The sequence below is a fragment of the Chitinophaga sp. SVR4-12A genome (genome assembly GCF_056754765.1).
In genome coordinates, this window is sequence record NZ_JBPGWP010000001.1 from 4,993,797 (window position 1) to 5,224,482 (window position 230,686).

Annotated in this window: 176 protein-coding genes and 2 tRNA genes (1 of these 178 running past the window's edge); 80 read left to right on the forward strand and 98 right to left on the reverse strand. The window is 49.7% G+C overall.

The window, feature by feature from the left end:
• Positions 1-572 carry the 5' portion of a helix-turn-helix domain-containing protein gene (locus tag ACR9Y8_RS20355; protein ID WP_481215088.1) on the reverse strand. Its footprint begins 301 nt before the window's first position, so only the first 572 of its 873 coding nucleotides appear in the window; the start codon lies at positions 570-572; its stop codon lies off the left edge, out of view.
• A gap of 136 nt (positions 573-708) precedes the next feature.
• Here ACR9Y8_RS20355 and ACR9Y8_RS20360 point away from each other — a divergent pair, with 136 nt between their 5' ends.
• The 4 genes from ACR9Y8_RS20360 to ACR9Y8_RS20375 all read left to right on the forward strand — a co-directional run bounded on the left by ACR9Y8_RS20360 (position 709) and on the right by ACR9Y8_RS20375 (position 8,035).
• Positions 709-3,936 (forward strand): DUF1553 domain-containing protein, encoded by a 3,228-nt coding sequence (locus tag ACR9Y8_RS20360; protein ID WP_481215089.1) that lies wholly within the window; start codon positions 709-711, stop codon positions 3,934-3,936.
• 6 nt (positions 3,937-3,942) lie between these two features.
• The gene (locus tag ACR9Y8_RS20365) at positions 3,943-5,451 is read left to right on the forward strand and encodes a DUF1501 domain-containing protein (protein ID WP_481215090.1); all 1,509 of its coding nucleotides are present in this window, start codon (positions 3,943-3,945) and stop codon (positions 5,449-5,451) included.
• A gap of 149 nt (positions 5,452-5,600) precedes the next feature.
• The gene (locus ACR9Y8_RS20370) at positions 5,601-6,710 is read left to right on the forward strand and encodes an NHL repeat-containing protein (RefSeq protein WP_481215091.1); all 1,110 of its coding nucleotides are present in this window, start codon (positions 5,601-5,603) and stop codon (positions 6,708-6,710) included.
• Positions 6,710-8,035: a c-type cytochrome domain-containing protein gene (locus ACR9Y8_RS20375; protein WP_481215092.1), complete on the forward strand. Its 1,326-nt coding sequence runs from the start codon at positions 6,710-6,712 to the stop codon at positions 8,033-8,035. The genes ACR9Y8_RS20370 and ACR9Y8_RS20375 overlap by 1 nt, the downstream gene beginning before the upstream one ends.
• 485 nt (positions 8,036-8,520) lie before the next feature.
• Here the strand turns inward: ACR9Y8_RS20375 and ACR9Y8_RS20380 are convergent, their stop codons facing one another.
• Complete coding sequence (locus ACR9Y8_RS20380; protein ID WP_481215093.1) at positions 8,521-10,584, reverse strand: OPT family oligopeptide transporter; 2,064 nt, start codon at positions 10,582-10,584, stop codon at positions 8,521-8,523.
• Between the two features lie 64 nt (positions 10,585-10,648).
• Positions 10,649-12,352: a peptide MFS transporter gene (locus ACR9Y8_RS20385; RefSeq protein WP_481215094.1), complete on the reverse strand. Its 1,704-nt coding sequence runs from the start codon at positions 12,350-12,352 to the stop codon at positions 10,649-10,651.
• 179 nt (positions 12,353-12,531) lie between these two features.
• Between ACR9Y8_RS20385 and purD the strand changes: the two genes are divergently transcribed.
• From purD to mrdA (ACR9Y8_RS20420), 7 genes are all read left to right on the forward strand, one after another.
• The gene (purD, locus tag ACR9Y8_RS20390; RefSeq protein WP_481215095.1) at positions 12,532-13,809 is read left to right on the forward strand and encodes a phosphoribosylamine--glycine ligase; all 1,278 of its coding nucleotides are present in this window, start codon (positions 12,532-12,534) and stop codon (positions 13,807-13,809) included.
• 271 nt (positions 13,810-14,080) lie between these two features.
• Positions 14,081-15,103 (forward strand): rod shape-determining protein, encoded by a 1,023-nt coding sequence (locus ACR9Y8_RS20395; protein ID WP_145710359.1) that lies wholly within the window; start codon positions 14,081-14,083, stop codon positions 15,101-15,103.
• Positions 15,104-15,133: 30 nt separating this feature from the next.
• A complete protein-coding gene (gene mreC / locus ACR9Y8_RS20400; protein WP_481215096.1) occupies positions 15,134-16,036 on the forward strand; it encodes a rod shape-determining protein MreC in 903 nt (300 codons plus the stop codon).
• Positions 16,033-16,542, forward strand: coding sequence for a rod shape-determining protein MreD (locus ACR9Y8_RS20405; RefSeq protein WP_481215097.1), 510 nt, complete (start codon positions 16,033-16,035; stop codon positions 16,540-16,542). Before mreC ends, ACR9Y8_RS20405 begins: the two co-directional genes overlap by 4 nt.
• Positions 16,543-16,587: 45 nt before the next feature.
• The gene (gene mrdA, locus ACR9Y8_RS20410; protein ID WP_481215098.1) at positions 16,588-18,543 is read left to right on the forward strand and encodes a penicillin-binding protein 2; all 1,956 of its coding nucleotides are present in this window, start codon (positions 16,588-16,590) and stop codon (positions 18,541-18,543) included.
• A gap of 5 nt (positions 18,544-18,548) precedes the next feature.
• Positions 18,549-19,838, forward strand: coding sequence for a rod shape-determining protein RodA (gene rodA, locus ACR9Y8_RS20415; protein WP_481215099.1), 1,290 nt, complete (start codon positions 18,549-18,551; stop codon positions 19,836-19,838).
• A 15-nt stretch (positions 19,839-19,853) separates the two neighbouring features.
• Positions 19,854-21,809, forward strand: coding sequence for a penicillin-binding protein 2 (mrdA, locus tag ACR9Y8_RS20420; protein WP_481215100.1), 1,956 nt, complete (start codon positions 19,854-19,856; stop codon positions 21,807-21,809).
• 8 nt (positions 21,810-21,817) lie between these two features.
• Here mrdA (ACR9Y8_RS20420) and ACR9Y8_RS20425 read toward each other — a convergent pair whose 3' ends face one another.
• The 9 genes from ACR9Y8_RS20425 to ACR9Y8_RS20465 form a co-directional block, all read right to left on the reverse strand.
• Entirely contained in the window at positions 21,818-22,564 is a 747-nt protein-coding gene (locus tag ACR9Y8_RS20425) for an MBL fold metallo-hydrolase (protein ID WP_481215101.1), read from the reverse strand.
• Between the two features lie 63 nt (positions 22,565-22,627).
• Positions 22,628-23,116, reverse strand: coding sequence for a hypothetical protein (locus tag ACR9Y8_RS20430; RefSeq protein WP_481215102.1), 489 nt, complete (start codon positions 23,114-23,116; stop codon positions 22,628-22,630).
• Positions 23,117-23,140: 24 nt separating this feature from the next.
• Positions 23,141-23,776 (reverse strand): hypothetical protein, encoded by a 636-nt coding sequence (locus ACR9Y8_RS20435; protein WP_481215103.1) that lies wholly within the window; start codon positions 23,774-23,776, stop codon positions 23,141-23,143.
• A 37-nt stretch (positions 23,777-23,813) separates the two neighbouring features.
• Positions 23,814-24,365: an RNA polymerase sigma factor gene (locus ACR9Y8_RS20440; RefSeq protein ID WP_481215104.1), complete on the reverse strand. Its 552-nt coding sequence runs from the start codon at positions 24,363-24,365 to the stop codon at positions 23,814-23,816.
• Between the two features lie 121 nt (positions 24,366-24,486).
• Complete coding sequence (locus tag ACR9Y8_RS20445; RefSeq protein WP_481215105.1) at positions 24,487-25,449, reverse strand: transketolase family protein; 963 nt, start codon at positions 25,447-25,449, stop codon at positions 24,487-24,489.
• Between the two features lie 54 nt (positions 25,450-25,503).
• Entirely contained in the window at positions 25,504-26,532 is a 1,029-nt protein-coding gene (gene galE, locus ACR9Y8_RS20450; RefSeq protein WP_481215106.1) for a UDP-glucose 4-epimerase GalE, read from the reverse strand.
• 28 nt (positions 26,533-26,560) lie between these two features.
• The gene (gene rfbA / locus ACR9Y8_RS20455; RefSeq protein ID WP_481215107.1) at positions 26,561-27,430 is read right to left on the reverse strand and encodes a glucose-1-phosphate thymidylyltransferase RfbA; all 870 of its coding nucleotides are present in this window, start codon (positions 27,428-27,430) and stop codon (positions 26,561-26,563) included.
• A gap of 165 nt (positions 27,431-27,595) precedes the next feature.
• On the reverse strand, positions 27,596-28,603 hold the full coding sequence (locus ACR9Y8_RS20460) for an inorganic phosphate transporter (protein WP_481215108.1): 1,008 nt from the start codon (positions 28,601-28,603) through the stop codon (positions 27,596-27,598).
• A 51-nt stretch (positions 28,604-28,654) separates the two neighbouring features.
• Entirely contained in the window at positions 28,655-29,305 is a 651-nt protein-coding gene (locus ACR9Y8_RS20465; protein ID WP_481215109.1) for a DUF47 domain-containing protein, read from the reverse strand.
• A 148-nt stretch (positions 29,306-29,453) separates the two neighbouring features.
• Here ACR9Y8_RS20465 and ACR9Y8_RS20470 point away from each other — a divergent pair, with 148 nt between their 5' ends.
• The 4 genes from ACR9Y8_RS20470 (at position 29,454) to ACR9Y8_RS20485 (ending at position 35,382) form a co-directional block, all read left to right on the forward strand.
• Entirely contained in the window at positions 29,454-30,284 is an 831-nt protein-coding gene (locus ACR9Y8_RS20470) for a UDP-2,3-diacylglucosamine diphosphatase (protein ID WP_481215110.1), read from the forward strand.
• Positions 30,285-30,465: 181 nt separating this feature from the next.
• Positions 30,466-30,882: a hypothetical protein gene (locus ACR9Y8_RS20475; protein ID WP_481215111.1), complete on the forward strand. Its 417-nt coding sequence runs from the start codon at positions 30,466-30,468 to the stop codon at positions 30,880-30,882.
• Between the two features lie 291 nt (positions 30,883-31,173).
• Positions 31,174-33,867: a TonB-dependent receptor domain-containing protein gene (locus ACR9Y8_RS20480; protein WP_481215112.1), complete on the forward strand. Its 2,694-nt coding sequence runs from the start codon at positions 31,174-31,176 to the stop codon at positions 33,865-33,867.
• Positions 33,868-33,948: 81 nt separating this feature from the next.
• Positions 33,949-35,382 (forward strand): hypothetical protein, encoded by a 1,434-nt coding sequence (locus ACR9Y8_RS20485; RefSeq protein WP_481215113.1) that lies wholly within the window; start codon positions 33,949-33,951, stop codon positions 35,380-35,382.
• A gap of 78 nt (positions 35,383-35,460) precedes the next feature.
• Here ACR9Y8_RS20485 and ACR9Y8_RS20490 read toward each other — a convergent pair whose 3' ends face one another.
• A complete protein-coding gene (locus ACR9Y8_RS20490) occupies positions 35,461-35,877 on the reverse strand; it encodes a hypothetical protein (protein ID WP_481215114.1) in 417 nt (138 codons plus the stop codon).
• 369 nt (positions 35,878-36,246) lie between these two features.
• Between ACR9Y8_RS20490 and ACR9Y8_RS20495 the strand changes: the two genes are divergently transcribed.
• Positions 36,247-39,492, forward strand: a complete 3,246-nt coding sequence (locus ACR9Y8_RS20495; RefSeq protein WP_481215115.1) for a TonB-dependent receptor — start codon at positions 36,247-36,249, stop codon at positions 39,490-39,492.
• 74 nt (positions 39,493-39,566) lie between these two features.
• On the opposite strand, the gene ACR9Y8_RS20500 is transcribed toward ACR9Y8_RS20495, so the two are convergent.
• From ACR9Y8_RS20500 to ACR9Y8_RS20510, 3 genes are all read right to left on the reverse strand, one after another.
• Positions 39,567-39,839 carry a YHS domain-containing protein gene (locus ACR9Y8_RS20500; protein ID WP_481215116.1) on the reverse strand — a complete coding sequence of 91 codons (273 nt, stop codon included), beginning with the start codon at positions 39,837-39,839 and terminating at the stop codon, positions 39,567-39,569.
• An 11-nt stretch (positions 39,840-39,850) separates the two neighbouring features.
• Positions 39,851-40,075, reverse strand: a complete 225-nt coding sequence (locus ACR9Y8_RS20505) for a hypothetical protein (RefSeq protein ID WP_481215117.1) — start codon at positions 40,073-40,075, stop codon at positions 39,851-39,853.
• Positions 40,076-40,175: 100 nt separating this feature from the next.
• Entirely contained in the window at positions 40,176-42,230 is a 2,055-nt protein-coding gene (locus tag ACR9Y8_RS20510; RefSeq protein WP_481215118.1) for a M13 family metallopeptidase, read from the reverse strand.
• Positions 42,231-42,328: 98 nt separating this feature from the next.
• On the opposite strand from ACR9Y8_RS20510, the gene ACR9Y8_RS20515 reads away from it, so the two are divergent.
• Both ACR9Y8_RS20515 and ACR9Y8_RS20520 read left to right on the forward strand, forming a co-directional pair.
• Positions 42,329-42,820, forward strand: a complete 492-nt coding sequence (locus tag ACR9Y8_RS20515) for a hypothetical protein (RefSeq protein ID WP_481215119.1) — start codon at positions 42,329-42,331, stop codon at positions 42,818-42,820.
• A 203-nt stretch (positions 42,821-43,023) separates the two neighbouring features.
• Positions 43,024-44,280 (forward strand): replication-associated recombination protein A, encoded by a 1,257-nt coding sequence (locus ACR9Y8_RS20520; protein ID WP_481215120.1) that lies wholly within the window; start codon positions 43,024-43,026, stop codon positions 44,278-44,280.
• Between the two features lies 1 nt (position 44,281).
• On the opposite strand, the gene pbpC is transcribed toward ACR9Y8_RS20520, so the two are convergent.
• The 4 genes from pbpC to ACR9Y8_RS20540 all read right to left on the reverse strand — a co-directional run bounded on the left by pbpC (position 44,282) and on the right by ACR9Y8_RS20540 (position 54,295).
• The gene (gene pbpC, locus ACR9Y8_RS20525; RefSeq protein ID WP_481215121.1) at positions 44,282-46,660 is read right to left on the reverse strand and encodes a penicillin-binding protein 1C; all 2,379 of its coding nucleotides are present in this window, start codon (positions 46,658-46,660) and stop codon (positions 44,282-44,284) included.
• 22 nt (positions 46,661-46,682) lie between these two features.
• Positions 46,683-52,166 carry an alpha-2-macroglobulin family protein gene (locus ACR9Y8_RS20530; RefSeq protein ID WP_481215122.1) on the reverse strand — a complete coding sequence of 1,828 codons (5,484 nt, stop codon included), beginning with the start codon at positions 52,164-52,166 and terminating at the stop codon, positions 46,683-46,685.
• Positions 52,167-52,372: 206 nt separating this feature from the next.
• Entirely contained in the window at positions 52,373-52,633 is a 261-nt protein-coding gene (locus ACR9Y8_RS20535) for a hypothetical protein (RefSeq protein WP_481215123.1), read from the reverse strand.
• A 162-nt stretch (positions 52,634-52,795) separates the two neighbouring features.
• Positions 52,796-54,295 (reverse strand): ATP-binding cassette domain-containing protein, encoded by a 1,500-nt coding sequence (locus ACR9Y8_RS20540; RefSeq protein ID WP_481215124.1) that lies wholly within the window; start codon positions 54,293-54,295, stop codon positions 52,796-52,798.
• A 112-nt stretch (positions 54,296-54,407) separates the two neighbouring features.
• Here ACR9Y8_RS20540 and ACR9Y8_RS20545 point away from each other — a divergent pair, with 112 nt between their 5' ends.
• On the forward strand, positions 54,408-54,866 hold the full coding sequence (locus ACR9Y8_RS20545; protein ID WP_481215125.1) for a GNAT family N-acetyltransferase: 459 nt from the start codon (positions 54,408-54,410) through the stop codon (positions 54,864-54,866).
• Between the two features lie 9 nt (positions 54,867-54,875).
• Here the strand turns inward: ACR9Y8_RS20545 and ACR9Y8_RS20550 are convergent, their stop codons facing one another.
• From ACR9Y8_RS20550 to ACR9Y8_RS20570, 5 genes are all read right to left on the reverse strand, one after another.
• The gene (locus ACR9Y8_RS20550; RefSeq protein WP_481215126.1) at positions 54,876-55,685 is read right to left on the reverse strand and encodes a DUF6048 family protein; all 810 of its coding nucleotides are present in this window, start codon (positions 55,683-55,685) and stop codon (positions 54,876-54,878) included.
• Positions 55,648-56,118 carry a DUF6452 family protein gene (locus ACR9Y8_RS20555; RefSeq protein ID WP_481215127.1) on the reverse strand — a complete coding sequence of 157 codons (471 nt, stop codon included), beginning with the start codon at positions 56,116-56,118 and terminating at the stop codon, positions 55,648-55,650. Before ACR9Y8_RS20555 ends, ACR9Y8_RS20550 begins: the two co-directional genes overlap by 38 nt.
• Positions 56,119-56,224: 106 nt before the next feature.
• Complete coding sequence (gene uvrA / locus ACR9Y8_RS20560) at positions 56,225-59,095, reverse strand: excinuclease ABC subunit UvrA (protein ID WP_481215128.1); 2,871 nt, start codon at positions 59,093-59,095, stop codon at positions 56,225-56,227.
• Between the two features lie 130 nt (positions 59,096-59,225).
• Positions 59,226-60,143, reverse strand: coding sequence for a hypothetical protein (locus ACR9Y8_RS20565; protein ID WP_481215129.1), 918 nt, complete (start codon positions 60,141-60,143; stop codon positions 59,226-59,228).
• A 126-nt stretch (positions 60,144-60,269) separates the two neighbouring features.
• The gene (locus tag ACR9Y8_RS20570; protein ID WP_481215130.1) at positions 60,270-61,559 is read right to left on the reverse strand and encodes an alpha/beta hydrolase family protein; all 1,290 of its coding nucleotides are present in this window, start codon (positions 61,557-61,559) and stop codon (positions 60,270-60,272) included.
• 64 nt (positions 61,560-61,623) lie between these two features.
• On the opposite strand from ACR9Y8_RS20570, the gene ACR9Y8_RS20575 reads away from it, so the two are divergent.
• The 5 genes from ACR9Y8_RS20575 to ACR9Y8_RS20595 all read left to right on the forward strand — a co-directional run bounded on the left by ACR9Y8_RS20575 (position 61,624) and on the right by ACR9Y8_RS20595 (position 71,917).
• Complete coding sequence (locus tag ACR9Y8_RS20575) at positions 61,624-62,220, forward strand: RNA polymerase sigma factor (RefSeq protein ID WP_481215131.1); 597 nt, start codon at positions 61,624-61,626, stop codon at positions 62,218-62,220.
• Between the two features lie 108 nt (positions 62,221-62,328).
• Positions 62,329-63,534 carry a FecR family protein gene (locus tag ACR9Y8_RS20580; RefSeq protein ID WP_481215132.1) on the forward strand — a complete coding sequence of 402 codons (1,206 nt, stop codon included), beginning with the start codon at positions 62,329-62,331 and terminating at the stop codon, positions 63,532-63,534.
• Positions 63,535-63,644: 110 nt separating this feature from the next.
• Complete coding sequence (locus ACR9Y8_RS20585) at positions 63,645-66,980, forward strand: TonB-dependent receptor (protein WP_481215133.1); 3,336 nt, start codon at positions 63,645-63,647, stop codon at positions 66,978-66,980.
• A gap of 24 nt (positions 66,981-67,004) precedes the next feature.
• Positions 67,005-68,453 (forward strand): RagB/SusD family nutrient uptake outer membrane protein, encoded by a 1,449-nt coding sequence (locus tag ACR9Y8_RS20590; RefSeq protein ID WP_481215134.1) that lies wholly within the window; start codon positions 67,005-67,007, stop codon positions 68,451-68,453.
• Between the two features lie 20 nt (positions 68,454-68,473).
• Entirely contained in the window at positions 68,474-71,917 is a 3,444-nt protein-coding gene (locus tag ACR9Y8_RS20595) for a carbohydrate-binding protein (protein WP_481215135.1), read from the forward strand.
• 77 nt (positions 71,918-71,994) lie between these two features.
• Here ACR9Y8_RS20595 and fabF read toward each other — a convergent pair whose 3' ends face one another.
• Positions 71,995-73,257, reverse strand: a complete 1,263-nt coding sequence (gene fabF, locus ACR9Y8_RS20600; protein ID WP_481215136.1) for a beta-ketoacyl-ACP synthase II — start codon at positions 73,255-73,257, stop codon at positions 71,995-71,997.
• A 257-nt stretch (positions 73,258-73,514) separates the two neighbouring features.
• Between fabF and ACR9Y8_RS20605 the strand changes: the two genes are divergently transcribed.
• Positions 73,515-75,416, forward strand: a complete 1,902-nt coding sequence (locus ACR9Y8_RS20605; RefSeq protein WP_481215137.1) for a glycoside hydrolase family 97 protein — start codon at positions 73,515-73,517, stop codon at positions 75,414-75,416.
• Between the two features lie 176 nt (positions 75,417-75,592).
• On the opposite strand, the gene ACR9Y8_RS20610 is transcribed toward ACR9Y8_RS20605, so the two are convergent.
• Positions 75,593-77,239, reverse strand: coding sequence for a M28 family metallopeptidase (locus tag ACR9Y8_RS20610; RefSeq protein WP_481215138.1), 1,647 nt, complete (start codon positions 77,237-77,239; stop codon positions 75,593-75,595).
• 115 nt (positions 77,240-77,354) lie between these two features.
• Here ACR9Y8_RS20610 and ACR9Y8_RS20615 point away from each other — a divergent pair.
• A tRNA-Ser gene (locus ACR9Y8_RS20615) sits at positions 77,355-77,443 on the forward strand.
• Between the two features lie 26 nt (positions 77,444-77,469).
• Positions 77,470-77,544: transfer RNA gene (locus ACR9Y8_RS20620), tRNA-Pro, on the forward strand.
• 73 nt (positions 77,545-77,617) lie between these two features.
• On the opposite strand, the gene ACR9Y8_RS20625 is transcribed toward ACR9Y8_RS20620, so the two are convergent.
• On the reverse strand, positions 77,618-78,457 hold the full coding sequence (locus tag ACR9Y8_RS20625; RefSeq protein ID WP_481215139.1) for an AraC family transcriptional regulator: 840 nt from the start codon (positions 78,455-78,457) through the stop codon (positions 77,618-77,620).
• Between the two features lie 87 nt (positions 78,458-78,544).
• On the opposite strand from ACR9Y8_RS20625, the gene ACR9Y8_RS20630 reads away from it, so the two are divergent.
• The gene (locus ACR9Y8_RS20630; RefSeq protein ID WP_481215140.1) at positions 78,545-79,033 is read left to right on the forward strand and encodes a lipocalin-like domain-containing protein; all 489 of its coding nucleotides are present in this window, start codon (positions 78,545-78,547) and stop codon (positions 79,031-79,033) included.
• A gap of 92 nt (positions 79,034-79,125) precedes the next feature.
• The gene (locus ACR9Y8_RS20635; RefSeq protein ID WP_481215141.1) at positions 79,126-81,297 is read left to right on the forward strand and encodes a glycosyl hydrolase family 18 protein; all 2,172 of its coding nucleotides are present in this window, start codon (positions 79,126-79,128) and stop codon (positions 81,295-81,297) included.
• 55 nt (positions 81,298-81,352) lie between these two features.
• On the opposite strand, the gene ACR9Y8_RS20640 is transcribed toward ACR9Y8_RS20635, so the two are convergent.
• The 5 genes from ACR9Y8_RS20640 to ACR9Y8_RS20660 form a co-directional block, all read right to left on the reverse strand.
• Positions 81,353-82,141 carry a LytR/AlgR family response regulator transcription factor gene (locus ACR9Y8_RS20640; protein ID WP_481215142.1) on the reverse strand — a complete coding sequence of 263 codons (789 nt, stop codon included), beginning with the start codon at positions 82,139-82,141 and terminating at the stop codon, positions 81,353-81,355.
• Positions 82,092-83,132 carry a sensor histidine kinase gene (locus ACR9Y8_RS20645; protein WP_481215143.1) on the reverse strand — a complete coding sequence of 347 codons (1,041 nt, stop codon included), beginning with the start codon at positions 83,130-83,132 and terminating at the stop codon, positions 82,092-82,094. The genes ACR9Y8_RS20640 and ACR9Y8_RS20645 overlap by 50 nt, the downstream gene beginning before the upstream one ends.
• On the reverse strand, positions 83,117-83,761 hold the full coding sequence (locus tag ACR9Y8_RS20650; protein ID WP_481215144.1) for a hypothetical protein: 645 nt from the start codon (positions 83,759-83,761) through the stop codon (positions 83,117-83,119). Before ACR9Y8_RS20650 ends, ACR9Y8_RS20645 begins: the two co-directional genes overlap by 16 nt.
• A 97-nt stretch (positions 83,762-83,858) precedes the next feature.
• A complete protein-coding gene (locus ACR9Y8_RS20655) occupies positions 83,859-84,281 on the reverse strand; it encodes a response regulator (RefSeq protein ID WP_481215145.1) in 423 nt (140 codons plus the stop codon).
• Between the two features lie 11 nt (positions 84,282-84,292).
• Positions 84,293-85,207, reverse strand: coding sequence for a LysR family transcriptional regulator (locus tag ACR9Y8_RS20660; protein WP_481215146.1), 915 nt, complete (start codon positions 85,205-85,207; stop codon positions 84,293-84,295).
• A gap of 87 nt (positions 85,208-85,294) precedes the next feature.
• Between ACR9Y8_RS20660 and ACR9Y8_RS20665 the strand changes: the two genes are divergently transcribed.
• Positions 85,295-86,152 (forward strand): alpha/beta fold hydrolase, encoded by an 858-nt coding sequence (locus ACR9Y8_RS20665; RefSeq protein WP_481215147.1) that lies wholly within the window; start codon positions 85,295-85,297, stop codon positions 86,150-86,152.
• Here the strand turns inward: ACR9Y8_RS20665 and ACR9Y8_RS20670 are convergent.
• The 4 genes from ACR9Y8_RS20670 to ACR9Y8_RS20685 form a co-directional block, all read right to left on the reverse strand.
• Positions 86,135-87,373 carry an RNA polymerase sigma factor gene (locus ACR9Y8_RS20670; RefSeq protein WP_481215148.1) on the reverse strand — a complete coding sequence of 413 codons (1,239 nt, stop codon included), beginning with the start codon at positions 87,371-87,373 and terminating at the stop codon, positions 86,135-86,137. The genes ACR9Y8_RS20665 and ACR9Y8_RS20670 overlap by 18 nt on opposite strands.
• A 61-nt stretch (positions 87,374-87,434) precedes the next feature.
• The gene (locus ACR9Y8_RS20675; RefSeq protein WP_481215149.1) at positions 87,435-87,776 is read right to left on the reverse strand and encodes a YciI family protein; all 342 of its coding nucleotides are present in this window, start codon (positions 87,774-87,776) and stop codon (positions 87,435-87,437) included.
• Positions 87,777-87,894: 118 nt separating this feature from the next.
• Entirely contained in the window at positions 87,895-89,217 is a 1,323-nt protein-coding gene (locus ACR9Y8_RS20680; RefSeq protein WP_481215150.1) for an alpha-L-fucosidase, read from the reverse strand.
• 394 nt (positions 89,218-89,611) lie between these two features.
• Positions 89,612-90,844 carry an aminotransferase class V-fold PLP-dependent enzyme gene (locus ACR9Y8_RS20685; protein ID WP_481215151.1) on the reverse strand — a complete coding sequence of 411 codons (1,233 nt, stop codon included), beginning with the start codon at positions 90,842-90,844 and terminating at the stop codon, positions 89,612-89,614.
• A gap of 123 nt (positions 90,845-90,967) precedes the next feature.
• On the opposite strand from ACR9Y8_RS20685, the gene ACR9Y8_RS20690 reads away from it, so the two are divergent.
• The 4 genes from ACR9Y8_RS20690 (at position 90,968) to ACR9Y8_RS20705 (ending at position 96,338) form a co-directional block, all read left to right on the forward strand.
• Positions 90,968-91,426, forward strand: a complete 459-nt coding sequence (locus tag ACR9Y8_RS20690; RefSeq protein WP_481215152.1) for an Lrp/AsnC family transcriptional regulator — start codon at positions 90,968-90,970, stop codon at positions 91,424-91,426.
• Between the two features lie 92 nt (positions 91,427-91,518).
• On the forward strand, positions 91,519-94,758 hold the full coding sequence (locus ACR9Y8_RS20695) for a hypothetical protein (protein WP_481215153.1): 3,240 nt from the start codon (positions 91,519-91,521) through the stop codon (positions 94,756-94,758).
• A gap of 2 nt (positions 94,759-94,760) precedes the next feature.
• The gene (locus ACR9Y8_RS20700) at positions 94,761-95,618 is read left to right on the forward strand and encodes an AraC family transcriptional regulator (RefSeq protein WP_481215154.1); all 858 of its coding nucleotides are present in this window, start codon (positions 94,761-94,763) and stop codon (positions 95,616-95,618) included.
• 69 nt (positions 95,619-95,687) lie between these two features.
• On the forward strand, positions 95,688-96,338 hold the full coding sequence (locus ACR9Y8_RS20705; protein WP_481215155.1) for an HD domain-containing protein: 651 nt from the start codon (positions 95,688-95,690) through the stop codon (positions 96,336-96,338).
• Between the two features lie 133 nt (positions 96,339-96,471).
• Here ACR9Y8_RS20705 and ACR9Y8_RS20710 read toward each other — a convergent pair whose 3' ends face one another.
• Entirely contained in the window at positions 96,472-96,837 is a 366-nt protein-coding gene (locus tag ACR9Y8_RS20710; RefSeq protein WP_481215156.1) for an SWIB/MDM2 domain-containing protein, read from the reverse strand.
• Positions 96,838-97,203: 366 nt separating this feature from the next.
• Between ACR9Y8_RS20710 and ACR9Y8_RS20715 the strand changes: the two genes are divergently transcribed.
• Positions 97,204-97,725 (forward strand): DinB family protein, encoded by a 522-nt coding sequence (locus ACR9Y8_RS20715; RefSeq protein WP_481215157.1) that lies wholly within the window; start codon positions 97,204-97,206, stop codon positions 97,723-97,725.
• Positions 97,726-97,852: 127 nt separating this feature from the next.
• A complete protein-coding gene (locus ACR9Y8_RS20720) occupies positions 97,853-98,383 on the forward strand; it encodes a GNAT family N-acetyltransferase (RefSeq protein ID WP_481215158.1) in 531 nt (176 codons plus the stop codon).
• On the opposite strand, the gene ACR9Y8_RS20725 is transcribed toward ACR9Y8_RS20720, so the two are convergent.
• The 3 genes from ACR9Y8_RS20725 to ACR9Y8_RS20735 all read right to left on the reverse strand — a co-directional run bounded on the left by ACR9Y8_RS20725 (position 98,371) and on the right by ACR9Y8_RS20735 (position 101,428).
• Entirely contained in the window at positions 98,371-99,717 is a 1,347-nt protein-coding gene (locus tag ACR9Y8_RS20725) for a D-arabinono-1,4-lactone oxidase (protein ID WP_481215159.1), read from the reverse strand. The two genes, ACR9Y8_RS20720 and ACR9Y8_RS20725, sit on opposite strands and share 13 nt — an antisense overlap.
• 51 nt (positions 99,718-99,768) lie before the next feature.
• A complete protein-coding gene (locus ACR9Y8_RS20730; protein WP_481215160.1) occupies positions 99,769-100,977 on the reverse strand; it encodes an acetyltransferase domain-containing protein in 1,209 nt (402 codons plus the stop codon).
• Positions 100,978-101,233: 256 nt separating this feature from the next.
• The gene (locus ACR9Y8_RS20735; protein ID WP_481215161.1) at positions 101,234-101,428 is read right to left on the reverse strand and encodes a hypothetical protein; all 195 of its coding nucleotides are present in this window, start codon (positions 101,426-101,428) and stop codon (positions 101,234-101,236) included.
• Between the two features lie 186 nt (positions 101,429-101,614).
• Between ACR9Y8_RS20735 and ACR9Y8_RS20740 the strand changes: the two genes are divergently transcribed.
• Both ACR9Y8_RS20740 and ACR9Y8_RS20745 read left to right on the forward strand, forming a co-directional pair.
• The gene (locus ACR9Y8_RS20740; protein WP_481215162.1) at positions 101,615-102,328 is read left to right on the forward strand and encodes an RNA ligase family protein; all 714 of its coding nucleotides are present in this window, start codon (positions 101,615-101,617) and stop codon (positions 102,326-102,328) included.
• Positions 102,294-103,415, forward strand: a complete 1,122-nt coding sequence (locus ACR9Y8_RS20745; RefSeq protein WP_481215163.1) for an AAA family ATPase — start codon at positions 102,294-102,296, stop codon at positions 103,413-103,415. Before ACR9Y8_RS20740 ends, ACR9Y8_RS20745 begins: the two co-directional genes overlap by 35 nt.
• A gap of 6 nt (positions 103,416-103,421) precedes the next feature.
• Here the strand turns inward: ACR9Y8_RS20745 and ACR9Y8_RS20750 are convergent, their stop codons facing one another.
• Together ACR9Y8_RS20750 and ACR9Y8_RS20755 are read right to left on the reverse strand one after the other, a co-directional pair.
• Positions 103,422-104,120, reverse strand: coding sequence for a hypothetical protein (locus ACR9Y8_RS20750; RefSeq protein WP_481215164.1), 699 nt, complete (start codon positions 104,118-104,120; stop codon positions 103,422-103,424).
• Positions 104,121-104,196: 76 nt separating this feature from the next.
• On the reverse strand, positions 104,197-105,009 hold the full coding sequence (locus ACR9Y8_RS20755; protein ID WP_481215165.1) for an AraC family transcriptional regulator: 813 nt from the start codon (positions 105,007-105,009) through the stop codon (positions 104,197-104,199).
• 155 nt (positions 105,010-105,164) lie between these two features.
• Here ACR9Y8_RS20755 and ACR9Y8_RS20760 point away from each other — a divergent pair, with 155 nt between their 5' ends.
• The 3 genes from ACR9Y8_RS20760 to ACR9Y8_RS20770 all read left to right on the forward strand — a co-directional run bounded on the left by ACR9Y8_RS20760 (position 105,165) and on the right by ACR9Y8_RS20770 (position 107,521).
• Positions 105,165-106,004: a hypothetical protein gene (locus tag ACR9Y8_RS20760; protein WP_481215166.1), complete on the forward strand. Its 840-nt coding sequence runs from the start codon at positions 105,165-105,167 to the stop codon at positions 106,002-106,004.
• Between the two features lie 94 nt (positions 106,005-106,098).
• Positions 106,099-106,587, forward strand: a complete 489-nt coding sequence (locus ACR9Y8_RS20765; protein WP_481215167.1) for a hypothetical protein — start codon at positions 106,099-106,101, stop codon at positions 106,585-106,587.
• 10 nt (positions 106,588-106,597) lie between these two features.
• On the forward strand, positions 106,598-107,521 hold the full coding sequence (locus tag ACR9Y8_RS20770) for a hypothetical protein (protein WP_481215168.1): 924 nt from the start codon (positions 106,598-106,600) through the stop codon (positions 107,519-107,521).
• Here the strand turns inward: ACR9Y8_RS20770 and ACR9Y8_RS20775 are convergent.
• The 11 genes from ACR9Y8_RS20775 to dnaA all read right to left on the reverse strand — a co-directional run bounded on the left by ACR9Y8_RS20775 (position 107,490) and on the right by dnaA (position 120,220).
• The gene (locus ACR9Y8_RS20775) at positions 107,490-108,431 is read right to left on the reverse strand and encodes a helix-turn-helix domain-containing protein (RefSeq protein WP_481215169.1); all 942 of its coding nucleotides are present in this window, start codon (positions 108,429-108,431) and stop codon (positions 107,490-107,492) included. The two genes, ACR9Y8_RS20770 and ACR9Y8_RS20775, sit on opposite strands and share 32 nt — an antisense overlap.
• A gap of 322 nt (positions 108,432-108,753) precedes the next feature.
• On the reverse strand, positions 108,754-109,770 hold the full coding sequence (locus ACR9Y8_RS20780; protein ID WP_481215170.1) for an AraC family transcriptional regulator: 1,017 nt from the start codon (positions 109,768-109,770) through the stop codon (positions 108,754-108,756).
• A gap of 146 nt (positions 109,771-109,916) precedes the next feature.
• Entirely contained in the window at positions 109,917-111,758 is a 1,842-nt protein-coding gene (locus ACR9Y8_RS20785; protein WP_481215171.1) for an alkaline phosphatase, read from the reverse strand.
• A gap of 105 nt (positions 111,759-111,863) precedes the next feature.
• The gene (locus ACR9Y8_RS20790) at positions 111,864-113,363 is read right to left on the reverse strand and encodes a RagB/SusD family nutrient uptake outer membrane protein (protein ID WP_481215172.1); all 1,500 of its coding nucleotides are present in this window, start codon (positions 113,361-113,363) and stop codon (positions 111,864-111,866) included.
• A 23-nt stretch (positions 113,364-113,386) separates the two neighbouring features.
• Complete coding sequence (locus tag ACR9Y8_RS20795; RefSeq protein WP_481215173.1) at positions 113,387-116,194, reverse strand: SusC/RagA family TonB-linked outer membrane protein; 2,808 nt, start codon at positions 116,192-116,194, stop codon at positions 113,387-113,389.
• The gene (locus ACR9Y8_RS20800; RefSeq protein ID WP_481215174.1) at positions 116,091-116,756 is read right to left on the reverse strand and encodes a carboxypeptidase-like regulatory domain-containing protein; all 666 of its coding nucleotides are present in this window, start codon (positions 116,754-116,756) and stop codon (positions 116,091-116,093) included. The genes ACR9Y8_RS20795 and ACR9Y8_RS20800 overlap by 104 nt, the downstream gene beginning before the upstream one ends.
• A 131-nt stretch (positions 116,757-116,887) precedes the next feature.
• Complete coding sequence (locus ACR9Y8_RS20805) at positions 116,888-117,223, reverse strand: FecR domain-containing protein (protein ID WP_481215175.1); 336 nt, start codon at positions 117,221-117,223, stop codon at positions 116,888-116,890.
• Positions 117,141-117,383, reverse strand: a complete 243-nt coding sequence (locus tag ACR9Y8_RS20810) for a hypothetical protein (protein ID WP_481215176.1) — start codon at positions 117,381-117,383, stop codon at positions 117,141-117,143. Before ACR9Y8_RS20810 ends, ACR9Y8_RS20805 begins: the two co-directional genes overlap by 83 nt.
• On the reverse strand, positions 117,353-117,856 hold the full coding sequence (locus tag ACR9Y8_RS20815; protein WP_481215177.1) for a FecR family protein: 504 nt from the start codon (positions 117,854-117,856) through the stop codon (positions 117,353-117,355). Before ACR9Y8_RS20815 ends, ACR9Y8_RS20810 begins: the two co-directional genes overlap by 31 nt.
• 147 nt (positions 117,857-118,003) lie before the next feature.
• Complete coding sequence (locus ACR9Y8_RS20820) at positions 118,004-118,555, reverse strand: RNA polymerase sigma factor (RefSeq protein WP_481215178.1); 552 nt, start codon at positions 118,553-118,555, stop codon at positions 118,004-118,006.
• Between the two features lie 231 nt (positions 118,556-118,786).
• Positions 118,787-120,220 (reverse strand): chromosomal replication initiator protein DnaA, encoded by a 1,434-nt coding sequence (gene dnaA, locus ACR9Y8_RS20825; RefSeq protein ID WP_298736003.1) that lies wholly within the window; start codon positions 120,218-120,220, stop codon positions 118,787-118,789.
• Between the two features lie 549 nt (positions 120,221-120,769).
• Here dnaA and ACR9Y8_RS20830 point away from each other — a divergent pair.
• From ACR9Y8_RS20830 to ACR9Y8_RS20850, 5 genes are all read left to right on the forward strand, one after another.
• Positions 120,770-121,159 (forward strand): DUF3127 domain-containing protein, encoded by a 390-nt coding sequence (locus tag ACR9Y8_RS20830; RefSeq protein ID WP_481215179.1) that lies wholly within the window; start codon positions 120,770-120,772, stop codon positions 121,157-121,159.
• Between the two features lie 94 nt (positions 121,160-121,253).
• Positions 121,254-122,822 (forward strand): NAD(P)/FAD-dependent oxidoreductase, encoded by a 1,569-nt coding sequence (locus ACR9Y8_RS20835; RefSeq protein WP_481215180.1) that lies wholly within the window; start codon positions 121,254-121,256, stop codon positions 122,820-122,822.
• Between the two features lie 28 nt (positions 122,823-122,850).
• Positions 122,851-123,750: a TraB/GumN family protein gene (locus tag ACR9Y8_RS20840; protein ID WP_481215181.1), complete on the forward strand. Its 900-nt coding sequence runs from the start codon at positions 122,851-122,853 to the stop codon at positions 123,748-123,750.
• A 41-nt stretch (positions 123,751-123,791) separates the two neighbouring features.
• The gene (locus ACR9Y8_RS20845; protein WP_481215182.1) at positions 123,792-124,709 is read left to right on the forward strand and encodes an ABC transporter ATP-binding protein; all 918 of its coding nucleotides are present in this window, start codon (positions 123,792-123,794) and stop codon (positions 124,707-124,709) included.
• Positions 124,702-126,015: an ABC transporter permease gene (locus ACR9Y8_RS20850; protein WP_481215183.1), complete on the forward strand. Its 1,314-nt coding sequence runs from the start codon at positions 124,702-124,704 to the stop codon at positions 126,013-126,015. Before ACR9Y8_RS20845 ends, ACR9Y8_RS20850 begins: the two co-directional genes overlap by 8 nt.
• A gap of 15 nt (positions 126,016-126,030) precedes the next feature.
• On the opposite strand, the gene ACR9Y8_RS20855 is transcribed toward ACR9Y8_RS20850, so the two are convergent.
• The 4 genes from ACR9Y8_RS20855 to ACR9Y8_RS20870 all read right to left on the reverse strand — a co-directional run bounded on the left by ACR9Y8_RS20855 (position 126,031) and on the right by ACR9Y8_RS20870 (position 130,007).
• Positions 126,031-127,455: a sigma-54-dependent transcriptional regulator gene (locus ACR9Y8_RS20855; protein ID WP_481215184.1), complete on the reverse strand. Its 1,425-nt coding sequence runs from the start codon at positions 127,453-127,455 to the stop codon at positions 126,031-126,033.
• A 58-nt stretch (positions 127,456-127,513) separates the two neighbouring features.
• Positions 127,514-127,789, reverse strand: coding sequence for an RNA recognition motif domain-containing protein (locus ACR9Y8_RS20860; protein WP_481215185.1), 276 nt, complete (start codon positions 127,787-127,789; stop codon positions 127,514-127,516).
• A 191-nt stretch (positions 127,790-127,980) separates the two neighbouring features.
• Positions 127,981-128,925, reverse strand: a complete 945-nt coding sequence (locus ACR9Y8_RS20865; RefSeq protein ID WP_481215186.1) for an NAD(P)H-dependent flavin oxidoreductase — start codon at positions 128,923-128,925, stop codon at positions 127,981-127,983.
• A gap of 89 nt (positions 128,926-129,014) precedes the next feature.
• The gene (locus ACR9Y8_RS20870) at positions 129,015-130,007 is read right to left on the reverse strand and encodes a sugar phosphate nucleotidyltransferase (protein WP_481215187.1); all 993 of its coding nucleotides are present in this window, start codon (positions 130,005-130,007) and stop codon (positions 129,015-129,017) included.
• 170 nt (positions 130,008-130,177) lie between these two features.
• Between ACR9Y8_RS20870 and ACR9Y8_RS20875 the strand changes: the two genes are divergently transcribed.
• Positions 130,178-131,455 (forward strand): serine hydroxymethyltransferase, encoded by a 1,278-nt coding sequence (locus ACR9Y8_RS20875; RefSeq protein ID WP_481215188.1) that lies wholly within the window; start codon positions 130,178-130,180, stop codon positions 131,453-131,455.
• Positions 131,456-131,504: 49 nt separating this feature from the next.
• On the opposite strand, the gene ACR9Y8_RS20880 is transcribed toward ACR9Y8_RS20875, so the two are convergent.
• From ACR9Y8_RS20880 to ACR9Y8_RS20905, 6 genes are all read right to left on the reverse strand, one after another.
• Entirely contained in the window at positions 131,505-132,680 is a 1,176-nt protein-coding gene (locus ACR9Y8_RS20880; RefSeq protein WP_481215189.1) for a M20 metallopeptidase family protein, read from the reverse strand.
• Positions 132,664-133,107, reverse strand: a complete 444-nt coding sequence (locus ACR9Y8_RS20885; RefSeq protein WP_481215190.1) for an SPOR domain-containing protein — start codon at positions 133,105-133,107, stop codon at positions 132,664-132,666. Before ACR9Y8_RS20885 ends, ACR9Y8_RS20880 begins: the two co-directional genes overlap by 17 nt.
• Positions 133,108-133,136: 29 nt before the next feature.
• A complete protein-coding gene (gene deoC / locus ACR9Y8_RS20890; protein WP_481215191.1) occupies positions 133,137-133,808 on the reverse strand; it encodes a deoxyribose-phosphate aldolase in 672 nt (223 codons plus the stop codon).
• A 105-nt stretch (positions 133,809-133,913) separates the two neighbouring features.
• Positions 133,914-137,231 (reverse strand): preprotein translocase subunit SecA, encoded by a 3,318-nt coding sequence (secA, locus tag ACR9Y8_RS20895; RefSeq protein WP_481215192.1) that lies wholly within the window; start codon positions 137,229-137,231, stop codon positions 133,914-133,916.
• Between the two features lie 207 nt (positions 137,232-137,438).
• The gene (locus ACR9Y8_RS20900; protein ID WP_481215193.1) at positions 137,439-138,221 is read right to left on the reverse strand and encodes a polysaccharide deacetylase family protein; all 783 of its coding nucleotides are present in this window, start codon (positions 138,219-138,221) and stop codon (positions 137,439-137,441) included.
• Positions 138,197-139,018, reverse strand: coding sequence for a glycosyltransferase (locus ACR9Y8_RS20905; protein ID WP_481215194.1), 822 nt, complete (start codon positions 139,016-139,018; stop codon positions 138,197-138,199). The genes ACR9Y8_RS20900 and ACR9Y8_RS20905 overlap by 25 nt, the downstream gene beginning before the upstream one ends.
• Positions 139,019-139,443: 425 nt before the next feature.
• Here ACR9Y8_RS20905 and ACR9Y8_RS20910 point away from each other — a divergent pair, with 425 nt between their 5' ends.
• The 8 genes from ACR9Y8_RS20910 (at position 139,444) to ACR9Y8_RS20945 (ending at position 149,949) form a co-directional block, all read left to right on the forward strand.
• Positions 139,444-140,697: an MFS transporter gene (locus tag ACR9Y8_RS20910; protein WP_481215195.1), complete on the forward strand. Its 1,254-nt coding sequence runs from the start codon at positions 139,444-139,446 to the stop codon at positions 140,695-140,697.
• 19 nt (positions 140,698-140,716) lie between these two features.
• Positions 140,717-141,883, forward strand: a complete 1,167-nt coding sequence (locus ACR9Y8_RS20915; RefSeq protein ID WP_481215196.1) for a Gfo/Idh/MocA family protein — start codon at positions 140,717-140,719, stop codon at positions 141,881-141,883.
• Between the two features lie 94 nt (positions 141,884-141,977).
• Positions 141,978-143,030, forward strand: coding sequence for a sugar phosphate isomerase/epimerase family protein (locus ACR9Y8_RS20920; protein WP_481215197.1), 1,053 nt, complete (start codon positions 141,978-141,980; stop codon positions 143,028-143,030).
• 53 nt (positions 143,031-143,083) lie between these two features.
• Positions 143,084-143,503 (forward strand): c-type cytochrome, encoded by a 420-nt coding sequence (locus tag ACR9Y8_RS20925; RefSeq protein ID WP_481215198.1) that lies wholly within the window; start codon positions 143,084-143,086, stop codon positions 143,501-143,503.
• Positions 143,504-143,736: 233 nt separating this feature from the next.
• Positions 143,737-144,462, forward strand: coding sequence for a 3-keto-disaccharide hydrolase (locus tag ACR9Y8_RS20930; RefSeq protein ID WP_481215199.1), 726 nt, complete (start codon positions 143,737-143,739; stop codon positions 144,460-144,462).
• Positions 144,463-144,519: 57 nt separating this feature from the next.
• Positions 144,520-145,269 (forward strand): ThuA domain-containing protein, encoded by a 750-nt coding sequence (locus ACR9Y8_RS20935; protein ID WP_481215200.1) that lies wholly within the window; start codon positions 144,520-144,522, stop codon positions 145,267-145,269.
• A gap of 14 nt (positions 145,270-145,283) precedes the next feature.
• Complete coding sequence (locus ACR9Y8_RS20940) at positions 145,284-148,700, forward strand: ThuA domain-containing protein (protein ID WP_481215201.1); 3,417 nt, start codon at positions 145,284-145,286, stop codon at positions 148,698-148,700.
• 127 nt (positions 148,701-148,827) lie between these two features.
• The gene (locus tag ACR9Y8_RS20945) at positions 148,828-149,949 is read left to right on the forward strand and encodes a redoxin family protein (protein ID WP_481215202.1); all 1,122 of its coding nucleotides are present in this window, start codon (positions 148,828-148,830) and stop codon (positions 149,947-149,949) included.
• A gap of 129 nt (positions 149,950-150,078) precedes the next feature.
• On the opposite strand, the gene ACR9Y8_RS20950 is transcribed toward ACR9Y8_RS20945, so the two are convergent.
• Complete coding sequence (locus ACR9Y8_RS20950) at positions 150,079-150,504, reverse strand: transmembrane 220 family protein (protein ID WP_481215203.1); 426 nt, start codon at positions 150,502-150,504, stop codon at positions 150,079-150,081.
• Between the two features lie 338 nt (positions 150,505-150,842).
• Here ACR9Y8_RS20950 and ACR9Y8_RS20955 point away from each other — a divergent pair, with 338 nt between their 5' ends.
• The 7 genes from ACR9Y8_RS20955 to eboC all read left to right on the forward strand — a co-directional run bounded on the left by ACR9Y8_RS20955 (position 150,843) and on the right by eboC (position 163,793).
• Positions 150,843-154,049 carry a SusC/RagA family TonB-linked outer membrane protein gene (locus tag ACR9Y8_RS20955; RefSeq protein WP_481215204.1) on the forward strand — a complete coding sequence of 1,069 codons (3,207 nt, stop codon included), beginning with the start codon at positions 150,843-150,845 and terminating at the stop codon, positions 154,047-154,049.
• Between the two features lie 21 nt (positions 154,050-154,070).
• The gene (locus tag ACR9Y8_RS20960; protein ID WP_481215205.1) at positions 154,071-155,822 is read left to right on the forward strand and encodes a RagB/SusD family nutrient uptake outer membrane protein; all 1,752 of its coding nucleotides are present in this window, start codon (positions 154,071-154,073) and stop codon (positions 155,820-155,822) included.
• A gap of 113 nt (positions 155,823-155,935) precedes the next feature.
• On the forward strand, positions 155,936-159,499 hold the full coding sequence (locus tag ACR9Y8_RS20965; RefSeq protein ID WP_481215206.1) for a VCBS repeat-containing protein: 3,564 nt from the start codon (positions 155,936-155,938) through the stop codon (positions 159,497-159,499).
• A complete protein-coding gene (locus tag ACR9Y8_RS20970) occupies positions 159,496-160,860 on the forward strand; it encodes a vanadium-dependent haloperoxidase (RefSeq protein WP_481215207.1) in 1,365 nt (454 codons plus the stop codon). The genes ACR9Y8_RS20965 and ACR9Y8_RS20970 overlap by 4 nt, the downstream gene beginning before the upstream one ends.
• Positions 160,861-160,934: 74 nt before the next feature.
• Positions 160,935-161,834: an EboA domain-containing protein gene (locus ACR9Y8_RS20975; protein ID WP_481215208.1), complete on the forward strand. Its 900-nt coding sequence runs from the start codon at positions 160,935-160,937 to the stop codon at positions 161,832-161,834.
• 17 nt (positions 161,835-161,851) lie between these two features.
• Entirely contained in the window at positions 161,852-162,838 is a 987-nt protein-coding gene (locus ACR9Y8_RS20980; RefSeq protein ID WP_481215209.1) for a TatD family hydrolase, read from the forward strand.
• Positions 162,839-162,854: 16 nt separating this feature from the next.
• Positions 162,855-163,793 (forward strand): UbiA-like protein EboC, encoded by a 939-nt coding sequence (eboC, locus tag ACR9Y8_RS20985; RefSeq protein WP_481215210.1) that lies wholly within the window; start codon positions 162,855-162,857, stop codon positions 163,791-163,793.
• Here eboC and ACR9Y8_RS20990 read toward each other — a convergent pair.
• Together ACR9Y8_RS20990 and ACR9Y8_RS20995 are read right to left on the reverse strand one after the other, a co-directional pair.
• On the reverse strand, positions 163,790-164,428 hold the full coding sequence (locus tag ACR9Y8_RS20990; RefSeq protein ID WP_481215211.1) for a response regulator: 639 nt from the start codon (positions 164,426-164,428) through the stop codon (positions 163,790-163,792). The genes eboC and ACR9Y8_RS20990 overlap by 4 nt on opposite strands.
• Before the next feature lie 28 nt (positions 164,429-164,456).
• The gene (locus ACR9Y8_RS20995) at positions 164,457-166,418 is read right to left on the reverse strand and encodes an ATP-binding protein (protein ID WP_481215212.1); all 1,962 of its coding nucleotides are present in this window, start codon (positions 166,416-166,418) and stop codon (positions 164,457-164,459) included.
• A 367-nt stretch (positions 166,419-166,785) separates the two neighbouring features.
• Here ACR9Y8_RS20995 and ACR9Y8_RS21000 point away from each other — a divergent pair, with 367 nt between their 5' ends.
• The 4 genes from ACR9Y8_RS21000 (at position 166,786) to ACR9Y8_RS21015 (ending at position 172,261) form a co-directional block, all read left to right on the forward strand.
• Positions 166,786-168,000, forward strand: coding sequence for a 3-dehydroquinate synthase (locus tag ACR9Y8_RS21000; protein ID WP_481215213.1), 1,215 nt, complete (start codon positions 166,786-166,788; stop codon positions 167,998-168,000).
• A 68-nt stretch (positions 168,001-168,068) separates the two neighbouring features.
• Entirely contained in the window at positions 168,069-169,283 is a 1,215-nt protein-coding gene (eboE, locus tag ACR9Y8_RS21005) for a metabolite traffic protein EboE (protein WP_481215214.1), read from the forward strand.
• A gap of 49 nt (positions 169,284-169,332) precedes the next feature.
• The gene (locus ACR9Y8_RS21010) at positions 169,333-170,700 is read left to right on the forward strand and encodes an alkaline phosphatase family protein (RefSeq protein WP_481215215.1); all 1,368 of its coding nucleotides are present in this window, start codon (positions 169,333-169,335) and stop codon (positions 170,698-170,700) included.
• 220 nt (positions 170,701-170,920) lie between these two features.
• Positions 170,921-172,261 (forward strand): Gfo/Idh/MocA family oxidoreductase, encoded by a 1,341-nt coding sequence (locus ACR9Y8_RS21015; protein WP_481215216.1) that lies wholly within the window; start codon positions 170,921-170,923, stop codon positions 172,259-172,261.
• Between the two features lie 27 nt (positions 172,262-172,288).
• Here ACR9Y8_RS21015 and ACR9Y8_RS21020 read toward each other — a convergent pair whose 3' ends face one another.
• The 3 genes from ACR9Y8_RS21020 to ACR9Y8_RS21030 all read right to left on the reverse strand — a co-directional run bounded on the left by ACR9Y8_RS21020 (position 172,289) and on the right by ACR9Y8_RS21030 (position 176,387).
• Entirely contained in the window at positions 172,289-172,639 is a 351-nt protein-coding gene (locus ACR9Y8_RS21020) for an MmcQ/YjbR family DNA-binding protein (RefSeq protein WP_481215217.1), read from the reverse strand.
• A gap of 455 nt (positions 172,640-173,094) precedes the next feature.
• Complete coding sequence (locus ACR9Y8_RS21025; RefSeq protein ID WP_481215218.1) at positions 173,095-174,873, reverse strand: DUF885 domain-containing protein; 1,779 nt, start codon at positions 174,871-174,873, stop codon at positions 173,095-173,097.
• Positions 174,874-175,010: 137 nt separating this feature from the next.
• Positions 175,011-176,387: a 3-keto-disaccharide hydrolase gene (locus ACR9Y8_RS21030; protein ID WP_481215219.1), complete on the reverse strand. Its 1,377-nt coding sequence runs from the start codon at positions 176,385-176,387 to the stop codon at positions 175,011-175,013.
• A 294-nt stretch (positions 176,388-176,681) separates the two neighbouring features.
• Between ACR9Y8_RS21030 and ACR9Y8_RS21035 the strand changes: the two genes are divergently transcribed.
• Positions 176,682-177,509, forward strand: coding sequence for a purine-nucleoside phosphorylase (locus tag ACR9Y8_RS21035; protein ID WP_481215220.1), 828 nt, complete (start codon positions 176,682-176,684; stop codon positions 177,507-177,509).
• 70 nt (positions 177,510-177,579) lie between these two features.
• Here ACR9Y8_RS21035 and scpB read toward each other — a convergent pair whose 3' ends face one another.
• The 10 genes from scpB to pheT form a co-directional block, all read right to left on the reverse strand.
• Entirely contained in the window at positions 177,580-178,686 is a 1,107-nt protein-coding gene (scpB, locus tag ACR9Y8_RS21040; protein WP_481215221.1) for an SMC-Scp complex subunit ScpB, read from the reverse strand.
• Between the two features lie 139 nt (positions 178,687-178,825).
• Positions 178,826-179,713, reverse strand: coding sequence for an ATP synthase F1 subunit gamma (atpG, locus tag ACR9Y8_RS21045; RefSeq protein WP_481215222.1), 888 nt, complete (start codon positions 179,711-179,713; stop codon positions 178,826-178,828).
• 123 nt (positions 179,714-179,836) lie between these two features.
• The gene (locus ACR9Y8_RS21050) at positions 179,837-180,418 is read right to left on the reverse strand and encodes a DJ-1/PfpI family protein (RefSeq protein WP_481215223.1); all 582 of its coding nucleotides are present in this window, start codon (positions 180,416-180,418) and stop codon (positions 179,837-179,839) included.
• Positions 180,419-180,537: 119 nt separating this feature from the next.
• On the reverse strand, positions 180,538-182,160 hold the full coding sequence (locus ACR9Y8_RS21055) for a RagB/SusD family nutrient uptake outer membrane protein (protein WP_481215224.1): 1,623 nt from the start codon (positions 182,158-182,160) through the stop codon (positions 180,538-180,540).
• A gap of 18 nt (positions 182,161-182,178) precedes the next feature.
• Positions 182,179-185,115 (reverse strand): SusC/RagA family TonB-linked outer membrane protein, encoded by a 2,937-nt coding sequence (locus tag ACR9Y8_RS21060; protein WP_481215225.1) that lies wholly within the window; start codon positions 185,113-185,115, stop codon positions 182,179-182,181.
• 266 nt (positions 185,116-185,381) lie between these two features.
• Entirely contained in the window at positions 185,382-186,008 is a 627-nt protein-coding gene (locus tag ACR9Y8_RS21065; protein ID WP_481215226.1) for a 3-keto-disaccharide hydrolase, read from the reverse strand.
• A 150-nt stretch (positions 186,009-186,158) separates the two neighbouring features.
• Complete coding sequence (gene rny, locus ACR9Y8_RS21070) at positions 186,159-187,724, reverse strand: ribonuclease Y (RefSeq protein ID WP_481215227.1); 1,566 nt, start codon at positions 187,722-187,724, stop codon at positions 186,159-186,161.
• A gap of 307 nt (positions 187,725-188,031) precedes the next feature.
• Positions 188,032-188,325 carry a cell division protein ZapA gene (locus ACR9Y8_RS21075; protein WP_481215228.1) on the reverse strand — a complete coding sequence of 98 codons (294 nt, stop codon included), beginning with the start codon at positions 188,323-188,325 and terminating at the stop codon, positions 188,032-188,034.
• A 9-nt stretch (positions 188,326-188,334) separates the two neighbouring features.
• Positions 188,335-188,646: a hypothetical protein gene (locus ACR9Y8_RS21080; RefSeq protein WP_481215229.1), complete on the reverse strand. Its 312-nt coding sequence runs from the start codon at positions 188,644-188,646 to the stop codon at positions 188,335-188,337.
• 3 nt (positions 188,647-188,649) lie between these two features.
• Entirely contained in the window at positions 188,650-191,082 is a 2,433-nt protein-coding gene (gene pheT / locus ACR9Y8_RS21085; protein ID WP_481215230.1) for a phenylalanine--tRNA ligase subunit beta, read from the reverse strand.
• A 550-nt stretch (positions 191,083-191,632) separates the two neighbouring features.
• Between pheT and dnaB the strand changes: the two genes are divergently transcribed.
• On the forward strand, positions 191,633-193,210 hold the full coding sequence (dnaB, locus tag ACR9Y8_RS21090; RefSeq protein WP_481215231.1) for a replicative DNA helicase: 1,578 nt from the start codon (positions 191,633-191,635) through the stop codon (positions 193,208-193,210).
• Positions 193,211-193,339: 129 nt separating this feature from the next.
• Positions 193,340-194,674 carry an MATE family efflux transporter gene (locus ACR9Y8_RS21095; RefSeq protein WP_481215232.1) on the forward strand — a complete coding sequence of 445 codons (1,335 nt, stop codon included), beginning with the start codon at positions 193,340-193,342 and terminating at the stop codon, positions 194,672-194,674.
• 98 nt (positions 194,675-194,772) lie between these two features.
• On the opposite strand, the gene ACR9Y8_RS21100 is transcribed toward ACR9Y8_RS21095, so the two are convergent.
• Positions 194,773-194,916, reverse strand: coding sequence for a hypothetical protein (locus ACR9Y8_RS21100; protein ID WP_481215233.1), 144 nt, complete (start codon positions 194,914-194,916; stop codon positions 194,773-194,775).
• 134 nt (positions 194,917-195,050) lie between these two features.
• Between ACR9Y8_RS21100 and ACR9Y8_RS21105 the strand changes: the two genes are divergently transcribed.
• Complete coding sequence (locus ACR9Y8_RS21105; RefSeq protein WP_481215234.1) at positions 195,051-195,764, forward strand: RsmE family RNA methyltransferase; 714 nt, start codon at positions 195,051-195,053, stop codon at positions 195,762-195,764.
• 162 nt (positions 195,765-195,926) lie between these two features.
• Here the strand turns inward: ACR9Y8_RS21105 and ACR9Y8_RS21110 are convergent, their stop codons facing one another.
• Together ACR9Y8_RS21110 and ACR9Y8_RS21115 are read right to left on the reverse strand one after the other, a co-directional pair.
• On the reverse strand, positions 195,927-196,694 hold the full coding sequence (locus ACR9Y8_RS21110) for a TerC family protein (RefSeq protein WP_481215235.1): 768 nt from the start codon (positions 196,692-196,694) through the stop codon (positions 195,927-195,929).
• 6 nt (positions 196,695-196,700) lie between these two features.
• Positions 196,701-197,729, reverse strand: coding sequence for a quinone-dependent dihydroorotate dehydrogenase (locus tag ACR9Y8_RS21115; protein WP_481215236.1), 1,029 nt, complete (start codon positions 197,727-197,729; stop codon positions 196,701-196,703).
• 169 nt (positions 197,730-197,898) lie between these two features.
• On the opposite strand from ACR9Y8_RS21115, the gene ACR9Y8_RS21120 reads away from it, so the two are divergent.
• Both ACR9Y8_RS21120 and ACR9Y8_RS21125 read left to right on the forward strand, forming a co-directional pair.
• Entirely contained in the window at positions 197,899-200,544 is a 2,646-nt protein-coding gene (locus ACR9Y8_RS21120) for a carboxypeptidase-like regulatory domain-containing protein (RefSeq protein ID WP_481215237.1), read from the forward strand.
• Between the two features lie 12 nt (positions 200,545-200,556).
• Positions 200,557-201,426, forward strand: coding sequence for a DUF4249 domain-containing protein (locus ACR9Y8_RS21125; protein ID WP_481215238.1), 870 nt, complete (start codon positions 200,557-200,559; stop codon positions 201,424-201,426).
• Positions 201,427-201,448: 22 nt separating this feature from the next.
• On the opposite strand, the gene ACR9Y8_RS21130 is transcribed toward ACR9Y8_RS21125, so the two are convergent.
• Positions 201,449-201,700, reverse strand: coding sequence for a hypothetical protein (locus ACR9Y8_RS21130; RefSeq protein WP_481215239.1), 252 nt, complete (start codon positions 201,698-201,700; stop codon positions 201,449-201,451).
• A 190-nt stretch (positions 201,701-201,890) separates the two neighbouring features.
• On the opposite strand from ACR9Y8_RS21130, the gene ACR9Y8_RS21135 reads away from it, so the two are divergent.
• Complete coding sequence (locus ACR9Y8_RS21135) at positions 201,891-202,820, forward strand: DnaJ C-terminal domain-containing protein (protein WP_481215240.1); 930 nt, start codon at positions 201,891-201,893, stop codon at positions 202,818-202,820.
• Positions 202,821-202,928: 108 nt separating this feature from the next.
• Positions 202,929-203,387 carry a response regulator gene (locus ACR9Y8_RS21140; protein WP_481215241.1) on the forward strand — a complete coding sequence of 153 codons (459 nt, stop codon included), beginning with the start codon at positions 202,929-202,931 and terminating at the stop codon, positions 203,385-203,387.
• Here the strand turns inward: ACR9Y8_RS21140 and ACR9Y8_RS21145 are convergent.
• From ACR9Y8_RS21145 to ACR9Y8_RS21170, 6 genes are all read right to left on the reverse strand, one after another.
• The gene (locus ACR9Y8_RS21145) at positions 203,382-203,594 is read right to left on the reverse strand and encodes a hypothetical protein (RefSeq protein ID WP_481215242.1); all 213 of its coding nucleotides are present in this window, start codon (positions 203,592-203,594) and stop codon (positions 203,382-203,384) included. The genes ACR9Y8_RS21140 and ACR9Y8_RS21145 overlap by 6 nt on opposite strands.
• Positions 203,595-203,703: 109 nt before the next feature.
• Positions 203,704-206,850: an efflux RND transporter permease subunit gene (locus tag ACR9Y8_RS21150; protein ID WP_481215243.1), complete on the reverse strand. Its 3,147-nt coding sequence runs from the start codon at positions 206,848-206,850 to the stop codon at positions 203,704-203,706.
• Between the two features lie 121 nt (positions 206,851-206,971).
• Entirely contained in the window at positions 206,972-207,271 is a 300-nt protein-coding gene (locus tag ACR9Y8_RS21155; RefSeq protein ID WP_481215244.1) for a DUF190 domain-containing protein, read from the reverse strand.
• Positions 207,272-207,351: 80 nt separating this feature from the next.
• Positions 207,352-208,368, reverse strand: a complete 1,017-nt coding sequence (locus ACR9Y8_RS21160) for an efflux RND transporter periplasmic adaptor subunit (protein WP_481215245.1) — start codon at positions 208,366-208,368, stop codon at positions 207,352-207,354.
• Positions 208,369-208,371: 3 nt separating this feature from the next.
• The gene (locus ACR9Y8_RS21165) at positions 208,372-209,625 is read right to left on the reverse strand and encodes a TolC family protein (protein ID WP_481215246.1); all 1,254 of its coding nucleotides are present in this window, start codon (positions 209,623-209,625) and stop codon (positions 208,372-208,374) included.
• Between the two features lie 481 nt (positions 209,626-210,106).
• A complete protein-coding gene (locus tag ACR9Y8_RS21170) occupies positions 210,107-210,901 on the reverse strand; it encodes an SDR family NAD(P)-dependent oxidoreductase (RefSeq protein WP_481215247.1) in 795 nt (264 codons plus the stop codon).
• A gap of 400 nt (positions 210,902-211,301) precedes the next feature.
• Between ACR9Y8_RS21170 and ACR9Y8_RS21175 the strand changes: the two genes are divergently transcribed.
• The 4 genes from ACR9Y8_RS21175 to ACR9Y8_RS21190 all read left to right on the forward strand — a co-directional run bounded on the left by ACR9Y8_RS21175 (position 211,302) and on the right by ACR9Y8_RS21190 (position 218,053).
• Positions 211,302-214,334 (forward strand): SusC/RagA family TonB-linked outer membrane protein, encoded by a 3,033-nt coding sequence (locus tag ACR9Y8_RS21175; RefSeq protein ID WP_481215248.1) that lies wholly within the window; start codon positions 211,302-211,304, stop codon positions 214,332-214,334.
• 23 nt (positions 214,335-214,357) lie between these two features.
• Positions 214,358-215,746 (forward strand): SusD/RagB family nutrient-binding outer membrane lipoprotein, encoded by a 1,389-nt coding sequence (locus tag ACR9Y8_RS21180; RefSeq protein ID WP_481215249.1) that lies wholly within the window; start codon positions 214,358-214,360, stop codon positions 215,744-215,746.
• A gap of 140 nt (positions 215,747-215,886) precedes the next feature.
• Entirely contained in the window at positions 215,887-217,215 is a 1,329-nt protein-coding gene (locus ACR9Y8_RS21185; RefSeq protein ID WP_481215250.1) for a hypothetical protein, read from the forward strand.
• Positions 217,216-217,252: 37 nt separating this feature from the next.
• Positions 217,253-218,053 carry a hypothetical protein gene (locus tag ACR9Y8_RS21190; RefSeq protein ID WP_481215251.1) on the forward strand — a complete coding sequence of 267 codons (801 nt, stop codon included), beginning with the start codon at positions 217,253-217,255 and terminating at the stop codon, positions 218,051-218,053.
• Here the strand turns inward: ACR9Y8_RS21190 and ACR9Y8_RS21195 are convergent.
• From ACR9Y8_RS21195 to ACR9Y8_RS21210, 4 genes are all read right to left on the reverse strand, one after another.
• Complete coding sequence (locus ACR9Y8_RS21195; protein ID WP_481215252.1) at positions 218,050-220,425, reverse strand: ABC transporter permease; 2,376 nt, start codon at positions 220,423-220,425, stop codon at positions 218,050-218,052. The genes ACR9Y8_RS21190 and ACR9Y8_RS21195 overlap by 4 nt on opposite strands.
• 128 nt (positions 220,426-220,553) lie before the next feature.
• A complete protein-coding gene (locus tag ACR9Y8_RS21200) occupies positions 220,554-221,333 on the reverse strand; it encodes a DNA-formamidopyrimidine glycosylase family protein (protein ID WP_481215253.1) in 780 nt (259 codons plus the stop codon).
• Between the two features lie 7 nt (positions 221,334-221,340).
• On the reverse strand, positions 221,341-222,078 hold the full coding sequence (locus tag ACR9Y8_RS21205) for a hypothetical protein (RefSeq protein ID WP_481215254.1): 738 nt from the start codon (positions 222,076-222,078) through the stop codon (positions 221,341-221,343).
• 20 nt (positions 222,079-222,098) lie between these two features.
• Positions 222,099-222,416: a hypothetical protein gene (locus ACR9Y8_RS21210; protein WP_481215255.1), complete on the reverse strand. Its 318-nt coding sequence runs from the start codon at positions 222,414-222,416 to the stop codon at positions 222,099-222,101.
• An 82-nt stretch (positions 222,417-222,498) separates the two neighbouring features.
• Between ACR9Y8_RS21210 and ACR9Y8_RS21215 the strand changes: the two genes are divergently transcribed.
• Together ACR9Y8_RS21215 and ACR9Y8_RS21220 are read left to right on the forward strand one after the other, a co-directional pair.
• Complete coding sequence (locus ACR9Y8_RS21215) at positions 222,499-223,395, forward strand: serine hydrolase (protein WP_481215256.1); 897 nt, start codon at positions 222,499-222,501, stop codon at positions 223,393-223,395.
• A gap of 188 nt (positions 223,396-223,583) precedes the next feature.
• Positions 223,584-225,758, forward strand: a complete 2,175-nt coding sequence (locus ACR9Y8_RS21220; RefSeq protein WP_481215257.1) for an alpha-L-rhamnosidase-related protein — start codon at positions 223,584-223,586, stop codon at positions 225,756-225,758.
• 2 nt (positions 225,759-225,760) lie between these two features.
• On the opposite strand, the gene ACR9Y8_RS21225 is transcribed toward ACR9Y8_RS21220, so the two are convergent.
• The 4 genes from ACR9Y8_RS21225 to ACR9Y8_RS21240 are packed head-to-tail and all read right to left on the reverse strand — an operon-like array spanning position 225,761 to position 230,682.
• Positions 225,761-227,188: a phytoene desaturase family protein gene (locus ACR9Y8_RS21225; RefSeq protein WP_481215258.1), complete on the reverse strand. Its 1,428-nt coding sequence runs from the start codon at positions 227,186-227,188 to the stop codon at positions 225,761-225,763.
• Positions 227,189-227,220: 32 nt separating this feature from the next.
• Entirely contained in the window at positions 227,221-228,444 is a 1,224-nt protein-coding gene (gene soxC / locus ACR9Y8_RS21230) for a sulfite dehydrogenase (RefSeq protein WP_481215259.1), read from the reverse strand.
• A 12-nt stretch (positions 228,445-228,456) separates the two neighbouring features.
• Positions 228,457-229,020, reverse strand: coding sequence for a c-type cytochrome (locus tag ACR9Y8_RS21235; RefSeq protein ID WP_481215260.1), 564 nt, complete (start codon positions 229,018-229,020; stop codon positions 228,457-228,459).
• A gap of 6 nt (positions 229,021-229,026) precedes the next feature.
• Complete coding sequence (locus tag ACR9Y8_RS21240; protein WP_481215261.1) at positions 229,027-230,682, reverse strand: MFS transporter; 1,656 nt, start codon at positions 230,680-230,682, stop codon at positions 229,027-229,029.
• Positions 230,683-230,686: the final 4 nt, after the last annotated feature.

Here is a 230,686-nt window from a genome sequence, read left to right on the forward strand (position 1 = left end):
ATGGCGTCTGAGATCTTTGAATGAATAACAGATTCAGGCGACTCGAAACAATCTGGCGTTAAAAAGCGGGACAGCATCTGCAGCAGTAGGCCCTGGGTCTCTACATAGGCAGAGAGCTGCATGTAATTATTCAATTCACGAAAGCTTTGCAGCACAGGATATTTTTCATACACCTTCGGGTCTTCCGAGCGTTTTAGGCCCCTGTTGGGGTTCAGCTCCAGGATCCGTTTAAAGTGCTCCAGGTCTGCAGCAATGGCTGGTACCTTCAGGATCCGTCTGTTGCTGGCGAAGAGGGAAGTGCCATCCGGCGCCTCTTCTATAAAAGAGATGTAGTACTGGCTCAGGTACTCGCCGCAGTAGTAATTACAGGTGGTAAAGCTGGGCACCATGTACAGGTAGCCTTTCTCCAGCGCGAAGGAGCTGCGGGGATTATACAGCACACCGCTACCGTCATCTATCAGGTAAATGCGGTAAAAAGTGCTGGTCACATTCTTGTAGTTCCAGCTCGCTCCCAGTTGCACATAGTCGACATTCAGGAGTGAAAAAGTACCTTTTAAAACCGTCCTGTTCATATCGGTAAGGTAAGCTGGCAGACGCTCCTGACTGAAATTAAGTATAAAAGTCGGATTTGTGCAAAAAACTGTTGTGTTTGTATAAGTATTTCCTGCGGGAGGGCGGTACTTTTAAGTAAATAAATTATCAGCCGGGATGTATCTTCCACGTTGTTCAATACTCCTTGCAGTAATATGCTGCTGCCTGTACGCCTGTTCGCCAGACCTGCCTGAAGATGTAGCTGCCGCCTATCAAGCCCTGCCGGAAAAGCTGGATTATAATAAGGATGTGAAGCCGGTGCTTTCAGACAAATGCTTTGCCTGCCATGGTCCTGATAAAGGCAAGCAGAAAGCCGGTCTGCGGCTGGACCTCCCTGCATCCGCTTTCGGCGAGCTGCCGGAGAACCCGGGTAAGGTGGCCATTGACCCAGGTAACCTGCAGGGCAGTGAGCTCTTTCACCGCATATTATCCAACGATCCTGAATATAAAATGCCTTCGCCTGAATCGCACCTGCAACTGAGCGCAAAGGAAAAAGCAGTGCTGATAAAATGGATGAAGAATGGCGCCACCTATCAACCGCACTGGGCCTTTGTAAAGCCGGAAGCGCATGATGTACCTGCAGTAGAAAAGAACGCAGTAGCACATAACGAGATAGACCATTTTATTATAAAAAGACTGGAGCAGGAGGGAATGAAAGCTTCGCCGGAAGCGGATAAGGAGCTGTTGTTAAGAAGGCTTTCGCTGGATCTTACAGGCCTGCCGCCCACCCTGCAGGAGATCGATGCTTTCCTGAAGGATACATCCTTCAATGCGTATGAGAAGCAGGTAGACCGTTTATTAAGCTCTCCGCACTACGGTGAGAAGATGGCGGTAGACTGGCTGGATGTGGCCCGCTATGCAGACTCGCATGGGTATACGGTAGACCGTTTGCGGGATATGTCGCCTTACCGCGATTGGGTGATCAACGCCTTTAACAACAATTTTCCTTACGATAAATTCATTCACTGGCAGCTGGCGGGCGACCTGATGCCCCATCCCAGCAAGGAGATGCTGATCGCTACCGCTTTTAACCGCAACCACCCGCAGAATATGGAAGGCGGTATTATCGAGGATGAGTTCAAGGCAGAATATGTAGTAGACAGGACCAACACCTTTGGAGAGGCCTTCCTGGCCATTTCTGTAGGTTGCGCCAAATGCCACGATCATAAATTCGATCCTGTTTCACAAAAGAGTTACTACGAATTATTCAGTTTCTTCAACAACGTTAAAGAAGCCGGGCAGATCTCCTGGGATGATGCATTGCCCACACCTACATTGATGCTGCCTGATAAAGAGAAGGAAGCGCTGCTGCAATACATGCAGCGTTGTGTGGGTCAGCAGGAGCAAAAGCTGGCGGCAGAGAAAAAGCAGGCGGATGCCACCGGCTTTAAGAAATGGCTGCAGAGCGGCGCCTATAAAAAGCTGGCCCATGAACAAATACCAGCGGCCGGTTTACAGGCTTATTATACGCTGGATAATGCCGCGTTTAAGAATAGTATGCATGCACAAGGCAGCGGCAGCATGAAGCGGGAAACCGGTCAGCCGGGTGATGCGCCTGTGTTTACTGATGGCCACCAGGGCAAGGCATTGGTCTTGAACGGCGATACCTGGCTGGACCTGGGCCGTACGGGTATCTTCCGCCGTTCCGATCCTTTCAGTGTAGGCATCTGGGTGAATATACCGAAGGAATTGAAAGAAGGCGTGATCTTTCACAAAAGCCAGGCAGAACGTTTGTATAACTTCAGGGGATATCACCTGTACCTGAAGGATGACCACCTCGAAGTAAATATGGCCCATACGGCGCCATCCAACGCTATTACAAGGATCTCCAGGGCGCCGGCGGCTAAAGACCGCTGGATCCAATTGACACTTACTTATGATGGCTCATCGAAAGCTGCCGGGCTGCAGCTGTATATGGACGGACAGCCCGTGCCGATGGAAACCACGATGGACCAGCTGACAAAAGACATCCTGTTTATAAACGGACCGCAGCCAGGCCTGCAGATAGGCGGATGGTGGAGAGGCCTGGGCTTTAAAAATGGTAAAGCAGATGATGTGCTGGTATATAACCGGGTGCTTACGCCTTATGAGATAAAGATCATTGCCGGTAAAGCCAAATGGCCGGATATAACGGATCAATCGCCGGATCATATCTCAGACGCTGGTTTGCAGGCATTGGAAGATTATTATGTTGCTGCTGTTGATCCGGCTACACTAAAAGCACAGGCCGCACTACAGCAGCTGCGCACCACATTGGCCGATTCAACAGAGCAGGTGCCTGAGCTGATGGTAATGCAGGAAATGCCCAAACCACGCAAAACACATATCCTCCTGAGAGGGAACTATGATGCATTGGGAGAGGAAGTATTTCCAAACACACCGGAAGCCATCCTGCCTTTCCCGAAAAAATTGCCCAGGAACCGTTACGGGCTGGCCCAATGGCTCACCGATAAAGATAACCCGCTTACCGCCAGAGTAGTAGTGAACCGCATCTGGCAGAACTTTTTCGGCACCGGCCTGGTAAAAACTTCCGGCGATTTCGGTAACCAGGGAGAAATGCCCAGTCACCCGGAACTGCTGGATTGGCTGGCCATACACTTTCGCGACGCAGGCTGGAATATCAGGCAACTGAACAAAATGATCGTGATGTCTGCCACCTACAGGCAGGACTCCCGCGCAAGTGCAGTGGCCAGGGAGAAAGACCCGGAGAACCGGCTCTTGTCCCATGGCCCTGCCTATCGTATGACGGCAGAAATGATCCGCGATAATGCACTCATGGCAAGCGGGCTGATGGACCTGCAGATAGGGGGTAAAAGCGTGAAACCTTATCAGCCGGAAGGCTTATGGGAGATCAACAATACAACCTATACACGCGATACCGGGAAAGCAGTATACCGCAGAAGCCTATACGTGGTGATCAAAAGATCAGTGCCTAATCCTACGCTGGCCACCTTCGATGCAGGATCGCGCAGCTATTGCGTAGTGAGAAGGCAACAGACCAATACACCGCTGCAGGCCCTCGTAACATTGAACGATCCTACATTCATCGAAGCCTCGAGAGTATTGGGCGAACAGATCACAAGAGCAGGTAACGGATCACAGGGTATCATTGATGTCTATCGTAAACTAACCGGTCGTACGCCTGCTGCACAGGAAGTAACACTGCTAACGAAGTTGCGCGATGCTGAGCAAACAAAGTTCAGCGCACATCCTGCAAAAGCCAAAGGCTGGCTGCATACCGGGCAATATGTTGCAGATAAAAAACTGGATGCCGCATTACTGGCTGCCAATGCGGTGGTAGCAAATACCATACTGAACTCAGATGCGGCCCTTACCAAAAGATAAAAGCTTATGTCACACCATCACGACGATGTATTCAAACTGCACTCACCTGATTTTGATCAGCTGAATAAAAAGCTGGACAGGCGCAGCTTCCTGACAAAGACCTCACTGGGCCTTGGCGCGCTGGCTGTTGGCTCACTCCTGGGTCGACAGTTGTTTGGCAGCACGCCAAAAGCAGTGAGTAGCGCCGCAGGCCTGGAAGCAGATATCCTGAAAGCATTACCGCATTTTGCACCAAGAGCAAAAAGAGTGGTGTACCTGTTTATGAGCGGAGGTCCCTCGCAGCTGGAAACATTCGATTATAAACCTAAGCTGGCCAGCCTGCTGGGACAAGACCTGCCGCCTTCCATACGCAACGGGCAGCGGCTAACGGGCATGAGCGCTAACCAGAGCATACTGCCGGTGGCCCCTTCTATCTATAAGTTCAATCAGCATGGACAAAACAATACCTGGGTAAGTGAGCTGCTGCCACACACCGCAGCCGTGGTAGATGAATTGTGTATTGTAAAGTCCCTCTATTCAGAAGCCATCAACCATGATCCTGCCATTACATTTTTCCAGACGGGCAATCAATTGCCCGGCAGGCCTTCCATTGGCTCCTGGATCAGTTATGGACTGGGTTCAGATAATAATAACCTGCCCACTTTTATTGTACTGGTATCGAAGAACGGGCAGAAAGACCAACCGCTGTACGCACGTTTATGGGGGAATGGATTTCTGCCTTCCAAACACCAGGGCGTACAGTTCAGGGCAGGAAAAGATCCGGTGCTGTTCCTCAATGATCCGGAAGGATACGATGGTGCAGACCGGAAAGAAATGCTGGAATATCTCAGCAAGCTGAACCAGCTGCAGAACAGCGCTTACGGCGATCCGGAAGTGGATGCACGCATCGCGCAATATGAAATGGCTTACCGCATGCAAACTTCCGTACCTGAAGTAATGGATGTATCAGACGAGCCGGCGGATATATTCGAGATGTACGGTACTGATAGCCGCGATCCCGGCACCTATGCCGCCAACTGTATCCTGGCCCGCAAGCTGCTGGAAAAGGACGTGAAATTTGTGCAGCTCTATCACCAGGGATGGGACCAGCATGGTAACCTGCCCAGCGCCATTGCGCAGCAATGTAAAGCCACAGATCAGGCCACTGCCGCCCTTATTAAAGACCTGAAGAGAAGAGGGTTGCTGGAAGATACGCTGGTAGTATGGGGAGGGGAATTTGGACGTACGGTGTACTCGCAGGGAAAGCTCTCTGCTACTGACTATGGGCGTGATCATCATCCCCGCTGCTTTACCATGTGGATGGCCGGGGCAGGGGTGAAAGCCGGTTTCAGCTATGGTGAGACAGACGATTTCAGTTATAATATTGTAAAAGATCCGGTACACGTGCATGATTTTCAGGCTACCTTGTTGTATCTTATGGGCATAGATCACGAAAGACTGACGTATAAATTCCAGGGCCGGCGCTTCCGCCTCACAGATGTGGAAGGCAAAGTGGTGAAGGATATCCTGGCTTAATAATTATTAAAGTTGTCAGTTATCAGTTGTCAGTTGTCAGTTGTCAGTGATTACCGCGAGTATTAATTGATTTAACAACTAACAACTAACAACTAACAACTGACAACTGACAACTGACAACTGATAACTGTCAACTAAATTTAAATTCCATGCAATCCAACAGAAGAGATTTTATCAGGAACGCAGCCATGGCCTCTGCAATTGCCGTAGCAAAACCGGTAGCCGGATTTTCTATCCTCCATAAAGACCTGCAGCCGGATGAGGTGACCATCGGACATGGTCAGTATACATATAAAGCAGACAAGCAATGGGCAAAGATCAGTGTAAACAACACGCCCCTGCTCAACTGTCATGAAATGGTGCAGGACAGCAAAGGACGATTGATCATGCTGGGCGATAGTACCCGTAACAATATCCTCATCTTCGATAAATCAGGTAAGCTGCTGGATTACTGGGGCAATGCATTCCCCGGCGGACATGGCCTGACCCTTTCCAAGGAAGGCGGAGAAGATTTCCTGTTTATCACCGATTGCGGCTGGTACCAGGACAGAACAGGCGCCTCACAACGCCAGGCAGGGCAGGTGGTGAAAACAGACCTGACCGGACGCCTGATCTTTGCCATCGGGCATCCGCGTACTATCGGCATCTATAAGGATGATGAGTATTTCCAGCCTACGGAGACTGCCGTTGCGCCGAATGGCGATATCTATGTGGCAGATGGTTACGGCTCTGATTATATTATCCAATACAATAGTAAAGGCCAGTATATCCGCCACTTCGGCGGGCATCACAATGCCAATAAAGCGCATAACCTGGTGAATGCGCATGGGGTGGCGATTGACAATCGCGATAAGAACAACCCGGTGCTGATTTGTACTTCCAGGGAGGAGAACTGTTTTAAAGTGTTCACGCTGGATGGAAAGTTCATTAAGCAGATAGATATGCCCGGCATGTATGTATGCCGTGCTGTGATGGATGATCACCAGCTGTATGCGGGTGTTTGTTGGTCTAAAGACGCTAACGGCAAACGCTTTGATAGCTCCGGTTTTGTTACCATACTGGATGGTGATAACAAGGTAATATCCAACCCGGGCGGAGCTGCGCCTGTATATAAGAACGGCGTGCTGCAGCCTACCCTGCAGGCGGCCAATCCTGTTTTCCAGCATGGCCATGACGTGTGTGTGGATGATGAGAAGAACCTGTACGTATGCCAGTGGAATGCCAATCATACTGCCCCTGTTAAATTAACTCGCGTGTAATGCTGCTGGACATATTTACGTTTGCCGGGAGGCTGCACCCACTGATCGTGCACCTGCCCATCGGGTTTCTATTGCTGGCAGTATTGTTTAATGTACTGTCTTATATTCCGCGTTATGCTTCACTGAAACCCTCCGTACCACTTATATTGCTGGCTGGTTTTGCAGCGGCTGTGATGGCCTGTATTTTTGGATACCTGTTATCGTTGGGCGGCGACTATGATGTAAAAACGTTAAGCCGTCACCGCTTTGCGGGTATTGTGCTGGCCATTGTGTCCGGTTTGTTATGGTGGCTGAGCAGGGAAAGGGTTAAGGGCTCATTTACATTTCCTGCTAAAGCCTTTACCGTATTGCTGGCCGGACTTGTAGGCCTGGTAGCTTATACGGGGCACCAGGGCGGGAACCTCACTCATGGTAATGATTATCTGACCCTGGCTACTTTAACTTATAAGGAAAGAACGAAACCTGCCAATGCAGATGTTGCGCTGATCTATGAAGATGTGGTGCAACCCATCCTGGAAAAGAAATGCAGCCAGTGCCACCGGGAGGGCAAGCTGAAAGGAAACTTATCCATGCAGGATATACAGCATCTGCTGAAAGGCGGAAAGAATGGTGCCGCCGTTGTACCTGGTAAACCGGAGGAAAGTGAGCTGTATAAACGGATCACGATGGATGCAGCAGATGAAAAGTTCATGCCAGCTGACGGGAAGCCACGGCTGACCAAAACAGAAACGGAGATCATCCGCTGGTGGATCGCCCAAGCGGCGGTTACGGGCAAACCAGTGAAGGAGATGAAGGATAATGCCGCTATACAGGCGCAGGTAGCATCCTGGCTGGGCATGGGTGAGGTTGCACCGGAGCAGGCGGCAACAGTGGCTATAGAGCAGCATATTAACCCCGCTATACCCGCTTCGCTGGACATGCAGCCGGTGGAAAGCCTGCGGAACAAGGGCCTGATGGTAAGGGTGATGTTGCAGCACCCGGTCATGCTGGATGTTACTTTGCCTGCGGGCTCAGGGAAGCGAATAGCGGATATTCAGGAAGATCTGCTGAAAGTGGCTCCGAATATTATCTGGCTGAATTTATCTGATAATGGGTTAAGGGAGGATGATCTGGGATTTTTAAAGCAGCTGCCTAACCTGGAAAAGCTGAGATTGGAAAAGAACCCGATTGGGGATGGGATTAGTGACTATATAGCCCCTTTACAGCATCTGGAGGCGGTGAATCTGAACGAAACGAAGATCAGTATGGCTTGTATTAACAGGTTAAACGGGCATCCGGGTATTAAGCGGATTTATGCCTGGCGAACGCAGGCGGAGGGAAAGTGATGGTATTTTAACAAAAAGTGGGGGGAGTAAGGATAGAGCAAGGATACTGCAAGGATAAAGCAAGGATAAGGCAGGTAAAATAGTATGCTTTTCGCCATTGAGAAATTACAGGGCTCAGGACAAACGGGTCTTCAGCCACCGTCATTGCAGGTGTGGGTCTTCAGCCACCGTCATTGGGAGGCGTGGGTCTTCAGCCACCGTCATTGCGAGGCGCATGTAGCCACCGTGGGTGGCCGGGCCGAAGCAATCTTTTAACGACAACCGGTAGTCCTGCATTAGTCGTTAAAAGATTGCTTCGTCGTTTCCACGCCCTAACCCTCAGCGGCTCCTACGCAATGACGGTGACTGAAGTCCTATTTGCTGCTCCCCGTGCTTTTCAATATGGCAGGGGTATATGGAAGGTATATGGAGGGTATGTAGAGGTATAAATGAAAAGGGCCGTCCGCCAGCTGGCGGACGGCCCTTTTCATTTTATTGTAAGTAACTTACAGCTCTATTTTATTCTGTTGCCTAGCTATCCTGTACAGCACAATGCCCATAAAGGCAAAGAAAGCCGTAGCCAGTAAGAAGTAACCTCCCTGGCCTAATGCCCCGCGAATACCCTCTTCCAGGTTCAGGGCCTCCATAATAGGCGCGGTGGCGTTAAAGCCCGAGAGCACGGCGATCAATACACCTGCAACGGCGCCGCCAGCCACCAGGCCGGTGGCGAACAGGTTGCCTTTGCCCAGCTCTTCTTCTTCGGCAGATACGTGGATATTCTTCTTTTTACGCTGGTTGTCGATCGCACCGCGGATAGCGCCACCGATGAAGATAGGCAGGGTGGTAGACAGGGGCAGGTAAGCGCCCACGGCAAAAGACAGTGATTTAATGCCGCAAAGCTCCATCGTAATGGCGATGAATACACCCGCCAGTACAAATTGCCAGTCCAGGTTGAAAGACAGGATTCCTTTTGCCAGGGTAGCCATCAGGGTACCCTGTGGAGCCGGATAATACTGGCTGCCGATAGCATGGCCGGTTACTCCGCTGTTGATCATCGCCTGGGTAGGCTGATCCAGGAACTTAACGGTCAGGCCGATTACCACGGAAGAAACGATGGCGCCTACAAAGAGGGCCAGCTGCTGGTTACGGGGCGTAGCGCCTACGATATAGCCGGATTTCAGGTCTTGCGAGGTAGCGCCTGCGTTGGCAGCAGCAATACAGATCATACCGCCTACCACCAAAGCCAGGGGCTCGTATAATTTTCCGCTCCAGCCCACTGCGATGAACAGCAGACAGGTACCCATCAGGGTAGCGATGGTCATACCGGAGATCGGGTTATTGGAGTTACCGATCAGGCCTACGATACGGCTGGACACTGTTACGAAGAAAGCGCCAAAGATCACCACCAGTAAGCCTATCAGCAGTTTTTGGCCGATAGAGTCACCAGGCAGCTGGGGAAGGAATGACATCAGTATTATCAGCGCAAGGCTGCCGAAACCCACCACACGGATGTTCAGGTCTCTTTCTGTACGGGGCACTTCTGTCTCTCCGGCACCAGCGTTGGCTTTGTCTTTAATGGAACCCAGGCTGCCTTTGAAAGAGGCCACGATGGTGGGAATGGTTTTCAGCAGGGCGATGAAACCGCCTGCTGCCACTGTACCAGCCGCGATCTGCCGGATATACGCATAATAGATAGCAGCGGAATAGTCTGCAAATGTATGCGTAGCAGGATCCCAGTTGCCCCTGCCGCCGGGTGTAGCGAGGTTGGCCAGGTAGCCCAGCTTTACCAGCTGGCTGGCAATAATATCGGCAGGCACCAGGGAGGCCAGCAGGGGAATGATACAGAACCAGGCCAGTACGCCGCCGGCTACCAGTACGCCGGAGATACGAGGCCCGATGATATAACCGATACCCATGTACTCAGGCGTGATCTCGCCGCTTACACGGGCAGAGGGGAAGTATTTGTTAGCCTGTTTGGTCATGTAGAAAGGCACTTCTGCAATCACGTGCAGCACCTTCTGCAGCAGGGCGTAAGCAAACGCAAAACCAAGGCCCCAGAAGGCTGTCTTGGCAAACTCACCACCTTTCTCACCAGCTATCAGCACATCGCCGCAGGCAGTACCTTCCGGGTAAGGAAGGGTGCCGTGCTCTTTTACGATGAGGGAGCGCCGCAAGGGGATCATCATCAGGGTACCCAATACACCACCAAAGATGGCGAGGGTTAATATGGTGAAGTAGTTAAAATAATCGGCACTGGAGGGATCAGACAGGAACAGGAAGCCCGGGAGGGTGAATACCACGCCCGCTGCAATAGACTCACCGGCAGAACCGGTGGTCTGGATAATGTTATTCTCCAGGATGGTGGTTTTGAAAAACCTGCGCCCCAGGGTAATGGCCACTACGGCGATGGGAATGGATGCTGTAACGGTCAGGCCTGCTTTCAGCGCCAGGTATACGGTAGCGGCGCCAAAGATGATACCGAAGAAGGAGCCAAGGAGGATAGCCTTGAGCGTAAGCTCCTTCATCTTGACCCCGGGAGCAACAAAGGGTTTGAAGTTAGAATCTGCCATAATTAATACTTGGTGTATGCTTTAGATAGAAGTTATTAAGTGTTATAAACGGGCTGTTGTGCAATTATCTTACACCATGCATCATCTTCTTCAGCAGGCCTGATAACAGGAACAGCAATACAGCGGCTACGCCGGGCAGTATTACAAATAACATGAAGAATTCATACAGGTTGTGGATGGTGAAGCCGGCAAATTGCGGGTAAGCGGAAGGCAGCTTCAGCTCTTTCAGTTTGTCCTGCAGCTGTGCGGTAAGCGCAACCGTGCCATTCAGGATGCCCTGGAGGTCTATACCGTTTTCGGCAGCAGTATTGAACTTTTCGCCGGTAGGGGGAAGCAGTGTGCCCAGCGTGCCTGCCAGCGCATAACCGGAGGCATTGGACAGGAAGAAAACGCCCATCAGGAGGGAGTTAAAACGTTTAGGGGCCAGTTTAGACACCAGGGACATACCGATGGGGGATACACTCAGTTCTCCAATGGTGTGGAAGAGATACAGCAGCAGGAACCAGATCACGCCTAATTTCTCATTACCCAGGTTCTTCACCTGCAGCGCGATCACAAAATAACCCAAAGCCAGCACCGCCAGGCCTATCGCCTGTTTCACAGGAGAGATAGGGTCCATTTTGTGCTGCTGTAATTTGAGCCACAGCCAGCTAAAGGGCAGGGCCAGGAAGATAAGGGTAAGGGACTGGGCATTCTGCACCAGGCTGGGAGGCATGTTCCAGCCAAGCAGGTTGCGGTCCATCTGTTGATCCGCAATAAAAGTAAGCGATGATCCTGCCTGCTCGAAACAAGCCCAGAAGAATATAACGAAAAACGATACGATATAGATAACGATAATCCGTTGTCTTTCCACGCCGGTAAGCGATTTATCGCTCAGGATCAATCCGCCGAGCGCAATACCGGTGCTGTAAATGAAGGAATACAGTACGTTCTGTCCGGCTACCACATTAAAGAACGCCATCAGCAGCAGCAGTGCAACCACGGTAGTAACAACGGCTTTTTTGGTAAAGTGCGCCTGGGCGGCCTCTCCTTCTACTACATCGTGTTTTTGTGGTTTCAGCCCTACGCCTTTGCCTTCAGGGTTGATCACATACCTGTTCTTAAGCAGGTAGAATAAGGTGGTGCCGATCAGCATGGCAATGCTGGCCGCCAGGAAACCCCATTTAAAGGCGGTTATGTCACGTATTTCCTTTCCTCCTTCTATATGCTTCACATCACCCAGGATAGGGCAGATGGTAATACCCAGCAGGGCGCCCAGGTTAATGCCCATATAGAAGATGGTAAAGGCAGAATCCAGGCGGTTATCGCCCTTGGGATACAGTTGCCCTACCATGGAGGATATGTTGGGTTTGAAAAAGCCGTTGCCGAGGATCAGTACTCCGAGAGCGGTCCACATGGTGAGACGGGCTGTTTCTACATTGGTGGCGTATAAGATAGCGCTTACAAACATCAGCAGCTGGCCGAACGACATGGTCAAACCACCTATGATAATGCAATTGCGGTTGCCCAGGTAACGGTCGGCCATAAAGCCGCCCAGCATGGCGGTAAGCCAGCCCATACCCAGGAAACCACCGTATATGATGGAAGATTCTTCCTGCGTGAAATTCAGTGCAGATACCAGGAACAGGGTGAGCAGCGCTCTGTTGCCGTAGAAAGTGAAGCGCTCCCACATTTCTGCTGAGAACAGTACAAACAACCCTTTCGGATGTCCTTTACGCGAGGTTGGAACAGGAATAACAGGCTCTTGCATTACTGCAGGTTGACTCATAGAAGGTCAGTTTTTGTTGGTATGTTTTAGTGTTTTAAAGCGTTTGCTAAGCGGCAAGATAAAGAAATTCAGGTATCTGCATAAAAAAATGGTGTGTTTGGTTATTTTTTGAGCTTTCTTTGCAAAAATTTTGCTGACAACCTTTCAGCAAGGATCATAAGGGTGTTCTTGAAAACAATATGAAGATATTACTACTTGGAAGCGGCGGCAGGGAACATGCCCTAGCCTGGAAAATATCACAGAGCCCGCTCTGCGAAAAGCTGTTCATAGCGCCGGGTAACGGCGGTACCTCTCAGTATGGAGAGAATGTGAACATTGCTGTTTCGGCCATGGAGCAGCTGAAAGGCTTTTGCCTGGAGCAGGGGATCGATATGGTGTTGCCGGGATCTGAAGAGCCGCTGGTGAAAGGTATCTACGATTATTTCAAGGCGGATCCCGCCTTACAGCATATCCCTGTAATGGGCCCATCCAAAGTAGGCGCCCAGCTGGAAGGCAGCAAGGCTTTTGCCAAGCAGTTCATGCTAAGGCATAACATACCTACGGCTGCTTACCGGGAGTTCAGCGAAGCAAATTTTGAAGAGGGCGTGGCCTACCTGCAGCAGCATCCGCTGCCGGTGGTGCTGAAGGCCGATGGCCTTGCTGCCGGAAAGGGCGTGGTAATCCTGGATTCAAGGGAAGAAGCCATTGCCGAGTTCGAACAGATGATCAAAGCCGCCAAGTTCGGGGAAGCCAGTAAGAAGGTGGTGATAGAGCAGTTCCTGACAGGTATAGAGTTATCTGTATTCGTGATCACAGACGGGCATAGCTACCAGCTGCTGCCTACTGCCAAAGACTATAAACGCATTGGAGAAGGGGATACCGGGCTGAATACCGGCGGTATGGGCGCTATCTCTCCTGTGCCTTTTGCCGATCCCGCCTTTATGAAAAAGGTGGAAGAGCAGATCATCCGCCCCACTGTGGCAGGTTTGGCTGCGGAAAAGATCGTATACCAGGGTTTCATTTTCTTTGGCTTGATCAATGTAGGAGGCGATCCCTACGTGATAGAATACAACTGCCGTATGGGCGACCCGGAAACGGAGGTAGTCATGCCGCGTTTAAAGAACGACCTGCTGGAGCTGTTCAAGGCAACAGCAGCCGGTACATTGGGCGCAGAGGCGATACAGGAAGATCCGCGTGCAGCCGCTACCGTAATGCTGGTGTCCAAAGGATACCCGGAGGATTATGAGAAAGGCAAGGCAATCAGCGGGATACCCCAGCAAAGCAGCAGCCAGCTGGTATTCCAGGCAGGCACCCGTGAGAACGGCGGACAGCTGCTGACCAATGGCGGCAGGGTATTGACCATTACATCGCTGGATGGCAGCTTGCAGGCGGCTTTGGCGCAGTCAAAGCAAACGGCCGAAAGTATTAGTTTTGAAGGTAAGTATTACAGAAAGGATATAGGTTTTGAGTTCGTATAGTAAGTACAGCAAGGTATAGCAGCGTTACAGGCCCCATATCAGCATATGACGGCGTTATACAGCAGATTGATTTTAAGCTACTCAGACAATTTTTAGACGGTTAGGGCGTTCTAGCGGACAGGCATCGAGAGTCGCCTGTGTGACGCTAACAGATACAATAAATAAGATTTTTTAATATTTAAGCGTATTATTGCTTAAACATCCAGAATTTGGATCGTATATTCGTTGGAATTATTCATTTTTGCATTCTAATTTTTGACCGTATCAAACAATGGGCTTTTTTAACTTTTTAACGCAGGAAATAGCGATAGACCTTGGCACAGCGAACACGCTGATTATACACAATGACCAGGTAGTGGTGGATGAACCTTCCATTGTAGCCATCGAGAGAGCGAGTGGCAAAATTGTGGCGGTTGGAAAAAAAGCCATGATGATGCACGAAAAAACGCATGAGTACCTGCGTACCATACGTCCCCTGAGAGACGGTGTGATAGCGGACTTTAACGCGGCAGAAGGAATGCTCCGTGAAATGATCAAGTTGGTTTATCCCAAAAAGCCATTGTTTTCGCCCAGCTGGCGCATGGTCATCTGTATCCCTTCCAGCATTACGGAAGTGGAGAAGCGTGCCGTACGCGATTCTGCTGAGCAGGCAGGCGCAAAAGAGGTATTTCTGATCCATGAGCCCATGGCTGCTGCGCTGGGTATAGGCATTGATGTAGAGGAGCCGGTAGGTAACATGATCATCGACATAGGCGGTGGTACCACTGGTATCTCCGTGATAGCGCTGGCTGGTATCGTGTGCGACCAGAGCATCCGTATAGCCGGCGATGAGTTCACGGCTGACATCATGGAGGCCCTGCGCCGTTACCACAGCCTGCTGATAGGTGAAAGAACTGCTGAACAGATCAAGATACAGATAGGCTCTGCCCTGAAAGAGCTGGACAATCCGCCGGATGATGTGCCTGTGAACGGGCGTGACCTTGTGACCGGTATTCCTAAACAGATCATGGTATCTTACCAGGAGATCGCAGAAGCATTAGACAAATCCATTTTCAAGATAGAAGAAGCCATCCTGAAGGCGCTGGAAACCACGCCCCCGGAACTGGCTGCTGATATTTACCGCAGAGGCTTATACCTCACTGGCGGTGGTGCGTTACTGCGCGGACTGGACAAACGCCTGGCCCAGAAGATAAAGCTGCCTGTACATGTGGCAGACGATCCGCTGCGCGCCGTGGTAAGAGGTACCGGCATCGCACTGAAGCATGTAGGTAAATATCCATTCCTCATGCAGTAGATTTGAAATTTGAAATTTCAATTTTAAAAGGTGCGAAATCTAGTCATTTTCTTAAGGCGTTACTTCAACTTCTTTTTATTTCTGCTGCTGGAAGTGATTTGTATCGTGATGGTTTTCCGGAACAACAATTTTCAGAGAACCGCCTACCTCAATTCTGCCAACACTGTAAGCGGTAAACTGTACGACCGCTATAATAACGTACAATACTATTTCCATTTAAAAGCTACCAACGACAGCCTGGTAACAGAGAATGCGCGCCTGCATAATATGCTGCGCAGCAGCTTTGACAGCATGCTGACCGGTAACATCGTAAAGACGGACACCATCCGCCAGTTCAGTGGCGATACCATGCACCGGGTAACGGGCATGGAGCTGCGCCGCTACCTGTACCGGGAAGCCAAGGTGATCAATAACTCGGTGAACCGGGCCATGAACTATATTACCATCCGCCGCGGCCGTTTGCAGGGCATCCGCCCTAACATGGGTGTAGTAGGCCCCAGCGGCGTAGTAGGGATGGTAAGAAGCGTCAGCGATAATTATGCGGTAATCCTCTCCCTGCTGGCCAAAAGCTCCGGCTCAGGCTCCAATAACTTCGGCGTGAGCTCCCGCCTGCTGAGGGGCAAGGAGATAGGCACTGTATACTGGGACGGCGCTGATCCCGGTTATGCCACTATGAAAGATATACCCAGGAGCGTTAAACTGCAGAAAGGGGATACTGTAATCACCAGCGGTTTCTCTGCCCTGTTCCCGGAAAACATCCCGGTGGGATATATAGACACATTTGCCCTGGCGGATAAATCCAGCACAGCCTATACTATCCGGGTGAAGCTGGCCACCAACTTCTATAACCTGCAATATGTGTATGTAATAGATAATCTTCTGAAGGACGAACAACAACGATTGGAGGATTCAACCTACAGCCTGATCAAATGAGCATATTGTTACGTAATATTATCCGATTTGTGCTGCTGCTGCTGTTACAGGTATTTGTGCTGAACAAAATACTGGTGCATCAGCTGATCAGCCTTGAACTGTACATGTTGTTCATCCTGCTGCTGCCATTCAATATACCCCGTCCGGCGCTGATGCTGCTGGGATTGCTGCTGGGACTGAGCCTTGATATGTTTATGAATACCATGGGCATCCATGCATTTGCCTGTGTTTTTATGGCTTACCTGCGCCCCTTCATCATCAATATCCTATCGCCGCAGGGAGGCTTTGAAACGAACATGAAAACCCCTTCCATGATCAGCATGGGCGTATCGCAGTTCCTGATATACGTATCCATACTGGTGTTCCTGCACCACCTGGCGCTCTTCACCCTGGAGGTGTTTGGCTTTGGAAACATGGGTTACCTGCTGCTGAAAATTTTATTCTCCGCGATCGCCAGCCTGGTGCTGATCGTGCTGTATGAGCTGCTGTTCTTTTCGAAGAAGTAAGAGATAGTTTTTAATTTCGTGTCGGAATTCACTATAAGAACTTAGATGTCTGTTTATAATCAGCCCAGGAGAAGAGTAATACAAATGATCATCCTCGGAATGGTGCTGCTCATCGTTACCAGGTTGTTCTTTTTGCAGGTGGTGGAAAAGAAATATTCCAAGCTGGCAGACGCCAACGCAGTATTGCGTAAGGTGGTATATCCCAGCCGTGGCATGATCTATGACCGCAAAGGGCGCAGCGTGCTGCGGAATGACGTGATGTACGACCTGGTGGTAACCCCTGCCAGTGTAAAGAATATCGATACCAATTACCTCTGCCAGATATTACAGATAGACCGTGAGGAGTTCAAAAAACGTATTGTGACCGCTATTATCAAGAACGGTCGCGTAAGGCAATCCGTATTTTCTCCCCTGCTGCCGCCTGATATGTTCGGCAAGCTGCAGGAAAGCATGTACCTGTTCCAGCCCGGTTTTGAGCTGGTACAGCGCCAGATCCGTTCCTACCCGTATTCTGCTGCCGCCAATATCCTGGGCTATATCGGGGAGGTATCCCCCCAGATGCTGGCCAAGCCGGCTTTCAGCGCTTACCAGATGGGTGATTACCTCGGCATGACCGGCCTGGAGAAAACCTATGAAAGCGTACTGATGGGAACGCGCGGGATCCAGTACCTGGTAAAGGATAACCTGAACCGTCCGCAAGGGCCTTATGAAAAAGGGGAGTTCGATACCTCTGCCATTGCAGGAAAGAACCTGCGCCTGTCTTTAGATATAGACCTGCAGGTACTGGGCGAAAGGCTGATGCGTAACAAAATAGGCAGCATCGTAGCCATAGACCCGCAGACCGGCGGTATCCTCACCATGGTAAGCAGCCCTACCTTTGACCCCAACCTGCTGACTGGTTCTTACAGGGCCCGCAACTTCAGCAAATTATTCGTAGATACTACCAAACCTTTATTTAACCGCGCCACGCAGGCCACCTATCCCCCGGGTTCTTCCATGAAACCGCTGACGGCCCTGGTGGCCCTGGATGAGGGCGTGATCACACCCGCCTTCGGCTTCCCCTGCCGCGGGGGTTATGCCAATTGCGGAAAATTTATCCGCTGTACGCACAACACCCCGGGGCACGCCGCAAACCTGCGTCTTGCCATCGCCAACTCCTGTAACGCCTATTTTGTGCACCTGTACCGGATGGAAGTGGATGCACCCAAATTTGGCGGCTTACGCAAAGGGCACCAGCGATGGTATGATTACATGACCTCCTTTGGCCTGGGGCATCGCCTGGGCGTAGATATACCAGGGGAATACAGTGGCTACGCCATAGATACTACTGGCATGAACAAACGTTATAACGGCATGTGGAGCTCCTGCTCAGAACTGTATGTAGGCATGGGCCAGGGCGCCGTGGTAGTTACGCCCCTGCAGATGGCCAATGCCATGTGTATTATCGCCAACAGGGGATTTTATTACCTGCCGCACTTTGTACAGAGCATAGATAATGACAACGGCGCTATGCTATCCAAATATAAAGAGCGCCATACCGTTGCCCATATCTCAGATACCAGCTATAGCTCTGTAGTGTACGGTATGGAGGATGTGGTGGAAAGAGGTACGGGAAGATCTGCCATGATAGAAGGCATCACGGTATGTGGTAAAACGGGTACGGCAGAGAACAACGCGATCGTGAACGGCGTACTCAAAAAGCTGAAAGACCACTCTGTGTTTGTGGCCTTTGCACCCAGGGACAATCCGAAGATCGCCATTGCCGTTATCGTAGAGAATGCAGGTTTTGGCGCCACCTATGCAGCGCCTATCGCCAGCCTGATCATGGAAAAGTACCTGAACGATACTATTTCCGTGAAACGCAAGCCGGTGATGAAAAATATGCTGGAATACAATACCCTGGACCCCGTTGTGCGGGAGAAGTCAAAACTGGACTCCCTGAACGGCGCAACGGCCAGGATGACAACAGATCAGATACTTAACATTTATTTCCGTAACTAAACCATATGAACGATCGTCAGCAAATAAAGCTTACCCAAGGAATTGACTGGCCTGTGATGGGGCTGTATATAGCGCTGGTGTTACTGGGCCTGATGTCGATATTTGCGGCAGAGCACCGGGAGGGCGATAATGTGTGGTACAACATCATGCACCTGAATAAGAACTATGCACGGCAGCTGATGTGGTGGGGCGTTTCGCTGGTGCTGGCTACGATCATATGGTTAACGGACAGTAAGTTCTTTACGGCCACGGCTAACCTCTTATATGCTTTTGGCCTCTTACTGCTATTGCTGGTACTGGGCATCGGGCGTGATGTAAAGGGCTCGCATTCCTGGCTGGTGATCGGTGGTTTTCAATTCCAGCCGGCGGAGTTCACGAAGCTCTGTACCAACCTGGCTTTGGCCAAATACTTATCGTCGCTGGAAACGGATTTTAACAAGCTGCGCTCGCGGATGATCGCCGCCGCGCTGGCGCTAATCCCTGCGGCCATTATCATCCTGCAGGATGAAACCGGTCTTGCATTGGTGTACTTTGCCTTTTTCCTGGTGATGTACCGCGAGGGGCTGCCGGGGGTGCTGCTGGTGGTGGCTTTTTCGGGGATCATCCTGGTACTAAGCGCGTTGCTCGTAGATAAAAATATATTGTTCATTATCTTTTCTGTGATCACGGCGCTGGTGATCTATTTCAGCCGCCGTGAGATCAGGCGGAGCCGCAGCCGCCTGGTGCTGATACTGGCCGTATGGGCCTTCTGCTCGGCCTTCGTGATGTTCATTGTGCCTTTTGCCTTTACCAAAGTGTTGAAAGATTACCAGGTAAGGCGTATTGAAGTGATGCTGGGTAAGGAGAACGATCCCAAGGCCACTTACAATACCCGCCAAAGTATGATCGCCATTGGTTCCGGCGGCTTCTGGGGTAAGGGATACCTAAAGGGTACGCAAACACGTTTTGATTTTGTGCCTGAGCAAAGTACCGACTTCATTTTCTGTACCATCGGGGAAGATTTCGGGTTTGCGGGCAGTTTAATATTCCTCGGCTTGTATGTAGCCCTGCTTTTCCGGATCATTTTTATCGCGGAGCGACAGCGATCGACATTCAGTAGGGTATATGCCTATGGCGTGGCCAGTATTATCTTCTTTCACCTGGCCATCAATATCTCTATGACCATCGGTCTTGCGCCGGTGATCGGTATTCCGCTGCCGTTTGTGAGCTACGGCGGCTCTTCTCTCATGACCTTTACCATGCTGCTGTTCATTATGCTCCGCCTGGATGCCGACAGACAAATGGTGCTGCGATAAACCCAACGAAATCTCATGTCTGTTTACAATCAGCCCAGGCAAAGAGTGGTGCAGATGATCATCCTCGGAATGGTGATCCTCGTTATTACCCGCTTATTCTTTTTACAGGTAATTGAAAAGAAGTATTCCAAACTGGCGGATGCCAATGCCGTATTGCGTAAAGTAGTATACCCCAGCCGGGGCATGATCTATGACCGGAAGGGCCAGAGCGTGCTGCGCAACGATGTGATGTATGACCTGGTGGTAACGCCCGCCAGCGTTAAAAATATAGACACCAGTTATCTCTGCCAGATATTGGAGATTGACCGCGAGGAGTTCAGGAAACGTATTGTGAGCGCTATCATTAAGAATGGTCGCGTAAGAACATCAGTTTTTGCTGCACTGCTGCCGCCTGAAACTTTTGGCAAGCTGCAGGAAAGCATGTACCTGTTCCAGCCCGGCTTTGAGCTGGTACAACGGCAGATCCGTTCTTATCCTTATTCCGCCGCCGCCAATATCCTGGGCTATATCGGCGAGGTATCGCCACAACTGCTGGCCAAGCCGGCTTTCAGCGCTTACCAGATGGGTGATTACCTGGGGATGACCGGCCTGGAAAAAACCTATGAAAGTGTGCTGATGGGAACCCGGGGTATTCAATACCTGGTGAAGGATAACCTGAACCGTCCACAGGGCCCTTATGAAAGAGGGGAGTTTGACACCTCTGCTATCGCTGGCAAGAATCTGCGCCTGTCTTTAGATATTGACCTGCAGGTATTGGGTGAAAGGCTGATGCGTAACAAGATCGGCAGCGTAGTGGCCATAGACCCGCAAACCGGCGGCATACTGGCCATGGTGAGCAGTCCGACCTTTGACCCGAACCTGCTGACCGGTTCCTACAGGGCCCGCAATTTCAGTAAATTATTCGTAGATACTACCAAGCCTTTATTTAACCGCGCCATACAGGGAACTTATCCTCCCGGTTCTTCTATGAAACCGCTGATGGCGCTGGTAGCGCTGGATGAGGGGGTGATCACACCTGGTTATGGTTATGCCTGTCATGGGGCCTATACTACCTGCGGCCGCACCATTGGCTGCGAACATTCGGAGGCAGGACATGCCGCCAACCTCCGCCTGGCTATCTCTCACTCCTGTAACTCTTATTTTGTGAACCTCTACCGCCTGGCCGTAGATTCGCGCAAGTGGGGCAGTGTGAAGAAGGGGCACCAGAAATGGTTCGAGTACATGAGCTCCTTCGGCCTGGGGCATCGTTTGGGTGTAGACGTGCCGGGTGAATATGCCGGTTATGCCATTGACACCATCGGGATGAACAAACGCTATAATGGCCTTTGGAATTCCTGCTCAGAACTGTATGTAGGCATGGGCCAGGGCGCAGTTTCCGTGACCCCGCTGCAGATGGCCAATGCGATGTGCATCATTGCCAACAAGGGTTATTACTACCTGCCACATTTTGTACAGAGTATTGATAATGACGAGTCCAACCTCCTGAGCAAATATAAAGAGCGGCATACGGTGGCGCATGTATCTGATACCGTATACAGGTCTGTGATTTATGGAATGGAAGATGTGGTGGAACACGGTACCGGTATGATCGCCCAGATAGAAGATATCATTGTTTGCGGTAAAACGGGTACTGCACAGAACAATGCGATCGTGAACGGAGAGCTGAAGAAAATGAAGAACCATGCCTTCTTCGTTGCCTTTGCTCCCAGGGATAACCCGAAGATCGCAATTGCGGTGATCGTTGAAAACTCCGGTTTCGGCAGTACTTATGCGGCGCCCATCGCGAGCCTCATGATGGAAAAGTACCTGAAAGACACTATTTCCGTTAAAAGAAAGCCGCTGGTAAAGACAATGCTCGATTATAATACCATAGATCCTATTGTACGTGAAAAGTCTAAACTGGATTCACTGAACGGTGCTACGGCGAAGATGACCACAGACCAGATCCTCAACGTGTATTTCCGTAAATAAGATCAGTCTTAGAATTTTCCGAAGGGTAGTTTGGTATCGTGGTAATACACGAAGGTCCAGCCCTCGCGGGTGCCGCGTTCCAGGTATTGCTGGCGCAGTTCCATGGCGCGTTTGCCGTTGTAATCGTATTTGGCGATGAAGCGGTTCTTCATCTGGGAGATCTGCGGCGCTTCATCCCCTCCAAAGAACACCTTATCTTCTCCGTCATCTATCAGGAACACCTGGTGATAAGGGCAATGACCGCCGCTATGCTCATAGTGGATATAACCATCTATAGTGCCGTTGCCTTCTACAAACACTACGTTGTCGCGTTGTTGTAAGAGGGCTACATCTTCGGCGTGGTATGATTTCCCGTTCATTTCAATGGCATAGGCCATTTCCTGTTTGTTCACATAATAGGTAGCCTGGGGAAAGGTGAGGTTTCGCTGGCCGCTGACAGGGTCAAGCGTGCTTACACCTCCGGAATGGTCTTTATGCAGATGGCTCATGAGCACTTTAGTGATCTCCATGGGATTTACGCCATTGTCGATCAGGTGCTGGTGCAGCTGCAGTACACCATCGGCGTTACGGAAGCCAAGGCCGGTGTCCAGCAGGATATAGTCGCGGTCTGTTATTACGAGGAAAGGTTGAATCTCTACCAGCAGGGAACCGTGATTACGTTGCTGCATGGTATCTTTTTTATCGTCGAAAGGAATAAACTGTTTGCTAGCGTCTACAGTGAAAGATCCTTCAGATAAAGGAATAATACGTGCCATCCTGTAAAATTACGAATTCGGATTTATTATCCTGGGGAAGGTGATCGAAGTAAGGGCACATAATTAATTCCGGTTAAACCGGCGGTTGTTTCTGTTCATTACATTCCGTTCCTTGAGCTGGCGAATCAGCTGGCCGCGGAACTCGCGTTCGGCTTTGAATACGTTGCCGGCTTTGCGGGCGGGCAGCGCTTTGAGAAATTCCTGGTTATAGCGTTTGCGTACATCCAGCATTCTCTGTTCAATATCCATTTCTGTATTCAACGCCTGGCGGGCGGCGGCATCGTCCTTTTTATCTGCTTGTTTATCTGCCTGCCGGTTGCGCCTGCGTTCTGCTATCAACTGCTCTACTTCACGGGTATAATTATTATAGATAGGCCAGAACTTCTGTGCTTCATCGGGGGTGAGGTTCAGCTGTTGGGAAAGGTAGGCCACTTCCGCAGACCTGATCTTATCCCTCAGGGCCGGGTTGTCATTATCCTGCGCCTTTGCCTGCTGTATGCAGAGGCAAAGTAAGAGTCCGACAATAAATGTTTGTATGTTAAAATGTTTCATGGATCAATTCGCTGATATTTAACCTCAGTTAGACCACTCTGAGCTTTCCAGGTATTTCTGGATAGCTTCTGCGGGTAGTTCATCGAGGTTGGTTGATATTTTGGGTAATTCATCCGCGACTGCTGTACTGGACACACTGGACAATATAGCTTCATTATCAAAAGCGTCGGTGTGTGACTGCAGGTATTCTACGATGGCCTGGTCGGGTACACCTGCCAGCTGGGCTTCAAAGCTGCCTGCGCCGCTGTTGTGACGGAACAGGAACAGGGTGCTGAGGCCAAGGAGGGCCAGCAGACTGGCGGCTACTGCCCATAGGCGATAGCGCCTGCGCGAACGGATGGGAACTACCGGGGCAGCAGCAGGCGTTTCCTGGGCCTGGGAGATGCCTGCCATGATCCTGGTGCTGAGACCATCAAAGTATCCTTCCGGCGTGCTAAGGGGCAGCTGCCGGCGGGCGGTGGCCAGCAGGGGAGACAAGGCAGACAGTTCTTCCTGTACAGGGTTGGCCTCCAGAGAGCGGATACGTTGCAGTACCTGCTCCGGGAGCTGGTCGAAATAGCCGGCCGGCACCCCGTAAGGAGGTGGCGTTGGAGGCAGGTTCAGACCGGGAACTATCTCCTCCAGTTCTTTCACAATATCATTCCCCTTGTTAGTCATCATAATTTTTTAGACAATGGCGGCAGACAATAGTTTAATTTTAACCGTTTTTTATAAATTCTTCTATTTTTTTTACGGCATGATGGTAGGATGCTTTCAATGCCCCTTCGGAGGTTTCCAACACACGGCTCATTTCTTCATAGGGCATTTCATCATAATACCGCAGGTTAAATACTACACGTTGTTTTTCCGGAAGGCTCAGAATCGCTTTTTGCAGTTTCCATTCCAGTTTATTGGCGTCAAACTGGCTATCTGCCCGTAATTTGTTGCTAAGGCCTGTTTCAATGTCTGACAAAGATACCGCAGATTTTCTTTTCTGTTGTTCCAGGAAGGTGAGGCACTCGTTGGTGGCTATTTTATAGAGCCAGGTGAACAGCTGGGCATCTTCCCGGAACCCTTCCAGGTTCTTCCAGACCTTTATAAACACATTCTGCAGCACGTCATTCGCGTCTTCATGATCTATTACCAGGCGGCGTATATGCCAGTATAGCCGTTCCTGATACTTCTGAATAATAGCAGTGAAACCTTTCTCCCTGGTATCCGGTTGCCGGTATAACGCCAAAAGTGCTCTATCATCCTGTGTAACGGCCATGGTAGGTTAAATGGACGCGCGTTTGCGCATTGTTACTGTTCTATCCTGTTATTTTTGAAATTAAATAAAAAATCCATCTATAGATGGATTTTTTATTCAAAAGTTTAATCTGATATGCATATCATTTTTGTTTGCGGCTCATGGCTTTTTCAGCGGCTGCCACGATATGCTGGGGATCCAGTCCGTACTTCTTCAGCAGGTCGAGCGGCTTACCGCTTTCGCCGAAGGTATCGTTGGTACCAACATATTCAATAGGCACGGGCAGGTGGCGGGCAGCTACCTGTGCAATGCTGTCGCCCAGGCCTCCCAGCACGTTATGCTCTTCAGCGGTAACGGCGCAGCGGGTCTTGGTCAGGGAGCGCAGTACGGCTTCCTGGTCCAGCGGTTTGATGGTATGTATATTAATGATCTCTACGCTATAGCCTTTTTCTTCCAGGATCTTGCCCGCTTCAACAGACAACCATACCAGGTGGCCGCAGGCAAAGAGGGTAACGTCTGTACCTTCGTGCAGCACCTGTGCTTTACCGATCTCGAAAGTCTGGTTTTCGGGGGTAAAGTTGGGCCATTTCGGACGGCCAAAGCGAAGGTAAACAGGGCCTTCGTGGTCGGCAATGGCGATGGTAGCGGCCTTGGTCTGGTTAAAATCACAAGGCACTATTACGGTCATACCGGGCAGCATTCTCATCAGGCCGATATCTTCCAGGATCTGGTGGGTAGCTCCATCCTCGCCCAGGGTAAGCCCCGCGTGGGAAGCGCAGATCTTAACGTTTTTGCCAGAGTAGGCCACAGACTGGCGGATCTGGTCGTAAACGCGGCCGGTGGAGAAGTTGGCAAAAGTGGTGGTATAAGGTATTTTACCGCCGATGGTCATACCTGCGGCGATCCCGATCATGTTGGCCTCGGCAATACCGCACTGCACAAAGCGCTCCGGGAATTCCTTAATAAAGGCATTCAGTTTCATGGAGCCCAGGAGGTCAGCAGTAAGCGCTACCACATTCGGGTTCTTACGGGCTACTTCCAGGATACCCTCTCCGAATCCTGCCCGTGTTTCTTTTTCATTTAAGGGTTGAATATCTTTTACCATATACCAGATGCTAATATTATAAGACGTAAAAATAGTTATTAATGTGCTGATATACTAATTACTCAGCACTTTATCCCGCAGGCTTACTTCCCACTGCCAGGCTGTGCGCATCATATCCTCTATGCCGATCTTCGGTTCCCAGCCCAGTTCTTTGCGGGCGTGGTTATTATTGGCGTAGATAGCGATCACATCGCCCGGACGGCGGGGGCCCAGCTCATAGTTCAGCTTTACGCCGGAGATCTTTTCAAAGGCCTTGATGGCTTCCAGTACGGTTACACCGTTGCCGGTGCCCAGGTTGAACACTTCGCAGTTGCTGCTGTTCTTTTTGTCCAGCAGGTATTGCAGGGCGCGGGTATGTGCATTGGCGATGTCCATCACATGAATATAATCGCGGATGCAGGAGCCATCGCGGGTATCATAATCATGACCAAACACGATCATTTTAGGCCTTTTCCCGATAGCCGTCTGGGTGATCATGGGCACCAGGTTATCCGGTTTTCCCAGGGGCAGTTCTCCGATCAGGGCGGAGGGATGTGCGCCTACCGGGTTGAAATAGCGCAGCAGGATGGACTGTGTGTTGTTTACCCGGCTGTAATCCTGGATGATCTGTTCTCCCATCTGCTTGGTACGGGCATAAGGCGACTGTGCTTCCCCCAGCGGTGTTTCCTCTACCACCGGCAGGGCCGTGGTATTGCCGTAAACGGAGCAGGAGGAGGAGAATACGAAGTTAGGGATGTTGAACTCCTGGATGCATTTCAGGATATTAACAAGAGAGGTAAGGTTGTTATGGAAATACAGGAGCGGCTCGGCTACTGATTCCGGAACGGTTTTCAATGCGGCGAAGTGGATCACGCCGCATATATCGCGGTTCTCATGAAAAACGGCATGGGTATCTTCCAGGTTACAAAGATCTACTTTGTAATTATGGATCTTTTTGCCGGTAATTTTTTCAATGCCGTCCAATAGTTGGGTAGTACTGCGGATGTTGCTGTCCACAGAAACCACGTCAAAGCCGTGATTGATCAGATCTACAATGGTATGCGCGCCAATGTAGCCACAACCACCGGTAACAAGAACCTTCATGGTGTATAGAATTTTAGACTCTTAGTGATCAAACTTTTTGTTTCAGCACCTCCTCCAGGTATTGTCCGTAGCCGCTTTTCAGCAAGGGCTTAGCCAGCTCCTGCAGCTGCTCCTTGGTGATAAAGCCTTTGCGGAAGGCGATCTCCTCGATACAGGCTATTTTAATACCCTGGCGCTGTTCTATCACCTGTACAAACTGGGTAGCCTGCATAAGTGAATCGAAGGTACCGGTATCCAGCCAGGCAGTGCCGCGGGGCAGGATGGATACTTTCAGTTTGCCGCGGCGCAGGTATTCTTTATTCACATCCGTGATCTCGTACTCGCCACGGGGGCTGGGTTTCAGATCGCGGGCTATATTCACCACCTCGTTATCATAAAAATACAGGCCGGGCACGGCATAGCTGGATTTGGGCTGTTTAGGCTTCTCCTCGATGGACACCACCTGCATGCTGGCGTCAAACTCCACCACCCCATAACGTTCCGGGTCGGATACGTGGTAAGCATATACGATACCTCCGTCGGGATCTATGTTGTTAGCCAGCTGGGTGCCTAAACCGGCGCCATAAAATATATTATCCCCCAGTACCAGGGCTACTTTGTCGTTACCAATAAAATCGCGGCCTATCACAAATGCCTGGGCCAGGCCGTTGGGCTCCGCCTGTTCGGCATAGCTGAGGCTAAGGCCATACTGGCTGCCGTCGCCAAAAAGGCGTTTAAAGGCGGGCAGGTCATGCGGGGTGGAAATGATCAGTATATCCTTTATACCTGCAAGCATCAGGGTGGACAATGGATAATAGATCATGGGCTTATCATAAATAGGCATGATCTGCTTACTGATAGCGTATGTGATGGGATGTAAGCGGGTACCGGAGCCACCTGCCAGGATGATGCCTTTCATCTGTCAATGAATTAATTAATGAATTAATTATGATTAAAGGTGTAACAGCGAATGATCCGCTATTTTAACAAAATCTCACAAAAATAGGGGCTAGATCGGAATTTTTAATAAGAAAAAGTTGGGGCGTACAGCAAAAGGGCGGATCCTCAGACCCGCCCTTGCTTATTATTTTATAAAGAAACTTACGATGAAATAGACTGCGGCAGCTATCAGGGCGCTGATGGGGATGGTCATGATCCAGGCCCAGAGCAGGCTTACCGTAACGCCCCAACGTACGGCAGACAGGCGTTTGGTTGCGCCTACCCCTATGATAGAACCGGTAATGGTGTGGGTAGTACTTACAGGAATACCCAACGTTTCTGTGAGGTAAAGTGTAATGGCCCCGGCGCTTTCAGCGGCCACGCCTTCCAGCGGGGTCACCTTGGTGATGCGGGTGCCCATAGTCTTTACGATCTTCCAGCCGCCGCTCATCGTGCCCAGGGCGATAGCCGTAAAGCAGGCCAGCGGCACCCAGTTGGGCACATCCGTTATTTTTTCAATAGAACCATGCGCCACCATGGCGGCTGCAATGATGCCCATTACCTTCTGGGCGTCGTTGCCACCGTGGCCAAGGCTCAGTGCCGCAGAAGAAAGCAGCTGGAGGCGTTTGAACCAGTTCTCCGCCCGGAAAGGGTTGGCCTTTTTACAGATATTCACAATGAGGACGGTGATCACAAAGGCCACCACCATGCCGATGAACGGCGCCAGCACTATAAAATAAACGGTGGGCATTACCTTGGAGTAGTTGATTACATCGAAGGAGCCATGCGCATTGGCAACGGCCGCCCCGATAAACCCGCCTATCAGCGTATGGGAGGAGCTGGAAGGGATGCCGTACCACCAGGTCATCAGGTTCCAGGCAATAGCGGCCAGGAGCCCGCAAAAGATCACTTTAAGGGTGATATACTGCTCAAAAACGGTTTTGGCAATGGTATTACCTACCCTGAACTCTCCGTAAATGTACTTTGACATGAAAAAAGCGGCAAAATTGAACACCGCCGCCCAGAGCACCGCCTGAAAAGGCGTGAGCACCTTGGTTGACACAATGGTGGCTATTGAGTTGGCCGCATCGTGAAAACCATTGATATAATCAAAGATGAATGCCAATATGATAATAACAATAAGAAAAGCCATAGTCTTGAGAGATTACGTAAAACATTCCCCTGCCTGTCTGTTATGAAGGGATCAGGCGTACTTAATGATGATGGTTTCGATCACATTGGCGCAATCCTCGCATTTATCGGTGGCGATCTCCAGTGCCTGGTATATTTCACGCATCTTGATCAGCTCAGCAGCATTGGTTTCAGTGCTAAAAAGGTCGGCTATGGCCATATCATAGATATCGTCGGCGTGGTTTTCAAGGCTGTTGATCTTCACGCAGGCGTCGGTGATATTGCGCATGTTCTTCATGTCGCGCAGTTCAGGGATAGCCTTGTGAAGCTCCGCCACGCCCAGCCCGATCAGCTCCACAAGCTTGCGGATGCTGTCGTTCAGCTCATACACCTTGTAGAGGTCTATCCTTTTGGCGGAACCATGGATGTAGTCGGCTACGTCGTCCAGGGTAGCGGCGAGGTAGTGAATATCCTCCCGGTCGAAAGGGGTAATGAAATTCTGGCCCAGTTCAACGAAAATGCGGTGGGTATAGTCGTCATTCTTGTGTTCCAGCCGTTCTATGAGGTGAACTTTATCCTTGCGGATGGACAGGTCATTGGTGTTCACCAGCTCGTTCAGCACCTGGGCCATTTCCACCAGGTTGGCAGCCACGTCCTCGAATAAAGAATAAAAAACCCTGTCTTTCGGCATAAAAAGTTTCACAAAAGAATTGAAGCCTCCCATATAGGTGTAGTTTGAAATTTGCGGCAAAAATAGCTATCCACCCCCATTACCTCCAAGAAAAAAGCCGAATTAATAATTCCTTAACAGTGGGGTAATATAAAAGTAATATAGCAATTTTTCCTTTGCATAAGGTTTTGATTCTATTTAAATGCCAGAAAAACGCCCATTAGACATAGTTGTGATCTCCGATGTACACCTGGGGATTTACGGCTGCCATGCAAAAGAGCTGGTGCAATACCTGGACAGTATTGACCCGAAAATCCTCGTTCTGAACGGCGATATCATTGATATCTGGCAGTTCAGCAAGCGATATTTCCCGAAAGCTCATACCAAGGTGATCCGCCGGATCCTCAAAATGATCGGTAAAGGCACTGATGTGTACTACCTGACAGGAAACCACGATGAGGCACTACGTAAGTATGCCGGTTTCGAGCTGGGCAATTTTACCATCGATAACAAGCTGATCCTTGAAGTAGACGGCAAAAGGCACTGGTTTTTCCATGGAGACGTGTATGACGTGACCATGAAAAACTCCAAATGGCTGGCCAAACTGGGAGGAAAGGGGTACGATATCCTGATCATCCTGAACCGGTTGGTGAATAACATACTGGAAAGTATGGGCCGGGAAAAACTGTCGTTCTCTAAAAAGGTGAAGCATAGCGTGAAGCAGGCGGTGAAATTTATATCGGATTTTGAGCAGATAGTGGCAGAAATCGCTATTGACAAGAAATTTGACGTGGTGTGCTGCGGGCACATCCACCAGCCTATCATAAAGGAAATGCAGCATAACGGTAAAACAATTACCTACCTGAACTCGGGAGACTGGGTAGAAAGCCTTACCTCGCTGGAATATAGCGGCGGGCAATGGCAATTGTACCAGCACCCGGTGACAAAAACGAAGGTGGTGTTACCTGATGAGGAAGACGAGGCCCCGCTTCCCTGGGAAGTATCCAAGGTGATCAGCTTCCCGGCTCAATGATGCCCTAACCAATGCCAACATCTCCCAACTGCTTTAGCTTGTTATTGCTTGCTTATTAAGCAAGAAGTTCAATACTATTTTCACATAATTATAACAAGCGCTTAATATTAAATTAAAGATGGCGGGTTAAGTTTGCCTGAACCGTAATAATATAAGCCGGTAAGCAGTAATACCAAATGAGATGAAAGTACTGAAGTTACACCCTTTAATGACCATATCCTTGCTGCAGATGCAGTTTCAGCGCCTGCTCTGTTGTAACGTTATGGTATATGTAAAGAACAGACCCGCCAACGCCTTTGATACACTCAGGGAAGTAGGTTTCACAGGAGAAGGCCTGCTGGAATATCCTATTGATGAAACGCTAAGCCTGCGGGAGTTTGAAGCGGAACTGGAAGATCATTTCAATTTCAGCCTGGAACTATGCAGCAAGAAAGACAACAAGCCCTTCATGAATAAGAGCCTGCACCTGTACCAGGTGACCGCCATGGGAGTGGCCCATGAGCATGGCGCCCGCGAAGAGGTGAACAAGCCGCTGGAGATCACACTGGAAATGCTGCTGAACAGCAGCAGGCAAGCCCCGCCCGGATTTTCTTTTTAAACCCTGTTTAATCCTGCGGAAACCCCTGGGCCGTACCTTCATCATACTGCAACCTATAGCTGTGTAATCCTGTGATACCACGTCTGAATAGATAATGATTTTTTAATGATTCCTTAACAATTAACATTCTGGTAATATTACCATAACATTGCGATAATAGGCTGGTAATAGTTTTGCGTCAAATTCTATCAACTGGTGATGAAGAAATGCAAACTAACAGCTCAGCTTTGGGTATTCCTATGCCTTTTTGGTTTTATACAACACTCATTTGCAGCTGATCCCGGAAAAATTGTGGGTAAAGTAACTGATAAAAAGACTGGTGAAGCTTTGATCGGTGTGACCGTGGTAGTACAGGGAACCACTACCGGTGCAGTTACAGACGTGGAGGGCAGGTATACTATAACGGTAGAACCAGGCACCTATACTTTGGACTTTAAATACATGGGCTATCAAACCAAATCTATCAGCGATGTGGTTGTGAAAGCAGGAGCCCCTACCACTTTTGACGTTATTATGGACGAGCCATCCTCCAAGGCTTTAAAAGAAGTGGTAGTACGCGGTTCTTACAAACAGGAAAGCATCAACGCACTACTTACCTATCAGAAAAACACCAACACCGTAGCGCAGGTAGTATCTGCAGAATCCATTAAAAAATCACCGGACAGAAATACCAGTGAGGTATTGAAAAGAGTTTCCGGCGCTTCTATACAGGAAGGTAAATACATTGTGATCAGAGGTTTGGCCGACAGGTACAACCAGGCTACCCTGAATGGTGCGCTGCTGTCTTCTACAGACCCCGACCGCAAAACCTTTGCGTTCGACCTGTTCCCTTCCAATATTGTAGACAATATTATTATTAACAAGGCAGCTACGCCAGATATGCCCGGCGAATTTGCCGGTGGCCTCATCCAGGTGAACACCAAAGACGTACCGGATGACAACTTCCTTAGCTTCAGCGTTGGCTCCGGGTTTAACACGTCTACCGTCGGTAAGGATTTCTATACTTATAAAGGAGGAAAATGGGACTTCCTGGGAATAGATGATGGTACCCGTGTGCTGAGCAGCAAGTTCCCTACTGTAACTGCCATACAAACATCTACTGCCGCCCAGCGGGCAGAATATGGCAAGAGCCTCAACTCTATTTGGAACTATGCCAATAAAACAGCGCCGCTGAACTCCAGCCTGCAGGTAACAGGAGGTTTCATCAACAAGTCTTCCGGCTCCAAACGCTTTGGTGGCGTGTTCTCACTGAACTATAACAAGCAGAACAGGTATACCAAAACAGAGAGAAGGTTCTACGATTTTGAAGAGAAACGTTTCGATTTCCAGGATGACGTTTATTCACAGAACATCTTAGCCGGTGCGCTGGCCAACCTGGTGTATCAATCCGGCAAGAACAAATTCAGCTGGAAGAACTCCTATAATATTACCAGCACTGACGGAACCATTCTGCGTACAGGTATTGATAATACCAACAATACAAACGTAGATGTAAGAAGCAGTGAGTTAAGCTTCAAGTCCAACAGGCTGTTAAACTCGCAGCTGATAGGAGAGCATTTCCTTTCAGGTATGGGCCTTAAAATTAAATGGAATGGTAACTTCTCATGGTTAACACAGGATCTGCCTGATCTGAGAAGACTGGTGTATACTTCCACGAACGGTAAAGAGGGACCTTACTATGCATCTGTACCTCAGTACACCGGTAACCCGCGTAGCTCCGGCAGGTTCTTCTCCACACTGGATGAGAAAGTTTATGGTGGTAACCTTGACCTCAGCAAATCATTCAAATGGTTAGGTGTTACACAGCAAATCAAGGTGGGCGGACTGTATCAGCGTAAGAACAGGGATTTTGATTCAAGAGCGATCGCGATCGTGCTGGGCCAGTTCAATGAACAGTTGCTGCAGCTGCCTCCTGACCAGATCTTTGCACCACAAAATTTCAGTGCAGACAAATTCTACCTGGATGATCTGACCACTGCTTCCAATGCATACACTTCTTTCTCTAACCTGGGCGCAGGATATGTACAACTGGACCTGCAATTTGGTAAATTAAGGTTTGTAGGCGGCGGCCGCTTTGAAGCATATGAGCAGCGCCTCAGCCCGAAACTGGTGGCGCTGACGTTTAAGAATAAGGCTAACGACTTCCTGCCTTCTGCTAACTTCACCTATGCACTTACTGAAAAAACCAATATCAGGTTAAGCGCATCACAAACCGTATCAAGGCCTGAGTTCAGGGAAATAGCGCCCTTCAGCTACTATGACTTTGAAAAGAGTGGGACCCTGGTAGGTAACACTGCGCTGGAAAGAGCCAAGATCACTAACCTGGACCTGCGTTACGAACTGTATCCGGCAGAAGGAGAAGTAGTAACCGCTGCCGTGTTCTATAAAGATTTCAAGAAACCGATAGAATCCACTTATCAGTTCTCTTCCGGTTCTCCGATATTCTCTTTTGCAAACGCTGACAAGGCCCAAAACATAGGCGCAGAAGTAGAATTCCGCAAAAAGCTCAACTTCTTTAACTCATCATTGCTGGATCATTTCACCATATTCTCGAACGTAGCTTACATCCATAGTAAGGTAACTTTCCCCGCGGGATATGTAGGTGAAACTTCAAGGCCCATGCAGGGGCAATCTCCCTATGTTGTCAATGCAGGTTTGCAGTTTGACGAAGAGAACACAGGCACCAGCGCTTCCGTGCTGTTTAACAGGATAGGAAAACGTATTGCCCAGGTAGGTAATGCAGACTATCCCAATATATGGGAGAACCCGAGGTCCATTCTTGATTTCCAGATATCACAAAGACTGTTCAAACGTACAGAGCTCAAGTTTACTGTATCTGACATACTGAACCAACGTGGCATCTTCTACCAGGATATTGACGACAACAAAAAATTTGATGAAGGCAAAGACTATATGATCAACCGCTTCAACTATGGTTCCAACATCGGCTTGTCAATATCAGTGAATCTTAACAACGTAAAGTGACATAACGATAGGTTAACAGCACGTTTAATTTCACTTAACATTTAGCATCAATCTTTGTAAAATATAGTAAAATCACAGCTCATGAAAAAAGCTCTCAATCTTTTAATGTTATCTGCGATCGTTGCCGGTGCGGTATCTTGTTCTGATGATAACGGAGGAACACCACCGCCCAACAACAATGGTTCAGACACATTGAAAGGTGCTATCACTGCGAACTTAACATTAGAAGGTAACAAAGTTTATTATTTAAGCGGTCCCACGTTCGTAAAAAGCGGCGTTACGCTCACCATTAAACCTGGTGCAGTTATTAAAGCTATTAAAGACAACAGCAACAAAGCAGTATTGGTAATTACCCGCGGCGCTAAGATCATGGCTGAAGGTACTGCTCAGGCTCCCATCGTATTTACTTCCAACCAGGCTGCCGGTGCAAGGAATGCAGGCGACTGGGGTGGTCTGGTAATCGCTGGTAAAGCACAGGTGAATACTTCCTACGGCGGTGTTAAAAACCAACGCCTGCTGGAAGGTTTTGACCAACTGCAGGTAGCTCAGTACGGCAGTGACATCATTGGTGGCGGTGGCGCTGCTGCTGATGACGCAGACAACTCCGGCGTAGTAAAATATGTAAGGATCGAGTACAGCGGTATCGCACTGTCTTCTCAATCTAACTCAGAACTGAACGGTCTTTCCCTCATCGCTGTAGGTAGTGGTACTACCCTTGAATACATACAGGTGAGCTATTCCGGTGACGACTCCTTCGAATGGTGGGGTGGTACTGTGAACGCTAAGCACCTGGTGGCATTCAGCGGCCTGGATGATGACTTTGATACTGACAACGGTTACAGGGGTAACGTACAGTTCGGCGTTTCTATCAGGAACAAAGATCTGTCTGACTGGGCGCTGTCTGGTGGTGCTTCTAACGGTTTCGAATCTGATAACGAAGATCCGGTTCCTGCTACCCTGAACACTCCGATCACTGCTCCTACTTTCTCTAACATGACCTTCCTGGGCCCCACTGCTATCACTGGTGCTACACTGCCTAATCCTAACGCATTTAAAAGGGCAGCTCACCTGAGAAGAGGTACGCAGTTATCTGTATACAACTCTGTGTTCGCGGCTTTCCCGGCCGGTATCTTTATCGACGGTACACAGTCTGCAGGCTTCTTTGACGCCGGCAACATGGAGATTAAAAATAACCTGATCGCAGCTATGCCCGCAGGTCAGTACCTGACCGGTACCGCACCCTGGGATGCGAAGGCCAAACTGATGGCTCCTGCCTTCAAGAACGACACCAGCATCGCTACTGTAGCTGCACTGCAACTGGGTAACCTTTCTTCCCTGAGCGCTGCAGACCCCAGGCCGATGGCAGGTTCTCCTTTACTGAACAAGGCTGAATTCACCAGCAACAGGATCAACAACGCTTTCTTCACGAAAGTTACTTATGCTGGTGCGTTTGATGTGAATGATAATTGGATGGCTGGTTGGACTAACTTCAATCCCGGCACTGCTAACTATTAATTTTCCATCTGCTTAACGTAAGCGTAGATTTTCATAAACTGTTCAAGTACCGTCCTGCTTTTTAGCGGGACGGTTTTTTTATCTGGACACCCTGATAAACTTCCTGCCTGAATGGCCTGCCACCCTTGAGAAAAGCCAGGCATCCACCCTTATCTCATCCTGCCCCAACCGCTCTATCTGCAGCCCCGCCGGCTCTTCGGTGGTTACCAGTTTGATCTTGCTCTCTACCTGCGATAAATGATAGTTGCCCTCATTCTGGTAGTTATTGGTATGGTATACATACGTGCCATTCTCCCGGAATATATAGTAAGAAGAGTCCCCGGTAACAATCGGCAGCCAGCGGGCACTGTCTGCATTATACCTGCTGGTTAACTGCCAGGTGCCATTGAGATCTGCTGCAGGCAGCGGGGCCGCCTGCTCCTGGTCATTTTTCGTGCAGGCAGTAAAGGCCAGTGCGGTGAAGAGAAGGGTGATACCATACAAGGGCAGTTTCATACGGGAGGCATTTACCATTAAAACGCAATTTTTGATAAAGTTGTTACATTTCCTGCCAATAATGTGAGGCGGGAAACCTTCATAATGATAATATTGCGGTAACAATTCCATAACACGACAGTATTATTTTTGATAGCATCTGTATGCGAACAAACAGATCACCTATTAAAGCGAACTAATATCTTATTCATTCTAAATCCTATTATTACACTATTAGCGAACTAACATTAAGCACCGTCATATAAGACTGCCCGACTGTATCCAACTCTTGTCCGGGAACAGTAACTCTTTTGAGTTAACATTAACTTAACATTGCCTTAACATAGGCGTAATGTTACCAAACTACGTTTGCGTCAAAATTAACACGACGTGAACAGGACATTTTACGCTTTTTTATTACTTGCAGCTTCCCTGGCGGGCTTTTGTTTGCCATCCGGCCTGTACGCACAGGTAACCACTTCCCAGTTAACGGGTAAAGTGACCAGCGCCAAAGGCGAGAACCTGCCCGGTGTAACCGTTCAGGCAGTAAACACCAGCACAGGGGCGCGTTACGGCGGACAGACGAACGCGGAAGGAAGATACATCCTTCCCAACCTGAACCCGGGAGGACCTTACACTATCACCGTTTCTTTTATCGGATACAAAAAGGAGGAAAAGACTGACCTGAACCTCGGCCTGGGCGGTACCTCTCTGAACTTTAAACTGCAGGAAGAGTCTACCGCACTAACGGAAGTAGTGGTAGTAGGCAGCAATGCCCCTAAATCAGGCCGCATCAACCAGGAACAGCTTAAAACACTGCCTTCCCTGAACCGCAGCCTGCAGGACTTCACCCGCGTAACACCACAAAGCAATAACAACTCCTTCCTGGGAACCAACTATCGTTATAATAACGTAACCCTGGACGGTGCTATCAATAACGACGCTATCGGCTTCAGCCCTTCACTGGGCGGACAGTCCAATACTTCCGGACAGCCGGGCAGCAGTACCCGCACCAACCCCGTATCCCTGGACGCTATCCAGGACATACAGGTATACCTGGCGCCCTATGACGTAAAGATCGGCAACTTCCTGGGCGGTAGCATCAACGCAGTTACCCGCAGCGGTACCAATGAATTCCATGGCTCCGTATATGGCTATGGCCGCGGCGCTTTCATGATCGGTAAGAACAACGCCGGCGACGGTTCCAAACTGCCTTCTGATTTCCATGACTACCAGACCGGTGTTCGCCTGGGCTTCCCTATTATCAAGGATAAATTGTTCTTCTTTACCAACGCGGAGATCACCCGCCGTCAGGACCCCGTGATCCTGGCTGCAGGTTCTGCTGATATGCCGCTGCTGACTGCTACACAGGCTGAGCAGATCTCACAGCATATGAAAGCACTGGGCGGAGATCCCGGCACCTACGGCAATACCAGCATCTATTCCAATTCCAACAAGTTCTTTAACCGCCTGGACTGGAATATCAATGACAAGCACCAGCTGTCTATCCGCAACAATACCATCACCTCACAGGCCACTAACCTGGAGCGCGATCAGCAGAACTTCCGTTTCAGCGGTATAGATTACAAACAGGTGAACAACCAGACCTCTACCGTTGCTGAACTGAAAAGCAAGCTTTCCAACACCGTATCCAACAGCCTGATTGTAGGCTACTCCAGCATACATGACTATCGTAACCCACTGTCCGATCCTGCTTTGCCGCAGATCCAGATCGCTTCCAAAGGTGGTACCATCTTCCTCGGTACTGATCGTGAAGCGGCTATCTTCAACATGAAGCAGAAGACATTTGAGTTCACCGATAACGTAACCATCTTTAAAGGCAATCACAACATCACCATCGGTACACACAACGAGCTGTATAATATCACCTATGGTTTTGTGAACTCCTGGAACGGCCGTGTAGACTATGATTCCATCGGCGCTTTCCTGGCAGATATGCCTTCGCGAGTACGCGGCAACTTCAATTATACCGACAATACCCGCGACTACATCTGGAACAACCCGCCCGCGCAATTCAAAGTGCAGCTGTACAGCCTGTACGCACAGGATGAGATCCAGCTGAGCGATCGCTTTAAGTTAACGCCTGGTGTACGCCTGGATTATACTTACCTGCCCAACAAGCAACCGCTGAGCACCAAGACCACTAATGCGCCTGTAGATGCTAACTTCGGCACTACTTACAGCTATACGCTGCCAAAAGATATCAAAAACGATTACCTCAACAATGTGCAGATCTCTCCCCGTTTAGGTTTCAACTATGATATCAAAGGCGATCAGAGCCTTGTGCTGAGAGGCGGTACCGGCCTGTTTACCGGCCGTATTCCCTTCGCCTGGTTAGGGTATGCTTATTACAACAACGGCGTAACCTACGGTGCGTATGATACCAAGTTCGGCTACAAGACCGATAATGATAAACCCGCACCCGGCTCTAATCCCGTATCTACTTCTCCCAATGGCATCGCGCAGTTCGTGAGCGCACAGGGTAAAAATGTGCACGACGCTAATGGCGCTACCCAGGTGGATATGATCGACAACAACTTCAAGATGCCGCAGATGTGGAGAAGCAGCCTGGCGCTGGACTACACTACACCTGATCAATGGCGCTTCACGGTAGAAGGAATCTATACCAAAACTATCTATGATCTGTTGTTCCAGCAGGTGAACCTCGTAGATAACCCGGTGTATTACGAAGCATACGACAAACAGCATCAGCAGCCTGTCTTCAGCGGCAGCAAGATCAATTCACTTTATACCAACGCTTATCAGCTGTCTAACACCACGAAAGGTTACCGTTACAGCATCACCGGCCAGGTTAGCAAACGCTTCAAATTCGGCCTGAATGCAACAGCAGCCTACACTTACGGACAAGCTAAGGATATTACCAACGGCATTCGTAACTCCATGGAATCTAACTGGCAGCTGAACCAGGCGCTGAACCCGAACAACCCGCAGCTCGCTTATTCCAACTTTGATGTTCGTCACCGCATCGTAGTGACTGCCAATTATAAAGTAGACTGGGGCAAGAAAGGAAAATACATTTCTTCCTTCAACCTGTTCTTCAATACTTCTTCCGGTGTGCCCTATACTTACGGCTTCCTGAACAGCACTATCCAGGGTACCCCGCAGCAGGTGAGCCTGGTGTACATCCCGAAACAGGGTGAAACGATCAACTTCTTCAGGGATATCGCCAATGGCGCTACCGCTGCTCAACAGGCTGCTGCCTTTGATGCCTACATTGATAAAGACAAATACCTGAGCAGCCGCAGGGGAGCGTTCACCGAGCGTAACGGCGGCCGTACGCCCTGGAATACACAGGCAGACTTCCGCTTTACCCAGGATTACAACGTGAAAGTAGGTAAGCGCCTGCACACCATCACGCTGACCTATGACATCGTGAACCTGACTAACCTGCTGAACAAGAACTGGGGTATTCAATACTTCTCTTCCAACGCTTTCAACTCTACCGCCAGCGTAGGTTTGAAACAGGTATCAAAACCGGCTAACGTAGCCACTGATTATCCCATCTACACCTGGTCTGACCCCGGATCTCCTTACTCAAAGGATTTCTTTGCATCCCGTCACCAGATGCAGTTAGGTTTGAGGTATAGCTTTTAAAATGAGCATGTATAAAAGCGAAAAGCTTCCTGGTTCAATACCAGGAAGCTTTTTTGTTATGGATAATGATGTGCTTAATTCAGTTTGGCCGCGTATTTCTCCGGGTTCTTGTCAAATACCCCTTTGCAGGTCACTGAGCAGAAATGTACGGTGTCTCCCTTATATATGCTGAACTCATGATAGCTGGTATCATAAGGCATTTCGCATACCGGGTCTCCCGGCTTCCCGTTCACTGCAACCGGGGTAGTGGCGGTAGTATCTTCTGTAGCGGCAGATGGCTGGCCGGAAGGACTGCCACAGGCCATGAAGATCCCCGCTAAACAGAGCGTATATAATAGTTTATACATGTGTGATGTTTTTAAATTTCGTTCTCCTGGTGAATGCGCATTACTATAATGCGGTAGTGCAGTTTAAGGCTTAATCCCAGCACACATGCGCATAAGAAACCTAATGTAAGCATAACACCGGTAAAGGTTTGAACAAACCTGAATGCCTGCGGCAGGTAGGGTATGAGGGCTACCAGCAGCGCCAGCAGTAAAATATTGCGGATTTCCTTTCTGTATTGCTTCACTAATGTTGTCATCTTAATGGATTTTAAAACCCTGCAAATATACGCCAAAAAGACGTGCCACCGGGATCAGTATCCTGGTGGCACGTATATATAGATCGCCGTCTTAATAAAATTACCAGATCACCACACGGGCAGTATCTGGCAGTGTCATTTTACCGCCGGTGCAGCCCCAGGCATCCTGGAACTCTTTCATGTGCGGCAGCGGGCCATTGATACGGTAACGCGCAGGTGAGTGCGGGTCTGTCTGGATCTGCTGGCGCAGGGCCGGATCTGTGGTGTTGGCGTGCCATACCTGTGCCCAGCCAAGGAAGAAGCGCTGTTTCCAGTTGTAGCCATCGATCAGCGCTGGTTCGGGTTTGCCTTCCAGAGATTTGGCCAGTGCGTAGTAAGCCAGGGTAAGACCGCCCAGGTCTGCTACGTTTTCGCCAAGGGTCAGCTGTCCGTTGATGGGGAAGCCGGGTAGTGCTTCTATACCACTGAAGTAGTGGGCATATCTGCCGGTCAGCTTGTCAAAGTTGGCGCGGTCTGCGGTTGTCCACCAGTTTTTCAGGTTACCGTCGGCATCGAACTGAGAGCCCTGGTCGTCAAAACCATGGGTGAACTCGTGGCCTATTACAGCAATGATACCACCGTAGTTGATCGCATCGTCTGCATTAGGATTGAAGAAAGGCGGCTGCAGGATACCTGCGGGGAATACCACCTCATTGTTAGTAGGATTGTAGTAGGCATTCACTGTTTGCGGGGTCATCAGCCATTCTTTCTTGTCTACCGGCTTGCCGATCTTCTTCACCGCTTCATTATTTCTGTAGAGATTAGCCGCAATAACATTCTCGATGAGCGTACCGGGCTGGATGTTGATGCTTGAATAGTCTTTCCATTTGTCTGGATAGCCTATTTTGTAAGTAAAGGAGGACAGTTTCTTGTGCGCCATCTTTTTGGTGGAGTCGCTCATCCATGTAAGCTTATCGATCCTTTCACCGTATACTTTGCGCACGTTCTCGATCATTTCAGAAACCTTCTGTTTGGAATCTTCCGGGAAGTATTTCTTTACGAACACTTTACCCAGCGGCATGCCCATGTTGCCATCTGTAGAGCGAATGGCTCTTTCCGCGCGTTTTTTCTGTTCTTTCTGGCCCCTCATGATGGTGCCGTAGAAACGGAAATTGGCGTCATCGAATTTCTTGGGCAGGAAGCCTGCATAATCGCTGAGCAGCTGCCAGCGGGCATACAGCTTCAGTGTTTCCAGCGGAGTAGCTTTCAGCAGCGCACCTGCATTTTTGAGATAGGCTTTATCTTCGATAATAATGGTGTCTGTTTTAACATCCTGCGTACTGGCATAGGCATCCCAGTCAAATTGCGGGGCCAGGGCCTTTAACTCCTTAAAATGCGCTTTGTTGTAGGTTTTTACCGGGTCCCGGCGCTGAACGTTGGTAAGTTGCAGTTTGGCCAGTTTGGTTTCAAAATCCAGCAGGGTTTTGCCAGGGTTCTTATCCGCCCAGCCAGCCATGGCGAACATGGTATCCACGTGTTTCACAAATTCATTTCTAACGTTCACGGTGTTAGAGTCCATTCTGTCGTAGTAGCTTCTTTCACCAAGGCTTAATCCGTCCTGGAACTCATATACGGCGTTCATGGAGCTGTTGCGGGCATCAGCATCTACATTAAAAACGGCAAAGGTAGGCACGCCGAATTTCTGTAATTCGCCGCTTACCTTAGACCATTCTTCCAGCGTTTTCGCTGCATTGATCTTATCGAGATAGGGTTGCAGGGGAGAGATGCCCAGCTTCTCGATAGTAGCGGTATCGAGGAAGGAACGGTAGTAATCAGCGATCTGCTGCTCTTCGGTACCCTTTTTGAGATCGGTCATGGCGGTGATCTCACCGATGATGCCTTTCAGCCTTACTTCCTTGTTCTCCTTATCCAGTACATTAAAAGCGCCCCAGCGGCTTTCAGTGGAAGGAATAGGATTATTCTTTTTCCAGTTGCCGTTGGCAAATTCGTCAAAGTCATCGCAAGGTTTGAAAGTAGAATCAATGGAGTTGACAGCAAAGGCAGGCACTTTAGTGGAATCTGCCTCCGCCTCTTGTGAAGAACCCTGGGAGTTACAGGCTGCCACAGAGGTCATAGCTGCCAGCAACAGGAGCTTTACAGCATGCGTATTATTCATAAGTAAAACAGGTTTAGTGTTTAAATATACAGGATTTAACTATTAAATAATCACTGTCAACTAATTTAGCTAGGTTTGTATTTACAAAAAGCGAGAACATGTCTTCAAAGTTTGGATTATTCAGGTTCCTGAGTATCATTAATTTACTGATCGCAGGTTTCCTTGTACTGATGTTGTTGCTGGGTTTACTTTTTATGCCCGCTATGTCGCCCGTGCTTATTTTTATGCTGTTAACCGGGGCCGTGGTGATACATAGTTTCCTGAGCATAGGCCTGCAGCAAAGCCTTAAAGACCCTGCCAGGAAGCTGAAGACGAGTACACCCGGAGGACTTCGCATTATGGGCTTTATGGCCATTTTCTATGCTGTACTGCTGATCACCAACGGGATATTTGTGCTGAGGAATATTGACGAGATGCTGCCACAGTTGGTGCAACAAATGCCCAAAAGCCAGCCGGCGCCCAGCTTACAATCCCTGCGAGGCATGATGACCGGCTTTATTATTGTACTGGTCCTGCATGCAGCAGCCGTACTGGTGAACTGCGCCCTGTCTTTTACCTATCTCCGGCATTGGCAGGAAGCACAAAAATGAGAGTTGTCAGTTGTCAGTGGTCAGTTGTCAGTCGTTAGTCGTCAGTTGTTAGTCGTCAGTGATCAGAGCGAGCAATAATTAGATTAACAACTAACAACTAACAGCTAACAACTAACAACTAACAACTAACAACTAACAACTAACGACTAACGACTAACGACTGACAACTGACAACCGACCACTGACAACTGACAACCGATTTTATGGAGCCTTTAGCAGAAAGATTAAGACCAACGACGCTGGATGAACTGGTGGGACAGGAACATCTTACCGGGAAAGGCAGCATTTTACGTAAAGCCCTCGGGCAGGGCAAAATACCTTCCATGATATTGTGGGGCCCTCCTGGCGTAGGCAAGACCACCATCGCCAACATCATTGCCCATACCCTGCAGGTGCCTTTCTACACACTGAGCGCGATCTCAGCCGGCGTAAAGGAAGTGCGGGAAGTGATAGAGATCGCCCGGCGGCAAGGGCATGCCGTATTGTTCATAGACGAGATCCACCGCTTTAACAAATCCCAGCAGGATGCATTGCTGGGCGCTGTAGAGAAAGGGATCATCACACTCATTGGCGCTACCACAGAGAACCCTTCTTTTGAAGTAAATTCCGCATTGTTATCCCGCAGCCAGGTGTATGTACTGAAACCTTTGGATGAAAAAGAGCTGTTGCAGCTGCTGCAGCAGGCCATGCAAAAAGACGAATGGCTGGGCAGCAAAAAGATCGAGCTTAAAGAGACCACTGCCCTGCTGAACATTGCCGGTGGCGATGCGCGCAAATTGCTGAACCTCTTTGAGCTGGTGGTAGATACCATACAGGAATACCCGGTGGTGATCACAGATAAGAAGGTAATGGACATTGCGCAGCAGCGCATCGCCATCTACGATAAAGGCGGCGAGCAGCATTATGATATTATCTCCGCCTTTATAAAATCCATCCGCGGCAGTGATCCCAATGGCGCGGTGTACTGGCTGGCAAGAATGATAGAAGGCGGAGAAGATGTAAAGTTCATTGCCCGCCGCATGGTGATACTGGCGTCGGAAGATATCGGCAATGCCAACCCGAACGCGCAGTTACTGGCCACCAGCTGTTTTCAGGCGGTGAACATGATCGGTTACCCGGAGGCCAGGATCATTCTCTCGCAATGTGCTACCTACCTGGCATCCTCTCCCAAAAGCAATGCCGCTTATATGGCCATCAACAATGCACAGTCGCTGGTATCGCAAACAGGCGACCTGCCGGTACCGCTTCATATACGTAACGCCCCTACGAAGCTGATGAAACAGCTAAACTACGGTAAGGATTACGCCTATTCGCATGATTTTGAAAATAACTTTGCTGCCCAGGAATACCTGCCGGATGAAATAAGCGGCACCAAACTGTATGATCCCGGCAAAAACGCCAGGGAAGATGAATTGCGGCGTTACCTCAAACAACTATGGAAGGATAAGTATAATTATTAAGCTATTTTTCCCTGCTCAGGATCTCAAACTCTGTTCTCACTTCTTCCCCATCTTCATCTACCAGGGTAATAGTGTGTTTGCCCGGCGCGGGATGCAGCGCCAGCTGATGAAATTCTGCGGTAGTGCCTACATAAGTATTATCCAGGTGCCAGAATATATGGGCCGCAGTATTGCGATGCGTGGCCGTAAAGATGGTTTGGCCGGGTTGCCCGTCTATTTCCACCGGTACAAATATGCGTGCGTTGGGCCTGGGATAGATCAGTTCCATTGGCGCCTTATCCTGGTTTAGTGTGGCCAGGCATTCCGGTTTATAAGGCGGTAAAGGCAGATAATTATTTTTTGCCCGATAGTAATACTCCATAGCAGGCGGCAGTACAAACCAGGCTTTGTGCTGCATTAGCTGCGGCGATTCACAATTGTCTGTAACCCTCCACTGACCGGTATGATCCAGGTGCACCAGCTGATGATAGGGGCATAGGCCAGACCGTAATCCGGCTGCGGGTACCCACAATGAATCTTTATCAGGACAAAGCTCTCCGGCCCGATAGCCGCTTTGGCGGCATACCTCGATCTTTCGCAGCTTACTGTAGGGAGTAGTAAACCATCCGCTGACAGGCAGCAGGCGGAAGATATCAAACAGCACAGGCGCCGCTGTGGCTACGCCCAGCAGACCGGGGCGGCCTTCTCCATCTGCATTGCCTATCCAAACGCCTACTACATATTGCGGGGTAACGCCTATGGCCCAGCCATCACGAAAACCAAAGCTGGTGCCCGTTTTCCAGGCAATGCGCTGGGAAGATGAGAACTGCTGCCACAGCAGCTCTTCTCCGGGGCGCATTACTTCCTGCATGGCCTGAAAGGTATGCCAGATTGCCCCTGCATCGAGTACGCCTGCCGTAGTGGGTGCATGTTCTGCATTTCGCCGTATATCCTGCCGGTAGTTAGGTGCATGAATGTCATCGGGGTCATATTTACCATGGTACTGATCCAGGTGCAGTAAGGTCCTGGCCATGCTGGCATACATGCCGCTCAGCTCCCAGAGCGTGGTTTCACCGCCGCCCAGGATCATGGAAAGGCCGTAGTGATCGGCAGGGCGGTTCAGTGTGGTGATGCCCATTTGCCTGAGCAGCGCATGAAAACGCTCATAACGGTATTCACGCAGCATGCGTACTGCCGGGATGTTCAGGGACCGCGCCAGCGCGCGTGAAGCAGGTACGGCGCCATCAAAGCCCAGGTCAAAGTTCTGGGGGGAATAACCGGCAATCTGGGTGGGAACGTCTGGTATCAGGGTATTGGGTAGTATCAGCCCGTCCTGCATCATGGCGGCGTACAGCAGCGGTTTTAAGGTGCTGCCGGGGCTGCGGGGCGCTTGTATAATATCCACATGGCTTTCCAGTTCAGGATCAGCGGGGTTGTATACATTGCCCACGTAGGCCAGCGTATTACCGGTTTCAGCATCCAGCACCAGGGCAGCGGCATTATTAATGCCGTTGGCTTTATACTGCTGGTGATATCGTTCAATAATACCGTTCACATTTTTTTGTAACACTGCATCTACAGTAGTGCGGATACGGGTAGCGCCTGTTTGCCGCTGCTGCTGGTAATCCAGTTTGAAACGGTCCAGCAGGTGAGGCGCCCATTGTGGTAGTGGCAGCGGCTGATCCGGCAGGGGCTCCAGTTTGGCAAGGCTACAGGTAATGCTGTCTATCTGGTGTTGATGGTAGAGGTTGTCCAGCAGCTGGTTGCGTTTGGCTGTCAATACCCGGCGGTTCCTCCCGGGGTGCACCAGGGCAGGGCTGTTGGGTAATACGGCCAGGGCGGCCATCTCTCCCCAGGATAACTGGGCGGCGCTGCGGCCATAATAACGCCAGGCGGCGGCTTCGAGGCCCACTACATTTCCGCCAAAGGGCGCGTTGCCGGCGTACAGCGCGAGTATTTCCTTTTTAGAGCGGGCAAATTCCAGGCGGGTGGCCAGCACAGCCTCCACGAGTTTTTGCCAGAGGTTGCGGGGTTTGTTGCGCGACAGGCGTATCACCTGCATGGTCAGCGTACTGCCGCCGCTCACCACTTTCCGACGGCCCATGTTCTGTTTAATGGCCCTTGCCAGCGCGATGGGATCTATGCCCCAGTGATAATAAAAACGTTTATCCTCGTAGGTGGTGATGCAGCGTGCAAATTTCTCCGGCACTTCGTTGCTCACCGGGAAGCGCCATTGCCCGTCTGCCGCTATGGAAGCGCTCAGCAGGTCTCCGCTGTTATCTTCAATTACAAATGAGGTAGGGGTGTTAAACAGTTTTGAAGGCAGGATGAAATAGTAGCACAGGAGCAGCAGCGCTGCTCCTGTTAACCACCATTTTTTACGTAATATCCAAAGTCGCACCCTCATCATTTTCAATGCACAATTACTTCATGATCTCCACCCATTTACCCGGTACAAAATCATGTATGTTATTATCATACATGGCCTCGCACGAAGTAGCCGGCAGATAATAGCGGCCCAGGTAAGCTGCATTCAGCAGCACATTGTAGGTATGGGTTTTATTCTCTTCTATATTGAAATAAGTATATACCCTGTCGTCACGTATATCCATATAGGTGAATGGCGACTGAGAGAATGCACTGTCGCTTTCCAGCAGGCGGGTGTTCAGTATTTCCCAGCCTGAAGGGAAGATCTGGCTCAGCGCCATTTGTTCGTAGTAACCGCGTTTGCCGGGGTTGCGGATGGTAACGGTAGCCATGAAATCCGTTCCCTGCTGCAGGGTGGCGGGATCCAGCGCTTTACCGCTACGGGTGCTGTACTTCACCTGTATATCCAGGATCTCAGGCTGGTGGCTGGCTACCGGCTCCTGTCCTGCATCTGGTTGTCCCTGCAGGATGAGGCGGACATACAATACATTCTGCCCGTTGTTCTGCAGGGTTAAATTACCGTTGGCGGTATTGAAGCTCACAGGCAGCTGGGTAAGATAAGAATTGCCGTTCACCGTGCCCTTGCTGCCATTCAGCTGATAGGTAAAGTTCATTTTGCTGCCGCCGCTGTTGTTGCCGCAGAATTTGGCGATGGCGATGAGCGCGTAGGCGGTGGTTTGTGTGCTGTACCAGGTTTCCTGCGACAGCTGTGCTGCGATCTGTTTCACCAGTTCATTTGCCTTATTGCGTTGGCCCATGAGGGTGAGTGTTTCCAGTATCATCGCCTTATCGCGCAGGTCAGAACCAAAGGTGCCGCCCAGCTGGTTGTAGGCTTTTACATCTGTGCCAAGGTTGCTCACCAGTGAATTGGCCACTTCCGGTTGTCCGCTGAGACGGTAAGTAGCTGCCAGCCGCCATTTGGCTGCCGGAGAGATGTATTTAAACTCCTTCAGGCGGTTCATGGCGCCCAGCTCCGGTACTTTGGCCAGCGCCAGGAGGTATAGGCGGTAAGACTGTACCAGGTCGCCGCCGTAGAAATTATAGGAATTCGGCGCCCAGGTCCCCGCTTTGTTACGCTGGTATTTCTTCCACTGATCCAGCAGGCCCGGTGGAATAGCATAGCCTTTGGCCTGTGCTTCCAGCAGGAAATGCCCGGCATAGTTAGTGCCCCACTCATCTGATTGTCCGCCGCCCGGCCAGTAGCTGAAACCGCCGTCTGAAGCCTGGAAGCCTTTTATACGATTGATACCCGCTTTGATGTTACGGTCTATCTCTGCCTGCTGGGAAGATTTGAGATCTGTTAACTGGCTTAGCGACAGCTGCGGGAACACAGATGAAGTGGTTTGCTCTATACAGCCGTGCGGATATTCTATCAGGTAACGCAGGCGCTTGGCCAGGTTCAGCGAAGGAATGGTGGAGATCTCCAGTGTACCGGTGTTGGTGCCTGTCATGCCTACCGGGCTGAAAGCAGTGCTCCAGTTGCCGTTTGCTTCCAGGGTTTTTTCAAGTGTATTAGTGAGCACCGGGTTCGGGTTGCGCACCTGCAGTTCTGTGGCCTCTTCTGCTTTTTCACTGCCGCTGGTGGCGGTTACTTTTACTTTGGCAACGCCTACCTGGGGTTTTACGCGTACGTCAAAATATACCAGTTGTTCGCCGGGTTGGGAGAAAGTAACGGTTTTGGTGCGCTCGCCTACCACTTCCAGCAGGCCGTTGGTAGAGAGGGTAACATTCGCCTTGCGGATATTGCTTTCCAGTCCAAATACAGTCACCGGCAATTGTATGGTTTCTGAAGGTCCCAATACGCGGGGCAGGGTGGTGAGCAGCATCAGCGGTTTCTTCACGGCTGCAACCTTTTCTGCAGCACCGTAGGCGCCTTCATAGCCTGCTACTACCATGGCCTTTACAGAACCAATGTAGGGAGGCAGTTTAAATTTATGCGTTTGTTCGTCCCCTTTCTTCAGGTAGAAGGGGCCCATGTATTTCACTACCGGTTTAAAGCGGTTGGCTTTGGCATTACCGGCATTCCTGTCCAGTCCTTCATCACCACCAATGCTCAGGATGCGATCCATGTCTGCGCCCCAGGCGCCTATTACATAATCAAAAAGGTCCCAGGTTTTAACGCCCAGTGCTTCTCTTGCATAGAAGGAGCTGTGCGGGTCGGGTGTTTTGAAACGGGTAAGGTCCAGCAGGCCTTCATCTACCAGTGCGATGGTGTAGGTCATGGCTTTACCTTTTGCTTCTGATACCGTAATGCTGGCTTCCTGTTCCGGCCGTAAGGTAGCGGGCATGTTTATTACAGGTTGCAGAATGGTATTCTGATCTTCAATAGCCACGGGTATGGTGCCGTACATGCGTATGGGCAGATCGTTCGCTGTTTGTGCGTGCGGCTGCAGCAGGCTAACGTTCACGTATATATTAGGCGCCATATTCTTTTCTGCCTTGAAGCGGAAAGTGGTCTGGCCTTTCCTGGTTTCGATCCATTCTGTTTTCAGCACCCGGCTGCCGGATTCAACGCTTACCAGTCCGCGGCCGCCTTCGCTGCTGGGGATGGTGAGGGTTATATCTTCGCCAACGTTGTATTTGGTTTTATCGGAGGTGAATACCAGCATCGCTGCTTCTGCCGGATTCTCCTTTTGCATGCGCTCTGCCCATCCAGGCCAGTCGATATACACGGCCTGACCGGCGGTATGGCCGCTTTGCAGGTCTTTTACCCGAACCAGGTAACGCCCCCAGTCGGGATAGCGTATCATCAGGTTCCAGCTGCCTTTGCCATTGTGCAGGTTAATGGTTTCTTTCTGCAGCAGCTGGTTATAGCTGTCTTGCGTAAAGTTGCTGAAATCATCGCCTTCGCCATCGTCCCACCACCAGCGCCAGCGTATCTTGTACAGTTCAACCTGTACTTCACGGTCGCCGGAGAGTGCGTTGCCTTGTTCGTCCACATTTACAATACTGATGGCATGCGGTTTATCTGTCAGCAGCATACCGGTAAGACGGTCGCCCTCCGGGATGCGCAGGCCCGCGTAGCTGGCAAAGGGATTATAAGGCATAGAGAAGTGATCTATACTGAAATCACCGCCCGGTTCAAATACTTTTACTTCGAAATTGGCTTTCAGCTGGCCGGGGGCCAGTTTACCCAGGGGCAGGTCTGTATTTACAGCAGCGCTGCCATTATCATTCAGCGGGCCCTCGAACAGGGTTTTATCTTCTGTTTCAAAATGCGTTACCGGATCATCAAAACTATAATCTGCAAAGCGGGGGAAGCGGGTGGTTTGTGAGCTGAGCGAAACATCCACTTTTGCTTTCAGGTTACGCCCGGCAGCGCCGAACAGCCATTGGGCAGAGAGGTTACCTGCTACGGGCGCTTTTTTGGAAAGGGCGCCTTTGTCAAAGTCCAGCTTTATTTTTAAGCGGTTCGGTTTTACTGTCTCTATTTTCAGGTTCTTCTGGAACACGGCGCCGCCTACTTTTACCTTGGCGCTCCAGTTACCGGTAGGATCTTCTGCAGCGGTGGCGGTAGAGAAATTATAAAAACCGTTCAGCGACTGATGCTGTGCGATCCGTTTATACAGCTGGCCTTTGGGATTGTACAGCTCCAGTGTTACGGGGTGATTTTCCGGCAGCTTTTTCTCTTTGTCTTCCAGGATAAAGGTCAGGAAGAGGGAGTTGCCGGGCCGCCATACGCCGCGTTCTCCATAGAGAAAGCCCTTGATACCGTTCTGCACTTCTTCCCCTTTTACATCAAAGCGGCTGAGGGGCAGAGAGCTGCCATCGTCCAGTTTCAGGTATCCCCGCTCATCGTCTTTTTTGGCGATCAGCAGCCAGGGTTTGCGTTTCAGCTCAAAAGTAGCCAGGCCGTCGCCATCGCTTTTGGTTTTGAAGATCACCTGTTGCTGGTAGTCCAGCAATTCCAGTTCCACGCCCATTAAGGGTTTTGTATCGCGTATATCCGTTACGGCTATTACCATGCTGTTATCATTACCCCGTTTGGCGGTAAGGCCAATGTTGGAAGTAATGATGTTACGGGAAGCCCATTTTTCCTTATTGTAATAAGAATTGGAGCAGGGATCTGTTCGTTCATCCCAGTTATAGCCGTAAGGGTAATAACTGTCATACCGTTGCCAGAAGCCATCATCCTCATCTATCTGATCACCATAGTAACGTTGTTCTTCCTCTCCTTCGGCTTCATCGCTGCTGCCGTCTTCGGCGTTTTCTTCGCTATGGCAGGTTTGCATCGCGTATGATTTGCGGAAGCCAAGGGTTACGCGATAGATGGCGCCCGGTTCGGCACGCAGCAGTTTTTCAAGGTCGAGGAAGAAGCGGTTGCGTTTATGCAGGTTAAGGGATTTATCCATATCCAGGCGGATGGTCTTTTCCACTACGGGTTTACCCACCCTGCGCAGTTCCTGGTCGCCGTTCAGATTATTGGTTTGCAGGTATTGCGGGATATTGCTTTCGTATATCTTGATGATAGTTACATCCACCGCTTTCAGGTTCACCGCTTCAAAAGGCAGGGCCAGTTTATTGCTCTGGGGCAGTATCACCCCGTTGCCCGGGATACTTACAGAGGGCAGCGTGTTCTCAAAATCTACATTGGCAGAGAAGGTTTTACCCAGGCGTACATCCATGATGTTGATCACGCCTTCGTTCACGGTAATGGAGTAATTCCCTTCCAGTCGGGCAGGGGCAAATACTTTTACTTCGCTGCCTTCTATAGAATAGCGTAAGTCGCCCTGGCCGCTGATGCCTATCAATCCATCCAGGTTTTGCGCCACGCTGATAGGATTGGAGAACTGCACCAGCACATATTGTTCAGGGTCTGATACGGCCCTGATGTCCAGCACTTTAAAATCTCCGATAGCCGGAACTTCTATTGTTTTTTTACCGTTGAGATCTACTTTCAAAGGTGCGCCATCCCAGCTCAGTTCCAGTTTGCCGGCAGTTTTAGTGAGCACAATGTTGGCAATGCTGAATTTAGAGGTTCTTTCTGCCGGGTTATGCTGCCAGGTAATAGGCAGCGCTTTACCATTATAACTGTTGCGCAGTAGTTTTTCTATCTGCTGTGGGTTTTCCACATCCGCGGTCTGTATCATCCCGGTCAGCACCATACGGTCCATGGTGGAATTGTCTGCGGTTTTCAGCCCAAAGTCTTCCACGGAGAAAGAAGGGCTCATCACCTTAAACTCAAAATCAAAAGAGGAGAGGTCGTCGGGTACCTTCATCACTTTTGACAGGCGGAAAGTGGATTTGTAAGTTTTACCCGGCTGCAGGTTTTCATCGGGGCGAAACTCAATGGTGGTAGCATCTATCCAGTAAGCCTTGCCTTTAATGTCAGGACTGAAGCTGAAAATATTGGTTTCCAGCGGTTCGTTCTGGGTGTGCGTAACATTCACATTGCCGGTCAGCTGCACGCGTATAGTGCTTTGTTTGGAGATCACTCCTGCGGTATAGGCTTCTACATACTGCGCCAGTGCCGGGTTCATGACTTTTTTAGCCTGCTTACAAGAAACTGATAATAATAGTGATAACAGGCAGGTAATTGCGGTTGCCACCGCATACTTGGGCTTGGGATACATTGCTCTTGTGCACGTTTAGGTGATACATAAAGGTAATGTAAAATATATAAAAAAGCCTTACACATTGTGCAGCAGCATAATGCGTAAGGCGGAAAGAATGAAGGGTAAAAGGATTATAGGGGCGATACCACGGCAGCAGGCGGCAGATCATTACCGTTGCTGCAATGCTCCCAGGCGCTGCGGAGCTGATCGAAAAGGATGGCAATGATCTTTTCCTTTTCTGCGTTGCTGATCTCTCCGCCTTTTACCTTGCGGTAATAGGTGGGCAGGCTCCAGTTGCATTCTTCGCAGATCCGTTTTTTTACTGTTTGCGGTAACTCCATTAACTGGTGATGGATGTGCTGTAAAGGGTTAAAGGATGAATAATTGTTCATGGTTTGGTTTTTTATCTGGTTAACAAATGGTTTTTGATATTAATAGCAAACCCAAGCTACGCCTGATGAAGGAGTGGCTTGGGCTAGTTAACAGCAATATATAACAGCGTTACTGCAAAAAGGTTTACAAAAAAAGTAGAAATAACAAAAAAAGATGACAGGCTATACTACTTTACCCTTCTCCAGCTTCAGCACTTTTGTAACAGCGGCCGGTATTTCTTCCTGGTAGTGCGTAACAAAAATGAGGCTGAATTCCATCACGGCACAGAGCATGTCGATCACGTTTTTGAAATGTTGTTTCTGTTGTGTATCCAGTCCCTGGCAGGGCTCATCGAAAATAAGCAGGGGTGGATCTTTTACCAGGGCGCGGGCCAGCAGGGCCAGTCTTTGTACGCTTTCAGGCACCTGTTTAAAAGGCTGGGCGCTATAGCTGCCGATGCCCAGTATCTCCATCCATCCGCTGGCATGTTCCATTTGTTCGGGGCTGGCGCTGCGGGTTTGGCCCAGGATGTCGTGAAAGCCGGAGCAGACCACCTGCAGGCAGTTATTGCCTGTGGGAAAATATTGATGCAGCTCAGGAGAGACGAAGCCTATTTTTCGTTTGATGTCCCATATGCTTTCACCTGTGCCCCGCTTGCGGTCAAAAAGGTAGATCTCATTAGCATAGGCCTGGGGGTTATCCCCGTTGATGAGGCTTAACAAAGTAGATTTACCGGCGCCATTAGGCCCCAGCAAGGCCCATTTTTCGTTGGTGCGTATGGTCCAGTTAATATCATCCAGTATCACATGCTCTCCATACTGTACTTTCACCTGTTCCATACGTACGATCGTATCGAAGGGGTGGGGAGCAGGCTGGATGAATGCACGCAGTTTTTGCTCGTCAATACCCGGCGCTTCCTGCTTAACGGCAACCGGAGCCGGAGCGCGGAGGAATTCATCGCGTGTGTACCTGCCTGTGATCGCGCCATTATCCAGCGTGAGCACGTGGGTAATATTAGACGGTATTTCAGTGGGACTTGTTACCAGCAGCACGGTAATGCCGCTGTCAATGATCTGGTTCACCATTTCCATGAAATGCTGGCGCGTCTGCACATCTATACCGGTAAAGGGATTGTCCAGCATGAGCAGTACGGGTTGCTGCAGCAGGGCCCTGGCGATCATCACACGGCGGGTTTCGCCGTTAGAGAGCTTGATCAGCTCTTTTCCCATCAAAGGGCCTATGCGCAATGGCGCCAGCAGTGGATCTTCCTGCGGAGGCAGGCCATTTTCGCCATACAGGTATTGCTGTACCGTAGGCGCATCTGAGGAGTCCATGCTGTTAAAGCGCTGCTGATAATAGAAATCCGTTGTGTTGCTGCGGTTCCGGAAATCGTGATGGTGCGCTACCAGCGCCAGCAGGTTGCGATAGGTGAAATAAGGATCGGTAACCTCATGCGTTTGCCTGTAATGATCATAAAAGTGATGGTGAATGCCCCCGTTGATCACATTGAACTTACCGGCAATGGTGTTCAGCAGGGCGGTTTTACCGGATCCGCTGTTGCCCGTTATGGCCCATTGCTGGCCTTTTAACAGTTCCCAATTCAGGCCGGTGAACAAGGTCTTATCCAGGTAGCGTACAGTAATATGTTCCAGCGAAAGAAATGGAACGGCATTTTCACTCATGATCAGTTAAGGTTGCATGGTTATAAAGCCCGTAAATTTATGAAAGCTTTACACTAGTTTTATGGTAAATATGCATGATCCCTGAAAAAGAGCACGAATAAAATTACCCGATATGACCTGGATAGAAAAAACCTTTGAAGAACTGACCACTGCCGAATTATACAACCTGCTGCATTTACGGGCCGAAGTATTTGTAGTGGAGCAGCAATGCCCCTACCAGGATGTGGACTATGCAGACCAGCATGCCGTGCATATTATGGGATATGACGATCAGCAGCAACTGGCAGCCTATGCCAGGGTGTTTGCGCCGGGTATTTATTCAAGAGGCATGCAATATAATAAAGCTTCTATCGGCAGGGTGATCACTTCAAAAGCGGCACGTGGACAAGGATGGGGAAAGGAGCTGATGCAAAAGGCCATTGCCGCAGTAGAAGCACGATTCGGCAAACAGCCCATTAAGATCAGCGCACAGCAATACCTGACAAAGTTCTATCAATCGCTGGGCTTCCGTCAAACCAGTGATATGTACCTCGAAGATAATATTCCGCACATTGAGATGATCCGGGACTAGCCGGGCCGCTTACCTTCTGGGTGGAGGATTCTCCTGCTTCCGGCGCTCGCGCACCCTGAGATCTCCTAAAGGTATAGAGTAAGATACCGTGTATTGCCAGTCAAACTGCGATCCTTTGGTGCCGTTGCCAAAGCCCGGTATTACAATAGGCGGGAACTGGCTGTTCTTATCTGGCCCGCTGATCATGATCTTCTCCCGTATGTTCCATCCCAGGAAAAGATTCTTCAGCACTTCTGCCTTAATACCTATCAGCAGTTCCATCCAGTGGGCGTTAATGCTGGTTTTAGGAAAGCTGCCCTTCACCCTGTCTCCCCAGTAAGAGTCGTAAATAGTATAGCTGGGCGCTTCATAGTTAAGATGGGCAAAGCCATAACGCACGCCGCCATAAAACATGAACCGCTCCTTGGTATCCTGTTTTTTAAGAAAATTATTGTCCACACCTACTGTCACGAAAGCGCCGTTCCCTTTATAGGTATAGTTGGTATCGCTATGAGAGGTAGTATGCCAGCCTGCTTCTGCAGCTGCATACAGGTTCTTTTTCAGGCGATAGTCTGCAGATACAGATACATCCGTTCTGTAGGGCTGAAAGGCCTTCACGGCAATACGGCTGAGATCAACGCCCAGCCGCAGGCCCTGGGGCACATAATAGAAACTGTCCGGCAATGCAGGCGCAGGCGCTTTCCCACCTGGCTTTTTCAACGCGCTATCCCTTGGGGGCGCAATGCTGTCCCTTTTGGGTGCAACCGGTTTTACCTGCGCTGCTGCCGCGGCTACCAGGAGGCTAAATCCCAAAGTAAAGAGTAATATGCGCTGTGTCATTTAGGGTGGACGTTATTTCACTTTGATTAACGATAAATGATTGAATGGTATGCCTGGTGCTGATCACCGTATCCAATGAAAAGAAGGTAGAAAAGCCGCAACCCGGAGAAATGAAATTGGGCTTCCTGGTGTAGCGGAAGGTCAGGGTATCCGGCGTGGTGGTGGTTAAGGTATCCACTTTCAGGTAAAAACGGCTGCTGTCTGCCACCGGCGAGAGGGACAGGAATACAGAAGATACCGCCTGTTTGCGGTAGATACTATCCATATTCAGCGCGTACAGCGTTACGGCCGGCATGGTAGTATCCCGGATAATGCCCGAACTGTCCCGTTTAAAACGGATCCTCATATCAGTAGCAGAGGCCTGGTCGCAAAGTTTGGTTTCATCGCTGCAGGCCACAATAGCAACCAGTACCAATAAGATAAAGTGCTTCATAATTTGGTTGCAATTAACAATTAATAATTAATACTTAATAATCTGAGAACTTGTCTTAAGCCTGATCTTTGAGTAACGCACATTATTAATTATTCATTGTTAATTATTAATTATCCAGCTCTTTTTTCAAAAAGCGGGCGGTATGGCTGTCTTTGCAGGTGCTTACCTCTTCGGGGGTGCCGGTGCAAAGGATGGTGCCTCCGCCGCCCCCGCCTTCTGGGCCCAGGTCGATGATGTGGTCTGCCATTTTGATCACATCCAGGTTATGCTCGATCACCAGTATTGTATTGCCCCTGTCTACCAGTTTATTCAGTACATTCAGCAGCAGCTGTATATCCTGGAAATGCAGGCCGGTGGTGGGCTCGTCCAGTATGTAGATGGTCTTGCCGGTATCTTTTTTAGACAGTTCCGTAGCCAGTTTTACACGCTGCGCTTCGCCGCCGGAAAGGGTAACGGCCGATTGTCCCAGTGTGATATAACCCAGGCCTACATCCTGCAGGGTCTTGATCTTCCGGTAAATGTAGTTTACGGGTTGGAAGAACTCCACCGCTTCATCTACCGTCATATCCAGCACATCTGAAATGGATTTGCCTTTATAGCGTATTTCCAGGGTTTCCCGGTTGTAGCGGCGACCATTACATTTTTCGCAGTGCACATATACATCGGGCAGGAAATTCATTTCTATCACGCGCATGCCGCCGCCTTCACAAACATCGCAGCGGCCGCTTTTTACGTTGAAGGAGAAACGGCCCGCGTTGTAGCCCCTGATCTTCGCTTCAGGCACCTGCGAAAACAGCTGGCGGATATCCGTAAAGAAACCGCAGTAGGTGGCCGGGTTGCTACGGGGCGTACGGCCGATGGGCGACTGATCAATTTCGATCACCTTATCTATATTTTCCAGGCCTTTGATGCTCTTGTAGGGCATGGGCACCAGCTTGGAATCGTAGGCGTGTTTAGACAGGATGGGATACAGCGTTTCATTGATCAGGGTAGATTTACCACTGCCGGAAACACCGGTAACGCAGATAAAAGTGCCCAGGGGCAGCTTTACGCTTACATTTTTCAGGTTGTTGCCGGTGGCGCCTTTCAGCTCCAGGAATTTGCCATTGCCCTTGCGCCTTTCTGCAGGAATGCTGATACCCCGGGTGCCGGCTAAATAGCCTGCAGTGGGTGTATCCAGCTTGAGCACCTGCTGCGGAGTGCCCTGTGCAATGATCTGGCCACCATGTACGCCTGCGCCCGGCCCAATGTCTACCAGGTGATCGGCATGCAGCATAATATCTTTATCATGCTCTACCACTATCACGGTATTGCCCATTTCTTTCAGGCGCTGCAGCGCCTCGATCAGCTGCATATTGTCCCGCTGGTGCAGACCAATGCTGGGCTCATCCAGTATATAGGTGATGCCCATGAGCTGGGAGCCTATCTGGGTGGCCAGGCGTATACGTTGTGATTCGCCGCCGCTCAGCGTACGCGTGGGACGGTTCAGGGTAAGATAGCTTAAACCTACATTGAGCAGGAACTGCGTTCGTTCCCGGATCTCTTTCAGTATATCTTTTGCGATAACATTCTGCTTGTTGTCCAGCCGCTTTTCAATACCCCGGAACCAATCGCCCAGTTTATCCAGGTCCATTTCTCCCAGCTCTGAAATGTTCTTCTCATCCACTTTGAAGGACAGGCTTTCCTTTTTAAGGCGGGCGCCGTTACATTCCGGGCAGGTGCTGAGCTGCATAAAGCCTTCCGCCCAGTTGCGCACGTAATCAGAAGAGGAGTCGTTGAAGTAGCGGCGCACCATGTTCACCACGCCTTCATATTCAGTAGCGTAGCCGTTGCTGCCGTTCCCGTCAAAATCCATATCCACTTCCAGCTTGCCATTCTCATCGCCAAACAGCAGCACGTTCATTGCTTTCTGCGGAATGTCGGAGATAGGTGCGGTCAGCGAGAATTTGTATTTGCGGGCCAGCTGCTGTACCTGTTTAAAGGTAAAGGTATCGCGGGCTTCGCCCAGGGGCACCAGTCCTCCGTCGTTGATAGAAACACTGTAGTCTGGTATCACCTCGTCCATGTTGATCTGGTAGATGGTGCCCAGGCCTTTACAGCGCGGACAGGCGCCATAGGGAGAGTTAAAGGAGAAAGTGTTGGGAGAAGGTTCCTCGTAAGAGAGACCGGTATCTTCACACATCAGCTGTTTACTGTACTGGCTAACTTTCTGAGTGTCGTTATCCATCACGAACATCAGCCCTTTCCCCATCTGCAGCGCTTTCTGCACGCTCTGGCTGATGCGGGTGCGGGCATCTTCCTGCACCTGGATGCGGTCTATCACCAGTTCTATATCATGGATCTTATAACGATCCACCTGCATACGTTCTTTCAGGTCCTGTATCTCACCGTCTACCCGTACTTTCAGGTAGCCCTGCTTGCGTACCTGCTCAAACAGCTCACGGTAGTGGCCTTTACGGCCGCGTACCAGCGGCGCCAGGATGTTCAGTTTACGCTTCGGATAGTTTTTGAACAGGTGGGCCAGGATCTCTTCTTCCGAGAAGCGGGTCATCCGCTTACCGGTGTTATAAGAATAGGCCACGCCGATCCGTGCATACAGCAGGCGCAGAAAGTCATAGATCTCTGTGATGGTGCCTACAGTAGATCGCGGGTTCTTATTGGTGGTCTTTTGTTCTATGGAAATAACCGGGGAAAGGCCGGTGATCTTGTCTACATCAGGTCTCTCCATATCGCCGATAAACTGGCGGGCGTAGGCCGAAAAGCTTTCCATATACCGCCGTTGCCCTTCCGCATAAATGGTATCAAAAGCGAGGGAGGATTTTCCGCTGCCGCTGATACCGGTTATCACCACCAGCTTGTTCTTGGGCAACTGCAGGTCCAGGTTCTTCAGGTTGTGTTCCCGGGCGCCAAACACTGCAATATTGTCATCTGCAGCCAGAGGCACGGCGGGAACCGTCGCATTCTTCTTTTTTGACATAAGCTAAGCCGATAAGTCCGGTACGGACTTTTTCAAACTACTAAACTACGCCATAATTGATTGCCAACATCAATTTTTCTTTTGGAAGAAAGGAATGCAACACCGGCCTGCAGTACGGACTTGCTGGCGTTCAGTACTTTGGGTAAGTAAGGACATTACCGCCTGTAGAAGGGCTGCCGCCGGCCCCACATTTCCAGATGATCTGTCCTTTTATGCCCATCGTGGAGTCGCCGAAAGGATATACTTTATACGAGCGCAGGTAGCCGTCTGCACCCACTACCTGGTCAAAGTAAACGGAAGTACCAATGGGATACTCGTAGGTAGTGATCATTTTTTCAAGCAGGTGATGCGGCTGTGTAGTGTAAAAGCCCAGCATTTCCAGCAGGTAAGCCCCGGTAGCCTGTACGATGCCCTGGTCATACACACCGCCTTTGATGGGACGCTTATAATTATACGTGTAAGCAGTATACCGGGTAATATCCTGCGCGTTCTGGATATTGAGCACATTGTCATACTCATCATACCGGTAGATGCATACATCCGGAGCATAAGACGGGCTGAAATAAGTCCACAATTTTGACAACCTGCCCTTGTAATCATACTGATACACAAAGCGCTGCGTATAGACGTCCGGATCAGTCGACCATGGATAAACGTTATTCAGCCTTGCCCGCATCACCTGGCCGCAATCATTCAGCTCCGCCACCATGATCGTATCATTGTGGGTATTGAGCATACTCACCCGCTTATTTGCATAGCGTACGGGCCCTTTGAAAGGATTGGTGCTCCAGTTAGGCCCCAGCAGCGCATCTATGTAAGTGATCCGGCCATCGGCGCCATAAGTTTTGTTGAACTTGTAGGGCGTTACATATGTACCGCCTGGAAAATGATTGTTGAGTGCGGAGATCAGCAACGTTTGTACATCGCAGGCAGGCGGAGGAAAACAGGGGGTGGAAGGATTCCCGGGTTCGTTTTTCTTACAAGCGTGGATGAGCATTAAACCAATGCAGAAAAAGGCCATATACAGGCCGGAAGAGGTGCGTTTCATTTTGAGATAATTGAGTGAGCGGATGTGGCATAGTCAATTGTAATGCCGCTAAAAGGTTAACACGCTCGCCAGATCAAATGTTTCCACCGTTATATCATATTTCTATGTGTAATATATTAAAATGTGTTATGGGTGATAAAGGGTACAATGCTTGCCTGCAAATTGCAGGTATTGTTCCCAATCGTAGGGCGTTACATCATGTTTGCCGGCGCGGATGTGATAACGGATAAATTCTCCGGTGGGCTGCTGTATGCGCGGAAACTGGTCTGTGCCCAGGCCTTGTTTACCAAACAGCCGGTATACAGGTTCAGCGTACAGCGCGCTCAGAAATTCTCCCTTGGGGTCTGACCATTGATCGCCTAAAGCGCTGGCCACATACAAAGGGCGCGGGGCGATGAGCGCCAGCAGCATGTGCTGGTCTACCGGTAGTGCGTCTGTATTGCTGGCATAGGTTTTATAAGCAGGTGCAAACCAATGCGGGAAGGCACGGGTGATCACTCCCACCGTTTCTCCATACCAGCGTTTGGAAAGGGCAGCTCCTCCTTCGCCAGACTCATTGGAAATCACCATTGTAAAGCGGGTATCGCTCGCCCCGGCCCAGAGAGCGGCTTTTCCCAGCCGGGAATGGCCCATCACAATCACCTGCATCGGGTCCACACCAGGATCCTGCTGCAGGTAGTCCAGCGCACGGCATAACGCCCATGCCCATACGCCCATGGCGCTCCATTCCTGTGGCTGTATATGCAATTCATCTTTCAGTTTGGTACGTATGCCGGTTTCCCAGCCATCTGCCTTGTCGGCCTCTATTTCGCCGTAGAAAAAGGTGGCCAGCCCGTAACCACGGCTGATAATATCCCTGATAGGCCACTGCGAAGCCTGGGAACCACGCGAGGCTTCAGTGGCATGGTTGTCAACAATGCCCGGCCCTTTTACGGTGTAATGCGTGGTGATGGGAATAGAGTTATCATTGATCACAGACTGGTTGCCATAAAAGTTCATGCCCAGGAAAACCGGCACCCGCCCTTTTGCCTGGTTGGGCAGGTATAACAGCAAATGCAGCTGGGCAGTGGTATCTGTCTGTGAAAGATACACGGTCACCTGTTTGCAGGTAGCCATATTGTTCAGGGCGGCGGGGTCTGTGCGGGTGGTTTTGAACGTCATCTGCACGGGAGTACGGGGGAAACGCCCGTAAACATTGTTCTCAAAAAGCTCGTAAATGTACGGACGTTGTATCTCGTTCCATTGCCTTACGGTGGTGACGGTCTTTCCATTAGGCATACGCAATGGATCCGGTAGCGTATAAGCCGGAACGTTAGCCTCTGTCAGATTCACCTCTTTTTGCTGTGCGATAAGGGGAACGGCTCCAAGCAGGCAACACAGGGCAATGCACGTGGATAAGTTCGATAAGGGTAACATATAAGAAAGATAACGAAAAAAGCCATATAGGGATTATGCAATTATTAATTATTTTAGTTCCGGTATGCATAAACAGTCATACACTGATACTGAGCTGTTCCGGTTAATAGCAGAAGGGGACGAAACGGCTTTCCGCCTGCTTTTTCACAGGTACGTGCCGGAGCTGCGCCCACTGATCATGCATATCATCAAGACCGCCACCGTTGCAGAAGATATTATACAGGAAACCTTCCTGCGCTTATGGATCAGCAGGGACAAGCTGACGGCGATCGAAAATCCCCGTTCCTGGCTGTTACGCATCGTTTTTTACCAGTCTTTCTCTTATCTGCGCCGCCAGGGCGTGCATACCAAAGCAATGGACATCATTGCAGCCCGGCAGGATACGGAAGACGTGCACAATCCTACTGAAGAGCGCCTGGCCTATACCCAGATCCTGCACCTGGTAGCCGAAACCGTACAACAGCTGCCTCCGCAGGCCCGTCGCATATATGTGATGAGCAGGGAAAAAGGGCTGCGCATACCCGAAATTGCCAAAGCGCTCATGCTTTCTCCCAACACAGTAAAGAACTCCCTCGTATCCTCGCTGAAAATCATCCGGAAACGTATCGAGCAATCCGGACATTTCATCCCGATGATTGTTTTATGGCTGCTGAAGCTGTGAAAAAAATTTTTTCAGTCCGATAGGTCCTAAATGAAAAGTTGCGCGTCTGTTACTATGGGGACTTATTAAATTTCGTTTACCGCGTTTGAAAAACAAATATTTAATAGCTTGAATATCCACGAAAGACTGGCTTACCTGATACGCCAGGCAACAAACCATTCGGCCACCGACGCCGAACTGGAAGAACTGACAGCTTTGCTCAAAGCAGATACTACGGGCAGCCTTGCCAGTGAGATAGCTGCACAGCTGGAAGCAGAGCTGCCGGCGGGGGATACGCCCTATGATCAGGACTACTGGGATCATATCGCCACTAAAATATTGCTGTCAGACCGCCCGCAGGAGACCGCCCCTTCCACACCGCAGAAAATACGCCGCCTGCATGGCTGGCGCTGGGCGGCAGTAGCGGCGGTAGCCGCGCTGCTTTCGGTAGCAGCCTGGCAGTGGTTACAAAGGCCGGCAACCAAACCTGCGCCGCCTGCCCTCGCCTCCCTGGCTGCTAAAAATGACATTGCCCCCGGCGGCAACAGGGCCATATTAACACTGGCAGACGGTACACAGATACCACTGGACAGCGCCGGAGCCGGACAGCTTGCACAACAGGGCAATACCAATATAATTAAACTGGATAGCGGTCAGCTGGCCTACCGCAATGCTACAGGATCTGCATCCGCTACCCTGCTGTATAATACCATTTCCACGCCAAGGGGCGGACAGTTCCGCATCTCCCTGCCGGATGGCACCCAGGTATGGCTCAACGCCTCCAGCAGCCTGCGCTATCCTACCGCCTTTACCGGGCGCGAACGGCGCGTGGAGCTTTCCGGCGAAGCCTATTTTGAAGTAGCTAAAAATGCAGGGATGCCTTTCCGCATCGCATCAAAAGAAATGGAGGTGGAAGTGTTAGGCACGCATTTCAACATCATGGCCTATGATGACGAAGCCGTGCTGAAAACCACCCTGCTGGAAGGCGCTGTGAAAGTAACGCGCAATGGCAGCAGCCGTCAGCTGCAGCCAGGCCAGCAGGCCCGCGTATACAGGGAGAGCGGCAGCATGGACGTGCTGCAGGACGCCAATACAGAGGAAGCAGTAGCCTGGAAGAACGGCTTCATCCAGTTTGAGGGACAAGACATCAAAGCCGCCATGCGTATGCTGGCGCGCTGGTATAATGTAGAAGTGGATTACAGGGGCGCAGTGCCCGCCCACTTCAGGGGCATTATCCCGCGCAATGTGCCGGTATCGCAGGTGTTGAAAATGATGGAATTAACAGGGGAAGTACATTTTACGATAGAGAGCAACAGGATCATTGTATCACCGTAAAAAACAGCTAATAAAAAAACCGGAAGCGTTCGCACCGCTCCCGGTAACGCTCAGGTATAAAAAACAATCGTTCAGCAATTATTCCTTATTTACCTAAACCATACAAAAGTATGCAATTGACGCTTTTTTCCCAAAGCGCGGCATTATCAGCCAAAACGGTACTGATCATGAAATTAACGGCGTTTTTGATCACTATTGCCTTTCTGCAGGTACACGCGGCAGGGCATGCACAAACCGTCACCTTGTCCAGGCAGCACAGCAGCCTGGAGAACATCTTTAAAGAGATCAGGAAACAAACGGGCTACTATTTCCTGTATACCGACGAACAATTATCAGGCGCAGAAAAAGTAAGCCTCGATGTAAAAAACGCGCCCTTACAACAGGTGCTGGACCTCTGTTTCCGCGACCAGCCGCTTACCTATACCATTGATAACAAGATTGTGATCGTAAAGCGCAGGCCTGTTATCCCTTTACCACAACCACCGCCTGTGGCAGAAATACCTGTAAAAGGCAGCGTTACCAATGAAAAAGGAGAACCGCTGCCCGGTGTGACCATACAGGTAAAAGGTACCTCCAACGGCGTAGTGACCGATGCAGACGGACGTTATACCATCAACGTGCCTTCCGCTAACGCCACCCTCATTGTTTCATCCCTCGGCTTTGATAAACAGGAAGTGATGGTAAACGGCAGAAATGAGATAGGCATTGTTATGAAGGCGATGGCCGCCGGCCTCAATGAGCTGGTGGTAGTAGGATACGGAGAGCAGAAAAAAGGTTCATTGACCAATGCCATCACTTCCATTTCCACCAAATCATTCCGGGATCAGCCGGTGAACCGGCTGGACCAGGTATTGCAGGGCAGAGCTGCCGGCGTGCAGGTAACCAATGCTGCAGGCTCTCCGGGCGGCGCCGTACGCATACGCATTCGTGGCGCCAACTCCATCAATGGAGAGAACGGGCCCCTGTATGTAGTAGACGGTTTTGTGGGCGCCGAATTCTTTGCTATCAACCCGGATGATATTGAAAGCATCCAGGTGCTGAAAGATGCTTCTGCCACCGCTATCTACGGCAGCAGAGGCGCCAACGGCGTGATCATCGTCACCACACGGAAAGGCAGTAAAGACGGCTTGAAAGTGAGCTTCACCTCCCGCTTTTCCACCTCGGAAGTAATCAACCGGCTGGACCTGCTGAACGCAGGAGATTTTGCAACTACCGCCAACGCACATGCTTCCGCTACCAATACTACCCCTCCCTTCACGGCTGCGCAGGTAGACGAATTCTACAAAAATGGCGGAACGGACTGGCAGAAGGAGATCTTCAGAAAAGCGCCCGCACAGGAATACCTGCTGAGCCTTGCAGGCGGTAACGACAGATCAGGGTACTTCATCTCCGGGAACTACCTGAACCAGGATGGCGTGATCAACAACTCTTTCTATAAACGGTATACGCTGCGTTCAAATATCAATTCGAAACTGAGCAACCGCGTCTCCACTTTCCTGAACATTACCGGTTCTTACAGCACCGCACAGAATGTAGACATCCCGGCAGACGGGCCACACAGCCCGCTGGCCCAGGCCATTACCTGGTCGCCTACCGTGCCCGTACGCGATGCCGGCGGCAAATACACCGTTGCCGACCCGGTAAGTTCCGTCTTCTACAATCCTGTTGCGCTCACAACAGAGCAGCTGGCGGTAACAGACCGTATGCTGGCCAACGCCATTGGCGGCTTCCGCTTTGAGCTGCTTCCGGGGCTTACCTTTAACCTGCAGTACGGCGCTAACTACCTGCAATATGAGAACAAGAATTTTGCAGGTAAAGTAGTGAACTCCAACAGCGCTATCGCCAACGTGCGCAACAACAAGGAAGTACGGCTGCAGAACACCAATATGCTCAACTACCGCAAAGAATTTAACGGCGGGCATAACATAGACCTCACCGCGGTGATGGAATACCAGCAATCTACTTATAACTATACCTATGCAGGGGCATCGAACCTCACGTATGAATCCTTTAAATGGGATAACTTAACCCAGGGCACGGCAGGCAACCCGCAATCCGGCTATTCCAAATGGGCCTTGTTCTCACTGGTAGGCCGCGCCAACTATGACTATCAGCATAAGTACCTGTTTTCTGCCGCACTGCGCCGCGATGGTTCTTCCAAATTCCGCAAAGAGAACCGCTTCAGCTATTTCCCCTCCGTATCGGCCGGCTGGGTGCTCACAGAAGAAGCTTTCCTGAAACAACAACAGGTGATCAGCTACCTGAAGCTGCGCGGCAGCTGGGGCCTTACCGGCAGTGAAGGTGTAGGGCCTTACAGTACCATTTCTTCGTACTCCAACAGGATCGCATCTTTTACCAATTCCACTTTCCAGACCGGTATTATATTGGGCAATATCGGCAACCCCGACCTGCAATGGGAAACCACCGAACAAAAAGATGCAGGTATTGAGATCGGCCTGCTGAAAGGACGGCTCTCCCTGACCGCTGACTATTTTGTAAAAGATACCCGCGACCTGCTGCTGAACGAAAAGCTGCCTTTATACCTGGGCGGCAATACCATTACCCGTAACGTAGGTGCAGTGCAGAACAAGGGCTGGGAATTTTCTATTGAAGGTAACGTGATCGACAAAGGTCCTGTTACCTGGAATACCGGCCTTAATTTCTCTTTCCTGCGTAATAAGGTAACATCTATCGGCGCTACCACGCAACGCATTTTTGACCCTAACACCCGCAGGATAGGCGGCGGTATGTCGCCGCAGTCGGAGTTTGTGATCATGCCCGGACAGCCATTAGGCGCCATCTGGGGGCTTACCTACCTGGGCACCTGGAAACCCGGCGATAAAGCCAGTGCAGCAGCTTATGGCGCCGTGCCCGGTGATGCCCGTTACAAAGACATTAACGGCGATGGTATGATCGATGCGAATGATTACAGCGTGATCGGTACAGGCATGCCACGTACCTCCATCGGCTGGAACAATACTGTAAGCTATCGCGCCTGGACGCTAAACCTGTTTTTCCAGGGCCTGCTCGGATTTGATAAACTGAACTACAACAAGGCAGCAGCTATGTATCACGGCGGCGATGCGCGCGAAGCTACGCATGTGGATATACTAAACAGGTACATCCCTGGTGTAAATGAAACATCCGACATTCCTGCGTTCAGCTCTACCAACCGCAACTTTACACAATCCGGCCGCTTCCTGGAAAAAGCAGATTTTGTGCGACTGAAGAACGTGAGCCTGTCTTACGACATCCCTAAAGCAAAACTGAAGAACACCGTAGGTGTAAAGCTGTTTATAAGCGCCACGAATCTCTTTACGATTACCGGTTATAGCGGTATAGACCCTGAAGCCAATTCATCTGCCGGCGATATAAGGCAGGGCATTGATTTCGGATCTTATCCCAACGCCAAAATATATACCGGCGGCGTTTCCATCAGCTTTTGATCATCATCCGAAAAAAAAGATACTATGCAGAAAATATACCTTATTGTTGCCTTGTTCGTTCTTGGCGGATGCAGCAAACAACTTACAGAAGACCCGAGAGGACTGGTGGCCGGTAACGCCGCCATTAGTAACATGGCCGGGCTCGAATCAGCGCTGACTGGCGCTTACGGCAGCCTGATGGTGCCATGGGAAAGCGGTTTTACCACTGTTTCGCAGATTGCCATGACCATGGGCGCAGATGATCTTACTACGCACCCCGGCTCTAACAAGGAAGAATTCCGCGAGTTTGATCTCTTCAAGGTGTCATCGCTCAACAGCCGCATGACGCCTATCTGGCTGGGCTGCTACAAAACCATCCAATCTACTACCAACATCATCAACAATTATGAAGCAGTACAGGATGGCAGCGAAGCAAATATTCATGCCATTGTTGGTGAAGCTTATTTTCTGCGGGCGCTGTGCTATTACTGGCTCACCCGGTGCTGGGGCGAGGTGCCCATCATTCCCACTGCAGAATACACACCTGATCTGCTGCAGATAAAAAAGAGCCCGGTTGCAGAGATCTATAAACTGATAGAAGAAGACCTGGGCATGGCTGAACAATGGGTAACAGATAAGAAGCGCGACCCGGGAAGGCCCAACAGAGGATCTGTGAAAGCGTTGCTGGCCGATGTGTATCTCACGGAGGCCGGCTGGCCCTTGAAGAACGCGGCTAAATATGCGCAGGCTGCCGCCAAGGCAAAAGAAGTGATCGACAATAAGGCGCTTTATAAATTTGACCTGTACCAGGATGGCTTTCAAAAGATTTTTGCCGGCGGCACTGTAGAGGATGTGTTTACCTTGTTTACACGCGGACAGTGGTCTACCTACAATTCTTTTTACGGCCTTTCTACCATGCCCGAGAACGAAGGCGGCTGGAGCGATTTCTTTCCTGAGCTGAATTTCTTTAACAACTTTCCCGCAGGCTCCAGGAAGGATGCTACTTTCTCCACCGAGTTTGTGGTGAAGGGGGATACGATCCGCTGGCAGAATGTCACCACCAAACACCCTTATTATAAAAAGTTCCGCATACAGTCTGGCGACCCCGCCACCTATATGTCTAACAACCCTGTTATCATGATACGCTACGCGCATGTGCTGCTTATCTATGCAGAAGCGCAGGCCAGGGCTACGGGCACGCCTGACGCGGAAGCTTACGCAGCTGTCAATGCGGTACGCCACCGCGCGGGTCTGGCAGACCTGCAGCCGGGGCTTTCAGGCGCCGCTTTTGCAGCCGCAGTAGTCGCAGAAAGAGGATGGGAATTTGCCGGCGAGTGGAACCGCTGGTTCGACCTGGTACGGCTGGAAATGGTGGAGAACGCCAACACAGGCAAGGATCAGGGCGACCTGCAGCCATTGCCGGGCGCTATCACGCATGAAAAGTATCATATGCCTATTCCAGGTAACGATGTATTGATCAACCCGAACCTATAAATTCCAAAAAACGTTACGTTATGAAAACTATTGCAACACTTTTCATGGTGTTCGGTTTACTGCTATGCAGTAAACTGAACGCACAGTATCTGCTGCTGGATGATATGGAAGGCCATGGCCCCGCCTCCGGCAAGTGGACCTATTATGCCGGCGGCGCCAATGCCACCGGCAAAGTAGAATTTGGTGTAGCCAACCCTAATCCCTCAGGGTTGAACACCAGCCCATTGGTGGCTAAATTTACCAAAGACACCAGCTGTTTTGAGTACATGAGCACTGGTGTTACCCTGGCAGAGACCTTCGATCTCTCTTCCAGCAGCCAGTTTAAAATGCTGGTGTACAGCAGCACGACAGATGAGATCATGTTCAAGCTGCAGCCGGGCAATGACTATAACAAAGCCGTTTTCTTCACCTACAAGGTGAGCCGGGTGAACCATTGGGAGGAAGCTGTCTACAACTTCCAGAGCGTAAAAGACCGTACAGACTTTAACCGCGTGGAAGTACATTTTATTGATGGCAAAAAGGCCAGTGGCATCCTGTATTTTGACCTGGTACAGGCGCCGAATCCGGTAACGATCACCCTGGCCGATACGTCCATTGCTATGGGACAGGAGAATGGCGCCGTACTAAAAGCGCAGCTCAATGCCGCGGTGTTTAAACCTGTGCTGAGCGCCTACCACTGGACAGCGCTCAACCTGCCTCCCGGCGTGAGCATTGGCAATGTACAGCGTGCGAACGATACCACCGCCTACATCACGCTCAGTGGCAATTCTGCCGCTGTTTATTCCCGTGCGCTGTTGCAGATCCAGGTAGATTCCTCAGAAGTAGCGAACGCCAATACGGCCCGCTACCTCACTAAAGGGAAAGTAGTGTTTGAAGGCAATCCTGCCTGGTCACTGGTATACGGAGACGAATTTAATGTGAACGGTTTGCCCGACCGTAGTAAGTGGACCGTTGATCCCAAGCCAAAAGGATGGATCAACGGAGAGCAACAGGTGTATACAGATACTACGCATGACAACATTCGCGTAGAAAATGGAAACCTGATCATCAAAGGAAAGAAGGATTTCCCCAATGGCAATACCACAGAGCCATGGTCGTCAGGAAGACTGATCTCGCAAAATAAAATGGACCTGCTCTATGGCAAAATAGAAGTAAGGGCTAAACTGCCCAAAGCGCGCGGTTCCTGGCCGGCTATCTGGTTGATGCCTACTACCAGCGCCTATGGCGGCTGGCCCAAAAGCGGTGAGATCGATATTATGGAACATGTAGGCAATAACCTGGGTACCGTGCTTTCTACCGTACATACGCAGAATAATAACTGGACCAACGGCGGACATCTCTCCGCTTCAAAGAACATCCCGGATGTGGCCACTGCATTCCATGTGTACGCAGTAGAATGGACCCCGGATTCATTGCGCTTCACTTACGACAGTAACCATGTGTACACTTACGTAAACCCCTATACGGATTGGAAAGACTGGCCCTTCGATCAAAAATTCCATATTATCCTGAACGTAGCCATCGGCGGTGGTATGGGAGGCTCCATCGTGGAGGCAGACTGGCCGGACAGCATGATGGTGGATTATGTGCGCGTATACCAGAAAGGATTGGGCATACCAGTGCTGGATAGTATCCTGGTAACGCCTGCAGACGTATCTTTCTTACCGGGCAAGACCCAGCAGTATAAAGCAACGGCGTATGATCAGAACGGTCATACCATGACCATTAACCCGGTATGGAGCATCAGCGGTACCGGCAATACCATTACACCGGATGGTCTGGCCACCATACAATCTTCGGGGGTGATCACTGCTACTGCTACTGTAGATAGCGTAAGCGTTTCCGGCACTGCCTTTGCAACGGTGCGCCCTACAAACTACAAACCGATACCGGCAAAGATCGAAGCTGAACTGTTTGATAATTCCAATTCCTGTTGTACAGAGCCTGCCTCGGATATAGGCGGTGGCCGCGACGTGAGTTATATCGGCAGCGGCACCTGGTTTGAATATGATATAGCAGTGCCAGACAGCGGCAATTATCGTATACAGTTCCGCACCGCCATGAACAATGCCACCAGCCTGCGGGTGATGCTGGATTCAGTTACACTTACAACAGTGCCCTTACCTGCCAGTGGCGGATGGCAGAAATGGATCACGGTCACATCTGCGCCGGTTAATCTGCGCGCCGGCAATACCACCATCCGTATACAATCCAATGCTTCCGGCTGGAACTTTAACTGGCTGCGCTTTGTGCGGGCTGATTCCGTTACCGTGTCAAGGGTAGTGGTAACGCCAGACAGCCTGCGTTTGATCAGTGGCAATACACAACAGTTCAAGACTGTGGCATATGGCCAGGACAGCAGTGTGATGTCTGTAACACCGGTATGGGCTACTACGCTCAACAGCAGTACCATCAATGCAAGCGGTCTGTTTACCGCGGGTAATGTCAATACAACCACCGCAGGCGCAGTTACAGCAACAGCAGACGCTGTGACCGGTTCAGTGCTGGTAACCGTAAGGCCCGCGCCTGTGCTCACACGCATAGTGATTATACCTGATACCGTAACGGTGCCAGTGAATGCTTCGCAGCAATTTACCGCTAAAGGTTACGATCAGATGGATAGTCTGATGACGATATCACCGGTTTGGACAGTCAGCGATACAACGGCTGCTGTCACACAAACTGGAGCTTTTACCGCCGGTACTGCAGCCGGTAATGTAACGGTAACAGCCACTGTGGGCAGCATCAGCGCCACTGCCACGGTAACAATGGCATTTACCTGTTCTGTGAATGGCAGATACGAAGCAGAAAGCTGTAACAATCGTACCACGCGTCCCACCTTGCAAACCTGCACGGATGTAGGCGGCGGACAGAATTTCACCGGCATCTGGTCTGGCGACTGGTTCACCTGGAATACCTTGAACGTGCCCGTAGCCGGCAGATATAATATTCGTATCAGGGTATCTACTACGGTTCCGGCGCAGATCTGGATCGGGCATAGCGGTATGAACTTTGGCTATATTGATATACCGTCTACCGGTGGTCAATGGAAGACCATATCAGATACGATGACCTTACCTGCTTTAACCTATACGGGTATCCATGCGCAATCAGGCACCTTTAAGTTTAACTGGTTCAGCATAGATAACTGTGCAGAAGACACAAGCGCTAATTTTGCCAGGCAGGGGGTGAGCCGGGAGAAGATACCGGCTGAAGAGGAGAAAGGCGCCGCCATCGTCTATCCCAATCCAACAGCAGGAGAGGTGACTGTTGACCTGCCGGAAAACCGTTATAATACCATGATTTTGCTCAATATGGATGGAAAAGTCATTCGCCGCTGGTATATTGCACCGGCAGACAGAAAAGTGGTAAAAGATCTGCGTTTCCTGCAAAACGGTATGTACCTGATACGGCTGGAAGGAAAAGGAGGCACAAAGACGCTGAAACTGATGAAGGGAGCGTAAGTAAAAATAATATGGGCTAACACTGAGTATAAGAAAGTGGGCCGGGCTGAGTGATCAGTCCGGCCTCACTATTTATATTAAGCTTTGAACTTCTTAAACACCACGATGGCATTATGACCGCCAAAACCAAAAGTATTGCTCATGGCTACGTTTACAGTACGTTGCTGTGCTTTACCTATTGTCAGGTTGAGGTTAGTGGGAATGCCTTCGCCCAGTTCTTTTGTGTTGATGGTAGGAGGCACAATATCTTCCTGGGTGGCTTTGATACAGGCAATTGCTTCTATGGCCCCGGCCGCGCCCAGCAGGTGGCCTGTCATAGATTTGGTAGCGCTGATGTTCAGTTTGGCAGCATGATCGCCAAAGAGGCTGGTAACGGCTTTCAGCTCGCTCACGTCGCCCACGGGGGTAGAAGTAGCGTGGCCGTTGATGTAATCAACATCTTCCAGCTGCAGCTCGGCATCTTCCAGTGCTTCTGCCATACCATTCCTGGCGCCCAATCCTTCGGGGTGGGTGGCAGTGAGGTGGTAAGCATCAGCTGTCATAGCGCCGCCGATCATTTCTCCGTAGATGGTAGCGCCTCTTTTTACGGCATGCTCATATTCTTCCAGGATGATGGCGCCTGCGCCTTCGCCCATTACAAAACCATCACGGTCTGTATCAAAGGGGCGTGAAGCAGTGGTAGGGTCACCGTTGCGGGTGCTGAGCGCTTTCAGCGCATTAAAACCGGCAATGCCTGCACGGGTGATGGGCGCTTCAGAACCACCTGCCACAATGATATTAGCCTTGCCCAGGCGAATATAATTGAACGCATCTACCAGTGCGCTGCTCGAAGAAGCGCAGGCAGATACCGTACAAAAGTTGATGCCCATGAAACCATATTTGATGGCGATCTGTCCGGCAGCAATATCAGCGATCAGCTTGGGAATAAAGAAAGGATTGAACTTCGGAACAAAGCTACCCGCTGCAAATTCAACGATCTGGTCTTCGAAGGTTTGCATACCGCCGTTGCCGGAGGCCCAGATAACGCCAATCTTGGTCTTGTCAATACCGTCCTGGTGAATGCCTGCATGTTCAATGGCTTCCTGTGCGGCTACCATTGCATATTGGGTGAAAAGGTCCATTTTGCGAGCCTCTTTTTTCTCCATGAACTTTTCTATATCGAAATCCTTCAGTTCGCAGGCGAATTTGGTCTTGAATTCGGTGGTATCAAAACGGGTGATAGGGGCGGCGCCGCTGGTGCCAGCCTTCATATTATTCCAAAAAGTGTTAACATCATTCCCTATTGGTGTTAATGCTCCCAATCCAGTGACTACAACTCTCTTAAGTGTAATAGTACGCATAACAGTTAAATCAAATATTAGAGCGCAAATTTAGTCACTTATTCCATATAAATAAGTAAAATATAAAAGCGCCGCTAATTTAGGCCCCTGGCGGGCTTCACGCCTGTTCCAGATTACAACTTTATTGATCTGTTCGTTTAAGTGAAATACCTGTCCTTTCCTCGGGTCATACGTTTTTATCAAAAAAGCACGCTTATTTCACATTTATTGCAATCGATTGTATTAAGGTGTATTATTGTTGTCAAAAGTCCATAGTTATGAAAGCTACCCTTTACCAGTGGCTGTTCCTGGCCATATCAGCCATCTTCCCCGCTATTACCCGTGCTGCAGTGGCAGATCCCCCGGCGCTTAGCAGTCCCGATGGGCATTTACAGCTGCATATCAGGCTGCAACAGCACCAGCTGATGTTCCGTATCACCCTCAACAAACAGGAAGTTACCGGCTGGGCGCCCCTTAGCATGCAGGTAGATAACGTCAACATCACACAAGATGTAAGCATCGGCAAAGGAGCACCGTATAAGATCAACGAAACTTACGACTGGTATGGTGCGCATACACCGGCGGTGAACAAATGCAATGGCATGAAACTGCCCCTGCGGCATAAGAGTGGTCTTGCCTATACGCTGGAGCTGCGGGTATTCAACGATGCAGCGGCTTTCCGCCTGATCGTGCCTGGCAAGGAAGGTGAACAACGGGTGCCTGACGAAGCCACCAGCTTCCTGCTGCCCGCCGGCAGTGTTACCTGGTTTCATGACCTGGCGTCCATGCATTATGAAGGCATCCACAGCAGGAAGGAACTCAGCGCTGTAGCGGCAGGCGAATGGGCAGCCCCGCCCCTTACCTTCAAACTGCCTGGCAATGCGGGATATGCCTCTATTACCGAGGCGGATCTGCAAAACTACAGTGGCATGGGCCTGCAGGCAGACGGCAAAGGCGGGTTTACCGTAAGGCTGTCGCATCATCAGCCGGCATCTTATCCTTATGTGCTCCGGTATGGCAAAGAAGAGGCAGCGCGCCTGGCCCAGCCGGCAGCGGTAAGTGGTACTATTACAACGCCCTGGCGGGTGGTGATGGCCGGTACCGATCTGAATACATTGGTGAACTGCGACGCAGTACATAATCTTTGTCCGCCGCCCGATAAGGCCATTTTCCCCCAGGGCGGGCGTACCTCCTGGGTACGGCCGGGCCGCGCGGTATGGAAATACCTGGACGGTGGCGGCGCCAGCACGGTAGAGAACATGAAAGCGTTCTCCGGGATGGCTGCTGAACTGGGTTTTGAATACAACATACTGGAAGGCTTCTGGTCTAAATGGAGCGATGAGGAGATCAGGGACCTGGTGCAATATTCCGCTCAGCGAAAAGTAGGCATCATTGTATGGCAGCACTCCAAAACACTACATGATGCAGCATTCCGGCACGAGCTGTTTGAACGTTGCCATCGCCTGGGTATTGCCGGCCTCAAGATCGACTTCTTTGATCATGAGGCAAAAGAAACCATCGACCTGTACAACGCTATCCTGGAAGAAACCGCTAAATTGCAGCTGGTAGTGGATTTTCACGGCGCAAACAAGCCCACTGGCTTGTCCCGCACCTGGCCCAATGAGCTGACTCGTGAAGCAGTAAAAGGCATGGAGGCCAGTAAGCTGCCAGATAGGGCCACCCACAACACCACCCTGCCCTTTACCCGCTGGCTGGCAGGTGCAGCGGAATATACGCCGGTACATTTTGGAGAACGCCGTAAAAACACTACCTGGGCGCAGCAGATCGCCAGCGCTGTTATTTTCGATGCGCCCATGCTTACGTACGGCGCTAATCCGGCCAATATACTCAGCAATCCTGCGGTAGACATGATCAAAAGCATTCCTTCGGTATGGGATGAAACGATTGTTTTGCCAGGTTCTGCTATTGGAGAAGCGGCCGTTTTTGCCCGCCGCAAAGGCGATACCTGGTTTATTGCGGTGATGAATGGAGTAGCGCCACGTACACTGGAAATACCCTTATCTTTATTAAAAGATGGAAATTACCAGGCGATGGTGGTGCGGGATAGCAAAGACAGTACTGCGGCGGTAGATATTTCACAGGAGATCTACAAACGGGGAGATGTGATAAAGCTGTCGCTTGGAGAAGGTGGCGGTTTTGTAGCGCGATTGAAGCCCTGATCTGGCACTTACACTCCCGGATATAGTAACGATATAGTAACGATATAGCAACGATATAGTAACTCTTTATAGGGTTACTATATCGTTATAAGATAGATACATGAACTTTATATAAAACGGGAGGCCGTATGCCAGCTGGCATACGGCCTCCCGCTTGAAGACTACTTTTTCGATTGTTATTTCTTTTCCCTTACGGCCTTAAATTCAGATCCCGTCTTCCACTTTGGAAAAGTGGTTTCATTGCTCAGGGTAAGCCCGATATCAAACAGCAGCTGGCTATCTTCTACCATACCGGAGAGTTCCCAGGTATTGTCAAACTGGTCGGATGGTGAGTGGTAGCGGTCGCGGCCATATTCTTCGATCTTCATTTTTGCATAGCCGGTATCATGTTCCAGTGATATGGTACCGCTGCCGGTGTACAGGGCGGGAATACCTACTTTGGCAAAATTAAAATGGTCTGAGCGGAAGAAATGACCGCCCGAAGGATTTTCTTCGGGGGATATGGTGCGTCCCTGTTTGGCGGCTGCACGTTCTGCATAATCGTCCAGTTCTGATTGTCCGCGGCCTACAATGGTGATATCCTTTGTTCTGCCATAGGTGTTCAGCACATCCATGTTGAGGTCTGCCACGGTGCTGTCAACCGGGTACACCGGGTGAGTGCCGTAGTATTCTGATCCCAGCAGGCCTTGTTCTTCGCCTGTAAGGGCAATGAACAGGATGGAGCGGCCCTGGTGATTTTTCAGTTTGGTAAAGGCAGCGGCAATCTCCAGCAGGGCAGCGGTGCCGGTAGCGTTATCTGCTGCGCCGTTATAAATGGAATCGCCTTTGATAGCTTCCCCGATACCCAGGTGGTCCCAGTGGGCGGAGTAGATAATGTATTCATTGGGCCTGGTGGCGCCGGGCCATACTGCCAGCACGTTATGGGAAGTGGATTTTTTGAGCTTGTTGTTGATCACTACAGATGCAGTAACCGGAAGGGGCACCGGTTTAAAGCCCCGTTTGTGCGCCTGTTGTAACAGCGTATCAGATACGCCTGCCAGCTGGAATAATTTTTTTGCGGCATCCAGGGTGATCCAGCTTTCCATGGCGGCGCGCGACATATCGTTGTCTTTGGTCTGCAGATAGAGCTTGGCGCCAGACCATCCGCTTCTTACTACTGCCCAGGGATAGCTGGCAGGAGCAGTATCGTGAATGATGATCACACCGGCTGCGCCCTGCCTGGCTGCTTCTTCGTATTTGTAGGTCCAGCGGCCATAGTAGGTCATGTTCTTTCCTTTGAAAAGGGTGGTGTCTGTAAAGCCGGGATCATTTACCATCACGAGCACGGTCTTGCCTTTTACATCAAGTCCGGCATAGTCGTTCCAGTTGTACTCCGGCGCTACAATGCCATAGCCCGCGAATACCAGTTCGCTGTTATTCAGGCGTACCTGTGGTGTGACGTGGCGGGTAGTGGCTACATAATCGTCCAGGTAGTTGAGGGAAAGCTTTCCGCTTTTCCCTTTGAATACCAGGGGACCGGCGGGTACTGAGTTGATCTCTACCATGGGTACTTCCTGCAGATAGCTGTCGCCGTTGCCGGGTTTAAGTCCCAGTTGTTTGAATTGCGCTTCCAGGTAGCGGATGGTTTTTTCCTCTCCGGCTGTAAAAGGCTTTCTGCCTTCCAGCGAATCGGCGGCCAGTACCTGCAGATGTCTGGTAAAGCTTTCCTGGGAAATGGTGTTAATGGCGGTGGAATCTTCGAGGGCTGCAGCATTTTTCCCTGGCCGGTTACAGGCGCCCAGGGCTATAGCAGCTATAGCAAGCAGTCGATAGCAGGTTTGCATGAAAGTGTTGTTTAGCTAATAAAAATAGATTTTCCAGGAGAGAAAGTCAAAAATCAGCAAATGCTTTTGGATAATTCTAAATAATTGCTATTTTTGCAGCCCCTTGCGAAAGGATGGTGAGGTGCCTGAGTGGCCGAAAGGAACGGTTTGCTAAACCGTCGTACGGGTAACACTGTACCGAGGGTTCGAATCCCTCCCTCACCGCAGAAACACCCGTTTCTACAAAGGTTCGGGGCGTAGCGTAGCCCGGTTATCGCGCCTGCTTTGGGAGCAGGAGGTCGCAAGTTCGAATCTTGCCGCCCCGACAGAAAAAAAGTTAGACCGCATCGTAATGATGCGGTTTTTTTTATGCTCAGTATCAGCGTCCCGATCTGAAAATTAGCTGTTTAGCTTCCGGTATGCCGTTGGATTCACGCCCTTATACTTTTTAAAGGCTCTGTTCAAATGGCTCTCATCAGTGAAATTAAATTCGTATGCAATTTCGTTGACCGTCATGTCGCTATGCAGCAGGCGGGCTTCTACCAAACGCAGTTTATAGTTCGATATGTAATGTTGTAAGGTCTCGCCGGTTTGTTTCTTGAAGTAACGGCCCAGGTAACTGAGCGATATACTGAATTGTTTGCTGAGTATTTCCGCCCGCAGCATTTTAGGCTCAAATATGTTTTCCTGTATGTAATGCAGTATTTCAAGTACCGCCTCTCCCGTATTTTCCTTGATATTTTTTGGCAGCTTCAATGCTATATTTCGCGCTACTACCGTGATGACGGTGTTTACTATCTGTGCTGTTATCCGGTTAAAGTATAGCTGGCGGTTGCGCTGCTCCTGTAAAATGCTTGCCACCAGGGATGCAATGAGCGGTTTGTCTGCCTTGTTCTTTAATATACAGCCCGGGCGGTGACTGGCGTTCTGAAGGATATACTCCACGCGCTGAATGGATTCCTTGTCCTTTGCAGGCTTCTCTTTTACATATTGTTCATTGAAGCGCAGAAAAAAGAAGGTAGTAGCAGTAGTGATGTCAAATGAATAAGCGTCCTGTGGTGTCAGCAGGAATAAGTTTCCCTTGCGGTAGTTAAACCGGTTTTTATTGACCGTTTGTGTCCCGCTACCCTCCATTACATAGATGAGCTCAAAGAAATTATTCCGTTTCATGGAAGTAGGGAAACGCTGTAATTCCTTGCACTCAATTTCAAAGGGCTGGTATAAATTCTCTTTTCCCATTGTTATAAAAGTACAGAATTAGTGAAAAAATGTACAGGGATTGCCTGGCTGTCCCTGTATAATTTTACCCTGTCAAAAAACTACACAATGAGAAAGACAATCCTGTTTATTGCAGCCATCGTATCATTTCAGTGCGCAAAAGCGCAAAGCTCCCGTCAGGATCTGACAGGGGTATGGTCACTGGTGTCGGTGGAGAACCTTGACCGTGAAGGCGGTAAAACATTCCCTTACGGAGAAAAGCCGCAGGGGATGCTTGTTTTTACATCCGGCGGAGATTATGCCATCCAGATCCTGAAGGCAGCGAGGCCCAAAGTAGCCGCAAATGACAAGAACAAAGCAACACCGGAAGAAAATGCGGCGTTGGTGCAGGGTAATAACTCGCACTTCGGCAGCTTTTCAGTGGATGAGCAGCAGCACATCATCAGATTTAACATTGAGCATGCTTTTTATCCTAATTGGGAAGGAACCGTGCAGGAGCGCAGCTATACGCTTGAGCATGATATGCTGCGATATGTTGTCACACAAACAACTAATGGCGGCAGTATAACCGCCGTGGTGATCTGGCGGCGGAAATAATAGAAAAATCTTCGCGGGGGAAATAGTACCAAACCTCTTTTTACACGACACCTGTATCGTGAAAACCTTTATCCCTTAAAAAACCATATGCAATGAGAACAAACCAATGGATAAGAACGGGCCTGCTCGCCTGCGCGTTTCTTATCACCTCACTATTTTCCTCCGCACAATTTAAAGTAGTAGGGTATATGCCCTCCTGGTCTGGTGATGTGAATGCAATACAGTACAGCAAATTGACGCACATCAATTATGCCTTCCTGTTGCCCACGACTACCGGCGGCTTTCAGGCGATTGAAAATCCTTCCAAGCTGCAGAACCTTGTTTCCCGGGCGCATGCCAGCGGCGTAAAAGTACTGATCGCAGTAGGCGGATGGAACGATGGCAACGACGGCGGTTTTGAATCTACTGCCGCTAACGCGAGCTATCGGAATGCTTTTGTAACAAATATCATGAGCTTTGTGAACCAGTATGGTCTGGACGGCGTGGACATAGACTGGGAATATCCTGACCAGGGCGCTTCGGCCAACAACTATGCAGCGCTGATGACCCAGCTGGCCGGTGCTCTACATGCCCAGGGCAAACTGTTAACAGCTGCTGTAGTAGGCATTAACGGGGAGAGCATCCTCGCCTCCGTATTCTCACAGGTGGACTTCCTGAACCTGATGGCCTATGACTTTAATAATTTCGACCACTCAACCTACAACTATGCTTCCCAATCTCTCTCTTACTGGAAAGGAAGGGGCTTACCCGCTTCCAAGGCGGTATTGGGTGTGCCTTTTTACGGCCGTCCCAGCTGGGAAAGCTTTGCAACCCTGGTGGGAAGGGGTGCAGATCCTTATGCGGATACCTACCAGGGCGTGGGCTATAATGGCATTACCACCATCAAGAACAAGACTAACCTGGCCTGGAACCAGGGCGGCGGTATCATGATGTGGGAATTGTCACAGGATGCGGTAGGTACCTACTCGCTGCTCTCTGCTATTCATGAACAAAAGCTTGCCAACGGCGGCAATGGCGGCAACCAGTCGCCCAGCGTAAGCATCACCTCTCCGGCCAATAACGCTGCTTTTACGCCGCCTGCTACGGTTAATATTACCGCCAGCGCATCAGATGCAGACGGCTCTATTGCCAGGGTGGAATTCTATAACGGCGGCACTAAATTAGGGGAAGATAATTCAAGCCCTTATTCCTATTCCTGGACAAATGTAGCCGCAGGTACTTACAACCTCACGGCAAGGGCTATCGATAACGCGAACGCCAGTACTACATCCGCTACGGTAACCATTACAGTAGGCACCTCCGGCGGCGGCGGTTGTGATGGTATCGCTGCGTGGGCTGCGTCTGCTGTTTACACGCAAGGGATGCAGGTAGTATACAACAGCAAAGTATACAGCGCTAAATGGTGGACACAGAACGAGCAGCCTGATACCCATGCCGGAGACGGCCAGGTATGGGCTTATGTACGTGATTGTAATGGTGGTGGCGGTGGTAACAATGCGCCTGCAGTGAGCATCACTTCCCCGGCTAATAATGCCAGCTATTCAGCGCCCGCCAGTATCAGCATCCAGGCAAATGCCACAGATAGCGATGGTTCCATTGCGAAGGTAGAGTTCTTTAATGGCGGCGCCAAGCTGGGTGAAACTACCAGCGCACCTTACAGCTTTACCTGGGCGAATGTAGCTGCAGGTACATATACGCTTACCGCAAAAGCTACGGATAATGCCAACGGCGCTACTACCTCTGCTGCTGTAACAGTAGTAGTGAATGGCGGTGGTAGCGGCGGCAACTGCGCCGGTGTAGCCACTTACCAACCTTATCCCAGCATCTATAGCAGAGGAGACCGTGTAGTGTATAACGGTGTATTGTACGAAAGCCAGTCTGACGCATTGTACAACGTTACGCCCGGCACTGCCGACTGGTGGTGGAAACCGCTGGGCGCCTGCGGGACAGCTGCAAGAATAGCCACCACTGCTGCCAGTGTAGAACAGGCGGCCACTGTACAAACGCTGAAGGTATATCCGAACCCTGTTAGCGGTTCAAGCGTACAGCTAGAGGTGAAAGCAGCTGCTGCTGAAAAGATCTATGTTGATATCTGGGGGGTGAACGGCACCAGTCCTGTATTACATAAAGAATATGTTGCCGGCGCCAAGGGCCAGCAATATATCAGCATTGATATCAGTCATCTGCCTCCTGGCACCTGGATCATCAAAACCAGTAATGCTGCCGGTACACAGAAAGGCAGCGCCAAGATCATACGCATGTAGCATCAATAGTAGATACACAGGGCTGACCCGCAAGGGCAGCCCTTTTTTTTATTATTTAAAAGCCATCACCGGGTATGGATAATAACTTCATTTTAATGAGGTCAGAGTAAGAGTAAGCGCTCTTTAATTTTGAGCCTTTAGTATCATTCATTAGCAGCACAAAGGTGCCTTTAAAGTATTTATGGATCTCCCGGATCTTCAGCTTATTTACGATCAAACCCCGGTGTATCCGTACAAATTCAGGCGGGAGGCGGTTTTCAAGATAGTTCAGCGGGTACTCAATGATGTGCTCCTGGTCCCTGGTGTGTACGTTTACATATTTGTCTTTCGCTTCGAAGAAGACAATATCGGCTACATGCAGCAGATAGATCTTATTGCGTGTTTTTACAGGTATCGTGCTGATCGTGCTTTCGGTGTTTTTATCGGCCAGCAGCCGTTTTATTTTCTCCAGTATCTCCGCCCCGCCTGATCTGTTTTGCATGATCCTTTGTATCGTCAGCGCCAGGCGTTCTTCATCCACCGGTTTCAGCAGATAGTCAAGAGAGTTTTTCTCAAAGGCTTTGATCGCATATTCTTCATAAGCAGTTACAAAAACGATCAGTGGTGTATATGATAAGTGGTTCAGCACTTCAAAGCCATTGAAGGCGGGCATGCGGATATCCAGGAAGACGAGATCCGGCCGGTGGTTGTTCATGAATGCGATGGCAGCTGCACCGTCCCTGGCTTCCCCGATAATATTGATCTGGGGATAGTGCTGCAACGCTTTCCTTAGGCGGTGTATCGCCATCTCTTCATCATCCACCAGCAGGGTGGTGATTTCCTCCGGGTATAGCAAGCCTGACATATTTCTGTGGAATATTGTTCAACTCTATTTTAAAATCATCTGCATACAGCAGCTTCAGTTTGTTTATCACCATTTGGAGCCCCAGCCCCGAACCGGGTTGGTCCGGGAACGCAGGACCCGAATCGGCCACCGTGATCAGGATCTCCCTTTTATGCAGTTTGATCTTTACATCGATAAACCCTTCGGCGGCGCTGCTTTCTATGCCATGCTTTACCGCATTCTCTACAATAGGCTGTAATATGAATGATGGTATTTCCAGGTGTAATGCTTTGGGATCGGCATCTATCGTATAGGTCATCCGCTGGCCATAGCGTATCTGCTGCATGTGCAGGTAGGTGGTGATAATTTCCAGCTCTTCGTTGACGGTATGAAAGCTAACGCTGTTCTTATTTAAGGTGAAGCGGAAGAACTTGGATAACAACATCACCAGCTCTTCTGCTTTCTGCGGATCTTTCGAAATAAGGCCGGCAATGGTGTTGTGCATATTGTACAAAAAATGCGGGTTGATCTTTGCCCGCAGCAGCTCCAGCTCAAAAGCGGTTTGCTGTTGCTCCAGCTGTAATACGCGGTACTGCTGGCTGAGTATCCTGCTGTTGAGCGTACTTTTCCATTCTTCGCTGATATAGAAGGGGATGCCTATCACCAGCACTACGAGTATATTCAGTATGTAAATGCTGCCACCATTGAAAGCCTGGTATTTTTCTCCGGGCAGCAGCAGTGATTGCAGGAAGAAGGTGATCTCTGATCCCAACAACGCCGCCGCCACCAGTAAGCCGATCATGATGATCACCTTCACGCTTTGCTGCCGGCTTACCAGGGTAAAATAATGTCGTTGATAGATGGCCAGCATCATCAGGGAACCAATGCAGCAGCTGGATAGCACATTCATCAGTATACGTGCCGGCCGGTGGTCGAAGGTAAAATAGAAATAGCTGCCAAAGGCGAAGCCTATGATAATGCAGAGCAAGAAGATTTTTATGACCGGGCGCATATCAGCCTGTTTCTGATCCTGATAAAGGTAACAATAATGCAGATGATACCAATCAGCGAGGGCAGGAACTGGCTGTAAGGCTTGTACTGCGGCAGCACCGTTCCGCTGAAGGCGGAAGTAATGGCGCTGAAGGCGCTGATCATTTTATAAACATGTTCGTATAGCACAGCATTTTGCAGAAAAGAGACCGGCATGGCCCACTTAAGCAGATCATACGTACTAACAAGGAACAGTGCGCCTAATGTTGAATAAATGATCACCGGCGACCAATAGAGCCCGGCGGCCTGTATATAATACAGGTAGTAAAGCGCTGACCCTGTGACTATCACCGGGGCCAGGTAATCTATCCCTTCCGGCCTTCGCCCTTTCAGGCGTAGTGCCCTGATGCCGCTGAAGCAGTTATAGGCGCTTAGCAGGGTGATCACCAGTAGAAAATTATTACGCCTGAAAATAAAGATGCCTATAAGGCCGGTGAGAATAACAATGATGATCATCCGCGTAAAATACCTTCCAAATTGGATGTGCAGCTTTCCTCCCTTGGTAACAGAAAGGGCGGTGAGCCCGGTAAGCAGGGCGATGCTGCCTGCCAGCACGTGGATAATAATGTTGATGTGATGAATGAGCTCCATTTGCGCTAAGGTTAAGTACACGCAAATTGCCCATTATAGGGCCGGGGGAGAAGTTAAATCCGGCAAATGGGGATATTTTCCGCTGAAATGGGAAAGGCTATACAGTGTTGGGGTGGCTGCAAACGCGCCAGTAGTCCAATATCATCTTGATGATCTGTTTCATTTCTTCAAATTTGTTGCTCTTCTGGAAGAAGCCCTGAACGGTCATCTTCATATAAGCTTCATTGACGGTATCCTGGTTAACGGATGTTGAATAAAAGACGAAGGGAATACTTTTTTTACGCAGATGATCATCGCTATCTATTTGTTTTTTAAATTCAAGGCCACTCCGCCTTGGGAGATTGACGTCGCTAAAAATAATAAAGGGAGAGTCTGTCGTTATTTTTAAATAATTCCAGGCATCATCGCAGTTGTTAAACCAGATGATCTTGTTGGGAAATTGCAGCTCCCCAAGCGCCGTCTCAAAAATTTCTTTATCATCAATATCATCTTCAACAACAATAATAGGTCCTGATCTCATATTGTGCGGGTTTAATCAGATAAAGAAATATGCTCTTTCCTCAGCTTTTTTCGTAACAGCTCTATGAACTGTACCTGTGCTTTGCCAGCTTTTTTATAGCTAATAGCGTACCATTTGCGTTTTAAAGCTTTACCCGGTAAGGGGAGCGCGATCACCTTGCGTTGATCCAGGTATGGCTGTGCCATCCAGGCAGGCATGATGGTAAATCCCAGGTCGGCAGCTACCATTTCTATCAGGCCTTCGGTGAGCTGCATTTTGACAATGCTGTTGAGCCGGATATTGTTAGGCTTGATAAAGCCATTGATGGCAGTACTGTTCTGCTCGTCCATATCATAAATGAAAAGGTCAGCCCCGTTGAATGTACCGGCTGTCAAGCGGTTCAGCCCGGCGTAGTGGCTATCCGGCGCTACAATCAGCAGGAATTCATCTTCAAAAAGCAGGTCCCTTTTGTAGACGGCAGGCAGCACAGGTTTTATGTCCGTGATCGCAATGTCCAGCTTCCCATTTTCCAGGAAGGCCAGTGGGTTCTGGGTGGCTTCCATAACAATATTCACCGTTGCGGAGGGGTGCTGCTTCCGGAACAATTTCACTACTGCAGGCAGCCAGTGATAGGAAGTATAGCAACTGGTGCTGATCCTGATCCTTTCCTTCCTGTCGGCTTTTATACCGGCTAATGTTCTTTCCAGCTCTGCAAATTCGGATAGGATCTTTTCTCCATGCCGGAGGATAGCCGTCCCTGCTTCTGTTAAGTGCAGCTTCTTGCTGCGCCTGGAAAATACCTGCATGCCGATATTGTTCTCCATCTCTCTTAGCATATGACTTAAGGTAGACTGGGTAAGGAACATCTTCTGTGTGGCATTTGACATGGAGCCTTCATCTACTATGTGTTTTACGAGGCGCAAATGCTGCAGTTCTACATTTTTCATCTATTGATAATTTAGATCGATCTGGTAATATTAATTCATTTTTAAGATATATCAGGGTGCCTTTACTTTGCAGGAAAATCAAACAGTATGGATATGCAACACGGTATGGCCGATATAGAACCTGGATTGCGCCTGCACTATGTTAGCGCAGGAGCAGGGCAACGCACCATTGTGCTGCTGCATGGTTTCCCGCAAACCTGGTGGGAATGGCGGGATATTATCCCTGAGCTGGTGAAGGCTGGTTTCCGGGTAGTAGCGCCTGACTATCGTGGCGCAGGACATTCATTCCGGCCGCAGGATGGTTATGATAAGCGCACGATAGCGGGCGATATTCAAAAGTTGTTACGTAATCATTTAGGTGTTGATGGCCCGGTGATCATGATAGGACATGATATTGGCCTGATGGTAGCCTACGCTTATGCGCAGGCTTACCGGGAAGAAGTGTCTCACCTGGTAGTAGTGGATGCACCTTTGCCCGGCACGGCGGTATTTGATCGGCTCCGCAGTGATCCGAGGGTATGGCATTTTGCATTCCATGGTGTGCGCGATTTGCCTGAGATGCTCGTGGCGGATCGTGAACGGCAATACCTGCAGTCTTTTTTTAATTTCAGGATCTTTAATGTTGGCGCCATCAGCGAAGCAGACCTGGATCTTTATACATCCGCCTATGCTGCTCCGGGGGCTATGCGCGCCGGTTTTGAGCTGTACCGCGCTTTTGACCAGGATATCATTGATAACCGTGAAGCCCTGCAGCGTAATGGAAAGCTGCGTATCCCTGTATTGGCTGTAGGTGGCGCTACCAGCACCAGCGGACCAATAGTAGAAGAAATGATGCGGGAAGTAGCGGATGATGTTACTGGCCTCCGCGTTCCGCAGACAGCGCACTGGATACCGGAAGAAAATCCTGTTGCTTTCTTATCCGGTCTGCTATCCTTCCTGGACTAACCGCGCGATCTTCCGCTGTATCATTTGCCTGTCTGCATTTGTTTTCGCGATGCTGACAGCCTGCAGGTAATGATCTATTGCTTTTTCATTATCAATGCCGGTATATAATTCTCCCAGCAATGTATAGTAGTAGTGATTACTGGTAAGCTCCAGCTTTTCTGCTGCTGCGATGGCTTCGTGTTTGCCATTTGCTTTGGAAAGGGCATAGGTTCTGTTCAGGGCGGCAATGGGAGAGTAGGCTATTTGTAACAGGAGATTGTACAGCTGCAGGATGTTTTCCCACTTTTCTTTTGTATCGGCTTTTTGGGTATCCCAATACGCGATGGTGGCTTCCAGGTGATATTTGGACAATTTGTTCCCATGGGATGCCTGGTGAAGAAAGTAAGCGCCTCTGGCGATCAGATCATCGTTCCAGCGGGTTTCGTCCTGGTCATCATATAACACCGGTTCGCCATTCCTGTCTTTCCTGGCTTCAAAACGGGAGGAGTGAAAGCACATGAGCGCCAGCAGGGCGTTTACATCCGGCAGGTTCGTCTTTTCATTGTCAATAAGGAGGTAGGTCAGGCGCATAGCTTCCAGGCAGAGATCTTCCCGTAAAACGGCATCCTGGCTTTCGGAATAATAGCCTTCGTTAAAGAGCAGGTATAAAGTAGTGAGCACGGTCTTTAAACGCTTACTGATCTCGGCTTCGCCGGGAAATGCAATGATCACATTTTCTGTTCTCAGTTTTTCTTTTGCCCTGAAAAGGCGTTTGTTAATGGTTTCCTTACTGCAGAGAAAAGCATTCGCTATTTCCTCAATACCAAAGCCGCAGAGGATACGGAGCGCCAGCGCTATCTGCGCTTCCGGAGGGATAGCCGGATGGCAGATGGCAAAAAGCATCTGTAGCTGGCTGTCGGTAATGTTCTGGTCTGAAAGATCAATATCAGGTTCTTCTTTTCCGGGGGCAGATTGCTTTACCTGCAGCGCGATCTTTTCTGCAAACAGCTGGTTGCGCTGAAGGTAGTTCAGCGCTTTGTTCCGGGCAACGGAGTAAAGCCATGCGCCTGGGTTGGGTGGAATGGATTTGTAGGTCCATGTTTCAAGTGCGGCCAGGAAGGTTTCACTGGCAATGTCTTCGGCTGCCTGTATGTTTGCTATACCAAAGGCTTTACAGAGCACGGATGTGATCTTTCTGAACTCCGTTCTGAACAGGTGCGGTATTAATTCGGGTTGTTCCATATAAGAGGAAAGTCCTTGTGCTCCCGGTAAAGATACCGGGAATACAAGGACTTTTAAAGCGTTAGTGCCTGGTATGCCTTCTTACTTCCACGCTGTTGCCTTCACCCTGCAGAACGGGGCAGCCCTTTGCAAATTCAACCGCTTCGTCTACAGAATCCGCTTTTACAATAATGTATCCGCCGAGCGTTTCCTTTATTTCACCGAAGGGCCCGTTGGTAACAACGTTATTGTGCCATACCACTTTGGCGTCGTCGAAGGGAAGGCCATTGCCTTCAACAAATTTGTTCTGGGCGGCAATACCACCGATCCAGTCCATTGTCTGTTTCATCCAGATCTGTATCTGTTCAGGCGAGGCTATCTTTGTGCCATCCTGGTGCCTGAAGATCAACATAAATTCATCCATTTTTTTAGGTTTTTAGTGTTATTGAATACCCGGGTTTATAATTCAATAACAAATGAGATGTATCAAATAGGACGATAATGACGGGGGAAAACAGAAAATTTTTTTGTTCATACGTATGTTACTCCCTGGGAGAGGCTTTATAAAAACCGATCTCAGCCAGTTCTACCGGTAATTTAGCCTGGATGGCGGTGTATCGCACTTTCTGAGTGCTTACCGGTTTCACCTTCAGCAGGCGTTTATAGCCAATGGTGCTAAGCTGGGAGATAAGCTGCCATTGCTGTCCGTCCCAGTATTCCAGCTTGCCAGCCACCTGGCGCTGGCCATCGGCAATATTTTCCTGCAGCCATACGCGGTCAAACTGCACCGGCTGGGAAAAAGAGATCTCTTTTGAGGCGCCTTCGTTAATAGTGACGAAAGAAGCCAGGTTCTTATCAGTAAGTTGGGATGGTGCAGCGCCTTTGGCCAGGTTGGTACTAAAAGTTTCTTCCCGGATGCTTTTGAAATCCATCAGGCTTTGACGGTCAGCATCAGAGATCACCCCGTAGCGGTTAGGCGGTACATTGAGCAGCAGTACGCTGTTGCGGCCTACAGACTGGTAATAGATATTCATCAGCTCTTTACCGGATTTGATCTGCGCATCCTGTGCGGGATTGTAGAACCATCCCGGGCGGATAGATACGTCTGTTTCTGAAGCCATCCATTTCTCGCCGAGTGCATCGCCTGTATTCAGGTAAGCGGGTTTGGCTTTACCCGGCAGCATGGTGCCCACGCTGATGGTAGACCAGGAGGTTTCTGAGGCATTGCCGCGCTCATTGCCTACCCAGCGTACGTCAGGGCCTATATCAGAGAAAATAACGGCGTTGGGTTGCAGCTCACGTACAATTTTGAAATAGCCCTGCCAGTCGTAATCCATAGGTTTGGCATTCGGGCCTTTATAGCCGTCAAACCATACTTCTGCCACAGGGCCGTAGTTGGAAAGCAGCTCCCGCAGCTGGTTCTTGTAAAAATCGTTATAGGCAGGGGTGCCGTAGGTAGGCTCATGGCCGTCCCAGGGGGAGAGATAGAGGCCAAGGCCCATACCGTATTCTTTACAGGCGTCTGCCATTTCGCGTACCAGGTCACGATTGCCGTTGCGCTCACCGCTGCTGGCAATGGTGTTATCGGTATACTTGCTGGGCCAGAGACAAAAGCCGGCATGATGTTTTGCCGTGAACACCACGATCCTGAACCCCGCTTCCTTCATGGTTCGTACAATCTGTTTGGCGTCAAAATAAGCGTTCTTGAAAGCGGCAGGGTTGTTGGCGCCGAAATGCACAAAGCCGTTGATTTCTGTTTGCTGCCAGGCCAGCTGATTTTTAGTGGGCACAGGCAGTTTGCTTTGCGCGGGTAAGGTATATGAGGCGCATAAGGCAATTCCGAATAATACGATCTTGTTAAGCATATCTACCAGGCGCATTTTTTATGCCGGAACAAGTTAAAGAATTTACAAAAACCCGTCTGCCGAATTAAACTACTGGAAATGGTAAGGCCCGCCCTCACAGCGGGTTTTACCGTTCGGATAGCGGTAAGAAAATACTTGTTCTAGTAACTACCGGCCTGCAGTAATTGGGAGATTAATTGCTTAAGCTTATCCAAAGTAGCATTGGTGCCCGAAAAAGCTTGCGCAAATATATTTATGATAGTATTTTAACAAAAAGGCGGGGGAGTAAGGAAACAGCAAGGATAAAGCAAGGATACTGCAAGGATAGTGTAAGGATAAGGCAGGGAAAATAGTATTAAAAAAGAGGCCGTCCGCCGGCTGGCGGACCGCCTCCTGGAAAGCGGAAGGAGAGGGGTTAAATAAGCTGTTTCAATGCATCCAGGAATGTATCCATTTCTTCCATCGTATTGTAATAGTGAGGAGAGGCGCGTATGGCCCATTCCACCTGCTTTTCATCGAAATCTATCACGGCAAAGCCACGGTAGCTGGGCACTACATTGATCTTTCTTTGCAGCAGCCCATCGGCCAGGTAGCCAGGATCGCTGCCTTTTACGGTAAAGGTGACCAGGCCGCCGGTTTCAGGGCCCCTGTCCAATACCCTTACCTTATCCATCCCCGAAAGCTGCTGCCGCAGATAGCCGGAGAGCAGTTTTACCTGCTGCCATACCCGGTCGGCGCCTATCTCCAGGAAGTATTCAATGGCGGCGCGGGTGCCCAGTACAAGGGCATAGGCAAATTCCCAGTCTTCAAAGCGCATAGCGTCTTCCCGGGGTTTATACACGTCTTTTTCCACCCACTCAGCTCCGCGCATGTCAATGAACAGTGGCTCCAGGCCGGATTGCAGGGCTTTGTCTGACACATACAACAGGCCCGTACCCCTGGGACCTCTCAGGAACTTGCGGTTGGTGGCGCTCAGGAAATCGCATTTCAATGCCTGTACGTCCAGGGGCATCTGCCCGATAGACTGGCAGGCATCCAGTATATACCAGGTTTTATCGCCATGCTGCTGTTCATAAGCGCCGTAGATCTTCGCTATCTGCTGTACGGGTTGTACCAGGCCGGAGTTGGTAGGAATATGGGTGATGGCCAGCAGCCTGGGTTGCAGCCGGTGCAGTTTTCGCTCCAGGTCATCCAGGTCAACCCCTCCTTCCGGCGCATTTTGGATCCGCTCTATCCGGATGCCGAAACGTTTCCGGAGGGACAGGAACTGGATCTGGTTGGAGATAAAGTCGTCATTATCCGTGAGGATAATGTCGCCAGACGCAAAAGGAATGGAAGATAATGCCCGTGTATACGAATCCGTGGCGCTGGAAGTAAAGGCGATATTGGCGCCCTTGCAGTTCAGCAGTTTTCCAGCCTCTACATAAAATTCCCGGATAGCGGCTGCACGTAAGGCAGCTGCTTCATAGCCCCCTATCTCCGATTCCAGCCGGATATGATCGAGCACGGCGCGGCTTACCACATCGGGCATCAGCCCTGACCCCGCATTGTTAAGATGGATGACATTGGCACATCCGGTTGTTTCCTTCCTGAACCGGGCTATTTCTCCGGATGAAAAAGCAGCGCGAACCTGGTCTGTTATACTCATGGCGTTTTAATGTTGTGAATGATGCGTTAAAATTACGTTTAGCCGCCTGCAGGATTCCTGCAATGAGGACAAAGCGGCGACTTTTTTAGGTATTTTTGGAGCTTAAAACGCATAAAAACTGCAATGAAACCAGACGAGTTTGATAAGCAGCTACTTAGGTTGCTGCAGCAGAACAACCGGCTGACTGCCGATGAACTGGCCGAGGCAGTTAATTTAAGCGCTTCTGCCGTGCAAAGAAGGCTGAAAAAGCTGCGGGACGAAAAGATCATTGAGGCGGATGTGTCTATTGTTTCACCCGCTGTTGCGGGGATCGGCATCACCTGTATTGTAGACGTAATCATGGAAAGAGGCGGCTCGGCGGAACTGGATAAGTTCAAGGCTGCTATGCATACATGCACGGAAGTAATGCAATGCTATTATGTTACCGGCACCTACGATTTTGTCATGATTGTAAACGCGCAGGACATGCAGCAGTATGAGGCCTTTACCAAAAAGCATCTCATGGATAACCCGAATGTAAAGCATTTCTACACCCATGTGGTGATGGATAAAGTAAAAGTAGGGTACAGCGTCGCTATCTGAGCCTTATAGTACGACGAACTGCCTGCTACAATCTGTATAATGATAAAGTGTTTATTCAAATATCGCGTAATTTTGCACCGCAATCATAACCTATGGAACTTGGCATAAAGAAGAAGCTGATCCGTTTCCTACTCATACCTGTTATTGGCCTTATTGTATTGGTTGGTATAGCGGCGATTATATTATATTCCCAGCAGCAACGCCTGGTAAAACTGGCAGTTAAAGAAGTGAACAAACAGCTGCAGGGTGAAGTAGTGGTAGGAGGCAGCAGCATCTCCCTCTTCCAGAGTTTTCCCTACATCTCTATCGGTTTAGACCATGTACAGTTTTATGCCAGCAAACGAAAAGCCCTCCGGCCAATATATGAGGCAGAACGGATGTATGTTGGCTTCAGCCTGCCTGATATTTTGCAACAGCGTTACCGGGTAAAGGTGATCGTGCTGAAGAACGGGCATCTTGATATCGTGCAGGATAAACAGGGACGGCTCAATATCGTGGAAGCCAGCAAGATGACCGCCGATACGGTGGCTACTGCAGATACTACTTCCACAGCGCTGGACCTGGATGTGAAGAAAGTGATATTGAAAAACCTCGATGTTACTTACCTGGATAAACAAAGTGGCCATCGTGTTGCTGCGCATATAGAACGGATAAAATCCGCTTTCAGCGTAGACAGCCTGTTGATCAAGGCCAACCTGGATGGCAAAATGATCGTGGATTATACCGGCCCGTCTGATACCTCCCTGTTCCGTCATAAACGCGTGGAAACTAATATTGAGTTGTCTTACCACAAGCCTACGCAGCTGGTTAAGCTGCCGGTGGGCAAGCTGAAACTGGAAGATGCTGTCTTTAAGGTTAGCGGAACGGCAGACCTGCTGCACGACAATATGGTGGACTTCACCATTGCAGGAGATAAACCGGATTTCAAGCAGCTGTTCTCTTTTGCCCCGCCCGCAGTGGCTAAAGAGCTAAATCATTTCAAATATGATGGTTACTTAAGCTTTAACGGCAAAGTAAAAGGTAAGCTCAAAGGAAATGAAATGCCATTGATAGAGCTGTCTTTTGCCTGCAGCAAGGCCTGGATGCATAATACGGAAACAGACAAGCGGGTAGATTCCCTTGCCTTTAGCGGGTATTACACCAACGGCGCCGGACGCTCCCTGAAAACATCCGAGCTGCGTGTACTGAACATGCTGCTACGTCCGCAGGACAAGGGCATCTTCAAAGGTAATTTTGTACTGCGGGATTTTACCGATCCTAAGGTGCTGATGCAGGTGGATTCTGAGCTGGAATTGGGATTCATAGGCGCTTTCCTGGGCATTAAAGATCTGCAGCGTATCACCGGTGATATCGCTCTGAAAATGGATTTTAAGGAGCTGGTAGATCTCAGCATGCCCGAACAGTCCATGCGCAAGCTGAAACAGGGCATACAGAGTGAGCTGACGGTACGTAATCTTACTTTCCGTGTTCCTTCCTATCCGCATATTGTAAGAGACCTGGATCTGCACGCTTATATGAAAGATGGGTTCGTGAAACTGGATTCACTGTCCTTCAAATTCGGCAACTCTGATTTTCGGCTGGATGGTTCGATCAGTGATCTGCCGGCTATCTTCCATCAAACGCAAAAGCCCGTGCTGGTAACGCTGAACGCCAGCAGCAATAAAATGCTGCTGAAGGATCTTTTTGCATATGATACCGCTAAGAGCAGAAGAGCAAGTGAAGAGATCTATGGGTTTAACCTGGGTGTATCACTGGAAACATCGGTGAATGAGCTGCGGCATCCGCAACCGCTGCCTAAAGGCAAATTCACGATAGAAAAGCTGAATGCTTCGTTCAAGCGCTACCCGCATGCATTTCGCGACTTTGGCGCAGAACTGACGATTGCTGATACCACCCTGCGGCTCAAAAATTTCACCGGCAAGATAGACAGCAGCGATATCCGCTTTAGTGGCCGCGTTAACAACTATGCGCTCTGGTTTAATAAGGTGATGAGGGGCCGTACAAATGTGGCGTTCGATTTCAAATCACAGCGGCTGGCCATGCGCGATCTGCTGGGGCGCTACAGCCGCAAATACGTGCCTAAGGATTACCACGAAGAGGTTGGCTCCAACATCTGGCTGCGTTCCAAAATAGAGTTGCGTTATGATTCCGTGTTCCGCTTCGCGAATGTCAAGATCGCCAATATTTCAGGGGAGCTGCAGCAGCATGCTTTCAAGCTGGACAGCATCAAAGGGAACGTTAAATTCAGCGCGAATAAATTCATTAAGATAGATACGCTGACAGGTAAGATCGGGCGTAGTGATTTTGATATCAACATGCGTTTGTATGCTGGTCCGGATACCATCAAAAGAAAGAAGGAAAATTACCTGGTGTTCAAGTCCCGCTTCCTGGATGTAGACCAGCTGACCGGCTACAAGCTCACTGCCGCAGAAGAAGCAGCGCCGGCGCTGCCCTCCAATGTAGCCACGGTGCAACATGCGGTAGCTAAGACATCGGCCCATGCTAATGCCTTCAATATCTTCCAGATACCCTTCATCGACTTCAAGGCGTCTGTGAATATCGGTAGAATAAAGTACCGCCGTTTATGGATAAAAGAAGTTTCCTCCAACATTCGTATGCAGGCCGACCAGCACCTGTACCTGGATACATTGATGCTGGCCGTGGCGGAAGGAAAGATCCGTGCACGCGGGCATTTTAACGGCAGCAACCCGGAGAAGATTTACTTAACCAGCAGGATCAACGTGGAAGATGTGAATATAGAAAAGATGATGCTGAAGCTGGATTACCTGGGGCAGGATTATGTGATCAATAAGAATATTAAAGGCAGGCTAAGCGGCACTGTCAGGACCTATGTGCAGGTGCATCCTGATCTTACGCCGCTCCTGGATCATTCCAAAGCTTCGCTGGACGTCACCATCTGTAACGGGGTACTGGTGAACTTTGCGCCCATGCAGGCGATGTCTTCCTACTTCAAGGACAAAAACCTGAAAATGGTGCGCTTCGATACCCTGCGTAATAAGCTGACCTTTAAAGACGGCGCGCTGACCATCCCCAATATGAATATTAATTCCTCCCTGGGCTTTATGGAGATTTCCGGAAAGCAGGCGCTCAATATGCAAATGGAATATTATTTGCGGATTCCAATGAAGATGGTGACATCGGTAGGCTTCCGCATGCTGTTCGGTAAAAAGCAGGAGGAAGTAGACCAGGACCAGGTAGATGCCATCGAGGTGCGTGATAAGGATAAAAAAGTACGATTCATGAACATCAAGATCACCGGCACGCCGGATGATTACAAAATAGGCCTGGGAAAGGCCAGGAAGAGTACCTGATAATGACAGAGGCAAAAGAGATACAGGAACTGGGGATAGACCCGCTGCTGAGGGATTCTTTCAGCATAGAGCGGTTAGAGGAACGGCGCTTTACCGCGCAGCCGTACAGGCCGGACCATAACCAGGTGCTTTTTGTAAAAGAAGGCGGCGGTACTGTGATCATAGACGGGCAAAGCATTTCATTTTCTGCCAACAGCTTATTGCTGGTATCGAAAGGCCAGGTATACCTGTTTGGTAAAAATTCCGTAACGGGATACCTGCTGCAGTTCGGGGATTGCTTCTGGGAAAGAACGCCCGCCAGCGCTAATAACTGCAAGGCGGTATTGTTCGATAACGGCATGGTGGAGCGGCGCTTCCCCCTGCATGCTGCCGACCAACAGGCCCTGGAACCTCTCTTTGATACCGCCTTACAGGAATTTTCAGGGCCGGATTATGCCAATAAGCCGGATGTGCTGGCCGCCTACCTGAAGATCATCATCATCAAGATCGCCAATATCTATGCGCTGCTGCAGGAAGATACCGCCAGCTATGACAATAAACTGTACCAGGATTTTATCACACTGGTACGGGAGGAATGCAGCCAGGTACATGATGTAGCCAGTTTTGCACGTAAGCTGGGCGTTTCTTCCCGAAAGCTGTCTGAAATATCCCGGCGTTTTGGTAATGGGGCCAAAGAGGTCATCAACGGGCAGCTGATCGCAGAAGCCAAGCGCTTATTACAATTCAGTTCGCAGTCTGTAAAGGAGATCTCCGGCAACCTGCACTTCGCCACGCCCTACCAGTTCAGCAATTTCTTCAAAAAATACACCCACTTATCTCCCATAGAATACCGCCGGCAGTTTGTAAAAATTGGTATCTGATCCGCCGCTTTTCGCATTTTCCCGCGCAGCATACTGTCTTAGTTTTGTGTACACAAAAACACAAATGATATGTCAGTAATCGTACCAGCCGCTGTAGCAGGGATCAAAATCCCCGACAGCAAGATAGCAAAGGAAGCTACCGAATTATTATTGGATCACGGCAATACTTTTTTATACAATCATTCCCTGCGCGTTTTCCTCTTCGCGTCTCTGAATGGCCAAAGGGAGCAAAAGCAATATGATCCCGAGCTGCTGTATGTAAGCGCAGTATTTCATGACCTGGGGCTTACGCCGCATTACAGTAGCCCGGACAAACGTTTTGAGGTAGACGGCGCCAATGCCGCCAGGGATTTCCTGAAGGGGCATGGTTTACCGGCAGCCTCGCTGCAGCTGGTGTGGGATACCATCGCCCTGCATACTACCATCGGTATTGCCGAATACAAGGAAGCGGAGGTAGCATTGATGTACTCCGGCGTAGGACTGGATGTAATGGGCGAAGGTTATGAGCACCTTTCTGCTGCTCAGCGTGAAGAGATCATCACTGCTTTTCCCAGAACAGATTTTAAGAAGAAGATCATCCCCGCCTTCTTTGAAGGGTTCAAACACAAGACGGATACTACTTTTGGAAATATCAAGGCCGATGTATGTGCTTTTATGATCCCGAATTTTGAGCGTAAGAACTTCTGCGACTGTATCCTGCATTCACCCTGGAACGAGTAAGGGTGGGGGCGTATCAAGCCCCTGTCTATAAAAGAAGCCAACAACAGAAAAAGGCTGCTGGTATTCACCAGGCCTCCTCCGGCTGCCGGCAACTATTATGACAAGTGGTATGAAGCAATGCGGATGCTATTGCCTAGCTCACATGGTTACTTACTACTTTGGCTAATTCAAACATGGAGATCTGGTTTTTGCCACCAAAAACCGTCTTTAGTTTCGCGTCGGCATTGATCATCCTTTTGTTTGTTGTATCCTGCAGGCCGTTTGCCTTGATGTAGTCCCATATCTTCTTAATGATCTCTGTTCTTGGCGCAGGTTTGCTGCCAATAACACTGGCTAATTCAGCACTTGGAGTAACAGGGGCGGACAGGCCTGCATTGGTTTTACCGGCTGCCTTCTTAGCCGCTGCTTTTTTAGGAGCAGCAGGTTTTGCTGCTTTCTTAGCGGCTGCCTTCTTAGCTGGTGTTACTGCCTTCGTAGCTTTTTTTGCTGTTTTTGCCATAGCATTTTTGATTTAAACGTTAATTAATCAGACGATGACCGGCTGCAGATCTTTTAATGCCGGTCAGCTTTCAAGGTTAAGAAATGAGAGTAATCCTGATTTAAATTCCCTGGAAAGGAATGTAGCTGAAATTATGCCAAATAATTGTTTATCCTTTAGGGATATTAGATATTATGTATAATTATTATGCATGTTTGGGAAAATGTGCTTGTTCTTATTACAATACATAACCGGGTTAATAAGCAATTTGTTCATTCAGTAAAAATTTAAAGGGGCAACTTATCCTGCTGACATAGGGCTGTCACTTCCCCTGCGTTGCTTTGTTATCAGAAACAACATTCCTGATAACCTTAAACCTGTTCAATCATGTCAAATGATCTTTCTTCCGCCACATTAGCCGGACAAGCCATTGTTGTCACCCCAGCTGCATTCCTGCGGCACTGGCAAAGCCACCGGCAGCTGACCCGCCGTGTTATTGAGGCTTTCCCGGAGAACGAGCTCTTCCAGTTCTCTGTAGGCGGGATGCGGCCATTCTCCGAACTGGCGCTGGAGCTGATAAAGATAGCGCCGGCGGGCATGCAGGGCTTAGCAACAGGTGTCTGGCAGCAGGCCGGTGACCTCTTTAACGATAACGCGGCCGCCAAACCATCAACAAAAGCGGAGCTATTGACTCGCTGGGACGAGGTGACCGAACAGATCAATATGCTCTGGCCGCAGGTTGCTCCGGAGCGCTGGCAGGAGACAGACCTGGCCTTCGGCATGTATGAAGGGCCTATGTATTCCCAGGTCTTTTACTGGGTAGATAATGAGATACACCACCGCGGACAGGGGTACGTTTACCTGCGTGCCCTGGGCATTGAACCGCCGCCATTCTGGGACAGACATTAAAATGCAAAAGGGGGCTGACGAATGTCGGCCCTCTGTCTTTTTCCTCATTTTGTAGACGAAGAACATCAATACCTGTCTCCTTTGGGTATATGGGAAAAGCTTATATTAGACTGTAAATACCGACATTATGCATCCTTTGATCGAAACAGAACGGCTCTTTATCCGGCGGCTGGACCTGTCAGATGCAGCATTCATGCTGGAACTGGTGAACACGCCTGCCTGGCTGCAATACATCGGTGACAGGAACCTGCATACGATTGAAGACGCGGAGCGCTACCTGGCAAACGGTGTACTGAAAAGTTATGAGGACAACGGATATGGGGGCTGGCTGGTGGTGTTGAAAGAGAGTGGTCAGTCTGTTGGCATGTGCGGCTTATTCCGGCGGGCATACCTGCCTGCGCCCGATCTGGGTTTTGCTTTTCTTCCCGGCCATGCGGGCAAGGGCTATGCCTATGAAGCCGCCACCGCAACGCTGGGATATATAAAACAGGAATTCACCTACCTGGATACGGTGTATGCGATCACTATACCGGAGAACAGCCGTTCGGTGCGGCTGCTGGAGAAATGTCATTTCAAATGTATCTCCACACTAAAGCCGCCCGGCGAGGATACAGATGTAAAGCTGTTCACACTGAATATGCGGAATCAGCTACCGTAAATATTGGTATCCAGGAACGCGTTCCGTAGTTTTCCCTGCGGATCATACTCTTTTATCATTTTCCTGAAAGCTGGTAGTTTTTCATAGCGTTGCTGCAGTGTGGCAGGCGCTATGGTGAACAGTTTACCCCAATGCGGTTTTACATTGAAAGGCGCCAGTTGCGCTTCTATCTTCGGCAATAGTTTACTGACAGCTGGCCAGTCCTGTTTCCAGGTAAAGTGTATGGCCATGCTGGGCTGCTGATAACAGGGGCTCATCCAGAGCTGGTCTGCATCAATCGTACGGATCTCGGAGATCCACAGATGAGGGGAGATCTGGTCGCGAAGCTGGTTTACAGCCATAATAGCTTCATATCCCTTTTCGCGCGGAACAAAATATTCTGATTGCAGCTCTTCGCCGCTGCTCGGTGTAAAGTTCATCCGGAAATGAGGCAGGCGTTCATGCCAGGGACCGGGAACGCCCATTTGTTGTGTACAGTTCTCTGCGGAAAGCGCTATTATAGGGTGCAAGGGCCTTGTAGCCGGTACCGCCCCAAAGAAGTCAGACCTTACCACCGCTTCGGTACCTGGTTCTATACGGCGTTTCAGCCATACCTGATTAACCTCCTGGTTTTTCCAGTCGGTAAACAGGCTTACGCTGTAAGCGCTGGAAAAGATCTCTTCCAGGTGGTCTTTCAGTTGCTCAAAAGGCAGGTGTACAAAGACATCCTGCTGCATATCGAAGCTGGGCTGAAGATCCAGGGTGAGAGCGGTAAGCACTCCAAGCGCACCCAGTCCCACTACTGCGCCCAGGAACTTTTCCCCGTCTTTTTCTTTTGACAGCGTGAGCACTTCACCGGAAGGCGTTACCATCTCCAGCGCACGGACAACAGTGGCCAGGTTACCGTTGCTGCTGCCTGATCCATGTGTGGCAGTGGTACAGGCGCCGGCAACGGAAATATGCGGTAAAGAGGCCAGGTTGTGCAATGCAAAGCCCTGCTCATATAAGTAGGGGGATAGCTTACCATAGCTGATGCCTGCGCCAATGGTGACGGTACGCGCTTCTTTGTTCAATGCGATTACCTTGTCCAGCTGTTTAGAAGAAACGAAATTTTCAGTGCTGTCTGCAATGTTATTAAAACAGTGACGGGTACCCAATACCTTGAATCTGGGGAGGCTTTTTACCAGTTGCTGCACTTCCTCCACTGATTTGGGTGTGTGTACCTTGTTGGTGCTGTAAGTGTAATTGCCAGCCCAGTTCTTAAGCTTGCTGTCTTGTATGAAATTGATCATGGGAGAAAGAGCGGTTCCGGTCACTAACACAGAAGACAGTTTGATAAAAGTTCTCTTTTCCATGTGGCAATGACTTTAGCAGTAAGTTATTGAACTTTAAGACAAGAAGCAAACCTATATATAGCTTAGCCATTGTTTTTCCCGGTGGCTTCTCTTATAAGCATCATACCATTTGCATAGCGGGTACAAAGCGATCACCACGGCTATCCATAACAGGTATACTACCGGCAGGCTAAAACCATAGCCTTTCAGCTGCGGGCTATTGCTCACCCAGGTAGACAGCACCATGTCAGACGCTTTGTATCCTGTTAAAACCGCGGCAAATACTGCCAGCAGGTGTATAAACACAATGTGCAGGATATAAAAGAACATGGGCACTCTTCCTATTACTACCAGCTTTTTCGTAAGCCAGTTCAGGGGCCCTTCTGCAAATGCCAGGAACAGGAAGGAAGGCCCGAGCGTCATCAGTGTATACAGCAGGGAAGGAGGATATTTACTGGTGTTGAGGAAAGACAGAAAACTGAATAACGGATCTTTTTGTGCAGACCAGTGAGACGGGTCGCCATAAAGGTTGATGCCACGCACGATGATGAAAAGTGCGGTGGCGCCGGCGCCGAGGTAAATCAGCGTTCTTTTTCTCTGTGCCGCATCATAGCCAGGCGCGTACAATGTTCCGAAGCAATAGCCGGTAGCCATGATGCCGATCCAGGGCAGGATGGGATAGCCTACGAACAAGCCGGTGTTACCGATCATAAAAAAGCGCTGTTCATGCAGGAAAGCCCAGAAAATAGCCCCGGCGCCGGTGCCGGGAACGTGTACATTATCCAGCAGGTTATGGGCAGCTATCAGGATAATGCCTGTTACCAGAATGGCCTTGCGGGGCAGGTGTATCAATCCGGCCAGGAAGATCATGCTGATACCCAGTGACCAGATCACCTGGACGAGGAACACATTGTATTCCGTGTTGAAGGTCCACTCCAGTGTAATGATAAGGAATTCCAGCACTACCAGCCACAGGCCCCTGGTAAGCAAAAAGAAGGAGAGCTCCTTTTTGGTCTTCTTCAGGCCGTTCAGGTAAGCGGAGGTACCGGCAAGAAAGGCAAATACAGGCGCACAGAAATGGGTGATCCAGCGGGTGAAGAACAGGAATGTGCTGGTTTGCGCAAGATCTGTTGGATTGTACAGAAAGGCGTCTGCATGGAAATAATCCCTGACGTGATCCAGGGCCATGATAATAATGATCAGACCGCGTAAAAGGTCGATAGACTCAATACGTTTGGTCCTAATGGTCGTTGCGGGCAACTCCATAGTAAGTGTTGACATACTGAACAGTGTTTAGATAATGGCGAAATATCAAAAAAAGTAATATGCTATGTAAGGCCGTAATAATATTAATTTAAAATTGCTCAGTCAGATTCAGTGAAGTATAGTGGCGGCAAGATACGAAAAAAACATTATTTTTTCCGTGTATATACCTCCGCCGGATGTTACATGGGGTTATGACATACCTTTCTGGAATGTGCAGGAATGAAGATCAGGAAGATCAATAGATGCTGAAAGAAGAATTGGCGTTTTATATTCAGGAGGGCTTGTCCTTTGTGCTCCTGACCAGGCCCACGCCTGCAAAGAAGAAGATAGCGCCCAGGATAGCGAAGATGATGATACTTTTGACATTCCTGGTACCTTCTCCGCCATTCACGAAGTTTACAGCTGCCAGTATCAGCCCTGTTGCGCCCAAAAGAGAGAATATAATCCCCAGTATGCGTTTTTCCATAACAGGTTTTTCAGTAGGGATACAAATAATGTGCCTAGTGGTACCAGGAATTCTCTATCTTTGCAGCCATTACAAAAATTTTTCAAGCCTTGGGCCATGTAATATCACAAACATATTAAAGGTTGGAGATGCCTGCAGCAGTAAATGCGGGCACGGATCTTATTTGTTGATATTAAACCTCATAACATGGCTATTTCCCAAAAATACGGCCGTACTTATCATTATCCATTCTCTCCCGGCACCACCAGTGATGATCGTATACAACATGATTATTGGCATCACCTGCGGCAAATACCCGTACTGGTGCATACAGAAAAGCTGGATGGAGAGAATAACTGTCTTTCCAGGCTGGGTGTTTTTGCGCGCTCACATGCTGCGCCTACCACTTCGCCCTGGACAGAAAGCATACGCCGTTTCTGGCAAAGTATAAAGCACGATCTCGGAACACTGGAGATCTTCCTGGAGAATTTGTACGCCGTACACTCAATTGAATATCGCAACCTGGACCATCATTTTTATGTCTTCGCCGTACGCGAGCAGGATCAGTGGCTTAGCTGGGAAGAAACGAAGTATTATGCAGCGATGCTGGACCTGCCTGTAGTGCCGGAGATTAAAGTGCTTACACCACCGGCAGACCGCGAAGCATTTGAAAAAGATGTACAGGCAATTGTATCCGGAAGCGGGGCCTTGTGCCCGCATGATGCACTGAATGGGCAAGCTGTTACCATGGAAGGAATTGTTACCCGCGATGCGGCCGGATATCCCGTAAACGCCTTTTCACAACATGTATTTAAATATGTGAGGAAAGGGCATGTTAAAACAGATCAGCACTGGACCCGCCACTGGCGCAGGGCCCGGCTGAATTATGAAGGAGGTAAGTATGTGGACGATCAGCGATAATAAAACATGGGATTACCTTGCACAGCGCTTTGAATGGGTTAGCGTGATGGAGGAAGTGCCGCAGGATGTTCGTCACCATGCGGAAGGCAATGTGGCCATACATACGCAGATGGTGCTGGACGCATTGCAGCAGCAGGCGGCTTTTCAGGATCTGGATGCACAAGCACAGGAAATATTATGGGCTTCCGCTTTGCTGCATGATGTTGAAAAGTTCAGCACCACGGTAACAGAACCGGACGGGCGCATTACCGCTCATGGCCATGCCCGCAAAGGCGCGCTGAAAGCAAGGAACATCCTTTACAAAGATGTGACGGCGCCCTTTATCATAAGGGAGCAGATAAGTGCGTTGGTGCGTTACCATGGCCTTCCCTTATGGATATTTGAAAAGAAAGACCCATTGCGGGAGTTGATCAAGGCGAGCCTGGAAGTGAATACCCAATGGCTGTATCTTCTGGCCCGTGCAGATGTGCTGGGCAGGATATGTACCGATCAGGCAGAACTGTTGTACCGGCTGGATTGCTTTGCAGAACTTTGCCGCGAGAACGGCTGCTGGGGAACGGCCCGCGCATTTGCTACTGCACATGCGCGCATGCATTACCTGAAAAAAGAAGACGCTCATCCGGATTATGTGCCGTTTGAAGAGCCGCTTACTGAAGTGGTGCTGATGAGCGGCCTGCCGGGCGCCGGTAAGGATACTTTTGTAAAAAGATATCTTTCAGATATGCCCCTTATCTCACTCGATGAGATCCGCACCCAGCGAGGGATAGCACCTACTGATCCAACCGGTAACGGCCAGGTGATACAGGCGGCTAAAGAACAGGCGAGGGCATACCTGCGACGACAAACAGGTTTTGTATGGAATGCCACCAATACCACACGGCAAATGCGTTCGCAGCTGGTAGACCTTTTTCACTCCTACAAGGCAAGGGTTAAAGTGGTGTATGTAGAAACAGCCTACCGGCAATTACAGCAGCAGAATCGGAGCAGAGAAGCTGTTGTGCCGTCTGGCGTGCTGGAAAAGCTGGCAGGCAAGCTCGAAGTGCCTGCATTATGGGAAGCAGATGAAGTGATCTGGCATATCTGGTAATGCTGCTCAATTCGGGAACAGGCTCATATCCGCCCTGTAAACAAGCGTTTCGGAGGTAATGGCCTCAACGGCCTTTACCTTCAACGCTGTTTCGGCAGCGCCCAGCGCTTCCTGCAGTTGTTCACTGTTACCATATTCTTCAAAATTATTAAAGCCCCATAAAAGCAGCAGCTGGTTAATAGCGCCTCCATCTACCACTTTGTAGACAAGCAGGTTTTTAACCGGTGTGGAAGAGGGCCAGCTGCGCTTTAATTGTTCAAGGAGCTGAATGCCTGTATTAATATCTGTTACCTGCAGTGTAACCATCCGCAGGAATTTTGACTGCAGGCCGCTGATGTTGCCTGTACACAAGGCAGGTAAACGGCTTGCTTTCACTACTGTCTGCAGCTCGCCATAAGGAAATACATGCAATTCATTGTCTGCCCGGTCTTCTGCAGGCTTCAGCGGATGATCAAAATCACTCCATGCATGTTCCACTGTTGCATCTACAAATTGCCCGTCTCTCGGTCCGGAGATAATGAACCAGCCATACCAGCTCCAGGGATCACGGTTGGTTTTATGCCATTGCAGGTGTTGCCGGTATCCTTTTTCAAATTGCTGTTCCGCCCCTGCTTTGGGCTTCCACACTACAAACTGCGCAATATGCTGCTGTGCCGCTGACCGTATTGAAAAGAGCAGCAGCAGGAGCGTGAATGTCCGCACCATCTTTTTTCACAAACATAGCTGGTATAAGGAAGACAAAATTGTAAAAAAATGAACTGCTATGATAAACAGCTGAGGGCTACATGAGCGTAAAATGCTCATTAATGTAATTGGTGTCGTTGAAATAGGCTTTGGGCGATTTGCCGGTGAAGGTCCTGAATAGCTTGATAAGATGCGACTGGTCATAAAATGCAGCTTCGTAAGCGCATTCTGTAAGGCTTTTGAATGAATGGCCGGCCCGGTACCGTATAAAATGGTTCAGCCTGATGATATTGCAGAAAGTTTTGGGCGTAATGCCTACAAACTGTTTGAACGAGTTATCAAGATGTCTTACGGAAATGCCTGTTTGGCGCATCAGCGCATCTACCCTGACGTCTCCGTTGTGCTGCAATACCGACGCCACGGCAGCGTTCACATACAGGAACCCATTGGGAGTCTGCAGGCCGGCTATCCGCTCAGATAATATCCTTTCAAAGCAGGCGAAGGTGTTAGCCGCGTTGTCTGTAATGCAGTGCCGCAAGGCTGCTGCCCCGGGGATGTCGCCTACTGCAAGCAGCTGATCTGTAAATATGGAAGCAGGAACATTAAACAGCAAAGCCATTGTATGCGGATAGAACCGGATGCCATACAACACGGATCCGGGTTGCAGTTGCAGGGAATAGCTTTGCAATGTTTGTCCTGCAAAGAAGGCGTCCGGTTCAGATCCCCAGCTTCCCTGTTGCATTTTTCTTTTCGCGGTATTGGGCTGCAGGTGAAAGATGATCTCATGATGCCCGTCAGGAATAATATCCTCCTCGTAATATCTTTCTCCTGCGTTGGCCACTTCCAGCCGCCAGCATGATTTTACGAAGGGATATAATTTTTCAGGAACATATGTCTGCAGGGAGATCATACATTAAATGTATCGCTTTTTCCGAAAATGAAGCAATACGCATTTGTCCGCACTCAAATCAGGTATTTTTACGCTTGCCCGCTGCCGGTTTTTAAGTCAATTTTACGGCGTTGCGCAGCATGAAATTGATTTAATAACTCCAATAACCCCAAAAAATGACTAAGAAATTTATCTTATTCGGCACGGCTGGCATTGCGGCCATGTTCATGTTGTCTTGTCAGAAAGACCAAACCCAGCCTTTTGACCGGACCAATGCACTTGCTCCTTCTCCTGTGGCAGCAACTGTTGCTGCAGATGATGAACTGGATGCCATACTGAAAGGACTTAGCCCCGACACCTATCTGCTTAAATTCGACGGATTAGCGGTTAACCCTTATATCACCAAGAGCAGTTACGGCAGCCTTTCAGACGAAGTACAGTATGCCGGCAGCCCTTCTCCTGCCTTACAGAAGATCGGATACACGAAAACCCCATGGAAAAAGATCTGGATCAAAACCTGTCCGGATATGATTCCCTACACCGACATCGCTACCAGGGCGGCAGAATTGATGAAGAAAGCTGACAGCAAGTCTTTTTTCGATGTAACTACGGTAGCCATTGGCAGACAGAACATCATCGCCACCAAAACCTTCCTGAGCGCCGCCGCTGCCATGCAGCCCGATGCTATCGACAACAGGGTGATAGGCAAGTTGGATCTGAACAAATTCCGTATCGCCCTGCCGGGAGGCACTACATTTCCCTACGCTACCCGTGGCTTTTATGGCATAGGCGACATCACACAGGCCGCCCCCTCAGCAGTCAGCGCTGCCGGAACAGGTGATCCTACCTGGGAAAGCATTCTCAGAAGGAAGTTCCCCAATATGATCGGCTGTTTTGATCCAGAGATCCTGCGAGTGATCCGGGCAAACTTTGTTACGCTCGACAAGCGCTTTGTTCCCATGGATGTGGTGGAAGTGCCCGGTGGCGCAGTGCTCGGATCTGCACAAATATTTTAAACGTTCACAGCTCTTTCATGCTAACAACTACAACAACAGCATGCGCAATGTACTGCGGAAGGAAGTTGCGCATGTTGTTTACAATCCTTTTTTTATGATCACATGGAAACATTTATGCTGGACAGGCATCGCCGTTGTTCATCTGCTGATAGCAGCCCTGCATGCGGCGCACCTGGAAGAATGGCCCGGGCATAAACAGTCATTGATAAAGGGCCTTGCTACCTATGGCGATTACACCGGCGCTGGTAACATCTTCAGCTTCTTTGCGCCAGGAGTAGGAAATGAAATAGCTGTAATCTACACACTAGCGGCCAGCGACAGCTCACAACAGGTAGTCAGGCTGGAAGAGTGCAATACCGAATGCAACCGCCGTATACAAACCATCTACAATTTTTTCAGCATTGAGGAAGCCTGCCCTTTACTTGCCCAGAGCTGCGCCTCCTATATGCTGCGCAGGCACCCCGGCAACCGCCTGGTAAGGGTGACAGTTGTTACCAAGAACGTGCCCGGCATGCAGGCATACCGAGAGGGCGCACGTCCGCAGTGGACACCCTTCCTGGTGAAAGATTATCACAAGCGATAAAAATAGCGTTATGAACACATTTAATCCCGCATGGCAGACCTTTTTCCTGAGCCCTTCATCATCCCGGCCACTGATGTTTTTCAGGATCGCTATTGCATTACTGGGACTGGCACAAGGCATATGGCTGGCCGGCAATACCGTATTGTTATATGGCGAGCACGGATTGGTGCAATGGCCGATCAGCGAAGGGATCATTGGTGCCCACATGCCGCAGCTGGCCTGGCTACGGCCTTTGGCAACGGTAACACGTCTTTCAACAGATAAATGGGTGTTTACATTGTTATTTGCATACCTAAGCGCGCTTACCGGACTGCTGGCGGGTAAATGTACCCGCATTATGGCGATGGTGGCCTGGGCATTGCATTTCATGTTCATGAACACCGGTTTTATGGCTGCCTATGGTGTAGAAACTTTTATGCATATCGGCTTGTGCTATTGCATCGTGATGCCAGTGAAGCCCGGCGCTCCGGACAGTGCATGGAACACGCTATCCATACGTGTGCTACAGCTGCATCTTTGTATTGTCTATGTGGCCTCCGGAGTTGAAAAAGCCATGGGCACTCAGTGGTGGAACGGCGAAGCTATCTGGCAAACGCTGATGCATACACAATTCAGCAGGTTTGATATGAGCTGGCTGGCGCAATATCCGTGGCTGGCCAGGCTGATATGCTGGAGTACTTTGCTGGTCGAGATCGGGTATCCTTTCTATATGTGGTTTCACCGTTTACGCCCTTACGGTTATCTTGCTGTTGTGTTGCTGCACCTGGGTATAGCCACGTATATGGGACTGGAACTATTCGCCGCTGCGATGGTCATATTTAATACAGCCGCCTTTGGGTGGCCATATGCATCACAGGCCTGGCAAGGCTTGCTGCAACGGTGGAAAGCGGTCAAAAGAGCTTTTATTGTGACATCCTGTTGTGAAACTGTTTAAACGATTTCAGGAAACCGGATTTATCTGCATACCCTACTTCATCTGCAATATCATCAAGGCTGACAGCTACGTTGTTCCGCATCCAGCAAGCTTTCTTCATACACTCTTCCCGCACAAATTCATGCAGTGTTTTATTGAATACCGCCTTGAAGTACCGTTTTAAGGTAGACTGGCTCATGTTGTGTTTCCTGGAGAAATAAGTGAGGGTGTGTTGTTGTATACTGGGATTCCGTACAATTTCTTCACGTATGCTCACCATAGCTGCCATGTAACCGGCGGCCCGTAGTTGCATGCTGTATTCCACATCATTCAGTGATTTACGATACAGGTTTAGCAGGTTCCTGATATTGGTACTAAACTCTACGAACAGGTTGCTGCCAGTCTCCCGGCAATTGCGCATGCCTTTGATCAGCTCCTGCATCCTGTAATCCATTGAGCGGGGAGTAAGCCCTGCGCCTGTTTTATGGGAGCGGCGCAGGTAGCCCAACAGCTCATTCATCTCTTCCCTGCTTTCCGCCAGCTCTTCCAGCAAGGTAGCGCCTAGTACAATGTAGATGGACTCATATTCGCCTGTACTCAGGCATAGTGCATGTGTGCCGGCCGGCAGATAGAAAAAATTGTATTGCCCTGTTTGCAGCAGTATTTCGCCCAGCCCTTCTATTACACTTTTTATCGGCCCTTGCGTAACAAGCTGCAACACTACAGCGCCTTCCGTACAACGCAGGGGCAGGCATGCCGGCCGGTCTGCAAGAAAGCGGTAGATGTAGATGCGGTAGAATTTATATAAGAATGTTTGAGACAACAGGGCACCAAAATCGCATCGCTGGTAAGTTGCCGTTGCCCAGTTGGCAACATAGGGCGCCAGCCGCAGCGGTATCTCTGCCGGGCTACCTTTAAGAGGAATTTCCATATGCTAAAAATATCGCTGTTATTATTGGTTTTTCATACGATCCCGGACGCGCTGCATAAGCGGGATTACTACGCCGCATCCTAAAACAAGCTCAGTGCCGGGCGAAGCAGCCGGGCCACCGGAAAGAGGGATTCTTTTTCGCATAGGTTGAAAGCGTTAAATGGTTCAAGAAAAATGTTATTAGAAAGAAACCATATCCAGGGGTGGAAATTACAATGTTTATGCAAGCGGTTAAGCCATGCCTTCTTTAGTGTCGTTATTTTGAGTTACTTCCTTTTACTTTAACAAATGTCTATAAAAGAATTGTGAGTTTCTTGTAATATTACAAGTCCTCTTCTTGTAATTTTTCCTCGCTTCTGATGTTTTGATAGGTCGTCGGTGTCATGCCGAACTGTTTCTTGAACACATTGCTGAAATAGGCAGCATCAGAATAGCCAACGGTATAAGCTACATCTATAACAGGTATATTACTGTCCGCCAGCAGCTGTTTGGCTTTTATCATGCGCTGTTCCTGGATAAAGGACTTAATGGTTTGCTTATATAATTTTTTAAATTCCTTCTCCGTTACCTGCAGATGTAATCCCATCTCGTCTGCCAGCTGAACAATTGTTAAAGGCTTTTCCAGGTTGTCTTTGATGTAAGCAGAAAGCTCATGTATTTCATTTTCATATTTACTTATGCCGGCGGGCTTTTGTTGAAGGGTGTCTTCAAGCGCTGATATATATATCAGCATCAGGTCATTGATACGGGCCTGGTGATAGAGATGCCTGCGTGTGCCTTTTAAATGACATTGCCTAATCTTATCCACCTGTTCCATTGCCTGGAGGCTGAGCGGACAGTTGCCTGCATAAGCACCCTCAGGCTGATTATGCTGCAGTTTGTAATGTATCTCCTTCAGTGGAGAACCGTTCTGGGCAAAGCGCGACAGGTAAGCTGCAGAAAAGCCAATTTGAAACGACTCATAATAACCTTTGGAGAACAACGCCAGGTTGCGCTTACCGCCGGGAACATAAAAGAAACGCAGTTCCTTCTCACGCAGCACGATATCGTCCATTTCCTGCAGGAAGCAAGGCACTTGTCCCTGCAGCATACAATGCAGTATCCCCAAAGGCCGCTGTGATACCGGGTACACCCGCACCTGCTTTGAAATGAAAAACTGTACTAATTGTATCGACCATTCATCGCCGGCTACTACCTGGTTCAGTATCGCGCCGAATAGCCCACTAATAGACTCTACCGTTGTGGCAAAGGGGAGTTGATGATGTTGGTACTGTCTGGGAATTTCAGGGCGTGTAGTGGTGCTTGCCAGCATTTTGCCGGCAACATGATACTGCATCATTAGTATCCGATTGAAGGGTAATGAATAGCGACACCCCTGGCTAAGTTATCCTCCCTTTTGGCAGTCAGTTCTTTGGCTGCAATATATGCGTTATAGCTGCGATGCTGTTGCGGTTGCTTCCTTTTTTTTATCCGTTTTAGCGATCACTATTTTCTTTCTGACAGGATCTTCATGATTTTTTCAAAGATCGCGGTATTCTCGTATACTCCCCTGAAGTCGAGCGAGTGGGGACCGTAGGCGAATACAGGCACCATTACAGGGGTATGGTCATTCGTGCTGAAATGCCCATTCACATAGCCCTTCTGAATATTTCCGTCCAGCAGGCTTAGTCCGCCTGTTTCGTGATCTGCAGTAACGATCACCAGCGTTTCCCCGTTGCTGTCGGCAAATTCCATAGCAGCGCCAACGGCCTTGTCGAAATCCATCATTTCCGTTACGTTATACGGGAGGTTATTGGCATGTCCGCCGATATCTATCTGTGCGCCTTCGGCCATGATGAAAAAGCCATTGCGATTATCCTGGAGGGTGTTGATGGTCTTTTTCAGGGAGCGGCTCAGGAAATCGCCTCTGCCTTTTAAGATAGGTAATTCGGCCACACTGTCCAGTAGCAGCCATTTGCGGCTACGCATATTATCCAGCTCGGAAAAATGCCGGCTGATAGTATATCCCTTTTGCTGTAGCTGCGTAGTCAGGGAGAGGCCATCCTTTCTGTGCTCAAAATGTTGCAGGCCTCCGCCTATCAGGATGCTTACAGGGCTGTTGAGAAAGTCTTTGGCAATGTCGTCTTCCATGGCCCTGTCTGACTGATGCCCATAGAAGGCCGCAGGGGTAGCATCTGTAATATCGCCTGCGCTGATCAGGGCACTTTCCATTCCATAACGCTGTATCAGATCGGGTATGGCCGGGTGCTTTACGCCGGTGGCATCCACGCCGATATAACGGTTGTTGGTCTTATGACCGGTGGCCATGGCGGTGCCTCCTCCGGCAGAGTCAGTGATATAGTTGTCTGCAGCGCTGGTTTTCGAGAACCCGATATTCACCATCTGGAAGAGGTTGAGCTGTCCCCGGTTGGCGGTATACCCGGCATAGATCTGTGTAAGGCCCATACCGTCGCCGATCAGCAGGATCACATTCTTCACTTTTGAGAGACGGTCGTTGTTTATATTGCGCGCCCGGTAAACGGGATGGGTGTCAGTTATTGCCTGGTATTCTGATGCGGGCCGGCTATTCAGATAATCAGACAGTGCTTCTATGTTATCCGTTCCAATATAGTCTACGCCCATTTTTGCCAGGGTGATCCAGGTATTCACATTATCCGGAGCACCCCAGAAGCGGATCTTTTTACCGCGTTGGTGTGCATCGTTTATCAGTGCCTGTACGCGTTGTTTTTCTGCTGCTACCATGGAGCCTTTGCCATTCCACCTGGCATAGTCCTGCAGGTTATAGCTGAAGAGCGGCAGGCGTTCCATTTGTGCTGTTGAATAAGACAACGAACTTTTGCCATCAAACAGGATATAGGCGGGGTAATTATCCCACTGCGCAGGCAGGGGCTGACTACCGCTGATCACAAGTTGTACGTGTGTATTGCCAGTTATATCCGGGTATTGCTGTAATTGCTGTAATAAGGTTTGCATGGTTAACAGACTATCTGTTTTGAAGTCTATCAGCAACTGCAGCGGCTTGCCGTTACTGTAGGCGTTGCCATTGGCTTTCCGGATCATCTCCCGCAGGGGCTGCAGGTACAACCTGGACAGGGTACGGGCGAAGTCAATTTCTTCTTCTTTATGGGCTACATACAGCTGTCCGTTCCGGGCAAACACGTCTGCTTCTATGGAGCCGAAGTGGTGATAGTAGGCCGTATAAAAAGGAATATCGTGCTCGTAATCGTTATGCGCATGTGCATTGGCAGTGGTATAGTTGCCGGATTGGGCAAGAACGGAGGGAAGAGAAGACAATAAGAATAAAGCGCTCCAGATATAAGTTCTCATTGAGTATGGCTTCAGTTTAAATTACGGATTACGAATGATGACGAGAGCGAATATAATACTCTGTTGGCATCATTCGTAATCCGTAAGGGTTAATTCGTAGTTATATTACCAGCCCGGGTTCTGTGTTATTACGCCACCGCCGTTATCGATCTCGCTTTGCGGTACAGGCCACACGTTATGCACGGCAGGATTGAAGGTACGGGCAGGCCATACCTCTTTGCCATCAGCGCCATGCAGGGGCTTGGCGTAGGCAGCCTGGGCGTCTCCCCAGCGTACCAGGTCATAGTGGCGGTTAGCCCATTCTCCGGCCAGCTCGCAACGGCGTTGTTTTTTCAGTTCCGTCATATCAGCATTGGTTACATTGGCCAGACCGGCGCGATGGCGGATCATATTGATCTCTACATCAGCATTTTTACCTTGCATCAGCTTGGCTTCCGCTTTGATCAGGATCACTTCTGCATACCGTAATAAGGGTACGCAGAGGTCTGTAGTAGGGTGGTCGCCGTTAGGGCTTAGGTGAATAGCGCCGGCATACGAGAAAGGTTCCATGTATTTGCGGTACTGGTAACCGGAAAGGCTGTTGGTGGAACTGTATACCCTATCCTCTCCAAAGAAGGTGAAATGGTCGCCCGGTTTCAGGATGGTGGCTTCTCTTCTCAGGTCGCCTGCTTCATAAGCGTCATATAGTTCTTTGGTGGGTGTATAATATCCCCAGCCGTTGTACTTGCCCCAGCCTTTATTTTCCAGCATTACACCGGGCAGTATGCTACCCCAGCCGGAGGTGCCTTTGCGAGTAGATAAAGCGCTCCAGATGTATTCTTTAGACCAGTTGTTGGCAATGGTGAACACATCACTGAAATTATCCAGCAGTTGGTGCTTACCGCTTAGTATGACGGAATCGGCATATTTTTCTGCATTGGCGTAGTCTTTCTTGTAAAGAAACATTTTGCTAAGGAATGCCCAGGCAGCAGTTTTGTGCGGACGGCCATAGTCGTTTACTGACAATTGGTCAAAATAGGGCAACAGGGCAGCTGCCTGTTTCAATTCTTTCTCTACGTATTCGTAAACGAGGTTCACGTTTGCTGCCCGGGGAATAGGTTCATCGTACAACAGGTTATTCCGGTCTACCATAGGCACTCCGCCGTAGGTATATCCCAGTTGGAAGTACATCAATCCACTCAGGAAATAGGCTTCGCCCAGTATACGGTTCTTCAGCGAAGCGTCCATGTTAATGGAGGGTACATGCAATATCACATCATTAGCCCGTTTGATCACGATATAACGCAGCCTCCATTGAGACTCGGTATAGGAGCCGCCGATGAAGTTGCGGTTAAAGTTCTTGATATTGTCGCCCTCAGCTTTTACGCGGCCTACGACCTGGTCATCACAGGCATTGATGAACCACCAGTAACCGCGCCCGTAGAAGTTCTCATCATCAAACTGATCGTACATTGCATTTGCGCCGGCAATGGCATCGTTATCTGTTGTCCAGAAATTACCCGTAGTAGGCGAGCCTTCCGGCACAATATCCAGCTTTTTGTTACAGGCGCTGAGCATAGCGGCGCAGGTTGTTGCAAGTATGGTGTTTTTTATAATCGTTTTCATATGTTGCGGTAGTTTATCAGCTATCAGAAATTAACATTTAACCCGAATAAAATGCTTCTGGCCTGCGGATAGCGGCCTTTGTCAATACCAAATTCGTCCATGCCAACTTCCGGGTCAAAGCCTTTATAACTGGTAAATGTGTAAAGGTTGTTGGCGGTAACGTAGATACGGAGCGTGTTTAGCCCTGCGCGTTTGGTTAATGCGGCAGGCAGGGTATAACCCAATGTCACGTTTTTGATGCGCAGGTAGGAGCCGTTCTCTATATACCAGTCAGAAGTGGTGCCGTAGTTGCCGTTAGCGTCATCGGCAGTGATGCGAGGAATATCACTGTTAGCGTTTTGCGGTGTCCAGGCATTCAATATATCATGCAGCATATTGAAGTTTGTGCCCACACTGGCATTCATGTTGGTATATTTCAGCGCGTTGAACAGTTTATTACCCTGTACGCCCTGGGCAAACAGGTTAAAGTCAAATCCTTTATAGCTGGCATTGAAAGTAATGCCATAAGTGAAGTCAGGATAAGCGCTGCCTACAAATTCGCGGTCTTCATTGCTGATGACCCCATCGCCATTCTTATCTACAAAACGGATATCACCCGGCTTGGCCTTGTCCTGTATTTTTTTGCCGTCTTTCGATGTGTAATTGTCGATCTCTTCCTGTGTTTTGAAGATGCCGTTAGTTTTTACTACATAATATGAGTAAAGCGGTTGCCCTACTTCTATACGTATAGGCGTCAGGGTGCTACGTACGTTCACTCCGTTACTTAATACCGGCCTGCCGTCCAGTTCAAGCAACTTGTTGGTTACTGTTGTCATGGTGGCGCCGACACTGTATTGGAAGGCTTTCCCGGTGTTGCCGCTGTAGTTCAGGCCAAGCTCAATGCCTTTGTCTCTTGCTTTACCTGCATTTTGCCAGGTATCGTTGCTAACACCGGCGGTACTGGGTGGTGTAACAGGCAGCAGCATTCTTTCAGTGGTTTTGATAAAGTAGTCTGCAACAAAAGACAGGCTGTTGTTAAACAGTCCGATATCAGTACCAATGTTCACCTGCCTTGAATTAGCCCATTTCAGGTTGGGGTTGGATAGTGCATTTTCTGCGTAACCGCCTACCTGCACAGGGTCCTGGCCGATATATATTTGGGTGGGAGCCATCGGAATGTTGATGGCATTGCTGGGAAGGCTACCCAGGTTGCCTAGCAGACCATAGCTGCCACGTAGTTTCAGAAAGCTGAGCCAATCTAACTGTTTCATAAATGATTCTTCTGAAAGCACCCATCCACCTGATACGGAATAGTAATTTTCATACCGGTTCTGCGGCGCCACTCTGGAGGTACCGTCTCGGCGAATCAGCGCAGTAAGCAGGTATTTGCTCCTATAGTCGTAGTTGATACGGCCCAGGTAAGATTCAATGGCCCATTTGTCCTTATTGTCCTCTGGTTTGTAATTGAGCGTGGAGTTGTTAAAATAACGGTATTCCTGACGCTCGTCGTTAAATCCATTAGCATACACATACAGCCCATTACCCTCATGTTGCTGATAGGTATAACCGGCGAGTACATTCACATGATGATCACCGACTTGTTTGTTATAGGTAAGCGTTTGTTCAGAGAGGATCTCTGTAAAATCAACAATATTCTGTTCCAGCATATTGGTATTGCTGATCTTACCTATCTCGGGCACTTTTGTAGTGAAGACCTTATTGTTGTTGAAAGATTTGGTAACGGCAAAATTAGAGCGGAATTGCAGGTCCTTGGTCAGCTGTACCTCAGCATACGGATTTATATTGATATTGTTCACCGGGTTTTTATTGTCCAGGCGTTGCAGTATGGCAACAGGATTGGCCAGGTCTCCATACGCGCCGCCATATTGTACGGGTAGCCCGCTGAAAGAACCGTCCGGTTGATAAGGGGTGATGTGACGAGGGTATCCAAGGGCAGTGAAAATAACACCCGTATAGGGGCTGGTGGTATTGGTGCCGTTGCCGTTGGTATAGGTATAAGAGAGGTTCTCGCCGATCTTCAGCCAGGGTTTTATCTGCGCATCAGAGTTCATACGGAAAGAGTAACGCTCGCTATAGGTATTCAACAGGATGCCTTCTCCCTTGCGATAGCCGAAGCCCATATAGTAATGCGCTTTGGCTGTACCACCGTTTATGTTGATATTATAGTCCTGTATCTTGCCGGTTCTAAATATTTCATCCAGCCAGTTGGTACGGGTGATCTGCCCGTCGGGATATATGCTGGCGTTAAATGCAGGCTGACGGTTATAACCGGCGGCATCTGCAGCTATGTTCATTACGTCTGCAAACTCTTTAGCGTTGAGTGTCTGCAATTTTTTAGCTGCGCTCTGGAAACCTATTTTGGCATCTACGGTTACCTGCGCAGCGCCTTCTTTACCTTTTTTAGTGGTGATGATCACTACGCCGCCTGAAGCTCTTGCACCGTAGATGGCTGCAGCAGCATCTTTCAGCACGTTGATAGAAGCAATATCGTTCGGGTTGATAGGTCCGCCGGTATAAATAGATCCGTCTACAACATACAAGGGGCCTTCGCCGTTCACACCACCGAGGCCGCGTATATATACCTTAGGTACGGAGGTGGGGTCGCCGCCCTGGTTCTGTACGATCACGCCGGGCGCTTTACCCTGTAAAGCTTCTGCCATATCGTTCAGGGAACGTGAGCTGAGCTTGTCCAGCTGTACGTCTGCAATGGCGCCGGAGAGTGTTGCCTTACGCTGTGTACCGTAACCTACTACTACCAGCTGGTCCAGGTTCAGTGCGTTCGTCTTCCAGCATGATGTTGAAGCTGCGTTGGCTGCCCACCGGTACTTCAACGGTCTTTAAACCTACCATGCTGATTTGCAGCACAGGATTGTCCTGTGTATTTACAGACAGGGAGAAATGCCCGCCTGCGTCTGTGGCAGTTCCATTGGTAGTTCCTTTTACTACTACGGTAGCGCCGATCAGGGGACCGTTTTTATCTGTTACGGTGCCGCTGATAGTTACTTTTTCAACTACCTGTTGCACACCGGAACTGCGTAGTTGTGTTTCATTCCTGTCGTAGATCAGGATGGTGTTGTAGCGCTCTTCGTAGGTAAGAGGCGTGTTATTCAGCAGTCCCCGTAGAATGTCTGCTACCTGGCTTGATTTGTAAGTGGTGGCAGGAACGGCGATTTTCTTAAGTGCCGCTTCATCATAGGCCAGGCGAATGTTAGCGGTAGTCTCCAGTTTCTGCAGCGCATTGGAAAGGCTGCCGGCGGGAACCTGCAGCTGGCGTACTACTTTCCTGAGCGACTGGGCGGTGCTGGATAAGGCCATAGCTACCGAGGTTGCCAGCATGAAGGCCAGCGATGCGATAAAGGCAACGCGGTGGAAAGGTGTAATGATTTTTTGCATATTGATAATTGTTAAAGGACATGACATTGTCATTAGCTTTTAGCGATTGTTTTTTCAGCTAAGAACTTCAGATAATGGTTCGTTCGTTTGATGTTGTGTGATGACGACGGCTAATAGCTCATACTACTAAACTACTGGCGTTGCTGAATGGATAGCTGCTTGTTCTCCATAGTAAAGCGGATTTTTGGTTTATAACTGATTTTTTCAATTACGTCCAGCACCTCGCGTAAAGGCATGGCGGCTGGCAGGCGAACGGTATAGCTTCCCTGCCGGATGTCCAGGCTGGTGCTGGTATTCACTGCATATTGTTCACGTAAGGTTTGTATCAATTCCTGCAGGCTGGCATTACGGAGCACGATCTCTCCCCTGGTCCAGGCCATATTATCAGCCAGGGTGATGGTATCCCGCAGGACGGGTGTTTTTCCGCCGGAGATCGTGATACGCTTCTGCGGGGTTAAGCGCGCCATAATTATTATTACCGGTATGTACCTGCACCTTGCCCGTCATAACGGTTACACGGCAGGCATATAGTTCTTTATAGGAGGCTACTGAGAAGGAAGTGCCCAATACGGTGGTGCGGATGCCGTCGCTTTCCACTATAAAAGGCTGTTGCGGGTTGGAGCGCACATCAAAAAAGGCTTTCCCTTTCCAGCAGTTTTCACAAGCCTTTCGCGCCCGGTATATTTTGCCGGGAAACGGATAGTGGTATGTGCGCCCAGCATCACCAGTGAGCTGTCCGGCAGTTTGAGCTGCAGCACCTGCGCTGTGGTATTCTGGCGGGTAAGCCATCCGCTGTTCCTGGCGCCGGTATGTTGCAGCCACAGATGATAAGCGCCGGCGGCTACCAATGGTAGCAGCACCGCAGCAGCCTTCATCCAGTTGCGGAAGATCCTGCGGCGGGGTGCAGACTGGCCAGGCCGGAAGATATTTTCCAGCATGCTATTGCGGAGGTGCTGTTTTTCTTCGGCCAGAGGGAAAGGTCGTCGCCGGCGTCCTGCTCCAGGCAGGTCGAGCCACCTGTGCAGTAGCTGTTCCTCTGCCTCGGTGCAGTTGCCCCGGCGGAATTTTTCAATTAAATGTAACAGGGTAGATCTGTCCACTATGCAGTTCTCGTTTATATAAAAGACACCGCAGAGAAGAGGAATAACTATTTTAAATTTTGCTTAACAATTTGGTAATATTGCGCGTTATTTACTGGGTCCCCAAGCAAAAGCGGGGCACTATACCGGAATTATAACCCATCAACCTCAGAAGAAAAACCAGCTGATGGAATTCCATTTGGTTCTCAGGCGCTGTAAAGCAGTATTCAGTTGATTACGGATGGTTTGTTCAGAAGACCCGGTGCGTGCGGCTATTTCGGCCACAGACAGGTTTTCGATACGGTGCAGGTAAAATACATTTTTCATTTTATCCGGCAATGTATTGATAGACCGGAGTAGTTGCTGTTCGGTTTCCTTCAGATGTAAGCCTTCTATCAGGGAGTTATCGCTTTCCAGCGCAGCTTGCCGGAAAAGGTCAACATGGCGTTCATATACGTGTTGATCGCGGATGGCGTTTAACAGGCGATTGCGTAATGCATGACGGAGGTAGGGAGTTACTGCCGCTACAGGTGGAAGTGCGGCATGCTTTTCCCAAAGGTGCATGAACAACCCCTGCGTAATGTCCTGGGCCTGTTCCTGGTCCTTTAATATTTTACAGGCATAGGTGAAGAGCGTTTCCCACTGTTGCTCAAACAGCTGGCGGAATGCGGCTTCGTCTCCTTGCCTTACCTTGTCCCATATCATGCTGTGGTATTGCATATTGGCTATTACCCGCCTCAAAGTTATTGGTTGTCCCGAATGATTTGCTAATAGTGGAATTTATCAAATTGTTAAGCCAATAGCCATTCTGTTGTTTCTTATGTTGGCGTCAACCTGCCGCTAAGCTAATAAAAAAAATGTCCTGGTGTATTACCAGGACATTTTCATTAATAAGGTTCACAGGGTTATTTTCTTCAGAGGGAAGCAAACTGCTGATGAAGCGATGCTGACCTACATAGCGGCCAGCTGTACTTTTTGTTGTAATTCGATCACGCTGTCGCGGAAAGTAATATCTGTATCCATCAGGTCTTTGACGGTTTGGCAGGAGTGGATCACTGTAGTATGATCGCGCCCGCCAAAATGTTCGCCGATGGTTTTTAAAGAGTTCTTTGTAAAAGATTTAGCTAAGTACATTGTAATCTGGCGTGCCTGTACAATTTCACGCTTACGTGTTTTTTGCAGCAGCTTGTCGTAAGGAACATCAAAATACTCGCATACCATTTTCTGTATGCTTTCAATTGTAATCTCTTTGGAAGATGTTTTAACAAAAGACTTTAACACGCGCTTGGCCAGCTCGAGGTCAATTTCTTTCCGGTTCAGGGAAGATTGTGCGAGCAGGGAGATCAAAGCGCCTTCCAGTTCACGTACGTTGCTTTGAATATTATAAGCTACATACTTGATCACTTCTTTTGGCATCTCCAATCCGTCGTTACGCATTTTCATCTCCAGTATTTCCATGCGTGTTTCAAAATCAGGCAGCTGCATGTCAGCGCTTAGTCCCCAGCGGAAACGGCTCAGCAGTCGCTCCTGCAATCCATCCAGATCTTTCGGCGGTTTGTCTGATGTAAGTATCAGCTGCTTACCGGATTGATGAAGATGGTTAAAGATCGCAAAGAATGCGTCCTGGGTTTTCTCCGCGCGGGCAAAGAACTGAATGTCATCCACGATCAGTACATCTATCAACTGGTAGAAGTGAATAAAGTCGTTGATGATGCTGTTCTTGGAGTGATCGATGAACTGGTTGATGAATTTTTCTGCACTAACGTACAGTACAGCTTTGTTGGGATGTACACGTTTAACCTCATTGCCGATTGCCTGTGCAAGATGTGTTTTTCCGAGGCCAACTCCACCATAAACTACCAAGGGGTTAAAAGAGGTTCCACCGGGTTTTTCCGAAACAGTCTTACCGGCTCTGCGTGCTACGCGATTACAATCTCCTTCTATAAAAGAATCAAAAGTATAGTTTGGATTGAGTTGTGAATCAATCTGTACACGTTTGATCCCTGGGATAACAAAGGGATTCTTTACCGGGTTCTGTATGGTCAACGGAAAATCCACCTCACTGTCTTTCTGGGGCTTTGTGAACTGGGTCGGCATATTCACCGTTTTGGGATGCTGATGCGGTGTGCCGTTCTCTACTACGATCCTGTACTCTAACCTTGCTTCTTTCCCTAATTCCCGTTTGATAGTTTTTCCTAATAATCCTACATAGTGTTCTTCCAGATACTCATAAAAAAACTGGCTCGGCACCTGTATGGTTAAAACATTGTTTTCAAGTTTGATGGGCTTAATAGGTTCAAACCAGGTCTTAAATGGCTGCCATTCCACAATATCCCTAATTATATTAAGACACCTTTCCCAAACTTGTTCGCAAGTTTTATTCATTGAGCAATAAAAAATTATTTGTTTTTAATTAAGGATTGTTCTCGAATTCAAAATTTCCCAACGGTGGATGTTGAAAAACTTTTAGACAGGACGACGAATATCTGTAGAAAATGTTGAAAAAAAAAATTTATCTCCCCTTGTTTATCTCCCTGTCATTACAGTTTTTGTATCCCTGTTTAATGTCCCGATTTACCTCGTTCTATGCGTTATTACTGTTGGGTTTTACACAAACGTAATAAAGGTAAAATACACTGATCTGATATACAGTTGCTTCGAATTTTGATTAACCCTTTTACCATAGATATGTAACTAGAACGATAAAATAATATGGTCTTGTCTTGATTGTTGATTCGTCGTTAACAACGTTTAACGAGCGTGCAAAACTATGTTAGTATCTGCATTAAAAAAAATGGTAGTTCATGTATCAAATACCGTGCAAATTTATTATATGCGACCGCGGCACGTGCACATCCTGTGAAAAATTTATTTCACCACAATCCTGTCAAAAGCCTATCTTTGGCGCATCTGAATAGTTAAAAAATTATTTTTATGAGTTTTGAAATCATAGGAAAGTTAATCGTGAAGTATAATACGGTGCAACGCAGCGAAACCTTTAAAACAAGGGAATTCGTTATTGAGAAGTCTGATGATATCAATGGCCGTGTTATAAACAACTATATAAAGTTCCAGTGCGTACAAGACCGCACCGGTATAGTAGATCGTTTTAACGAGGGAGAAACTGTAAAAGTATACTTTAATATAAAAGGAACCCGCTGGGAAAAAGATGGTAAGGTGAACTACATCACCAACCTCGACGCATGGCGTATGGAGTCTGTAGTGGCTGGTGCTGCTCCCGGAACAGACCGCATGCCCAACTACAACACCTCCCAGGAAGTGCCTGCTGCTTCCCAGGATACTACAGACGATCTGCCCTTCTAATCAGGAAGGCCATATAAAAGTTATAGAGGTCACCATGCTTAAATGCCTGGTGACCTTTATCTTTGCAGTGTTTTAGGATAAATACCTAACCTGCATGATACAACAGCTCTCTCTTAAACTCACGCCACAGGAAGCGGCTTCAGATGCCGCCATTACCCGGCAGCTTGCAACGGCGCTAGGCGTACGCAATAACGCCATCACCGGTTACCACATTCTTAAGCGTTCGATCGACGCACGTTCCCGTCAGGTATATTTGTTATTGACACTCAAGGTGTTTGTAAATGAACCTTTTCATGAACGGGAACTGATCATACCTGTATATGACATTTTGCCTGCAACTGCTCCGCAGGTACTGATCATTGGCGCCGGTCCGGCAGGATTGTTCGCCGCCCTGCGCCTTATAGCAGCAGGCATAAAGCCCATTGTGCTGGAACGCGGCCGGGATGTTCGTACACGCCGCCGGGACCTGGCGGCACTCAACAAACAGGGAGAAGTGAATCCCGAATCCAACTACTGCTTCGGCGAAGGCGGCGCCGGCACCTACTCAGACGGTAAATTATATACACGCGCTACAAAACGTGGAGATGTGAACCGCATACTCGGCATCTTTGTCCACTTTGGCGCTGCGGAAAAAATATTATACGAGGCACATCCCCATATAGGTACTAATAAACTGCCACATATTATCACCGCCATGAGGGAGCAGATCATCGCTTCAGGAGGCGAAGTGCATTTTAACGAGAAGGTGACCGGACTGCTGCTCAGCAGCGGACAGGTCACAGGCGTACAAACGGCTGCCGGCAACACCTATAAGGCACAGCAGGTAATATTGGCCACCGGCCACTCTGCCCGCGATATCTTCGAAATGTTGTATCAGCAGCAAATAGCAATAGAAGCTAAAGCTTTTGCACTGGGCGTACGGGTAGAACATCCGCAAAGCCTGATAGACAGCGCACAATATCACTGTGCACTGAGAGGAGACTACCTGCCACCCGCCAGCTACAGCCTGGTAGAGCAGGTAGAGGGCAGGGGAGTGTTCTCTTTCTGTATGTGCCCCGGTGGCATCATTGCGCCTGCCGCCACCAATCCGGGAGAGCTGGTAGTGAACGGATGGTCGCCTTCCAAACGCAATAACCCCTATGCCAATTCCGGTATGGTGGTAACGGTAGATGAAACAGATTTTGCACCTTTTGCTGATAAAGGCCCGCTGGCCGCCATGTACTTTCAGCAGATGGTAGAACGGAAAGCATACCAGGCAGGCGGCGGTAAGTTTGTAGCGCCTGCGCAGCGTATGACGGATTTTGTGAAAGGTAAGGTGTCTGCTACATTACCGGATTGTTCCTATGTACCCGGCGTACACAGTACAGACCTCCGGCAGGTATTGCCCGCTGCTGTACATAACAGGTTGGCGCAGGCCTTCAAAGCCTTCGGCCGTAAGATGAAGGGATATTATACAGACGAAGCTATCCTTGTAGCCACAGAGTCACGTACCTCTTCTCCCGTGCGTATTCCCCGTGACCCTGATACACTTATGCATCCACAGGTGAAAGGATTATACCCCTGTGGTGAAGGCGCCGGTTATGCCGGCGGCATCGTTTCTGCCGCAATGGACGGGGAAAGGGTGGCAGATGCGGCTATTAAATTTTTCAAGACCGCCCTGTAACAAAGTAATTTATCCTTATACTGATATAATGAAGAAAACGCTCATCATGCACCGCTTATTTAAAACAGTAGTACTGGCACTGATCACCTGCGCAGGTATAGGCAAGGGGAACACAGCCTCCGCCCAAAGCGCTCCTTTGGAACGCTCGCTGCTCTGGGAAATAAGTGGTAAGGGCTTGTCCGCTCCCTCTTATCTCTACGGCACCATACATATGATCTGCGGGAACGACTTTGACATGGCAGATAAGATCAGGAAAGCATTTGACCGGACTTCACAGCTTGTGCTGGAAATTGATATGTTTGATCCTGCAATAGCCGCACAGATGGAAAAAGCATTGGTAGCTGATACGCCACTGAGCGCCAGGCTCTCTCCCCAACGCTATGCCCTGATGGATTCGCTGCTGCAGCAGCAGGCAGGTATATCCCTGCAGCTGTTTGATAACTATAAACTGGTAGCGCTCACCAGCCTGCTCGGCAGATTATCATATACCTGCGATAGCCTGAAAGTGTATGAAGCGGAATTCAAAGAGATGGCTGTTGCGAAAAAGATGCCGGTCAACAGCCTGGAAACACTGGAAGAACAAATGAGCTACTTTTATAAGGCATTTCCGGATGACAGCATCCTGACGCAGCTGACAGCGCTCGACCTGGAGACCATGAGAACAGAAACCGCCCGGATGGTGCAATACTACCGCTCAGAAGAACTGGAGCAGGTGTACAAAAGCGTAACGGAAGAGAAGGGTATGAGCAAAGATGCACGCTACTGGCTCCTCGAAATAAGAAATGCCAACTGGGTGAAAAGAATGCCGGCCATGATGAAAGAACGCAGCACTTTCTTTGCCGTAGGCGCCGGGCACCTGGCAGGTGATAAAGGAGTTATCAGGCTGCTAAGAGCAGAGGGGTACACCGTAAAGCCAGTACAACGCTAGCGTATTTTACATTTAACATATATTACTTTACATTTATTATCATGAATCTACTGGAGGTTAATCACCTGAAAAAGTACTATGCTACGCACAAAGCAGTAGATGATATCAGCTTTGTGATCCCTAAGGGCAGCATCTTTGGTTTGCTGGGCCCTAACGGCGCGGGTAAAACCACGCTCCTGCGCATGATTACCGGGATCTTTTATCCGGACGAAGGAACGATCACCTTTAACGGACGTCCTTTCAACCCGGAACATGATATACACAGCATCGGCTACATGCCGGAAGAAAAAGGCCTGTACAAAAAGATGAAAGTAGGAGAGCAGGCGCTCTACCTGGCGCAGCTCAAAGGACTCAGCGAAAAAGAGGCCCGCGAAAAAGTGAAATACTGGTTCGCTAAGCTTGATATGAACAATTGGTGGAACAAGAAGGTGGAAGAACTGAGCAAAGGTATGCAGCAGAAAGTACAGTTCATTGCCACCATCCTGCATGATCCCGCCCTGCTGATACTGGACGAGCCTTTCTCCGGACTGGACCCGCTGAACGCCAACCTTATCAAACAGGAGATCTTTGACCTGAGCCGTAAGGGTACCACCATCATTTTCAGCACACACCGTATGGAACAGGTAGAAGAAATATGCGACCGCATCATGCTGGTGAACAAAGGCACCAAGCTGCTGGACGGCGAAGTGCGGGAGATCAAGCAGACCTTTAAACAACACCTGTTCCGTATAGGGCTGGGCGTAATGCCTAACTTCGCGCAGGTGGCCACTCACCATTTCTCCATCGTGAAGCAGGAAGCTAATGGCTATACTGTGAAGCTGAGCGAAGATAGCTCTACCAACGATATCCTTCAGCACTTTATCCGGCACGATATACAGATCACCCACTTCGAGGAAGTGTTACCCACCATCAACGAAATATTTATTACTCAGGTTCAGAAAACTGCACAATATGAATAAGATATGGCTGATCATCAAACGGGAATTCCTTACCAGGGTCCGGAAGAAAAGCTTCCTGGTACTAACCCTGCTGATCCCCATCTTCATCGCGGGCATCACCATTATTCCCATCATTATTGCAGTCAAAGGTGAAGATCACAAGCGCATAGCAGTGATCGACGAGAGTAAACTGTTCACGGGCCAGCTGTCAGACTCCAGGGGACTTTACTTTAAACCACTCACGGAAGTAAGCATAGATACCTTCAAACGTAAGTATAGCGAATATGGTTACTCCGGTGTGCTGTATATTCCCGATATAGATGTTAACCGCCCCTCCGGCATTGAATACTATAGTAAAGGGCAGGCCAGCATTATGCTGGAGAGTAACCTGAACAGGCAGGTGAACGACGTGATAGAGAAAAAACGTATGGAGCTTGCGGGTATAGATAAAGACAAGCTGGAAGAAGTGCGCAGCGATGTGAAGGTAGATTTTCGCAGTGGTGAGGACGACCGCAAGGGCAGTTCTGCCGTTGCCTATGCCGTAGGATATGCCAGTGGATTTATTATCTATATTATCTTGATGGTGTTCGGTATGTCTGTTATGCGCGGCGTGATGGAAGAAAAGATGAATCGTATTGCAGAAGTGATCATATCGAGCGTTAAGCCGTTCCAGTTAATGATGGGCAAAATAGTAGGCATAGCGGGCGTGGGCTTACTGCAATTCCTGATATGGGGTGTACTGATCATTAGTTTGCAAATGCTGATACCCCTCTTTGTCTCGGCAGATACTATGCAGGCTGCAAGCCAGGGTGCAGCGATGACGCAGAATGGCGGCAATGCGGCTATGGCTGAGGCAATTGAGAAAATGAATTATGTAGTGGGCAGCATTAACTGGTGGCTGATCATCAGCTGCTTCATATTTTATTTCCTGGGCGGCTACCTCTTTTACTCTGCGCTGTTTGCTGCGATCGGCAGCCTGGTGAATGAAGATCCTCACGATGCGCAGTCGCTTACTTTCCCCGTAACACTGCCTATTATTATTGGTATAATGATCATGATCAGCGCCGTACAAAATCCGAGCAGCGCATTGGCGGTTTGGGGCAGCATTATTCCATTTACTTCTCCCATGGTAATGATGGCGCGCTTGCCTTATGGTATACCCGGCACCGTAGAATACTGGGAGCTGGCACTTTCCATGCTCTTGCTGGTGGCGGGCTTCCTGGTAACCACCTGGGTTGCCGGTAAGATCTATCGTACGGGGATATTGATGTATGGTAAGAAAACTACCTGGAAAGAGGCGTTGAAGTGGGTGGTGAAGAAAGGGTAACCGTTGGCTAAAGGGTTACAGCTCTATATTAAGCAAATGCAGTTTATTATATAGCGTTTTGCGGTCAATATTCAGTAACCTGGCAGCTTCGGTTTTATTATATCTTACCGTTTTCATAATAGAGATGATCTTTTGATATTCCGCCAGCTGAACAATCGATTTTAGATTATTCGTTTCTCCGACGGCTATTGCCGGAGAAATGCTTATCTGCTCTTTAGTCAAAGCAGAATCAGCTCCGGTTATTTCCGGCGGTAAACAGGTGACTGTAATTTCTTCCGCGCCTTCAGCAAACAGTTCGGCTCTTCTGATAACGTTGTTTAATTCACGGATATTGCCAGGCCATGAATACTGCAGCAGGCAAGTCATCGCCTCATCGGAAAATCTTCCCGGCCGTCTGCCTGATATTCTGCCGGCATTCTCCAGGAAGGCGTCAATAAAAAGCGGGAGATCCTGTTGCCGTTCCCGTAAAGGAGGAACTGAAATGTTGAATTCATTTAAACGGTAAAACAGGTCTTGTCTGAATTTACCATTTGCAACAGCTTTGCCCAGATCATCATTGGAAGCGGCTATGATCCGTATATCAACAGGTATTTCCCGCATGCTTCCCACCGGTCTTACCAGCCGTTCCTGCACAACCCGTAACAATGCTGTTTGTACCTGGTAATTCAAATTGGATATTTCATCCAGGAACAGGGTGCCTCCATTTGCTTGCCGGAATGCGCCAGAAGTGGCATCACCGGCGCTGGTAAACGCTCCCTTTTCGTGGCCAAAAAGCTCGCTTGCTGCCAGTTCATCGGAAAGACATCCGCAGTCCAGCGCAACAAAGGGTTGTTTGCTCCGCTTGCTGTCCAGGTGTATCAGCCTGGCCACGGCTTCCTTGCCTGTTCCTGTCTCACCGCAAATAACAACACTATAATCAGTAGGAGCTACCAGTGCAATCTGCCCGTATAATTCCTTTGAAGCGGCGCTTGTTCCATATATATAATGTTTATTATTAGCTTCAGCAATTACTGGCCCGGCGATGGGCCTGCTAATGTTCGGGTTTGAATGCGTTTCCTTCTCCGTTTGCGGCACTGGCCCATTTAAAGCACTATGGGCAAGCGCAAGAATCCTGTTTGCCGTAAAAGGTTTCTCGAGGTAATCATAGGCGCCTTCCTTAATCATCCTAATGGCAATGCGAACGTCCGGATACCCGGTCATAATAGCGACAGTAGTAGTGGGAGAGATATCCTGGATACCCTGTAACAGCGTGTCTCCATCCTTTTCTTTGTCTTTGAGCCGGTAATCGCAGAATACAAGCCCATATTGCTTCTCTTTTATCATTTTGAGAGCAGTGGTGCCAGACAAGGTAGTGTCTGTCTCAAATCCAGCTTTCCGCAAAATATTGCTTAACAACAGGCAGATAGATGGCTCATCGTCAATTATCAGGATACGCTTCATTTTCTACATTTAATATGACAACTATAAGCTTATAAGCACAAGGGTAAAGCATTGACTGCTAATAAAAACTTCTTCTTTCATAAGCAGGGCGCGTGCGCTCCATTGCCATACTTACGGCAATAGGACGGCCCATGACCGGTTTGCCATCGAGTTTTGCTATCGCCTCCATCCCTTCATTGCGGTTAGACATTTCTATAACACCGGATCCTTTGGAGGCGCCATTAAATTTATCCCTTATTATTGTGCATGATACGACTTCGCCATACGGAGAAAACAGATGCTTCAGATCATCTTCGTTAAAAGAAAACAGGAGGTTTGACACTAATATCTTCATGATATTATAATTGAATGTGTAAAAGAAAAGTGCAGCTTATTATGGCAACAAGTAAGAAAACCGTCCAGGTGGGTGAGTACAGATGGCCAGTAGAAAAAGCGTTGTCAGAAGGTGCTTATCTATAATAACCGAAGGTAGTGCTATTTAATGTTAAATAAATCATAATGGCCTAAATAAGCCGTATTAATATTTCAGACCGGTAAGACACTTAACTGCCTGCAGGTTTCCCTAAACTCCTCCCATATCTCCTGCAATACCGTCGCCGCCGGTTTTATATCATGTATCAGCGCACTTACCTGCCCGATTTCCAGCTCTCCTTCTTCCAGCTTGCCTTCAAACATGCCTCTTTTGGCACGCCCTTTTCCCAGTAAGGCTCTAAGCTCTTCCAGCGTGGCCCCGCGGTCTTCCGCTGCTTTTACGCTTTCATAGAACTGGTTCCTGATCATGCGCACGGGGGTCACTTTTTTAAGGGATAGAATGGTATCTCCTTCCTTAGCTTGCACTATGGCCTGTTTGAAATGATCATGGGAAGATGCTTCCGGAGTGGCTACAAAGCGGCTGCCCACCTGTACGCCGGAGGCGCCCAACGCAAAAGCCGCTGCCATGGCTTTTCCGGAGCCAATGCCTCCTGCAGCGATGACCGGTATCCGTACCTTTTCGCACACTGCTGGTATGAGTACCATAGTGGTCGTTTCTTCGCGGCCGTTATGACCACCGGCCTCAAACCCTTCTGCCACAACGGCGTCTACGCCGGCTGCCTCGCTCTTCAAGGCAAAGGCTGAACTGGATACCACATGCACTACGGTGACGCCTGCTTCTTTTAGTAGTGGGGTCCATGTTTTGGGGTTGCCCGCACTGGTGAATACGATCTTTACTCCTTCGTCCAGCACAATACGTATCAACTGGTCTATATCGGGGTATAGTAAAGGGATGTTTACCCCAAAAGGCTGATCAGTAGCCTGTTTGCATTTGCGGATATGTTCCTGCAACACCCCGGGATACATGCTGCCCGAGCCTATCAGCCCAAGTCCGCCGGCATTGCTAACCGCGCTGGCTAAACGCCATCCGCTGGCCCATATCATGCCTGCCTGCACGATAGGATATTTTATCTGGAAGAGTTCAGTGATGCGATTCATAAACAGCAATTAGCTACTGGCTTTTAGCAGCTGGCTAAAGTTAAAAATAACGTATTTCAGCTAACTGCTAATGGTTAAAAGCTGGCAGCTTATCCCAGGTCTATCTCTGTATTATCACCTATATTCAGGCTCTGGCTCAGTCCGCGTATATTGGCATCGCTGCCTATCAGCGAAGATTTCAGCACTACTTCGTACAGGTTGGTGTAAGAGCCGATAATGGAGTCTTTTACGATCGAGTAGCTGATCACGCTGTTATCGCCGATCGCTACATAGGGACCTATGATGGAGTTTTTAATATTACAGCCTTCGCCAATGCTTACCGGTGGTATAATGATGGTGCCTTCAAAAGGAAGCACCGGGTTACTGGCCAGTTTATATTTTTTAAGCAGGATGGCGTTCGTTTCCAGCAGGGTTTCTTTCCGTCCGCAGTCAAACCAGTTGCTTACCTTAAATGGCTTGAACTGTACCTTGTGCTGTATCATGCATTCCAGCGCATCTGTCAGCTGGTACTCATCATGCGACTTTATCTTCTGATCGATATTGCTTTGCAGGCAATCATATAGCTGCTGGGTTTCCTTTATCTTATAGAGGCCAACCAGCGCCAGGTTCGATTTAGGAATCTGCGGTTTCTCCACCACCCGGGTAATATGTCCCTCTTCATCCAGCTCTGCTACCCCGAAGTTGCGGGGATCATCCACCTTTTTGAGCCCCAGCATAGATACCGGCGACTCAATGAGCTCTCTGAAATCTCCTTCCGCAATGGTATCGCCCAATACGATCAGTATCTCATCATTCTTAACAATATCGCGGGTAAGTAATATGGCGTGCCCGGTGCCTTCGCGGCTGTTCTGCTGAACAAAATGACAGGTAAGGTCCGGGTATTTCTGCTCTACATAATCCTGGATCTTTTCGCCCAGGTATCCCACTACAAACACAAACTCCTTGATACCCGCTTCTACCAGTTGGTCTATGATAATGCTTAAAATGGTCCTTCCGGCTAAAGGGATCAGTGCCTTGGGTTGTGTATATGTATGTGGACGTAGCTTGGTGCCAGCACCTGCTACTGGTATTATGGCCTTCATTCGTAATATTAGGTTTAGATAATCGCTCTGTACGTTCCTGCTCTTGTAAATCCGGCCCGGAATATGGCCCTGAGGGCGTGAAGATAGTATTTTTTTTAAAAACGCTATCCTACACTAAAATTGCATTTCATAGCCCTTTAACCTATTTTTGCAGCAAATTTTTAAGCTCCATGCAAAAAGATCACCAGATATTTGATATTATCCGCCAGGAACTGGAACGTCAGCGTCATGGCATTGAACTGATAGCTTCCGAGAACTTCACCAGCTTGCAGGTAATGCAGGCCATGGGTACCGTACTAACCAACAAGTATGCAGAGGGATATCCCGGGCGGAGATATTATGGTGGTTGTGAAATAGTTGACCAGAGCGAGCAGCTGGCCATCGACAGGGCTAAACAGATCTTCGGTGTGGAATATGCCAACGTGCAGCCCCACTCCGGCGCCCAAGCCAATGCCGCGGTAATGATGGCGATCCTGCAGCCGGGCGACAAAATACTGGGCCTGGACCTGAGCATGGGCGGTCACCTCACACACGGTTCCTCCGTAAACTACTCAGGTAAGCTGTATCAGCCGCTGTTCTACGGCGTAAATAAAGAGACCGGCCTGGTAGAATATGATAAAATGGAAGAAATAGCGCTGAAGGAAAAACCAAAGCTGATCATCTGCGGTGCAAGCGCTTACAGCCGTGACTGGGATTACAAACGTATCCGCGCAATTGCAGACCAGGTAGGCGCTTTTGTAATGGCTGATATTGCACACCCCGCTGGTTTGATCGCCAAAGGGCTGCTGAACTCTCCCTTTGAGCATTGTCATTTTGTAACTACTACCACACATAAAACACTGCGTGGCCCCCGTGGCGGTCTTATCATGTTAAGCAAAGACTTCGAAAATCCCTTTGGATTGAAAACTCCCAAAGGTGAGATCCGCATGATGAGCTCCCTGCTGGATACTGCTGTATTCCCCGGCATCCAGGGTGGTCCGCTGGAGCACGTGATCGCAGCCAAAGCGGTATCATTCTTTGAAGTGCTTACAGACGAATATGATGCTTATGCTAAACAGATACTGAAAAATGCCCAGTCTATGGCGAAGGCATTTACGGAGAAAGGTTACCAGATCATCTCCGGCGGTACCGATAACCACCTGCTGCTGATAGACCTCCGCAATAAAAACATCTCCGGTAAAAAAGCAGAACAGGTACTGGTGAAAGCAGATATTACCGTAAACAAGAATATGGTGCCCTTCGACGATAAATCAGCCTTTGTAACCTCCGGTATCAGGGTGGGCGTGCCCGCCATTACTACCCGTGGCCTGAAAGAAGAGAACATGCTGCAGATCGTTGAATGGATGGACGAGCTGCTGATGGATGCAGATAACGAAGCGCTGATCACTAAAGTAAGGAAAGAAGTGAACGGGTTTATGGCGCAATTCCCGCTGTACCCGGAACTATAAAATACTGCCTTTAGCAGTTAGCCTTTAGCTATTAGCTAAAAGCTAACTGCTAAAGGCTGATTGCTAAATACGCCATCGTCCCCATCCCAATCTCTATCGCATGCTCATCTACATCGAAAGTAGGTGTATGCACCCCGGAAGTAATACCCCTGGCTTTATTGCCCGTACCCAGGCGGAAAAAGCAGGCAGGGATCACCTGTGAGTAATAGGCAAAATCTTCAGCGCCCATGCGTACTTCTGTATCTTCCACATTCGCTGCTCCCAGGTAATTTTCAGCCAGTGACCGGGCCTGTGCAGTAACCGTCTCATTATTATACAGGGTGGGATAGCCCACCAGGATCTCAATATCTATTGCTGCGCCCATGGCATGCGCCAGCTCAGTCGCCTGTTTCTTTATCAGCTCATGCGCTTTGAAACGCCAGGTTTCGTCCATGGCACGGAAGGTACCCATCAGCTTCACTTCGCTGGGGATCACGTTGGTGGTGTGCCCGCCGTTAAATGCACAGATAGAAAGCACAGAAGGGGAGAAGGGATCATTGTTACGGCTGATGATCTGCTGCAGGCTTACTACCAGGTGAGAAGCCACCAGTATGGTATCCGTAGTAAGATGCGGCTGTGCAGCATGCCCGCCCTTTCCTTTGATGGTGATATATATTTCGTCAGCGCTGGCCATATACTTTCCGGCACGGAATCCCAGCTTGCCTGTTTCCATAGACGGTTGCACATGGAGGCCCAGGATGGCATCCGGCCGCGGGTTTTCCAGGGCGCCATCTTTTATCATCAGGCTGGCTCCCCCTGGATGTTTCTCTTCGCCCGGCTGAAAAAGCACTTTAATGGTGCCTTCAAATTCGTCTTTTAACTGCTGTAGTATTTTAGTGGCGCCCAGTACACAGGTAGTGTGCACATCATGCCCGCAGGCATGCATCACCCCTTCGTTCTTTGATTTATAGGGCACATTGTTAGCTTCGTGAATGGGTAAAGCGTCCATATCTGCACGGATGGCAATGGTACGTTTGGATGGGTTCCTGCCTTCTATCAACGCTATGATGCCGGTGCCCGCTACATCGGCCCGGTAGCTAACACCAAATTCATCCAGCTTCTGGCGGATGAACGCGGAAGTTGCATATTCCTCAAAAGATAATTCAGGATGCGAATGAATATGGTGTCTGATATCTATGAACGCTGGCGCTAATTCCCTGGCTAATGCGCTAATACGATTCTTCATTCTGTAATTCTTTATCCGGAGATACGTTGATAATGGCAGGTACTACAAATACGCCGCCGGTAAACATATTGGAGAGCCTGTCCCTCAATTCTGTCGCCTCTTCGCGTGATTTAAAATCACCAATGCGCACTTTAAAATAGGGAGCCTGGAAATCGATATAAGAACGGTATTCCGGGTATGATTGCATTACCCGCGCTTTAGCATCATATGCTTCATTGCGCTTGTTGGTAGTGATCACCTGCACCCTGAAACCGGGTTGGTTGCGGATGGCCAGCGTATTGATATAGATCTGCTTTTTGATCAGGATATCAATACGGCTGTCTTTGATCACTTTCACATTTCCGCCGCCGGCAGCAGCAAAAGTGCTGTCCTGTGCAGCGGCTGCACCGCATATTAATACTAAAACTGCTGTAATAAGAACTTTCATAATCAACTATGATAATTAATAATAATCGCTTAATAGCCTGTTCCCGTTGCGCCACCTTCCTTCACGATCGCCACGCTGGCGCTGCATCCCAGCCTGGTAGCGCCTGCTTCGATCAGCTCCTGGGCAAACGCAAAGGTACGAATACCGCCGGAAGCTTTTATCTGTACATTGGGTGGCAGGTGTTTACGCATCAGCTGCACAGCTGCCACACTGGCGCCTTTCTCTGCATATCCGGTAGAAGTTTTTACAAAATCCACTCCCAGCCTTCCATAGATCTCACAACACCTGATGATCTCTTCTTCCAATAATATGCCACTTTCAATGATCACCTTGATCACTTTCTGCTTGTTGCGGATAATGGGCAATATCGTGGCGATCTCCTTTTCCAGGTACGCCCAGTCCTTATTACGGATGGCGATCAGGTTGGCTACCATATCCAGCTCATCCGCTTCGTCTATGATAGCCAGCACTGCTTCGGCCACTTTAGCCTCAACAGCGGAATAACCGAACGGAAAACCTATTACAGTTGCTACTTTAACAGTAGTACTGCCAACAAATGTCTTTGCTACTTTAACAAAGGGAGGCGGCACGCACACTGCTGCAAAGCTATATTCCACCGCCTCCATACACAAGGTTTTGATGTCGTCCAGGGTGGTAACAGGCTTGAGGACAGTGTGATCTATATATTTGTTCAGCTCCATGTAATGAAGATTTTCCCTGGCGAAAGTACCACAAAAAAAGCGGGCCGTAAAGGCCCGCTTGTAAAAATTATAATATGTTAGATACTTCAATTCACTTGCACATCATCACAGGTCTTTCCCATGACATTGTTTGTACTTCTTGCCGCTGCCACAGGGACAAGGATCATTACGTCCTACCTTGGGGCCTACACGTAAAGGCTCTTGTCTTGCCTGTTCTGCATTGGTAGCATATTCCTGCTCTTCAACGGTGGCAGGCGCGCCATGGCCGTTACCTTCAAATTCCTGGTGCGACGCACGCATACGGCTCATATCCGTTTTCTGCTCGCGGCCTTCGCGGATCTGCTCCTGCTGCGGACGGTCTTCCCTTACAGGGATACCGCATTTGCACAGGAAGGATACGATATCGCGGCTGGTTTCGCCATCCATCTGCTTGAAGAGGTTGAAGGCTTCAAACTTATAGATCAGCAACGGATCTTTTTGCTCATATACCGCACTTTGTACAGACTGTTTCAGGTCGTCCATAGAACGCAGGTGCTCTTTCCAGGCCTCGTCTATCAATGCCAGGGTAATGCTGCGTTCCAGTGCGTTCAGCGTTTCCTGTCCGCCCGTGTCTATCACCTTCTGCAGGTTGGCCAGCACGTTTACGCCCTTCTTACCGTCTGTGAACGGAATGGAGATATTTTCTATATGCTGCCCCTGTTCCTTATGGATCTGTGTGATCACAGGCAGGGTTTGTGCTGCTATATCATGTTTCTTACGATCGTAATTGTCTTTAGCCTGGTGATACAGCTTGGTAGTAAGCAGCGCGATATCAGTTTTGTTCAGCTCTTCTGCAGTGATATCGGTATCTACGGAGAAGTTCATGATCGCATCCAGCTTGAAAGCTTCGTGGTCGCCGCTTTCCTTGTGGGTAGCAATAATACCTTCTGCCACATCGTAGAACGCATTGTCTATGTCTATGGCCAGGCGCTCGCCAAACAGGGCGTGGTTACGTTTGGCATATATTACCGTACGCTGTTTGTTCATTACGTCGTCATACTCCAGCAAACGTTTACGGATGCCGAAGTTGTTCTCTTCCACTTTCTTCTGTGCACGTTCAATAGAACGGGTGATCATGCTGTGCTGGATCACTTCGCCTTCTTTATAGCCCATGCGGTCCATCAGTCCTGCAATACGGTCAGAACCGAACATGCGCATCAGGTCATCTTCCAGGGATACAAAGAACTGTGAAGTACCGGGGTCGCCCTGACGACCGGCACGACCACGCAGCTGGCGGTCTACACGGCGGCTTTCATGTCTTTCAGTACCAATGATGGCCAGGCCTCCGGCTTCTTTTACGCCGGGCCCGAGCTTGATATCCGTACCACGGCCCGCCATGTTGGTGGCGATGGTCACGGCTCCGGGCAAACCTGCTTCAGCCACGATCTGGGCCTCACGGGCGTGCTGTTTCGCGTTCAGTACGTTATGCTGGATCTTTTCAAAGGTGAGCATTTTGCTCAGCAGCTCCGATACCTCTACGGAGGTGGTACCTACCAGTACCGGGCGGCCTTTTGCCTTTAAGGTTTTGATCTCGTCTATAACGGCTTTGTATTTATCTCGTTTGGTTTTGTATACCAGGTCTTCCGCGTCTATACGGGTAATAGGCAGGTTGGTGGGGATGGTCACCACATCCAGCTTGTATATTTCCCAGAACTCGCCTGCTTCTGTTGTAGCTGTACCGGTCATACCGCCCAGCTTGTGGTACATACGAAAGTAGTTCTGTAATGTAATGGTAGCAAAGGTTTGGGTGGCGGCTTCCACCTTCACGTTCTCCTTGGCTTCTATGGCCTGGTGAAGGCCGTCTGAATAGCGGCGTCCTTCAAGGATACGGCCTGTCTGCTCATCTACGATCTTCACTTTACCATCCATCACCACGTATTCCACATCCTTATCAAACAGTGAGTATGCTTTCAGCAGCTGTTGTACGGAGTGGATGCGGTCTGATTTCTGTGCAAACTCCTGCAGCAGTACATCTTTGCGTTGCAGTTTTTCTTCCGGTGTGATCGCCAGTTTCTCTATTTCTGCAATTTCAGAACCAACGTCAGGCAGTACGAAGAAGTTGGCGTCTTCACCGGCCTGGGTGATCAGGGCAATACCTTTATCAGTAAGGTCTACACTGTTGTTCTTTTCATCTATATGGAAGTAAAGCTCTTCATCCACTTTCGGCATTTCACGCTGCTGGTCGGCAATGTAGTAGTTCTCTGCTTTCTGCAGCAATACTTTGATACCAGGCTCGCTCAGGTACTTGATCAATGCGCTGCTCTTCGGAAAACCTCTCCAGGCGCGCATGAGGGCCAGACCACCGGTTTTGGGGTCGTCCTTACCTTCTGCGATCAGTTTCTTAGCCTCGTTCAGGTATTGGTTGGTTACTTTTTTCTGTACGTCTACCAGGCGTTGTATACGGGGCTTCAGCACATGGAACTCCTGCTCTTCACCACGGGGAATAGGGCCGGAGATGATCAGCGGTGTACGCGCATCATCGATCAATACGCTATCCACCTCATCCACCATCGCGAAATGATGCTTACGCTGCACCATTTCTTCAGGACTGTGCACCATGTTATCACGCAGGTAGTCAAAACCAAATTCGTTGTTGGTACCATAGGTGATATCTGCATGGTAAGCATTGCGGCGCTCTGCACTGTTGGGTTGATGTTTATCGATGCAGTCTACGGTAATGCCCAGGAATTCGAAGATAGGACCGTTCCACTCGGCGTCACGACGGGCCAGGTAATCGTTCACTGTTACAATGTGCACGCCTTCTGCAGCCAGCGCGTTCAGGTAAGCCGGCAGGGTAGAAACCAGCGTTTTACCCTCACCCGTAGCCATTTCTGATATTTTACCCTGGTGCAGTACCATACCACCTATCAGCTGTACATCGTAGTGCACCATGTTCCAGGTCACTTCGCTGCCGGCAGCTGTCCAGGTATTCTTCCACGTCACTTTGTCACCTTCAATGCTGATATATTTCTTTGTTACTGCCAGGTCGCGGTCCAGCTGCGTAGCGGTAGCTTCAATAGTAGCATTTTGGGAAAAGCGGCGCGCAGTTTCTTTCACTACGGCAAAAGCTTCAGGCAACAGTTCATTCAGGATCTCCTCTATCTGTTTGTCCCGGTCTTTTTTCAGTTTATCTATTTCCTGGTAAATATTGTCTTTGGCAGATACATCCGCTTCATTTTCTGCAGCTTCCTGCTGGGAGACGATGGAAGCGTCTATGTTGGCCAGGTGTGCCTTTATCCGTTGGCGGAACTCCTGGGTTTTATTGCGAAGCTGGTCCACAGGCAGGGATTGCAATTTTTCAAACTCCTCATTGATCTGCTTCACGCGGGGCATGATCGCCTTGATGTCCCGTTCCGACTTATGCCCGCCAAAAATTTTTGTCAAAAAACCTAACATGAGTATAAATTAATGAATGCGAATAATTAAAGGGTTTACTTCAATACCGGTATACCATACGATGGCATGGGTACGGGCACTGTAGATGTAACTCAAATAGCATGCTTGAAAATGCAGATGACAAGCTGTCAGCAGCACCCACTTTTACAAGGACTGTAAAATTAGGAAAAAAGCAGGAAGCCGCAAGCTAAAAGGCTATTCTCCCCCTATCTCATTCAATAACTGCCGGTGCGTACAGAATTTTCCGTTCTTTTTCAGGAAGTGCAGGAAGGCAGCCAGTTTTTGCTGCATTTTGACGCCCGATACATGTCGGATGTAAGCAGGTAAAGTATATTGATCCAGCGGTGTTAATTCCCAGGGATGGAAATAAAAAGAAAGCAGCCCGTCTCTTTTTAAGATCGTTTTGCTGAAATGCCGGCTCATCCACAAAGGCGCGTTCTTTACACTCAGCCAGAACACCGGGTAGCGGCAAATGGGAGATACGGCAGAAGGCACCACCCAGATGCCGTTCTCCTTGAACGGCGTTCTTGGCCGGTGCCAGTTATTATAACGTCCCGGCAACCAGGTAGGGTTAAGCGACGCATCATAGCGGTAACCTGCCATGCGCAGTTCATCCAGGTCAACAGGTTGCAGGCGCGGCATCCGGAAGCCGGTTACGGGCTGTCCGCTGATCTTCTCCAGCGCCAGCCGCGAAGCTTCCAGGTCGGCAGTCTGAAAGGTGTGATGATAATAGGCATGTGAGGCAACTTCATGTTCCGATGCGATCTGCTGCACCAGTTCCGGGAAATGCTGCGCCCAATATGCCGTAATGAAAAAGGTGGCGCGTACCTTATATAATGCAAATAATTCCAGTACCTGCAGCACACCGGTATGGGATACCGCCAGCTTTTCAGTTGGGCTTACCTGGCCGCCGAATTCTTCGGGTATATCAAATTCTTCTACATCAACACTGATCAGTAATCTGTTGTGGTTGGCCATGGGGTCTTTTTTGTATCTCGTTGGAGGATTTTCAGGTAGTTCCTGAGCTCCCGTGTTAATAAGCGGATGCTGAAAGAAGAGAAACGTATCTCCGGGCGGCAGTAAATAGGTAAAGGCTGTATCTGCAGCCCGGGATCCTTGCTGGCTTTGTACATGAACTCACTGTCATACAGAAAACCCGGTACGCGGGTAGACAGCATCAGTTCCCTGCCACGGGCATTAAATCCCTTCAACCCCGCCTGGGCATCGCCGATCTTTAGCTGAAGCACCATACGGTTCATGGCCCTGCTTAGCCGGGTGATCACTTTGCGCCTTGCCGGCAGCACCTGCAAATAGGCGTCCCCTCTTTCTCCGGCTACTACATCGGCGCCGGCGAGCAGCTTGGCGTACACCTCCATGACCGCCTCGGTACCAAAAGGGAAATCAAGGTCGGTACAGATCTGGTAGCGGTGGCGTGTTCTCCTCACGCCCTCCCGGATGGCATATCCTTTTCCGCGGTTCAGGGCATAGCTAACAATCACAATAGAAGGGATGGCGGCCTCCAGCCGCTTTATCTGGGCCGGGCCGAATTGGCGGGTAGATCCATCATTCACCAGTACCAGCTGTAACGGCGCAGGCGCCAGTTGCTGTTTTAGAAGACGGTAATGTTTGATCAGGCTGGTTTCCCATCCCTCAGGGGGATTAAAACAGGGCAGGATGATGTCAACCCCGGCTTCAGGCCGCGATTCATCCTCCGGCCTTACTGACAGTAAAGGGACTCTTGTAGGTAATGAAGGATTGGAAGTTAGTACAGACATATTAAGATGTAAAACCAATACATTATAATTATTGACGGCGCAATACTATTTATACCCCTATGACAATCAACGAAAAATAACCCAAATAGTACAATTGCACCGTTTCTGCGTAAAATACAGTACGCAATAGTTTAATATAACATGGGATAAAGGCGTACTGTTAAATACTGTTAATTAATGTTAAGCAGTGTTAAAGCGATGCAAAGATGAAGAATGTTACACACAACTCAAATATGACAAGAAAATTTAATTGATTTTTAAGGCGGACTTTCGGATAAAATAATATAAGAAGCTTGATAGACAGGGTTAATTATCTCTTTATTTGCCCCCAATAATTGAAAATATGCAATAAGTTTTTATAAATTTAGACGTTTTAAAGCCACTTTAACTATTTATATCAACAAATACCTAAAATTCACGCGATTATGGAAAATCTGATACAGCCAAAGAAACTGTTTTATACAAGTTGTCTGGCGTTGATAGTCACGGCTATGACCTTTGCTATCAGGGCTAAGATAATGACAATGTGGGGCGCCGACTTCACGCTCAGTGGCGAGCAACTGGGCCTTATAGCCGGTACGGCTTTCTGGGGATTTACTTTGGCGCAGATCATCGGCGGGCCGCTGATCGACGTAATTGGCATGCGCAAGATCTTAATGCTGGCCTTTGCAGGGCACATCGTGGGAGTGATAGTAACTATTTTTGCTGCCACTTTCTGGACGCTTTTCCTCGGCACCTTATTAATAGGTATTGCTAACGGAAGTGTGGAAGCCGCCTGTAATCCGCTCGTAGCTACCTTATATTCCACACAGAAAACGAAGATGCTGAACCGCTTTCATATGTGGTTCCCCGGTGGTAACGTAATAGGAGGATTGATCGCCTACCTGATGATCGATTCCATGAACCTCAGCTGGCAGGCACTGATGGGCGTATTACTGGTTCCCGCTGTGATCTATGGCATCATATTCTTTACGCAGAAATTTCCGCAAACAGAAAGGGCCGCTTCCGGCATCTCTTATAAAGGTATGCTGAAGGCCTGCGTTGGACCGCTCTTTATATTTATGGTATTGTGCATGCTGCTCACTGCCTCTACTGAGCTGGGTACCGGTCAGTGGATAGAAGCACTCCTGAAACAGGCAGGTGTATCCGCCATCCTCGTGTTTGTGTTCATCAACTTTATTATGGCAATTGGCCGTTTGTTCGCAGGGCCGGTAGTGCACCGGCTGAATCCTGCGGGCATGCTGCTATTCTCTTCCATATTCGCTGCCCTCGGCCTGTTCCTGATGAGCCGTGCCAGTGGTTATGCCGCCTTTGCCGCCGCCGGCGTATTCGCTGTAGGCGTTTGTTATTTCTGGCCTACCATGCTGGGATTTGTATCTGAATATATTCCGCAAACCGGAGCCCTGGGCCTTAACATCATGGGCGGCGCCGGCATGTTGTCCGTTGCTATCATACTGCCGTTTATGGGTAGCTGGTATGACAGCAATAAGGCGAAGGCCTTACAGCAGAGTGCTGACCAGGTTGCCGCCGAGTTACAGGCAGGCAGGGATACGATGACAACGGTGGCTATTCTGCCCCTGATCCTCATCGTAGCCTTCACTTTCCTGTTCATTACATTCAGGAAGAAACCAAAAGTAGCATTAACACCAGCGCAAGAACTGGAATTAAGTAAAGCATAAACGATAAAATGATTTGCAAATGAACCGTAAGCTAAGAATGGGAATGATCGGAGGCGGAAAGGATGCCTTCATCGGAGCGATCCACCGTATTGCCGCCAACATGGACGGCCTGATCGAATTGAAAGCGGGCGCATTAAGCGTTAACCCGGAAATCGCCGTGGAGTCAGGAAAGATGCTGTTCCTGGAGTCCGACCGTATCTATACGGATTTTAAAACCATGCTCGAAAAAGAGGCCGCACGCCCCGCAAACGAGCGCCTTGATTTCGTGACCATCGTTACGCCTAACTTTGCCCACTTCGAGCCCGCTATGCTGGCGCTGGAAAAGGGTTTCAACGTAGTGATAGAGAAACCTATCACCTTTACCCTTGACGAAGCCAAACAGCTGAAAGCTAAAGTGGAGCAAACCGGTCTTACCCTGCTGCTTACACATACATACACCGGCTACCCGCTGGTAAAACAGGCCCGCCAGATGGTAAAAGAAGGCGTGTTTGGAAAGATCCGCAAAGTATGGGTAGAATACCCACAGGGCTGGCTGAGCAAGATGTCTGAAAGAGAAGGCAACGCCCAGGCGGCCTGGAGAACAGATCCCAAACGCTCCGGCAAAAGCGGTTGCATGGGAGACATCGGTACCCACGCTGCTAACCTGGCTGAATATATCACCGGCGCCAGGATCGAAAAAATGTGTGCCGACCTGAATATACTGGTGCCCGGCCGCGCTCTCGATGATGACGGCGGTGTGCTGCTGCGCTTTGATAACGGCGCCGCAGGCGTGCTGCAGGCATCACAGGTGGCTGCCGGTGAAGAGAATGCGCTCAAAATAAGAGTGTACGGCGAGAAAGGCGGTCTCGAATGGGCACAGCATGAGCCTAACACCCTGCTGGTGAAATGGCTGGATCAGCCTGCACAGATCTATCGTGCCGGCGGCAACTACGGCGCTTACCAAAGCAGCTACGCAGTGCACAATACCCGTACGCCCGGCGGTCACCCCGAAGGTTACCTCGAAGCTTTCGCAAACCTGTACCGCAACTTTGCCTTAACTCTAATGGCTAAACTGGATGGACAACAGCCTTCTCCCCAAGCGCTCGACTTCCCCAGTGTAGAAGAAGGCGTACGCGGCATGGCTTTCATCGATAACGTGGTGAAGTCATCCCAAAGCGAGCAGAAATGGACAGCATTTGAAATATAGCTGCCGGCCCTTAGCCCTTAGCTATTAGCCCTGCATTAGCTAATAGCTAAGGGCTAAAAGCTAACAGCTTTTTTGCCACTTTTTAAGAAAGATTATGAAAACTATCAAGGGTCCTGGAATATTCCTGGCGCAGTTTGCCGGTGACACTGCGCCTTTCAATAATCTGAAAAGCATTTGTGAATGGGCTGCAGGCCTGGGTTTCAAAGGGGTACAGATCCCCACCTGGGTAAGCAGCTTTATAGATCTGCAAAAGGCTGCTGAAAGCAAGACCTATGCAGACGAAATAAAAGGGATCGTAAATGCCGCCGGCATGGAGATCACAGAGCTGAGCACACACCTTCAGGGACAGCTGGTAGCCGTACATCCCGCGTATAATGAGCTGTTTGATGGCTTCGCGCCTGAACAACACCGCGGCAATGCTGCTGCCCGTACAGAATGGGCCGTGAACCAGCTGAAGTATGCGGCTAAAGCCAGCAGCAACCTCGGGCTGAAAGCACATGCTACCTTCAGCGGCGCGCTGTTGTGGCATACCGTTTACCCCTGGCCCCAGCGTCCCGCCGGCCTGGTGGAAACAGGGTTCAAGGAACTGGCTAAACGCTGGCTGCCTATCCTCAACGAGTTTGATGCCAACGGCGTAGACCTCTGCTACGAAATCCACCCGGGAGAAGACCTGCACGACGGCGTATCCTACGAGCGCTTCCTGGAAGCCACCGGTAACCACGCCCGTGCCTGCCTCCTGTACGATCCCAGCCATTTTGTACTACAATGTTTGGATTATCTGGAGTATATTGACATCTACCACGAACGGATCAGGATGTTCCATGTAAAGGATGCAGAATTCAATCCTACCGGCCGCTCTGGCGTATACGGAGGTTATCAGAGCTGGATCGACCGTCCTGGCAGATTCCGCTCCCTGGGCGATGGCCAGGTGAATTTCAAAGCCGTATTCAGCAAACTGACCCAGTACGATTTTGACGGTTGGGCGGTAATGGAATGGGAATGCTGCATGAAACATCCGGAAGATGGCGCCCGCGAAGGTGCTCCGTTCATCAAAGATCACATCATCAGGGTCACTGAAAAGGCATTTGATGATTTTGCCGGTACCGGCGCCAACGAAGCGCTGAACCGTAAAATATTAGGTCTTTAAAGTCATGTGTAAGGAAGCGATTTATTAATAATTAAACTATCAACAAATTAACAATGAGAAAGCGATTTTTGGCGCCGTTTGTGCTCAGTGCATTATTCTTTGCAGCATGCGGTGGCGGACAGGATAAAAGTAAAAGTGAACAGCAGTCAGGCACCAGCACCACTCAGGAAGAAACCGCAGTAGACACTTCTATGGTATCACCCGGTGCAAACGCCCCTGTGCCTAAAGGCAAAGCGCTGATCGATGATCAGGATTGCAAAACCTGTCATAAAGAAGATACCAAGCTCGTTGGTCCCGGATATAAGGAGGTTGCTGCCAAGTATCCCAATAACGATGAAACCATCGAAATGCTGGCCGAGAAAGTTATAAAAGGCGGCTCCGGTAACTGGGGAGAAGTAGCAATGCTGCCCCATCCCACCTTACCGAAAGAAGACGCAAAAGAAATGGTGAAGTATATTATGTCTTTGAAATAAAAAACACGGCGGGATTAGATCACTATCCCGCCGCTGTATTTTAACGCCCTTGCAATAACTTACAACCGGAAACCATGCGGCCGCCAAGACCGGTACGCTGAGGAGATTATTGCCGGTATAAACCCATGGAATAGCTGGCAGCGGAACACTGGTTCCGCTCATAAAAAACAACAAGGAAAACCAATTATTCTTGTATACTTTACAGGCTGCTAAAATTCTAAAAGTACTCAGTTATGAAGAAGATCCTGATAAGCTCCGCCCTTTTACTGGGAGCATTGATCTACACGTCTGAATCAATGGCGCAGAGTGTCAACAAACTTACGTCCAAAGAACAAAAGAACGGCTGGAAACTCCTGTTTGATGGTACCACCACCAACGGCTGGCATACTTACCTCCAGAAGGATGTAAGTCCCTCCTGGAAAGTAGTGGACGGCGCCCTCGAACTGGATCCCGCAGCCAAAAAGGACGGCGCACACGGTGGCGACCTCGTTACCAACGATGAATATGAGAACTATGAACTGGCCCTGCAATGGAAAATATCCGAAGGCGGGAACAGCGGTATCATCTTCAACGTGCACGAAGATCCGGAGTTCAAACAAACCTACCTCACCGGCCCTGAAATGCAGGTGCTCGATGATGCCAAACATCCTGACGGCAAGATCACCAAACACAATTCCGGCGATCTGTACGACCTGAAAAAATCCGCCAAGAATGCCGTTAAACCGGTAGGAGAGTGGAACCAGGTAAAGATTCAGCAGAAAGACGGTCACCTTACCTTGTGGCTGAACGGTGTACAAACCGTGTCAGTAGTGATCGGCTCAGACGAATGGAAAGAACTGCTGGCAAACAGCAAATTCAAAACCTGGCCCGGCTTTGCCAAATATAGCAAAGGCCATATCGCATTGCAGGACCATGGCAATAAAGTTTGGTACAGAGATATCAAGATCCGCACACTTTAATAGCATAACACACACAACAGGAAGCACTGCTTCCTGTTGTTGACCATACATTACACTATGAGGCACATAAAAGAAATTCCACTCTTCCTGCTCCTGCTTGGAGCGCTGTTATCTGTTCAGGCAAAGCCTAAAGCAAAACCCAAACTGCTGGTGTTTTCCAAAACAATGGGCTTCCGCCATGATGCCATACCCGTTGGCAAACTGGCCATGATTAAGCTGGGCAACGAAAACGGTTTTACAGTAGATACTACCGAAGATGCCAGCGTGTTCACCCCTGAAAATCTTAAACAATATTCCGCTATCATGTTCCTGAGCACCACCGGCAATGTGCTGGATGATGCCCAGCAGGCCGCTATGGAAGCATATATCCGTAACGGTGGCGGTTTTATTGGTATACATGCCGCTACAGATACCGAGTACGATTGGCCCTGGTATAACAAACTGGTAGGCGCTTACTTCCTGAGCCATCCCAAACAGCAGGAAGCCAAACTGCTGGTAGTAGATCACAACAACGCTGCTACCAAACATTTGCCGGACCAGTGGGTTCGTAAAGATGAATGGTATAACTTTAAAGATATTAATCCGGATACGCATGTGCTCATCAAGATAGATGAAAGCTCATATGAAGGAGGAAAGAACGGAGATAACCATCCCATGTGCTGGTACCACGATTTTGAAGGAGGCCGCGCTTTTTACACAGAGCTGGGCCATACCAAGGAATCTTACGCAGATCCCCTCTATCTGCAGCACGTATTAGGTGGCATCCGCTACGCCATGGGCGCCCCCGGAAAAAAGAAGCATAGTTAAGCACACACTGAAAAATGAGATATATACTTATTATTACCGCCATGCTGGGCCTGGGCGCCCTCATGAGCGGTTGCGGCAAAACCCGCCCCGGTAAACCCAAAGTACTGGTTTTTACAAAAACAGCGGGTTTCCGCCACGCCTCTATCCCTGCCGGCATCAAAGCCATCCAGCTCTTAGGCCAGGAAAACGGCTTTGATGTAGATACTACGGAAAATGCAGCCCGCTTCACCGAAGATTCCCTGCAGCAATACGCCGCAGTAATATTCCTGAACACCACCGGCGATGTACTGAATAATTACCAGGAAGCTGATTTTGAAAGGTACATCCAGGCAGGCGGCGGCTTTGTAGGTATACATGCCGCTACAGACACGGAATATGACTGGGGATGGTATGGCAAGCTGGTAGGCGCCTACTTTGATAATCATCCTCCCGGCGTGCATAAAGCCATGCTCTCCGTAAAGGATAAAACATTCGCCGCTACCAAAGAGCTGCCCGATAAATGGGAACATACAGACGAATGGTACAATTTCAAAAACGTGAACAAGAGCACGCATGTGCTGATTACGTTGGATGAAAAGACTTACCAGGGCGGCACCATGGGCGCTGATCACCCGATCAGCTGGTACCATGAATACGATGGCGGCCGGGCCTTCTATACAGAACTGGGCCATACCGAAGAAAGCTATAAGGAGGCCAATTACCTGAAGCACATCCTGGGCGGTATCCGCTACGCAATAGGCAAGAACCAGATCATGGACTATGCAAAAGCTACTACCAAACGGGTACCCGAAGAAGACCGCTTTACCAAGAATGTACTGGTATCCGGCGAGTTCTTCGAGCCTACAGAAATGGCCGTACTGCCTGATCTGAACATCCTGGTAGTACAGCGCCGCGGTGAGATCCTGTTCTGGAACCAGGCAACCCGTAAGCTTACACAGGTAGGTAAGCTGAATGTATACTATAAAACGGATGTGCCCCATGTAAACGCAGAAGAGGGCCTGCTGGGCATTACCGCCGATCCCGACTTCAAGAACAATCACTACGTGTACATGTACTATTCACCCGCTGATACGTCTGTGAACAGGTTGTCCCGTTTTAAATTCGAGAACAACCAGATAGACACTACTTCTGAAAAGGTGATATTACAACTGTACTCTCAACGTCAGATCTGCTGCCACACCGGCGGCTCGCTGACCTTTGGCGGCGATGGCCTGCTGTACCTCTCTACCGGTGATAACAGCACACCCTTCGACGAGCCCGGACAAAAATATGTGAGCAAAGGCTATGCGCCCCTGGATGACCGTCCCGGCCACACGCAGTACGACGATCGCCGCACCTCAGGTAATTCCAATGACCTGCGCGGTAAGATCCTGCGTTTGAAGGTGAATGCAGACGGCAGCTACGGCATTCCGGAAGGCAACCTGTTCAAACCCGGTACGCCCAACACCCGCCCGGAGATCTATGTAATGGGTACCCGTAACCCTTACCGTATCTCGGTAGATAAAAAGACCAACTTCCTCTATTGGGGAGAAGTAGGGCCTGATGCCAATAACGATGATCCTAACCGCGGCCCCCGCGGATATGATGAAGTTAACCAGGCCCAGAAGGCAGGTAACTTCGGTTATCCTTTCTTTGTAGGCAATAACTATGCATACCATCCGTTCAACTACGAAACCGGTGAAAGCGGCCCTGCATTTGACCCGGCCAAACCGGTGAATAATTCCCGTAATAACACGGGTATTAAGAACCTGCCGCCTGCGCAGCCTGCATTTATCTGGTATCCGTATGCCAAGTCGCCCGACTTCCCGCAGGTGGGTAGCGGTGGCCGTAACGCCATGGCAGGTCCTGTTTACTACAGCGAGCTTTATCCCAAAGAAACACGCTTTCCTGATTACTACGATGGCAAGCTGTTAATATACGATTGGGTACGCGGCTGGATCAAAGCCGTAACCATGAACGCTGATGGCAGCTATTCCAAGATGGAGCCCTTTATGGAGCATACCAAGCTGAATGCGCCCATCGATATGGAAATGGGCCCCGACGGCCGTTTATACATACTGGAGTACGGCAACGGCTGGTTCAGCAAGAACCCCGACGCTGCCCTGGCCCGTATAGATTATAACGGTGGTAACCGTGCGCCTAAAGTGGTGCTGAACGCCAGTAAGCTGACTGGCGGACTGCCCTTTAAAGTAAAGCTGAGCGCAAAGAATTCCGTTGACCCGGATGGCGATAAGCTCACCTATCTCTGGTTCTTCGGTAACGGCAGCAAGAAAGAAACCACCGAACCGGAAGTGGAGTACACTTATACCCAGGCCGGTGAATACCCGGTAGCAGTAGAAGTGTCTGACGATAAAGGCGCTCACACCCGCAGCTATACCACTACGCTGTACGCCGGTAATGAAACACCCGATGTGAAAATAAACATCACCGGTAACAAGATGTTCTACTTCCCCGGCAAACAGGTGCTCTATACCGTAACGATAGACGATAAGGAAGATGGTAGCAGCGCAAGCGGTAAGCTGGATCCCGCCAATGTTTTTGTAAAAGCGGAATACGTGGAAGGAAGAGACAAGGCTGCCATGCCGCAGGGCCACCAGATTATCTCCGGAGCTATTGCCGGTAAGAACATCATGGAGTCAAGCGATTGTAAAACCTGCCACAAGCTCGACGAGAAATCCATCGGCCCTTCCTTTAAGGAAGTAGCAGAGAAATATAAGAGCGATCCTGCTGCGCCTGATTACCTGGCTAACAAGATCATAAAAGGCGGCGGCGGTGTATGGGGCGAAACAGCCATGTCTGCACACCCCACCATTACCAGTGGCGAGGCACACCAGATAGTAGAGTATATCATGTCGCAGTCTGCTGATGCCAGGAAGCCTGCATCATTACCGCTCACAGGCTCTATTGATCCTACAGTAGGGAACCCGCTGAAGGATAAAGGCGTGTTCTACCTGCTGGCCAGCTATACAGATAAAGGTGGCGCCGGTATCAAACCTATTACCGGTACTGCAGGCGTTGAGCTGTACAACTCCAAACTGGCTGCAGGCGAGTACGACAAAGCAGATGGTGTTTCCACCTTTGATCTGAATGGTACCAAGTTGCTGATACCAGCTGCTAATACGCAGGGATGGGCCGCTTATAAAGATCTTGACCTGACGGATGTAAGGGGCATTGAAGCCATTTACTTCCTGCAGAAAACGCCCCAGTACGGTTACGTGGTAGAGGTTTTCCTGGATAACCTGCAAGGTACCAAGCTGGGCGAGGTAACCATCGGGCCCGGTGCTAAGCCCGGAACACCCAACACTGCTTTGATCAGCTTCACGCCGCTGACGGATGGAAAGAATCATACCCTTTACTTCCATATCAAAGCCGCTGATCCTGCAGAGCAATCACCGCTGGGAATAGGTTACTGGCAGCTGTTGTCAAGATGACATATATAATACATGCTATTTAAATAAATAGAGGCCGTCTGCCAGCTGGCAGACGGCCTCATTATTTCAGCCCCTTCCAAATCCCGAAATCTTTTCCTATCTTCTTCTTTCAATATCATTTCCGGTTATGAAAAAACACGTCCTTTACCTGCTGGCATTGCTGTTTGTATTACCCGCCGTGGCGCAAAGCAGCCATCCGGAGCCGGTAACATTATCCATAGGCGCAGCAGCACCTGCTTTCTCCCTGAAGGGTACAGACGGACAGACCTATACCCTGGGCAGCTTCAGCAAAGCCAAAGTGCTGGCTGTTATCTTCAGCTGTAATCACTGCCCCACCGCGCAGGCCTATGAGGATCGTATCAAACAGCTGGCGAAGGATTATGCGCAGCAGCAGGTAGCAGTGGTCGTGATCTCGCCTAACAGCCCCAAAGCAGTGAACCTGGGAGAGCTGGGCTACACCGAGATGAGCGATAGCTACGACGAAATGAAGCTCCGCGCCAAGGAACATGCTTTTAATTTTCCCTATTTATATGATGGCGACGACCAGAAAGTAGCCCTTGCCTACGGACCGGTGGCCACGCCGCATGCATTCGTATTCGACGCCGCCCGCAAGCTGCGTTACACCGGCCGCCTGGACAGCAAAGAAAAACCGGGCACCGGTCATGCAGAAGATATCCGCGAGGCGATAGACGCCGTGTTAAAAGGAGCGGAAGTACCGCATCCGGTGCAGAAAACTTTCGGCTGTTCCATTAAATGGGCCTGGAAAGATGAGCTGAATAAAAAGATCCACGAAGAATGGGCCAAGCGCCCGGTTACCCTCGACTCGCTGAACGCGCAGGGCGTAAAGGAACTGGTGAGCAACAATGGCGATAAGCTGCGCCTGATCAATGTATGGGCCACCTGGTGCGGCCCCTGCATACAGGAACTGCCGGATTTTGTAAATACCGATCGCATGTACCGTGAAAGGGACTTTGAGTTTATCACTATCACGACCGATAATATGGATAAAATGGCCAAAGCCTTGTCTATGCTGAAAAAGATGGAGGCATCCAATAAGAATTATATCTATAGCGGCGGCGATAAGTACCAGCTGATCGATGCCATAGATCCGCAGTGGCAGGGCGCCTTGCCCTACACCTTATTGGTAGAACCAGGTGGTAAAGTGATCTATCGCAAGCAGGGCGCCGTGGATATGATGGAATTACGCAAGGCCATCGTAGAGCATAAACTCATTGGAAGGTATTATTGAACAATAGGATAATACTATTTAAGCAGTTTTCTCCTTGCAGTATCCTTGCTTTCTCCTTGCTCTATCCTTGCAGTATCCTTGCTCCGGAGCATTTCGTTAAAATAGTATCATAATGCTGCGGTAAGTGTTTTACCGGGTCTTTATTTTCATCATCTTTTTCCGCGTTTTCTTCTCTATACGCTGGCTGGCATACGTATAATCCACCAGCAGCACAATGATGAGAATGAACAGGCCAAAGAATTCCCGGGTTTCCTCTATCCAGGGCTTGCCGGCTTTCATGGTTTGTGCGATGTTTTCCGCGTGATGGTTGGTTGCCCAGTCCATCACACCATACTTATCAAAGAAAAGATAAGTGGCGTAAACAAGGTAAACCAGTATGCCTACCAGGTAAGCGCCCCGGTAAAAATCTTTGCGTGCCGCCAGGAAGCATAATACCGCGGCGTACAGGTAGATGGGCATCCAGATATAAGGGTCGGGGTCATTATACTGCAGGCCGGCAAAGAGGATAAACACCAGACAAAAAAAGATATTGAATATTTTCATGAATGATTTCATCTATAATATAAAATTTAAACACAAATTATAAAGTATTGGCATGAATTTGCTAATATGCGCATATATTGTTAGTCCTCAACGAAGTTTTTTCAAAAAATGTGAAATAAACACTTGCAATTGTTAAAATAAAGTTATAAATTGGTTGGAGATTAGAATAGAACGATAGACGGTTATAGAACAACCTGTAACAACCAAAATCTGAAGAGCCAAAATCTAAAGCCTGGAAGAAATAGAATCCCATCGCGTCGTCATGTCAGTATTGTGTGCTATTGAATTGTAACACTCAAAAACCTTACTAATATAATTACACACACTTAAAGCCTTTATAAAGCCACGTTATGAAAAAAATCTACCACAATCTCGTGGCGGGGTGCTGTTGTTTGCTCATACTCTTCTGCTGCAACAGCACCTTTGCCCAAACTAAAAAGATCACCGGTAAAGTTACTTCATCAGAAAATAGTGAACCTGTATTAGGTGCAACCGTACAGGTAAAGGGATCCAGCACCGGCACCGTAACAGATGTGAACGGTGCTTTTTCATTGTCAGTGCCGCAGAATGCCACCCTGGTAGTATCCTTTGTTGGCTTTAAACCCCTGGAAGTAACCGTGGGGTCATCTTCCACACTGGACATTAAGCTGGAATCTTCCGCCAGCTCACTGAACGAACTGGTGGTAACCGGTTATACCACCCAACAGCGGAAAGAAATAGTAGGCGCTGTTTCTACTGTAAAAGCTAAAGAGCTGGTAGCAGTACCTGCAGGTAACGCTGAACAGCAGCTGCAGGGCCGCGTGGCCGGTCTTACGGTATTAAGCTCCGGTCAGCCCGGCACTACCAGCCTGGTGCGCATCAGGGGCTTTGCATCCTTTGCAGGTAACGAGCCGCTCTATATCGTAGACGGTGTACCCACCTTCAGTATTGAAAACATCAACAGCTTCGATATAGAGACCACCACCGTGCTCAAAGACGCCGGCTCGGCTTCTATATACGGCGCCCGCGCTTCTGCAGGTGTGATCGTGATCACTACCAAACGCGGTAACCGCGGCAAACTGCAGGTTACCTATGATGGTTCCTACGGTTGGCAAAACCCCGGTAAAGGCTTTAAAATGCTAACCCCCCAGGAAACAGCCGACTGGACCTGGACCGCATTACGCAATGCCGGTAAAGTGGAAGCCAACGGTAACCCCACTCACCCGCAATATGGTACCGGCGTAAATGCCGTACTGCCTGATTATATTCTGGCAGGAGACCAGAGCGGCGTGTTTGAAGGTAACCCCGCCATTGACCCCAGCAAGTATAATGTAGACTTTAACAAAGGCCCCATCTACCAGATAGTAAGGGCCAATAAAGCGGGTACAGATTGGTATAAGGAAATTACGCGTACCGCCCCCATACAGCAGCACTCTGTAGGCTTATCCGGCGGCAGCGATAATTCACGCTTCTATGTAGGTTTCGGCTATTATAACCAGGAAGGCGTTGTGCTCAGCACTTACCTCAGACGTTATACCATCCGCGTGAATTCTGAGTTTACCGTACATAACCGGGTACGTATAGGAGAGAACATCCAGATGGCCTACCGCGATAACCCGCAGCTGACCAACCTGAATGAAGGTAATGCCATCTCCCTGGCTTACCGTATGAATCCCATCATCCCCGTATATGATATAAACGGCGGATGGGGCGGCACTGCTGCAAAAGGGCTCAACAACCCCAGCAATCCCGTAGCCAATCAGATCCGCGCAAAAGATAACAAAGGACATGCTTTCGGCTTGTTCGGTAACGTATACGCCGAAGTAGATGTGTTAAAAGACCTCACCTTCCGCAGCAGCTTCGGTGGCGGCCTGTTTAGCTTCTATGCGAATGGGATCAACTCCCGCACCTACGAGAACTCTGAGAACATAGGTAATGATCAGCTGTATGAGAATGCAGGCTTTGGGCACAGCTGGACCTGGACCAATACCGCCCGTTACCAGCACACCTTCGGTATCCATGATATCAAGGCGCTGATAGGTATTGAGGCCATCCGTGATGGCGCCGGCCGTACCATTGCAGGTACAGGTCTTAACCCCTTTACCAATGGGGTGAACTACCGCACGCTCACCACTACACAGTCTTCCGGTCGTACGGTAGACAGTGACGGCAGCCCCGGTAACGATATCTTCTCCATCTTCGGTAAAGTAGACTATACATTAATGGATAAATACCTGATAAGCCTTGTGCTGAGAAGGGACGGTTCTTCCAACTTTGGTATCAATAACAGGTATGGTACATTCCCCGCTATTTCCGGCGGCTGGCGTATCAGCCAGGAAGATTTCCTGAAGAATGTTTCCTGGATCAACGAACTGAAACTACGTGGTGGCTGGGGTAGGATGGGTAACCAGCGTATAGACCTGAATAACCAGTACAACCTGTATGCCGCCAGCGCCAGGTTCACTGCCTACGCTATAGACGGTTCCAGCACTTCTACTTTTGAAGGTATTGCCCAATCCAGGATCGGTAACCCCAGCGGACAGTGGGAAACCAACGTAACCACCAACGTAGGCCTGGACGCAACACTGTTCAACAATTCAATGGACATCATATTTGACTGGTATAACAAACGTACCAATAACCTGTTGTTCAATCCTGAATTGCCCGGTACCATCGGCCAGGTAACCTATCCTTTCATCAACGTTGCCAGTATGCTGAACCGCGGTATTGACCTGCAGATCATCAAACGCGGTAACATTGGAAAGAACTGGCGTTATGAAGCCAATCTTACCTTAACTACTTACAAGAACGAGATCACCAAGCTGTCAGAAGGTGTAGATTACTTTGATGGTAACAGCTTCGGTTCCTCCCGTATAGGTACCTTCACCCGTAACGCAGTAGGGCACCCCATTTCCGCCTTCTACGGCTACAAGGTGATCGGCCTCTTCGCAGATGATAACGATGTAAAGAACAGTCCTACCCAGGATGGAGCAGCTCCCGGCCGCTTCAAATATGAAGATGCGAATGGTGATAAGAAAATCAGCCCTGACGACCGCGTGTTCTTCGGAGATCCCAACCCGCGCCTTACTTCCGGCCTGGATCTTACCATCGGTTACAAAGGCTTTGACTTTAACATCTTCCTCTATACCGTACAGGGAGCTAAAGTGATCAACTATACCCGTTGGTTCACTGATTTCTTCCCCTCTTTCCCGGGTCAGGCTATCAGTGCTGATGTGAAGAATTCCTGGACGCCGCAGAACAAAGGCGCTACCATACCCATCTTCGAAGACGTGTCTAACTTCAGCACTAACACGCAGCCCAATTCCTACTACATGGAAAGCGGCTCATATATCCGGGCCAGGAACGTACAGCTGAGCTATACGCTGCCTGCCTATACCACTAAGAACATTGGTATAGAAAAACTGAAAGTGTATGTACAGACCACTAACCTCTTTACCATTACCAAATACAAAGGGCTTGACCCGGGAGTGAGCGGGGTAGATACCAACTTTGGTGTGGACTATGGTAACTATCCGCTTACAAGGCAGTTCATCCTGGGGGTTAGTGCTTCTTTCTAACATAAATTAAAAATTACACTGATGAAATCAAATAAAGCGATCATAGGGTTGTTGTCGATGGTAGCAGTATCAGCAGTGGTGTTGTACGCATGTAACAAATCTTTCCTTACCCGTGACCCGATAGGCCAGCTGGGTGATGCGGATGTACGCACCCAGAAGGGCGTAGAAGAACTGCTGATAGGCGCCTATGCCATACTGGATGGTAACTACAATGATTTTAACTGGCAGGCCTCCACTACCAACTGGGTATATGGCAGCATTGGCGGCGGTGATGCCCATAAAGGCTCCAATGCCGGTGACCAGGCAGATGTGAACCCGATAGAGCGGTATGAATCACAGCCTACCAACGATTACTATAACGTAAAATGGAAAGCTACATATGACGGCGTAGCACGTAGCAATAACGTATTGAAAGCACTGGCCCTGGCTGATGTGAAAGACGAAGACCGTCCGCTCCTCAGGGCACAGGCCCGCTTCCTGCGCGGTTTCTATCACCTGGAAGCGAAGAAAATATGGGACAAGATTCCCTATGTGGATGAAACTATTAATTATGTGGCCGGTAACTATAAAGTGGCCAATACAGAAGATGCATGGCCAAAGATCGAAGCCGATTTTAAGGCAGCCTATGATACCCTGCCCGCCATCATGTCTCAGATAGGCCGCGCCAATAAATGGGTCGCCGCCGCATTCCTGGCCAAAACCTACATGTTTGAAAAAAAATATGCACAGGCCAAACCCTTGCTGGAAGCTATTATCGCCAGTGGCACCAATCCCAAAGGAGTAAAATTCGGATTGGAAGTGCGCTTCCAGGACAACTACAACGCAGAGACCAAGAACGGCAAGGAATCCGTATTCGCTGTACAGGCATCTGTGAATGACGGTGGCGGCGGTACCAACGCCAACCCCGGCTCTATCCTGAACTTCCCTTATTCTGATAAAGGCGCCCCTGGTGGATGCTGCGGTTTCTTCCAGCCTACCCAGGAACTGGTGAACTCTTACCGCACCACCGCCGCAGGCTTACCCCTGCTGGATGGCTCCTATAACCAGGGCGCTAACCAGGTGAAGAGCGATCAAGGCCTGAAAGCCACTGATCCCTTTACCCCGGATGCAGGCCGCCTGGATCCCCGTCTTGACTGGACGGTAGGCCGCAGGGGACTTCCGTATCTTGACTGGGGATTGCACCCCGGCGTTTCCTGGATCCGCGACCAGGCCAACGGCGGGCCCTACTCTCCGAAGAAGAACGTATACTACAAATCACAGGAGAAAGTGCTGACCGATGGTTCTTCCTGGACCAACGGGCTCACCGCTATCAATTTTATCCTGATCCGCTATGCAGATGTACTGCTGTGGGCAGCAGAATGCGAAGTGGAAATAGGATCACTTGAGAAAGCCCGTGAATATGTAAATTTGGTGCGCGCCAGGGCCAAAAACCAGGAAAGCTGGGTGATGAATAATGGTGCTCCGGCTGCCAATTATGTGATCGATACCTATAACACTCCTTTCCCTGATCAGGCTACTGCCAGAAAGGCCGTCCACATGGAAAGAAAGCTTGAACTGGCTATGGAAGGACACAGATTTTTTGATTTAGTGCGCTGGGGAGAAGCAAGTTCCACTTTAAATGCTTATATTGCATACGAATCGACGATAATGAGCCTTCTGAGAGGGGCAAAATTTACGGCACCGAAAAATAATTATTACCCGATACCGCAACGGCAAATTGATTTGAGCGCGACCAACGGGGTCTCTGCTCTGGAACAGAATCCTGATTATTGATCAGGTTTTAGAATGGCGGAAGGAGAGGCACTTGTGCCTCTCTTTTATTTCCCCCCATACCCAACAGGGAAGATCCGCACAGATGAAAGTTTAGAGGACAAATCCACGGGACAATGAAATTTTCTTTCAGATTTTTTGGGTGGTGCACGGCAATGCTATACCTGCTTACAGCCTGCAAACGACCAGCCACCCTGTTCGAGCGAGTACCATCAGACCATTCCGGCATCCATTTCAATAATGTTATTACGGATAACGATAGCCTGAACATCCTTAATTTCGAATACATCTACAACGGTGGCGGCGTGGCCATTGCCGATTTTAATAATGACAGTCTTCCTGACATTTATTTTACCGGCAACATGGTGCCCAACTGCCTCTATATCAACGAAGGGAACCTGCACTTTAAAGATGTGACCAAAGCTGCAGGCGTGAGCGGAAACGGTAAATGGAGCACCGGCGTATCTGTTATTGATATCAATAACGACGGCCGGCTCGACCTCTATGTGTGCGCTTCCATGAAGCATGATAGCGCCTCCCTCCGCAACATGCTCTTCGTAAACCAGGGAGCCGGTAAAGATGGGGTGCCTGTATTTAAAGAAATGGCGGCAGAATATGGCGTGGATGATGCAGGCCATTCCGTGATGGGCGCCTTCTTTGATTATGATAACGATGGAGACCTTGATCTCTATGTGCTGACCAACGTTATAGACTCCGCCCACTATCCCAGCAAATACAAACCACGAACCCTGGATGGCAGCAGCCAGAACACAGACCGCCTGTACCGGAACGACTGGAACGAATCGCTCAAACATCCTGTCTTCACGAATGTTTCCCGCGAGGCCGGCATCCTCATTGAAGGATATGGGCTGGGCATCAACATTACAGATATCAACCAGGACGGATGGAAAGACATTTATGTGGCCAACGATTATCTCACCAACGATATCCTGTACATCAATAACCGCAACGGTACCTTTACAGACCGTTCCTCCACCTGGTGCAAACATACCGCCTATTCCGCCATGGGCACAGATGTAAATGATATCAACAACGACGGCTTTGCCGATATCATCAGCCTTGATATGCTGCCGGAAAATAACCTGCGCAAGAAAATGATGATGAATGCCAACAACTACTACACCTACATTAACAATGATCAATACGGCTACCAGTACCAGTATCCCCGCAATATGCTGCAGCTGAACTGCGGGCCCGTGCCAGGTAAAGACAGTATACCTGCCGTAGTGTTCAGTGATATCGGGTTCCTGGCAGGCATCGCCGAAACAGATTGGAGCTGGACACCCATGGTAACAGACTTTGACAACGATGGCTTCCGTGATATCGTGGTTACCAACGGGTTTCCACGCGATATTACAGATCATGATTTCGTGTCCTTCCGGGCACAGGCCACGCCCTATGCTTCTACTGAATTTATGCTGGAGCAGATCCCGCGCGTGAAGATCCCTAACTATGCCTTCCGTAACAACGGCGATCTTACTTTCTCAGACGTCTCTGCTCAATGGGGCATTAAGCTACCTTCCTTCTCCAATGGTGCTGCCTACGCGGATCTTGACAGGGACGGCGATCTTGACTATGTAGTGAACAATATCAACGACGAAGCTTTTGTATACGAGAACAACAGCAGCAAACAAGCCGGCAACAATTGGCTGCGCGTGCAATGGAAAGGACCTGCCTTCAACCGCCAGGCCCTCGGCGCTTGGGTACAGGTAGAAGATAAAGCGCATCATAAGCAGGTGTATGAGAACACCATTTATCGCGGATACCTGTCCTCTGTTGAGGATGTGGCCCACTTCGGCCTCGGTAAGACAGGTACCCTTGCCCTGGTAAAAGTGACCTGGCCTGACGGCAAAGTACAGGAGTGGCACAACGTGCGGGCCAACCAGCTCCTCACGGCCGACTATAAGGCCGCAGTAGCGGCGCCGGCCCCACATCCTGCATCAGTAGCGCCCTTGTTTGCCGATGCAGCAGACAGCTCCCATGTCACGTATAAGCATGCGGAGTTCGACTACATAGACTTCAATGACCAGAAGCTGCTGCCGCATAAGCTGTCGCAGTACGGGCCTGCTTTGGCAGTAGGCGATGTAGATGGCAATGGCCTGGATGATATTTTCATCGGCGGCGCTACCCAGCACAAAGGTCTTTTCCTGGTACAGGAACCGGGAGAGGGCTTTGTAGAAAAAGACCTGCTGCCCGGCCTGGCAGACAATAAAGGATCAGAAGACATGGGCTGCCTGCTCCTCGATGTAGACAATGATGGCGACCTGGACCTTTATATCGCCAGCGGCAGCTGTGAGAATAAAGCCGGTAGCCTCAGTTACCGCGATCGCCTCTTCCTCAACAACGGGCGCGGCAGCTTTGCCGAATCACAAGGCGCCCTGCCTCCCGTCTATTCCAGCAAATCGTGCGTAAAAGCCGCAGATTTTGATCGCGATGGAGATCTGGACCTGTTCATCGGCGGAAGGGTAGAGCCGGGAAAATACCCCGCTGCTGTAAGCAGCTACGTGCTTCGTAATGATACAGAGGAGGGCACGGTAAAGTTTACCGACGTTACGGCAGAAGTAGCTCCTGCCCTCAAAAATATCGGCCTGGTTTGCGATGGCCTCTGGACCGATTACGATAACGACGGCTGGGCAGATCTGCTGCTGGCCGGGGAATGGATGCATCCCGTTTTCCTGCACAATAACGGGAAAGGCAAACTGGAACCCGCCCAAACGGGGCTGGAGCATGAAACCGGCTGGTGGAGCAGCCTTGTAGCCGGCGATTTTGACAACGACGGCGATATGGACTATATCGCCGGCAACACCGGGCTGAATACCCTGTACAGGGCCAGCGATAAGGAGCCGGTAACTATCTATGCCGCTGACTTTGACAAGAACGGCAGCTATGACGCAGTACCGGCGCTGTTCCTGAAAGACAGCGCAGGCGGCCGCAGAGAATTCCCCGCCCATACCCGCGACGATCTCATTAAACAGATGATCATGATGCGGGCCCGCTTTCCTAAATACCACGATTTTGCCGTAGCCACCCTACAGGAGGTCCTCAAGCCCGAAGAGCTGAAAGACGCCCTGCAGTTAAAAGCTGTGAACCTGCGCTCCTGCTACTTTGAGAACAAGGGCAATGGCCGCTTTAGCTGCATTCCGCTCCCGGTGCAGGCCCAGCTGGCGCCTTTATACGGCATGGTAGCCGCCGATGTAAATGGCGACGGCAACCTGGATGTAATAGTGAACGGGAACGACTTCGGTACAGACGTGGCCCTGGGCAGGTACGACGCCCTCAACGGCCTGGTATTGCTGGGTAATGGCAAAGGAACCTTTACGCCGGTAGATATCAAGAAGAGCGGCATTTATATACCCGGCGATGGTAAAGCCCTGGTACAGCTAAGAGATCAGCAGGGCCATGTACTGCTGGCAGCCTCCCAGAACCAGGGGCCTTTAAAGCTCTTCCGCCAGCAGCAGGCGGTCAGCCTCTTACCGCTTCAGCGTAACGACGCCTGGGTAACAGTGTACTACGCGAACGGTCGTACGCAGAAACAGGAATGTGCTTACGGGCAGGGCTTCCTGTCGCAGTCGGGCCGTTACTTGGCCTTTACCGCGCCCGTAAGTAAAGTGGATGTAACAGATTTCAGGGGACAAAAAAGAACCGTAAGCTTACCATGAAAGAAAAACTATTGATACTGTTGTGTTGTCTGGCCTGCCTGGCCGCCTGCCGCAGGCCCGCGCCCAAGGCGGATCCGCTGAAGCTGCAGGACCCGGAAGTGGTGCATGCTTCCGTAAAACGCTTAACGGATGTGATCGTGTACGACATCTTTTCTCCTCCCGTAGCCAGCCGTATTTATGCCTACGCCAGTCTGGCCATGTACGAGGCAGCGCGTTTCGGTGAGCCTCAATATCCCTCTCTCACCGCCCAGCTGCATGGGTTTGCGCCTATGCCATCCCCGGATCCCGGCAAGCAGTACAATTTCCTGCTGGCCGGAGCAAGGGCATTCCAGGTAGTGGCCCGCAAAGTGACCTTTTCTACCGATTCCCTTAAACTGTTTGAGCAGCAGCTTTACGACCGCTTTCATGCCGCCGGCATAGAGGAGGAGGTGTTCAACAACTCCATCGCCTTTGGAGATACTATCGGCGCCACCATACTGGCCCGCGCTGCGAAGGATAATTACCGCGAAAGCAGGGGATACCCGCGCTATACGGTAGACGGGATAAAGGGCAGCTGGCAGCCAACTCCGCCAGACTATATGGATGCCATAGAGCCTTACTGGAACAGTATACATCCCATGGTAATGGACACCTGTAACCAGTTCCAGCCGCCGGCCGCCAATAAGTATGATGTAAGCGCCACCAGCCGTTTTTACACCGAACTGATGGAAGTATATAATACCGGCCTGCAGCTGAGCCCTGAACAAAGGGCCATTGCCAGCTTCTGGGATTGTAACCCCTATGTGATGCATCATACCGGCCACGCGATGTTCGCTACCAAGAAGATCACGCCCGGCGGCCACTGGATGGGGATTGCAGCTATTGCCAGCCGCCAGTCAAAGGCAGATTATGTAAGAACCGCCCAGGCTTATGCCTTCACCGCCGTTACCCTGCTGGATGGTTTTATCTCCTGCTGGGATGAGAAATACCGCAGCAGGGTGATTCGACCGCAAACGGTGATCAATGACCTGATAGACCCTACATGGGAACCGCTGCTGCAAACACCGCCCTTCCCTGAGTATACCAGCGGGCATAGCGTTATCTCCAGCGCCGCCGCCGTTTCCCTTACCCGTTTATACGGGGACAATTTTGCCTTTACAGATACAACCGAAGTGGAATATGGGGCGGGCAAACGCAGCTTCACCTCCTTCCGCCAGGCAGCGGAAGAAGCCGCCATCAGCCGTTTATATGGTGGTATCCATTACCGTTCGGCCATAGAGAACGGTGTCCGACAGGGAGCCGGTCTGGGTGGGTATATCGTAGAGAAAATAAAAGTGGATGCGGGTACCCAGCTTCAAAAAGGAGACTATAGTGCAAAGTAGCTTTCCTCCGTTCATCAAATTCTATTATCTTTATCCTTTTGATCGCCTATTTTTCCCGTTTAGAACCAGGCGCAATGGAGCAACCATATGATTATGACCGGAACGGTGTAAGCGCATTACTCTATGCCATTATCGAGCAGCACAGTAACAGCCAGTCCCGTGATTGGTTGAAGCAACGCAGTAATGTGCTACAGGAAACAAAGTCTGTACAGCAATTTAACTTGACCTTTAGCGCGATTCCGCGTTTTACCGGTAAAGATCTGCTAACGTTACCCACCGGTATCATCAGCAACCTGCAGCATGCAGCTCATGGATTTTTCGTACAGCACTATACGTTAGACCGGCTGGTCAGGACCTGGTGGCTGTTACAATGGCCATCAGATAACAGGGAGGCGTATGTGCAGACCGTTGAAGGACTGTTCAATGCCGCTGAGATGAATGAGCTGGTGGCTCTTTATGGGGCCCTGCCCCTGCTGCCCTGGCCGCAGGAGTGGAAGCTACGCACCGCAGAAGGGATCCGGTCCAACATAGGAACGGTACTGGAAGCCATTATGTTAGAGAATCCATACCCTGCCCGGTACCTGGAAGAACCAGCATGGAACCAGCTGGTAATGAAGGCGCTCTTTACAGAAAAACCGGTGCATCGCATCATCGGTTTGGATGAACGGGCCAACGCCCGCCTGGCCGCAATACTCATAGACTATGCCCACGAACGCTGGGCCGCCGGCCGCACAGTGAACCCGATGTTATGGCGCCTGGTAGCCGGTTTTATCAATGAAGCCACCATGCCTGACATTCAGCGCATCTGGCAATCGGCAGAGAACATTGAAAAAGACGCCGCCGCGCTGGCATGCTATTACTCCTCTTATCCGCCTGCCAAGGCATTGCTGAAGCAATCGCCCCGCGTAGAGCAGGATATCATTAAGGGAGCGCTTAGCTGGAGCCGGGTGGCCGAAAAATTAGGGGGCAATTAATAAAACCAACAATTCCCATGTGTTGTAGTCAGCAACTAACAGAAAAAGACCTGCAGCCTCAACCTATGCAGCAGGGCTATCTTGATCGTATAAGGGGGATGCGTTTCTTCGATCCGCATGTTCACATGACCTCCCGTACCACAGACGATTATCAGGCCATGGCCGATGCGGGCATTACCGCTATTATTGAACCGGCTTTCTGGCTGGGACAGCCACGCACCGGTGTAGACACCTTTCGCGACTATTTCAGCAGCCTGATTGGCTGGGAACGGTTCCGCGCCTCCCAGTTCGGTATCAAGCACTATTGCACCATAGGGCTTAACTCCAAGGAAGCCAATAACGAAAGACTGGCCGAAGCTGTCATGGAGATATTGCCGCTCTTTATCTATAAAGAGGGCGTAGTGGGTGTTGGCGAGATCGGCTTCGACGACCAGACGCCTGCAGAAGAAAAGTACTACCGCGCACAGCTGGAGCTGGCCAAAGAAGCCAACCTGCCCGTGCAGATCCATACCCCTCACCGGGATAAAAAACAGGGAACCCAACGCAGTATGGACATTGCCATAGAACATGGCCTGAACCCCGCCATGGTCATCGTAGACCATAACAACGAGGAAACCGTAAAGGAAGTATTAGACCGCGGTTTCTGGGCTGCCTTCACAATCTACCCCTTTACCAAAATGGGGAACGAACGCATGGTAGACATCGTTAAACAATATGGTAGTGAGCGTATTATGATCAATTCTGCCGCCGACTGGGGTATCAGCGATCCCCTCGCTGTACCCAAAACCGCAGCGCTCATGCACGAAAGTGGTATTGACTCGAATCACATTCATTTGGTAACTTACCGTAATGCAATAACAGCTTTTTCACAAAGCGGGCAAATTAACGAAGCTGATTTTGAAACAGTGAAGCAGATCGATCAAAGTGAAAAATTTAATGGGAGTACTGTGCTAAGAGGTGGCCAACAACCACGGATAGACAAGAATGCGATTATTATTCGCTAACATAGACTGCTTATGGATGGAGTACCAAGATTTATTGATAAAACCCCTGTATCCGGTGAGTTATATTCTTAGCAAATCGTTAGGTTATTTAAGGTTGGTCCGTCCGGCCAACTTATTGACCGCAGTGGCAGATATACTGGCGGGTATAGCAATTTCCGGTTTTTTACACAAGGCATATACGAATTATCTGGATTTGTTACCCGTAGCCTGCCTGTGCCTGGCTACCATTGGCCTGTATGGAGGCGGCGTAGTGTTCAATGATGTATTTGATGCATCGCTCGACAAGCTGGAACGGCCGGAAAGGCCTATTCCCAGCGGCTTGATTACCAAAACACAGGCCGTGATACTGGGCAGCTACCTTTTCCTCGTAGGCATACTGGCCGCCTTTACCGTAGGCAGGGTAGCCGGTTTCATCGCACTCTCCATCATGGCCAGCGCACTGGTATATGATAAATGGGGTAAACATGCCAGCTGGGGCCCTGTGAATATGGGCCTGTGCCGCGGATTGAACCTGCTGCTCGGCATCAGCCTTATGGAGCCTGTATTACAACGCTACACCTGGATCGCCGTGATCCCTGTATTATATATTGCTGCAGTTACCGCCATCAGCCGGGGAGAAGTATATGGAGGAAATATCAAAACACTTCGTATAGCCGCCGTATGTTATGCACTGGTGTATGGCACCATTGCCGTACTGGCGGTAGCGAACGGCCGCCTGTTGCAGGCCGCTCCTTTCTTACTGCTGTTCATCTATATGACCAATGCACCCCTGATCAGGGCCATGAAAGACCCGATCGGGCCTAATATAGGCAAGGCCGTGAAAGGAGGCATCCTGGCGCTTGTAGCCATGAACGCCGCATGGGCCGCCGCTTTTGCCAGCCTGCCCTATGCGTTGACGATCCTTATATTATTACCTTTATCCTTATTATTGGCACGTGCTTTTGCCGTCACTTAATCCAGCAATCCTCTTCTGATCGCTTCCTTTACCAGTCCGGCAGTATTTTTTACCGCCAGCTTTTGGGTCAGGTTCAGGCGGTGTGTTTCTACCGTGCGCAGGCTGATAAATAAAAGATCAGCTATTTCCTGGTTGGAGTGTTCTTCTGCAATGAGTTTCAGTATCTCTTTCTCCCGCCGGGTCAGCGGTATTTCATAAACGCTTCTTTTGTTACCGGTTAGGGCTTCATTCAGCAGGTCCTGCTTCAGGGCTTCATCCAGGAACTGTTCACCTTCATACACCTTTTCTATGGCGCTTACCAGCGTAGTGGGGTCGGTATTCTTCAGCAGGTAACCGGCTGCACCGTTGCGCAACATCTGTTTAATATACCGGGTATCCATAAAGCTGCTGATAGCGATCACTTTCAGCTCCGGATGTTGTTTGTGCACCTGCTTGCACAGTTCCATCCCGTCGATAGATGGCATCTGTATGTCCAGCAGCAATACATCGGCCGGCGTTGCTGCCAGCGCTGGTAAAAGTCCGGTGGGGTCTGTAGTGTCATAAACAATGCTGATGTGTTCATAAGGAGCCAGCATGGTCTTTATGCCATTGATCACTAATAGATGATCATCTGTAATAGCTACTTTGATCTGCATATATAGTTTAAGTTGAAGCTGTCTGCAGCTAGTTCATTACGATGCTTACGTCAAATTCAATATAGGCGGTAGTTCCCTGGCCGGTGGCCGCGTCAATGGCAATGTTGCCGTTCAGCGCACGTATCCGCGATTGCAGGCTGGTAAGGCCGTTGCCCCGCTGTTGTGCAGACTGCTGGTTAAAGCCAACGCCGTTGTCTTCTACCGTAATAGCCAGCAGCGAATCATGCTGGCTCAGTTGCACCAGTGCCTCATTGGCCCTGGAATGCTTGATGATATTATTGACCAGTTCCTGCACGATACGGTATACAGACAGTTCAAAATTGGGCTTGAACCGCCCTATCTCTCCTGTGCTGTAAAAGCTTACCTGTAAAGTGCCGGAGTAGCTGATGTTATTGCAGAAGGTTTGTAAGGCCTCTCTCAATCCCAGCCGGTAAAGGGTTTCCGGCATCAGGTTATGCGCCGTTTTCCGGATATCGGTAATAGCATCATCCAGTAAATGAACGGCATGCGCATAGGCCGGATTGTCCCTCAACACTTCCTGTTCATGCCTGATAGCGCTGAAATGCATCTTTACAGCGGATAGCAGTCCGCCCACTCCGTCATGCAGGTCTTTAGACAAGCGTACCCGCTCTTTCTCTTCCCCTTGCATCAGGGCTTCCAGTACCTGTACGGTCCTTTCCTTTTCAATGGTTTGCAGCTGCTGTGCGTGCAACCTGCGCCGTGCGCGGTAGCGTAACAATATCAGAGTAGCCACTACCGCCAGCAGGGCGATGGTTAGCAGGAAAATGGCCTGCCACTTGGCCTTCGATTCGAGTTGTACATCTTTTTCTGCCAGCAATAACTTCTTTTCCGCGAGCTCTTTATCCTTTTGAGCGGTTTGGTAGGCGATCTCCAGCTGTTCCACATGTTTACGCGTGCTGGCGCCCAGCAGCGAATCATTCAGCGCCTCATATTGTTTGCGGTATTGCAATGCCAGGGCTGGCTGATGTAAGGCTTCCTTTATTTCGGCAGCCGTCAGGTAGGTCTGTCGCAGCTCGTCAGTGGCCTGCATCTTGCGGGCCAGTGCAATGGTGGATGCGATGATGCTATCTGCCCTGCGTGGCTGTCCCGTCTTTAACAGCTCCTGCCCATATCCCAGCTGCGCATACAGGCGGTAGTCCTGGTCAGGATACGTGTCTGTAATAGCCATCGTCTTCTCATACTGCCGCAGGGCCTTCTGATGCTGGTTCATGTCAGAGTAAATACTGCCTGAGTTAATGTAGCCATCCATCACATAGGTACTATCCCCCAGATACCTGCCCAGCCGTATCACTTCCATAAAGGTGGCCTCTCCCTGCTGGTAGTGTCCCAGCTTGGTCTGGGCATAGCCAAGGTTCACCAGCGCAGAGGCAATGCGCGGCGTATCCCTTTGCTGGCGGCCCAGTGCTGCGGCTTTGGTGGCATATTGAAGGCTTTTCCCGTAATCCTCCAGGCTCAGGAAAATGGATGCCACGTTGTTATATAATTTAGGCAGCACAGCCGTATGCTGTGTCTTCTCTGCCAGGGTAATGGCCTGCAGATAATAACCGGCTGCGGCAGAGAAATTGCCCAGCTCATGATGCTGGTTACCCATATTATTGATCGCAACCCCCAGGTTCTTTTCATCTTTCAATGCACGGTAGATCACCGCCGCCTGGGTAACCATATGCAGGCCTTTGGCATACTCCCCCCGCTGGTTTAGAATATAGAGGTAATAGGAGGTGAACTGGGCGATGCCCCGCAGGTAGTGTAGCTGCCGGGCTACTGCCAGTCCTTTTTTATAATAAAAGGCGGCGCTGTCCGGCTGGTCGGGGTAGAACCGGTCGCCGTACGCGTAAAGGGCGGCTACGGTACTGGTATCCGCGGGTTGACGGTGGATGAGCCGGTAAAGGCTGTCCACAGTCTGCTGCTGCGCATGGGCATGCCATGCAGCAAGACAGTATAACAGTGTGAAAGTTATAATCCTTTTCATACTTGAAATATCCCTCCTCGTGCCAATGATGACAGCATACTCAGGCTATTGCAACAAAAAATGTATTATGGAAAAACTACAGATTTGTTACAGGGTTAACAGCGCTCTAATAAATTGGCGTTTTGTTTGTTTTTGTATTGTCCGCTACAAAATTCGGCATTTATATGAAGACCTGCAATAGGGGGAGTGCTGAACTTTTAAGTAGTAATACGTATCCCCAATATCGGGGAGTATTACGTTGCCGCTTGAAAATTGCCCTATTTTGCATTCCTCAGACGCTTTATAATTTCTACAGATATCAAGCAGGCCCTGGTATTCACCGGGGCCTTTTGTCCTACAGAAAGTTTTTTTAATATATTTTTGTACTTTGATTGCCGACTTTCACCAGAATGGACCTGAGACGATGAACAGCAACTATATTCAACAGCAATTCCAGGTAAGGTTCGCTTACCGGGTCTTCTTTACCACCCATCTCTTTGAACCGTCTAACGACAGTTTAGCAGCATTTTTACAGGAACAGGCCAGCAACCACTACCGCAAGCGTTTACTGGTAGTAGCAGACGAAGGCGTATGGCAAAGCCATCCTTACCTGCAACAGCAGCTGCCTGCTTACCTGAAGGCCATCCCCTCCATGGAGCTGGCGCCCGAGATCATCGTAATACCGGGAGGAGAGGCATGCAAGAACGACGAAGCCTTGTTTTTCCGCCTGGTAGACGCCATAGATAAATATGCGATAGATCGTCATTCTTATGTGATAGGTATAGGTGGCGGCTCCCTGCTGGACCTGGTAGGTTTTGCAGCTGCCGTATCTCACCGGGGCGTTCGCCACATCCGGATCCCTACTACGGTATTGTCGCAGAACGATTCAGGCGTAGGCGTGAAGAATGGTATCAACTATAAAGGAAAGAAAAATTTTCTGGGCGCCTTCGCCCCGCCTGCCGCCGTATTTAATGATGCACACTTCCTTACTACCCTGGATGCGCGCGACTGGCGCTCCGGTATGGTGGAAGCCGTTAAAGTGGCCTTGATCAAGGATGCGCCCTTCTTTGAATGGATGGAAGACCAGGCAGCGGCCCTGGCCGCAGGTAATATGGATGCCATGCAGGAGCTCATCTACCGCTGTGCTGAATTGCACCTGGCGCATATAGGCGGCGCCGGAGATCCTTTTGAAAGCGGTTCTTCCCGTCCACTCGACTTTGGCCACTGGAGTGGCCATAAGCTGGAACAGCTCACTAATTTTGCTTTACGTCATGGTGAGGCCGTTTCCATCGGTATTGCGCTAGACAGCGTATATTCATATTTGTTAGGATGGCTTGACCAGTCCTCTATGGAGCGCATCCTCCGTGTATTGCAGCAAATGGGACTACCCATCTATCATCCCCTGCTTGATATGGAAGGACAAACCATCTCACCTGTAATAAAAGGACTGGAAGAGTTTCGGGAGCACCTGGGCGGCCGCCTCACGATCTGCCTGCTCAAAGCCATCGGGCAAGGCGCAGAAGTAAATGAGATGAATGTGGAACGCTTGCAAAAAGCAGCAGCCATGCTGAAACAAATGCAAAGTTTGAAGTTTGAAGTTTGAGGTTAGGGCACTTGTCGCCAACTTCCAACTTCTAACGAACTTCAAACCTCAAACATCAAACAAAAAGAATGCACACATCATACGGACATCTCACATACTGCACCAACATCCATCCCGGTGAAAACTGGAATGCGCATTTTAAACAGCTGCAGCAGCATATACCGCTGGTAAAGGCAGCCCTGAGCCCGCAGCAGCCCTTCGGTATCGGATTGCGCCTGTCTAACACCGCCAGCCTGGAGCTTAGTAAGGAAGATGCTTTACAGGAGTTCAGGGCATGGCTGAAAGAGCACGACTGTTATGTGTTTACGATGAACGGCTTTCCTTACGGTGGATTTCATAACGTAGTGGTGAAAGACCAGGTGCATACGCCCGACTGGACCACGGCCGACCGCGTAGCCTATACCATCCGCCTGTTTCGCCTGCTGGCAGCACTGCTGCCCGAAGGAATGGAAGGCGGCGTTTCTACCGCTCCCTTATCCTATAAATTATGGAATGCGCGCTGTGAGGAAGAAAGGTCTTCCGTTACAGAGAGCGCTACGCTGAACCTGCTGCTGGTAGTAGAGCAGCTGGTGCGTATACGCCGTGCCGGCGGCCCGCTCCTGCATATTGATATAGAGCCTGAACCAGATGGCCTGCTCGAAAATTCACAGGAGTATATCGACTGGTATTTTCAACGCCTGATGCCTGCCGGAATTCCCTTTCTCGCTGATAAATTCGGCGTGACGGAAGCAGATGCGGCCATGCTGGTAAAAGATCATGTGCAGCTTTGTTATGACGTATGCCACTTTGCCCTTGCTTACGAGCAACCTGCAGATGTATTGTCGCGCATGCAGCAGCACGGGCTTAAGATAGGTAAGCTGCAGATCAGCGCCGCACTAAAAGCAGCGCTGCCCGCGGCAGGCACTCCTGAAAGAGAAGCCGTCATCAGCGCCTTCCGTACTTTTAATGAGCCCACCTACCTGCACCAGGTAATAGCGCGTACCGCTAATGGCTACACGCATTACCCCGATCTGCCCCAGGCCCTGGAGGATGCAGGCAATCCGCAGGTGCAGGAATGGCGCTCCCATTTTCATGTGCCCCTGTTCATAGACCGCTACGGATTGCTGGCGGCTACACAGGAAGATATTAAGCAGGTACTGGCACTATGCAAAGCGCAGGCATTCACGGAGCACCTGGAAGTGGAAACCTATACCTGGGAAGTGCTGCCTGCAGACCTTAAATTACCAATAGATCAATCTATAGCACGGGAACTGGCCTGGGTACGGCAGCAGTTGGAATTGTGATGGGAGCACCCTAGCTTTGGTTCTGATTCGTAACGGCAACCAACTATCCATGAAAAAAACAGTAGTGATCGATGTAGTTGGACTTTCTACATCCGTAATAGGCGAGCATACTCCCTTCCTGCAGGCTTATGTTAAGCAGCATCACCTGGCCACCGTAAACCCGATGGTGCCCGCTGTAACAACCGCAGTGCAAAGTACCTATGTTACCGGTAAATGGCCTTCAGATCATGGTATTGTGGGCAATGGCTGGTATGATCGCGAAGACAGCGAAATAAAATTCTGGAAACAATCCAATAAGCTGGTAGAAGCAGAAAAGATCTGGGATAAGGCCCGCCGCCTTGATCCTGGTTTTACCTGCGCCAAAATGTTCTGGTGGTACAACATGTACTCCAGCGCAGATTATTCCGTAACGCCCCGGCCCCAATATCTTTCAGACGGGCGTAAGATGCCGGACTGCTACTCGTACCCGGCTTCCCTGCGGGATCATTTGCAGAAAGAGCTCGGACAGTTCCCGCTCTTCCAGTTCTGGGGCCCCGGCGCCAATATCAAATCCACCCAGTGGATCGCAGACGCCTCGCGGCTCACCGATGACTTGCACAACCCTACCCTGACCCTTATCTACCTGCCCCACCTGGATTACTGCCTGCAGAAGTTCGGGCCGGATACTAGCCGCATCAGCAAAGAGCTGCACGAAATAGACGAGGTTTGCAAACAGCTGGTCACCTTCTACGAAAAGAAAGGCGCACAGGTAATACTGTTATCCGAATACGGCATATCTCCGGTCAATAACCCGGTGCACATCAACCGGATCCTGCGCCAGGAAGGCCTGATACAGGTACGCGAAGAAAGAGGCCTTGAGCTGCTGGATCCCGGCGCTTCAAAAGCGTTTGCAGTAGCTGATCACCAGCTGGCGCATATCTATATCAACGATCCCCGCAGCTATAAAAAAGTACGCGCCATCCTGGAGAATATACCAGGCGTACAAATGGTGCTGGACAGGGAAGGCAAACGTGCTCACCACCTGCATCACGAACGTACCGGCGATTTTGTACTGGTGGCTGACAGCAATAGCTGGTTCACTTACTACTACTGGCTGGACGATAATAAAGCGCCTGATTTTGCCCGTTTGGTGGAGATCCATCGCAAACCCGGTTATGATCCGGTTGAAATGTTCCTCAACCCGGCAGATCCGCTGGTGAAGCTGAAAGTAGTAGGTAAACTGCTGAAGAAAAAGATGGGCTTCCGCTACCTGATGAATGTGATTCCCCTGGATGCTACCCTGATCAAAGGATCACATGGGCGCATCCCCGAAGATCCGGCTTATCACCCGGTGCTTATCACACCGAAGCCTGTTAACAAAGAACAATTGGTGGCCACTGATGTATACGGCGTAATCTGGAATACGTTGAATGCGTAAGGCATAAGGCTTTCCGCGTTCAGTATTAAGCGCTATGCATATTTTACGTTCATCACTATTTACTTGCATTTAAATCCGCCGTTCCCTTTCTTTATGCAACCGATTGTTGTATGAGTTGATCCGCTATGGATCAATCTTCACGTTATCACACGTTATTAAAAATATAATGGATGAAACCGAAGGTTCCATCCAACCCGTAAAAAAATCAAAATATTAACGGATGAAAAGACGAGATTTTCTTAAAACCGGCGCCATGGCAGGTATGGGAGCCGGGCTTACCTATCTTAACTTCCCCGTATTTGGTCAGCAGGCCCCCAGCAATAAAGTGGTGCTGGCAGTAATGGGTGTAAACTCACGTGGTAACTGGCTGGCCCAGGTAGCCGCCAAACTGCCCGGCGCAGAAATAGGTTATGTGTGCGATGTAGAGGATGGCGCCATCCAGAAAGGCTTGAAAGCCATTGCAGGTGCCCAGGAACGCAAGCCAGAGGTAATCAAAGACATCCGCAAACTGCTGGAAAAGAAAGATTTTGACGCGCTTGTAGTGGCGGCCCCGGACCACTGGCATGCGCCCGCCGCTATCATGGGCTGCGCAGCCGGTAAGCACGTATATGTTGAAAAGCCCTGTAGCCAAAACCCGAACGAAGGAGAGCTGCTGATCCAGGCGGCCCGTAAACACAAGCGCCTGGTACAAATGGGCAACCAGCGCCGTTCATGGCCTAACCTCAACCAGGCCGTAAAAGAAGTGAAAGAACAGGGTATCATCGGTAAAGTATATTATGCCAGGGGCTGGTATGTGAACAACCGTCAGCCTATCGGCGTAGGAAAGAAGATAGCCGTACCTGGCACGCTGAACTGGGATCTCTGGCAGGGCCCTGCTCCCCGTAAAGATTACCTGGACAATATCGTGCATTATAACTGGCACTGGCGCTGGCACTGGGGTACCGGTGAAGCTTGCAATAACGGCACCCACGAGCTGGATTGTATGCGCTGGTTCCTGGATGTAGATTTCCCCAGCCAGGTTACTTCTTCTGGTGGCCGCTATGCGTACCCGAAAGACGATTGGGAAACACCCGATACCCAAACCATCAGCTTTGAATTTGAAGGTGGAAAGTCTATTACCTGGGAAGGCCGTAGCTGTCATCCCTACGAGCTGGAAGGCAGCGGCCGTGGTTTCGCCATCTTTGGCGACAAAGGCGCGCTGTACAACTCCGGCGGCGATAGCTACAAGATCTTCGATGAAAAGGGAAAGCTGGTAAAAGAAGTAAAGCAGCAACAAAATCCCGCACAGAATGTTACCAATGTGGTAAGTCCGGCAGGCGAGTTCCTCGATGCTATCCACATCACCAACTTCCTGGACAGTATAAGAGGCAAGGCTACTTTGAACTCAGAGATCGAGAAAGTAGGGCATACCAGTGTAACATTATGTCATCTAGGTAATATTGCGCAGCGCGTAGGACGTGTGCTGCATTGTGACCCGAAGAACGGGCATATACTGAATGATACCGCTGCAGCGAAACTGTGGAGCAGGACTTACGAGAAGGGGTGGGAGCCCAAAGTATAGTGTATCATAACGTGGAAGGTTAAACGTTTATACCTTCGCTTTTAATATGGCGTCCCGTTCCTCCGGAGGAAGCATATTCACTACAAGTTCATACGCTTGTTGTATGCGGGTCTGCAGTTCAGACCATTCCAGGGTATCGGGGCGCTTTATTTGTACCCAGTGATACCGCGCCAGGTAAGGCATCGGTGAGATACCGGGCTTTGCGATCATGCTGTGAAAATCTTCACAGGTGCATTTAAAGGAGAGCCTGTTAGGAGCATCTATCTGCATTGTGCAGAACAGTTTATCCCCTACAGAAAAACACATCTCCTCATCCCACTTTTCTTCGGCGGTAACGCCCGGAAATGACAGGCAATAGTTAAAGATGAGATCTAACATAATACCATCAATTTAAGCTGTTAAGAATAAGGGGCCTATCCACTGATAAATACATAAGCCGAAAGGTGAGGTCGAAAGCGAGATTGACTGTTGTCTGATAACAGTCAGTGTTCCACAGAATATGAACTGTTCGATAATTCGTTGCTGTCCAAATGATGATATGGTCAACCCTGCCTTAGACCGTTGCGGTTCCCATGTTGCTAACCTTGTATAAATTTAAGTATCTTTTCTCAAAGCAAAATGATAAAATTGTTAATGTTGAGATGGGTTAGGGGGTAAATTTTACGTTTTTTATGGGGCGAACAGGGGCACCTGCAAGAAAAGGACAATATATAAAAAATATATACGTATAAAATTTACTCATTTCAGTGATAAAATTTAAAAGTTAAAGGGTTTGAAAGGCTGATCTTTTCACATGGATCAAACTTTCAAACCCTTGCACCTTCAAACTTTCCTTATTTTCCGAAACGGCGCTTCATCTTAGCTTCCAGCACACTCAAAGGCACACAACCATCTTTCAGCAGCTCGTCATGAAAATCCTTCAGGCTAAACTGGTTGCCCAGCAGCTGTTCGTATTGATGACGCAGTTCCCGGATCTTCAGCTCGCCCGTTTTATAGGAGAGGGCCTGACCAGGGAGGGCCATATAACGCTCAATTTCGGCAGTGGCTTCTTCTTCAGACAGCGGCTCATTATCCAGCATATACTTGAGGGCCTGTTCACGGCTCCATCCTTTGGCGTGCATACCAACATCCACTACCAGGCGGATGGCGCGGTGGATCTCATCGCTCAAACGGCCAAAGTACTGGTATGGGTTGGTGTAGAGTCCCAGCTCTTTACCCAGGCCTTCACAATACAATGCATAGCCTTCCCCATATGCGCCAAACCAGATGAACTTACGGAGCTTCGGCAATGAGTCGTTCTCCTGCTGCAGGGAGCTCTGGAAGTGATGACCGGGAATGGCCTCATGCAGGAACAGCGACTCCATGCCTACATAGCTGAACTTTTTAGCATCCAGGATGGGCACATAGAACACCCCGGGACGCCCGTCTTTCACGCTGCCCGGAAAGTATTCGGCGCTGGCGGAAGCGGCGCGGAAAGCTTCCGTTTGGCGAATCTCGAATTTGGTTTTGGGTAGATGCAGATACATCTGCTGCACGCCCGGCATGATCTTGTTCTCTATCGCCTTGAAAGAGTCCAGCACCTGTGCCGGGGTCTTGAATATCCTGAACTGAGGGTCGTTGCGCACAAAGGTAAAGAATGCCGCCAGGTCGCCTTTAAAGCCGGTGCTGTTCTTTACTTCTTCCATTTCACCGCGGATACGGGCCACTTCTTTCTCGCCGGTAGCAAATATTTCATCGGGTGTTTTATTGGTGGTGGTCCAGAAGCGGATCAGGTACTGGTAATAGGCCTTACCGTCTGGCACGCCGCCAATACCGCTGCTGCTGCGCGCTTTAGGCAGGTATTCCGTTTGCATGAAGCTGCGCAGCTTTTCAAAGGCAGGGATGATGTTGGTTTCAATCGCCTGCTTGTATGCGGTGGACAGGGCGCTGCGGCCGCTGCTGTCAAGCCCTTCCGGGAGCTGTTTCAGCGGGCCGTAAAAAACATTGTTGCTGTCTTTTTTGGTGAGGGCTGCCAATTGCGGGATCACTTTTACCACCAGCGCTTTGGGTAGTACATAACCGCTTGCTTCACCACGGCGCATATTGGCAATAGCGCTGTCAGCCCATTCTGAAAAACTTTTCATGCGCTGCATGAACTTTTCATAGTCTTCTTTTGTCTTAAATGGTTGGGCGCTGGTGCCGGAGCCGAGTTGAGGCAAGGTCAGGGTAAGTGATGCGAACTGATTAATGGGCATCAGGTGATCATGAAAAGTAAGCCCTTCTTTCATGATGTTCAGTTCCCAGCGGGCAATATCATAGCTGATGCGGTCATTCGGGCTTAAAGCGGCCGTATCTACCTTGTCCAGTTCCTGGAGATAGCGGGTGGCAAAGCTGTCTATATGCTGACGGAAGCCCTCGCTGATTTCCATGTGGAGCAGGTTGTCAAACTGGTGTTCCCCATTGAAGGTAGCGTCTATCGGGAAGATCTGCATCTTCTCTTCAAAATAGCGGTCTACGGTATGATGGAGGAAGTCGGCGGCAGCATCGCTGTTATGTTGCTGTTCCTGCGGGCCACAGGCGCCTAGCAATAGTGTTCCGGCCAGTAGAAGAACGGAATATTTTAGTGTAGTCATTGGTGTGGTTTACACTAAAATAAAAAAACACTCCGAAGAATCGGAATGTTTTATATAGAACAGTGAACAATGAAAACTCTTTATATGAAACAATAAAAAGTAAGCGATTACTCTTTACTGCTGATATGTTTTATTGATTATAAAGTTTTTATGCGCAGGCTGCGGAAAGATACATTGTTACCATGGTCTTGTAACAGGATGTGTCCCTCGGGCCATAAGCCGAAATTTTTCCAGTTTTTATACTTGCTGATGGCCACCAGGTCTTTGAACTCCTGTGATCCACGTTCATACTCCAGTACTTTAAATCCGTTCAGCCAATGTTCCACATGGTTATTTCGAGATACAATAATACGTCCTTTATTCCATTCTCCAATCGGTTTCAATGCTTGTTTTATCTGTTTCCTTGGCATCAGGTCGTATAACGACGCCAGGGTGCGGTCGCCATCGCGGCCCAGCTTGGCATCGGGGTGTTTTTCGTCATCCAGCACCTGGTATTCCAGGCCGATCGCCGATTTACCACCGGTCTCATATACTTCCTTCACAAAATACTTCAGCCCGCTGTTGGCCCCTTCAGTCAGTTTGAACTCAAATTCCAGCTCAAAAGCGCTGTATTCTTTTTCTGTTACGATGTCGCCACCGGAGCCCATTTCATCGCCGTTAGACTGGTGAATGCTCAGGGTGCCATCGTCCAGGGTCCAGCCTTTGGTGGGGAAGGGCTTGTTGTAAGCGCCTCTCCAGCCTTTGTTGGTCTTGCCGTCCCACAGCATCACATAGCCGTTCTTTTTCTGCTGGGCAGAAAGCTCGTTCACCACGTTATTCACCACATAGATATCATCGTAGGGTGAGTACTGTGACGGAGCCGGTTCCTCTATAATGCGGATGTTACGCCAGCGGATATCCTTGCCTGCATCATCCGTTTTATTGCCAATGCTGTGCACCTGCAGGGCAATAAAGCCTTTTGGCAGGGCAGTATCCACCAGGTGAGCGGTGGGTACGCCGTTTACCCAGGTACGGATCTCAGATCCCCTGCATTCTATACGATATTTGTTCCACTCCGTCTTTTTGAAGGCGTTCTGTCCGCCCGGGTTCAGTTCCATCGGGTACTGCCAGCCGCGGCGGCCTTCTTCGTATATGCCCCCACTCCAGCGCCTGTCAGACGGGTCTATTTCCATCTGGTAGCCAAACACACGGCCGTTCTGGTAATCAGCCCGGCTCTGGCTCCGGAACTGTATGCCGGAATTGAATTCCTTGTCCAGCTTAAATTCCAGTTCCAGTATAAAGTTGCCATAATCTTTTTCAGTTGCCAGGAAGGAGTTGGGTGTTTGCAGTACCGTCGTTCCCACAATTTCATTATTCTCCACATGGTATTTTGCGGTACCTCCCAATTGTTTCCATCCTTTCAGATCTTTGCCATTAAACAGTGGCGTCCATTGCCCTTTTTTAACCGGTCCCCCGGCGTTTGCAATGCCGTGTAACAGCATTAAGCTGCTGCAAAAAATCAATATCTTTCTCATTACGTGTAATTTATTCGTCTGCTATCCTGGCTGGTTTGCCCTCGCCTTAACTACGCAGTATCGATCTGTTATGCTCCCCTCTCTGCCGGGGCTTAAATGCTTCCAAATTATAAAATGCACGCTAATTACACAACCGATTGCATTAAAAATGTGATGAGCGGAAAATCGATTTTGCAAACCCCTTTCACAAAGGTCTGAATTCCAGCCCATACCCGTTTAATTTTTACTGCAAACGATTGCGCTGCCAACTGTACAAAAAGCAAAAATAAACTGCTTTTATACTTTCTTTGCGCCATGGAAACGCTATTACAACAGATCACGGAAACTGCGTCCTGGTTACGCCAGTTCAGCTATCACCAGGCAAGGGTAGGCATAGTGCTGGGCACAGGCCTGGGACAGCTGGTGCATCACATCCAGGTAGAAAAAAGCATTCCCTATAACGAAATCCCTCATTTCCCGGAAGCCACGGTGGAATCTCATAAAGGGCATCTTATTTTTGGCTATATCGGCGATACGCCGGTGATCGCCATGCAAGGGCGTTTTCATTACTATGAGGGATATAGCATGCAGCAGATCACCTTCCCGGTAAGGGTGATGAAAGCGCTGGGCGTGCAGCAGTTGTTGCTGAGCAATGCCGCCGGCGGCATGAATCCGGCCTTTAAAAAAGGCGATCTGATACTACTGGAAGATCATATCAACCTGCAGCCTGAAAGTCCGTTACGCGGCTTAAACGCCCCGGCTTTCGGCACCCGTTTCCCGGATATGAGCCGCCCATACGATCAACAGCTGGGCCAGCTTTTACAGGAAGCCGCCACCGCCAGCGGCGTCGCTTTAAAAACGGGCGTATATGTTTCCGTTATGGGGCCCAACCTGGAAACCAGGGCAGAATACCGTTTCCTGCGTATGATAGGGGCCGATGTAGTGGGGATGAGCACCGTGCCCGAAGTGATCGTGGCTAACCAGCTGCAGCTACCCTGTGCCGCCGTATCAGTGATCACAGATGAATGCGATCCCGATAACCTGCACCCCGTCTCTATTGAAGAGATCATTGCCGTAGCTGCCAAAGCAGATGAAAAACTGAGTGGAATATTTGCTGCCGTGATCAGGAAGATCAAAGGGTAAACAATAGCAGCTTTAAAAAGGAATGTCCCGCCATTGGCGGGACATTTTTATTTGCAGTGATGGTGTTGCCTTATTTTTTGTCATCCTCGTCTTCTTCCTCCTCATCATCTTCTTCGTCAAAATCTTCATCTTCATCATCATCTTCTTCAAAATCATCGTCTTCATCTTCGTCTTCCTCATCGAGGTCTTCCTCCTCATCATCTTCATCCTCAAAATCTTCGTCGTCTTCCTCGTCCTCATCTTCATCATCGTCTTCATCCTCTTCCTCTTCCTCTTCATCTTCGTCTCCATCATATTCTTCAAGATCGTCCAGTTCCTCTTCTTCCTCATCCTCTTCGTCTTCGTCACCGCCCCATGCTGCAGCAGCGTTCACCTCCGGTGTTGCTTCTGTTTCCGTGTCCTGCTCCGGTGCAGCATCTTCCATGGGAGCTTCCGTAGATTCCCCAGCCTCATCTGTTTCCGGCGTTTCCCCTGCTTCCAGATCTTCGGGCAGCGCTACTTCTTCATGAATAGTGATGGTAGGAATATAGGCGTCTTCCAGCAGTTCCCCGCTCTCGGATACTACGAAGCCGCTGCCATTGCCATTATGGAAGGCCTCGTCCGTAATGAGCGTAGGCTGTATCACTTCTTCGTCAAACACCTCTTTCAGTTTGGGCAGATCGGCCGGGGAGTTCAGCCCGAAATAGTCCATGAACGCCTTGGAAGTAGTATACAGTAAAGGTTTGCCGGGCAGTTCCTCACTGCGGCCCGATATGACGATCAGCTCTTTTTCCAGCAGTTTCTGAATGGAATAATCGGAGCTGACGCCGCGTATATGCTCTATTTCCCCTTTGGAAATAGGTTGTTTGTAGGCGATGATGGCCAGGGTTTCCAGCGCGGCGGTAGAGAGGCGCTTCAGGAATTTCTCCCCGTTCAGCTGCGCTACGGTCTGGTAGTAGTCCTTTTTGGTCAGGAACTGGTAACCACCCCCGCTTTCCCTCACCTCAAACGCATAGAACTCGGTATGGTATTTTTCTCTTATGGCTTCTATGGCTGTTTCCACCTGGTCCAGCGTGGCGCGGTCTTCCAGGAAGGCCAGGGCGTTATTCAGCAGATCCACAATTTCCAGTACCGGTAAGGGACGGTCAGCGGCAAATATCAATGCCTCTACATGCGGTATGATCTGAGAGATTTCCATAGTTGTGATTTTTGTACAATGTAGTTGGCACATTGCAACCGTAAAGAAAAAGCGTCAAAGACTGAAAGTTACAGTCTTTGACGCTATTGAAGAAATGAATTTTTTTGCTGTTGATTTGATGTGAATAAGATCCAGCATCTTAGCCGGCCAGGGCGGCAGCACCGCTCACGATCTCTGTCAGCTCCGTTGTAATGGCAGCCTGACGGGCACGGTTGTATGACAGCTTCAGGTTGCGCAGTAGCTCCGCAGCATTCTCTGTTGCTTTATCCATGGCGGTCATACGGGCGCCGTGCTCAGAAGCATGGCCGTCCAGTATGGCTTTAAAGAACTGCGTGTTCAGGATCTTAGGCATCAGCTCTGCGATCAGGGCTTCTTTCTCCGGTTCGAAGATGTAATCAGCCTTGATCTTCTGCTGTCCTTCTTTTTGCGCTACCTTAGCGATAGGCAGGAACTGCTCGGTGGTATATACCTGGGTAGCGGCGTTCTTGAACTGGCTGTATACCAGCTCCACTGCATCGTAATCGCCTTTTATGAAGCCGTTCAGGGCGATGGCAGCAGCCTGTTTTACATGATCAAAGTTAAGATCTGCGAACAGGTGCCAGTATTGGTCATTGATCTTATATCCGTTCTTTGCAAAGTGCTCGTAACCCTTCTTTCCGATAGGCATGATTTCCACACGTCCTTTGGCATACTGCTCCGCATATTTTTCACGGATCAGCTGTTTGGCCAGCTTTATCAGGTTAGAATTATAAGCGCCACACAGTCCGCGGTCAGAAGTAATTACCACGATCAGCACCTTTTCTACCGGCCTTTCTGCAGCCAGGGCCATCTCAATATCGCCTTCTGTGTTGGAAACGATGTTCTGCAGCATCTCCTGGAGCTTCACGGCATAAGGGCGCATCAGCAAAATAGCATCCTGTGCGCGTCTCAGCTTGGCGGCGCTCACCATTTTCATAGCTTTGGTGATCTGCTGGCTGGATTGTACTGATTTTATACGGTTACGAACTTCTTTAAGCTGTCCGGACATAGTGATATTATGGATTGTTCAATTCGGCTGCAAAGGTAAGTAATGCAGGCATAATTAAGAAACAGGGAAAGAGGATTATTTCTTCGGCAAATACTGTACTTAAAATCAATAAATTACAGATTATCACAACTCTATACGGGTGCCCAGCACTTTCAGGAAGGCGGCGATCCACCTGGGATGAGCCGGCCAGGCAGGGGCGGTAACCAGTAAACCGTCGGTCACCGCGTCGTCAATGTTCACATGCTGATATTCCCCTCCGGCCATAGTTACCTCGGGGCCTACGGCGGGGTAGGCGGTCAGCTTTTTGCCCCGTACCACATCGGCTGCCGTCAGGATCTGGATAGCATGGCAGATGGCCGCCACCGGTTTGTTACTGGAAAAGAAGTATTTCACCAGCTCGATCACCTTTTTATCCAGGCGAAGGTATTCAGGCGCCCGGCCACCCGCAATAACCAGCGCATCATATTCCGCCGGCTGTATGTCCGCAAAGGAAGCGTTCAGCGTAAAATAGTGGCCCCGCTTTTCACTGTAGGTCTGATCTCCTTCAAAATCATGTATGGCGGTAATCACTTTTTCACCGGCTGCTTTGTCGGGGCATACCGCATGTACTTCATGCCCTACCATGAGCAGCATCTGGAAAGGAACCATGGTTTCATAATCTTCAGCATAATCGCCGGTGAGGAAGAGTATCTTTTTTTGGGACATAACACAGAGGGTTTTAGAAGAGATCAAGTTACAATAAAAAGTCGTAAGTCGTCAGTGATAAGTTGTCAGTGATTGACAACCTACTCCTAACGACTTACGACTATTGACTTACGACTTTTTTAATATCCTGCATTCTGCGGGAAATCCTGCGGATTACTTAGCCTGTCTATCTGGTCCTGCGGAATAGGCCGCAGAACATGCTTGGGCAGGATATTAGCAGCGGCCTGCGGGTTATGCGCCCGTACTCTTTCCAGCAGCTTGCCTGTACGTACCAGGTCAAACCACTGCTGCTGTTCGCCTACCAGTTCACGGCCTCTCTCGTCCAGTATGAAATCGATGTTCAGCTGGTCGGGTGTTATCTTCATCGCTTCCTTATGCGCCGTGGTCTCATCGGGCGTAAGGCCCACCCGGGCGGCGCGCACGCGGAGGGTATTGATCAAATTCGCTGCCGTTGCCTTGTCGCCCTTCATCATGAGCGCTTCTGCAGCTATCAGGTAATCTTCAGCCAGGCGGAAGGCAATAAAGGGCCTTACACCGGAAGCCTGGTTATCGGGCCGCAGCGCATCTGCAAATTTGTTCAGCGAAGGGTACAACACTTCAGTATACCGGCGGGGCGGTACCAGCAGATAAGGCTTGCTGGTAATTTCTGCATCGGTCACATTATAACCGGGCATATATACGGAAGTATCGCCCACTTTAAGTTTGGAGGTGGCCACGTTGGCTTTCCAAACCGTAGTAAAGAATTTTTCGTACCGGGTATCGTGCACACGTTCACGATAGAGCGTATCCAGCAGGAAAGGCGTTGGCCGGAAGCGTTTCCAGGGGGTACCGTTGGCCAGGTCGCGTTTCATGCCGGAGAGGATATCATACTGCATGAGGAAGAACCTGCAGGCATTATTGTCGGTAGAATTATACAGCGCATCGGTGGTATACTGTACCGCCCAGATGGTCTCTGCATTGTTTTCCTTGCCCTGGGCCCATACCTGGCCAACATCCGGCAGCAGGGAGAAGCTGTAATTGCTGATAACGCCCTGGGAATATTTGGCGGCGCTGTCATAATCGGTTGCCTGCCGCGCCGCAGAAGAAGCACGCGTGAGGTATACCCTCGCAAGCAGATGTTCTGCAGCTGGCTTGCTGGCACGGCCAAACTCAGGTGATACCGGTAAATTCTGCGAAGCATACATCAGGTCTGCTATGATCGCGTTGTATATCTTGGGCACAGAATCGCGGTGTGCTTCGGTTTTGATCTCCTTGTTCTCCTGGAGTTGCAAGGGAACCGGCCCAAAGAGCTGCATCATCAGGAAATGATAATGTGCCCTGCAGAAACGCGCTTCACCCACGCCTGTGCGTTTTACGGTAGAGTCCAGGCCTGGTATGGCATTGGCCCTGTCTATCGCTGCGTTACAGGTATTGAGGGCCTGGTAGGTAGCGTTCCAGAGCTCGCGCAGGTGTGCATAACGGCCATCCAGCTGCGAGGTATACTGGTTGGCAAATTTAAAATCACCATCAGAGCCGTTGGTATAGGTATCCGTACCAAAAACACTTAAGGTCATCCCGCGTTCCGTGCTGTAAAAGCTACGCATGGCCACATAAGAGCCGTTTACTGCAGCGCTGAAGCCTGCGGGCGTATTATAGAAATCATCATTCACATTAGACACCAGGTCTTCGTCCAGCATTTTATTACAAGCTGCAGACGCAATGGCCAGCAGTATGATCATCCAGCATATTTTCATATTCGTCATAACGTTCTTTTTTACGGTTTAGAAAGTGGCATTTATACCAAACTGCAGCATCCAGGTGGCCGGTACATCCACGGCGATAGTAGTCACATCTTCCGGGTCAATGCCTTTGTATGTCTGGCGGTAAGGCGCCAGGATCAGCGGCTGCTTCACATCTACACTTACACGCAGCGCCTGCATTTTCCAACGGTCCATCAAACTTTTCGGCAGATTATAACCCAACCCGATGTTGCGGATCTTGAAGAAGGAACCGTCAAAATAACTCAGTGTAGTATAGTTATTCGGGCGCTCCTGGTTACGGTTAGGCCGCGGGAAAGCATTTGTGGGATTGGCAGGCGTCCAGTAATCTACGTCCAGGTTGTTATACCGTCCGAACAGCGTGTTGTAGTTCTGGTAAAAATCACTCTTCACCATATTGCCCATGCGTGCAAAGGCCACAATGGAGAGATCAAATCCTTTGTAGGAAACACGCTGGGTCATACCGCCAGACCAGTCAGGCTGTTGTGAGCCCAGGATAGTACGGTCGTTGGCGTCCAGCTTCTTATCGTTATTCACGTCGTTTAAGCGGATCTCACCCTGGTGCTGCTGGTATACCTTGGCTTCGGCCTCTGTTTGCCAGATGCCTATTTTCTGGTAATCGTAGTAAACAGTGATAGGCTGGCCAATGAACCAGGCGTTGCCGGGATCACTCTTACTGCCGTTGCCCAGGCTCAGGATCTTTTCGCGGTTCATGAAGAAGTTAACATCGGTTGACCAGGTGAAGCCGGAAGGACTTTGCACGATGATGGCAGACAGCGCCGCCTCCAGGCCCTTGTTCTCTGTAGAGCCGATATTAGTCAGCACACTCGGGAAGCCGTTGCTGAAGGGAAGCAGGCGGTTCAGCAGCAGGTCTGTGGTCTTCTGCTTATACACGTCAACACTACCCGTCAGTCTTCCTTTGAATACGCTGAAATCAAAGCCTATGTTGGAAGAAGCGGTAGTTTCCCAGGTCAGGTTAGGATTGCGCAGCTGGTTGGGCTGATAACCCAGTACGCCCCTGTTATTGAAAGAGTAGGGGCTGCGCAGCAATCCGCCTTGCGTAGCATACGGCGGTATACCGGTGTTGCCGATCTTGCCATAGCTGGCGCGGATCTTCAGGTCGTCGAGCCAGGTAACTGGCCGCAGGAAATTTTCGTTGGTCATGTTCCAGGCTACAGCTACAGAGGGGAAATAGCCCCATTGCTGACCCTTCGCAAAACGGGAAGAACCATCTGCACGCAGCGTCAGGGTGATCAGGTACTTGTCGTCATAACCGTAATTGATACGACCCATGTAGGAGAGGATGGTCCAGGTGCCCAGCTGGCTGCCAATAGCAGTTACGTTACCTGCTTCATCCAGGTTGTACCACTGCTGGGCTTCCGCCGGAATGCCACGCACAGCAGCGTTGGAGGAGTCTTCACGCTGGCGCTGTACACTGTACAGGGCGGTGATGCCTACGTTGTGCTTCTGGTGGAAGACCTTGTTATAGGTCAATAAATTTTCTACTGTATAAGCCAGTACGGTATAGCCGTTCCGTTGCGCTATTGCATCGCCGCCGGCTATCAGCTGGTTGGTGTTGTTCTTACCCTGGAAAAGACCGTAGTTGCTTTGCTGGATATCCGGTCCAACATTCAGGCGGTACTTGAGGCCTTCTGCCAGGTCCACTTCTCCGTAAAGGCTGGTGAATAAACGGAAGCGGGTGCGGTTCTCTTCACGGTTGCCCGGTACATAATCCAGCAGCGGATTAGGTTGCTGATTATCACTGGTGGGATAGGTGATCAGGTTGCCGTTGGCGTCATACGGAGCTGCGATCGGCAGCATTTTAAGCGCAGCATCCATACCGTTGTAGGTCTCGCCCCGACGTTTGCTGTAAGAGGCCAGCAGCGAAGCGCCCACCCGGATTCTTTTACTGATCTCCTGGTCCAGGCTCAGGTGAAGGTTATAGCGCTCAAAGCTTTGCAGCTCCAGTACGCCCTGCTGTTTGAAATAACCGCCGCTGGCAGCATATTTTGTTTTTTCAGATCCGCCGGAAACACCCAGGCTGTGCTGTGTTTGCCAGCCGCTTGAGAGCATCAGGTCCTGCCAGTCGGTATTCACGCCCGCCTTTACGTTGGCGTATTCTGTGGCGTTGAAAATAGCGGCGTCAGAAGAATCAGGATTGTTATCGTTATAGCGGCCTGCCGTACGGTTGGCTTCTCTTCTCATCGCAGTATACTGGCTGGCATCCATCATATCGGTGCGGCCCAGCGTATTGATAATGCCGTAATTGGCGCTGTAGTTCACCCTGGCCGGACCGATCTTGCCTTTGTGCGTGGAGATCAGGATCACGCCGTTGGCGCCGCGGGAACCGTAGATCGCTGTGGCGGATGCATCTTTCAGCACTTGCATGGAAGCGATATCGCCGGGGTTGATGTCGTTCATGTTTCCGGCATACGGGATCCCGTCTACAATATACAGCGGATCATTACCGGCCGTGATAGAACGGTTGCCGCGTACGCGTACCCGGGGCTCATCGCCGGGCTTGTTACTGTTGATCAGCACATCTATACCTGCCACCCGCCCCTGCAAGGCCTGCTGTGGGTTGGTAACAGATACTTCCTGGATGGCTTTTGAATTGATAGAGGCAATCGAACCGGTCACATCTTTCTTTTTCTGTGCGCCGTACCCTACTACTACTACTTCTTCCAGCTTTTTCAGGTCTTCTCCCAGCTGAATGTCCACATTACTGCGGCCATTTACAGGTTCTTCCTGTGTGGTGTAGCCGATAAAGGAGAAGACTAAAGTGGCTTGTGGGTCTGCCTGTAATTTAAACTGACCCTGCATGTCTGTCTGGGTACCGGTTGATTTTCCTTTTACCGATACAGTTACTCCGGGCAGCGCTGTGCCGCTTTTGGCATCTTTCACTGTTCCCTGGATAGTTTTGGACTGAGCGTGGATCATTAGGCTGTGGCATAGCAGGAATAGCCAGAGCCCCCCGATTTGAGCAAGTTCTTCATAGCGTGCAATTCTTATTTAACGGTACAAAAAAGGTGTTGACCTGGATTTAGTAGCGACAAGTTATGTAAAATATCTTTTTTCTGCAAACGATTGCATGTATAATTATCAAGTTAGAGAATAGTCTGAACGGGTAATAAGTTGTAAAAGGATAGGCCGGTCAGTGGGTATTGACTGACCGGCCAGTATGATTGAGTTCGCTTAAGAGCCGCTTACAGGTTCTTTACCTGAATGTTCCGCCATCTTACTTTAATCCCTCCGCCAGAGTGGATTTGCAGGGCGATCTGGCCGTTGCGGCCGCCTATTTTGTCATCATCCAGGGTGATCATTTCATGGCCGTTGAGCCAGGTAGTTACTACATTGCCTTTTACGCGCACCTTCATGGTGTTCCATTCGCCCATTTTCAGGTACTGCTCTTTATCGGCAGTGGGCTGGATCAGCCAGCCACGGCCATAAGATTCGTAAATACCGCCGGTATGCATACCTGCGGGGGCTACTTCGGCCTGCCATCCGGTGATCTTGGTACCTTCTATGGAAGAGTGGAAGAATACACCGCTGTTGCCATTGGCTTCCTGTTTAAATTCGAGGGTTAATTCAAAATCCTTAAAATCCTTATCGGTTCCCAGGTAACCATATTCTTTGTCGGGCCCGCTTTCACAAACCAGGTTGCCGTTGTCTACGTACCATTTTTCGGTACCGTAGATCTTCCATCCATCCAGGTTCTTACCATTAAAGAGAGACTTTGCTTTTTGTCCCATTACACTTGTGGAGGCCAGTATCAGCCCGCTTGCCAGCAGGCAGGCGCCCAGGCGCTGGCGTAAAGACGTGGTTCTTTGCATGACAGGTATTTAAAGTGAAATTCCAAATCCCAAAATCCAAATTCCAAACTGAAATTCCAAATTCCAAAAACAAAAATCCCAATTTGATCAGCTACTCCAGTCGGAAACAGCCTTTTCAAATTGGGATTTGGAATCTGGTCTTTGGAATTTTTATCTCGCTACATTCACCGCACGTTTTTCACGGATCACCGTTACTTTGATCTGTCCGGGGTATTGCATTTCCGTCTGGATCTTGTTGGCGATCTCAAAAGAAAGGCGGTCTGCATCGTTATCGGTCACTTTATCGCTCTCTACGATCACACGCAGTTCGCGGCCTGCCTGGATGGCGTAGGCTTTTTCCACGCCTTCGTGGGCCAGGGCCAGGTTTTCCAGGTCCTTGATACGCTGCAGGTAGCTCTGCATGATCTCGCGGCGGGCGCCCGGGCGTGCGCCGCTGATGGCGTCACATGCCTGAACGATGGGGGAGATCACGTACTGCATTTCCATTTCGTCGTGGTGGGCGCCTACGGCATTCACCACAGCGGCATGCTCTCCATATTTTTCGCAGAGCTTGGCGCCCAGCAAGGCGTGGCTCAGTTCAGTTTCTTCGTCGGGTACTTTTCCTATATCGTGCAGCAATCCTGCGCGTTTAGCCAGCTTGGGGTTCAGTCCCAGCTCAGCCGCCATTACCGCACACAGGTTGGCAGTTTCCTTGGAGTGCATCAGCAGGTTCTGGCCGTAAGAGGAACGGAAACGCATTTTACCTACCAGGCGTACCAGCTCCTTGTGCAGGCCATGGATGCCCAGCTCGATCACCGTTCTTTCGCCGATGTCCATTACCTGCTCTTCCAGCTGTTTCTTGGTCTTTTCTACTACTTCCTCGATACGGGCAGGGTGAATACGGCCGTCCTGTACCAGTCGCTGGAGCGACAAACGGGCGATCTCGCGGCGCAGCGGATCAAAAGAGGATAATACGATGGCCTCCGGGGTATCGTCTACGATCAGGTCTACACCGGTAGCGGCTTCGATGGCGCGTATGTTACGGCCTTCGCGACCAATGATCTGGCCTTTGATCTCATCGCTTTCCAGGTTGAACACGGTAATGGCGTTCTCAATGGTCTGCTCTGCAGCGGTACGCTGGATAGACTGTATAATGATCTTTTTAGCTTCTTTGTTAGCCTTTGTTTTTGCATCCTCGATGATCTCCTGGATGTGGGCCAGGGCCTGGCTGCGGGCTTCTTCTTTCAGACTTTCCACCAGCTGGTGTTTGGCCTCTTCGGCGGTAAGGCCGGCCACCTTTTCCAGGCGGCGGATATGTTCTTCCTGGTGTTTCTCCAGGTCATTGCGTTTAATGGCTACCAGTTCCATCTGCCGGTTCAGGTTTTCCTTGATTGCTTCGTTTTCCTGTACCTGTTTCTGCAGCTGTTCGTTCTTCTGGTTGAGGCTCAGCTCTTTTTGTTTGATCCGGTTCTCTGCATCTGCCAGCTTCTGGTTACGCTGCAATACCTCTTTCTCATGCTCACTTTTCATCTGCAGGTATTTCTCTTTGGCTTCCAGTAACTTATCCTTTTTCAGGTTCTCAGCGCTTACCTGTGCATCTGATACGATCTTCTGAGCCTGCTGTTCTGCCTCCTGTATTTTTTGCTGCGTGTTTTTGGCAAATATCACCTTACCTAACACAATCCCTATGATCAATGCCACCACCGCGGCTATTGTCGTTATAAAAGTAACATCCATACAAAAAATTTAAAATTGAATATATATTGCATTCTTCGCCACCCCCTATCAGGGTGGTGGTAGAACTTGACGCGCGAAAATACAAAAAAGAATGTCCTAAAATGCGATAACACAGGACAGATGAAGGTGTGGACAGATTGCTTATCCGGAATAGTAACAGGGGTATTTTACAAATAACTTATTATGAGTAAGTTATAAGTGGTGTTAATAAAATTATATTACTTCCTGTTAATCTACTTTTTTCAATAAATCACACTTTCATCTATCACCTTCCACGCTGCTACAAGCTCCACCAATTTGCCTTGCCTTACTTCAATTGTTCATCCAGCAATTCTTCCAGCTTTTGTAATTTTTCCTGTAAAAAGGGCGCCACGCTTGCCTGTGCCTTTCCTCCGCTTGTTACGGGGTGGGTAGCATACATGATCAGGGCCATGGCTATATAATCCTGCAGATCCTTACCCGCATAGGCCGTTTTGAATTCGATGATCTTTTCGTTCACCTCCTTCATAATACGGCGCACTTCCTCTTCTTCTTCCGGTTTGATCTTGATCCGGTAAGACCGGTCTGCTACGAATATATTTACGGGAATCAGCTGTTCCATGGATTGTCTTTAACTGTTCAGCAACGCAATACACCTGTCTATCTCCTTAATATAGTCGTTGATCCTGTTTCGCATTTCCTTTTTGAAATCCTCATCTTCCTCGGGCGTGGCCGCCGGTTTCCCGGATGCAACACCCGCTATTTTTGCAAGATGCAACTTTTCTTCCAGCATAGCAATAGTCTGCAGCTGCCGGGCAGATTCCTGCTGCTGCAATTGCAACTGTTCTTTCAACAAGGCATTGTCAGCCTGCTCCTGCTGCAGCTTTTTCAGCAGCAGGAGCAGCTTATCTTCAATGCGTTGTATGTGTTGCTCTAATGCCACGGATTACTTTCTTATCTGTGCCTGTAACTGGGTCTCAAAAGCCTTTACCAGCTTGTCCATTACAGCATCTATTTCTTTATCTGTCAGTGTTTTACGCGTGTCCTGGAAGGTAAAGCTCACTGCGTAAGATTGCTTATTGACGCCCAGTTTTTCACTTTCAAAAACGTCGAAAAGGTTGATATGTTGCAGCAGCGGGGATTTTACACCGCGGGCAGCTGCTTCTACATCTGCAAATTTCACCTGTTTGTCCAGCACCAGGGCAAGGTCTCTGCGCACAGCCGGGAACTTCGGAATTTCACTGTAAAAGTTATCCCTTTTTGGCAAAGCCGCCAAAACAGATTGCCAGTTGATATCTGCAAACCATACCCCTTGTTTGATATCGAACTGCTTCAGTTTCTGCGGAGCCACGGCGCCCAGGGTAACCAGTTCTTTACCGTTGCCCTTGATCAGCCAGGCATGCTGCAGTCCGGGAACGTCTTTCTCTGCCCATTGCAGCGAGTTGATGCCCAGCTGGGCCAGTATATTGCCTACATAGCCCTTCAGGAAATAGAAATCTACCGGGGCAGCCTTGTATAACCAGCTCTCCGGGCGTTTGGTACCGGTGAGGTACAGGCTCAGGTGCTCGGTTTCCTCGTATTTACCAGGGGCATGTTGTTGATAGGTCTTACCATATTCGAAGAACAGCAGGTCCTCGTTCTTGCGGTTCAGGTTATAGGCCACGCTTTCCAGGCCGGTTTCCAGCATGGAGGGGCGCATTACATCCAGGTCAGCGCTCAGGTTATTGATCATTTTCACCGTATGCTCCAGCACTTCCGGCGTAAAGTATTTGCTGTTGGTGATGGAGTTGGTGAAGATCTCCCTGAAGCCGTTGGCAGCCAGGTAGTCAGCAATCTTCTCCCGCACCCGCTCCCGGTCCGGGCGGGCAGTGATGGCCGGAGTGATCAGCACCTGGGAAGGAATTTCCACGTTATCCAGGCCGTCTATACGCATGATCTCTTCTACGATGTCTGCCGGTATGGAAATATCGGGCTTGCTATAGGGCACGTTTACACGCAGCCCATCGGCCGTTGCTTCCAGTATTTCAAATCCCAGGCTGGCCAGGATATGTTTGATCTTATCTTGTCCGTACTCCTTGCCGCTCAGTTTCTTAATATAGTTCCAGCTGGCGGTCACTTCTTTTTTAGGTTTCGGCTGTGGATATACGTCTACCACCTCAGACGCCACCTGTCCGCCTGCCAGTTCGCAGATCAGCGCTGTAGCGCGTTGCAGGGCAAACACGGTATTGGAAATATCCACGCCTTTCTCGAAACGGGTGGCAGCATCTGTGCGCAGGCCATGACGGAAAGAAGTGGCGCGTATACCGGAAGGGCTGAAGCAGGCGCTTTCCAGGAAGATATTGGTGGTGGCGTCTGTTACGCCGGAGTGCAATCCGCCAAATACGCCGGCGATACACATGCCTTCACCATTTCCATTGCAGATCATCAGGTCTGCTGCATCCAGCTTGCGCTCCTTTTCGTCCAGTGTAACGAAGGGAGTGCCGGCTGGCAGGTTCTTTACGATCACATGGTTACCGCTGATGGCGTTTGCATCAAAGGCGTGCAGCGGCTGACCGGTTTCATGCAGTATGAAGTTGGTGATGTCTACTATATTATTAATAGGCCTTACCCCAATGGCCAGCAGTTTATTCCGCAGCCAGTCCGGAGAGGCGGCTGTTTTTACATGGCTGATGGAAATCCCGGCGTAACGGGGACAGGCCTCCGTATTCTCTACAGTAACGGTAATGGGTAAGGGTTTGGCAGCCTTGGGCAGTTCAGGAATGGCCGGCAGCTTTACCTGGTATTTGCGGGTGTTTTCCAGGTTATTGAAATAGGCGCATACGTCGCGAGCCACGCCAATATGGCTCATGGCATCCATGCGGTTGGGGGTCAGACCTATTTCGTATACCCAGTCTTGTACGGGCTTGAATACTTCCGCCGCGGGGGTACCGGGTACCAGGGCGGCATCCAGCACCATGATACCGGCATGGCTGCTGCCCAGGCCGATCTCGTCTTCAGCACAGATCATTCCTTCACTTTCCTCGCCACGGATCTTGGCCTTTTTCATGGTCATGGGCTCGCCGCTGGCAGGATAAATAGTAGCGCCGATAGGGGCTACCACCACTTTTTGGCCGGCTGCCACGTTTGGGGCGCCGCATACTATGTTCAGGGGGGCGCCGCTGCCGATATTTACAGTGGTGAGCCTCAGCTTATCTGCATTAGGGTGTTGTGCCACCGTCAGTACTTCTCCTATTACCAGGCCTTCGAGGCTTCCTTTGATGGATTCAAACCGCTCCAGGCTCTCCACCTCCAGGCCGATACGGGTTAAAATAACAGACAGCTCCTCCGGTGACGGCTGCACCGGCAAATATTCACAAAGCCAATTGTAAGAAATAGTCATTTTATTAATAATGTGGCTGTAAAGATAACAAAACCGTTCATTTAAGGGTTTGAGGGTTTGAAGTTTGAGGTCTGAGGTTCGTTTGAGGTGGAGGTCGCAGCAGTTGCCTGGCCGGTATACTTGTATTGAACTTTTAACTTTTAACGAACCTCAGACCTCAAACTTCAAACGTCAAACCACCTACTTTTTTGGTGCCTATGTGAATTACCGTACAAGCAAATTGTGGAAAATCTTTTTGCACAAAGTGTGTGAATAATCGGAACTTTACAGGGTATTTTTACATTGTTTCGTGGATAACCGGATGCCAGTCAGTGGATAACTGACATTTTGCGTGTGAACAACCTGTGATTTTGGTTTGATAAATATAATCTGGTCATCGTACGGCTTTAATGGAAAAATGCCTTTACCTTAGTTTTTACGGCTCAAAAAAGTTTACAATTAATTAAAGATGACTTAACACGGGTACAGAAAAAATTGTGTAGTGCCGGGGGCATAGAAAGTCATGACAGTAATCGATTTCGTTCATTTTTTTTAACTTTTTACAATATAAATGGATCTCAATCTAAAGAAAGACCGTAATGTACGTAGGAAACCGTCCATTGATGTGTCCTCCATGGTATATGGAAAAATACCCCCTCAGTCCAAGGATATGGAAGAAGCTGTACTGGGCGCCATTATGCTGGAGAAGGGCGCTTTTGATACAGTGATCGAGATCCTGAAGCCCGAATGCTTCTACGTAGAAGCGCACCAGAAGATATTCTCCTCCATGCAGCGTTTAGCCGCCAAGTCTATGCCGGTGGATATCCTCACGGTGGTGGAAGAGCTCAAATCTTCCGGCGAACTGGAAATGATAGGGGGGCCATTTTATGTGACCCGTCTTACCAACACGGTAGTATCATCAGCTAACATTGAAGCGCACGCGCGTATCATTCTTCAGAAGTTCATACAGCGTGAATTGATCCGTATCTCCGGGGAAATACTGAGCGAGGCGTACGAAGATACCGCCGACGTATTTGACCTGTTGGACGGAGCAGAATCCAAACTGTTCGAGATCACCAATAGCCACCTCCGTAAGAACTACGATTCTATCGACAGGGTGCTGGTGAACACTATGAAACGTATTGAAGACCTTCGTAACAAAGGCGATGATATCACCGGCGTACCATCCGGGTTCCCAACACTCGACAAGGTAACCTACGGCTGGCAGCCCAGTGACCTGATCATCCTGGCGGCACGTCCATCCGTGGGTAAGACCGCATTCGCCCTCAACCTGGCGAGGAATGCAGCGTTGCATCCCCGCTTCCCGAAAGGCGCCGCTATCTTCTCACTGGAAATGTCCTCCGGGCAGATCGTACAGCGTATCCTCTCCGCCGAGTCGGAGATCAAGCTGGAAAAGATCACCCGTGGTAAGCTGGAAGAATACGAGATGAAGAAGCTGATGACGCATGGTATCGAACGCCTGGCCAAAGCGCCCATCTTTATAGACGATACCCCGGCCCTCAACATCTTTGAGCTGCGCGCCAAATGCCGCAGGCTGGTACACAATAACGGCGTAGGTATCATCATCATCGACTACCTGCAGCTGATGAGTGGCGGCGGTGAAGGACGTAACTCCAACCGCGAGCAGGAGATCAGTAAGATCTCCCGCGACCTGAAAGGCCTGGCAAAAGAACTGCACGTACCCGTGATCGCCCTGTCGCAGTTAAGCCGCGACGTGGAAAAACGTAAAGACGGCAACAAAATGCCCCAGCTGAGCGACCTTCGTGAATCGGGCGCTATCGAGCAGGATGCCGACATGGTGTGCTTCCTTTACCGTCCTGAATACTACGAGATCACCTCCAATGAAATGGGTGAATCCAACAAGGGTGAAACCCACGTTCGTATAGCCAAACACCGTAACGGTCAGCTGGATACCATCAAGCTGCGCGCCGTACTGGAGTTCCAGCGTTTTGAAGACGATGGCAGCGTAGAGAACCCCGGCGGCGGTGGCGGCAGCAGCAGCGCCTTTGCAGGGATGCGTAACCAGGGCCACGGCGGCGGTGATGAAGCCAAACTGTACATCCAGAAAGGGTCTAAGATGAACGATATGGACTTCGAAGACGAAGGCCTGGAAGACGCCCCTTTCTAAAATTCCAAAGTTTAAATACCAAATTCCAAAAGGGAAAGTATAAAGAGAGCAAATCCCAAATTCAAAATTCCAGACGATCTTCACGTCTGTTTGGAATTCGGAATTTGGGATTTGGTATTTTACAGCATCATGTGGCAAAAGTATAAACCATATTACCAGGACAATTTCCGTTTAGCCTATCCTGTAGTGATCTCCCAGCTGGGACATACCCTGGTGGGACTGTCAGACAGCATCATCATCGGTCATACCGGCGAAGTGCCGCTGGCAGCCGTATCACTGGGTAACAGCATCTTCACCATCTTCCTGGTCACAGGTATCGGCATGTCATACGGGCTTACTCCCCTCATCGCACAGGCAAATGGGCGGGGCAACAAAGCCGAATGCGGCGGACTGCTAAGCCAGAGCCTGATCATCAACCTGGTTACGGGTTTGCTGCTCTGCGCCGTTATCATTACCGGCAGCCATTATATACAGCTGCTGGACCAGCCACCTGCAGTGGTAGCACAAGCCAGGCCTTTTTTGCAGTTCCTGGGGGTTTCTTTCCTGCCATTGATGGTCTATCTTTCTTTCAAGCAATTTGCAGAGGGCCTGGGCTTTACCCGCCAGGCCATGAACATCAGCATTATCGGAAACGTGATCAATATACTGATCGGCATCAGCCTGGTGTACGGTCTCTTTGGCCTGCCCCGCCTCGGGGTAATAGGGGTAGGCATCGCCACGCTGACAGACCGCCTGCTCATGGGCTTCGCCATGGCGGTATACGTGCTGAAAGCGCCCCGTTTCAAACCCTACCTGCAGCAATTCCGTTTTAAAGAGATCTCCCGGGCCACGATCAAAAAGATCCTTGGCATCGGCGCCCCGGTGGCGCTCCAGTATATCTTCGAGGTAAGCGCTTTCAGTGGGGCCGTGATCATGGTTGGCTGGATAGGCGCCAGGGAACTGGCCGCCCACCAGATTGCCATCAGCCTGGCTACCATGACCTATATGATGGCCAGCGGTGTGTCTGCCGCCGCAGGTATTAAAAGCGGTAATTACCTGGGCGCTCAAAAATTCCGGGAGCTGCGCCTTTCTGCCATTGCCAGCTACCATATGGTGCTGGTGCTGATGGGCGCCGCCGCCCTGGTATTTATGGCGGGCAACCACCTGCTTCCCCGTATGTATATCAATGAACCGGACGTGATCCACATCGCCGCCGCCCTGCTGATCATCGCCGCCTTTTTCCAGCTGTTTGACGGCACCCAGGTAGTTGGCCTCGGCATACTGCGGGGTATGGGAGATGTAAAGGTGCCTACTATTATTACCTTCCTGGCCTATTGGGGCCTGGGCCTGCCCATTGGTTATGTGCTGGGCATTCACCTCGGTTTTGGCATCCAGGGCATCTGGTGGGGACTATTGCTGGGATTATTAACCGCATCGGTTTTGCTGTTTGTGCGCTTCCAGGTAAAAACGAAAAAGCATATTTAAAGGTCCTGCCGCTGGTTTACTGCAGCTGACCGCAGTATTAAACCCTTTCATTTCCAATATTTTATCGATGATTTACGGTGTTCGGCCCGGGCGACTTCCTATGTCTGCCCCGGCCACTCCCTATCCAGATCGGCCCGGAATGCACTGCTATAGCGGTCTACACCCCGGATGTCCGGTATATGTCCGGTACTTCCCTGGTACTTGACGGGTAGATGTTCGGTATCTTTAAAGATACCAGACATCTACAACTCATATAGCTAGCAGATACAAATAAATAACAGGACGGTCATAAACATCCGTGCAGGGAATACCTACAACTTCCCCCTATTTTTCCCGAATTTTGCCCAGCTAAAACCGGAAAAAACTAATTTTCAGCATGGAATTACCCGTTTTCTTCGCCAAAGACCTGGCGCCTGACGCCGCCTCTTATGTAATGGACGAACCGACCTCCAAGTACTGCATCCAGGTATTGCGCAGGGAAAAGGGGCAGCAGGTACTGCTGGCTAACGGCCGCGGAAACAAATTCACCGCCCGGATCACAGACGACAACCGTAAAAAGTGTGAGCTACAAATAGAGCAGTGTGAAACGGTACCGGCCCCTTCGCCGGCCCTTCGTATTGCCATTGCATTTACCAAGAATGCCTCCCGCATAGAATGGTTCCTCGAAAAAGCCACTGAAATAGGGGTGTCGGGCATCATTCCCCTGCTTAGCCAGCGTACCGAAAAGGAGAAATTTAAACAGGAAAGGCTGGAAAATATCCTGGTGTCTGCCATGCTGCAGTCGCAGCAATATTACTTACCGGAGCTGTCTGTCCCGGTGACATTTGATAAACTGGTACAGGAAAACAATATCCCGCAACTGTTCATTGCGCACTGCTTGCCGGATCAGAAGCTGCATCTGCAGCAGGCCATGCAGGCAGGCAAAGATACGTTGCTACTAATAGGCCCTGAAGGGGATTTTACCCCGGCCGAAATAAGTTTGGCTTTAGAAAAGGGTTTCCGGCCGGTGTCATTGGGGAATACGAGATTGAGAACGGAAACGGCAGGGGTAGTAGCGTGTACATTAATGAATGCGGTTAACAGCTTGTAACGGTTTGAGGTTTGAAGTTTGAGGTTTGAGGTTGGTTAAACGTTTGAAGTTCAGAACAGTTATGCTGAGCCAGGATACTAGCCATCAACCTCTAACTTCTAACTAACTTCAAACCTCAAACTTCAAACCTCAAACTTCAAACTTCAAACTTCAAACCTCAAATTATTCTTTCACCTTCGGCTCCCTCAGCTCCACCGGCTTCGCCACCTTCTTCCGCATCGCCATATTCAGCAGCTCCACGGCAAAAGAGAACGCCATAGCAAAGTATACGTAATTCTTCAGCTGTAATTCATGTGCCTTTTCCGCACTCCAGCCTTCAATGATCAGGATGGCGCCTACCATCACCAGGAAGGAGAGGGCCAGCATTTTCAGGGTAGGGTGTTTGTGAATGAAATCACTGATGCGGGGAGCAAACAGGAACATTACGATCATGGCGATGATCACGGCAACGATCATGATGGGGATATGCTGGGCCAGGCCCACAGCGGTAATGATACTGTCAAAAGAGAACACCATATCAATAATGATGATCTGGCCTACCACGTTCAGCAGGGTGGCGCCTTTCTGGCCACCGCCTTTGATGGTCACTTCTTCCTCCCCTTCCAGTTTATGGTGGATCTCGCGGGTGGTCTTTACCAGGAGGAAAAGGCCGCCGCCCAGCATGATCAGGTCACGCAGGCTGAAGCCGTGGCTACCCAAAAAGAAAATGGGGTCTTTGGCGCGCACGATGTAGCCGATGCACAGCAGCAGGATGATACGTACCCCGATGCCGGTGAACATCCAGATACGGCGGGCCTGCAGGCGTTTGGCTTCAGGCAGCCGGTTCATGACAATAGATACAAAAATAACGTTGTCTATACCCAGTACAATTTCCATCAGCACCAGGGTTAATAAGCTGATGAGCGATTCCGTAGTGAACAAGTGTTCCATGATAATTTATTTGTTAGCTAAACCTGCGCAAATTTTCTTTACAATGGTAGGCCCTTCATATATGAACCCGGTGTAAACCTGTACAAGTACTGCACCAGCCTCCAGTTTTTCCCGCGCATCCGCAGCGGTGAACACACCGCCGGCAGCAATAATGGGGATCTTTTTGCCGGAGCGTTCATGAATGTATCTGATCACTGCGGTCGATTTGTCTTTTACGGGCAGCCCACTCAATCCGCCGGCGCCTATATTGGCTACCTCTTCTGCGGGCGTTTGCAATCCTTCCCGGCTGATGGTAGTATTGGTGGCCACAATTCCGGCGAGGCCGGTTTCCTGCACGATCTCGATAATATCGTCCAGCTGCTCGTGGTTGAGGTCAGGTGCTATTTTCAGCAGTATAGGTTTGGGTTTACTTTTTTGTGTGTTCAGCAGCTGCAGGTGATGCAGCAGCTGTTTAAGCGGTTCTTTTTCCTGCAGGGCACGCAGGTTGGGGGTATTGGGCGAGCTTACATTCACCACAAAATAATCCACTACGTCAAACAGGGCGTGAAAGCACTTTTCGTAGTCGCTGACAGCTTCTTCGTTGGGAGTCTGTTTGTTTTTGCCGATGTTACCGCCGATGATGATGCCGGATTTACGTTTCTGCAGTCTTTTGGCGGCGGCAACGGCGCCTTCATTGTTAAAGCCCATACGATTGATCAGCGCCTGGTCTGCCGGCAGGCGGAAAAGGCGGGGTTGATCATTACCAGGCTGCGGCAGGGGCGTCACGGTACCGATCTCCACGAATCCAAACCCGAGGCTGGCCAGTTCGTCGGTATACTTAGCATCTTTGTCAAAGCCCGCTGCCAGGCCGATAGGATTACGGAAGTGCAGTCCCCATAATTCTCTTTCCAGGCCTTTCACTTTGGTGTTACACCATGCATTTACCAGTTTGCTGCCAAGGGGCAGGCCGTGCACTACTTTGAGACCACGCATTACGCCATGGTGAATATTTTCCGGTGGGAAACGGAACAATAATTTCTTGATAAGATTATACATGTGTGATGCAAATATAGAAAATTAAATGTGTGGATACCGCGATTCCCATGATGCGAATGGAGTAAGAGTCTCGCAATCACGCGGGTAATTACTATTTTTGTCTCCGTGCTGTCCATTAAAAGTGCTGTAGGTAGTCAGAACCGTTGATCATCAAATTATCCCTTCGTTTATGTCTTTTAGCGGAAAACTGTTGCTGGGGATCCTGTTGTGTAGTTTCCCGGTGCAGGTGTTGGGTTGGGACTGGCATACCAAGGTGACGCTGGTATTAAAAGATCAGCCCCTGCTGGTCGCTTGCCAGGTATTGGAAAAAGAATATGGTATCCATTTTTCGTATAGCCGCGACCTGGTAGACCTTTCCCGCCGGGTCACTATCTCCATGCGCAACAAGCCGCTCAGAAAAGTGCTGGCCGCCTTGTTCGAGCCTTACGACATTACGTATAACCGTATAGGCAACCAGGTAGTGCTTACGGTGAAAGTTACGCCCGTGCGTACTATCAGCGGTTATGTGGAGGATGGCCGTACCGGCGAAAAGCTGATTGGGGCCACGGTTTACTGTCCTGCGCAGCAGGCGGGCACCGTTACCAACCAGTATGGTTTTTACAGCCTCACTTTAAAAAAGGATACCAGTAGCCTCGTCACCTCTTATATTGGCTATGTCCCGCAGCGGTATAACCCACCCGCCACCGGCAACCGGCAGGTGAGCATGGCCCTGCAACCCCTGAACAGCCTGCAGGAAGTAGTAGTAAGAGAGAACATGCAGGTCCGTTTGCAGGAGCAGACCCAGATGAGCAAAGTGAATATCCCCGTCAATGATGTAAAGGCCCTGCCTAAATTACTGGGAGAGGCCGACGTGATGCGTACCATACAAAGCCTGCCCGGCGTTACCGGCGGTGCAGAAGGAATTGGCGGCATGAGCGTGCGGGGAGGCAGTCCTGACCAGAACCTGTTCCTCCTGGATGGCACGCCTGTATTTAATTCAGAACATATCTTAGGCATCTTCTCCGTATTTAACCCGGACATCGTAAAGAATGCTTCCCTGTATAAAGGCGCTTTCCCGGCACGCTATGGCGGCCGCCTGTCATCAGTAGTAGACATCTCGATGAAAGACGGTAATATGAAGGAATATCACGGAGAAGTGTCTCTCAGCACCATCGCTGCTAAGTTCATGGTGGAAGGGCCGCTCTGGAAAGATAAAACCTCTTTCATCATCTCCGGCCGCCGTTCTTACCTGGATATACTGGCCAAGCCCTTTATTGACGCAGCATTGGAAGACGAAGGAGAGGACGGCGATGTGTTTGCATTCTTTTACGATGTGAACGTTAAGGTAAATCACATCTTTTCTCCTAAAGACCGCATCTACCTCAGCGCATTCGGCGGCGAGGACGCCGTGATCATAGACCGTGAATATGATAATAGCAAACAGGATACTGCCACAAAGAAATATACAATAAAGAACCACTTCAAACTGGGTTGGGGCAACCTCACCGGTACCCTGCGCTGGAACCACGTATTTAACCGGCAGTTGTTTTCCAATCTCACATTCAACTACTCACAGTATTTCTTTTTAACCAGCTACCGCTACCGGTATGATGACATCAGCATTGATGACAGATCAGACCTGTATGGTAAATATCATTCCCGTATCCAGAACGCGGTAGGTAAGATCGATTTTGATTACCGGCCCAGCCCGCAGCATGCCATTAAATTTGGCTTAGGCGCTACCACGCATATCTTCAAACCGGGCACTTACTTTTTTGAAGATCATTCTGATACCCAGTCTTCACCGGATACTTCTTATAACAACTATAATACCGTAGGTGTTGAAATGAATATGTATGCAGAAGATGACTGGCAACTGGCCAGATCATTGCATCTGAATACCGGTGTGCATGTGGCAGGTTTCCTGGTAGACAAGCGCTTTTATTATTCCATACAACCCAGGCTGGGGCTGCGTTACCTGCTGCCTGCCAACTGGGCGCTGAAGCTGGCCTACACACATATGAGCCAGCCATTACACCTGCTCACCAATAACGGTACTAATCTTCCCACTGATCTGTGGGTACCTTCTACCGGGAAGGTGAAGCCGATGTTATCTAAACAGCTTACGCTGGGCGTGGCCAAAACCACGCACAACGGCGGTTATGAACTGTCGCTGGAGGGATATTATAAAACAATGAATAACGTGATCGAATATACGGAGGATGCGGATGTCTTCAATTCAGCAGGAAGAAACTGGGATGAGCAGGTGATCATCGGTAAGGGACGTTGCTATGGTGCAGAACTGCTGCTGGAAAAAAAGCAGGGCAACACCAGGGGATGGATTGGCTATACCCTGGCCTGGAGCAACCGCACCTTTGCCGAAGTGAATAAAGGCCAGACCTTTCCCTATAAATATGATCCCCGGCACAGCCTGGAGTTTACCTTCGTGCAGCAGCTAGGAAAACATTGGGAATTCTCTGCCAGCTGGCAGTTTATTACCGGTATGCCGCTTACACTGCCTACGGCCAGTTATGAAGGCATCGGCGGATCCAGCCCTTACGAGCCCGGTTTGGAATATCCGTCGCGGATAGATGCCATGGGCCAGCGCAACAACCTGCGAACAGTAGCCACCCACCGCTTGGATGCGGGCATTATCTATAGCAAAAAGAAGAAACACTGGACCAAAAGCTGGAACCTGAGCGTATACAACGTGTATAACCAGCAGAACCCATACTATTATTACCTGAAGACAGATGAGGCGCGGCAGGAAAGATATGTAACCAGGATGACCTTATTACCGATCCTTCCCAGCCTCACGTATGCGATCAAATTTTAAAAGCAAGCGTTTATGCGTATCATCATCGCTGGTATGTTGGCAAGTATATTCCTGTTCACGGCCTGTGAAAAGAGGGCAAACGTGGAGCTGCCTTATGAAGGCGACAAAATAGTAGTGAACACTTTCATCCAGGCAGACAGCCCGGTGTACATCCGTGTAACGCAGAGCCAACCGGCTACCATCCTCAATGATCTCGCCTTCAAAGAATTGGCGCAGGCGCAGGTAACGCTGCTGGAGAACGGTTTGCCGTTTGCACCGCTCAACTGGCAGGTGATAGGCGGCCGCGGATATTTTGTATCAGCTACACCGGCCCGGCCGGGGAAGCGCTACCAGATAAACGTTTCCGCGACGGGGTTGACCGCCGTGAACGGATCAGACACCATGCCTGCACAACCGGATATACGTGATCTCTTTGTGAGAAGAACAGGTAACAGCGTTCGTTTTGTTTTAGCTGATCCCGGCCGGGAGCAGAACTACTACCGTGTACGCATCTACCGGGCAGATACGGTAAATGGCGTGTTGAGCCCTGTGGAAAAACTGGAGTTCAGGGTAGATCCTTCTCTCAGCAATCAATTCGCCGACCTCATGAGCGATACCTACTACAGGGATGTATTGATCAACGATGATCGGATCAATGGCAGCGCCCTGCAGCTGGTGCTGCATACAAGATTCGACGTGAACTTTGACCACCTGATAGCAGAGGTCTGCGCATTAACGGAGGGCGGATATAAATATCTCCGCTCGGTTAACAGCCAGCTGGAAAATAGTCAGGACAGCACCAATGTGCTCGGGCAGGCAGTAAAGGTGTATTCCAACATACAGAATGGCTATGGCATTGTGGCAGGCATAAATGCGAAACGGATTAGCTGCAAAGTGGAGTAACAGGTATTAGCTCGCTTGCTTGTTATTCGCAAATATGGTATCTGTTGATGACCTCGTTGATCTTACAGGAAAACTTCACACATTCTGTGATGATAACGGATTCCAGCTCTTTATAACCAGCCGATTCCAGGTGATAGATCTGCGGATACACTTTCTCTATCATGCTTTTGGTGGCAGCAATCAGGCCGTCCTGCAGGTTGACAAGCTGCTCCTGTTCGTACATCGCTTCCTTATACAGCGGCGATAACGGATTCAAAATTTCGTCCCAATCCATAAGATACAGTTTAAGTTGAATAGCGTTTGTTACAGTCAGAATCGGGCTAGTAATTATAGAACAACGGGCAGCGCATTTAGTTCAGTGGAGGGGTGGTTTTCTTTTCAGCAGAACATAAGGATCATGCTGTTCTCCTTCGGTAAAAGTGACAGCATAAGGGGGGTGGTATACTTATTGATACACCCAGCATATGGACTTCAAAGACTATTACAAAGTATTGGGAGTAGAGAAGAGCGCATCGGAGGCAGACATTAAGAAAGCCTACCGCAAGCTGGCTGTCAAGTACCATCCTGATAAAAACCAGGGTGACAAAGCGGCAGAGGAAAAGTTCAAGGAGATCAGTGAAGCTTATGAAGTACTGGGTGACCCGGAGAAGCGGAAGAAGTATGATCAGTTGGGAGAGAATTACCGCAACTATGAACGTTATGGCGGCCAGTCCCAGGATTTTGACTGGGGACAATGGGGCGCCGGCGGACATACCTATTCGTACCAGGGAAACCCGGAAGACATTTTTGGTAATGAAGGCGGACATTTCTCCGATTTCTTCGAGCAGCTTTTCGGCCAGTTTGGAGGAGGGGGCGGACGCCGTCAGGGCAGGCCACGCAGCAGCCGCGGACAAGACCTGACTGCCACCATGGAAGTACCCCTGGAAGACGCCTATAAGGGCGGTACCCGTCAAATAGTTGTAAATGGCTCGCGCCTGAATGTCAAACTGAACCCGGGCCTGTACGACGGACAGGTGATACGGCTGAAAGGTAAAGGTGCACCCGGCAGGGGCGGTGAGAACGGCGACCTCCTGATCAGCATCAAACTGGCTTCGCATCCCGGATTTGAACTGAAGGGGAAGGACATATATGGCGACGTGGACGTGGATCTTTACACCGCCGTGATGGGAGGCAAATTAACCGTTCAGGGACTGGGTGGTCCGCTGAATATGAACATTCCTGCGGAAACAGACAGCGGGCGGGTATTCCGTTTAAAAGGTATGGGTATGCCGGACTATAACAATGCGTCTCAACCCGGGGACCTGTACCTGACCGCAACAGTACATATTCCTCAACACCTTACAGATAAGGAAAAAGAATTGTTTGCAGAACTGGCCAGGTTACGGAAACAATGATCGCAGTCTTCCAGATAAATTATCATCAAATTTTTTGTCAACTAAGCGAAAAGCGTACTGAGCAACCAACAATTGTTGTAAATTAAGCCTCAAACCTTGAACTGAAAAATGATCATTAACGGGAACGGCCAACAAAGCCGTAAGTGTATTCTGATAGCAGATGATGATGCGGATGACCGGGAACTAATAAAAGTGGCTTTTGAGGAGAATGCCGCAGACGTCGAAATAGCCTTCGTGGAGAACGGAGAGGAGCTGTTGCAGTACCTGCACCGCCAGGGAAAATACCAGGAAGAAGCGCAGTATCCTTTTCCCAGCCTTATTTTACTGGACCTTAACATGCCTAAAAAAGACGGGAGAGAAGCGCTGCGTGCGATTAAGGAAGACACGACGCTGAAATTACTGCCTATTGTTATTCTTACCACTTCTACCGCCGCAAAAGATATTGCAAAATGCTATGAGCTGGGCGTTAACAGCTACATGATCAAGCCCACCAACTTTACGGACCTGATACAATTTGCCGGAATGATCTATTCTTACTGGTTTAATACGGTACAGCTGCCCTTATAGGATCCTTCTGAAGAGATCAGTTTCCCTGGCCCATTCGGCCAGGAAGCTAATCAGAAAATACCCGGCAGCCAGGATCATTAATCCAACACCGGCAATTCCCATTTGAAAATATGCTTTAACACCAAGAATACCTGCTTCACCTGCGGCATAGGAAAGTAAGGCAACCTGCGCACCCACCATGAGAGTAATAAGGGCGGTTCTTTTCATTTAGAAGAGGTTAAAACGTAAAAGGATCACACGAAGATGAAAGGTAGCACTTTTGAGGTATAAAAACAAAGGTGCTTCTTCATAATGTATCCGGTTTTAATGTAAGCCATTACAGCTCAGCCGCTTCTTCCGTTTTCTTTTTGCCCGCCCTGTTTTTCTCCACCCAGCAGTATAAAGGAGGAATGATCAGGGGGGCGAACAACAGCGTGCTGGTAAGACCGCCGATAATAACAGTGGCCAGGGGGCGCTGTACGTCAGAACCGATACCGGAGGAAGTAGCCGCCGGGATCAGGCCCGCGATAGCCACTATCAGGATTGAGAGAATAGCCCTGAGCTGTTCTTTGGAGGCAAGGTATATACTTTGCTGCAGATCGTGATCGCTGTTGAACTTTAAGCGGGTGATGGCCGACACCAGCAGCACGCCCGCCATTACAGAGATGCCAAAGATGCTCACAAAGCCCACCCCTGCCGATACGTTAAAATGATATCCCCTGATGAAGAGGGCAGTGATACCGCCCGCCATGGCAAAGAAGATACAACTAATGGTGACAATAGTATGCGGCATGTTGCGAAACAGCATGAACAACACCAGGAACACCATTACGATCGTGAGCGGGATGGTAAAGGAAAGCTGTTTGCTGGCCCTTTCCAGGTTCTCATATTGCCCGCCGTATATGATAGCATAGCCTTTAGGTACATGCAGCTGTGCGTTGATCTTCCTGCTGATCTCATTTACAAAACCACCCTGGTCGCGGCCGCGTATGTTGGTACGCACGGTGATCATGCGTTTGTTGTTGTAACGGTAGATGTTGGTCTGTCCCTGTACATACTGTATATCCGCCAGCTGGTTCATAGGCACCAGCGCACCGCTGGCGGCCGTTACCTGGAGGTGTTGGATAGCCTCAATGTTACTGCGATCCTCCGGCAGGTAGCGTATCACGATGTCGTAGCGTTTGGTGCCGTCGTATAAGGTGCTGATGGCCTTACCGCCGATAGCCGCTTCGATCATATTCTGTATATCGGCTACGTTGATGCCGAAGCGGGCCGCATTCTCGCGGTTGATGTTGATGGCGATCTGTTCCTGCGGACCTTCCTGTTCAATGTTCACGGATTCGGAACCCTGCATGTGTTTAACAATACCAGCAATGGTATCTGCCTTGGCCCGCATCATGGTCAGGTCGTCGCCTACGATGGAAATGGCCAGATCAGCGGCGCTGCCGGTCACTATTTCCATTACCTGGTCGATGATCGGCTGGCCGGAGGAGAAGTGCACGGCTGGCATGGCCTTTTCCAGGTCGCGCCGTATGTTGGTCACCAGTGTTTTTTTCGAGATGGTATCGCTCCACAGTTTATATTCCTTGAGTCCTACCAGGATCTCATTACGGTTGGCAGGGAAAGGGTCTGTGCCATCATCATTACGGCCGGTTTGCGTGATCACAAAATCTATCTGCGGGTATTTGCTGATGATCTCCCTGATCTTAGGCGCATACTTCGCATTCTCCTGGATGGTGATACCCGCGGGAAAATTGCCACGCAAAAAGATAGAGCCTTCATCCAGCTCCGGCAGGAACTCCGTACCTAAGCGGCTCCCAACCATTATCAGCAGCAGCACTACGGCAAAGCCGCCTATCACGGTAGCTTTAGGCCGCTTCAGCACACGGCGCAGCACATTGCTGTAACTGCGTTCCAGGAAGTCGAGCACGATGTTACGATGTTCTTTCAAAGGCTTTCCTTCACCGCTGAATGCTTTTCTATAGGCAAAGGAAATGAGCACGGGGATCAGTGTCAGCGCTGCCAGCATAGAGCCTATTACCGCAAATGCCAGTGTTAAAGCCATTGGAGAGAACAGCTTGCCTTCCACACGTGTCATCAGCAGGATAGGCATATAAGCCAGGATGATGATGGTAACGGAGAAGAATATCTCACGGCCTACTTCCTGTGCGGAGAGGAGCGTCAATGCGATAATGCCACGCTTCTTCTCTTCGGGGGGCGCCGTCCGGTAGGTTCGTATCAGGTGCTCTGCCATCACGCAGGCGCCGTCTACAATGATACCGAAGTCGATCGCGCCCAGGGAAAGCAGGTTAGCCGGGATACCGGTAAGCCGCATCAGTATGAATGCAAAGAGCAGTGAGAAAGGAATGGTGAGGGCTACTACCAGTGCGCTGCGCAGGCTGCCCAGGAAGAACACCAGGATGATGATCACGATGGATACTCCTTCAAAGAGCGTTCTGCCCACTGTTTCAAGCGAGTGGTCTATCAGGAAGCTGCGGTCGTATAAGGTACGCAGCTTTACGCCTTTGGGCAGCTCATCGTTCTCCAGGTCGGCCATTCGCTGCTTCAGCAGTTTTAATACTTCGCTGGGATTTTCGTAGCGGCGTAAGAGTATGATGCCTTCCACCCCGTTGCTGGAGTTCACGCCCGCGCTTTTAATGGTATAGCCCATTACGCCGCTGGGTGGCGGGGGCGCTATTTCAACGGTGGCCACGTCACGCAGGAACACGGCCATGCCATTGGCTTCCGTGAGCACGATGTTCTCTATATCCTTCTCTGATTTTACGGCGCCGAGCCCGCGTACGGCAAAACCCTGTTCGCCACGGGCGATGATATTACCGCCGGTGTTCTGGTTATTCTTTTGTACGGCATCTACGACGTCCTGCATGGAGATGCCGTATTTACGCAATTTGTCGGGCGATGTGAGTATATGGTATTCTTTCAGCGGGCCGCCAAAGGTGGTAATATCAGCAATGCCGGGTACCTGCAGCAGATAGGGTTTGATCACCCAGTCCTGCAGGTCCCTGATGTCGGTAGGTGTGTAGGAAGGAGGGGCTTCCACCACGTAGCGCAGGATCTCGCCTACGGCGGTGGTAAGCGGCGCCAGTTCCGGTGATACACCGTCCGGCAGTTCTGCAGTGGCCAGGCGCTCGTTCACCTGCTGGCGGGCAAAATAATCGTCGGTGCCATCCTTGAAGGTAAGCTGTACCACGCTCAGGCCAAAGATGGTGCGGCTTCTGCGGTCCAGCACATTAGGCGTATTCTGTAAGGCCCTTTCAATGGGGATGGTCACCTGCTGTTCTACTTCTTCGGCAGCGCGGCCAGGGTATTGGGCAACGATGATGACGTTGGTATCCGCGATATCCGGGTAGGCCTCTATCTTCAGCATGGTGAAACACCAGTAGCCGATGCCCATCAGGGCTATACCCATCAGTATAACCGCCCAGCGGTTCTTCAGAGAAAATATTAATAAGTTCCTGATCATCTATGTTAGTTATCAGTTGTAAGTTGTCAGTTGACAGTCGTTAGTTGACAGTCGTTAGTCATTAGTCATTAGTAACAGAGCGATTACCTACTAACGACTAACCACTAATGACTAACGACTATTAAATGTGTTCCACCTGGTTTACTACTATAAACCCGCTGCTCACTTCTTTGCGTAGTGCTTTCAGCACATTCCTTACTTTCTCTTCTTCGTCGATGAAGGTGATCAGCACAGGCGGCTCATCAAAGCTGAACCAGTTATCAGGCCTTTTCAGGTGGTGATGTACACCGAAGCCGATATGGCCCCTGAAGGCGGTGGCGCCTGCTATCTTATGACGGAGCAGGAAACCCATGATGTATTCATAGAGAGGGTGGGAACCGAATACTTCATCTTTGTCAATGTAAATCTGGGCTTGTAGCATAGCTGTTAGCTTTTAGCTGTTGGCTGTTAGCTGATGGCCGGTAGCTAAATGCTAACGGCTAAAAGCCAGCAGCTGTTTTTTTAATATCCGAAACTGAGACCCTTTAATTGCATCACGCCATTCACTACCACCTGTTCGTTTTGCAAGAGGCCTTTATATACACTTACCCGTTCGCCGATCTGTTGCCCGGTGCTTATTTCTTTTCTTTCAAAGGTGGTAGGGTTGGTCTTTACAAAAACATAGCTGCGTCCCTGTGCAGTGATGAGCGCTGCTTTGTTGATGCTGATATTGCTGCCCTGCGAAACGGCTTTAACAGGGAAGGATACGGTGGCAAACATACCAGCCTTTACCTGGCTGCCGGGGTTGGTGATGCGGATACGCAGCTTCACCATGCGGGTGGTATTATCAATTACATCTGCGACGTTCTCTATTTTGCCTGTCATCGGCATATCCGGGAAGGAGGGCAGCAACACAGTGCAGGTATTGCCTTCTTTCACATTGCTGATCTGTGTTTCCGGGATATCGCAGATCACGTACACGGTACCTGGAACGGCTGCACGTAAAGCGGCGGGCTCAAAACCTCCTGCTTTCAGTTTGGCCTCGTGCTCAATGATAGCGGCCCTTTCATTGGCCAGGTTGGTCTGTTCCATGGAGAGAGCGGCCTGTGCGTCCAGCAGATCCTTACCGGTGGCCGCGCCATGGTTGTAGAGGTCCTGTGTGCGTTCCAGCTCTATCTTCTTTTGTTTGATATTGATATCCTGTATGTGCGCGATGTTCACGAGATGCTGGATGAGTTGTGTATAGCTGCTTTCCAGGTCAGGATTATTAAACAGTACGATGTGCTGCGCGCCTTCCTGTGAGGGCAGTACGGTGGCGGCCACACTGGCGGGGGCATGGAGCTCGCCAGCGAGGGCAGAGTCTCCAGCAGCTTCCGTACGGAAGAACGATGCCATGGCGGTGTCAGGAAAGGCGATACGGCGGCCGTCATCTGTGATGGCAGGCACCGGGTCTACAGCGGCTGGTGTTTCTTTCTTTTTGCGCGAGCATGCGGTAAAGAACAGGCTTGCGGCTAAAAGATATGTTGTTGTCCTCTTCATTGTTTACAGTTGATTAATAAGGCCGGTGGCAAATAGTAGTTGCAGATAGCTTTGATAATAAGATTGCAGCGCATCATAATACAGCAGGCGGGTGTCGTACCAGTTGCGTTGCGCATCCAGGAAATCTATGATGGTAGTGCCTCCGCGGAGGTAAGCATATTTTACATTATCCAGGATCTGTTGGGATTGCTGCAGGATGCCCTGGTACTGCCTGATATTCCGTTTCTGTACTTCGTAGGTCCGGTAGGCGGTACTTACATCTGTCTGCACCTGTAGCTGGGTAGCCTGCAGCTCCTGTTCTGCCTGGGCTTTCTGGATCTCTGCCTTTTTAATCTGTCCCTGGTTGCGGTCAAAGATGGGCACACTGATAGTACCGAAGAAGCCTACATAAGGCACAGAGTTCTGGGGGTTATAGATAACTCCCAGTTCCGGCTGCGGCCATGAAAGGGATCGCTGGTATTTGATATTGCTGCTGCTTTGTTCAATGCTGCTTTTTACCAGCATTACATCGGAGCGGTTCTCGCGGCTCTGGTTAATCAGGCTGTCGAGTGTGGTGGTGGGTAGCAGGCTTTCTACCTGGCTGCTGGTATCGATGTCTACACTGTCGGAAGTCCCGGTGAGCAGTTTCAGTGTTTGCAGTTCATTGTTGTAATCCTGGAAGAAGCTGGTCAGCTGCAGGTTATATTGTTGCAGTAATACCTGCGTGCGTACGAGGTCTGTTTGTGTAATGACCTGGTTCTTATACCGCAGTTCATTGATCTTTACCAGTGTGTCCAGGTTGGCTTTACTTTCCTGCAGGAGGCTGAGTTTCTTTTTCAGCACCCAGGTGTTTACCCAGCTGTTACCAACGTTGAAAGAGAGGTTGCGCAGGTTTTCCTGGTAAGTGTTATTGGCCACTGTTATATTCTGTGTGGCCGTTGCAATTTTATATTTACGTTGCGCCGGCCATTGTATCGGCTTGGTCAACTGCCACCATACCTGGCGGTTCACATTGTCGCTCCACTTGGTGTTGACCGGGAAATGGCTGCCGTCTGCCAGTTGCAGGGTCTGATTATTCAGGTTGGGATTGGGCCGCAGCTTCGCGGTGATCTCATCGGCCTGGGCCATACCGATGTTCATGTATTGTGCTTTTAGTACGGGACTGCTTTGCCGGGCCGTATCTATAGCGGAGGACAGTGTGTACACTGTTTGGGCAAGGGCCCGCCCACCACCGGTAAGCAGCAGGATCACCGCAGCAATAACAATCTTCTGGTTCATGCTAATTGTTTATCCTCGTTTGATATCGATAGCAAAATTGAAAAAGTTAACGGTAGCAAGGGGCTGCTAAAACCATTTTTAAGGCGTTTTTAAGTGTATTTTAAGGTATACAGATACATTAACAAACAGGCGGGGAAAGGGGTTCAAATAAAACAAAGAAACCGCCTGAACAGGCGGTCGCTATCTTAATAATCACGTTATGAAAACCCAAAAACAAACACCTCCTCAGGTGTGAAATCGCTTGATGATAATACAATAATAGGGTTTTCTACTAGTGTGAGTAGTTAATACGCGGTTAAGGATAGTGGTCAGTTGTCAGTTGTCAGTGGTCAGTCGTTAGTCGTCAGTCGTTAGTGGTCAGTGGTTAGTCGTGAGTTGTTAGTTGTTAGTTGGGGCTTACACCGATTGCATTTACTGACGACTACCGACTGACGACTAACCACTGACCACTGACCACTGACCACTATTAACTGCCAACTTTTTAAAAGATCGTCTTTAGCACCCCACCGTCTGCCCGCAGTGAAGCGCCGTTGGTAGCGGAGGAAAGCGGACTGGCAATATAGGTAACAAGGTTGGCTATTTCCGTCACGGTGGCAAAGCGCTGGATAATGGAAGAGGGGCGGATGGTCTTGAAGAACTCTACTTCCGCCTGTTCGGGCGTGATCTGCTTTGTTATGGCCACCTGCCGGATGAACTCCTCCACGCCTTCGGAGCGGGTAGGGCCGGGCAGGATGGTATTGACCGTTACGTCCGTGCTCCGCGTCATTTCTGCAAGGCCGCGGCTTATAGACAGCTGGGCCGTCTTGGTAGTGCCGTAGTGGATCATTTCCTCGGGGATGTTGATGGCGGATTCGCTGGAGATAAAGATGATCCTTCCCCAGTTCTTTTTCAGCATGGCGGGCAGCACGTGGCGTGAGAGCCGTACGCCGCTTAATACGTTTATTTCAAAGAAGCGGGTCCATTCTTCGTCTGTAATCTCGAAGAAATGTTTGGGCTCGAAGATCCCGGCGTTATTGATCAGTATATCTACCTCGGGTAGCTGCTGTACCAGGTGCTGTACTTCATCCGCTTTTGAGAAGTCGGCTGCAATGCCCAATACGCTGCTGCCGGGTACCTGCAGGGAGAGCTTTTCTACCGTCTGGTTCACCTTCTCTGCTGTTCTGCCGTTAATGATCACACTGGCGCCTTCCTGTAGCAGCTGCCGGGCGATGGCAAATCCTATTCCCTGTGTGGAGCCGCTTACAAAGGCGGTCTTCCCTTTTAATTGTAGATCCATTTGAAAATTTATTTTGCCTGCAAAGTTCAGGAGTATATCAATAACAGTAAAATAAGCTGACTGATAGCCTGGTATAAGTTTACTGATAGCCCGAAAAATGATGCCATTACCAGCACACTTTACCAATATTTTGCCTTATTTTAACCAATAGTTGACAAACAGGTTAAGATATGGGCAGTATAAGCCAAGATCATTGAAGTATTTTGTTATAGCAATGAATAATTTTATCCCGTTCCTTATAAGTTTTATTAGCTGGGGAAGGGGAATTCATCATCATTCTTTTTGGAATGGAGGGCAAATCCATTGAAAGTGCTTTATTGCTGTAATGTCTTAGGTACAGCAGGGAGCTGTATATCCCGAACAATGAAAAACGAATAACCAAACTAAAATCTAAATCGTCATGAGTCTTAAGCCGTATTTGCTATGGTGCATAGCAATATTATGCTGTGTGGGTATTGACGCCTATGCCCAGTCTGTTACATTAAAGGGGAAAGTAACAGACAAGAGTGGGAACCCTGTTATCGGGGCTACCATCAAGATCAAGAATAGCGGTAAAGGCACTACAGCCGACGCTGACGGATCATTTGAGATCGCTTATGACGGGACTGCCGTGCTGGTGGCTACTGCTGTAGGTTTTGATCCTGCAGAGGTGACGGTTAGCAACCAGTCGTCTGTTACCATTACGCTTTCCGAGAACAAGAAAGAGCTCAACGAGGTGGTAGTGACCGCCCTGGGTGTAAAGCGCGATAAACGTGTATTGACCTACAGCGCACAGGAGGTGAAAGGCGCCACGCTGGCTGCCGCCAAAGAGCCTAATATTGTGAATGCATTATCCGGCAAAGTGCCTGGGGTGCAGATCACCAGTGCTTCCGGTACGCCGGGCAGCGCTTCAAGGATCGTGATCAGGGGCGCTACTTCTTTCCTTGGAGAGAACCAGCCGCTGATCGTGGTCGATGGTGTACAGATCAATAACGATGAAACGGGCAACCTTACTATGGGGCCTGGTACCAACAGGCTGGCAGATATTGACCCGGCTATTATCGAGAATATCAGCGTGCTGAAAGGTGCTGCTGCTACTGCCCTGTATGGCTCTGCGGGCGCCCGGGGCGTATTGATGATCACTACCAAAAGCGGTATAAGCAATGCTGACAGGAAGCCAAGGGTAGGCATTTCCCAGGACCTTTCTTTTGAAACGCCCTGGTACCCCGAGATCCAGGATAAATATGCACAGGGCGAAAGAGGCCTTTATTATAACGGCGAAGATCAGAAGACCAGCAGTTCCTGGGGGCCGCTGATGGATACCCTGATGATCAATGGACAGCGTGCAAAGAAATACAACCAGCTTAAGGATTTCTTCAGAACCGGCATTACTTCTACCAGTGCGGTAAACGTATCCGGCGGCAATGGCAACGCTGATTACCTGATGTCTTACTCCTATATTAACCAGACAGGTACGGTACCGGAAACAGATTATAAGCGGCATGCGCTCTTCGCGAAGTATAATACCAAAATATTAAGTAACCTGAACAGCACTTTTCAGCTGAATTATTCCAGCTCTACCAATAACAGGGCGCCGGAAGGCTATACGCTGGAAAGCCCGATCTGGACCATTTATACCGCGCCAATTTCATGGAACCCGAAACCGGAGCTGAATCCTGACGGAACACAACGGGTATACCGCTACTCCAGGAACAACCCTTACTGGGCGGTAGAGAATATCACCAACAGGGCCAGGGTGAACAGGTTCATTCCAGTGATCACCTTAAACTATAGCCCGCTTAACTGGCTGACCATCACAGAACGTGCAGGCGCCGATCTTTACACGGAGCAGGATAAATACCTGGAAGCGATTGGCTCCAACTCAAATCCTATGGGCAAAATCATTGAGCAGACCATCAATTTCCGGCAGTTCAATCATGACTTCATCATCAACGCCAATAAAACATTCGGTGATTTTAACGTGAGCCTGTTATTAGGTAATAACGTATACTCTTTATATCGCCAAACACAAAAGGCAACAGGTACAGGCCTGAGCGTGGTAGATTTTGAGAACATCGGTCAGGCATCCAATATTGCCTACACAGAGGAGACGGTCCGCTGGAGAAAGGTAGGCTTCTATGCACAATCCAATATTGACTATAAGCGAATGCTGGTGCTCTCACTGACTGGCCGTTACGATGGCAGCTCCGTATTGTCGCAGGATAACTCTTTCTACCCCTACGGCTCCGTAGCCGGCGGCTTTATCTTTTCTGAGCTGTTATCGCCGGAGCTTTCCAATATCATCAACTTTGGTAAAGTAAGGGTATCCTATGCGGTAGTGGGCAATGATAATGTGCAGCCCTATTCACTGACCACGCCTTATCAGAAACCTGATGGCTTACCCGGAATGGGGCCTATTACTTTCCCTTACCAGGGGCAGTCCGGTTACCTGTCAGCCCAGACCTTGGGTAATCCCTACCTGCGTAACGAGCAGCTGAATGAGTTTGAAGTGGGACTGGAAACAAACCTGTTCAACAACCGCATCGGCCTGGAAGCTTCTTATTTTGACAGGAAGACAAAGAATGGCCTTATCTCCGGTGTGGCCGTTGCATACTCTACAGGTTATACCGGTACGGTGGTGAATTCTGCACAGATGTATAACAAAGGCGTGGAAATACTACTGAACGCAAAGCCGGTAGTGAGCAAGGACTTCAGCTGGGATTTCACTTTCAATTTTACCAAGATCAACAACAAGGTGCTGTACATCTATAACAATATGGACCAGCTGGCCAATGGGTTTAATACGATCGTAGTAGGACAGCCCTATGGCGTGATCACGGGTAGCTCCTTTAAGCGGAATGAACAAGGCAAGCTGATGACCGATGAAACAGGCCTGCCTTTTTCTGATGGCAGCCTCAATAATATCGGGAACATTACACCTGATTGGACGGCGGGCCTGACGAACACCCTGCGATATAAACAATTTAGCCTGAGCTTCCTGTTTGACATGAAGAAAGGCGGTGATATACAGAATAACGTAGATGGATATGGCTATTTCTATGGTACGCCTAAGATAACAGAAGACCGGGCAGACAGGGTAGTGGATGGCATCAGTGTGGTAGATAATAAGCCGAACACCATCTCTGTTACCGGTATGGATTATTGGCGCAGGTTGAGTGGTATCACGGAAGCAGTGATCCAGGATGGTACCTTCATCAAGCTGCGTACGGTGAGCTTCAACTATGATTTCGGGAGATCACTGTTCCCAAGAAGCTTCCTGAAGTCGGCTTCCTTTGGTGTAACCGGGCGTAACCTGTGGATCTACAGTCCGCACTTCACCGGTGGAGATCCGGAAACGAGTCCCTTCGGTTCCAATAACTCGTCACAGGGTATTTACTCTTTCTCCACACCGACTTCACGTTCCATCAACTTTTCACTGAAAGCCAGTTTTTAAGCTGGTGCAAAAAACATTAACGGATGAAAAAGATATCATTGATCATAGCTGTTGCAGGATGTGTGTTTGCAGCCAGTAGTTGTAAGAAGTTCATAGATGTGAACAAAGATCCCAACAGGCCGACATCAGTACAGGAATCTGCCTTATTGCCGCCGATCGAAGTAGCGGTCTCGCATGGCTTGTATGGAGGTAATGCCGCTATCATTATACAGGAGTACCTGCAAACTGTTGCGTTGAACCAACCCGTGCCCAATGCAGGCACATATTTCCAGCTGCACACCGATATTGATGTGGACTGGAACGTGCTGTACGCCACCTGCCTGAATAATATGGTAAAGCTGGATGCTATAGCAAAAGCCAACAACAATCCAAATTACCGTGCTATTGCAAAGATCCTGGCCGCTTATACCTGGGGCACCGGTACAGATATGTGGGGCGACATTCCCTTCTCCCAGGCATTGGCTGGCGAGCAACAGTATACCCCCGAATATGATAAACAGGAAGACATCTATAAAGGCATACAGCTGCTGCTGGATAGCGCTATTGCAAATATCGCTGAGCAAGGTGCAAAAGCGCCTGCCGGAGATGATTATTTTTACGAGGGTGATATGAGCAAATGGGAGAAGCTGGCTTATACGCTGAAAGCCCGTTATTACATGCACCTTACCAAAGCGCCCGGCTATAATGCCAGCACGCAGGCAGATCTGGCCCTGGCGGCACTGGAAAAGGGTATGGCCTCCGATGAGGATGACCTGAAATTTCCCTACGCCGGTATTGCGGGACAGGAGAACGTGTGGTACGGTACTTTCCTGCCGAGCTCCACGTTTATACTGGCATCCGGCTTTGTAGATTCGCTGAAGGCACATAACGATCCGCGCTTGTCTAAAATGGTACGGCCCGCCGAAGAAACGGGTTTGTATACCGGCCGCCAGATTGGCCAGGTAGATATTGGCAGCCTGGCGTCTTACTCCATCCCTACCGCTTTTTATCAGGGCCAGGCCGCTAATAATTACATCGTGACCTACCTGGAAGCATTGTTCCTGAAAGCAGAGGCCACTGCTATCAAATCCGGCGCAGCCGCAGCACAGCCCATTTACCAGCAGGCCATTCGCGCCCATATGGAGAAACTGGGCGTGAGCAACGCGGCAATAAATACGTATATCGCAGCAAGAGGAACACTGAGTTCCGGAGACGCTATACGGCTGATCATGACGGAGAAGAAAGTAGCCAACTTCCTGAACATAGAGAATTGGGTAGACTGGAGAAGAACCGGCTATCCTGCCATGACGAAAGTACCGAACGCCTTGTCTGACATTCCGCGGCGCTTACTGTATCCGCAGAATGAGATCATCGCTAATCCCCGTCCGCAGCAGAGCGCAAAGCTTACTGACAAGATGTGGTGGGATCAATAACATACATACACTTTACAATAGTAATAAAGGAGGGGTTGTCCTGTATAAGGGCGGCCCCTTCCTGTTTTTAAAGCGGCAGTTTTTACTATTTTTACGGCCGTTAAAGCAATCAGCGGTAAACCTAAAACTATATTCGCCCAATGGAAATGATCAAGTTTCTAAAGAAAAGTACTGCAGCCTTACTGGTATCGCTAACGGCTATGAGCGTTCAGGCCCAGACCTTCAAAGACGGTAAATTATGGCTGAACGAAGACGGCAGTAACTATTTCAAGCTTACCCTGACATCGCAGGTGTGGATCAGGAATACGGATATGAACCCCGGTACCACCATTAACGGATTTGCAAAGGATAATTTTACCGACATTGGTATCCGTCGTGCCAGGATGCAGGCCTTTGGCCAGATCGCTGACCGGGTGTTCATTTACGCCCAGGTGGGGATGAATAACTTCAATTATTCTGCAGACAGAAAAGCGGGTTTCTTTATACATGACATTACCGGGGAATACGAGGTGGCAAGAAAACATTTGTCGCTCGGCGCAGGCCTCACTGCCTGGAACGGCCTGGTGCGCTTTGCAGCGCCTTCTGTAGGCTCTATTATGGGCATTGACGCGCCGCTCTTTGAGCAAACCACTAACGACGCTACCGACCAGTTCCTCCGGAAACTGAGCCTGTATGCAAAAGGTAAATTCGGCAAGCTGGATTATCGCCTGGTGATGAGCAGCCCTATGTCTATTACTAAATCCGCCGGTTATACGCCCGTTATCGGCAGCAATGCGACTTTCTCTCCCAAGCCTGCTAAAATGCAGTGGCAGGGATATTTTCAGTGGCAGTTCCTGGATGAAGAAGCGAATACTACTCCCTATATGACAGGTACTTACCTGGGCACTAAAAAGGTGTTCAACATCGGCGCAGGCTTCCAATACCAACCAGATGCTATGTGGCGTACCGGGCATAACAATGATACCCTTGAACAGGCCATGCAGCATTTCGCGGTAGACGCATATTACGATGCGCCGCTGAACACAGCAACAGGCTCCGCTATCAGCGCCTATGCCGCTTACATCAATTTCAACTACGGCAATGGCTTTATCCGTAACCAGGCAACTATGAACCCAGGCAACGGTACTACCCGCACTGATATACTGAATGGCAGCGGGAACGGTTATCCTTCTTTCGGAACAGGCAACCTGCTGTACGGACAAGTGGGTTATAAATTCAGGAATGAGCTGATCGGCAAAACTACGCTGATGCCTTATGCCAGCCTGCAATATGCGCATTATGACCGGCTGGCGGATAATATGGCTTTCTGGGATACAGGTATTAACTGGCTGCTGAAAGGACATACTTCTAAACTGACCTTTGCTTATCAGAGCAGGCCTATTTACCAGGTAGTACCGGGTAATCTGCTGGCGGAGGCGGTTGACAGGAAGGGGAGCTTTTTGGTGCAGTACCAGGTGTTTCTGAATTAAATAGAAGTGCCGTATTTTTGGTTAAACGAGCGCACCTATGAAAGTGAAGTTTGCTATTCCTGTTTTGTTACTGGTATCTCTGACAATCTTCTCCTGTAATAAAGACAAGGATACTACTCAACCCGAAGAAAATGGGCCAACAGGGTTGATGACCAAAATGACGCAGGGCCTTGTACCGGGGAATGATACGGTTTTTGTTTTCAACTATGATGCAAACAAGCGTATTAAAAGTGTTATCAACGTTTCTGACCGCGATACCTTCGAAGCCAGCTTTAATACTACCGGTCTTGTTATGACTATTGTTAGCAAAGGGCCAGGTTACCGGGGAACCAGAATTTACACCTTTAATACTAATAACCAGCTGCTGCAGGCTGAATTCGTGCCGCCGGCCGGTAACTTTAACAGCAGGTACACTTTTGAATATACCAATGGTGTGGTGTCAAAAAAGAGCTATTACTATGCTTCGGCAGGAAGTGAATTTAAATTGTCTTCATACACAACTTATGAGGTAACGAATGGCAATATCACCGGTACGAAAGAATACCTTGCGGAGGCCAATACGTTTGTGAGGGAGCTTAAGTTTACCTATAATAATGAGCCAAATGTTTTTCAGCCGATATGCTTATTTAATTGGATAGGCTATCTCGGAGCGGATGATATGGCGGATATAGAAATGTTCTTCAACAAGAACCTGATCACGGGAAAAACCAGGCTTGACCCCGGGTTTGAACCCGCAAGCAGTACTTATACTTATACTTACAACGACAAAAAGCAGCTCACGAAGCTTGTCGTGATTGCAGCAGACGGCTATATCGCTACCCGGCAATTTGAATATTAGTCTCTTCCCAAACTTTTTACCGGGTTGGCCAGGGCGGTTCTCAGTGATTGCAATCCTACCGTTAACACCGCCACTATCGCCATCACGGATCCTGTTGCTATAAAAGCCCACCAGGGAATATCAATGCGATAGGCAAAGCCCTGCAGCCATTGCTGCATAGCCAGCCAGGCAAGCGGAGTAGCTATGATGATGGCTGCTATTACTAAACGGATGAAGTCTTTTGTAAGCAGGTGAATAATGCCTGCAGCACTCGCGCCCAGCACTTTGCGGATGCCGATTTCTTTGGTGCGCCTGGTCACGCTGTAAGAAGTAAGGCCGAGCAAACCGAGGCAGGTGATGAAAATGGTAAAAAGGGAAAAGATATTTACAATTTCACCAAAGCGGCTGTCTGACTGATACTGCTGGTTGAACTGATCATCGGCGAACGAGTATTCGAAGGGGTGGGCATTGAAATAGCTCTTCCATTTCTTTTCGGCGGCAGTAATGATATTACTGACCCGGCGGGTGTCTGCTTTTATTACAAAAAGGTTGGTATTGCCTTCGTAAAAATAATGGATGACCGGTAGCAGGGATTCCTTCAACGAGCGCTGATGATAATCCTTTACAACACCTGTTACTTCGTACTGTTCGCCGTAAAACAAGATCTTACGGCCTATCGCTTCTTCCGGGGAGTTGAATCCTAATTTCCGGCTTGCCTCTTCGTTGATGATCACTTTGCTTTTATTAGGCGTGCCTGCTATAAAATTATTACCGGCTGCCATTTTTATGTTCATGGTGGCAATAAAGTCCGCATCAATGGGGTAGACATAGTAGTTATAGCTGGACGTTTGCTGTTGCCCTGCTATGTTTACACCGCTGGTGGTGGATAAACTGCTTAGTGGTAATCCCGGGATCGCACCGGCCAGTGAAACTTTTTTGACACCTGGCAGCTGTAGCAGCTCATTTTTAAACAGCAGGGTGCCGGTGCTATCGCTCTCAAGATCAGCGCCTCTTATGGCCAGTATACCATCCAGGTTCATGCCCAGGTCTTGATTGCGCAGGAAGTACAGTTGTTTTTGTACAATAATGGAGCTAACCAGTACGATACAGGCAATGGTAAACTGCCCTATTACAAGCGTTTTTCTCAATGCGCCTCCCTTTAGTGCGTTGGTGAAACTGCGGTTAAGGGCGCTGACCGCTTTTGCGGATGACAGCGCGAATGAGGGATACAGCCCCGATAACAAGCAGTTCAGCATAAACAGCAGTGCACAGCTGTTCCAGAAATAAAAGCTGCTGAAAATATGGATATTGGTAGGCAGGCCTGTCAGCCGGGTATAAAAAGGCAGGACCAGTTGTATGATCAGCAAGGCCAGCATGCATGCAAGCGCATTAATGATGATGGATTCTGTAAAGAACTGCCGTATCAACGTATACCTGGAAGCGCCGAGGATCTTTTTAATACTGGCTTCCTTTAAGCGTTCGGCAGACCTGGCGGTGGTAAGGTTCACATAATTGACGGTGCCTATGAGCAGGATCAGGAAAGCGACAATGAGTACGAATTGTACGGTCCTGGCATCTCCGTTCACCTCCGGTTCAAATGTTTTTTTGGAATGCAGGTGTATCTGTTTGATCGGCTCTGCGGTATACACCTTATCCTTTAACCTGCTTTGGGTGAAGATCTTCAGTTTGCGGTTAAAGGCTGTGAGATCAGTATTTGGCGCCATTTCCAGGTAGGTGTAATTATTATTGCCCTGCCAGGAATCGAGATTATAGCCAATGGCCTGCAAATAAGAAAATGGCACCAGCATGTCAATCTTCAGGTGCGTGTTAGGAGGCAGGTCTTTGATAATACCGGTTACGGTGACGGTCTTTCCTTTGATCGCGAGTGGTTTGCCTATCGGGTCTGCATTCCCAAAAAGTTTCCTGGCGGTGCTTTCCGTTAGTATGGCTTCCATGGCGCCTTTTAATGCCTTAGCAGGATCGCCCCGGATAAATTCATAATTGAAGATGGAAAAAACGGAGGGATCCGCAGCATATACCCGGTCCGTACGGATGGCGCTCCGGGGTGGGTTGGTGACCTCACATAAGTCCAGGCTTTGCATCCGCACAAAATCCTTTACTTCGGGCATTTGTTTTTTCAATGCAGGCCCCAGTGGAGGGTGTGTTTCACAATCTGTTACAACATACGCTCCGTCTTTATACAAATCCAGGGTGACCCTGTAGATATGATCCGCTTTATTGTAGAAGTGCTCATAACTATACTCAAACTTTGCATAGTTAATGATCAGCAAAAAAGCGGCAGCAGCCAGGGCTAGTCCTGAGATGTTGATGATGGAATAGAACCGGTCTTTCCACAGGTTACGCCAGGCGATCTTTAAATCATGGTGTTGCATATGCTATTGGAAAGATAACAAACGCACAGTCTTTATGCCAGAGAGGTATGTTGTTTATTTTCAGTTGTTTAGGAGATGGAAGGCAGGGGGTAAATGTTCACTTCCGGACGGGCATGTCCGTTTTCGTATTATTCAAACAGTTCCTGTTCTTCGGTATAATACGTCTTCCTTCCACCTACTGCCTTATGCAATATTTTACCGCCCGTAGGGCTTTCTGTTTTCTTTGGGTTATGGATCGCCATAAAATCCCTGACTTCCCCGCTGATTATATCAGGATGTTCTTTCAATATTTGCTTCTCTGCCTTTTGTAATACTTCTTTAATGGCTTTTGCGAGGGCTTTCACCTTAGCCTTCGGTATTTTATTGGCAGCAGAAAAAGGAGAGATGCCGGCTTCCCACAGGATCTCATCCGCATAAGCATTGCCAATGCCCCTGATGATCTGTTGGTCCAGCAGTACACTCTTCACAGCGGATTTGGTGGCGGAAAGCTGCTCTTCCAGGAAGGCGGCATTCATATCGGGCGACAAAGCATCTACCGTATCCCGTTCTTCGGGGTTGAGCGTAGGAGTGGCGGCCTTAAAACCGTCTGTCATCGCCAGCCCGGTATCATCGTCAAACAGCAGGGAAATGATGGTGTTTTTGTTGTTGTTCTTTTTTTCGAAAAGATGCAGTTGTCCCCGGAGCATCAGGTGCAGGCCCAGCACCTGGCCATTGCCGAATTCGAAATGCAGCTCTTTGCCTACGCGCTCTACTTTCTTCAGCTCCTGTTCTTCCAGGCTTTTCTGCAATGTTTTAACAGGGACATTCAGCTTTTTGCTGGTGGGCACGCTTACTGCTTTTACTGTTTTGCCTTTGAGCAATTTGCTCAGGTTACGGCTAAATACCTGCAGATCGGGCAGTTCAGGCATGACGTTGTTATTTGTTATACCAATTTAGGATTTCCTGGCCAATGGCCTTCACAAATTTCTTGTCCGTATTTGTGTCTATTTTCCATCCGCTTTTCAGGTAGCGGATGATGCCTACCTGTTCATCATTGAGGATGACATCCAGCTTCGTGCAAACGCCATCTAAACAGGTTTGTGTAATGGGAATAGCTTCGCCTTTATACTCCTTCCCATTATATTCGAATTCAACGGGAATGGGCTCTTTTTCCAGCTGAGTGATCAGCTCCTGGAGAAAGGCTACCAGGTGCTTACGCTGCGTTTTGGCGCTTACGCTCCACTTATCGGTATCGGCCCGTTTGTGTGCCAGCTTAAGCTTGAGGCCGGTCATAGAGGTGGTGTAATCGTCCGCATTGAGCTTGCGCACATTCTGATGCGCCAGTATGTACCAGTGATAAGCAGTGCCTACGGGAACGCCTGATCCCTCCGGCGCCTTGCCGGCCCTGCGTTTGGTAACGGCATAAGAAAGCTCCCATAGATCGGGTGTTATCTTCGTTTCGTGCCATTCTCCTTTATCGTAATACCATTTATGGCTTTTACCTACTTTCATGCCGGTGTACCGTTGTCCTTCAAACTCCTTGAACTGGTTGTAGGTAACGGACAGGTCTTTCATGGCCTCCTTTTTCTTTTTCTTCGCAGGCACTTTTTCTGTGGCCGTTGCTTTCTTTGCACTTTTCTTTGTGGTGACCTTCGTCTTGCTAGCTGTTGCCATATGAATAGTTTTAACCGTTTTTATTGGGTATATGCTTCCACAGTTCCCTTATCAAAGCAGTAAAGGAACCTGCTTTCGGTATGGAAGATAGGATCAACGGACATGGGCGTACCGGTGGTTTCGTCAATGGTGCTGCCCCCGTTGTGCATCTCCACCATTTTGCGGATATCAGGTGTAGCATTCCAGTTATCGGAGCTGAATACGGTAAAACGGACGCTGTCCTGTTCATGGTCTACTTCTTCTACCCGTACCACAAAATTGAAGGGGCCGTACTTACGTTCCAGCTCATCAATAGCGATACTGTTCACCTGGTATAATTCTCCCGGATTCAATTGCATACAGTTTCTTTTAGGTATTGTGCCTCAAAGGTTGTGCCGGGGTGGGTACAACTATTCCTATTTTGCTGTATTTTAGATCATTATGATCTACCGTTTAGGGCTGCTTGCCTTCTTAGCCGTTACACAATTTGCGTCCTGTAGCTCACGCCGTTTCCCCGATGAATTAAAGCGCCGTATCCAGGATACGCTTGCAAAGCATCCGGGCGTTTTTGCGGTGGCATTCAGGGATCTTGCCACAGGAGAGGAAATACTGATCAACGAAAGAACCGGTTTTCATGCCGCCAGTACGATGAAAGTGCCGGTGATGATCGAAGTATATAAGCAGGCAGCTGCGGGAAGATTTGCCCTGTCAGATTCGATTCTCATCAGGAATAGCTTCCGCAGCATCGTGGATAGCAGTGAGTTCACGCTGGATCCCAACGACGATAGTGAGCAAAGCTTGTATCAGCAGACAGGGTCCAAACAGCCTTTGTCATACCTGGTGTACAATATGATCATCCGGAGCAGCAATTTGGCTACCAACATGGTAATAGAACTGGTGAACGCCCGTAACGTTACACAAACCATGCGCGATTTGGGTGCCCGGGATATACAGGTGTTGCGCGGCGTGGAAGACAACAAGGCCTTTGAGAAAGGACTGAATAATACGACGACAGCTTATGACCTGATGCTGATCTTTGAAAAGATAGCACAAGGCAAAGCGGTGGATTCCGCAGCTTCAAAGGAGATGATCAGAATTTTGCTGGATCAGCAGTTCAATGATGTGATCCCGGGCCGCTTGCCTAAGGAGGTGAAGGTGGCGCATAAAACAGGAGAGATCAGCGGGGTAAGACATGATGCGGGGATTGTTTTTTTACCGGATGGGAGGAAGTATGTGCTGGTGCTGTTGTCTAAGGAGTTAAAGGATGTACCGGCGGCGGTGAAGGCAATGGCGGAAGTGTCGGAGATGGTTTATGATTACATGGAGAAGAAAGGATAATTTTGAAGACGCTGAAAAGATTGCTTCGTCGCCCTGCCCACAGCCCTCTACAGCTCCTCGCAATGACGCGACTTAAGTAGACTGTCCTATACTGTGCGCAATGATGCGACTTCAGTAAACTGTCCTATACTGTGCTATACCAGCCTACTTTTTTGTATTGTATATTGCTTTCCTGAGATATTCCAGTTATGAAAAAATCCTTGATAGCCATCTGCTTATTAGCCGGTATTTTCTTTGCAGACACTTTGCGTGGCCAGTCAAAAGCCACCTGGATATGGTATCCCGGAGATTATGAGATCTGGCTGGGCAATAAAATGCAGAACAGGCGGACAGAGCGCGGCGCCTTTTATCCTCCCTTCTGGCGCCTGGACAATCACTATGTGCTGATGAACTTCCACAAGTCATTTGAGCTGCCCGCTGGAGAAGAAGTGAAGATCTACGCTGAAGGTGAATATAACGTGAAGCTGGATAGTAAAATGCTGCCGGGCCGCCCTGCGAGGCTTAATATCCCCGCAGGCAAACACCGCATAGATATAAAAGTATATAGTCTTGATAAAGTGCCTGCCGTGTATGTACAGGGCCGCACGCTTGTCTCAGATTCCTCCTGGAAAGTGACCTATGAGGATAAAGAATGGATAGATGAAACGGGTAATGTGGCCGCTCAGACAGGCACTCCCTGGCTGTTTGCGGGCTCCTGGAATTTTAATGATCCTCAGGCTCCGCCGTCTGCTTTTAAACTGGCGGTAGAACCGCATGGCCCTGCAAAGATCACGCGCGGCGCAGGAACGCTGACCATTGATTTTGGCAAGGAAACCTTCGGCTTTGTTAAGCTGCATGGCCTCAAAGGCAATGGTCCTGTAAACATCTACTACGGCGAATCTCCCGAAGAAGCTAAGGATACCGCTTACTGCGAAACACTCGACAGGCTGACGGTGAACAATATACCCGCTACTGATTCTGTATTACCAAATTCCAGGGCATTCCGCTATGTGCACATACAATATAATCCAGGTGTGAGCATAGACTCTGTGTCTATGTTGTATGAATTCCTGCCCGTGGCCAACCGCGGTAAGTTCCGCTGTTCAGATGAAGAGCTTAACAAGATCTGGGATGTTGCTGCATACACCCTTCACCTGAATACAAGGGAGTTTTTTATTGACGGTATCAAACGCGATAGATGGATCTGGTCCGGCGATGCTTACCAGAGCTTTCTCATGAACTATTACCTGTTCTTTGATTCGCCTTCCGTATCAAGAACACTGATGGCGCTGAGAGGGAAAGACCCGGTGAGCAGCCATATCAACACGATCATGGATTATACCCTTTACTGGTTTATGGGTATCTATGATTATTATCTCTACACAGGAGATGAAAATTTCATCCGACAGTATTATCCCCGCATGCAAAGCCTGATCGATTACTGCCTGCAACGCCGTAACAGCAACGGCCTGCTGGAAGGATTGCCCGGCGATTGGGTATTCATCGACTGGGCAGAAGGACTCAGCAAAAAGGGAGAGCTGAGCTTTGAGCAGCTCTTGTTCTGCCGCAGCCTGGAGACCATGGCGCTCTGTGCAGACCTGGTAAAAGATAACAAAGGCGCCGCGCAGTATAAGCAGCTGGCAGGAGATCTTCGCTCCAAACTATTCAGCATTTACTGGAATGAACAAAACCAGGCATTGGTGCACAGCCGCGTGAACGGCCAGCCTACCGATAATGTAACCCGCTATGCGAACATGTTCGCCATCTTTTTTGATTACCTGAACCAGCAGCAAAAGCAGGGCGTAAAACAGCATGTATTGCTGAATGACCAGGTACAGCAGATCACCACGCCTTATATGCGCTTCTACGAGCTGGAAGCTTTATGCGCGATGGGAGAGCAGGCCTATGTGCTGAAGGAAATGAAAAGCTACTGGGGAGATATGCTGCGCCTGGGCGCCACCTCTTTCTGGGAAGTGTATAATCCCAAAGAAAAAGGCACGCAACACCTGGCCATGTATGGCCGTCCCTATGGCCGTAGTTTATGTCATGCCTGGGGCGCCAGTCCCATTTACCTGCTGGGTAAATATTACCTGGGTGTAAAGCCTACTTCAGCAGCTTACCAGACCTACTTAGTAGAACCCGTTTTAGGCGGATTACAGTGGATGGAAGGCAGCGTGCCCACTCCCACCGGGGATATACAGCTGTACTGCAGCACAAAGCAGATCAGGATCACCGGCGCCGCTGGCACCGGTACCCTGCGCTTCAGCAGCACGACAAAGCCTGTATGCGCAGCAGGCGCCATCAGCGACAAAGGAAATGGCAGGTATGAACTGCAGATCGAAAAAGGAAAGACTTACGAAATAAAGTATAATAGCAAAGGATAAGCTTATCCTCCAAATACATCCTTTAACGCTTTTTTGGCGGCATGATAGCCACACATGCCGTGTACACCGCCACCCGGCGGGGTAGAAGACGAACAGATGTAAATACCCTTTGCAGACGTTTTGTAAGGCGACCAGCGTAATGCAGGCCGGGTATACAATTGCCCGATGTCGATGATCCCGCCGTTAATATCGCCACCGATATAATTCGGGTTATAGGCCTCTATCTGCGCCGTATTCATCGTATGTTTCGCGAGTATCAGCTTTTTGAAGCCAGGCGCTACCCCCTCTACCTGCTGTTCGATGATCGCTGTCATATCTGCCTTCGATCCGTGCGGCACATGGCAGTAAGCCCAGGCGGTATGCTTACCTTCCGGCGCGCGGGAATGATCAAACAGGCTTTGCTGTGCCAGCAGTACGAAAGGTTTTTTCGGGTGAAGGCCCCTATAGGAGGCCAGCTCGTCTGCTGCGATCTCTTCCAGCGTATTGCCCAGGTGAACCGTACCTGCTTGTCTGCAGGCAGGCGCAGTAAAGGGAATAGGCCCATCCAGCGCCCAGTCTATTTTGAAAACACCCATGCCATACCGGTAACGTTGTAGCTGCCACTTATAGAACGAAGAGAAGCGATCGCCGGCGATCTCCAGGAGCTGACGCGGCGTTACATCAAAGATCAATGCGCGGGCAGCAGGCAGCTGGCTTAATGTACGTATATACGTGCCTGTTTCAATCTTTCCGCCGATAGATACAAAGTAAGCTGCCAGTGCATTGGCGATAGCAACAGAACCGCCTTTGGGAACGGGCCAGCCCTGCGCATGAGCAGACGCCAGTAGTACCAGGCCAATAGCAGAAGAGGTGAGATTGCTCAGGGGCTGTATAGCATGTGCCGCCATACCTGCCCATAAGGCCCTGGCCTGTGGCGTGTGAAAGCGTTTAGCCAGGTGCATGGCAGAGGTCAGCGCATCCAGTCCAAAACGGGCCATGATCAGCGGATGTTTCGGGAAACGCAGTGGCCCCAGTATATCAGGTATTAAGGATGAGAAGCCCGCTACTACAGGCCGCATCAGCCGGAGGTAAGTATTGGCATCGCTGCCTAATGAAAGGGCTGTTTCTTCAAGCGACTTCTTTAACACAGCGGCACTGCCGTCGTCCAGCGGATGTGCTGCCGCTACTTCGGGATAGATCAGCTCCAGCCCGTGCTGCGCTAAAGGTAATGAACTAAGGAAAGGAGAGATGGCTGCCATGGGGTGGACGGCAGAACATACGTCATGCAGAAAGCCAGGCAGTGTCAGCTCTGCTGTGCGCAGCCCGCCGCCGATGGTATCTTTCCCCTCTATCAGCAATACTGATAGTCCGGCCTGTTGCAGCGTAATGGCTGCCGACAGCCCATTGGGCCCCGAGCCGATCACTACTGCATCAAAGTCTTGTTGCATCATTCAAGGTAAATATTTTTTGCCGTTCTGTTGTATTACTTCCATTTTTCGGGGCGGAACAACACCTTCCCGTCGCGCAGTATCACCCAGGCGGTAACGGGGTTCAGGTGATAGCCGCCCATATCTGCGCCTCTGGCAGCGATCAGCTGTTGCAGGGTAGGCTGTGTATAGCCGCTTTCATCAGTGACGCGGCTCATGATCGCGGTAGTGTCGCCATTCCATTGCCAGAGATAACGGAAGGCGGTATGGGCCTTGTCCAGCACAGGTTCCTGTAAACGGGCGGGATGCCAGTTTTTACCGTTGTCTGTACTGATCTCCACTTTTGCAATTTTGCCCCAGCCGCTCCAGGCAATGCCCCTGATCTCTATCCAGCCTTTTTCCACCCGCTGCGGAAAGGCAGGGTAGGTGATAATGGAGCGGGCATCCATTTCAAAGCTGAATTGCCGGATCCTGTCCTTTACAGGATAGGTGTATTTGGAGGTCTCCTCCCGGGTCATGTAGGGCTGATCTGAGAGCTCGATGCGGCGCAGCCACTTTATGCTGGTATTGCCTTCCCAGCCGGGCAGGAACAGCCGCGCAGGATATCCTTGCTCGGGACGGATGGCTTCACCGTTCTGTGCGTAGACGATCATGGCATCGTCCAGGCCTTTTTTTACAGGAATGCTGCGTGTCATCACGGCGGCATCACCACCTTCTGCCAGGAACCAGCTGGCTTTGCGCTGTACGCCCACTTCGCGGAAAAGGGTGGAGAGCATCACACCTGTCCATTCGCTCTGGCTGGTGAGCCCACAGATTTCCTGCGGTGTAAGCGTTTCCTTGCTGCCCCTGAAATTGCCGGAGCATTCCAGGAAGCAGATCCTTGACACAGCAGGGAAGCGTTTCAGGTCAGCCAGTGTGAATACCATCGGCTTGTCTACCATGCCGTGGATCAGCAGCTCGTATTTATGCGGGTCAATAGCCGGTACACCGCCATGATGCCTTTCATAGTGCAGGTCAGATGGGGTAATGGTCCCGTAGAGGTCCTGCAGTGGTGTACGGGATGAAATGTCTGATGCTTTCTTAACCGGATGTTCAAATGGAGAGCGGGTACCTACCTCGCCTGGAGGAGGCCCCAGGATCTTTGTTGGATCGGCTGTAAGCAGCGCTGATTCGGGAATGGCGGCCTGGATCATCTTCCCGTAAGAGGATTTGAACAGTACCACTGCTGCGGTGGCGGCCCCTCCCAGCAATGTGCGCCGGCTGATCTTCTTTTTGTTCATGCTGGTAGCTGTTTAACGTATCTGCGGTCCGCTGGTACGATCGTCTGGAATGAATAGCCGTTTTGCAGGCATCACTACTTCAGGCAAACTGCGTGCGTTCATGACTGTTTCTTCGTCAATGATCCTGTTAGCGAATAGCAGGTAAGCAGTCAAGCCGTATACTTCATCCGCTGTTAACGTGCCGGGTGCATTATAGGGCATGGTTCTCCGTACATAGTCGAAGATGGTAGTGGCATAGGGCCAGTAATTACCGATGGTCTTCAGCTTGCGGTAATCTGTTCCTGCGCTGTCATTCATGAGCGCCGGGCCAGGCAGTTTGGCGTCCATGGGCTCTGCGCCGGTGCCATGACAGGCAGCGCATTTAGCCATGTAAACAGGTTTACCGCTACGCGCGTTGCCCGCGCCTGTAGGGAGACCTTTACCATCCGGCCGTACATCAATATCCCAGGCGCTTATCTCAGCAGAAGTGGCCGGCCGCCCGATATGGAAGCTAGCCGGCCAGGCGGAAGTGTCTCTTGTGCTTTGATTGCAGGCGATAATTATAATACACGCAAATGTCAAAGTTGTTAATCTCATTACAGTCTAATATTTTCCCGCATCCAGTGTGCTGGGGGTGACCCGGTAAGGACGGTCTATACGATCCAATACAATATGAATGGAATCTTTATTTTCATCGATGCCGTTCAACACCACATGTGAGCCATCTGTTGTTTCATAGTGCAGGATCATCTTTTTCCGCTTTTCATTTTTGGGTTGAGTAGCAAACTCGCGGTCGCGGCGGGCAGTCCACACACGCTGATCTATCATATGATTTTCATCACCGATATGCGCCCAGGCGCTGGCAGGAATAAACGGTTCTTCTGTGCCCGCTTTATTCGCGGCTGTTTTTTTATCCGCTGCCAGGCCGTTGTTCAGGCGGTAGTTCTGATCGCCGCCAACACCGGCTACCCGGTTACGGCGGTCAGGAACTGGTTTGTATTTATCCTGCAGGTAAAGCACGTGATCAATGGTGTCTGCATAATAATGGAATACGCGTTGTCCGCCGCCTGTACCGGTGAGCTCAAAAGTGCGGTTAATATCGCGCATGGGGTCACCACCACCATTGCTCAGGTCAATGAAGGTGGCGCGGTTCACGCGGTAGGTGAGCGAAGTCCATTTTTCAAAAGTGACCTGTTGCCAACGTACACTGTCCAGCGGGTTATAAGGTAATACCTGGTTATTGATGCGGAATTCCGTTACGCGATAATTGCCTCTCAGTGTGCGAACGCCCGCGGTAGAAGGTTGTTTGTAGGGATCATACCAATAGTTGACCAGCTGCAGGTAATACAGCACACCAAGGAATAAAATGATCACTCCTGACTTCAATGCAATGCGTGTGTATTGCAGCCATTTTTTAAATACCGGGAAATAATAAACAGGCACTGTCAGGCGCTGCCGGATCAGCAGGCTGTATAGCTTGGGAATGTCCTGTACCAGGAGGAAAGCGCCCAGCAATACAAAATAAGAGCTGTATACATGCACACCGCCATCATAGGCAAAGTTTACGTACACAATATCGCCCAATGCGCCTACCAGCAGCGCTGCACCCAATGTAGTGGTCTTGCGGAAGAACAGCAATGTGCCCGCGGCTACTTCTACAATACCTGCAAATACCTGGTACCAGGGCACAATACCGATGATCAGCCAGTAGATCTTCTGGGCAGAGAAGTCGCCGAAATTGGTGTTCAGCAATCCCAGTGAAGGGAAAGGCATCTGCACGGGCAGCAGTTTGGTGAAGCCGAAGCCGATGATACCAATACCTGCGCGGTAACGCACAATCACCCTTAACCAGTAATACAGGCTATTATATTGCTGTGCAGGTTGTGGGCGACGGCTGTCAATAAAGGTCCACAACAGGCCGCCTGCTATGGCTGCGAGCAGGGTAATGACCCAGTTGGCATACCCGTATAGCGGGCTGCCAAATAGCGTGTTGCCAAAGAAGTTGATACCCGAACCAAAGCGGGCAATGTCATAAAGATCACGATAATGCAGGCGTGTCCAGTCGATGCTGAAAACATGCTGGTACCACTCCGCATTGTTGGGAATGGAGATCGCCACGAAGAAGATAAAGGCAATACGGAAAGCGATCTTTTGATATGCTTTCCACACAGGCGATGCCCCTGTTGTAACTGCCTGGCGTTCTTCCCGCGTAGTGTGCACTTCGGGGATAGCCTGTGCGGTGGAGGTGATGGTAGACATAACA

Bases quoted from the DNA above. Each gene is read 5' to 3' on its own strand.
- ACR9Y8_RS20880 (WP_481215189.1), bottom strand. From the start codon at position 132,680: ATGAAGAATCGTATTAGCGCATTAGCCAGGGAATTAGCGCCAGCGTTC.
- ACR9Y8_RS21145 (WP_481215242.1), bottom strand. From the start codon at position 203,594: ATGAAAAGAACCGCCCTTATTACTCTCATGGTGGGTGCGCAGGTTGCC.
- ACR9Y8_RS20730 (WP_481215160.1), bottom strand. From the start codon at position 100,977: ATGTCAACACTTACTATGGAGTTGCCCGCAACGACCATTAGGACCAAA.
- ACR9Y8_RS20460 (WP_481215108.1), bottom strand. From the start codon at position 28,603: ATGGCTTTTCTTATTGTTATTATCATATTGGCATTCATCTTTGATTAT.
- ACR9Y8_RS20900 (WP_481215193.1), bottom strand. From the start codon at position 138,221: ATGGCCAACCACAACAGATTACTGATCAGTGTTGATGTAGAAGAATTT.
- ACR9Y8_RS21190 (WP_481215251.1), top strand. From the start codon at position 217,253: ATGAAAGTGAAGTTTGCTATTCCTGTTTTGTTACTGGTATCTCTGACA.
- ACR9Y8_RS20980 (WP_481215209.1), top strand. From the start codon at position 161,852: ATGTGTTGTAGTCAGCAACTAACAGAAAAAGACCTGCAGCCTCAACCT.
- ACR9Y8_RS20715 (WP_481215157.1), top strand. From the start codon at position 97,204: ATGTCAAATGATCTTTCTTCCGCCACATTAGCCGGACAAGCCATTGTT.
- ACR9Y8_RS20535 (WP_481215123.1), bottom strand. From the start codon at position 52,633: ATGAACAATTATTCATCCTTTAACCCTTTACAGCACATCCATCACCAG.
- ACR9Y8_RS21060 (WP_481215225.1), bottom strand. From the start codon at position 185,115: ATGATCCACGCTCAGTCCAAAACTATCCAGGGAACAGTGAAAGATGCC.
- ACR9Y8_RS20995 (WP_481215212.1), bottom strand. From the start codon at position 166,418: ATGAAAAGGATTATAACTTTCACACTGTTATACTGTCTTGCTGCATGG.
- ACR9Y8_RS21010 (WP_481215215.1), top strand. From the start codon at position 169,333: ATGAAAAAAACAGTAGTGATCGATGTAGTTGGACTTTCTACATCCGTA.
- ACR9Y8_RS20610 (WP_481215138.1), bottom strand. From the start codon at position 77,239: ATGCAAACCTGCTATCGACTGCTTGCTATAGCTGCTATAGCCCTGGGC.
- ACR9Y8_RS21075 (WP_481215228.1), bottom strand. From the start codon at position 188,325: ATGGAACAGCTGATTCCCGTAAATATATTCGTAGCAGACCGGTCTTAC.
- ACR9Y8_RS20760 (WP_481215166.1), top strand. From the start codon at position 105,165: ATGACTAAGAAATTTATCTTATTCGGCACGGCTGGCATTGCGGCCATG.
- ACR9Y8_RS20540 (WP_481215124.1), bottom strand. From the start codon at position 54,295: ATGAGTGAAAATGCCGTTCCATTTCTTTCGCTGGAACATATTACTGTA.
- ACR9Y8_RS20930 (WP_481215199.1), top strand. From the start codon at position 143,737: ATGAAGAAGATCCTGATAAGCTCCGCCCTTTTACTGGGAGCATTGATC.
- ACR9Y8_RS21025 (WP_481215218.1), bottom strand. From the start codon at position 174,873: ATGACTACACTAAAATATTCCGTTCTTCTACTGGCCGGAACACTATTG.
- ACR9Y8_RS21015 (WP_481215216.1), top strand. From the start codon at position 170,921: ATGAAAAGACGAGATTTTCTTAAAACCGGCGCCATGGCAGGTATGGGA.
- ACR9Y8_RS20670 (WP_481215148.1), bottom strand. From the start codon at position 87,373: ATGGAACAACCCGAATTAATACCGCACCTGTTCAGAACGGAGTTCAGA.
- ACR9Y8_RS20660 (WP_481215146.1), bottom strand. From the start codon at position 85,207: ATGAAAAATGTAGAACTGCAGCATTTGCGCCTCGTAAAACACATAGTA.
- ACR9Y8_RS20820 (WP_481215178.1), bottom strand. From the start codon at position 118,555: ATGCAATACCACAGCATGATATGGGACAAGGTAAGGCAAGGAGACGAA.
- fabF (WP_481215136.1), bottom strand. From the start codon at position 73,257: ATGCGTACTATTACACTTAAGAGAGTTGTAGTCACTGGATTGGGAGCA.
- ACR9Y8_RS20590 (WP_481215134.1), top strand. From the start codon at position 67,005: ATGCAGAAAATATACCTTATTGTTGCCTTGTTCGTTCTTGGCGGATGC.
- ACR9Y8_RS20370 (WP_481215091.1), top strand. From the start codon at position 5,601: ATGCAATCCAACAGAAGAGATTTTATCAGGAACGCAGCCATGGCCTCT.
- scpB (WP_481215221.1), bottom strand. From the start codon at position 178,686: ATGGAAATCTCTCAGATCATACCGCATGTAGAGGCATTGATATTTGCC.
- ACR9Y8_RS20630 (WP_481215140.1), top strand. From the start codon at position 78,545: ATGAGAAAGACAATCCTGTTTATTGCAGCCATCGTATCATTTCAGTGC.
- ACR9Y8_RS20780 (WP_481215170.1), bottom strand. From the start codon at position 109,770: ATGATGCAGTATCATGTTGCCGGCAAAATGCTGGCAAGCACCACTACA.
- ACR9Y8_RS20705 (WP_481215155.1), top strand. From the start codon at position 95,688: ATGTCAGTAATCGTACCAGCCGCTGTAGCAGGGATCAAAATCCCCGAC.
- ACR9Y8_RS21095 (WP_481215232.1), top strand. From the start codon at position 193,340: ATGTGGCAAAAGTATAAACCATATTACCAGGACAATTTCCGTTTAGCC.
- ACR9Y8_RS20905 (WP_481215194.1), bottom strand. From the start codon at position 139,018: ATGTCTGTACTAACTTCCAATCCTTCATTACCTACAAGAGTCCCTTTA.
- ACR9Y8_RS21120 (WP_481215237.1), top strand. From the start codon at position 197,899: ATGTCTTTTAGCGGAAAACTGTTGCTGGGGATCCTGTTGTGTAGTTTC.
- ACR9Y8_RS20805 (WP_481215175.1), bottom strand. From the start codon at position 117,223: ATGGCGCGCTTAACCCCGCAGAAGCGTATCACGATCTCCGGCGGAAAA.
- ACR9Y8_RS21055 (WP_481215224.1), bottom strand. From the start codon at position 182,160: ATGACGAATATGAAAATATGCTGGATGATCATACTGCTGGCCATTGCG.
- ACR9Y8_RS20860 (WP_481215185.1), bottom strand. From the start codon at position 127,789: ATGAAGATATTAGTGTCAAACCTCCTGTTTTCTTTTAACGAAGATGAT.
- ACR9Y8_RS20550 (WP_481215126.1), bottom strand. From the start codon at position 55,685: ATGACACAGCGCATATTACTCTTTACTTTGGGATTTAGCCTCCTGGTA.
- ACR9Y8_RS20360 (WP_481215089.1), top strand. From the start codon at position 709: ATGTATCTTCCACGTTGTTCAATACTCCTTGCAGTAATATGCTGCTGC.
- ACR9Y8_RS21185 (WP_481215250.1), top strand. From the start codon at position 215,887: ATGGAAATGATCAAGTTTCTAAAGAAAAGTACTGCAGCCTTACTGGTA.
- ACR9Y8_RS20585 (WP_481215133.1), top strand. From the start codon at position 63,645: ATGCAATTGACGCTTTTTTCCCAAAGCGCGGCATTATCAGCCAAAACG.
- ACR9Y8_RS20575 (WP_481215131.1), top strand. From the start codon at position 61,624: ATGCATAAACAGTCATACACTGATACTGAGCTGTTCCGGTTAATAGCA.
- ACR9Y8_RS21035 (WP_481215220.1), top strand. From the start codon at position 176,682: ATGGAAACGCTATTACAACAGATCACGGAAACTGCGTCCTGGTTACGC.
- ACR9Y8_RS21225 (WP_481215258.1), bottom strand. From the start codon at position 227,188: ATGATGCAACAAGACTTTGATGCAGTAGTGATCGGCTCGGGGCCCAAT.
- ACR9Y8_RS21200 (WP_481215253.1), bottom strand. From the start codon at position 221,333: ATGCCTGAACTGCCCGATCTGCAGGTATTTAGCCGTAACCTGAGCAAA.
- ACR9Y8_RS20430 (WP_481215102.1), bottom strand. From the start codon at position 23,116: ATGAAACATTTTAACATACAAACATTTATTGTCGGACTCTTACTTTGC.
- ACR9Y8_RS20955 (WP_481215204.1), top strand. From the start codon at position 150,843: ATGAAAAAAATCTACCACAATCTCGTGGCGGGGTGCTGTTGTTTGCTC.
- ACR9Y8_RS21020 (WP_481215217.1), bottom strand. From the start codon at position 172,639: ATGTTAGATCTCATCTTTAACTATTGCCTGTCATTTCCGGGCGTTACC.
- ACR9Y8_RS20765 (WP_481215167.1), top strand. From the start codon at position 106,099: ATGATCACATGGAAACATTTATGCTGGACAGGCATCGCCGTTGTTCAT.
- ACR9Y8_RS20850 (WP_481215183.1), top strand. From the start codon at position 124,702: ATGAATAAGATATGGCTGATCATCAAACGGGAATTCCTTACCAGGGTC.
- soxC (WP_481215259.1), bottom strand. From the start codon at position 228,444: ATGAACAAAAAGAAGATCAGCCGGCGCACATTGCTGGGAGGGGCCGCC.
- ACR9Y8_RS21125 (WP_481215238.1), top strand. From the start codon at position 200,557: ATGCGTATCATCATCGCTGGTATGTTGGCAAGTATATTCCTGTTCACG.
- ACR9Y8_RS20925 (WP_481215198.1), top strand. From the start codon at position 143,084: ATGAGAAAGCGATTTTTGGCGCCGTTTGTGCTCAGTGCATTATTCTTT.
- ACR9Y8_RS20920 (WP_481215197.1), top strand. From the start codon at position 141,978: ATGAAAACTATCAAGGGTCCTGGAATATTCCTGGCGCAGTTTGCCGGT.
- ACR9Y8_RS20510 (WP_481215118.1), bottom strand. From the start codon at position 42,230: ATGAATAATACGCATGCTGTAAAGCTCCTGTTGCTGGCAGCTATGACC.
- ACR9Y8_RS20635 (WP_481215141.1), top strand. From the start codon at position 79,126: ATGAGAACAAACCAATGGATAAGAACGGGCCTGCTCGCCTGCGCGTTT.
- ACR9Y8_RS20365 (WP_481215090.1), top strand. From the start codon at position 3,943: ATGTCACACCATCACGACGATGTATTCAAACTGCACTCACCTGATTTT.
- ACR9Y8_RS21210 (WP_481215255.1), bottom strand. From the start codon at position 222,416: ATGCAATTGAATCCGGGAGAATTATACCAGGTGAACAGTATCGCTATT.
- ACR9Y8_RS20740 (WP_481215162.1), top strand. From the start codon at position 101,615: ATGGCTATTTCCCAAAAATACGGCCGTACTTATCATTATCCATTCTCT.
- ACR9Y8_RS20830 (WP_481215179.1), top strand. From the start codon at position 120,770: ATGAGTTTTGAAATCATAGGAAAGTTAATCGTGAAGTATAATACGGTG.
- ACR9Y8_RS21065 (WP_481215226.1), bottom strand. From the start codon at position 186,008: ATGCAAAGAACCACGTCTTTACGCCAGCGCCTGGGCGCCTGCCTGCTG.
- galE (WP_481215106.1), bottom strand. From the start codon at position 26,532: ATGAAGGTTCTTGTTACCGGTGGTTGTGGCTACATTGGCGCGCATACC.
- ACR9Y8_RS20440 (WP_481215104.1), bottom strand. From the start codon at position 24,365: ATGGCCGTTACACAGGATGATAGAGCACTTTTGGCGTTATACCGGCAA.
- dnaB (WP_481215231.1), top strand. From the start codon at position 191,633: ATGGATCTCAATCTAAAGAAAGACCGTAATGTACGTAGGAAACCGTCC.
- pheT (WP_481215230.1), bottom strand. From the start codon at position 191,082: ATGACTATTTCTTACAATTGGCTTTGTGAATATTTGCCGGTGCAGCCG.
- ACR9Y8_RS20945 (WP_481215202.1), top strand. From the start codon at position 148,828: ATGAAAAAACACGTCCTTTACCTGCTGGCATTGCTGTTTGTATTACCC.
- ACR9Y8_RS21105 (WP_481215234.1), top strand. From the start codon at position 195,051: ATGGAATTACCCGTTTTCTTCGCCAAAGACCTGGCGCCTGACGCCGCC.
- atpG (WP_481215222.1), bottom strand. From the start codon at position 179,713: ATGTCCGGACAGCTTAAAGAAGTTCGTAACCGTATAAAATCAGTACAA.
- ACR9Y8_RS20835 (WP_481215180.1), top strand. From the start codon at position 121,254: ATGATACAACAGCTCTCTCTTAAACTCACGCCACAGGAAGCGGCTTCA.
- ACR9Y8_RS20975 (WP_481215208.1), top strand. From the start codon at position 160,935: ATGGAGCAACCATATGATTATGACCGGAACGGTGTAAGCGCATTACTC.
- ACR9Y8_RS20990 (WP_481215211.1), bottom strand. From the start codon at position 164,428: ATGCAGATCAAAGTAGCTATTACAGATGATCATCTATTAGTGATCAAT.
- eboC (WP_481215210.1), top strand. From the start codon at position 162,855: ATGGAGTACCAAGATTTATTGATAAAACCCCTGTATCCGGTGAGTTAT.
- ACR9Y8_RS20520 (WP_481215120.1), top strand. From the start codon at position 43,024: ATGGAGCCTTTAGCAGAAAGATTAAGACCAACGACGCTGGATGAACTG.
- ACR9Y8_RS21110 (WP_481215235.1), bottom strand. From the start codon at position 196,694: ATGGAACACTTGTTCACTACGGAATCGCTCATCAGCTTATTAACCCTG.
- ACR9Y8_RS21150 (WP_481215243.1), bottom strand. From the start codon at position 206,850: ATGATCAGGAACTTATTAATATTTTCTCTGAAGAACCGCTGGGCGGTT.
- ACR9Y8_RS20720 (WP_481215158.1), top strand. From the start codon at position 97,853: ATGCATCCTTTGATCGAAACAGAACGGCTCTTTATCCGGCGGCTGGAC.
- ACR9Y8_RS20695 (WP_481215153.1), top strand. From the start codon at position 91,519: ATGGAACTTGGCATAAAGAAGAAGCTGATCCGTTTCCTACTCATACCT.
- deoC (WP_481215191.1), bottom strand. From the start codon at position 133,808: ATGGAGCTGAACAAATATATAGATCACACTGTCCTCAAGCCTGTTACC.
- ACR9Y8_RS20375 (WP_481215092.1), top strand. From the start codon at position 6,710: ATGCTGCTGGACATATTTACGTTTGCCGGGAGGCTGCACCCACTGATC.
- mrdA (WP_481215098.1), top strand. From the start codon at position 16,588: ATGTCTGTTTATAATCAGCCCAGGAGAAGAGTAATACAAATGATCATC.
- ACR9Y8_RS20645 (WP_481215143.1), bottom strand. From the start codon at position 83,132: ATGCGCCCGGTCATAAAAATCTTCTTGCTCTGCATTATCATAGGCTTC.
- ACR9Y8_RS21240 (WP_481215261.1), bottom strand. From the start codon at position 230,682: ATGTCTACCATCACCTCCACCGCACAGGCTATCCCCGAAGTGCACACT.
- ACR9Y8_RS21030 (WP_481215219.1), bottom strand. From the start codon at position 176,387: ATGAGAAAGATATTGATTTTTTGCAGCAGCTTAATGCTGTTACACGGC.
- ACR9Y8_RS20745 (WP_481215163.1), top strand. From the start codon at position 102,294: ATGAAGGAGGTAAGTATGTGGACGATCAGCGATAATAAAACATGGGAT.
- uvrA (WP_481215128.1), bottom strand. From the start codon at position 59,095: ATGTCAAAAAAGAAGAATGCGACGGTTCCCGCCGTGCCTCTGGCTGCA.
- ACR9Y8_RS20915 (WP_481215196.1), top strand. From the start codon at position 140,717: ATGAACCGTAAGCTAAGAATGGGAATGATCGGAGGCGGAAAGGATGCC.
- ACR9Y8_RS20885 (WP_481215190.1), bottom strand. From the start codon at position 133,107: ATGAAAGTTCTTATTACAGCAGTTTTAGTATTAATATGCGGTGCAGCC.
- ACR9Y8_RS20485 (WP_481215113.1), top strand. From the start codon at position 33,949: ATGAAAAAAGCTCTCAATCTTTTAATGTTATCTGCGATCGTTGCCGGT.
- ACR9Y8_RS20555 (WP_481215127.1), bottom strand. From the start codon at position 56,118: ATGAAGCACTTTATCTTATTGGTACTGGTTGCTATTGTGGCCTGCAGC.
- mrdA (WP_481215100.1), top strand. From the start codon at position 19,854: ATGTCTGTTTACAATCAGCCCAGGCAAAGAGTGGTGCAGATGATCATC.
- ACR9Y8_RS20465 (WP_481215109.1), bottom strand. From the start codon at position 29,305: ATGGGAGGCTTCAATTCTTTTGTGAAACTTTTTATGCCGAAAGACAGG.
- ACR9Y8_RS21115 (WP_481215236.1), bottom strand. From the start codon at position 197,729: ATGTATAATCTTATCAAGAAATTATTGTTCCGTTTCCCACCGGAAAAT.
- ACR9Y8_RS21170 (WP_481215247.1), bottom strand. From the start codon at position 210,901: ATGGATCTACAATTAAAAGGGAAGACCGCCTTTGTAAGCGGCTCCACA.
- ACR9Y8_RS20680 (WP_481215150.1), bottom strand. From the start codon at position 89,217: ATGCTTAACAAGATCGTATTATTCGGAATTGCCTTATGCGCCTCATAT.
- ACR9Y8_RS20690 (WP_481215152.1), top strand. From the start codon at position 90,968: ATGAAACCAGACGAGTTTGATAAGCAGCTACTTAGGTTGCTGCAGCAG.
- rny (WP_481215227.1), bottom strand. From the start codon at position 187,724: ATGGATGTTACTTTTATAACGACAATAGCCGCGGTGGTGGCATTGATC.
- ACR9Y8_RS20790 (WP_481215172.1), bottom strand. From the start codon at position 113,363: ATGAAAACGATTATAAAAAACACCATACTTGCAACAACCTGCGCCGCT.
- ACR9Y8_RS20545 (WP_481215125.1), top strand. From the start codon at position 54,408: ATGACCTGGATAGAAAAAACCTTTGAAGAACTGACCACTGCCGAATTA.
- ACR9Y8_RS20770 (WP_481215168.1), top strand. From the start codon at position 106,598: ATGAACACATTTAATCCCGCATGGCAGACCTTTTTCCTGAGCCCTTCA.
- ACR9Y8_RS21205 (WP_481215254.1), bottom strand. From the start codon at position 222,078: ATGGCAACAGCTAGCAAGACGAAGGTCACCACAAAGAAAAGTGCAAAG.
- ACR9Y8_RS20775 (WP_481215169.1), bottom strand. From the start codon at position 108,431: ATGGAAATTCCTCTTAAAGGTAGCCCGGCAGAGATACCGCTGCGGCTG.
- ACR9Y8_RS20565 (WP_481215129.1), bottom strand. From the start codon at position 60,143: ATGAAACGCACCTCTTCCGGCCTGTATATGGCCTTTTTCTGCATTGGT.
- ACR9Y8_RS20435 (WP_481215103.1), bottom strand. From the start codon at position 23,776: ATGATGACTAACAAGGGGAATGATATTGTGAAAGAACTGGAGGAGATA.
- ACR9Y8_RS20595 (WP_481215135.1), top strand. From the start codon at position 68,474: ATGAAAACTATTGCAACACTTTTCATGGTGTTCGGTTTACTGCTATGC.
- ACR9Y8_RS20840 (WP_481215181.1), top strand. From the start codon at position 122,851: ATGAAGAAAACGCTCATCATGCACCGCTTATTTAAAACAGTAGTACTG.
- rodA (WP_481215099.1), top strand. From the start codon at position 18,549: ATGAACGATCGTCAGCAAATAAAGCTTACCCAAGGAATTGACTGGCCT.
- ACR9Y8_RS21135 (WP_481215240.1), top strand. From the start codon at position 201,891: ATGGACTTCAAAGACTATTACAAAGTATTGGGAGTAGAGAAGAGCGCA.
- ACR9Y8_RS21100 (WP_481215233.1), bottom strand. From the start codon at position 194,916: ATGTCTGGTATCTTTAAAGATACCGAACATCTACCCGTCAAGTACCAG.
- ACR9Y8_RS21050 (WP_481215223.1), bottom strand. From the start codon at position 180,418: ATGTCCCAAAAAAAGATACTCTTCCTCACCGGCGATTATGCTGAAGAT.
- ACR9Y8_RS21165 (WP_481215246.1), bottom strand. From the start codon at position 209,625: ATGAACCAGAAGATTGTTATTGCTGCGGTGATCCTGCTGCTTACCGGT.
- ACR9Y8_RS20505 (WP_481215117.1), bottom strand. From the start codon at position 40,075: ATGACAACATTAGTGAAGCAATACAGAAAGGAAATCCGCAATATTTTA.
- ACR9Y8_RS20470 (WP_481215110.1), top strand. From the start codon at position 29,454: ATGCCAGAAAAACGCCCATTAGACATAGTTGTGATCTCCGATGTACAC.
- ACR9Y8_RS20380 (WP_481215093.1), bottom strand. From the start codon at position 10,584: ATGGCAGATTCTAACTTCAAACCCTTTGTTGCTCCCGGGGTCAAGATG.
- ACR9Y8_RS20735 (WP_481215161.1), bottom strand. From the start codon at position 101,428: ATGGAAAAACGCATACTGGGGATTATATTCTCTCTTTTGGGCGCAACA.
- ACR9Y8_RS20570 (WP_481215130.1), bottom strand. From the start codon at position 61,559: ATGTTACCCTTATCGAACTTATCCACGTGCATTGCCCTGTGTTGCCTG.
- ACR9Y8_RS20935 (WP_481215200.1), top strand. From the start codon at position 144,520: ATGAGGCACATAAAAGAAATTCCACTCTTCCTGCTCCTGCTTGGAGCG.
- ACR9Y8_RS20960 (WP_481215205.1), top strand. From the start codon at position 154,071: ATGAAATCAAATAAAGCGATCATAGGGTTGTTGTCGATGGTAGCAGTA.
- ACR9Y8_RS20865 (WP_481215186.1), bottom strand. From the start codon at position 128,925: ATGAATCGCATCACTGAACTCTTCCAGATAAAATATCCTATCGTGCAG.
- ACR9Y8_RS20750 (WP_481215164.1), bottom strand. From the start codon at position 104,120: ATGGTGCGGACATTCACGCTCCTGCTGCTGCTCTTTTCAATACGGTCA.
- purD (WP_481215095.1), top strand. From the start codon at position 12,532: ATGAAGATATTACTACTTGGAAGCGGCGGCAGGGAACATGCCCTAGCC.
- ACR9Y8_RS20870 (WP_481215187.1), bottom strand. From the start codon at position 130,007: ATGAAGGCCATAATACCAGTAGCAGGTGCTGGCACCAAGCTACGTCCA.
- ACR9Y8_RS21175 (WP_481215248.1), top strand. From the start codon at position 211,302: ATGAGTCTTAAGCCGTATTTGCTATGGTGCATAGCAATATTATGCTGT.
- ACR9Y8_RS20700 (WP_481215154.1), top strand. From the start codon at position 94,761: ATGACAGAGGCAAAAGAGATACAGGAACTGGGGATAGACCCGCTGCTG.
- ACR9Y8_RS20785 (WP_481215171.1), bottom strand. From the start codon at position 111,758: ATGAGAACTTATATCTGGAGCGCTTTATTCTTATTGTCTTCTCTTCCC.
- ACR9Y8_RS20725 (WP_481215159.1), bottom strand. From the start codon at position 99,717: ATGGAAAAGAGAACTTTTATCAAACTGTCTTCTGTGTTAGTGACCGGA.
- ACR9Y8_RS21155 (WP_481215244.1), bottom strand. From the start codon at position 207,271: ATGCTACAAGCCCAGATTTACATTGACAAAGATGAAGTATTCGGTTCC.
- ACR9Y8_RS20385 (WP_481215094.1), bottom strand. From the start codon at position 12,352: ATGAGTCAACCTGCAGTAATGCAAGAGCCTGTTATTCCTGTTCCAACC.
- ACR9Y8_RS21180 (WP_481215249.1), top strand. From the start codon at position 214,358: ATGAAAAAGATATCATTGATCATAGCTGTTGCAGGATGTGTGTTTGCA.
- ACR9Y8_RS20755 (WP_481215165.1), bottom strand. From the start codon at position 105,009: ATGATCTCCCTGCAGACATATGTTCCTGAAAAATTATATCCCTTCGTA.
- ACR9Y8_RS20655 (WP_481215145.1), bottom strand. From the start codon at position 84,281: ATGAGATCAGGACCTATTATTGTTGTTGAAGATGATATTGATGATAAA.
- ACR9Y8_RS21220 (WP_481215257.1), top strand. From the start codon at position 223,584: ATGAAAAAATCCTTGATAGCCATCTGCTTATTAGCCGGTATTTTCTTT.
- ACR9Y8_RS21140 (WP_481215241.1), top strand. From the start codon at position 202,929: ATGATCATTAACGGGAACGGCCAACAAAGCCGTAAGTGTATTCTGATA.
- ACR9Y8_RS20845 (WP_481215182.1), top strand. From the start codon at position 123,792: ATGAATCTACTGGAGGTTAATCACCTGAAAAAGTACTATGCTACGCAC.
- ACR9Y8_RS20490 (WP_481215114.1), bottom strand. From the start codon at position 35,877: ATGAAACTGCCCTTGTATGGTATCACCCTTCTCTTCACCGCACTGGCC.
- ACR9Y8_RS20515 (WP_481215119.1), top strand. From the start codon at position 42,329: ATGTCTTCAAAGTTTGGATTATTCAGGTTCCTGAGTATCATTAATTTA.
- eboE (WP_481215214.1), top strand. From the start codon at position 168,069: ATGCACACATCATACGGACATCTCACATACTGCACCAACATCCATCCC.
- ACR9Y8_RS20875 (WP_481215188.1), top strand. From the start codon at position 130,178: ATGCAAAAAGATCACCAGATATTTGATATTATCCGCCAGGAACTGGAA.
- ACR9Y8_RS20940 (WP_481215201.1), top strand. From the start codon at position 145,284: ATGAGATATATACTTATTATTACCGCCATGCTGGGCCTGGGCGCCCTC.
- ACR9Y8_RS21235 (WP_481215260.1), bottom strand. From the start codon at position 229,020: ATGAGATTAACAACTTTGACATTTGCGTGTATTATAATTATCGCCTGC.
- rfbA (WP_481215107.1), bottom strand. From the start codon at position 27,430: ATGAAAGGCATCATCCTGGCAGGTGGCTCCGGTACCCGCTTACATCCC.
- ACR9Y8_RS20910 (WP_481215195.1), top strand. From the start codon at position 139,444: ATGGAAAATCTGATACAGCCAAAGAAACTGTTTTATACAAGTTGTCTG.
- ACR9Y8_RS20710 (WP_481215156.1), bottom strand. From the start codon at position 96,837: ATGGCAAAAACAGCAAAAAAAGCTACGAAGGCAGTAACACCAGCTAAG.
- dnaA (WP_298736003.1), bottom strand. From the start codon at position 120,220: ATGAATAAAACTTGCGAACAAGTTTGGGAAAGGTGTCTTAATATAATT.
- ACR9Y8_RS20650 (WP_481215144.1), bottom strand. From the start codon at position 83,761: ATGGAGCTCATTCATCACATCAACATTATTATCCACGTGCTGGCAGGC.
- ACR9Y8_RS20950 (WP_481215203.1), bottom strand. From the start codon at position 150,504: ATGAAATCATTCATGAAAATATTCAATATCTTTTTTTGTCTGGTGTTT.
- ACR9Y8_RS21195 (WP_481215252.1), bottom strand. From the start codon at position 220,425: ATGCAACACCATGATTTAAAGATCGCCTGGCGTAACCTGTGGAAAGAC.
- ACR9Y8_RS20685 (WP_481215151.1), bottom strand. From the start codon at position 90,844: ATGAGTATAACAGACCAGGTTCGCGCTGCTTTTTCATCCGGAGAAATA.
- ACR9Y8_RS20970 (WP_481215207.1), top strand. From the start codon at position 159,496: ATGAAAGAAAAACTATTGATACTGTTGTGTTGTCTGGCCTGCCTGGCC.
- ACR9Y8_RS20445 (WP_481215105.1), bottom strand. From the start codon at position 25,449: ATGGTAAAAGATATTCAACCCTTAAATGAAAAAGAAACACGGGCAGGA.
- ACR9Y8_RS20475 (WP_481215111.1), top strand. From the start codon at position 30,466: ATGAAAGTACTGAAGTTACACCCTTTAATGACCATATCCTTGCTGCAG.
- ACR9Y8_RS20640 (WP_481215142.1), bottom strand. From the start codon at position 82,141: ATGTCAGGCTTGCTATACCCGGAGGAAATCACCACCCTGCTGGTGGAT.
- ACR9Y8_RS20855 (WP_481215184.1), bottom strand. From the start codon at position 127,455: ATGAAGCGTATCCTGATAATTGACGATGAGCCATCTATCTGCCTGTTG.
- ACR9Y8_RS21160 (WP_481215245.1), bottom strand. From the start codon at position 208,368: ATGAAGAGGACAACAACATATCTTTTAGCCGCAAGCCTGTTCTTTACC.
- ACR9Y8_RS20405 (WP_481215097.1), top strand. From the start codon at position 16,033: ATGAGCATATTGTTACGTAATATTATCCGATTTGTGCTGCTGCTGCTG.
- ACR9Y8_RS20605 (WP_481215137.1), top strand. From the start codon at position 73,515: ATGAAAGCTACCCTTTACCAGTGGCTGTTCCTGGCCATATCAGCCATC.
- ACR9Y8_RS20665 (WP_481215147.1), top strand. From the start codon at position 85,295: ATGGATATGCAACACGGTATGGCCGATATAGAACCTGGATTGCGCCTG.
- ACR9Y8_RS20425 (WP_481215101.1), bottom strand. From the start codon at position 22,564: ATGGCACGTATTATTCCTTTATCTGAAGGATCTTTCACTGTAGACGCT.
- ACR9Y8_RS21215 (WP_481215256.1), top strand. From the start codon at position 222,499: ATGATCTACCGTTTAGGGCTGCTTGCCTTCTTAGCCGTTACACAATTT.
- ACR9Y8_RS20500 (WP_481215116.1), bottom strand. From the start codon at position 39,839: ATGTATAAACTATTATATACGCTCTGTTTAGCGGGGATCTTCATGGCC.
- ACR9Y8_RS20675 (WP_481215149.1), bottom strand. From the start codon at position 87,776: ATGGATGAATTTATGTTGATCTTCAGGCACCAGGATGGCACAAAGATA.
- ACR9Y8_RS20395 (WP_145710359.1), top strand. From the start codon at position 14,081: ATGGGCTTTTTTAACTTTTTAACGCAGGAAATAGCGATAGACCTTGGC.
- ACR9Y8_RS20800 (WP_481215174.1), bottom strand. From the start codon at position 116,756: ATGCAAAAAATCATTACACCTTTCCACCGCGTTGCCTTTATCGCATCG.
- ACR9Y8_RS20965 (WP_481215206.1), top strand. From the start codon at position 155,936: ATGAAATTTTCTTTCAGATTTTTTGGGTGGTGCACGGCAATGCTATAC.
- ACR9Y8_RS20625 (WP_481215139.1), bottom strand. From the start codon at position 78,457: ATGGGAAAAGAGAATTTATACCAGCCCTTTGAAATTGAGTGCAAGGAA.
- ACR9Y8_RS21130 (WP_481215239.1), bottom strand. From the start codon at position 201,700: ATGGATTGGGACGAAATTTTGAATCCGTTATCGCCGCTGTATAAGGAA.
- ACR9Y8_RS20530 (WP_481215122.1), bottom strand. From the start codon at position 52,166: ATGAACCCGGCACTGGCGCAGTATGTAGAAGCCTATACCGCAGGAGTG.